Source organism: Flavobacterium sp. GCM10023249 (genome assembly GCF_042653365.1).
Taxonomy (GTDB): Bacteria; Bacteroidota; Bacteroidia; order Flavobacteriales; family Flavobacteriaceae; genus Flavobacterium.
On the sequence record NZ_JBHSHZ010000012.1, the window covers coordinates 1 to 230,686 of the forward strand.

At 35.7% G+C, this 230,686-nt stretch carries 205 protein-coding genes, 6 tRNA genes and 1 pseudogene; 97 read left to right on the forward strand and 115 right to left on the reverse strand.

Annotation, left to right across the window (positions count from 1 at the left end; translation table 11 throughout):
* The 5 genes and pseudogenes from ACFO7M_RS10750 to ACFO7M_RS10770 all read right to left on the reverse strand — a co-directional run.
* A pseudogene (locus ACFO7M_RS10750) lies at nucleotides 1-172 on the reverse strand (transposase); the annotation flags it as partial.
* Nucleotides 173-484: 312 nt separating this feature from the next.
* Entirely contained in the window at nucleotides 485-940 is a 456-nt protein-coding gene (locus tag ACFO7M_RS10755; RefSeq protein WP_379735602.1) for a hypothetical protein, read from the reverse strand.
* Nucleotides 937-4,557 carry a DUF6443 domain-containing protein gene (locus ACFO7M_RS10760; protein ID WP_379735604.1) on the reverse strand — a complete coding sequence of 1,207 codons (3,621 nt, stop codon included), beginning with the start codon at nucleotides 4,555-4,557 and terminating at the stop codon, nucleotides 937-939. Before ACFO7M_RS10760 ends, ACFO7M_RS10755 begins: the two co-directional genes overlap by 4 nt.
* 6 nt (nucleotides 4,558-4,563) lie before the next feature.
* Nucleotides 4,564-8,040 (reverse strand): hypothetical protein, encoded by a 3,477-nt coding sequence (locus ACFO7M_RS10765; protein ID WP_379735606.1) that lies wholly within the window; start codon nucleotides 8,038-8,040, stop codon nucleotides 4,564-4,566.
* A 1-nt stretch (nucleotide 8,041) separates the two neighbouring features.
* Nucleotides 8,042-9,703 carry a T9SS type A sorting domain-containing protein gene (locus tag ACFO7M_RS10770; protein ID WP_379735608.1) on the reverse strand — a complete coding sequence of 554 codons (1,662 nt, stop codon included), beginning with the start codon at nucleotides 9,701-9,703 and terminating at the stop codon, nucleotides 8,042-8,044.
* 284 nt (nucleotides 9,704-9,987) lie between these two features.
* On the opposite strand from ACFO7M_RS10770, the gene ACFO7M_RS10775 reads away from it, so the two are divergent.
* From ACFO7M_RS10775 to ACFO7M_RS10855, 17 genes are all read left to right on the forward strand, one after another.
* The gene (locus ACFO7M_RS10775; RefSeq protein WP_379735610.1) at nucleotides 9,988-10,731 is read left to right on the forward strand and encodes a transglutaminase-like domain-containing protein; all 744 of its coding nucleotides are present in this window, start codon (nucleotides 9,988-9,990) and stop codon (nucleotides 10,729-10,731) included.
* 5 nt (nucleotides 10,732-10,736) lie between these two features.
* Nucleotides 10,737-11,288, forward strand: coding sequence for a hypothetical protein (locus ACFO7M_RS10780; RefSeq protein WP_379735611.1), 552 nt, complete (start codon nucleotides 10,737-10,739; stop codon nucleotides 11,286-11,288).
* 19 nt (nucleotides 11,289-11,307) lie between these two features.
* Nucleotides 11,308-11,802 (forward strand): hypothetical protein, encoded by a 495-nt coding sequence (locus ACFO7M_RS10785; protein WP_379735613.1) that lies wholly within the window; start codon nucleotides 11,308-11,310, stop codon nucleotides 11,800-11,802.
* A gap of 60 nt (nucleotides 11,803-11,862) precedes the next feature.
* The gene (locus ACFO7M_RS10790; protein WP_379735615.1) at nucleotides 11,863-12,411 is read left to right on the forward strand and encodes a hypothetical protein; all 549 of its coding nucleotides are present in this window, start codon (nucleotides 11,863-11,865) and stop codon (nucleotides 12,409-12,411) included.
* Nucleotides 12,412-12,481: 70 nt separating this feature from the next.
* Entirely contained in the window at nucleotides 12,482-12,871 is a 390-nt protein-coding gene (locus ACFO7M_RS10795) for a hypothetical protein (protein WP_379735617.1), read from the forward strand.
* 2 nt (nucleotides 12,872-12,873) lie between these two features.
* Nucleotides 12,874-13,167, forward strand: a complete 294-nt coding sequence (locus tag ACFO7M_RS10800) for a hypothetical protein (RefSeq protein WP_379735618.1) — start codon at nucleotides 12,874-12,876, stop codon at nucleotides 13,165-13,167.
* A complete protein-coding gene (locus ACFO7M_RS10805) occupies nucleotides 13,157-13,948 on the forward strand; it encodes a hypothetical protein (protein WP_379735620.1) in 792 nt (263 codons plus the stop codon). The genes ACFO7M_RS10800 and ACFO7M_RS10805 overlap by 11 nt, the downstream gene beginning before the upstream one ends.
* Entirely contained in the window at nucleotides 13,939-14,136 is a 198-nt protein-coding gene (locus tag ACFO7M_RS10810; protein ID WP_379715790.1) for a hypothetical protein, read from the forward strand. The genes ACFO7M_RS10805 and ACFO7M_RS10810 overlap by 10 nt, the downstream gene beginning before the upstream one ends.
* A 131-nt stretch (nucleotides 14,137-14,267) precedes the next feature.
* Entirely contained in the window at nucleotides 14,268-14,738 is a 471-nt protein-coding gene (locus tag ACFO7M_RS10815; protein ID WP_379715794.1) for a hypothetical protein, read from the forward strand.
* On the forward strand, nucleotides 14,738-15,154 hold the full coding sequence (locus tag ACFO7M_RS10820) for a hypothetical protein (protein WP_379735622.1): 417 nt from the start codon (nucleotides 14,738-14,740) through the stop codon (nucleotides 15,152-15,154). Before ACFO7M_RS10815 ends, ACFO7M_RS10820 begins: the two co-directional genes overlap by 1 nt.
* Before the next feature lies 1 nt (nucleotide 15,155).
* Nucleotides 15,156-15,812 carry a peptidoglycan-binding domain-containing protein gene (locus ACFO7M_RS10825; protein WP_379735624.1) on the forward strand — a complete coding sequence of 219 codons (657 nt, stop codon included), beginning with the start codon at nucleotides 15,156-15,158 and terminating at the stop codon, nucleotides 15,810-15,812.
* A 107-nt stretch (nucleotides 15,813-15,919) separates the two neighbouring features.
* On the forward strand, nucleotides 15,920-16,549 hold the full coding sequence (locus ACFO7M_RS10830; protein WP_379735626.1) for a glycoside hydrolase family 19 protein: 630 nt from the start codon (nucleotides 15,920-15,922) through the stop codon (nucleotides 16,547-16,549).
* A 92-nt stretch (nucleotides 16,550-16,641) separates the two neighbouring features.
* Nucleotides 16,642-17,535 (forward strand): hypothetical protein, encoded by an 894-nt coding sequence (locus tag ACFO7M_RS10835; protein ID WP_379735628.1) that lies wholly within the window; start codon nucleotides 16,642-16,644, stop codon nucleotides 17,533-17,535.
* Nucleotides 17,502-17,972: a hypothetical protein gene (locus ACFO7M_RS10840; RefSeq protein WP_379735630.1), complete on the forward strand. Its 471-nt coding sequence runs from the start codon at nucleotides 17,502-17,504 to the stop codon at nucleotides 17,970-17,972. Before ACFO7M_RS10835 ends, ACFO7M_RS10840 begins: the two co-directional genes overlap by 34 nt.
* Before the next feature lie 2 nt (nucleotides 17,973-17,974).
* Nucleotides 17,975-20,104 (forward strand): zincin-like metallopeptidase domain-containing protein, encoded by a 2,130-nt coding sequence (locus ACFO7M_RS10845; RefSeq protein ID WP_379735632.1) that lies wholly within the window; start codon nucleotides 17,975-17,977, stop codon nucleotides 20,102-20,104.
* 31 nt (nucleotides 20,105-20,135) lie between these two features.
* A complete protein-coding gene (locus tag ACFO7M_RS10850; protein ID WP_379735634.1) occupies nucleotides 20,136-20,507 on the forward strand; it encodes a hypothetical protein in 372 nt (123 codons plus the stop codon).
* 6 nt (nucleotides 20,508-20,513) lie between these two features.
* A complete protein-coding gene (locus ACFO7M_RS10855; protein ID WP_379735636.1) occupies nucleotides 20,514-22,097 on the forward strand; it encodes a hypothetical protein in 1,584 nt (527 codons plus the stop codon).
* 21 nt (nucleotides 22,098-22,118) lie between these two features.
* On the opposite strand, the gene ACFO7M_RS10860 is transcribed toward ACFO7M_RS10855, so the two are convergent.
* The 3 genes from ACFO7M_RS10860 to ACFO7M_RS10870 form a co-directional block, all read right to left on the reverse strand.
* Nucleotides 22,119-22,406 (reverse strand): hypothetical protein, encoded by a 288-nt coding sequence (locus ACFO7M_RS10860; protein WP_379735638.1) that lies wholly within the window; start codon nucleotides 22,404-22,406, stop codon nucleotides 22,119-22,121.
* 17 nt (nucleotides 22,407-22,423) lie between these two features.
* Nucleotides 22,424-23,746, reverse strand: coding sequence for a tyrosine-type recombinase/integrase (locus ACFO7M_RS10865; protein WP_379735640.1), 1,323 nt, complete (start codon nucleotides 23,744-23,746; stop codon nucleotides 22,424-22,426).
* 66 nt (nucleotides 23,747-23,812) lie between these two features.
* A tRNA-Met gene (locus tag ACFO7M_RS10870) sits at nucleotides 23,813-23,886 on the reverse strand.
* Nucleotides 23,887-24,035: 149 nt separating this feature from the next.
* Between ACFO7M_RS10870 and ACFO7M_RS10875 the strand changes: the two genes are divergently transcribed.
* Both ACFO7M_RS10875 and ACFO7M_RS10880 read left to right on the forward strand, forming a co-directional pair.
* On the forward strand, nucleotides 24,036-24,428 hold the full coding sequence (locus ACFO7M_RS10875) for an START-like domain-containing protein (RefSeq protein ID WP_379715833.1): 393 nt from the start codon (nucleotides 24,036-24,038) through the stop codon (nucleotides 24,426-24,428).
* 64 nt (nucleotides 24,429-24,492) lie between these two features.
* Complete coding sequence (locus ACFO7M_RS10880) at nucleotides 24,493-25,302, forward strand: aminotransferase class IV (RefSeq protein ID WP_379735642.1); 810 nt, start codon at nucleotides 24,493-24,495, stop codon at nucleotides 25,300-25,302.
* Here the strand turns inward: ACFO7M_RS10880 and ACFO7M_RS10885 are convergent.
* The 5 genes from ACFO7M_RS10885 to ACFO7M_RS10905 form a co-directional block, all read right to left on the reverse strand.
* The gene (locus tag ACFO7M_RS10885) at nucleotides 25,299-25,859 is read right to left on the reverse strand and encodes a YqgE/AlgH family protein (protein ID WP_379715839.1); all 561 of its coding nucleotides are present in this window, start codon (nucleotides 25,857-25,859) and stop codon (nucleotides 25,299-25,301) included. The genes ACFO7M_RS10880 and ACFO7M_RS10885 overlap by 4 nt on opposite strands.
* Nucleotides 25,860-25,976: 117 nt before the next feature.
* Nucleotides 25,977-26,252 carry an HU family DNA-binding protein gene (locus tag ACFO7M_RS10890; RefSeq protein WP_250599076.1) on the reverse strand — a complete coding sequence of 92 codons (276 nt, stop codon included), beginning with the start codon at nucleotides 26,250-26,252 and terminating at the stop codon, nucleotides 25,977-25,979.
* A 180-nt stretch (nucleotides 26,253-26,432) separates the two neighbouring features.
* Entirely contained in the window at nucleotides 26,433-27,383 is a 951-nt protein-coding gene (gene fmt, locus ACFO7M_RS10895) for a methionyl-tRNA formyltransferase (protein ID WP_379735644.1), read from the reverse strand.
* Nucleotides 27,383-29,278, reverse strand: coding sequence for a RecQ family ATP-dependent DNA helicase (locus ACFO7M_RS10900; RefSeq protein ID WP_379735645.1), 1,896 nt, complete (start codon nucleotides 29,276-29,278; stop codon nucleotides 27,383-27,385). The genes fmt and ACFO7M_RS10900 overlap by 1 nt, the downstream gene beginning before the upstream one ends.
* A gap of 71 nt (nucleotides 29,279-29,349) precedes the next feature.
* A complete protein-coding gene (locus ACFO7M_RS10905; protein ID WP_379715848.1) occupies nucleotides 29,350-29,886 on the reverse strand; it encodes an AAA family ATPase in 537 nt (178 codons plus the stop codon).
* Between the two features lie 137 nt (nucleotides 29,887-30,023).
* Here ACFO7M_RS10905 and ACFO7M_RS10910 point away from each other — a divergent pair, with 137 nt between their 5' ends.
* The 4 genes from ACFO7M_RS10910 to ACFO7M_RS10925 all read left to right on the forward strand — a co-directional run bounded on the left by ACFO7M_RS10910 (nucleotide 30,024) and on the right by ACFO7M_RS10925 (nucleotide 33,246).
* Nucleotides 30,024-30,311 (forward strand): DUF493 family protein, encoded by a 288-nt coding sequence (locus ACFO7M_RS10910; RefSeq protein ID WP_379715851.1) that lies wholly within the window; start codon nucleotides 30,024-30,026, stop codon nucleotides 30,309-30,311.
* Nucleotides 30,312-31,025 carry a DUF4290 domain-containing protein gene (locus tag ACFO7M_RS10915; RefSeq protein ID WP_379735647.1) on the forward strand — a complete coding sequence of 238 codons (714 nt, stop codon included), beginning with the start codon at nucleotides 30,312-30,314 and terminating at the stop codon, nucleotides 31,023-31,025.
* A 56-nt stretch (nucleotides 31,026-31,081) separates the two neighbouring features.
* Entirely contained in the window at nucleotides 31,082-32,392 is a 1,311-nt protein-coding gene (gene murA, locus ACFO7M_RS10920) for a UDP-N-acetylglucosamine 1-carboxyvinyltransferase (protein ID WP_379715857.1), read from the forward strand.
* A gap of 83 nt (nucleotides 32,393-32,475) precedes the next feature.
* A complete protein-coding gene (locus tag ACFO7M_RS10925; RefSeq protein WP_379715860.1) occupies nucleotides 32,476-33,246 on the forward strand; it encodes a sulfite exporter TauE/SafE family protein in 771 nt (256 codons plus the stop codon).
* On the opposite strand, the gene ACFO7M_RS10930 is transcribed toward ACFO7M_RS10925, so the two are convergent.
* Together ACFO7M_RS10930 and ACFO7M_RS10935 are read right to left on the reverse strand one after the other, a co-directional pair.
* The gene (locus ACFO7M_RS10930) at nucleotides 33,243-33,656 is read right to left on the reverse strand and encodes a type II 3-dehydroquinate dehydratase (protein WP_379715863.1); all 414 of its coding nucleotides are present in this window, start codon (nucleotides 33,654-33,656) and stop codon (nucleotides 33,243-33,245) included. The genes ACFO7M_RS10925 and ACFO7M_RS10930 overlap by 4 nt on opposite strands.
* A gap of 72 nt (nucleotides 33,657-33,728) precedes the next feature.
* Nucleotides 33,729-34,268, reverse strand: coding sequence for a porin family protein (locus ACFO7M_RS10935; RefSeq protein WP_379735649.1), 540 nt, complete (start codon nucleotides 34,266-34,268; stop codon nucleotides 33,729-33,731).
* Between the two features lie 303 nt (nucleotides 34,269-34,571).
* Here ACFO7M_RS10935 and ACFO7M_RS10940 point away from each other — a divergent pair, with 303 nt between their 5' ends.
* From ACFO7M_RS10940 to xerD, 5 genes are all read left to right on the forward strand, one after another.
* On the forward strand, nucleotides 34,572-35,129 hold the full coding sequence (locus tag ACFO7M_RS10940; protein WP_379735651.1) for a porin family protein: 558 nt from the start codon (nucleotides 34,572-34,574) through the stop codon (nucleotides 35,127-35,129).
* 161 nt (nucleotides 35,130-35,290) lie between these two features.
* Complete coding sequence (locus tag ACFO7M_RS10945) at nucleotides 35,291-35,881, forward strand: porin family protein (RefSeq protein WP_379735653.1); 591 nt, start codon at nucleotides 35,291-35,293, stop codon at nucleotides 35,879-35,881.
* A 62-nt stretch (nucleotides 35,882-35,943) separates the two neighbouring features.
* The gene (locus tag ACFO7M_RS10950) at nucleotides 35,944-36,564 is read left to right on the forward strand and encodes a porin family protein (RefSeq protein ID WP_379715879.1); all 621 of its coding nucleotides are present in this window, start codon (nucleotides 35,944-35,946) and stop codon (nucleotides 36,562-36,564) included.
* Between the two features lie 113 nt (nucleotides 36,565-36,677).
* A complete protein-coding gene (locus ACFO7M_RS10955) occupies nucleotides 36,678-37,235 on the forward strand; it encodes a porin family protein (RefSeq protein WP_379715882.1) in 558 nt (185 codons plus the stop codon).
* A gap of 72 nt (nucleotides 37,236-37,307) precedes the next feature.
* Entirely contained in the window at nucleotides 37,308-38,207 is a 900-nt protein-coding gene (gene xerD, locus ACFO7M_RS10960; protein ID WP_379735654.1) for a site-specific tyrosine recombinase XerD, read from the forward strand.
* Nucleotides 38,208-38,235: 28 nt separating this feature from the next.
* Here the strand turns inward: xerD and hisS are convergent, their stop codons facing one another.
* Nucleotides 38,236-39,660 (reverse strand): histidine--tRNA ligase, encoded by a 1,425-nt coding sequence (gene hisS, locus ACFO7M_RS10965; protein ID WP_379735656.1) that lies wholly within the window; start codon nucleotides 39,658-39,660, stop codon nucleotides 38,236-38,238.
* Nucleotides 39,661-39,794: 134 nt separating this feature from the next.
* Here hisS and ACFO7M_RS10970 point away from each other — a divergent pair, with 134 nt between their 5' ends.
* On the forward strand, nucleotides 39,795-41,036 hold the full coding sequence (locus ACFO7M_RS10970; protein ID WP_379735658.1) for an ABC transporter permease: 1,242 nt from the start codon (nucleotides 39,795-39,797) through the stop codon (nucleotides 41,034-41,036).
* A gap of 443 nt (nucleotides 41,037-41,479) precedes the next feature.
* Here the strand turns inward: ACFO7M_RS10970 and prmC are convergent, their stop codons facing one another.
* A complete protein-coding gene (gene prmC / locus ACFO7M_RS10975) occupies nucleotides 41,480-42,367 on the reverse strand; it encodes a peptide chain release factor N(5)-glutamine methyltransferase (RefSeq protein WP_379735660.1) in 888 nt (295 codons plus the stop codon).
* Between the two features lie 7 nt (nucleotides 42,368-42,374).
* The gene (locus ACFO7M_RS10980) at nucleotides 42,375-42,866 is read right to left on the reverse strand and encodes a GNAT family N-acetyltransferase (protein ID WP_379715895.1); all 492 of its coding nucleotides are present in this window, start codon (nucleotides 42,864-42,866) and stop codon (nucleotides 42,375-42,377) included.
* A 25-nt stretch (nucleotides 42,867-42,891) separates the two neighbouring features.
* On the opposite strand from ACFO7M_RS10980, the gene ribD reads away from it, so the two are divergent.
* The 4 genes from ribD to ACFO7M_RS11000 are packed head-to-tail and all read left to right on the forward strand — an operon-like array spanning nucleotide 42,892 to nucleotide 46,113.
* Nucleotides 42,892-43,896, forward strand: a complete 1,005-nt coding sequence (ribD, locus tag ACFO7M_RS10985) for a bifunctional diaminohydroxyphosphoribosylaminopyrimidine deaminase/5-amino-6-(5-phosphoribosylamino)uracil reductase RibD (protein WP_379715898.1) — start codon at nucleotides 42,892-42,894, stop codon at nucleotides 43,894-43,896.
* Nucleotides 43,893-44,501 carry an HAD family hydrolase gene (locus tag ACFO7M_RS10990; protein ID WP_379715901.1) on the forward strand — a complete coding sequence of 203 codons (609 nt, stop codon included), beginning with the start codon at nucleotides 43,893-43,895 and terminating at the stop codon, nucleotides 44,499-44,501. The genes ribD and ACFO7M_RS10990 overlap by 4 nt, the downstream gene beginning before the upstream one ends.
* A gap of 33 nt (nucleotides 44,502-44,534) precedes the next feature.
* The gene (locus ACFO7M_RS10995) at nucleotides 44,535-45,149 is read left to right on the forward strand and encodes an IMPACT family protein (protein ID WP_379736045.1); all 615 of its coding nucleotides are present in this window, start codon (nucleotides 44,535-44,537) and stop codon (nucleotides 45,147-45,149) included.
* A gap of 19 nt (nucleotides 45,150-45,168) precedes the next feature.
* Nucleotides 45,169-46,113 carry a beta-1,6-N-acetylglucosaminyltransferase gene (locus ACFO7M_RS11000; protein ID WP_379715904.1) on the forward strand — a complete coding sequence of 315 codons (945 nt, stop codon included), beginning with the start codon at nucleotides 45,169-45,171 and terminating at the stop codon, nucleotides 46,111-46,113.
* A gap of 19 nt (nucleotides 46,114-46,132) precedes the next feature.
* Here the strand turns inward: ACFO7M_RS11000 and ACFO7M_RS11005 are convergent, their stop codons facing one another.
* Nucleotides 46,133-46,534, reverse strand: a complete 402-nt coding sequence (locus tag ACFO7M_RS11005) for an acyl-CoA thioesterase (protein ID WP_379715907.1) — start codon at nucleotides 46,532-46,534, stop codon at nucleotides 46,133-46,135.
* A gap of 199 nt (nucleotides 46,535-46,733) precedes the next feature.
* Between ACFO7M_RS11005 and dnaA the strand changes: the two genes are divergently transcribed.
* Both dnaA and ACFO7M_RS11015 read left to right on the forward strand, forming a co-directional pair.
* Nucleotides 46,734-48,161, forward strand: a complete 1,428-nt coding sequence (dnaA, locus tag ACFO7M_RS11010) for a chromosomal replication initiator protein DnaA (RefSeq protein ID WP_379718980.1) — start codon at nucleotides 46,734-46,736, stop codon at nucleotides 48,159-48,161.
* Complete coding sequence (locus tag ACFO7M_RS11015; RefSeq protein WP_379735661.1) at nucleotides 48,161-48,625, forward strand: low molecular weight protein-tyrosine-phosphatase; 465 nt, start codon at nucleotides 48,161-48,163, stop codon at nucleotides 48,623-48,625. The genes dnaA and ACFO7M_RS11015 overlap by 1 nt, the downstream gene beginning before the upstream one ends.
* 428 nt (nucleotides 48,626-49,053) lie before the next feature.
* Here the strand turns inward: ACFO7M_RS11015 and ACFO7M_RS11020 are convergent, their stop codons facing one another.
* Nucleotides 49,054-49,245, reverse strand: a complete 192-nt coding sequence (locus tag ACFO7M_RS11020) for a hypothetical protein (protein ID WP_379715913.1) — start codon at nucleotides 49,243-49,245, stop codon at nucleotides 49,054-49,056.
* A 92-nt stretch (nucleotides 49,246-49,337) separates the two neighbouring features.
* The gene (locus ACFO7M_RS11025; RefSeq protein ID WP_379735663.1) at nucleotides 49,338-50,720 is read right to left on the reverse strand and encodes a vitamin K epoxide reductase family protein; all 1,383 of its coding nucleotides are present in this window, start codon (nucleotides 50,718-50,720) and stop codon (nucleotides 49,338-49,340) included.
* A gap of 447 nt (nucleotides 50,721-51,167) precedes the next feature.
* Here ACFO7M_RS11025 and ACFO7M_RS11030 point away from each other — a divergent pair, with 447 nt between their 5' ends.
* Nucleotides 51,168-51,368 (forward strand): hypothetical protein, encoded by a 201-nt coding sequence (locus ACFO7M_RS11030; protein ID WP_379715919.1) that lies wholly within the window; start codon nucleotides 51,168-51,170, stop codon nucleotides 51,366-51,368.
* A gap of 5 nt (nucleotides 51,369-51,373) precedes the next feature.
* Here the strand turns inward: ACFO7M_RS11030 and ACFO7M_RS11035 are convergent, their stop codons facing one another.
* Nucleotides 51,374-53,107 (reverse strand): helix-turn-helix domain-containing protein, encoded by a 1,734-nt coding sequence (locus ACFO7M_RS11035; protein WP_379715922.1) that lies wholly within the window; start codon nucleotides 53,105-53,107, stop codon nucleotides 51,374-51,376.
* Between the two features lie 155 nt (nucleotides 53,108-53,262).
* On the opposite strand from ACFO7M_RS11035, the gene ACFO7M_RS11040 reads away from it, so the two are divergent.
* The gene (locus ACFO7M_RS11040) at nucleotides 53,263-53,988 is read left to right on the forward strand and encodes an SAM-dependent methyltransferase (protein ID WP_379715925.1); all 726 of its coding nucleotides are present in this window, start codon (nucleotides 53,263-53,265) and stop codon (nucleotides 53,986-53,988) included.
* On the opposite strand, the gene ACFO7M_RS11045 is transcribed toward ACFO7M_RS11040, so the two are convergent.
* The 5 genes from ACFO7M_RS11045 to dapF all read right to left on the reverse strand — a co-directional run bounded on the left by ACFO7M_RS11045 (nucleotide 53,985) and on the right by dapF (nucleotide 58,059).
* Nucleotides 53,985-54,629 (reverse strand): peptidoglycan-binding protein LysM, encoded by a 645-nt coding sequence (locus tag ACFO7M_RS11045; RefSeq protein ID WP_379715928.1) that lies wholly within the window; start codon nucleotides 54,627-54,629, stop codon nucleotides 53,985-53,987. The two genes, ACFO7M_RS11040 and ACFO7M_RS11045, sit on opposite strands and share 4 nt — an antisense overlap.
* Before the next feature lie 117 nt (nucleotides 54,630-54,746).
* Nucleotides 54,747-55,658, reverse strand: a complete 912-nt coding sequence (locus tag ACFO7M_RS11050) for a DUF2279 domain-containing protein (RefSeq protein WP_379735665.1) — start codon at nucleotides 55,656-55,658, stop codon at nucleotides 54,747-54,749.
* On the reverse strand, nucleotides 55,659-56,684 hold the full coding sequence (gene mltG, locus ACFO7M_RS11055; protein WP_379735666.1) for an endolytic transglycosylase MltG: 1,026 nt from the start codon (nucleotides 56,682-56,684) through the stop codon (nucleotides 55,659-55,661).
* An 11-nt stretch (nucleotides 56,685-56,695) separates the two neighbouring features.
* Entirely contained in the window at nucleotides 56,696-57,229 is a 534-nt protein-coding gene (locus ACFO7M_RS11060) for a GNAT family N-acetyltransferase (RefSeq protein WP_379735668.1), read from the reverse strand.
* 44 nt (nucleotides 57,230-57,273) lie between these two features.
* The gene (gene dapF, locus ACFO7M_RS11065) at nucleotides 57,274-58,059 is read right to left on the reverse strand and encodes a diaminopimelate epimerase (protein WP_379735670.1); all 786 of its coding nucleotides are present in this window, start codon (nucleotides 58,057-58,059) and stop codon (nucleotides 57,274-57,276) included.
* A 226-nt stretch (nucleotides 58,060-58,285) separates the two neighbouring features.
* Here dapF and ACFO7M_RS11070 point away from each other — a divergent pair, with 226 nt between their 5' ends.
* From ACFO7M_RS11070 to ACFO7M_RS11080, 3 genes are all read left to right on the forward strand, one after another.
* Nucleotides 58,286-59,680: a Do family serine endopeptidase gene (locus ACFO7M_RS11070; protein ID WP_379715944.1), complete on the forward strand. Its 1,395-nt coding sequence runs from the start codon at nucleotides 58,286-58,288 to the stop codon at nucleotides 59,678-59,680.
* A gap of 142 nt (nucleotides 59,681-59,822) precedes the next feature.
* A complete protein-coding gene (locus ACFO7M_RS11075; RefSeq protein ID WP_379715947.1) occupies nucleotides 59,823-61,271 on the forward strand; it encodes a glyceraldehyde-3-phosphate dehydrogenase in 1,449 nt (482 codons plus the stop codon).
* A gap of 123 nt (nucleotides 61,272-61,394) precedes the next feature.
* On the forward strand, nucleotides 61,395-61,727 hold the full coding sequence (locus ACFO7M_RS11080) for a YegP family protein (protein ID WP_379735672.1): 333 nt from the start codon (nucleotides 61,395-61,397) through the stop codon (nucleotides 61,725-61,727).
* Between the two features lie 61 nt (nucleotides 61,728-61,788).
* Here ACFO7M_RS11080 and ACFO7M_RS11085 read toward each other — a convergent pair whose 3' ends face one another.
* Complete coding sequence (locus ACFO7M_RS11085; protein WP_379735674.1) at nucleotides 61,789-62,979, reverse strand: NlpC/P60 family protein; 1,191 nt, start codon at nucleotides 62,977-62,979, stop codon at nucleotides 61,789-61,791.
* Between the two features lie 211 nt (nucleotides 62,980-63,190).
* Here ACFO7M_RS11085 and ACFO7M_RS11090 point away from each other — a divergent pair, with 211 nt between their 5' ends.
* From ACFO7M_RS11090 to ACFO7M_RS11110, 5 genes are all read left to right on the forward strand, one after another.
* A complete protein-coding gene (locus tag ACFO7M_RS11090; protein ID WP_379735676.1) occupies nucleotides 63,191-64,003 on the forward strand; it encodes an SMP-30/gluconolactonase/LRE family protein in 813 nt (270 codons plus the stop codon).
* A gap of 2 nt (nucleotides 64,004-64,005) precedes the next feature.
* Nucleotides 64,006-64,248, forward strand: coding sequence for a hypothetical protein (locus tag ACFO7M_RS11095; protein WP_379735678.1), 243 nt, complete (start codon nucleotides 64,006-64,008; stop codon nucleotides 64,246-64,248).
* A 56-nt stretch (nucleotides 64,249-64,304) separates the two neighbouring features.
* Nucleotides 64,305-64,661, forward strand: a complete 357-nt coding sequence (locus ACFO7M_RS11100; protein WP_379715961.1) for an iron chaperone — start codon at nucleotides 64,305-64,307, stop codon at nucleotides 64,659-64,661.
* Nucleotides 64,662-64,767: 106 nt separating this feature from the next.
* Complete coding sequence (locus ACFO7M_RS11105) at nucleotides 64,768-65,643, forward strand: TolB family protein (RefSeq protein WP_379735680.1); 876 nt, start codon at nucleotides 64,768-64,770, stop codon at nucleotides 65,641-65,643.
* Nucleotides 65,643-66,143 carry a 2'-5' RNA ligase family protein gene (locus ACFO7M_RS11110; RefSeq protein ID WP_379715967.1) on the forward strand — a complete coding sequence of 167 codons (501 nt, stop codon included), beginning with the start codon at nucleotides 65,643-65,645 and terminating at the stop codon, nucleotides 66,141-66,143. Before ACFO7M_RS11105 ends, ACFO7M_RS11110 begins: the two co-directional genes overlap by 1 nt.
* A gap of 47 nt (nucleotides 66,144-66,190) precedes the next feature.
* Here ACFO7M_RS11110 and ACFO7M_RS11115 read toward each other — a convergent pair whose 3' ends face one another.
* The 9 genes from ACFO7M_RS11115 to ACFO7M_RS11155 form a co-directional block, all read right to left on the reverse strand.
* A complete protein-coding gene (locus ACFO7M_RS11115; RefSeq protein WP_379735682.1) occupies nucleotides 66,191-68,455 on the reverse strand; it encodes an aconitate hydratase in 2,265 nt (754 codons plus the stop codon).
* Nucleotides 68,456-68,930: 475 nt separating this feature from the next.
* Nucleotides 68,931-69,647: an SIMPL domain-containing protein gene (locus tag ACFO7M_RS11120; protein WP_379735684.1), complete on the reverse strand. Its 717-nt coding sequence runs from the start codon at nucleotides 69,645-69,647 to the stop codon at nucleotides 68,931-68,933.
* Nucleotides 69,648-69,886: 239 nt separating this feature from the next.
* Nucleotides 69,887-70,735, reverse strand: coding sequence for a metallophosphoesterase family protein (locus ACFO7M_RS11125; protein WP_379715976.1), 849 nt, complete (start codon nucleotides 70,733-70,735; stop codon nucleotides 69,887-69,889).
* Nucleotides 70,736-71,122: 387 nt separating this feature from the next.
* Entirely contained in the window at nucleotides 71,123-72,142 is a 1,020-nt protein-coding gene (locus ACFO7M_RS11130; protein WP_379715979.1) for an SseB family protein, read from the reverse strand.
* Between the two features lie 156 nt (nucleotides 72,143-72,298).
* Complete coding sequence (locus tag ACFO7M_RS11135; RefSeq protein WP_379735686.1) at nucleotides 72,299-75,070, reverse strand: bifunctional aconitate hydratase 2/2-methylisocitrate dehydratase; 2,772 nt, start codon at nucleotides 75,068-75,070, stop codon at nucleotides 72,299-72,301.
* Nucleotides 75,071-75,234: 164 nt separating this feature from the next.
* The gene (locus ACFO7M_RS11140; RefSeq protein WP_379735688.1) at nucleotides 75,235-76,356 is read right to left on the reverse strand and encodes an acyltransferase family protein; all 1,122 of its coding nucleotides are present in this window, start codon (nucleotides 76,354-76,356) and stop codon (nucleotides 75,235-75,237) included.
* An 11-nt stretch (nucleotides 76,357-76,367) separates the two neighbouring features.
* Nucleotides 76,368-77,321: an AAA family ATPase gene (locus ACFO7M_RS11145; RefSeq protein WP_379735689.1), complete on the reverse strand. Its 954-nt coding sequence runs from the start codon at nucleotides 77,319-77,321 to the stop codon at nucleotides 76,368-76,370.
* Between the two features lie 78 nt (nucleotides 77,322-77,399).
* Nucleotides 77,400-78,755 (reverse strand): peptidylprolyl isomerase, encoded by a 1,356-nt coding sequence (locus ACFO7M_RS11150; protein WP_379715991.1) that lies wholly within the window; start codon nucleotides 78,753-78,755, stop codon nucleotides 77,400-77,402.
* Nucleotides 78,756-78,778: 23 nt separating this feature from the next.
* Nucleotides 78,779-80,755: a peptidylprolyl isomerase gene (locus ACFO7M_RS11155; RefSeq protein WP_379735691.1), complete on the reverse strand. Its 1,977-nt coding sequence runs from the start codon at nucleotides 80,753-80,755 to the stop codon at nucleotides 78,779-78,781.
* Between the two features lie 153 nt (nucleotides 80,756-80,908).
* On the opposite strand from ACFO7M_RS11155, the gene ACFO7M_RS11160 reads away from it, so the two are divergent.
* A complete protein-coding gene (locus tag ACFO7M_RS11160) occupies nucleotides 80,909-82,498 on the forward strand; it encodes a peptide chain release factor 3 (RefSeq protein ID WP_379735692.1) in 1,590 nt (529 codons plus the stop codon).
* 119 nt (nucleotides 82,499-82,617) lie between these two features.
* Nucleotides 82,618-82,881, forward strand: a complete 264-nt coding sequence (locus ACFO7M_RS11165; RefSeq protein WP_379735694.1) for a hypothetical protein — start codon at nucleotides 82,618-82,620, stop codon at nucleotides 82,879-82,881.
* Nucleotides 82,882-83,175: 294 nt separating this feature from the next.
* Here ACFO7M_RS11165 and ACFO7M_RS11170 read toward each other — a convergent pair whose 3' ends face one another.
* From ACFO7M_RS11170 to rpsU, 18 genes are all read right to left on the reverse strand, one after another.
* Nucleotides 83,176-83,628: a DUF3997 domain-containing protein gene (locus ACFO7M_RS11170; RefSeq protein ID WP_379735696.1), complete on the reverse strand. Its 453-nt coding sequence runs from the start codon at nucleotides 83,626-83,628 to the stop codon at nucleotides 83,176-83,178.
* A gap of 5 nt (nucleotides 83,629-83,633) precedes the next feature.
* On the reverse strand, nucleotides 83,634-83,945 hold the full coding sequence (locus ACFO7M_RS11175; RefSeq protein ID WP_379716003.1) for a DUF3467 domain-containing protein: 312 nt from the start codon (nucleotides 83,943-83,945) through the stop codon (nucleotides 83,634-83,636).
* Between the two features lie 83 nt (nucleotides 83,946-84,028).
* Nucleotides 84,029-88,330, reverse strand: a complete 4,302-nt coding sequence (gene rpoC / locus ACFO7M_RS11180; protein WP_379716006.1) for a DNA-directed RNA polymerase subunit beta' — start codon at nucleotides 88,328-88,330, stop codon at nucleotides 84,029-84,031.
* A 230-nt stretch (nucleotides 88,331-88,560) separates the two neighbouring features.
* Nucleotides 88,561-92,373 carry a DNA-directed RNA polymerase subunit beta gene (gene rpoB / locus ACFO7M_RS11185; RefSeq protein WP_379736047.1) on the reverse strand — a complete coding sequence of 1,271 codons (3,813 nt, stop codon included), beginning with the start codon at nucleotides 92,371-92,373 and terminating at the stop codon, nucleotides 88,561-88,563.
* A gap of 265 nt (nucleotides 92,374-92,638) precedes the next feature.
* Nucleotides 92,639-93,007, reverse strand: a complete 369-nt coding sequence (rplL, locus tag ACFO7M_RS11190) for a 50S ribosomal protein L7/L12 (RefSeq protein ID WP_379716009.1) — start codon at nucleotides 93,005-93,007, stop codon at nucleotides 92,639-92,641.
* Between the two features lie 52 nt (nucleotides 93,008-93,059).
* Nucleotides 93,060-93,560 (reverse strand): 50S ribosomal protein L10, encoded by a 501-nt coding sequence (rplJ, locus tag ACFO7M_RS11195; protein WP_379716012.1) that lies wholly within the window; start codon nucleotides 93,558-93,560, stop codon nucleotides 93,060-93,062.
* A 22-nt stretch (nucleotides 93,561-93,582) separates the two neighbouring features.
* Entirely contained in the window at nucleotides 93,583-94,272 is a 690-nt protein-coding gene (gene rplA / locus ACFO7M_RS11200) for a 50S ribosomal protein L1 (protein WP_379716015.1), read from the reverse strand.
* A 6-nt stretch (nucleotides 94,273-94,278) separates the two neighbouring features.
* Nucleotides 94,279-94,719 carry a 50S ribosomal protein L11 gene (gene rplK / locus ACFO7M_RS11205; protein WP_379716018.1) on the reverse strand — a complete coding sequence of 147 codons (441 nt, stop codon included), beginning with the start codon at nucleotides 94,717-94,719 and terminating at the stop codon, nucleotides 94,279-94,281.
* 64 nt (nucleotides 94,720-94,783) lie between these two features.
* Nucleotides 94,784-95,335 (reverse strand): transcription termination/antitermination protein NusG, encoded by a 552-nt coding sequence (gene nusG / locus ACFO7M_RS11210; RefSeq protein WP_379716021.1) that lies wholly within the window; start codon nucleotides 95,333-95,335, stop codon nucleotides 94,784-94,786.
* An 8-nt stretch (nucleotides 95,336-95,343) separates the two neighbouring features.
* Nucleotides 95,344-95,541, reverse strand: coding sequence for a preprotein translocase subunit SecE (gene secE, locus ACFO7M_RS11215; RefSeq protein WP_379716024.1), 198 nt, complete (start codon nucleotides 95,539-95,541; stop codon nucleotides 95,344-95,346).
* A gap of 15 nt (nucleotides 95,542-95,556) precedes the next feature.
* Nucleotides 95,557-95,627, reverse strand: a tRNA-Trp gene (locus ACFO7M_RS11220).
* Nucleotides 95,628-95,685: 58 nt separating this feature from the next.
* Nucleotides 95,686-96,873 (reverse strand): elongation factor Tu, encoded by a 1,188-nt coding sequence (gene tuf / locus ACFO7M_RS11225; protein ID WP_264543454.1) that lies wholly within the window; start codon nucleotides 96,871-96,873, stop codon nucleotides 95,686-95,688.
* Between the two features lie 57 nt (nucleotides 96,874-96,930).
* Nucleotides 96,931-97,002, reverse strand: a tRNA-Thr gene (locus ACFO7M_RS11230).
* A 166-nt stretch (nucleotides 97,003-97,168) separates the two neighbouring features.
* Nucleotides 97,169-97,249, reverse strand: a tRNA-Tyr gene (locus ACFO7M_RS11235).
* 63 nt (nucleotides 97,250-97,312) lie between these two features.
* A tRNA-Thr gene (locus ACFO7M_RS11240) sits at nucleotides 97,313-97,386 on the reverse strand.
* Nucleotides 97,387-97,473: 87 nt separating this feature from the next.
* Nucleotides 97,474-97,776: a ribosome hibernation-promoting factor, HPF/YfiA family gene (gene hpf, locus ACFO7M_RS11245; protein ID WP_379716028.1), complete on the reverse strand. Its 303-nt coding sequence runs from the start codon at nucleotides 97,774-97,776 to the stop codon at nucleotides 97,474-97,476.
* A gap of 33 nt (nucleotides 97,777-97,809) precedes the next feature.
* A complete protein-coding gene (locus ACFO7M_RS11250) occupies nucleotides 97,810-98,706 on the reverse strand; it encodes a tyrosine-type recombinase/integrase (RefSeq protein ID WP_379716031.1) in 897 nt (298 codons plus the stop codon).
* A 69-nt stretch (nucleotides 98,707-98,775) separates the two neighbouring features.
* Entirely contained in the window at nucleotides 98,776-98,970 is a 195-nt protein-coding gene (gene rpsU / locus ACFO7M_RS11255; RefSeq protein WP_250601025.1) for a 30S ribosomal protein S21, read from the reverse strand.
* Nucleotides 98,971-99,121: 151 nt separating this feature from the next.
* On the opposite strand from rpsU, the gene ACFO7M_RS11260 reads away from it, so the two are divergent.
* Nucleotides 99,122-99,790: an FAD-binding oxidoreductase gene (locus ACFO7M_RS11260; protein ID WP_379716035.1), complete on the forward strand. Its 669-nt coding sequence runs from the start codon at nucleotides 99,122-99,124 to the stop codon at nucleotides 99,788-99,790.
* Nucleotides 99,791-99,850: 60 nt separating this feature from the next.
* On the opposite strand, the gene ACFO7M_RS11265 is transcribed toward ACFO7M_RS11260, so the two are convergent.
* From ACFO7M_RS11265 to ACFO7M_RS11300, 8 genes are all read right to left on the reverse strand, one after another.
* Nucleotides 99,851-101,020 (reverse strand): acyl-CoA dehydrogenase family protein, encoded by a 1,170-nt coding sequence (locus ACFO7M_RS11265; protein WP_379735698.1) that lies wholly within the window; start codon nucleotides 101,018-101,020, stop codon nucleotides 99,851-99,853.
* A 41-nt stretch (nucleotides 101,021-101,061) separates the two neighbouring features.
* Entirely contained in the window at nucleotides 101,062-101,946 is an 885-nt protein-coding gene (locus tag ACFO7M_RS11270) for a ComEA family DNA-binding protein (RefSeq protein WP_379735699.1), read from the reverse strand.
* A 2-nt stretch (nucleotides 101,947-101,948) separates the two neighbouring features.
* Entirely contained in the window at nucleotides 101,949-102,176 is a 228-nt protein-coding gene (locus tag ACFO7M_RS11275; protein ID WP_379716044.1) for a PspC domain-containing protein, read from the reverse strand.
* 39 nt (nucleotides 102,177-102,215) lie between these two features.
* Complete coding sequence (locus ACFO7M_RS11280) at nucleotides 102,216-103,484, reverse strand: DUF2851 family protein (RefSeq protein WP_379735701.1); 1,269 nt, start codon at nucleotides 103,482-103,484, stop codon at nucleotides 102,216-102,218.
* 112 nt (nucleotides 103,485-103,596) lie between these two features.
* Entirely contained in the window at nucleotides 103,597-104,958 is a 1,362-nt protein-coding gene (locus ACFO7M_RS11285) for a pyridoxal-phosphate dependent enzyme (protein WP_379735702.1), read from the reverse strand.
* Between the two features lie 181 nt (nucleotides 104,959-105,139).
* Entirely contained in the window at nucleotides 105,140-107,056 is a 1,917-nt protein-coding gene (locus ACFO7M_RS11290) for a putative porin (protein WP_379735704.1), read from the reverse strand.
* A gap of 87 nt (nucleotides 107,057-107,143) precedes the next feature.
* Nucleotides 107,144-108,703 (reverse strand): SusD/RagB family nutrient-binding outer membrane lipoprotein, encoded by a 1,560-nt coding sequence (locus tag ACFO7M_RS11295; RefSeq protein WP_379735705.1) that lies wholly within the window; start codon nucleotides 108,701-108,703, stop codon nucleotides 107,144-107,146.
* A 17-nt stretch (nucleotides 108,704-108,720) separates the two neighbouring features.
* A complete protein-coding gene (locus tag ACFO7M_RS11300; RefSeq protein ID WP_379735707.1) occupies nucleotides 108,721-111,903 on the reverse strand; it encodes a SusC/RagA family TonB-linked outer membrane protein in 3,183 nt (1,060 codons plus the stop codon).
* A 199-nt stretch (nucleotides 111,904-112,102) separates the two neighbouring features.
* On the opposite strand from ACFO7M_RS11300, the gene ACFO7M_RS11305 reads away from it, so the two are divergent.
* Nucleotides 112,103-112,702 (forward strand): ribonuclease HII, encoded by a 600-nt coding sequence (locus ACFO7M_RS11305; protein WP_379735709.1) that lies wholly within the window; start codon nucleotides 112,103-112,105, stop codon nucleotides 112,700-112,702.
* Between the two features lie 30 nt (nucleotides 112,703-112,732).
* Here ACFO7M_RS11305 and lipB read toward each other — a convergent pair whose 3' ends face one another.
* Both lipB and ACFO7M_RS11315 read right to left on the reverse strand, forming a co-directional pair.
* Nucleotides 112,733-113,425 (reverse strand): lipoyl(octanoyl) transferase LipB, encoded by a 693-nt coding sequence (lipB, locus tag ACFO7M_RS11310; protein ID WP_379735710.1) that lies wholly within the window; start codon nucleotides 113,423-113,425, stop codon nucleotides 112,733-112,735.
* Between the two features lie 5 nt (nucleotides 113,426-113,430).
* Nucleotides 113,431-114,168 (reverse strand): hypothetical protein, encoded by a 738-nt coding sequence (locus tag ACFO7M_RS11315; protein ID WP_379735711.1) that lies wholly within the window; start codon nucleotides 114,166-114,168, stop codon nucleotides 113,431-113,433.
* Between the two features lie 138 nt (nucleotides 114,169-114,306).
* Here ACFO7M_RS11315 and ACFO7M_RS11320 point away from each other — a divergent pair, with 138 nt between their 5' ends.
* Nucleotides 114,307-114,666: a hypothetical protein gene (locus tag ACFO7M_RS11320; RefSeq protein WP_379735713.1), complete on the forward strand. Its 360-nt coding sequence runs from the start codon at nucleotides 114,307-114,309 to the stop codon at nucleotides 114,664-114,666.
* A gap of 225 nt (nucleotides 114,667-114,891) precedes the next feature.
* Nucleotides 114,892-116,583, forward strand: a complete 1,692-nt coding sequence (gene lysS / locus ACFO7M_RS11325) for a lysine--tRNA ligase (protein ID WP_379735714.1) — start codon at nucleotides 114,892-114,894, stop codon at nucleotides 116,581-116,583.
* 80 nt (nucleotides 116,584-116,663) lie between these two features.
* Here lysS and ACFO7M_RS11330 read toward each other — a convergent pair whose 3' ends face one another.
* The 3 genes from ACFO7M_RS11330 to ACFO7M_RS11340 all read right to left on the reverse strand — a co-directional run bounded on the left by ACFO7M_RS11330 (nucleotide 116,664) and on the right by ACFO7M_RS11340 (nucleotide 120,809).
* On the reverse strand, nucleotides 116,664-118,193 hold the full coding sequence (locus ACFO7M_RS11330; RefSeq protein ID WP_379735715.1) for a PepSY domain-containing protein: 1,530 nt from the start codon (nucleotides 118,191-118,193) through the stop codon (nucleotides 116,664-116,666).
* A 12-nt stretch (nucleotides 118,194-118,205) separates the two neighbouring features.
* A complete protein-coding gene (locus tag ACFO7M_RS11335) occupies nucleotides 118,206-120,344 on the reverse strand; it encodes a TonB-dependent receptor (protein WP_379735716.1) in 2,139 nt (712 codons plus the stop codon).
* A 96-nt stretch (nucleotides 120,345-120,440) separates the two neighbouring features.
* Nucleotides 120,441-120,809, reverse strand: a complete 369-nt coding sequence (locus ACFO7M_RS11340) for a hypothetical protein (protein WP_379735717.1) — start codon at nucleotides 120,807-120,809, stop codon at nucleotides 120,441-120,443.
* A gap of 105 nt (nucleotides 120,810-120,914) precedes the next feature.
* On the opposite strand from ACFO7M_RS11340, the gene ACFO7M_RS11345 reads away from it, so the two are divergent.
* Nucleotides 120,915-121,367, forward strand: a complete 453-nt coding sequence (locus ACFO7M_RS11345) for a hypothetical protein (protein WP_379735719.1) — start codon at nucleotides 120,915-120,917, stop codon at nucleotides 121,365-121,367.
* A 63-nt stretch (nucleotides 121,368-121,430) separates the two neighbouring features.
* Nucleotides 121,431-121,772, forward strand: a complete 342-nt coding sequence (locus ACFO7M_RS11350; RefSeq protein ID WP_379716094.1) for a hypothetical protein — start codon at nucleotides 121,431-121,433, stop codon at nucleotides 121,770-121,772.
* A 40-nt stretch (nucleotides 121,773-121,812) separates the two neighbouring features.
* Here ACFO7M_RS11350 and hemL read toward each other — a convergent pair whose 3' ends face one another.
* The 4 genes from hemL to ACFO7M_RS11370 form a co-directional block, all read right to left on the reverse strand.
* Complete coding sequence (gene hemL / locus ACFO7M_RS11355) at nucleotides 121,813-123,099, reverse strand: glutamate-1-semialdehyde 2,1-aminomutase (RefSeq protein ID WP_379716097.1); 1,287 nt, start codon at nucleotides 123,097-123,099, stop codon at nucleotides 121,813-121,815.
* Between the two features lie 3 nt (nucleotides 123,100-123,102).
* Entirely contained in the window at nucleotides 123,103-123,990 is an 888-nt protein-coding gene (locus ACFO7M_RS11360) for a glucosaminidase domain-containing protein (protein ID WP_379735721.1), read from the reverse strand.
* A complete protein-coding gene (locus ACFO7M_RS11365; RefSeq protein ID WP_379735722.1) occupies nucleotides 123,983-124,888 on the reverse strand; it encodes a 1-aminocyclopropane-1-carboxylate deaminase/D-cysteine desulfhydrase in 906 nt (301 codons plus the stop codon). Before ACFO7M_RS11365 ends, ACFO7M_RS11360 begins: the two co-directional genes overlap by 8 nt.
* A gap of 68 nt (nucleotides 124,889-124,956) precedes the next feature.
* Nucleotides 124,957-126,810, reverse strand: a complete 1,854-nt coding sequence (locus ACFO7M_RS11370; RefSeq protein ID WP_379735724.1) for a T9SS sorting signal type C domain-containing protein — start codon at nucleotides 126,808-126,810, stop codon at nucleotides 124,957-124,959.
* A 260-nt stretch (nucleotides 126,811-127,070) separates the two neighbouring features.
* Between ACFO7M_RS11370 and ACFO7M_RS11375 the strand changes: the two genes are divergently transcribed.
* The 3 genes from ACFO7M_RS11375 to ACFO7M_RS11385 all read left to right on the forward strand — a co-directional run bounded on the left by ACFO7M_RS11375 (nucleotide 127,071) and on the right by ACFO7M_RS11385 (nucleotide 140,417).
* The gene (locus tag ACFO7M_RS11375; protein ID WP_379735726.1) at nucleotides 127,071-129,428 is read left to right on the forward strand and encodes a hypothetical protein; all 2,358 of its coding nucleotides are present in this window, start codon (nucleotides 127,071-127,073) and stop codon (nucleotides 129,426-129,428) included.
* Between the two features lie 967 nt (nucleotides 129,429-130,395).
* Nucleotides 130,396-135,222, forward strand: coding sequence for a GEVED domain-containing protein (locus ACFO7M_RS11380; protein WP_379735727.1), 4,827 nt, complete (start codon nucleotides 130,396-130,398; stop codon nucleotides 135,220-135,222).
* 320 nt (nucleotides 135,223-135,542) lie between these two features.
* Nucleotides 135,543-140,417 (forward strand): fibronectin type III domain-containing protein, encoded by a 4,875-nt coding sequence (locus ACFO7M_RS11385; protein ID WP_379735729.1) that lies wholly within the window; start codon nucleotides 135,543-135,545, stop codon nucleotides 140,415-140,417.
* Here the strand turns inward: ACFO7M_RS11385 and ACFO7M_RS11390 are convergent.
* Nucleotides 140,398-140,742: a hypothetical protein gene (locus ACFO7M_RS11390; RefSeq protein ID WP_379735731.1), complete on the reverse strand. Its 345-nt coding sequence runs from the start codon at nucleotides 140,740-140,742 to the stop codon at nucleotides 140,398-140,400. The genes ACFO7M_RS11385 and ACFO7M_RS11390 overlap by 20 nt on opposite strands.
* A gap of 28 nt (nucleotides 140,743-140,770) precedes the next feature.
* Here ACFO7M_RS11390 and ACFO7M_RS11395 point away from each other — a divergent pair, with 28 nt between their 5' ends.
* From ACFO7M_RS11395 to ACFO7M_RS11405, 3 genes are all read left to right on the forward strand, one after another.
* Complete coding sequence (locus tag ACFO7M_RS11395; RefSeq protein WP_379716121.1) at nucleotides 140,771-140,950, forward strand: DUF5522 domain-containing protein; 180 nt, start codon at nucleotides 140,771-140,773, stop codon at nucleotides 140,948-140,950.
* 215 nt (nucleotides 140,951-141,165) lie between these two features.
* On the forward strand, nucleotides 141,166-143,151 hold the full coding sequence (locus ACFO7M_RS11400) for a urocanate hydratase (RefSeq protein ID WP_379735733.1): 1,986 nt from the start codon (nucleotides 141,166-141,168) through the stop codon (nucleotides 143,149-143,151).
* A 74-nt stretch (nucleotides 143,152-143,225) separates the two neighbouring features.
* The gene (locus tag ACFO7M_RS11405; RefSeq protein ID WP_379735735.1) at nucleotides 143,226-143,759 is read left to right on the forward strand and encodes a DUF4136 domain-containing protein; all 534 of its coding nucleotides are present in this window, start codon (nucleotides 143,226-143,228) and stop codon (nucleotides 143,757-143,759) included.
* A gap of 38 nt (nucleotides 143,760-143,797) precedes the next feature.
* Here the strand turns inward: ACFO7M_RS11405 and ACFO7M_RS11410 are convergent, their stop codons facing one another.
* Genes ACFO7M_RS11410 through ACFO7M_RS11420 form a run of 3 tightly spaced genes read right to left on the reverse strand, consistent with a single transcriptional unit; the run spans nucleotide 143,798 to nucleotide 146,127 of the window.
* Entirely contained in the window at nucleotides 143,798-144,817 is a 1,020-nt protein-coding gene (locus ACFO7M_RS11410) for an ATP-grasp domain-containing protein (protein WP_379735737.1), read from the reverse strand.
* 35 nt (nucleotides 144,818-144,852) lie between these two features.
* Nucleotides 144,853-145,869, reverse strand: coding sequence for an MvdC/MvdD family ATP grasp protein (locus ACFO7M_RS11415; protein ID WP_379716133.1), 1,017 nt, complete (start codon nucleotides 145,867-145,869; stop codon nucleotides 144,853-144,855).
* Between the two features lie 15 nt (nucleotides 145,870-145,884).
* Nucleotides 145,885-146,127, reverse strand: coding sequence for a microviridin/marinostatin family tricyclic proteinase inhibitor (locus ACFO7M_RS11420; protein WP_379716136.1), 243 nt, complete (start codon nucleotides 146,125-146,127; stop codon nucleotides 145,885-145,887).
* Between the two features lie 518 nt (nucleotides 146,128-146,645).
* On the opposite strand from ACFO7M_RS11420, the gene ACFO7M_RS11425 reads away from it, so the two are divergent.
* Nucleotides 146,646-148,403 carry an aromatic amino acid hydroxylase gene (locus ACFO7M_RS11425; protein ID WP_379735739.1) on the forward strand — a complete coding sequence of 586 codons (1,758 nt, stop codon included), beginning with the start codon at nucleotides 146,646-146,648 and terminating at the stop codon, nucleotides 148,401-148,403.
* A gap of 59 nt (nucleotides 148,404-148,462) precedes the next feature.
* Nucleotides 148,463-148,771 carry a rhodanese-like domain-containing protein gene (locus ACFO7M_RS11430; RefSeq protein WP_379735741.1) on the forward strand — a complete coding sequence of 103 codons (309 nt, stop codon included), beginning with the start codon at nucleotides 148,463-148,465 and terminating at the stop codon, nucleotides 148,769-148,771.
* A 39-nt stretch (nucleotides 148,772-148,810) separates the two neighbouring features.
* On the opposite strand, the gene ACFO7M_RS11435 is transcribed toward ACFO7M_RS11430, so the two are convergent.
* The 4 genes from ACFO7M_RS11435 to ACFO7M_RS11450 are packed head-to-tail and all read right to left on the reverse strand — an operon-like array spanning nucleotide 148,811 to nucleotide 154,126.
* Nucleotides 148,811-149,425, reverse strand: coding sequence for a DUF4230 domain-containing protein (locus ACFO7M_RS11435; RefSeq protein ID WP_379716145.1), 615 nt, complete (start codon nucleotides 149,423-149,425; stop codon nucleotides 148,811-148,813).
* A 10-nt stretch (nucleotides 149,426-149,435) separates the two neighbouring features.
* Nucleotides 149,436-150,383: a GSCFA domain-containing protein gene (locus ACFO7M_RS11440; protein ID WP_379735743.1), complete on the reverse strand. Its 948-nt coding sequence runs from the start codon at nucleotides 150,381-150,383 to the stop codon at nucleotides 149,436-149,438.
* Nucleotides 150,384-150,425: 42 nt separating this feature from the next.
* Nucleotides 150,426-151,655, reverse strand: a complete 1,230-nt coding sequence (xrtN, locus tag ACFO7M_RS11445) for an exosortase N (RefSeq protein ID WP_379735745.1) — start codon at nucleotides 151,653-151,655, stop codon at nucleotides 150,426-150,428.
* Entirely contained in the window at nucleotides 151,655-154,126 is a 2,472-nt protein-coding gene (locus ACFO7M_RS11450; RefSeq protein WP_379735747.1) for an XrtN system VIT domain-containing protein, read from the reverse strand. Before ACFO7M_RS11450 ends, xrtN begins: the two co-directional genes overlap by 1 nt.
* A 221-nt stretch (nucleotides 154,127-154,347) precedes the next feature.
* Here ACFO7M_RS11450 and ACFO7M_RS11455 point away from each other — a divergent pair, with 221 nt between their 5' ends.
* Together ACFO7M_RS11455 and ACFO7M_RS11460 are read left to right on the forward strand one after the other, a co-directional pair.
* Nucleotides 154,348-156,093 (forward strand): ABC transporter ATP-binding protein, encoded by a 1,746-nt coding sequence (locus ACFO7M_RS11455; protein WP_379735749.1) that lies wholly within the window; start codon nucleotides 154,348-154,350, stop codon nucleotides 156,091-156,093.
* A gap of 1 nt (nucleotide 156,094) precedes the next feature.
* A complete protein-coding gene (locus ACFO7M_RS11460; RefSeq protein ID WP_379735752.1) occupies nucleotides 156,095-156,493 on the forward strand; it encodes a RidA family protein in 399 nt (132 codons plus the stop codon).
* Between the two features lie 45 nt (nucleotides 156,494-156,538).
* Here ACFO7M_RS11460 and alaS read toward each other — a convergent pair whose 3' ends face one another.
* The gene (alaS, locus tag ACFO7M_RS11465; protein ID WP_379716163.1) at nucleotides 156,539-159,175 is read right to left on the reverse strand and encodes an alanine--tRNA ligase; all 2,637 of its coding nucleotides are present in this window, start codon (nucleotides 159,173-159,175) and stop codon (nucleotides 156,539-156,541) included.
* 182 nt (nucleotides 159,176-159,357) lie between these two features.
* Here alaS and ACFO7M_RS11470 point away from each other — a divergent pair, with 182 nt between their 5' ends.
* The 5 genes from ACFO7M_RS11470 to ACFO7M_RS11490 are packed head-to-tail and all read left to right on the forward strand — an operon-like array spanning nucleotide 159,358 to nucleotide 162,516.
* Nucleotides 159,358-160,332 carry a M23 family metallopeptidase gene (locus ACFO7M_RS11470; RefSeq protein WP_379716166.1) on the forward strand — a complete coding sequence of 325 codons (975 nt, stop codon included), beginning with the start codon at nucleotides 159,358-159,360 and terminating at the stop codon, nucleotides 160,330-160,332.
* On the forward strand, nucleotides 160,332-160,661 hold the full coding sequence (locus ACFO7M_RS11475) for a MerR family transcriptional regulator (protein ID WP_379716169.1): 330 nt from the start codon (nucleotides 160,332-160,334) through the stop codon (nucleotides 160,659-160,661). Before ACFO7M_RS11470 ends, ACFO7M_RS11475 begins: the two co-directional genes overlap by 1 nt.
* A gap of 57 nt (nucleotides 160,662-160,718) precedes the next feature.
* Nucleotides 160,719-161,315, forward strand: coding sequence for a LemA family protein (locus ACFO7M_RS11480; RefSeq protein WP_379716172.1), 597 nt, complete (start codon nucleotides 160,719-160,721; stop codon nucleotides 161,313-161,315).
* Nucleotides 161,316-161,323: 8 nt separating this feature from the next.
* Nucleotides 161,324-161,761 carry a TPM domain-containing protein gene (locus ACFO7M_RS11485; RefSeq protein ID WP_379735754.1) on the forward strand — a complete coding sequence of 146 codons (438 nt, stop codon included), beginning with the start codon at nucleotides 161,324-161,326 and terminating at the stop codon, nucleotides 161,759-161,761.
* Nucleotides 161,761-162,516 (forward strand): TPM domain-containing protein, encoded by a 756-nt coding sequence (locus ACFO7M_RS11490; RefSeq protein ID WP_379735756.1) that lies wholly within the window; start codon nucleotides 161,761-161,763, stop codon nucleotides 162,514-162,516. Before ACFO7M_RS11485 ends, ACFO7M_RS11490 begins: the two co-directional genes overlap by 1 nt.
* 65 nt (nucleotides 162,517-162,581) lie before the next feature.
* Here the strand turns inward: ACFO7M_RS11490 and ACFO7M_RS11495 are convergent, their stop codons facing one another.
* Nucleotides 162,582-163,370: an SDR family NAD(P)-dependent oxidoreductase gene (locus ACFO7M_RS11495; protein WP_379735758.1), complete on the reverse strand. Its 789-nt coding sequence runs from the start codon at nucleotides 163,368-163,370 to the stop codon at nucleotides 162,582-162,584.
* A gap of 163 nt (nucleotides 163,371-163,533) precedes the next feature.
* Here ACFO7M_RS11495 and ACFO7M_RS11500 point away from each other — a divergent pair, with 163 nt between their 5' ends.
* Nucleotides 163,534-164,073 (forward strand): hypothetical protein, encoded by a 540-nt coding sequence (locus ACFO7M_RS11500; RefSeq protein ID WP_379735760.1) that lies wholly within the window; start codon nucleotides 163,534-163,536, stop codon nucleotides 164,071-164,073.
* Between the two features lie 32 nt (nucleotides 164,074-164,105).
* Here the strand turns inward: ACFO7M_RS11500 and der are convergent, their stop codons facing one another.
* The 3 genes from der to ACFO7M_RS11515 all read right to left on the reverse strand — a co-directional run bounded on the left by der (nucleotide 164,106) and on the right by ACFO7M_RS11515 (nucleotide 166,472).
* A complete protein-coding gene (der, locus tag ACFO7M_RS11505) occupies nucleotides 164,106-165,416 on the reverse strand; it encodes a ribosome biogenesis GTPase Der (RefSeq protein ID WP_379716187.1) in 1,311 nt (436 codons plus the stop codon).
* A gap of 36 nt (nucleotides 165,417-165,452) precedes the next feature.
* A complete protein-coding gene (gene era, locus ACFO7M_RS11510; RefSeq protein ID WP_379716190.1) occupies nucleotides 165,453-166,337 on the reverse strand; it encodes a GTPase Era in 885 nt (294 codons plus the stop codon).
* 62 nt (nucleotides 166,338-166,399) lie between these two features.
* Nucleotides 166,400-166,472, reverse strand: a tRNA-Met gene (locus tag ACFO7M_RS11515).
* A 125-nt stretch (nucleotides 166,473-166,597) separates the two neighbouring features.
* On the opposite strand from ACFO7M_RS11515, the gene ACFO7M_RS11520 reads away from it, so the two are divergent.
* From ACFO7M_RS11520 to ACFO7M_RS11540, 5 genes are all read left to right on the forward strand, one after another.
* Nucleotides 166,598-167,026, forward strand: a complete 429-nt coding sequence (locus ACFO7M_RS11520; RefSeq protein ID WP_379735762.1) for a MarR family winged helix-turn-helix transcriptional regulator — start codon at nucleotides 166,598-166,600, stop codon at nucleotides 167,024-167,026.
* 138 nt (nucleotides 167,027-167,164) lie between these two features.
* On the forward strand, nucleotides 167,165-168,763 hold the full coding sequence (locus tag ACFO7M_RS11525) for a S8 family peptidase (RefSeq protein ID WP_379735763.1): 1,599 nt from the start codon (nucleotides 167,165-167,167) through the stop codon (nucleotides 168,761-168,763).
* 141 nt (nucleotides 168,764-168,904) lie between these two features.
* Nucleotides 168,905-169,351, forward strand: coding sequence for a KTSC domain-containing protein (locus ACFO7M_RS11530; protein ID WP_379716199.1), 447 nt, complete (start codon nucleotides 168,905-168,907; stop codon nucleotides 169,349-169,351).
* A 103-nt stretch (nucleotides 169,352-169,454) separates the two neighbouring features.
* Nucleotides 169,455-169,937, forward strand: a complete 483-nt coding sequence (locus ACFO7M_RS11535) for a DUF1761 domain-containing protein (protein ID WP_379716202.1) — start codon at nucleotides 169,455-169,457, stop codon at nucleotides 169,935-169,937.
* A gap of 63 nt (nucleotides 169,938-170,000) precedes the next feature.
* A complete protein-coding gene (locus ACFO7M_RS11540) occupies nucleotides 170,001-171,146 on the forward strand; it encodes a GNAT family N-acetyltransferase (RefSeq protein ID WP_379735765.1) in 1,146 nt (381 codons plus the stop codon).
* Here ACFO7M_RS11540 and ACFO7M_RS11545 read toward each other — a convergent pair.
* Nucleotides 171,139-171,531: a DUF4345 domain-containing protein gene (locus ACFO7M_RS11545; protein WP_379716208.1), complete on the reverse strand. Its 393-nt coding sequence runs from the start codon at nucleotides 171,529-171,531 to the stop codon at nucleotides 171,139-171,141. The two genes, ACFO7M_RS11540 and ACFO7M_RS11545, sit on opposite strands and share 8 nt — an antisense overlap.
* Before the next feature lie 16 nt (nucleotides 171,532-171,547).
* Complete coding sequence (locus ACFO7M_RS11550) at nucleotides 171,548-173,455, reverse strand: ABC-F family ATP-binding cassette domain-containing protein (RefSeq protein WP_379735767.1); 1,908 nt, start codon at nucleotides 173,453-173,455, stop codon at nucleotides 171,548-171,550.
* Nucleotides 173,456-173,520: 65 nt separating this feature from the next.
* On the opposite strand from ACFO7M_RS11550, the gene ACFO7M_RS11555 reads away from it, so the two are divergent.
* Complete coding sequence (locus ACFO7M_RS11555) at nucleotides 173,521-173,907, forward strand: DUF983 domain-containing protein (RefSeq protein ID WP_379735768.1); 387 nt, start codon at nucleotides 173,521-173,523, stop codon at nucleotides 173,905-173,907.
* Between the two features lie 362 nt (nucleotides 173,908-174,269).
* Here ACFO7M_RS11555 and ACFO7M_RS11560 read toward each other — a convergent pair whose 3' ends face one another.
* The 7 genes from ACFO7M_RS11560 to topA all read right to left on the reverse strand — a co-directional run bounded on the left by ACFO7M_RS11560 (nucleotide 174,270) and on the right by topA (nucleotide 183,882).
* Nucleotides 174,270-175,322, reverse strand: a complete 1,053-nt coding sequence (locus tag ACFO7M_RS11560) for an NAD(P)/FAD-dependent oxidoreductase (RefSeq protein ID WP_379735769.1) — start codon at nucleotides 175,320-175,322, stop codon at nucleotides 174,270-174,272.
* A gap of 64 nt (nucleotides 175,323-175,386) precedes the next feature.
* Nucleotides 175,387-176,382, reverse strand: coding sequence for a gliding motility protein GldN (gene gldN / locus ACFO7M_RS11565; protein ID WP_379735771.1), 996 nt, complete (start codon nucleotides 176,380-176,382; stop codon nucleotides 175,387-175,389).
* Between the two features lie 51 nt (nucleotides 176,383-176,433).
* Nucleotides 176,434-177,969 (reverse strand): gliding motility protein GldM, encoded by a 1,536-nt coding sequence (gldM, locus tag ACFO7M_RS11570; protein WP_379735773.1) that lies wholly within the window; start codon nucleotides 177,967-177,969, stop codon nucleotides 176,434-176,436.
* A gap of 53 nt (nucleotides 177,970-178,022) precedes the next feature.
* Entirely contained in the window at nucleotides 178,023-178,670 is a 648-nt protein-coding gene (gldL, locus tag ACFO7M_RS11575) for a gliding motility protein GldL (protein ID WP_379735775.1), read from the reverse strand.
* A 50-nt stretch (nucleotides 178,671-178,720) separates the two neighbouring features.
* Nucleotides 178,721-180,106 (reverse strand): gliding motility lipoprotein GldK, encoded by a 1,386-nt coding sequence (gldK, locus tag ACFO7M_RS11580; RefSeq protein ID WP_379716230.1) that lies wholly within the window; start codon nucleotides 180,104-180,106, stop codon nucleotides 178,721-178,723.
* 126 nt (nucleotides 180,107-180,232) lie between these two features.
* Nucleotides 180,233-181,378, reverse strand: coding sequence for a formimidoylglutamase (locus tag ACFO7M_RS11585; protein ID WP_379716233.1), 1,146 nt, complete (start codon nucleotides 181,376-181,378; stop codon nucleotides 180,233-180,235).
* Nucleotides 181,379-181,380: 2 nt separating this feature from the next.
* Complete coding sequence (gene topA / locus ACFO7M_RS11590) at nucleotides 181,381-183,882, reverse strand: type I DNA topoisomerase (RefSeq protein WP_379735777.1); 2,502 nt, start codon at nucleotides 183,880-183,882, stop codon at nucleotides 181,381-181,383.
* 742 nt (nucleotides 183,883-184,624) lie between these two features.
* Here topA and ACFO7M_RS11595 point away from each other — a divergent pair.
* Nucleotides 184,625-185,299, forward strand: a complete 675-nt coding sequence (locus ACFO7M_RS11595) for a hypothetical protein (RefSeq protein ID WP_379735779.1) — start codon at nucleotides 184,625-184,627, stop codon at nucleotides 185,297-185,299.
* A gap of 62 nt (nucleotides 185,300-185,361) precedes the next feature.
* Here ACFO7M_RS11595 and ACFO7M_RS11600 read toward each other — a convergent pair whose 3' ends face one another.
* A complete protein-coding gene (locus ACFO7M_RS11600; protein ID WP_379735781.1) occupies nucleotides 185,362-186,144 on the reverse strand; it encodes a hypothetical protein in 783 nt (260 codons plus the stop codon).
* 115 nt (nucleotides 186,145-186,259) lie between these two features.
* Here ACFO7M_RS11600 and miaB point away from each other — a divergent pair, with 115 nt between their 5' ends.
* The 8 genes from miaB to groL all read left to right on the forward strand — a co-directional run bounded on the left by miaB (nucleotide 186,260) and on the right by groL (nucleotide 193,473).
* On the forward strand, nucleotides 186,260-187,714 hold the full coding sequence (gene miaB, locus ACFO7M_RS11605) for a tRNA (N6-isopentenyl adenosine(37)-C2)-methylthiotransferase MiaB (protein WP_379716245.1): 1,455 nt from the start codon (nucleotides 186,260-186,262) through the stop codon (nucleotides 187,712-187,714).
* 12 nt (nucleotides 187,715-187,726) lie between these two features.
* Nucleotides 187,727-188,236: a YcxB family protein gene (locus ACFO7M_RS11610; protein ID WP_379735783.1), complete on the forward strand. Its 510-nt coding sequence runs from the start codon at nucleotides 187,727-187,729 to the stop codon at nucleotides 188,234-188,236.
* Nucleotides 188,237-188,255: 19 nt separating this feature from the next.
* Nucleotides 188,256-189,521 carry a sigma-54 interaction domain-containing protein gene (locus ACFO7M_RS11615; RefSeq protein ID WP_379735785.1) on the forward strand — a complete coding sequence of 422 codons (1,266 nt, stop codon included), beginning with the start codon at nucleotides 188,256-188,258 and terminating at the stop codon, nucleotides 189,519-189,521.
* 31 nt (nucleotides 189,522-189,552) lie between these two features.
* Complete coding sequence (locus ACFO7M_RS11620) at nucleotides 189,553-190,056, forward strand: LptE family protein (protein WP_379735787.1); 504 nt, start codon at nucleotides 189,553-189,555, stop codon at nucleotides 190,054-190,056.
* Nucleotides 190,057-190,060: 4 nt separating this feature from the next.
* The gene (locus ACFO7M_RS11625) at nucleotides 190,061-190,963 is read left to right on the forward strand and encodes a tetratricopeptide repeat protein (RefSeq protein ID WP_379735789.1); all 903 of its coding nucleotides are present in this window, start codon (nucleotides 190,061-190,063) and stop codon (nucleotides 190,961-190,963) included.
* Nucleotides 190,964-190,965: 2 nt separating this feature from the next.
* Entirely contained in the window at nucleotides 190,966-191,343 is a 378-nt protein-coding gene (secG, locus tag ACFO7M_RS11630; RefSeq protein ID WP_379716258.1) for a preprotein translocase subunit SecG, read from the forward strand.
* A 167-nt stretch (nucleotides 191,344-191,510) separates the two neighbouring features.
* Nucleotides 191,511-191,786 (forward strand): co-chaperone GroES, encoded by a 276-nt coding sequence (locus tag ACFO7M_RS11635; protein WP_379716261.1) that lies wholly within the window; start codon nucleotides 191,511-191,513, stop codon nucleotides 191,784-191,786.
* Nucleotides 191,787-191,841: 55 nt separating this feature from the next.
* Nucleotides 191,842-193,473 (forward strand): chaperonin GroEL, encoded by a 1,632-nt coding sequence (gene groL, locus ACFO7M_RS11640; protein ID WP_379716264.1) that lies wholly within the window; start codon nucleotides 191,842-191,844, stop codon nucleotides 193,471-193,473.
* Nucleotides 193,474-193,531: 58 nt separating this feature from the next.
* On the opposite strand, the gene ACFO7M_RS11645 is transcribed toward groL, so the two are convergent.
* The 20 genes from ACFO7M_RS11645 to xrtF form a co-directional block, all read right to left on the reverse strand.
* The gene (locus tag ACFO7M_RS11645) at nucleotides 193,532-194,272 is read right to left on the reverse strand and encodes a DUF2490 domain-containing protein (RefSeq protein WP_379735791.1); all 741 of its coding nucleotides are present in this window, start codon (nucleotides 194,270-194,272) and stop codon (nucleotides 193,532-193,534) included.
* Between the two features lie 301 nt (nucleotides 194,273-194,573).
* Nucleotides 194,574-196,016, reverse strand: a complete 1,443-nt coding sequence (locus tag ACFO7M_RS11650; RefSeq protein ID WP_379735792.1) for a TolC family protein — start codon at nucleotides 196,014-196,016, stop codon at nucleotides 194,574-194,576.
* Nucleotides 196,000-199,215, reverse strand: coding sequence for an efflux RND transporter permease subunit (locus ACFO7M_RS11655; protein ID WP_379735794.1), 3,216 nt, complete (start codon nucleotides 199,213-199,215; stop codon nucleotides 196,000-196,002). The genes ACFO7M_RS11650 and ACFO7M_RS11655 overlap by 17 nt, the downstream gene beginning before the upstream one ends.
* Before the next feature lie 18 nt (nucleotides 199,216-199,233).
* On the reverse strand, nucleotides 199,234-200,316 hold the full coding sequence (locus ACFO7M_RS11660; RefSeq protein ID WP_379735796.1) for an efflux RND transporter periplasmic adaptor subunit: 1,083 nt from the start codon (nucleotides 200,314-200,316) through the stop codon (nucleotides 199,234-199,236).
* Nucleotides 200,317-200,589: 273 nt separating this feature from the next.
* Nucleotides 200,590-200,976 (reverse strand): hypothetical protein, encoded by a 387-nt coding sequence (locus ACFO7M_RS11665; RefSeq protein ID WP_379735798.1) that lies wholly within the window; start codon nucleotides 200,974-200,976, stop codon nucleotides 200,590-200,592.
* A 44-nt stretch (nucleotides 200,977-201,020) separates the two neighbouring features.
* The gene (locus ACFO7M_RS11670; protein WP_379716286.1) at nucleotides 201,021-201,698 is read right to left on the reverse strand and encodes a DedA family protein; all 678 of its coding nucleotides are present in this window, start codon (nucleotides 201,696-201,698) and stop codon (nucleotides 201,021-201,023) included.
* Between the two features lie 82 nt (nucleotides 201,699-201,780).
* Complete coding sequence (gene can / locus ACFO7M_RS11675; protein WP_379735800.1) at nucleotides 201,781-202,416, reverse strand: carbonate dehydratase; 636 nt, start codon at nucleotides 202,414-202,416, stop codon at nucleotides 201,781-201,783.
* A gap of 68 nt (nucleotides 202,417-202,484) precedes the next feature.
* Nucleotides 202,485-203,129 (reverse strand): carbonic anhydrase family protein, encoded by a 645-nt coding sequence (locus ACFO7M_RS11680; RefSeq protein WP_379716292.1) that lies wholly within the window; start codon nucleotides 203,127-203,129, stop codon nucleotides 202,485-202,487.
* Between the two features lie 5 nt (nucleotides 203,130-203,134).
* Nucleotides 203,135-204,910 (reverse strand): SulP family inorganic anion transporter, encoded by a 1,776-nt coding sequence (locus ACFO7M_RS11685; RefSeq protein WP_379735802.1) that lies wholly within the window; start codon nucleotides 204,908-204,910, stop codon nucleotides 203,135-203,137.
* A 60-nt stretch (nucleotides 204,911-204,970) separates the two neighbouring features.
* A complete protein-coding gene (locus ACFO7M_RS11690; protein ID WP_379716298.1) occupies nucleotides 204,971-205,261 on the reverse strand; it encodes a hypothetical protein in 291 nt (96 codons plus the stop codon).
* Nucleotides 205,262-205,355: 94 nt separating this feature from the next.
* Nucleotides 205,356-205,697 (reverse strand): heavy-metal-associated domain-containing protein, encoded by a 342-nt coding sequence (locus ACFO7M_RS11695; protein WP_379716301.1) that lies wholly within the window; start codon nucleotides 205,695-205,697, stop codon nucleotides 205,356-205,358.
* 14 nt (nucleotides 205,698-205,711) lie between these two features.
* Entirely contained in the window at nucleotides 205,712-207,709 is a 1,998-nt protein-coding gene (locus ACFO7M_RS11700) for a TonB-dependent receptor plug domain-containing protein (protein ID WP_379735804.1), read from the reverse strand.
* A gap of 51 nt (nucleotides 207,710-207,760) precedes the next feature.
* Entirely contained in the window at nucleotides 207,761-208,186 is a 426-nt protein-coding gene (locus ACFO7M_RS11705; RefSeq protein ID WP_379735805.1) for an HYC_CC_PP family protein, read from the reverse strand.
* 209 nt (nucleotides 208,187-208,395) lie between these two features.
* Nucleotides 208,396-208,608 (reverse strand): hypothetical protein, encoded by a 213-nt coding sequence (locus ACFO7M_RS11710; protein ID WP_379716310.1) that lies wholly within the window; start codon nucleotides 208,606-208,608, stop codon nucleotides 208,396-208,398.
* 17 nt (nucleotides 208,609-208,625) lie between these two features.
* Nucleotides 208,626-208,814: a hypothetical protein gene (locus ACFO7M_RS11715; RefSeq protein WP_379735807.1), complete on the reverse strand. Its 189-nt coding sequence runs from the start codon at nucleotides 208,812-208,814 to the stop codon at nucleotides 208,626-208,628.
* Nucleotides 208,815-208,961: 147 nt separating this feature from the next.
* A complete protein-coding gene (locus ACFO7M_RS11720; protein ID WP_379716316.1) occupies nucleotides 208,962-209,186 on the reverse strand; it encodes a hypothetical protein in 225 nt (74 codons plus the stop codon).
* A gap of 517 nt (nucleotides 209,187-209,703) precedes the next feature.
* Nucleotides 209,704-211,062 carry an MBL fold metallo-hydrolase RNA specificity domain-containing protein gene (locus tag ACFO7M_RS11725; RefSeq protein ID WP_379735808.1) on the reverse strand — a complete coding sequence of 453 codons (1,359 nt, stop codon included), beginning with the start codon at nucleotides 211,060-211,062 and terminating at the stop codon, nucleotides 209,704-209,706.
* Between the two features lie 10 nt (nucleotides 211,063-211,072).
* A complete protein-coding gene (locus ACFO7M_RS11730) occupies nucleotides 211,073-211,897 on the reverse strand; it encodes an ATP cone domain-containing protein (RefSeq protein ID WP_379735810.1) in 825 nt (274 codons plus the stop codon).
* Between the two features lie 37 nt (nucleotides 211,898-211,934).
* Nucleotides 211,935-212,378: an exosortase F system-associated membrane protein gene (locus ACFO7M_RS11735; RefSeq protein WP_379716325.1), complete on the reverse strand. Its 444-nt coding sequence runs from the start codon at nucleotides 212,376-212,378 to the stop codon at nucleotides 211,935-211,937.
* Nucleotides 212,356-212,904, reverse strand: coding sequence for an exosortase family protein XrtF (gene xrtF / locus ACFO7M_RS11740; protein ID WP_379716328.1), 549 nt, complete (start codon nucleotides 212,902-212,904; stop codon nucleotides 212,356-212,358). Before xrtF ends, ACFO7M_RS11735 begins: the two co-directional genes overlap by 23 nt.
* 71 nt (nucleotides 212,905-212,975) lie before the next feature.
* On the opposite strand from xrtF, the gene ACFO7M_RS11745 reads away from it, so the two are divergent.
* The 13 genes from ACFO7M_RS11745 (at nucleotide 212,976) to ACFO7M_RS11805 (ending at nucleotide 230,629) form a co-directional block, all read left to right on the forward strand.
* The gene (locus tag ACFO7M_RS11745) at nucleotides 212,976-213,428 is read left to right on the forward strand and encodes a GAF domain-containing protein (RefSeq protein ID WP_379716331.1); all 453 of its coding nucleotides are present in this window, start codon (nucleotides 212,976-212,978) and stop codon (nucleotides 213,426-213,428) included.
* Entirely contained in the window at nucleotides 213,429-214,343 is a 915-nt protein-coding gene (locus ACFO7M_RS11750; RefSeq protein WP_379735811.1) for a hypothetical protein, read from the forward strand. It abuts the gene before it with no gap.
* A gap of 629 nt (nucleotides 214,344-214,972) precedes the next feature.
* Entirely contained in the window at nucleotides 214,973-215,242 is a 270-nt protein-coding gene (gene rpsO, locus ACFO7M_RS11755) for a 30S ribosomal protein S15 (protein ID WP_379716337.1), read from the forward strand.
* 148 nt (nucleotides 215,243-215,390) lie between these two features.
* Nucleotides 215,391-217,559 carry a polyribonucleotide nucleotidyltransferase gene (locus tag ACFO7M_RS11760; RefSeq protein WP_379716340.1) on the forward strand — a complete coding sequence of 723 codons (2,169 nt, stop codon included), beginning with the start codon at nucleotides 215,391-215,393 and terminating at the stop codon, nucleotides 217,557-217,559.
* Between the two features lie 277 nt (nucleotides 217,560-217,836).
* Nucleotides 217,837-218,553: a hypothetical protein gene (locus ACFO7M_RS11765; RefSeq protein WP_379735813.1), complete on the forward strand. Its 717-nt coding sequence runs from the start codon at nucleotides 217,837-217,839 to the stop codon at nucleotides 218,551-218,553.
* Nucleotides 218,554-218,564: 11 nt separating this feature from the next.
* On the forward strand, nucleotides 218,565-221,336 hold the full coding sequence (locus ACFO7M_RS11770; RefSeq protein WP_379735815.1) for a TonB-dependent receptor: 2,772 nt from the start codon (nucleotides 218,565-218,567) through the stop codon (nucleotides 221,334-221,336).
* A gap of 4 nt (nucleotides 221,337-221,340) precedes the next feature.
* Nucleotides 221,341-222,600 (forward strand): DUF4249 domain-containing protein, encoded by a 1,260-nt coding sequence (locus ACFO7M_RS11775; protein ID WP_379735817.1) that lies wholly within the window; start codon nucleotides 221,341-221,343, stop codon nucleotides 222,598-222,600.
* Nucleotides 222,588-224,276, forward strand: coding sequence for a hypothetical protein (locus ACFO7M_RS11780; protein WP_379735819.1), 1,689 nt, complete (start codon nucleotides 222,588-222,590; stop codon nucleotides 224,274-224,276). Before ACFO7M_RS11775 ends, ACFO7M_RS11780 begins: the two co-directional genes overlap by 13 nt.
* Nucleotides 224,277-224,287: 11 nt before the next feature.
* Nucleotides 224,288-225,553 (forward strand): DUF4249 domain-containing protein, encoded by a 1,266-nt coding sequence (locus tag ACFO7M_RS11785; RefSeq protein ID WP_379735821.1) that lies wholly within the window; start codon nucleotides 224,288-224,290, stop codon nucleotides 225,551-225,553.
* A 27-nt stretch (nucleotides 225,554-225,580) separates the two neighbouring features.
* Nucleotides 225,581-226,825, forward strand: a complete 1,245-nt coding sequence (locus ACFO7M_RS11790) for a DUF4249 domain-containing protein (RefSeq protein ID WP_379735822.1) — start codon at nucleotides 225,581-225,583, stop codon at nucleotides 226,823-226,825.
* A gap of 26 nt (nucleotides 226,826-226,851) precedes the next feature.
* The gene (locus ACFO7M_RS11795; protein WP_379735824.1) at nucleotides 226,852-228,087 is read left to right on the forward strand and encodes a DUF4249 domain-containing protein; all 1,236 of its coding nucleotides are present in this window, start codon (nucleotides 226,852-226,854) and stop codon (nucleotides 228,085-228,087) included.
* An 18-nt stretch (nucleotides 228,088-228,105) separates the two neighbouring features.
* A complete protein-coding gene (locus ACFO7M_RS11800; protein WP_379735826.1) occupies nucleotides 228,106-229,347 on the forward strand; it encodes a DUF4249 domain-containing protein in 1,242 nt (413 codons plus the stop codon).
* A gap of 19 nt (nucleotides 229,348-229,366) precedes the next feature.
* Complete coding sequence (locus tag ACFO7M_RS11805; protein WP_379735828.1) at nucleotides 229,367-230,629, forward strand: DUF4249 domain-containing protein; 1,263 nt, start codon at nucleotides 229,367-229,369, stop codon at nucleotides 230,627-230,629.
* Nucleotides 230,630-230,686 lie beyond the last annotated feature (57 nt).

Sequence of the window (230,686 nt, forward strand, 5' to 3'; positions counted from 1 at the left end):
ACATAATGCAATAAGCATATATTTCCAATCCTTTTTTCTGTTGACAATGCTGTAATGCCTCTATAAGAAGAATTTTCTGATTGAGTCTAGTAAAAACATCTATCCAACCCACTACTGTTATGGTTATAAAATAGGCATCTTCAGTTGTTATGGCTTTATACTTTGTTGACATGGCGTGTATATAAAAACAAAACTACAACTTTTTTAGGGTTGTAGTTTTTATTTATTCTCTTTGTGGGCACGGATTGCAAATCCGCGCTATCGGGATTACAACACTACAAATAAGGTTTATAATTGAGTATTTTTTTATTTTTTCCATGTATTGAATAAGTAAGTCATATAATTAAATCCATTTTGAATTGCTCTTTGGTCAGCTGGTGTATCAAGGTTGTAGTTTATATTCTTTGTGGGCACGGATTACAAATCCGCGCTATCGGGTTGATATTGCTTCATCACTAATATCGGAACATAACTATATAAGTCATCATTCAATCTTTTCTAATACTATTATGACATTCTTTGACAATTTGTTTTTTTCAACCCAAGCATCTTCGTATGATTCTGCATTATAAAAAGTTAATACGTATCTTCTCTTATATTTCTTTTCTAAAATTAACCTATACTTGAATTCTGTTGTATCTATAAAACTATATTGTGCTTTTCTGATAGGAGCGTAGTGAATAATTTGATTATTGTTATCTTTTTCAAAAGATGAAATGACTTTTTCGTTATTTAAAATGTAAAAATGACTTATTGATTTATCAAATTTTAAAATTAAATTCTCTCTTATAACCTCACTACTGTTATAGATTATTCTCTTAAAGTCGCTATCACTACCTTCAACAGTTAGCACTTTGTATGACCCTTCGGGGAAATCATCAATTTTAATCGATTTACAAGAAATAAGCATAATACAAAGTATAAGAATTATTTGTTTCATTTTTTGTTATAATAAGGATTAGTAGTGTTTTCAATTGGAGCTGGAATATAATTAGCTCCTTCATTAACATTTGCTGGTAAAACTTTTCTTTCCATTGGTATTGTCCCAGTTTTTTGAATAATATTCTGTACTTTATCTCCACCGATACTTTTAAGAACTACCACCGCATAATGCCTTTCATTTACCAAAATTGTCTTAGTTGCATTATCAATATCACTCTTAAATTCGGGTTTACTCAACAAGACTTTGATTTCTACATCTGTCTTACCAAAAGCCTTTAGTCGTTGAACCATCATTTCAATTACTTGAGTTCTAACTTGACTCTCAGCTTTCGCTGTCAGCCTGTAATGAATAATTGTACCTATCTTAGAATCTTTTTGTTCGACAGATTCATACATTACCTGAATATACTTTGCAAGTTTATCTACATTTTCTTCACCAGTATTACCATACTGATATGACAATCCTACATCATTACAATTAGCTGCTAAGTTTGCACAATTTGATAAATTTTCTGCGCTTAACATTTGATTGATTCCTCTGTTTATTTGTTTAACCTCTGACAATTCAGACAATCCAAAAGAAGAACCCGTATTTATATTTGCTCCATTAAGTTCTGTCAACTTGTTTAAGACATCTACAGAAATTCCTAATTGTTTACTCAATGTTTCTATATTGTCACCTTCTTCAGCTGTAAATTGTAAAGAATAAACTACATCCCCGTTTGAGTTTGTATTTGAAATCAAACTAACAGTCCACATCCCATTTGGGTCAGTTGAATTGATAGGATTATTGTTTACATAATTATAACCTGATAAATGATAAAATGTTTCCGCCAACGGGTCTATATTCATCCAACGTCCCAATGCAGGGTCATAATTCCTTGCTCCATAGTCATACATATTCAGCCCTAGCTCGTCTTGCAGTTCCTTACCGTTGTATTTATACTTATAATTCAAAGAACTTGGAAAAGTTGTTACATTCCCCCAATCCATGATATATTGATCCGGTACGTTGTACCCTTGATGTTGCAATCCAAATGGGTAATAATTACTTTCTTCTGCAATAACTGGACCATCTCCTTTGTCATGGTACGTCAAACGAACGTTCCCCAAATGATCGGTGTAATTGAAATGGTATTGTGGATAACCTTCAACCCATTTCACAAAGCCTTCAGCATGAGGAATAAACTCCAAAACTGAGTTTTTATACTGATATCCACCAGCCAAATAATCCGTTTGGTCCATGGTCTGCATATGCATAGCACCTCTTGCTAATGAATTCGTGCTTGCCGATGCTGTGCGTCCAAGGATTTCGTCATCACCTCCTCCGCCCGGTGGATAGTACGTATTGAAATAATGTACTTTCTTGGCTACTTTCCTTCCTGTAGCATCGTAAAGATAATCAATTTTAGTATCCTTGTTGACGTCGTTTAAAAAAGTAATTACCACAGGTAAGTTCAAGTGATTGTACTGAATGCTACTGATTCCTTTGTTTTCATCACTAATCATGTTCCCGTTGGCATCGTACTGGTAATCAGTGCCATCATTGGTACCATCAGAATTCGGATCCCTACCTTCATTAAACCCATCCGACCAACCACTTTTATCAGTTACCTTAGCGAGTTGATTTTTATTATTGACATCATACGCATACATCAAGTTGTCTATCTCGTACTCATAACTCTCGTCTTCAAACGAGTTACGAACCAAAGTGGTGATGTTCCCGTTTTTATCGTAGGTCAGTTTTTCCTTATAGGCATTCTTGATGTTTTTATTGTCCGGTCGGGAATAATCCGCCTGCAACAATCGGTTCAAGTGATCGTACGTATATTCGTATTTACGCTTTTGATCATCATACAAAGTTCTCCAATAGGTTTCTGAGATATTCCCATTGAAAAGTGCCTTGTTGGTATCTTCCGGTGTATTGTAACTGATTTTGAAAGCAAATAAATCATCTTTATTTTCCAAATCGGTACTCAATAATCCATCAATATCATTGATAGCTTCCAACCAACCACGAATGTTGTATTTATAATCCACTTTTTGTAGTGCAGTATAACCAGTGGCGCTACCTCCAACATTCTTACTGGTCAATTGTCCCAAAGCATCATAGGTATTGCTGGCTAACAATTGTACATCACCACCGTTGATTTGTTGCACATGCAACGCCAAACGATCTTGTGGTGTATAGGTAAAAGTATCGGTAGTTACGATTTCAGCATCGGCATTAGCACGTTTGTGACGTGTAATGGTATGCTGTGTTTTCCCCATAAAATCCAGTTTGCTATCCACTTCGGTATAGCCTCCTAAATAATTATCGGTATGGGTTCTAACTGGTCGACCTTTGGTATCGTACAACGTATACGATAATTCACCCAATGTCTCGTTAGCAGTAGTCAAGATGCGTACCCAACTTCCGGTAGCCATTCCTTTCACCGCAGTTTCCACATTTTGTCCTTCCACTTGAGAAGGAAGAGTTGGAACTCCGGCATAACTATAATTATCGTAGTAATTTTTAGTCAAAACATCATTACTCCCCAATACAAACGGATTACTTCCACCATTCACATTATTTTGTTGCGTACCACGAGCGTACTGACTAATAGCAATCGGTCGCCATCCCGTTTGGGTCACTCTTCCATATACATCGTATTGGGTAATTAATACCCCTTGCGTACCATCACCCCATGGCGATAAAGCCGGTCCTGTGGCTATCGGGCGATCTAGAAGATCGTACACAATAAACTCCCATTGTTTTCCCGGTAATTTCTTAGCCACTAATCGGTTCCGATTATCGTAGCGGTACTGATAGCACAAGCCATTAAGAGTGGCTAAATCGATAGCGCCCTCTGCCAATGGTGGGATCACACACGCCAAGTTCCCAAACTGATCGTATACATAATACGTCTCGTGAGCATTGCCTTCATTGAACGTTCTTTTCAAAACCACTTTACCGGTTTTATCCTTAAATTCCTGCGTGGTATGGTTGTTCCCTGTGGTCCAGTTCTCGTCTTTAGTTATGGTCAAATACAACGTATTGGCACTATAGTTACCGTTTTGGGTTACTACATTGGTATATTCTAACGACGAACTATTCCAACTCGCATCCGCTTTAAACAGTTTTACGGCATTGGCTCCCTCGGCATCATTGGTACCGTACTCGAATTTGATTTCATGTCCGCTTCCCATTTTCCAGGCTTCACCCGGAGCGGCTTGTTTCAGGACTTTGTCTAAAGGAGAAGCCTCCAATAGTTTTTCACTGAACGGTGCGGTTGTGGTTTCTCCATTGGAAGGATTGGTATAATAGGAATTTTGCATTCCCAAGGCACCGCTCATATAATCCAATGTCGATACTCCGGTAGCAAAAGGCAAATAGTCTTTTACCAGTCTGCCATAAGCATCGTATTCGATATGGGTGACAATATTGGTTCCTGTGCCACTTTGTCCCTGGTCAATCTTTTGAATCGGGCGCCCCAATCCGTCATAATAGGTTACTACCGTTTGGGGTAATGTTCCTCCTGGACCTTTGTAGGTCGTAGCTTTCGTATAATTCTGATTCGTACTTTGAGCTAATGCAAAAGCAGGAACCAACAAAAGGTATAATAGTTTCTTCATCTTGCCTTAGTTTTTAAAGTTTTGGTCGAATTCTTTGATCACATTGTTATCATTGTCTTTGATCAACTTCAGACGATGTAATGCATCGTACTCATAAGTCATCTTCTTCCCGTTCGGGTCATACATTCTAACTAACAAATTCGTAATCGGATCGTACTCAAAAACGCTCACCATTGCATTTGGGAATTGGTTTCTAAAAGCCGTTATATCTCCAATACTGTTTGTGTTAGCATCTAAAGTTCCCGTAAAGTTCTCAATCTTGGCAATGACCTGATTTTGGGTGTTGTACAAATATTTAATCTTCACTCCACCGGTAAGCGACATTATGGTTGGATTTCCTTTGCTATCGTATTGTTCAAAAACGGCACGCTCTTCCAAATCAAAGTTCTCTTTGGCAGTTTGTATAGTTTCTGGTACAACTTTATTGCCCGATAAAACTTTATAAGTAGTACGCTTTTTATTCAAGACTCCTAAATTGTCACTTTGTTTGGTTTCAATTGGTGAAGCTACATTGTTTTGCGCCAACAAAGCGGCGTAAGCATTGGTTTGCGCGGTATTCAAACCGGTTAAAGTACCGTATTGATTCACATACACGTTTTCGTTAATTTGAAGTTCTCCGTTACTATTGGTCATCGTTATTTTTGTTGGCATTCCTCGTAATGCTCCGTACTCATAGGTTTGAGTGGTGGTGACTTTTTTGTAGGAAGCCTCCAATTGATCTTGTGTTGGAAATGCATTAGGATCTTCAACTTCTGAAGGTACATGAGCAACCAATGTAGCTGGTACCGGATCAATATAAGTAATCTCTTTTTCAGCTATTTTTTTAAAACCATGTGAATTAGTATAAAAATAACTTAACCAATAATTAGACAAGACCCTACCATTAGATCCACCAGATTGATTACAAAAAACTGATATATCACTTAGTAATTTATTTCCTTTTAGATTAATTTTTTGATACTCAATTAAATTAGCATACTCATAAGAAATTTCTTTTATTTTTTTTAAGTTACTACCAACATTTGAAAAAACTTTTTCTTTAATTAATTGTCCATTTAATGGATTAGGATTTGAATAAGAAATTTGATCTTCAAAAGACAATGCGTATTCCCCCAAAAAATTATTAATGCTTTTTGGTTCAAGTCTAACACTAGACAATGGAACTCCTAATGCAAAAGTCTTCTCTAAACCACCATTTTTAAATGGTTCCTCTTCTGTTCCATAACCCACAGTTACACAGCTATACTCTCTAAAATTTCCAAATAAAGTATTATCTAGAAAATCTGGAGTAGAATTAATAGTCTTGGTGACAACAGGAATCCTTACAGCCGAAATTCCCAATGTACCTAACCCTCCATAATCATCACTTCCTTGACATATGACAAGATACCCTCCATTTCGTTCTACATTTGCAAATTGAAAAGAATCTGCGCCAAGATCATTCAATTGATGATATGGTTTATAATAATATCTCTTAATTTCAGGATTAGAAGTCCCTAAAGAATAATTTTTGACTCTCTTAAGTCTTACTCCATAACCATTAGGAGCATGGTAGCCAGCATGTAATTGAAAACTCACATATCCAGTTGAGGAGTGGTAAGGACTTGCATCGATAGATGGAATTAAATCCAATTCAACTTTGTAATTATAACTTTTCTTAAACTGATAAAGAAATGAAATCGATTCTACTGATTCTTTTTGAAGTACTGAAACTACATTACCTAGCTGATCCTTCTCTGTTATTTTGACTTTGGCTTTAAAAGGTTTAGCATTTATATTTTCCTCGTTTTCATTACTTACTGAAAGAATTACGCTAACTGTCTGATCTCTAAATATAGGCCCCAATGATTCAACTGTATGAACTCCTTGATTACTGATATGAACTCCAGGAATTTCATCATGTAACTTTTGATAAACTCCATTTGAGAAACTTCCTTCTCCATCCAATCCACCTGTTCCATTAAAATATGTTTCTATGTGATAATTATCATACTTTGGTTCTATAAATGGTTGTGATTCGTATTCGAACTCAGAATAGCCTTTAGTTGGATAAACAACTTTTTTTAAAACTCCTTTACTTGCATAAAAAAAATCAGAAGTCCTATCAGGAGAATTAGTTTGACTATCATTTGAAAAATGTGGGTATAAATAAAGGTTTGACTTATTATTGAAATAGCCTAAAATATCTTTAGAATATGAATTTAAAGTCGGTAATGTATTCGGCTCATTATATTCAAAGACGTATGTTTCTCTTTTGTTATCTAAACCGGTAATCTGATTATTAAAATCAATTTTTGAAAGAAAAAAACGATGTATGTTTAATGGAACTAATCCGATATAATCAAAATTGACCTTATTATAAATACTATTTCCTTTATAATATTCAATAGATTTCAATACTTTTTTAAAATTCATAGCTGAATTATAGAAATCCCTATTGAATAGGATATAATCTTCTGTATCTGGACTATATATTTTTTTGACCTTTTTCTCATTTACTATATATTGTTGCGTTAAAGTGAAACCTGAGGTTACCGATTCGCTTGTTTCTGGCAATCCAGGACAACTATAAAATGAATTATTAGAGTGACTTTCTGCAAATGGATCAATTATTTTTTTTACTTTAAAATAATTGGTATTGATTGGGACATTATGAGGTACTGTAGTTTCATATTCTAACAAAATGGAACCGTTAAGGGGATGTTCAATTTTATAAAGATAAAAAGATGTGATACCTCCAACAGCATCAAGATCAGGATTACCATTATTACGAACCATCAAGGCTGATTCCTCAGAAGCATTTACCCCTCCAAAATAGAATTTTACTCCATCAGGCGTTGTTATCAAAAAAGTCTTTCCTTCGCGCAAACGTTTACTTTTATCAGGGTCACTTCCAAAAATTTCAATACGCAACTCTTGATCATTTTTTGTCAGAACCGGGTCAAAAGAATCATTCAAAAAGAAAGAACCGGAATAACCCAAAAAGTTGAAATTGAAAATATCATTCTCTTTATCAATATTTTTATTATCAATAATTGCCCGTAACTGTTGCGCTTCAACACTACAATCCTCTTTATTAAGGTTCATGATCTGCGTTAGCGATAATGTCAATTTATCCAGTGATTCATCAGGTTGTCCTTTGATTTCACGGCTGATTAGTCCACCGGCATTTAATGTCCAGTTAATACCAACCTGAGTTGGAATGTCAGCAATTTTTACACCCGCCCCGTAATAATTTACACTTACAGGAAGACTAAGCATTCCTGCATTATACTGCAAAATAGGGACATTTAAATTAACCTTACCATTAAATTCATCCACAGGGACATCCCCGTATTTAGTCATGGAAAAAGCCTCCGGTGCTGGTGGAGTTGAATTGGGAATAAACGATTTATTTTTATCTATATCTTCCGGTGTTTGTGCATATACAGTGGTCATACTTCCTAAAAGCAATGCCCACAAATAGATATGAATTTTCTTCATCTTACTTCTTTAAAATTTTCACGGCTTGGGTACCGTTGTTCGTACTTACATTAATCAAATAAACGCCTTGTGGCAAATTGTTCAACGCAAACGGAATTTCTTGCTCACCATTCAATTGTTTCACTTGCAACTGCCTTCCATTGATATCATACAACGTAGCGGTACCTCGCTCGTATTCAAAATTAATGCTCACATTGGTGCTACTTACTGCCGGATTCGGATACGCCGCCAATATCTTTTCTATTTTCTTTTTCTCTGTGTTTTTCAACTTCACAATCCAGTAGTCGTTTCCTCCTATCTTGTTGTTTTTGTCTCTGGATTTCTCTCCATTCGAAGTTCCGGCCAATAAATAACCGCCGTCCTTGGTAGGAATTACTTTCTTCAATACTTCATCACCACGACTTCCAATGGTTTGTGACCACAATTCTTTTCCTTTGCCGTCAATCTTCAAAGCTATATAATCGTTGATGCCTTCCTTTTCTTTACTAATACGAAGTCCCGTGCCTTTGTTTTTGAGTTCACTTTGTGCAAAACCACCAATCAGTAGCGTACCATCGGTATCTTCGGTTAGGGTAGAAAACACATCATTCGTTCCGAAATTGAAGGTTTCCTGCCAATCGGAAACACCTTCCGAATCCAATTTGATCACCCATAAATCGGTGCCTTTGGCATTGCTTTTTGTTTTGTTACTGTTTTGTGTTTTTCGGTTGTTGCTACTTTGGGATTCTGGCCCCGAATTACCACCAACGATAAAACCTCCATCTTGCGTTTGCATCAAACTAACCAATACATCATCGCCTGTTCCTCCTAAAGTTTGTTGCCAAATGATAGATCCTGTGGCATCCACTTTCAATATCCAGTAATCACCAAGTCCAATAGTATTGCTAGTCTTATCTCCGGATTGCGGCGAATTGGAATAACCTCCTAATAAATACTCATTATTGGCTAAAGGCTGAATGACCTTCAGTTCGTCTTGGAATCTGCCACCAAGAGTTTTTTGCCAACTTACACGACCATTGGCTTCCAATTTCACCATCCAAAAATCCAATCCACCTTTAGAGTCTTCTTTTTTTAGATGAGAAGCAATCACACCATTGGCACCGGGCTTGCTTTTGGTAGAACTCGATGAACCGGCAATAGCATAACCGCCATCAGCCGTCTGAACGATACTACTTAGTTTTTCCTGACCATTACCGCCAATAGTATTTTGCCACTGGATGCCTCCTGCATTGTCAATCTTAACAATCCAGTAATCGGTCGATCCTTGACAGGCATACAACTTATCGCCGTTTTTCCCGGAAGTAGAAATTCCAGCCAAAATATAACCGCCATCCGAAGTCGCTTTCACCGATTGCAGCAAATCCATACCGGAACCGCCATAGGTTTTCTGCCATAGCAAATTATTATGGGCATCCATTTTGCATACCCAATAATCCAGGTCGCCCTTATTGGCCTGGGTCATATTCCCGGTACGATTGGAAGTGGTACTTCCGGCAATTAAAAATCCGTCATCTGATGTCGGTATCGCATCAAACAAATACTCCTGACGAATACCGCCAAGCGAACTTTGATACTCCACCTGCTGGTCCTGCGCATAGGATGTAACCACACAGAAAGTCATGAGAAACAAAAGGAATGCTCCCCTAGTGTAATGATAAAACATAAATAATGAGATTAAATAAAATTAGGACAGTTGGTTATAAATACGAAAAGTCTTATTTTTTGCAAAAATAGGATAATTAGTAGTTACAAAGCAATCACTAATTTTAGTGATTTTTTACCTATAAATACGTAAAAGTAAGTGAACACAATTGTAAGTATTTGAAATTAACATATCTATCTATACAGTTTGCAACTTTGCATCAACAATACTAAACAATTGAATAAAATCAGTAGTAACCTTAAATCAAAATCAATGAAGAAACATAAACGCTAAAACCACACTATATGAGCAACTTCGATTCTATTTTACATCGAAAGCTATCCAATGAAAGTTCTTTACTTAATGATTTGTTTCCGGCAACCAAAAACACAACCACAAACCTTGGATTAGGTAACACCCACCACACAGTTCATCAAATGAAAAAATGGGTTGGACTGCATTACCATCAAACTAATAAAGTTGCCAAACTCCTAAAAAGAGCAACGCTAAAAGAAACGGTCAATCTGATTTATTCCTTTTTGTACAATACACTTCAGTACAAACAGGATTACACACTTCAACAACTCAGATCACCAACCAACAGCATCCGCAACCGAAAAACTGGTTTAGATTGTAAAAGCTATTCAATTTTCGCATCGTGCATCCTTACTTCATTAGGCATAAAACATTACATCAGGCAAATCAAGCAACCGCACTTTAAGCCTACACGATTCACCCATGTTTACATAGTTGTTCCGATTAATCAGGAAACCGCCAATCTCAACGACGGTTACTACCCTATTGACGGAACGGTAAAAGGAAACCGAGAACCATTATTTATAACCACAAATGACACTTTTATGGACAAACTTCCACATGTTGGGTTAAATGGTGCCAAAAGAGCATCCAAAACCAAATCAAAGAAAAAACCAGTTGCAACCAAACGCAAAAAAACGGTTGCAACCAAAAAAAAGAAATCTACTAACATTGTGAGAAACGCTGTTATTGGATTGGGGACAATTGCAGTTGTATCACAGTTACTCAAGTAAAAACTATGATGACAATTGAACAAGAGAGCGGTTTACATCCCGGTCTCAATGGACTTAAAATTGGTAAGTTCATCAAGAAAAACATCAAGTCAGCGAAAAAAGACATCTCGATTAAAAATATCGGCAAAGTTGTAAAAGTAGCTGCACCAATCGCAACTTCACTTATACCGGTTAGTGGCGGATTGGTCAACAAAATGTTAACTTCCAAAATCGGTAAAAAAGCATCTAAGATAGCCAATTCAAAAGCCGTCAAGAAAATCAAAAATGTGGTCAATACCGGAAAAAAACTTCAATCCTCCCTGGTAAAACCAAAAGCACCTCAAACAAGTTTCAACTATATGGGGGCAACACAACAACCAGTTGCGCAATCAGTTGCAGAACAATCGGGAACATCAATTTATCAAGAACAATTCTCCGAATTACCCAACATTGAAAAAGTAGATTATTCAACACCTGAAACAACACCGTTACCAACAGAACCAAAAGACAATACACTTCTTTATGTGGCCGGTGGACTTACACTTGTAGGAGCAATTTATTTCGCAACCAAAAAATAACTAAAAACTAAAACAAGTTATGAATACAAAAATTTTAAGATCAATGGCCTTTATGGCATTAGGAGCAGTTGTAGCTCGTGGCGTTGGAGGCTTAGCACCAACAACGGCTAATCCTAAATTAGTTCACGGTGGCTTAGCTGGCGCATCAGCTTTTGGCGCAATGAAATTCAGCAACCCAGATTTACAATCCGCATTAATTGGTGCAACCGTGGTAAAAGGATTGGATTTAGGTAAATCTATTTTTGAAGGTACATCAACCGCTGCGAATTTACAAGCTAAAACAGACAAAGCAAGTGCGTTCTTACGTGGTGCAACCGGTTTAGGATGTCCTTGTGAAGAAGGTTTAGGCTATGCCGATCAAATGGCATATTTAAACGGAGCTTCAGAAATGTATATCGATGAAGCAGGAAACGTCATTGGATTGGGTTTCGCAGAAGATGAAGAAAATTATTTAAACGGAGTTGAAGAATTAGCTTATCTAAATGGCGTAGAAAACGAACTCGCAGTTTTATAAACATTAACTAAATAAATCATTAATAATCAGTCAATCAATCATCAATCAAAAAACAGAACAATGAGTAGAGAATCAAAAAGAGGTTTAGCTTTTGCAACCTTAAAGAACAAAGGACTAGTACAAGAAGGTGCTAAATTAACCGACACGGTAAAATACATCGTAGTTGATATTTCAGGTGCCGGTGGTATTTTCCCAATTATGGATTCTAATACGAAGAAAAAAGTCGGCGTATGTAATTTCGATGGGAACAAATTAAATGTTGGCCGTCATTTAGTAATCGACGGAATCAAAATCGAAAAAGCCACAGCAGGATCAACACCAGAAACGGCACAATTTTCTGGAAACACCACTCTTCCACCGGAATTATCAAACACTGAATTTAGAGTAAAACAAGGTGAATCAGTGCCTATCGACATTTCAACTAGTGATTTGAATCAAAGAGCTGACAGTACATACGGAATTAAATACCGTGAATTCACTACCGCTCCAGTTTTGGTAGCCAATGAAGAAATGGAAATGTATTTACACTTCCCTGCCGGTGTAGCTGCACCTGCAAATACTATCATCAAAGTTTCTTTCAATTGTCACCAAATCAAGGGCGACAAATAATCCAAACCATCCACTGTATTAAAACAAATATCCTTCCTGTTTAGGAAGGATATTTTAAACTTCAATTCTCATGAACACTCATAGAACAGAGACCATCACCGTAAAATTACCCAATGGTTCCAATGTTGGTTCGGTTACACAAGCTTTACCCAAAGGTTTTGTTTTAGGTGTAAATGTTTTTATCCAAACACCAGGACAAAACGACTTATTCCTGAACGCAGCCATTAAAAATGATGCAGGTGGTTCACCTAACAAACCTACTGACATTCGTTTTTTCAAACCACGTCAAGGAGGATCATTTGATCAAAGCTATGTACCGATTAAACAAGAAACACAAGGGCAAACTTTCATCTTTGAAGTTACTACCGCTACAGGAAGCGCACTTCCCATCAATGACACTTACATTCAATTTGTATTGATCTACGAACAAAAGGACGATCATACTTGCTTAAATAGATAGAAATGCTACAAACCGGACTTACAACTATACCTGTTACAACCGATCAAACCATTGAGCTTGAAAATGTAACTTCTGTTCAAATCATTACTGGAGAAAGCAATAACCAAAAAGTTTTTATCAACGGTGTACCACTTGTTGACAGATTAGAAACAATTCTTCCAGCTGATGGTACAGTTTGTCCTTCAATTTCTATGACTATTGAATTTAGGGATGGACTTATACCTACTTCAAGTCCGGTTTGCCTTATCTATTTGAGAATTCGAAAACTTTTAAAATGTGTGAATAATGGGAAGTAAATTAGACAGTGTATTACATAATATCAACAATAATAAAAACTTTCTTTTATCAATATTCGATACCGAAGCTGCAACCAATGTTGTGAAATATTTTCCTGGAGCAAAGATCCTGGAGCAATTTGGTAATGGTGAAGCTTACTTCGAACATCTATTTCAGAACGGCCATAGAAATATGGTAATCAGTTCACACGCCAAAAATGGATCAGGAAAGAAGAAACTCGAAGAACCAATCACAGTTTCACTAAGTCCGAACAATGACACTTCAATGGAAACCGTATCGCAATCAGTTCCAAATCCATTATATCCTGCAATGCCAATGACAGCCGCAAAAAATGAAAATTTCGGTTTGGGAGTTCCTGAACTTATGAGTTTATATGTCGCTCAAAGTGAAGCCAACAGATTAAGAGGCGAAAATGCCGAATTGAAAGCAGACAACAAACGATTGGAGGCAGAAAACAAAAAGTACCATGAACAAATCTTGTCTGATAAATACGACTACGACAAGGAAAAAGACAAAAAAGAATCAACAAATAACACGATTCAAGGCTTGATGGGTGCTTTACCAATGGTTATGCCCTACTTAATGCCAAATCAACAATCTGGGTTAAATGCTCCAACTGATTTCGGTAGCCAGGTAAAAAACGATTTTATCCAAACTATCAAAACCAAAGATGATATTACAATCACTGTCTTGTCTAAAATTACTCAACATTTAGGCGAAAACGAACTCTTCTCAGCAGAACTACTTGAACTTTTAAAAAAACACAACTTATGGCAGTAAAAACTGAAATACAAATCCCAATTACAACTGCAACTCCATTTGAAGCAAAAGCCAAGATGCTAGCTATTAAAACAATCGCAAGTTTAGATACTGATGCAGTTGAAAAACTGGCAGAATTGGCCCAAAACCCAAAGGCGGTAAACAAACTAAAAAACAGTTTTGGAATGATCAAGGCTTTCATTGGTTAAATAAAAATTTGAGCGCAAAGCCTAATAAGCCGAGCGCTCACGCCATTGGCGTGAAACAATCTTTCGTGTATGACTAAGCTGACATCCCCAAAATTCTTGTCAGCTTAACGCACGAACTAAAACAAAAACAAATGAGTAAACTTGGTAATCCTGCAATTACAGCGGTATTGGCAACACCCGAAGGACAAAAAGCGCTATCCAATGCCACTCATGCAAGCTCAAAAGCAATCGACCTAGCTTTTACCGTTTTAAAGGTTGGCATTTTCTGTCTAGGAGGCTATTTAATTTACAACAAGTTTATTAATGGTTTTGATACTAAAAAAGAAGATTCAAATTACAGGCCTTCTAATATCACAACCCAGGGTGCAGCAATTCGAGCCGAAAATCTTTATCGTGCAATGTACGGCCCTGGCGACAACTTCAATAAAGTCGCAACCAACTTAAAAGGGCTGAACTATAACGGTTATATAAGAGTTTACAATGCTTTTGGGGAACGCAGAGGTATGGATTTAAAAAAGCAGAATTTGGAAGAATGGTTATTCGACAACTTCACAGAATCTGAAATCAAACAACTAAAATTCTTAACCAATAACGCCTTTTAATGAAAACAAGAACAAAAATTATTGGAGGTGTTATTCTGGCCGGAACAATTGCCGGAATAATTTTCCTCAATAAAAAAAACACTACTCCAAAAGGAAGGTATTTAGACGATAATCCTGAAAGCAATTTAACAATAGTCTTTGATCCAAAATTAGTGGCGCAAAAGCTTTATGAAGCTATGAAAACTACCGGAACGGATGAAGACTACATCTTTGAAAATTTAACTGGTGTTACTCAAAATCAATTTGCTGCAGTCATCAAAGCTTTTGGATTAAAACCCTATAACAGTCTAACCGGTAATCAATACGGTGTGATTGGAACAACACTTCCCAAAAGAGATTTAAAGTATTGGTTGAAAAACGAACTATCTGACAAACAATACAAACTATTACGAACAAAATTTCCAAACTTCTTATAATATGGGTTTCTTACAAAATTTAGACAACGAAGATAAGCTCTTAATAGGCGTAGGATTGCTCTCTGCGGGATTATTAGGAATTCTGTGGTGGAGAAAGAAAAAAGCCGAACAGGAAGTTAGCCAATTACCTATTGAGGAACCCTTAGAAGCGACATCGATTCCAAAAGTGGCTACACCACCAATATCAAAACCTAAACCTCAAATTACACTTAACAGATCACTGCCATTAAAAAATGGTTCTCGTGGAAATGAAGTACAAGAGCTTCAAAGAAAATTAGGTGTAGAAGCTGACGGCATTTTCGGTTCAAAAACTGAAACTGCCTTATTGAAAGCCAAAGGTGTAAAATCCATCACTTTGAACCAATTTGACGGCAAAACGAGCTTACCAATTAAACAAGCCGCTAAAGTGGTAACTACAATAAAAATTCCAAAGCCAGGACAAAAGTTGATGGCTATAAAAGATGACTTCAACATTTTTAAAGCAGCACAAAATGCAGATGGTACCTACACCAACACCGGTGCATCAGGAACATTCTCAACTTTTAATTATGGTGAAGAAGTTGGAATTTTTAAAGTAGCAAGAAATAACGGCCAATACCTTATTGAACGTGAGGGTAAACTTTATTTTGTTACCGGTACTAATGTAAAAGCCTATTAAATGAACACAAACACTAAACTTATTCTGTTGTTTGCGCAATTGGCAATTTCAATGATGCTTTTATCCGACAATGAGTCAAAAACAACAGAACCCCGAAAAGTAACACTATGATAGATTTTGTGTATAAAAATGCCAGAACGTTTTTGGTTTCAATGGCAAGAAACGGTATAAACACACCAATACGTATTTATCATTTCTTAGGCCAAACCGCTCACGAAACCAATGGGTTTACACGATTTGAAGAAAACCTGAATTACAGTGCAGCTTCACTTAAAGTCAAATTTACTGCTTTTAGTTCCAATCCTGGACTAGCTGATAAATACGGTAGAACTACAAAACAAAAAGCCAACCAGATAATGATTGCCAACATTGCTTACGCAAATAGAATGGGTAATGGTTCGGTGAATAGTGGCGACGGTTGGAAATTTAGAGGGCGTGGACTGATCCATTTAACCGGACGTGCCAATTATGAAGCCTACAAAAAATACTCCGGCATCGATGTGGTATCAAATTCGGATTTAGCCTCAAGATTGGATATAGCTATCGATATAGCATGTTGGTTTTGGTCAAGAAACAAGCTCAATACTTATGCAGATAGAAACGACAGCACAGGATTAACCAAAATCATAAATGGTGGTTCAAACGGATTGAAAGACCGGATTTCTAAAACAAATTACTTCAAGGAAACAAAAGTTTCCATTGATGTTTTGAAAAAAAAAAATCAAGCCAGTCATTAAAATCAACATTGCTAATTGGCTCACTAATAACTCTAGCAACTGGAATCTATTTCATCAAATTCCAACACAACTAACCAAAAAATCAAAATTCAATGTATAATCTAATCGCTAAACTTATGAGTTGGTATGAGCATCATAAGATTGACATAAACGACATTACAGGACTCATTGTAACAATTATCCTGGGCAACTTTATCAAAATTTACCGCGAGCCGGAAAACCCGAACAAATGGAGATTCTCACGTTTCATCAGCGAACTTTTACTTTCTTCTTTAATCGCATTTACCTTCTACAAAGCAAACGACCTGTGGTTACATCTACCTTATCTTTTTACCATGATTCTATGCGTTTGGTTCGGCTCGCTTTCCTCTAAAATATTTGACGAGATGGACAACTTAATTTCCTGGGCATTTGAAACTGTAAAAGCCTATTTCAATAAAAAGTTTTTAACTCCATTTATTGCCATAACTACTGGTATGTTGTTAATCGGTTGCAAAGGATCGCAACCGGTTGCAACCAAACAAAACCAACAAATTAATACAGAAATTTCAAATCATAATCTAAGAAGCGAGATTATTAAAAACCAAGCAATAATCGATAGTTTAAAAATTAGTATTGGCGAAATTAAAACTTCAAAACCAGAATGTGATAGTATAACTCAGGCGGCAATTAAAGAATTACTCAATCGGCTGAATACCAAGAAAATTTCAGGTAACAACTCATTCGGAGCTTATTATGATACACTCAAAAATGAAATCGTAATGTATGCCAACATTGCAGCCACACAGGATGAAAAGATAAAGGAATTAGAATGGAAACTAAGCAGAAAAGAACAAACTACTAAAGAAAACAAACCCGTAAAATACATTCCAAAAGAAGTGAAAGTGCTTGCTTTTTTTGGACTACTCCTACTTCTCTACTTTCTCTACAAAATCTTAAAACCATTAATCTTATGGGTTGGAAAACGATCGCTGCCATTACCTTAGCAGGAGCTTCAATAACGGCTTTATATGTAAAAAACAAAGTCGATAGAATGACCAAGCAATTCGAGAACATTCAAATCATTCCGGTAGGCTTCCGAGGCTTAAAATTAAAATGGAACAATGGATTTCCTTTACTTGAGTTCAAAGTTGATTTTAAGTTGACTAATCCACAACCTGAGCCGTTTGATTTAAATGGATTCATCGCTAAGCTTCAACGAATTATCATATATGATGGAAAAGGAAAACCTCTTGGGGTAAGCACACCTAATTTAGACCGGTTAACTATTCCAGGAAACGGAACTTCAACTTTGCCTAACGTACCATTTACAGTTGATGCAACACAACTTCTTAAAAACATAGTCGACTACAAAAACATCAATTTATCAAACTTCAAGTTTGAAGGAATCATTTCAATTTTAGGAACAGAACACAAGATTTAATTATGAATCTCAATCAGAAATTTAATTCACTTCATGGAACCATAGTTTCTCGTAAAACTTTGGAAAAGCTTTTAGAGAAAGCCGACAAAGAAAAACACACTCATATTTCAACACGGATTATAAGAATACTTGAAACCTATCCTGATGATCGTTTTTTGATTGAGATTACTAGTCTAGTAGAACCTTATGGTTTGAATGGCGTAGAAATGGAAATGTTGGATATTGATGAAATCAATGAACCTGAGAATGAATCCGGATTAAACGGAATCCCTCAGGCTGATATTTATGATTTGATCACTAAGAAAATAATTAAAGATTTTGAAAATGATCATAATTGGGAAAGCGGAATCAATGACACTTTTGATGATGATAGTTTTTTAACTGCTTTCAATTTTAAAACTAAAAAACCTTACCGTGGTATCAATCAACTTTTATTGGGTGATATATTGGGAACTGGAAAATTGAAAAACCCCTATTATTTGACATTTAACCAAGTAAAGGAATTAAAAGGAACGGTGAGAAAAGGGGCAAAATCACACGATGCAATTTTCTATACCATCCTATACAGATACAAAGACTTCAAGACTACAGATCGCCAAAAGTTCATTGACTATTTAAAAACTACAGGAAAATTCAAACCGGAAGAAATTCCTGCTGCTGTTGCTTTGAACGGATATGGTATAATCAGAATATATAATGTTTTTAATGGTTTTGATATTGACGGAATTGATTTTAAACTCGATCAGTTAAAACCAAAACCATCAAAAGATGATGACAAAATTGACATAGCTGATAAGATCATCGAAAGGTACCCTGCTCCAGCTCCGGCTATCAAATACGGAGGTAAACAGCCATTTTATGAACGAATAAGAGACTTTGTTCAAATGCCAAAAAAGACTTCATTTAATGATATTCGAATCTTCTATGCAGTTATGTTTCACGAGCTTGTTCATAGTACCGGCTCACCGAATCGATTAAACCGTGAAAAAGGCGCAAAATTCGGAGATAATAAATATGCTTTCGAGGAATTAGTTGCCGAAATCGGAGCTTGTTTTCTTTCTGCCACTTGTGGTTTTCTTTATTATGTAAACAAAAATGCCAACTCATATATCAAAGGTTGGAGACAGGGAATTATTGCCGAATTAAAAGAAGATAATAAAGGAATTTTTAAAGCTGCTGCTTTTGCACAAAAAGCGGTCGATTTTATGCTAACCAATATTACTGAAAAGGATTTTGAAGCATCAGAAACTCTTTCGATTAAAAAAACTGATTCACGAAAGAAAGATTCAGTACACAAAAAAACAACTATCAAAGCAATACCAAAACCCATCATTGCAAAAAGAAAACAAAAACAACTTTCCCTTTTTGATCCTGGATTGAAATCCCCAGCAACCAAAAAAACAAAAGAAGCTCTTCAACCAATTTCTACAAATCCAAAAGTTCAAAAAATAGGAGCTTCCAACAATCATAAATCGGAATATTTCAAAGTTTCCGGTGAAGAAGGTAAATTTTTACAAGCAGTAGAAAGAAAACCAATACATAGCGTAGTCATAACAATGGATGGTCAACAAGGAGCGGGAAAAACAACTACGTTGTACAAGTTCATGAACTCTTTTGCTGAACCCGGTAACAGATGTCTTTTTATTTCAGGTGAAGAGCATCCATCAAGTGATTTGGCTAAGGATAAAGTCAAAAAATACCTATCCAATTCAGCACAACAAAACATCGATAGCATTGGTGAATTAGAAAGCCAGGAAGAATTGTACAAATTGATTGCTCCTTACGAAATCATTTTCATTGATAGTTGGCAAAAACTTCAACGAATGGTGGGTAATATCCGTCTTGACGAAGATTTGAGAAAGAGATTCAATGGAAAAGTTTTTGTGATCATTTTCCAACAAACCACTACTGGAAGAACCAAAGGTGGAGCTGAAGTTGTTTTTGATGGTGATATTATCATTAAAATGATTAAAGAGGCAAAGTTCTCCGAAAACTATGCCTATTTCGATAAAAACAGATATACCAAGGTTCCTATCGAAACCATACGCTACAATATTGCATCCGGAAAGAATTACAATCCTGAACAGCCGCAAGAATCTAAACCTTCCAAATTTTCTTTTTCAGTCAATTAACCATGAAAACCAACAAATCAAATACAAATAAATGAGTCAATTAAAAAAAGAAACTTTTAAAACCCCAAACGGAAAACCTCTTACAATTTCAAGAAATGAGTTGATTAAAACCTCTCAATCATCAATAAAGTTGTGGCAATCTATAGAGAAGGAAAAAGGTTGGAAAATTCAAGCTAAGAAAGAGTTAACCTTTTGGCGTTTTATGTTAAAACAAGCAACAATACAAAAAGAGAAAACTAGTTTAAAAGCACCTGCAAGTAAGGGTTTAACAACACTTTGTGCGATGAATGTGGGTGTTACCGGTCGTCGCAAAAAAGATGGAACGCAAAAGAAAGGATATGTTGCTAAAAAAGGGGGAAAACTTGTAAAGAAATCAACCAAAACAAGAAAAGTAAAATTGTAAATCATTATGCCAAAAATCCATTTTATAAAAGAAGAGAACGGCAACGTAGTTATTAGAAAAACGGCTTCGAATGAGATAATTACTTCACTTTCTCCATCTCAAATAGTTCAAACCAGTTTGGACAATTCAAATTGCATCATCATCAAAAGCTTCTTGGCCAACGAAACTGAAAAAGGAATTGTTATTAATTATAAAGATATTGATGCTTCTTTGTGTGTTCCACCCATTTTTGCAAACAATCGCAATTCGGTTTTAGAAGCATTAAAAAAAGATTTTTTTTTTAGCCTAAGTGGTCAACAAATAATCTTTGTTGATCATATGGGGCAAATTCCCGAAGTTGGTAAAGAACAAACACTTTATGTTACAAATCTTGAAAAGAAGATTGGCTATTGGCACAAACACACTGAGGAATACCGATGGTTCGAACAAATCGAATATTATTACACACGGAATGACTTTCCTCCGCAAGGTGTAATTGGGAACTTGTATCTTGAAATAGCCACTTTTAAACTGTACTTTTATTTTGGTGATTACTATGAATTTAAGTCAGGATTACAAAATTTAGAAAACACTATCGTCTCTCCTACTGAGGTTATCCGCACTTTCTATTTTGATATGTCTTTTGGTTGGAACAACCGAGTTGATTTACAATTACCATTTGGAGATATTTCAGGAATCACCACATTAAAATTAACTTCCAATGAGTCCTATGGAAGCCTTAATAAACAGTTTTCATTTGAAAGTAATATCAATAATAATCAACTCAATTACTACAAAACCAAGAACGGTCCTGTACTATCAAGCGACATTTTGAATGAATTGGGAATTGGAGAAGCTACAGTTAAATTGGATCCGACTACTGCAATGAAGCGAATTACAATTCCAATCATTAAACGAGTAGAAAAAGCTATCAATTCATTGAAACTGGAAGTAAAATTTGAAAACCCTAAAGCATTCAACAATTATATTCAAAGCTTCATGGATGTAATGTCGATTTCTTCCAATTATAGTTCAACAACGCCTTTTGTTCCTTTAAATTATGAAACTGTTGGCTATTTGCAATCAGGACAACGAAGTAATAAATTATACAAACAACTTATAGTTGATCCTAATACTGGTACTTTATTGCAATCCAATCAAAATTATTGCCTTATTCCAATCAGTAAAAAGATAATAACTAACGTAAATGATCCTATAAATTCAAGATACATTGGCATAGAGAATGAAATCACAAACCATCTTAATGTTATTGACCCAACACCAAACACACCCTCAAAATCGGTATTTTCAAACACAATTATAGCTACTTATGAAAAGTTGAAAATCATAAGCGGGAAGCTATTTTGCACAGATAACAATATTCGGATATTTTTTAAATATGTTACAATTAACTCAGGAACTCTCACTCATTATGGTAGTCCGGCATTAATTGCTCAATTTGATCTTGTGAAAGGATGGAATGATTTACTATTCCAGGACACTTTAGATTTTGATGCTGGGCCGGCAACATTCATTATAATTGAAGTGCAATCATTAGCCCAATCAACTAGAAATGTAATTATACATGGTGGTTTAAGCTGCCTAAATTAAAAAGCCTGCAATATGCAGGCTTTACTTTTTTATTTTAAATCCAATACGGTAAAAATCGTCTAAATACTGTATAAAAAATTGCTTATCTACTTCTTTATGTCTCTTAAATAGTATTTTTAGTTTTGCTTCATTTATTTTATCAATATCTATCCAATAGGCAATCACTTTTCTTTTATTAAGCAATCTTACAATATAATTAGGCCTTTTATTATTATCAAGATAATCTTGTACAGAAGTATTTAAACCCGGATTAATATGCTTAAAAATTGAAATAATTGTTTCCAATTCATGATCATTAATTTCCTCCATTTAATTATTTTTTTAAACTATCCGAAAATCTTAACTTTTAAAACTGCTTCTTCTATCGTTGTCAATATCTTAGGATCGATATAATGTTTCTCTAAAACTTGTTCTGTGGAGTGAGATGTTAATTTACCAGTATCTTTACCCATTGCATGATTAACCCAACTAATATATGTTTTTCTCAAATTCTTCAAACTAACTTCTTTGTTTATACCTGCTCCTTTTCGATAATGAGTAAACGACCTCGATAAGTTTGTTTTTATCGTTTCTGAGCTAATATCTCGTTGAGGAAACAAAATATACTCTGAAGTATATTTTTTGTCGTTATATCCCATTTCATTTAGCAAATCCATCAAATCCGAATTGATTGGTATGTGTTTGAATTGTGAAGCACTGCTTTTTCCTTTCGCGTTATTTGATCGTACAACCTTCAAATTTTGAATTTTGAAGAATTGTACATCATTTTCAGTAATTAAAATATCGGACCACTTTAGATCAACCACTTCCTCTCTTCTTCCTCCAGTCAATAGAAACAATCGAAAACCATCTTTCAGATATGGTTGATACATACTTCTATTTCGTGTATTTTTCTTACCCCAAGGTACAATTAGATTGAAGTTATCTACCGCCTTTAGAATACTATCAAATTCATTTTTAGTCAATGTCTCGTTATCTGACTTTTGAACTGATTTTGATACGTAGGTTTCAAAAGGATTTTTCATTTCAATCTCTTCTACATTGATCAAGAAATCAAAAAAAGATTTCAAACCACTCATACATTTATTGAATGTAGATGGACCATAATGTGTTTCTGCCCAGGAATAAAAATTGGCCACATGGTTTTGTGATACCTTTTCAATCCTCATCTGCTTGATATCGTCTGTTTTTTCTAAAGTCTCAGAAAACAGTCTACAAAAACGAATCGCTTCGTCTCTATGTCCTTTAGATACTATTTTTCTTCTATGTACGTATTCATGCTCACCCGATAAATATTCATTGTATTTTTCAATTGCACTTGTAACAGTATAGTTTTTGGGCTTTTCATTACTAGCCTGAGTTTCGTAGGGATTGAATCCATTTTCCAAAAGTTGTAAAAGTTTCTTACGAAGGCCTTCAATTGCTTTGGTCCTTTCTTTTAAGGTTTTAAATCGATTAACGCCCAAATAAACATTTTTTTGTCTTGTCAATTTTCCATCGATGGGATTTCTGAAAGAATAGTACACATACCATCTCACTGACAAATCATCATTTGCCGTATAAATCTTAGGTTCTGAATATTGTTTTTTAAAACTCAAATCGTGTTCGTTTCCGTGTTCTTTTAGTAAAAGTAGTGAAAGTTTAGACATAAAAAAAGCGGTTTTAAATTGCTTTAAAACCGCATAAAATCTGTCTTTTCTGATTTTTCAACCTAGTAGCGAGGACGGGAGTTGAACCCGTGACCTCAGGGTTATGAATCCTGCGCTCTAACCGACTGAGCTACCTCGCCATTATTCATTTGTAGTGCATCTCTCAATGCGGGTGCAAATATAGCACTAAATTCGTTTGTTCCAAATTTATTTTAAGAAAAATATTTATTTCCATTTTTATTTTTTTTTCAAAACTTAATTCTATATATTTCCCAAAAAATAACAATACATGGATAGCAAAATACGTTATGAATTAGAATTTCCTATTCACTCTTCGCCGCAACTTTTATATCAATATATTTCAACTCCATCAGGACTTCAAGAATGGTTTGCAGATAATGTGAATTCTCGCGGGGAGTTTTTCACCTTTATATGGGATGATTCGCAAGAGAAAGCTCGTTTATATTCAAAGAAAACTGGAGAAAAGATAAAGTTCAAATGGGTTGATGACGACAACAAAGACACTGAATATTACTTTGAATTGCGAATATTAGAAGACGATATCACTAAGGATGTTTCATTAATGGTAGTAGATTTCGCCGAAAGAGACGATCTAGAAGAAGCAAAAATGCTTTGGGAAAATCAGGTATCCGACCTCAAACATGTAATCGGTTCTATCTAGGAATTCCAATTTTTAAAACTTAAATTTGTCCCGCCTTGTTCTAAAAACGAGTCGGGATTTTTTTATGCAAACACATTCTTTACAAACCAACAGAGGTTTTTTATTCGGTGATGCCGTTTTTGAAACAGTAAAAATTTTAGACAATAAAATTCTATTTTCAGAAGATCATTACTTCAGATTAATGGCTTCTATGCGTATTTTAAGAATGGAAATCCCTATGAATTTCACTTTGGAATTCTTTGAAGAAAGCCTACTTTCCATGGCCAGAAATGAACATTTGGAAAATTCAGCAAGAGCCAGAATCACCGTGTTCAGAAAAGACGGAGGCTTATACCTTCCTAAAACCAATGAAATAGATTATATTATTTCTGTTTCCAATTTAGAAAATCCTATATATGCTTTTGAAAAAAAAGCGTATGAAGTAGACATCTACAAGGATTTTTACATCTCCAAACAACTCCTTTCCACTTTAAAAACCACCAATAAGGCGCTCCACATCACTGGAAGTATTTTTGCAGATGAAAACGGATTGGATAATTGCATCTTACTTAACGATGACCGAAATGCAACAGAAGCACTCAATGGAAACATTTTCATGCTTAAGAACAGTGTTTTAAGTACCCCACCAATCTCCGAAGGCTGTTTGAACGGAATTATGCGCAGACAAATTCTAGCCATTGCTAAAACAGTTGAAGGAATTGAAGTGAAAGAAGAGGCCATATCTCCTTTCGACCTACAAAAGGCCGACGAATTATTCATCACCAACGTTATTAAAGGAATTCAGCCCATCACAAAATACCGCAAAAAAGAGTTCAACACCACTTTATCTGAAAGTTTGCTTCAAAAACTAAACACCAAAATACGATTAGGCTAATTATAAATAGGATTTTCAGGTGCGTTTGCCCAAATTAGGTATTCCCCACCTTGTTCTTTAATTTTTTCTTTCCAAAAATCGGTTGGAGATTTTGCAATAATTTTATTGCGAAGTTCGTTTTCCGAAATAATCCAAGAATTGGATTCCAATTCACTTTGTAATTGCTCAGCATCCCAACCCGAATACCCTAAAAAGAATCGAATATTATTGCGTCCCACTTTTCCGTCGTTGATTAAGTTCTTGGTCAGCTCAAAATCACCACCCCAATAAATCCCTTCTGCAATTTCAATACTACCAGGAATCAACTGTGGAACGTTGTGAATAAAATAGAGATTGTCCTGCTCAATGGGTCCTCCATTATAAATTTTAAATGTAGCGCTAATTTCAGGAATCAATTCATGTAAGGTATACCCCAAAGGTTTGTTAAGTATAAACCCAACCGAACCATCTTCATTGTGGTCTGCAAGCAAAACCACCGATCTGTTAAAAGATAAGTCTCCCGTGATAGAAGGTTCTGCTACAAGCAAGTTTCCTTTTTTTGGTTTTACAGCTATCATAACACTAATTTTTAGACTTAAATTTAACAAAATTTTTACGGATGCTCCAAATAAAATCGTTAAATAGCATAAAAAAAGCCACGCAATGCGTGGCTTTTATAATTTATCCAGAAAGTATTATTTATTTACTGCTCCTTCTAATTCAGCACCTGCTTTGAATTTTACTACATTTTTAGCAGCAATCTTGATAGTCTTACCTGTTTGAGGGTTTCTTCCTTCTCTTGCAGCTCTTTTAGAAACTGACCAAGATCCAAATCCTACTAAAGATACTCTACCACCTTTTTTCAAAGTACCTTCAACATTGTCTAAGAATGATTCTAAAGCTAGTTTAGCAGCAGCTTTTGTAATACCTGCATGTGCAGCCATAGCATCGATTAAATCTGATTTGTTCATAATAATTGTTATTAATGATTGGTTAATACTAATTGTTAGTCTTACAAATTTAATAGGATTTCCTTACCACACAACACCTTAGCGTTATTTTTGCTAATTTTGTTAATAACTTCGATTTTTTGTTGATAAAACCTCGCTATTCATCGATAAAACGTAAATTTTTCTCATTTTTTTCAAGAATTAGTAGGCCTTAGCGCTGTCAGAAAAAGTCATTCCGTTTAGCAATTCATGAATTTTCATTCTCTTTTTACCCGGAAACTGTATAGATACCACATCTAGAAAACCTCCGTTTACAGCAATTTTCATTTCCTTCTTTGTTGTTATCACTCTCCCAGCCTCATATTCATGCGCTTCAATCTCTTTCTTTACATCATATATTTTAACATTCCAATCCTCATTTCCATCCTTAAAATTACAATAAGCTGCTGGGTAAGGAGACAATCCTCTAATCAAATTATAAACTGCATCTATAGACTTTGAAAAATCAATTTTGCAATTTTCTCTATCCAACTTATACGCTGTTTTTATATCTGGCGAATCCTGCTGAATGGTCGTAACAACACCTCCTTCAGAAATCCTATCCAATGTCTCTAAAACTGCTTCACAGCCAATATTTATTAATCGATCATGCAATTCACCTGCTGTTTCTGCTGGATCAATCGCAGTTTCCTTATTTAAAATCATTGCCCCGGTGTCAATTTTATCATCAATAAAGAAAGTTGTCACTCCAGTTTTAACTTCTCCATTAATAATTGCCCAATTAATTGGAGCAGCCCCTCGATACTCTGGCAACAATGACGCATGCAAATTAAAAGTTCCGAATTTAGGCATGGCCCATACCGCCTTCGGCAACATTCTAAAAGCTACAACCACCTGCAAGTTTGCATTTAAAGAGGCTAATTCTGCCAAAAAGTCCTCGTTTTTCAAATTGGTGGGCTGTAATAAATGTAACCCTTTTTCTAACGCGTATTCTTTAACCGCCGAATATTTAATTTTCTGCCCTCTACCAGCCGGTTTATCTGCTGCAGTAATAACTCCTACCACCTCATGTTTTCCTACTTTCACAATAGCATCAAGAATCCCAACAGCAAACTCTGGGGTTCCCATAAAAACAATTCTTAATTTTTCCATTATTTATTTAATGTAAACTGATTTTTTAAATTCATCGAAACAATCTGGTATTCCAACATTTGTTGCAATACTGCTAAAACTTCTTTTTCTTCTATTTGAACCATAGTTACGATCTCTCTTGAAGTCATTGGCTTTTCGCTCAAAATATTCCGAATAGTATTCGAAACATCTTCTTTATTGACTTTTACTTTATTCTTTGAAACACAATACGAACAAACACCGCATTCATTCGCTATTGTTTCTCCAAAATAATTCAATAAAAAAACACTCTTACATGATTTTTCATCAAGCACGTAATCAATAACCGATGCCAATTGTGATTTCTTTACTTCGTTCTGTTTTTCAAGGTATTTGGCTACACGATTTATGGTTCTTTCGTCTTCTCTAACTTCCAAAAAAACAATTTTGGATTCGTTTTGATTTGCGAAATAATCAATGATTTGTAACTGAGCCAACTTCTCGAGCAAAGTTACTACTTTAGCTTCGGTTACATTCGCCTTTTTCGCGACAAAAGAAGTGTTAATATTTACTTGAAGATCAAAAACTCCGGGATATGCTCGTAAAATTGTCCCTAAAACAGGTTCATCCTCTGGATTCAGACTAATATACCGTATAACTTCTTTTGATTCTGTTAGAAATTGTACTTGTGCTTTTTCTGAATATTCATTGGATAAAGAAATAATCCCTTGACGATCCAAAAATTGTAATGCATTAAAAACTTTAATGACCGGCATTTGATACTTGACACAAAACTGATTCAGACTAAACGAAAATTCATCATTAATCCCTTCCCCATAAGCAATTTGAAAGTAATTACATAACTTCACATAAACTTGCTTTAAAAAAGAAACATCTGGCAAAACCGAAATAAATTGACTTTCGGCACGAACGGTATCTTGAGGAGAATACATTAAAACACCAAACGCCTTTTCCCCATTACGCCCTGCCCTACCAGCTTCTTGATAATAACTCTCTAGATTCTCTGGCAAATTAACATGGAGTACCGTCTTTACATCTGGCTTATCTATACCCATTCCAAATGCACTGGTTGCCACCATTACCTGCGCTTCATTTTTCATCCATTTCCCCATATTCGCTTCTTTCTCTTTTTGAGGAAGCCCACCATGGTAAAAAGTAGCTTTAAAACCCATTTGATTCAGTTTTTCAGCATATTCATGACAACCTTTTCTGTTTCGGACATATACAATGGAAGATTGCGGATTTTTTCTAAGGATTTGTTGCATTTTATAAAGCTTATCTTCCGCCTTTATAATATGATAGCCTAAATTCTCTCGTGCAAAAGATTGTTTAAACGTTTGAGGATTTTCTAAAGCTAACAAATCGACAATATCTTTTTGAACTTGCGGCGTAGCTGAAGCCGTTAAGGCAATAAAAGGTATTTTAGGGAAATGTGTTTTGAGATTTTTAATTTTTAAATAGGAAGGCCTAAAATCATGACCCCATTGCGAAACACAGTGCGCCTCATCAATGGCAATGAGTGAAATCGGAAGTCCTTTTATCCGCTCCAAAACCCATTCCTGTTCCAAACGTTCAGGAGAAAGATACAAAAACTTATAATTACCAAATTGACAATTATCCAACAACTGAATTAACTCGTCCGATTTTATACTTCCAGTTAATGCAATCGCCTTAATATTCCGGTTTTGCAATTGGGCGACTTGATCTTTCATCAAAGCAACCAAAGGAGAAATAACCAAACATATTCCATTGAAAACCATTCCAGGCACCTGAAAACACAATGATTTACCACCTCCGGTTGGCATCAACCCGAAAGTGTCATTTTTATCTAAAACAGACTGAATAATATCTTCTTGAACTGGTCTGAACGCATCATAACCCCAATATTTGTCAAGAATTTGTAATGCTTGTTGCATTCTGAGAGTTTATAGTTTACGGAAGCAAGTTAAGTAATTTCATTTTTAACTCACAAACCATTACTATAACTTTATTTTAAGTGATCTAAAATATAAAGCACTCTATCATCAACTGTTCCAATAGGAACTTCGATTAGAGCATATCCATATTTAGCATAGGTTTCTTTTAAATGATCGTAGATAATTTTAGCTTGCTCAAAATTTTCATAGCGCGCCTCATCACTTTCGTAAATTTCTTCCCACGGTGGTAGGACAAATACTTTAGTGTAACGACTTTCATGACAGGTATGATCGAAATGATCAGGATAATCATCACCAATAAAATGCATGTAAGCCAAAATATCCGGAATACCTCTATCGATAAAGACAAGATTACTTTCTTCTTGCAAAGCATTTTGGAATTGCTTTATTCTTCCATCAAGCAACATTTGACTAAACAAAAGAGGTTCTGTCAAGAAAAGCTGATCAACACCTTGTCTTTTGGCCTCTAAAGTTACTTCGCGTGAAATTTCAGGATAACATGAGTATCCCTTTTCGACTAACGCATCGATAATGGTTGATTTACCAGTTCCCGGTCCTCCGGTGATAACAATTACTTCTTTTTTCAAAACCCGAATTTCAAGGTGCAAACTTAAATAAACTATTTGGTTTTTGAAAATTGAATTAAAATATTAGCATTTCAATTTTACTTCTCTTCCTTTCTAATTTCAAAAAACGTATATTTGCGTTTATTTTAATGCGGAAGATGGATAAAAAGACTACCGAATTTTATATTCGTTTAAAAGAAGAATTAAATAGTGTTAACAAAGTTTGGCCTTCAAAATATTTATATAAATTTATAGTTCCAACAGATAAAGAGAAAATCGATACTGTGGAAAAAGCTTTTGACAGGATGGGCGCTATTATAGACACACGTCAATCAAAAAATGGCAAATTTACCAGTATTTCGGTAGATGTAGTAATGCCAAATGCAGACGAAATTATTAAAAAATACCAGGAAGTTTCGACAATTGAAGGTATAATCTCATTATAGATGGTTACAAAATATACAAAAGCAAACGCCAGCGATGTTGTGGAATTTTTAGAATACAATTCTGAAAGAAAACCACTTATCATTCCTGAATATGGCCGTCATTTACAAAAGCTAATAGATCAAGCTGTTGCCCTTGAAGATCGTGAAGAGCGAAACAAACTGGCTAAATACATCATATCTGTAATGGGTAGCATGAATCCTCATTTGCGTGATGTTCCAGATTTTCAGCATAAGCTATGGGATCAGATATTTATCATGGCTAATTTTGAATTGGACGTAGACTCTCCGTATCCCATTCCATCAAAAGAAGTCTTACAGCTAAAGCCTGACCCTTTACAATATCCACAAAATTTCCCGAAGTATCGTTTCTACGGAAACAACATTACTTACATGATCGAAAAGGCCAATCAATGGGAGGATGGGGAAATGAAACAAGCGTTAGTTCGTGTGATCGCAAACCATATGAAAAAATCATACTTAAGCTGGAATAAAGACACCGTTACAGACGCTGTTATATTTGAGCACCTTTATGAACTTTCAGATGGAAAGCTAAATCTAATGAGCACCACGGAAGAACTTTCCAATACACATGACTTAATGCGTACCAACAAACGCATGTCGAACAAAATACAGAATAACACAGGAGGAAAACCAAAATTCATTCCTAAAAACAATGGTAAAAAACCATTCAATAAAAATAACAATCAGAAATAAGTCAAAAAGCAAAGGCAATTACAACGTAAAGCCTAAAACTTTTAAAAAAATAGTATATGGGTACTTTTAAAATCGAAGGAGGAAAACCCTTAAAAGGGAATGTACAACCGCAAGGAGCAAAAAATGAGGCATTACAAGTATTATGCCCAGTTTTATTGACTTCAGAAAAAGTCAGAATTACAAATATTCCCGACATCATTGATGTAAACAAACTAATCGTCCTTTTAGGAAATCTTGGGGTTAAAATCCAAAAAAATGGCCCTGGAGATTATACTTTTCAGGCAGACGAAGTAAATATCGATTATTTAAAAACAGAAGCTTTCAAAAAAGAAGGTGGTAGCTTAAGAGGCTCCATCATGATTGTAGGACCACTTTTAGCTCGTTTCGGCTGTGGTTATATTCCAAAACCAGGTGGAGACAAAATTGGTCGTCGTCGTTTGGACACTCATTTTGAAGGCTTTATCAACCTAGGTGCAAAATTCAGATACGAAAGAGAAGATCATTTTTACGGAGTCGAAATTGATGGTCGTTTACAAGGTAGCTACATGTTACTCGATGAAGCATCAGTTACAGGAACAGCAAATATCGTAATGGCTGCAGTTCTTGCTGAAGGAACCACCACGATTTACAATGCTGCTTGCGAACCGTATCTTCAGCAATTATGCAAAATGCTAAATTCAATGGGAGCCAAAATTACTGGTGTTGGCTCTAACCTATTAACTATCGAAGGGGTTGAAAAACTAGGCGGTTGTGAGCATAGAATTTTACCCGACATGATTGAAATCGGATCATGGATTGGTTTAGCTGCAATGACTCGAAGCGAAATCACAATCAAAAATGTATCGTGGGAAAATCTGGGTGTAATTCCTAATGTATTCAGAAAATTAGGGATTACTTTAGAAAAGAAAGGAGATGATATTTATATTCCGGCTCACAAAGACGGCTATGAAATCAAAACCGATATTGACGGATCTATCCTTACCGTTGCCGATGCACCATGGCCAGGATTCACTCCGGATTTATTAAGTATTGTCTTAGTAGTAGCCACTCAAGCAAAAGGTGATGTATTGATTCATCAAAAAATGTTTGAAAGCCGTTTATTTTTCGTCGATAAATTAATTGACATGGGAGCTAAGATTATGCTATGTGACCCACATAGAGCTGTGGTTATGGGACATAATTTCCAATCTCAGTTAAAAGCAACAACCATGAGTTCACCTGATATCAGAGCTGGTATTTCTTTATTAATTGCTGCTTTGACCGCAAAAGGAACTAGCACTATTCAAAACATTGAACAAATCGACCGTGGTTATGAACGTATCGACGAGCGTTTACGTGCCTTAGGCGCTAACATTGTCAGAGCATAACCGTAAAAAATACATTGATTATCAATTCCAAATTCCAATTAGTAAACTACTGGGATTTGGAATTTTTTTTTAACGAAACTTCTATGGAAACCTATATCATTGTTTTACTTTGTTCTGCTTCATTTATAGCTGGCTTTATCGACGCGATTGCAGGTGGAGGCGGTCTAATTCAAACCCCTGTAGCCTTAATCCTATTACCGCATCAACCGGTTGCCAATCTAATGGGATCGCTCAAAATCCCTGGATTTACCGGAACAGGAATTGCCTCAATACACTATTTAAAAGAAGTAGATATGAATTGGAAATTACTGCTAACCATGGCTTTCTTTTCCTGCATAGCTGCATTTGGAGGGAGTTACGTCTTAACTATTGTAAACAATGACTTTATGAAACCTTTATTATTTACAGTTTTAATAGGAGTGGCTATTTATACATTCTTAAAGAAAGACTTTGGAAATCATAAGCCCAAGAACATTAGTTATCAAAAATCGGTTGTTTCAGGCATCTTGATAAGTATCTTAATCGGGTTTTACGATGGTTTTATTGGACCTGGCACTGGAAGTTTCCTTATGCTCGCCTTTATTTCTATTTTAGGTTTTGATTTCTTACACGCTTCTGCCAATGCTAAATTAGTGAACCTCGCTTCCAATTTAGGCTCTTTAACATTATTCATCTCCAAAGGAAAAATTATCTGGCTTATTGCCATCCCGATGGCCTTCTGCAATGGATTAGGTGGATGGCTAGGCGCCAAATTAGCAATCAAAAAAGGGAATGCCTTTATCCGAATGTTTTTCTTGTTTGTCGTCGTAGGCACATTATTTAGACTGAGCTACGATATTTTTTTCAAAAATTAAACCAAAGATTGAATTGCCAAATCATAACTAAGCAAACCAAAGCCGATTATTACCCCTTTTGCATTGGGTGAAATAAAGGATTGATGACGAAATGTTTCTCTTGAAAAAGTATTTGAAATATGAACTTCAATTACGGGAGTAGTAATTGCTTTGATACAATCTCCTATCCCTATTGAAGTATGAGTATAAGCACCGGCATTTAAAACAATACCGTCATAACTAAAACCTACTTCTTGAAGTTTATTAATCAATTCTCCTTCAATATTACTTTGATAGTATTCCAATTGCAGATTGGAATACTTTGATTGCAAATCACCAAAATAACTTTCAAAATTCAGATTACCATAAATTTCAGGTTCTCGTTTCCCAAGTAAATTCAAATTTGGTCCGTTAAGGATTAGGATTTTCATGCGGTTGATTTTTGGTAAAAATAAAAAAACCATTCCGAAAACGAAATGGCTTTTTACAGTAATATTCAGTAATTAGAAAGAAAAACCAACTGACAACTGTCCAACTGAGTTTTTAACATCGGCATTTTTAGAAATTTCTGTCAAACCTAAAACATATCTTCCCTGAATAAAAAACTTTTCAGTCAGATTAAAGGTCAAACCACCAACAGCAGCAAAATCCAATTCATTGATATCTGTATCGAAATCAACATCTTTAGACAATAAGTACGAAAATTGAGGTCCTAAATCAAGACTTACGGTTTTTCCCATGTGTACTCTTGCCAAAACCGGAATCGAAATATACCCCAATTTTGCCTTTACCTCTTCCGATAAATTATCATACGAGGCACCTTGCGTGGAATACATAACTTCAGGTTGGAGGGATAACTTCTCTCCTAATTTAATCTGAGCCATCAATCCTGCATGGTAGCTCGTTATTGCATCGGTTTGCAAATCTGATCCTGAAAAATTGGCATAATTAAGTCCTGCCTTAACTCCAACTTTTAACAACTGTGCCTGACCTAAAGTTGAAAATAAAACAACAAAAAGTCCACTTAAAATTAGCTTCTTCATATAGTATAGTTTCTTAATTTATAACGAAAATAATGCCAAATTAGTGTTATTTGCAAATACAACACCAGTCAAGCCTTGAAAAACAAGGTTAATAACTCTTTTTTTTACTTCAAAACACTCATTATTATAGTGTATTTTTCTATAAATTTTTATCACCAATTTTAGTTATTTTATCGACCAAAAACCAATAAATCCGATGATTAACAATATTAATCAAAATTGTTAATAACTTTAAAATCTGCAACTTAACAACGTAGCAAATTTTAGTATTTTCACCGTACAAATTTTAATACAAAATAGACTATGAAAAAATTATTATTAACTGCTGCTGCAATTTTTGCATTCAGTTTTGCAAATGCACAAGAAACAAAATTCGGGGTTAAAGCTGGTTTGAACATGGCTGACCTTGGTGGTGATGACGCAGACGGAATTGATTCTAAAATCTCTTTTCACGTTGGTGGTTTCGCTGAAATCAAATTATCTGACAAATTCGCTTTCCAACCAGAGTTAGTATACTCTGCTCAAGGCGGTAAAGTTGATGGAGGTACTTACAACTTCGATTACCTTAACATTCCTTTAATGGCTAAATTCTATGCTACAGAACAATTCAGCATTGAAGCAGGACCACAAGTTGGTTTCTTAATGTCAGGTAAAATTAAACCAGATTCTGGAGACAGTGTTGATGTTAAAGACGAATTAAAATCAACTGATTTCGGTTTAAACCTTGGTCTAGGTTACAACTTCACTGAAAACATTTCAGCTGGTTTAAGATATAACTTAGGTTTATCTCAAGTTGTTGATGCAGATAACGTAGATGTTAAAAACAATGTTTTCTCATTATCAGTAGGATATAAATTCTAATAGTTAATACAACTATAAAAAACCTCCTTTAAAGGGAGGTTTTTTTTTACCTTTTTATGAGTTCATCGATATTTTTAACAGATTAACGAAAAACCATTACTTAAAAAAGGAAAGCAACTCTATTTAATTATTTTTACGGAAATTTTAAAACTAAACATACTATGAAAAAATTATTACTTACTGCTGCAGCTGTATTTGCTTTTGGTTTCGCAAATGCGCAAGAAACAAAATTTGGAATCAAAGCAGGTTTAAACTTGGGTACATTATCTGGAGACTTTGAAGATGCATTTGTAAACTCTGACATGAAAATGAGACCTTCATTTCACGTTGGTGGATTTGCTGAAATAAAATTTTCAGAAAAGTTTGCACTTCAACCGGAAGTTTTATACTCAGTTGAAGGTGGGAAACAAGATGTTGACGGTGAATCTGAAAAATTAATCTGGGATTTAGCCTATGTTAATATTCCAATCATCGCAAAATATTATGCTACAAACAAGTTAAGCATTGAAGCTGGTCCACAAATTGGTTTCTTAACTAAAGCAGAAGCAACTTTCGATGGAGATACCGTTGCTGATTTCAAAGACGATTCAAAGTCAACAGCAATCTCTTTAAATCTTGGAGCTGGCTATAATTTTACAGATAACATATTTGCTTCTTTACGTTACACTTTAGGTATGACAAATATTGTTGATCAGGATGATTTTGATTCTAAAAGTAACGTTTTAGCTCTATCTGTAGGATACAAATTCTAATAGACAATCGAATTACTAAAACCTCCTCAATCAGGAGGTTTTTTATTTAAAAAACAATCTGAATGAAATCATTTTTTATCACAATCATCTGCTTAGTGTCATTCAATTCAACCTACTCTCAAAAAACAACTTTCGGATTAAAAGGAGGCATAAACTTAGCCAATTTTACAGGAGATAACGACGGATCAAATTCAAGAGTAGGCTTACAAGCCGGATTTTACACTGAATTCAAAATGACAGACAAATTTGCCATTCAACCTGAAATTCTGTACTCCATTCAAGGAGCCAGTAATAAAGGAACTACAATAGCAGAAGGCTATAACGTTAATTACAAAGCAAAATTCAATTTAGGCTACATCAACATTCCTATAATGGGAAAATACTATACTTCTGACAAATTCACTATAGAATTCGGACCTCAGATTGGGTTCTTAACCAGCGCTAAACTTAAAACAGATATCACAATTATTGAAACAGGACAAACCGGAAGTTCAACAGATGATGTTAAAGAATTCTTTAAAGGAATCGATTTTGGATTAAACTTCGGATTGGGATATCAATTATCGGATAAAATAGGTACTAATTTGCGATACAATGCCGGTTTAGCTAATATTGCCGATACGGATGACGGCAGTAAAATCCAAAATAGCGTGTTTTCGCTTTCTGTAAACCTTAAATTATAAAAAATAAATCATTGACAATCAGGCTGTGAGAAATTACATAAAAAAAACAAAGGGTAATGCTTCCAAGAAATCAAAATTTATATAATTTTGCAGTCAAATTCAAAAATAAAATCATGAAAAAATTAGTATTAACTGTTGCTGCAGTTTTCGCTTTTGGTTTTGCAAATGCACAAGAAACAAAATTTGGTGTTAAAGGTGGTTTAAACTTAGCTGATTGGTCAGGAGATGATGCTGACGGAATTGATTCTAAAGTAGGATTCCACATTGGTGGTTTCGCTGAAATCAAATTGTCTGACAAATTCGCATTACAACCGGAATTATTATATTCTGCTCAAGGTGGTAAAGCTGATGGAGCTAAAGTAAATGTTGATTACATTAACATCCCTGTTATGGCAAAATTCTATGCTACTGAGCAATTCAGCATTGAAGCTGGACCACAAGTTGGTTTCTTAATGTCAGGTAAAATCAAACCAGATTCTGGAGATGATATCGATATTAAAGATCAATTAAAATCTACTGATTTCGGTGTTAACCTTGGTTTAGGTTACAACTTTACTGAAAATGTTTCAGCTGGTTTAAGATACAACTTAGGTTTATCTAACATTGTTGATGCTGACGGTGCAGACATTAAGAACAATGTTTTCTCTTTATCAGTAGGATACAAATTCTAATAAAAAACAGCAAAAGTCCCGCTTCAAAAAAAGCGGGATTTTTTTGTGCTTATTTTTTCCTAAATTGTCTACATGAATTGGCAAAGCTATATTAAAAATTATCAATCGTACTTGAAGATTGAAAGAGGACTTTCACAGAACTCGATAACGAACTACGCTTTGGACATTGAGAAACTTTGTCACTACCTGGCAACTAATAATATCAATGTTTCCCCTATTCAAATCAACGAACAAATCTTACAAGAATTCATCTACGATGCTTCTAAAAGTATCAATCCTCGAAGTCAAGCTCGATTAATTTCAGGATTAAAGAGTTTTTTCAATTACTTGATTTTTGAAGATTACCGTGAAAACAACCCATTGGAATTAATCGAAGCGCCGCGTTTAGGCAGAAAGTTACCGGATACACTTAACATCAACGACATTGACAATCTAATTAGCGCTATTGATTTATCTTCCAACGAAGGAGAACGAAACCGCGCCATGTTAGAAACGCTTTATGGTTGTGGTTTACGTGTTTCAGAATTAGTAAACTTAAAGATATCCGACTTGTTTTTTGACGAAGGTTTTATCAAAATTACCGGAAAAGGGAATAAACAACGTTTTGTTCCTATTAGTCAATTCACCCAAAAATACATCACGATTTATAAAAATGAAATCCGTCCGTTAGTTCCTGTGCAGAAAGAATTTGGAGATACTTTATTTTTAAACCGAAGAGGGAAACAACTCACTAGGGCGATGATTTTCACCATTATCAAAGATTTGGCCAAAAAAATCAATCTCAACAAAACAATCAGTCCACATACTTTCCGACATTCGTTTGCCACCCATTTGTTGGAAAATGGCGCGGATTTAAGATCAATCCAACTCATGCTGGGCCATGAATCGATAACTACAACGGAAATTTATATGCATGTTGATCGAACACATCTCAATCAGGTTATGCAAACTTTCCATCCGAGAAACCAATAAAAAATCCCTCATTTGAGGGATTTTATTATTATTTCAATATCGAAAACAGCTCATCGAAATCAACTGTTTGTTGCTCTCCAGTGCTTAAGTTTTTTAGATTATATACATTCTTCATTACTTCTTCTGCACCTACTATTACAGTGTAAGGAATTCCTCTTTTTTCTGCATGTTGAAATTGCTTTCCGATTTTGGCCGCATCAGGATACAATTCCACTTTAATTCCTTTCTGACGCAGTTTTGAAATGGCTCGCATGGCAAATTTCGCTTCAGCATCTCCAAAGTTCAAGAAAATTGCTTTAGATGTTGATGTTACCGTATCTGGAAACAATCCCAATTCTTCGATAACTAAATAAATTCGGTCCAATCCAAATGAAATTCCCACCCCACTCATATTTTTCAGTCCGAAAATACCTGTCAAGTCATCATAACGACCACCACCGCCAATTGAACCCATTGCAACACCTTCAGGAGCAGACACTTCAAAAATGGCTCCGGTATAGTAGTTTAATCCACGAGCTAAAGTGACATCCAGATCTAAATTGGCAGACAAAAGTCCGATTTCCGTAACATTTTCACAAATAAACTGCAATTCAGCCACTCCTTTTTTCCCTTCTTCCGAAGCATCCAACAGTAACGATAATTTTTGAATCTTTTCTTCGATTGTTCCGTCAAAACTAAATAAAGGTTGAACTTTCTCAATTGCTTCTGCTGCAATACCTTTCTCTAACATTTCCTTCTTTACCCCGTCCTCGCCTATTTTGTCTAGTTTATCCAATGCTACGGTGAAATCGATCAATTTATCAGAAGCTCCGATAACTTCAGCAATCCCAGATAATATCTTACGATTATTGATTTTAATGGTTGCTCCTTTTAAACCTAAATCGGTAAAAACAGCATCGTATAATTGAACCAATTCAACTTCCTGCCACAATGAAGTTGAACCAACTACATCGGCATCACATTGGTAAAACTCACGGTAACGTCCTTTTTGGGGTTTATCTGCTCTCCAAACCGGCTGAATTTGGTAGCGTTTGAATGGAAATTCAATGTCATTTCTGTGTTGTACTACATAACGCGCAAAAGGAACAGTCAAATCGTAACGCAATGCCTTTTCGGAAATACGCGCCGTAAATTTATTCAACTCAATTCTTTGCTCCAACGTAATGGTTTCGGCAGAATTTTTTTGTAATTCCTCAATCGATGATGGCAATTCAATTGTATTTCTATCATAGAAGAAATTTCCTGAATTCAAGATTTTAAAAATCAAACGGTCGCCTTCTTCCCCATATTTTCCCATCAAGGTTTCTGAATTTTCAAACGTAGGTGTTTCAATTGGCTGAAATCCAAATCTTTCAAAATGAGTACGGATTGTATTAAAAATATAATTACGTTTTGCCACTTCGGCAGGAGAAAAATCACGGGTTCCTTTGGGAGTACTTGGTTTTTGAGCCATTAGAAATATGAGTTATTAGTTATGAATCATGAATTGATATCACAATTGACCTTACAAATATCTTACATTTTAAACGAATACTAAAATTTTGAAACCAATTGTAACAAAAAATACAAATTAGTGACTTATAGCTCATGGTAGGACTATTTAGAGAAAACGTAAGAATTGCTTTAGGATCAATAAAAACCCAATTACTGCGCACTATTTTAACGGTATTGATCATTGCCATTGGAATTACCGCATTAGTTGGCATTTTGACCGTTGTTTCCGCTTTAGAAAACACATTGTCTAAGGATTTTGCCTCTATGGGTTCCAATACGTTTACCATCAATCAATACGATAACCTTACTCGTACCGAAGGCAGAGGCGAATTAAAGAAAATCAATCCTATTATTTCCTATCCAGAAGTAAAAGCTTTCAAAGAAAACTATGATTTCCCATTTACACATACATCAGTATCGTTTACTGCTACCAGTAATGCTGAAGTAAAATTCGAAAATGACAAGACCGATCCCGAAGTTTCCGTTTTAGGCATTGATGATAATTTTATACCCAATTCCGGATTGGAAGTTGTAAAAGGAAGAAATATCAATCCTTTCGATGTTGAAAACAATAATTATGTATGTGTATTAGGTTCAGACTTTGAAAAAAAATTATTAGCTGGTGTCAATCCCATCGACAAAACCATATCAATTCGAGGCGCCAAATTTAAAGTTATTGGTATCTTAAAAGAAAAAGGATCAACTTTTGGCAACAGCCAAGATTTAAGAGTCTTAATTCCGATACAAGTAGCTCGAACCTTATTTACAGCTCCGAATATCAATTATTCGACCAGTGTTATGATTGACAAAAAAGAACTCTTGGATGAAGCCGTTGACAATGCCACCATTACCATGCGTAAAGTCCGCAAACTCAATCCAATTGAAGAAGACAACTTTGGCATATCAAGAAGTGATGATCTCATCAACAAAATATTAGGAATTACACAATATTTAGGAATATCTGCTTGGGTTATCGGTGTGATTACCATTTTTGGTTCTTCTATCGCATTAATGAATATCATGTTAGTATCCGTAACAGAAAGAACTCGTGAAATTGGAACGCGAAAAGCTTTAGGCGCCAAACGCAGTACCATAGCCATGCAGTTTTTTATGGAAACACTAGTTATCGGTCAATTGGGTGGACTGATAGGAGTTATTTTAGGAATTTTAATCGGATATGGAATTGCAGTAGCAATCAACTTCCAATTTGCTATTCCTTGGTTGGCTATAACTTCCGCTTTCATTGTCTGCTTTATTGTTGCTATTGTTTCTGGTTCCTATCCTGCGATGAAAGCAGCAAAATTAGATCCTATTGAAGCATTGCGCTACGAGTAATTTTTTGGTTTAGCCCATAGTCATTAGTACTTAGTAATTAGTGAAGAAGAACTACTAATTAGCACCTTATCCTTAGTACTTAGTATTATTCAAACAAAAACGAATTCCGGTAATTTACTATAGTCTGTATATTGGTTAACAACACAAGCTCATAACTTATAAATTAGTTCACCTAATTAAGTTTGGAGTTCTACTTACTTAATAACTAGTTCACCTAATCGAGTTTGGAGTTCTCATTACTTAATTAGTAGTTCACCTAATCGAGTTTGGAGTTCTCATTACTTAATTAGTAGTTCTCCTAATCGAGTTTGGAGTTCTACTTACTTAATAACTAGTTCACCTAATTAAGTTCGGAGTTCTCATTACTTAATTAGTAGTTCACCTAATTAAGTTGGGAGTTCTCATTACTTAATTAGTAGTTCACCTTACGAAGTAATTACAGATTACGAATGACTGCCGTAAATCATGCGGTCATTGCCGTATATATCTTTTTTAAGCTCGATGTTTTGAAATTGATATTCCTCTAATAAAGCGATCATCTCTTTTCCCAGATACTGATTGATTTCGAAGTACAGCTTTCCGTTTGGGGTTAAGTTTTTCTTCGCCAATTGTGTTATTTTTCGATAGAACAGCAATGCATCATGATCTTCCACAAAAAGCGCTAAATGCGGTTCATAATCCAATACATTCTTCTTGATTTCCTCTTTTTCCAGATGGCGCACATACGGAGGATTCGAGACAATGATGTCGAATTGTTGCACCAAGTCTTCGGTTTCCAAAATACTTTGATGCAGGAAAGTAACATTTACTTCATTCCGAACTGCATTCTTTTTGGCCACAACCAATGCTTTTTCAGAAACATCTAGAGCAAAAACTTCGGCATTGGGTAAATTTTTAGCCAAAGAAACCGCAATACATCCGCTTCCTGTTCCTATATCCAGTATTTTAATTGCACTCTTTAGCTCCGCTCCGTTCGGCTTTGCCTCGGGTTGATTTTCAACTTTCGACTGACTAATAATCCAATCGACTAATTCTTCGGTTTCCGGACGGGGAATCAGTGTATTTTCATTGACATAAAAAGGCAATCCGAAAAATTCGGTTTCTCCTAATATATATTGTATCGGTCGTTGTTCTATCAGTTGTGCTAAAACCGTTTCCCACTGTAAAAGCTGCATTGGATCGAGTTCTATTTCCGGTTGCAACGCCAAATCAACACGCTTCATCTGATGGAATGCTTCCAAGAGAATGTAGAAGAAGCTATCTATTTCCTGAACATCATATATAGCACTAAGTTCTTGCGCAAATTGGTTTTTATATTCTTTTAGTAGCATCTGATGGTTATTGATTGTCTATTGCCAAATCCTTGATCATCCAAACCGGGCAAGAAGTATGACCTGTACACCCCATAGGTTCATCCAGATACTCAAATCCTGACTTTTTGTATAATTTTTGAGCCGCTTCCATATACGGCATGGTTTCAAGATAACATTTTTTAAATCCGAAACTCTTCGCTTTTGCAAGACAAACTTCCATCATTTGCGCGCCAATTCCCAAACCTCGAGTTTCAGGAAGCAAATACATTTTTTGCAGTTCACAAACATCGGGCGATCCATTCGCTAAAGGAGCAATACCGGCCACTCCTATTATTCTGTTTTCTTTCTCAACCACAAAGTAAGCCGAATTAGGTACTTGATAGGCTTCGTACATAGCATCCAATTGCGGATCTGCATAGGCTGTACCGACTTTTGGCACATTGAATTCCTCAAGCACAGTACGAATTACCTGAGCGACTTGTACATTATCTTCGCGTTGTATTTCTCGAATCAACATAAAATTAAAAGCTTATTTTTGTGACGTGAAGATACAGGAAAAATACATACAACGCTGCATTGAATTAGCCAAAAAAGGTTTAGGAACCACCTACCCTAATCCCCTGGTAGGAAGTGTTATTGTTCATAATGGAAAAATTATAGGTGAAGGTTGGCACCAAAAAGCGGGACAACCTCATGCTGAAGTGAATGCCATTCAATCTGTAAAAGACAAATCTTTATTGCAGGAAGCAACAATCTATGTCAGTTTAGAACCGTGTAGCCATTTTGGCAAAACACCACCCTGTTCTGATTTGATTATTCATCATAAAATCCCTAACGTAGTGATTGGCACGATTGATCCGTTTTCAAAAGTATCGGGGAACGGGATTCGAAAACTGAAAGAAGCTGGCATCAATGTTACTGTAGGTGTTTTAGAAGAAGCCTGCAACGAGCTAAACAAACGGTTCTTTACTTTCCATACTAAAAAGCGCCCGTATCTCATTTTAAAATGGGCCGAAACAGCAGATAGCTTTATTGCTCCACAAACCAGAGACGAACAAAAACCCGTTTGGATAACCAATCCCTATTCAAGACAACTGGTACATAAATGGCGAACCGAAGAACAAGGAATACTCATAGGAACACAAACCGTTATCGATGACAACCCAAGTTTGACGGCAAGAGATTGGAAAGGAAACCATCCAATTCGTATAGTTCTGGATAAAAAAAACCGAATTTCAAAAGAAAGTGCTATATTTGATAATTCGGCTTTAACATTTTTGATCACCGAAAATGAAATTGATTTCTCACAAAACCTTCCAAAACAGCTTTGTGATTACTTGTACGAGAAAGAAATTCAATCGGTCATCATCGAAGGAGGAAGCCAAACTTTACAAACTTTTATCGATGCCCAATTGTGGGATGAAGCAAGAGTTTTTAAAGGACACACGCATTTTTCAAGTGGAATTAAAGCCCCTAAAATCACTGGAAAAATAATAGCGGAACAAAAAATAGGAAGTGACGAACTTGTAATTTATGCTAAACTATGATTAACACTATTATTTTTGATTTTGGCGATGTATTGATTAATTTGGATAAAAACGCTTCACTTGAAGCTTTAAAAAAATTAGGGCTTCCCGCTTGGAACAAAGAATTAGACAACCTCAATATCCAATTTGAAAAAGGAAAAATCACTGAAGTGCAATTCATGATTGAAATGAAGAAGATGATTCCAAACGCTTCGATTGATGACATCAGAACAGCGTGGAATTCGGTCTTACTTGATTTTCCATTGGAAAGATTGGAATTTCTTCAAAAACTATCTCATAAATACCGTTTATTTCTTTTGAGTAATACTGACGAAATTCATGTAGCCAAATTCGAACACAAAGTGGGACATACTTTTGCCCGTGAGTTTTACCAATGTTTCGAACGAATTTATTTCTCTTTTGAAATTGGATGGCGCAAACCCGAACCTGAGGCTTTCAATTACATTGTAAAAAAACATGAATTATCAATGAAACGTACTCTATTCATTGATGATAAAAAAGAGAACACTGACATTGCCGCTTCATTAGGTATGCATGTTTGGAATTTACAAGTAGGAGAAGAAGATGTCATTGATTTATTCAACAGAAAAGAAATTCCAGTATAAATAGTAAAAAATAAGTATTTTTGAAGCCGAAAAATCACTTCATTGGATACTTACAAAACCATAGCCGAAGCATCACCAGAAACCCTATACAAAGAAAAAAACAGTAAGTTTTTCGGCTTTGCTTTCCCCATTACCACCGAAGAAGAAGTCAAAATCCATATTGACCAACTCAAAAAAGAACATTTTTCAGCGAGACACTGGTGCTATGCGTATCAGCTGGGAACCACAAAAATACAATACCGCGCCAATGATGACGGCGAACCCAACAATAGTGCCGGCATGCCTATTTATGGCCAAATTCAATCCTTTGACGTAACTAATATATTAATCGTAGTGGTGCGTTATTTTGGCGGAGTGAAATTAGGTGTTGGTGGATTGATTTCTGCCTATCGTGAAAGTGCTAAAATGGCATTGGAAGCTTCCTCAATAATTGAAAAAACGATTGATGTTCATTTCAAGATCACATTCGACTATAAAAACATGAATAAAGTGATGCGAGTAATCAAAGAAAAAAACCTGAATATCGTTTCACAAAACATGAATGAAAATTGTCAGATTGAAATTGCAACCCGAAAAAAAAATGCCGAAACTGTGTTCGACATTTTTACTAATTTATTTGAAGTGGATATTGAGGAAATCGATTCTTAACCATAATCTAAATAAAAATATGTTGCACAAGAACTACCTCATCCTAGCCCATAAAAACCCTGAGCAGCTTCTGGAATTAATTACACAGCTTAATGATGTATTATCAACATTCTACATTCATATTGATAAAAAAACGGATATAACTCCTTTTACAGATTTACTTCCAAAACTTGAAAATATCATATTTATACAAAAGCCTTTTGATGTTATATGGTGCGACCACAGTACGGTTGAAGCTACCTTATATGTATTGAAAGAAATTATCAAACAAAATGCAAAAGGACACTGCATCTTAATAAGCGGCCAAGACTTTCCAATAAAAAGCAACAAACACATAAATAATTTTCTGGAAGAAAATAAGGATTACGACTTTATAGATATCCATTCCATACCCACTAACGAGTGGTATCAAAAAGGACTCAACAGAGTTAATCATTACAAATTCAACTTAAGTTCTAAAAGAGGCCATTTTGTGACATGCCCGAGCATTTATGAGAAAAAGTTTTACAGCATTTCAAATCTAAAATCTGTAATCAAACTTATATTGAACGGTAAAATAAAATTCATATTCAAACTATTTCAAAGAAGAAAAAAACCAGAACACATCAAACCTTATGGTGGAAGTCAATGGTGGTGCTTAAAAACAGAAACAATACGAAGCATTTTGACTTTTTGCGAACAAAATCCGGAATTCTTAGCATACCATAAGTATACATTACTCTCAGATGAAATTTTTTTCCAATCTGTTATCATGCATTTAAAAAACAGCATTGATCTTAAAATTCAGGATTCATTAACTTTTGTAGATTGGGGAAGAGATGTTCCAATCAAACCACCCACATTTTCCATCAACGACAATGAGTTGTTACTAACCCAACCGAATAACAAACTCTTTGCAAGAAAATTTGATTCAGATTACGACTATAACATTATTCATTTTCTGAAAAATCATCTAAAAAATTAAATAGATCAAACAGGAATATTTAAATTGTTGCCAATAACTTTTTCAGATGTTCCGGAGGAGAAATTGGACGACCGGTTTTCATATCTACAAATACCAAAATCGAATTCCCCGTTGTTAATAACTCTGACTTTTCATTATACACTTCATAGTCAAATTCTATCTTGACTGAAGTCTGACTTTTGAAGATGGTGCGCACCGTAAGTTCGTCATCATAGCGTGCCGGTTTTTTATAATTCATAGACAGCGACACTACCGGAAGCATTATACCTGCCGCTTCCATCAATTTGTAGGAAACCCCCAGATTTCTAAGCCATTCCACGCGACCTAACTCAAAATATTGCGCATAATTTCCATGATATACCATCCCCATTTGATCGGTTTCTGCATACCGAACCCTTACTTTTATTTCGTGAATTTTCATTAATTTCTTATAATAATTATTTAACCATTTGGTAACCCCAATAAAATTTCTTACAACAATTTTTTCATAAAATCAATATGAAAAAAATTTTTTTTTACAATAATTATAATCCATATTTGCTATCCCAATCTACTCAAATTCTTGGCCTGTAATTTGTCCAAGTAAAACCTTTAAAACTAACAATATAAGAATGCATATAATGAATAAAACTGCGGAATCGGTCTGGGAAAATTGTCTTTCTTTCATAAAGGACAACATACAGGAGCAAGCATACAAAACTTGGTTTGAACCAATCAAGTCTGTAGAGCTTACCGACAATGCACTTTATATTCAGGTGCCAAGTAAATTCTTTTACGAATGGCTAGAGGAGCATTATGTTAAGTTATTAAAAGTAGCCTTACAAAAGGAACTTGGAAAAAATGCGAAGTTACTGTATAAAATCAAAATGGAAAACACCTACGGGAACAAACTTCCATTTACTGAACAGTTACCGAGTGCCACACGTCAACCGGTAAAAACGCAAGAAATTGATGTTCCGGTACAGCAAAAAAATCCAGAATTAAAAAATCCGTTTATCATTCCTGGAATCCGAAATATCAAAATTGAATCGCAGCTTAACGCGAATTACAGTTTTGACAATTTCTTGGAAGGAGACTCTAACCGTTTGGCTAGAAGTGCCGGTATGGCCGTTGCCAATAAACCAGGTGGAACTTCGTTCAATCCGTTATTGATTTTTGGAGGCGTTGGATTAGGAAAAACACACTTAGCACATGCTATCGGTGTTGAAATTAAAGACAAATACCCAGAAAAAACAGTCCTATATATATCTGCTGAAATATTCACACAACAATATATTGACTCGGTTAAGAAAAATACAAGAAATGACTTTATTCATTTCTATCAGTTAATTGATGTTTTAATTATTGACGATGTACAATTCCTATCTGGAAAATCGGGTACGCAAGACGTATTTTTTCACATCTTCAACCATTTACACCAAAACGGAAAACAGGTGATTTTAACTTCAGATAAAGCTCCGGTTGACATGCAAGATATCGAGCAACGCTTGTTATCGCGTTTCAAATGGGGATTATCTGCTGAATTGCACCAGCCTGATTACGAAACCAGAGTTTCTATCTTAAAGAATATTTTATTCCGTGACGGTGTTGAAATGCCTGAAGACATCATTGAATATGTGGCTCGCAACATCAAAACCAATGTACGTGAATTGGAAGGCGCTATCATTTCATTAATTGCTCAATCTTCTTTCAACAAAAAAGAAGTAACCATCGATTTGGCTAAACAAATTGTTGAGAAGTTTGTAAAAAATGTGAAGCGTGAAATTTCAATTGACTATATCCAAAAAGTAGTTTCCGATTATTTCCAATTGGATGTATTGACTTTACAATCACAAACGAGAAAACGTCACGTTGTACAGGCACGTCAATTGGCTATGTTTTTTGCAAAAAAATACACTAAGGCTTCTTTGGCTAATATCGGATCTCAAATTGGAGACAGAGATCACGCAACCGTACTTCACGCTTGTAAAACTGTAGATAATTTGGTTTCAACTGATAAGCAATTCAAAAAATTTGTTGACGACATCAACAAAAAACTTTCACTGTAATGACCACAAAAATATTAATGGTTTGTTTGGGGAATATTTGTCGTTCTCCATTGGCCGAAGGTATTTTACGCGCTAAACTTTCCGATGATTTTACAATTGATTCAGCCGGAACTGGAGATTGGCACGTGGGTCAGGCTCCCGACAAAAGATCGATTGCTACAGCAAAGAAAAACAATTTAGATATTTCACACTTACGAGGCCGTCATTTTTCTAAAACCGATTTTCAGGAATTTGATTATATTTATGTCATGGACAATCAAAATTACAAAGACGTGATTGCTCAAACACAAAATGAAGCCGAAAAAGCCAAAGTAAAACTCATTCTGGAAGAAATTTTTCCTGGCGAAAAAGTAGATGTCCCAGATCCTTACTATGGCCTGCAAGATGGATTTGACAAAGTCTACAACATGTTAGATCAAGCTTGTAGCAGTATCGCAGAGAAACTTAAACGAAAAATACTTTAAACTGATATAAAATTCTTTCAATTCTACGATGATCAGCAATGCAGTGCATGATAATCATCTGTAATTCGCATATCAAAAAAAGATATGAGCATATTCATTAATTTGATAAAGAAAACTGAAATCAGAAAAACATCAATTCATATTGACAAATACAAGAAAATCCAACTTCTTATAAGTTCTATTGCTATTCCCTTGTAAATAAAATTAATTGCACAAAGAGAATAAAATAGATGAAACTTAAATTTCGATTTTGAAATCACTTAACAACTGACTATTGTTTGTCCTACCGAAGTATTTGATACAATTTTCAAACATGTGAGACCACAGTCTTTGCCATTCATTTGTATATAATATAGATTTTTAAGACTTGCTTATTCTGCGTCAAAAACAGTTAAAAACCGCTTGATAAATCAAGCGGTTGTATTTATTTAATTAAGACAGCAATATGCCTTTCCAAAAACTACTCTAAATGAATACCCAGGTTGACAAACCACAACACCTGCTTCATTAACAGCTGCATGATAACAATTAGATGGGTTTCCAACACCTCCATTTAAAGACTTTTGCTCGTTAGCTGTTAATTTTTTTGTTCCTTCTAAGTTTAAAATGTTTTTTAACATGATTGTATAGTTTTAAAATTTAAATTACCTCAATCTTTTAAAGACAGTTGAGATTTCTGTCTATTCTCGGCCAAGAATATTGTATTATTATTTTAAGCTTGAACTAAAATTTGCGATTCATTGACTTCTGAAGCGAAATCATTTAAAAAGAATTTAAGTTCATTGATATCATATCCCTTTGGAAATAATTTGCCATTTACAATTTTTACAGGAGTATAATTAAATTCATTTTTAGAACACCAATTATACTGCTGAAACAATTGATTGTTTACTTGCATACCATTATGTTCAACTTTCCATTTTTTTATCCATTCACTCAGCCCAATCTTATGAATATGCCAGTCAACAATAGCCTCTTCGGCTTTTTCAGGCAAAGAGTTTTGGATTTCGAGTAAGGTTTCTACAACCGTTTTATATGGATTATTATCATTTTCAGGATTGATGTTGAACAATATATTCAAATGAAATTTTTCTGGAAATTTTTTAACCAATTCAAAACCATCCTTAAACACATCATGACAATGCCCACAACTTGGACTGATTATAATCGTAAGCTGTGCAGCAGCACAACTATTTCCAAAGTGTATTCCTTTTAATTCATTAAAACCTTCTAAAGAAGTAATTTCTTCAGATAAAAATTGAAAAAGCTTGTATTCTCTTTTGAATCTTTTTAGACTTTTGACTTCATTATCAGCTTTAATTTTGGATATCAACATTGGCTTAAGTATAAACCACATTGTGGTAATCACAATGGAAACAAACAATAAAACAAAATAATTTAAGCTTTGTAGTATTGTAAATGATTGCAATCTGAACCAAAAAAGCACACTTTGAAAGATTACAATCAATCCAACAATCAAGCACAAAACGCACCATTTTTTTAGCACTATTTTTTGCAACCAAATAGAATATAGGACTATCGGAATTGACAACACGCTCATTATACCTACCAACATTGAAGAATCATTGGGAGAAATTAGTATTGAAATAGTACTTATGCTAAAAAACAATAAGGGCAAATCCGAGAAGTCAACCCATCTACTAATCCAATTCGCATTTGATTTAATAACAGAAGCACATGATAAATTTGCATTTATTGAGCAAAGTTTTGATGCAACATCGTTTTTAATTCCTACATTCTCTTGAACAATAAATACACTTGTAATCAATCCAAGCATTGATGTAATTAGTAAAAATGCAGCAATTACAAGATAATCATTATAGAAAAAAGAAACAGAAATCAAAGCAATTACCGGCAAGAAAGATGTTTTGCTTTTAAAAGATTTATGCTCTTTTTTAATAACCACAACATTGTTCGGTTCTATTATAAGAACGACTTCATTCCAACCTGAGAGAAAATCATTATTGCTTATTATTTGCTTTTTCCCGGATTCATTTTCAATAACAACTATATCATCTTTCTTAGTCACAAAAACTAAATCATGTTTATAGACTGCTAAAAAATTATTCGGCAATTCAACAAATTGCTCTTTTGAAATTCTAATTGCGGCGCTCTCAATTGACAAGAGATGCAACGAATCGGTTATAGCATATACACTCGGATAATTTGGATGTGATAAAAAAGATTCTTCAAATTCTGAAAAATATCAGAATAGTTATTTATCAATAATAGCTTTTTAATTAAACTTTGCATCTTTTCATTTTTTCTCGGTTAGAAAAATTCTCGAGTTATTTTGGCAAAGATTTGGAGAATTCAGACAGAAAAAAAACACATACTAGGACAATTTATTAATTATAGCTACGACATTTTATAAATTATCGAAATGATTTAAAAATATAACGCATTGATTTTAAACTAATTACAAAAACACTTTCTCTTACTCCATTTAAAAATCAAAAAAACAACAAATCAATTTTATTAAAGTTTACATTTGCCTAAAATCAATACCAAATAAAGTTTTATGAAAAACAATAAATTAAATTTAGAAGATTTTAAAGCAAATCAATTAGTAAAAAAACAACTACTGTCTATCGCAGGTGGTGGAGGTGAAGACTGGGTGTATGATCCTAGAACAAACACTTTAAATTACATTTATTTGACTGGTCCAAATAATGGTGGCTCAGGGAGTGGTGATGGTGATGGAAAAATTAATACTCCATAAATTGCCTAAGAATCTATATTTTTAGCAAACTGAACAGGCGTAACACCTGTTCTTTTGCTAAAAGATTTCGTAAATGAGGAAGCGTTCTTAAAACCAACACTTTCAGCTATCGCTTGAGTAGAATATTTACGATAGATTGGATTTGCAATCATCTGACTAATTACATAATTTATTTTAAGTTCGTTTGTATACTCACTAAAAGTTTTTTCAAAATTTTTATTAATTACATAAGACAAATAAGTGGTGTTTGTTTTAATTTTTTTAGCCACATACTGAAGTGTATAACCTTCTTTAAGGTATTCTAATTTTTCTTCTAGTATTTTTAATTTTTCAACAATCTCTTTTTCTTTTGTTTCATCTAGTATTAGAATACTAGAATTGTTCGACAAATCATTTCTACCCGAATTATTATCAATTAGTGTATGATTCTCTTTTTCGACATCTTCAATCTCTCTTTTTCTAAACTCCTCAATCAATAATTTTACTTTTTTATTGGCCTTATTTTTATTGATATAATTTTTTATAAAGAAAAACAGTACAATTACAATAGTGAGAAAAACCAACATATATCTCAATATTCTTTCATTTCTAAGATCTTCTTTCAAAGTCACCATCTCTTTTTCTAAATTATCAGTACTTATCAGAGCGTTTACTTTAAGGGTTTCTTCATTTAATTCTGACCTATGCTCCTTGAAATTACTCAAATACAATTTCGAATACTTCAAAGCACTATCGTAGTCTTTATTTGCCGCATAAATTTTGGCCTGAAAATAATTGGAATGAACAAATTCCACTATGTTCATTTTAGTGTTTTGATAAATAGAATCTACTTTTTTAAAACACAATAAAGCTTCATCATACTTCTTTTGTTGGTAATATACCCTTCCTAATCCATAATTGACCAAGCAGTTTTCATACCCTAAATCTTTTGTTTCAACTAATAATTTTTTGTAATTTTTTTCAGCTTTATTTATATCTCTCTTTAACAAATAAGCAAGCGCAATATTTATTTCAGCATTTAATTTAGTTCCTTTAATATACTCAGAAAAAATGACGGTTTTATTATAGTAATAGATCGCCGAATCTAAATAAATCTTTCTATTTTGATTGAATAAAAAAAGGTCTTTATAACAATTCCCTAAATTCAAATTAATTTGACTCTTGGCTTGATAAAATTTATCTACATCATACAAATATTCTATTTTATCTGTTATTCTATCTGATTCCTTAGAAGCCTGTATAGATAATTTAAGATTTCCAATTTCCTTATTAACAATAGCTATATTATTATTAAACTTAACAACTTGCATAAAATCATCCACTTTTCTAGACAATTTTTGACCCTGCTGATAATATTCTAAAGCCTTACTAAGATGTCCTCTTTTCCATTCTGCTAAGCCCCCATAAGACAAAAGATAGGAATGATGCTTTGTTTTTTCAATGCTATTAGGAACTTTATCCAAGTAAATCAATGATTTCTTATATAACTGTTTTGAAGTAACACTATCTCCTTTTAATTGAAATAGATAAGACTTAATTCCATAGGCAAATGATTTATGCAAATTGTTATCCGATTTTTCAATTTTGCTTGCATAGATAAAGGAACTATCCTTATTCGAATTAATCAATAATCGAGCTTTATCATGCAGTCTTTGATATTCAGCATCACTTAAGTTTATATTTTGAGAAAAACCTGTGATTGAAAAAAATGAAAAACAAAAAAGGAATAAAAACTTCATATAAATTGATTTTGGAAGGGTCAAAACTAAAAAATAAAAAATGTAATTTCTATTAAAATTGAGGTTTGTTATCATAAAAGAGAATTCTGAATCGTAATATCTATTATTTAGATTCGTTTATTTTATCTTTGTTTAAAATTAAAAGCGATTAACCAATGAAACCCATTACATTTTTAGGCAAATTATATTTAATCCCAACCACTTTGGGCGAAATGAACCCTGAAGATGTTTTACCACAGACCATCAAAAGAAGTATTGACTTTATTGACCACTATATTGTTGAAAACGAAAAGACTGCGCGTCGTTTTATCAAAAGCGTTCATCCTGAAAAAAAACAACCCGATTTAAAGATTTCTGTACTCAACAAACATACAGAAACACATGAATATCAAGAATTCATCAAACCTCTTTTAGGCGGACAAAACATTGGCTTAATGAGTGAAGCAGGTTGCCCTGGCGTTGCTGATCCAGGAGCAGTGATCGTCAAATTAGCGCATGAAAAAGGAATTCAGGTTGTTCCATTGGTTGGCCCAAGTTCAATCCTATTAGCTGTAATGGCTTCAGGAATGAATGGTCAAAGTTTTGCTTTCAATGGTTATTTACCAATAGATAAAGGAGAAAAAAAATCAGCATTGAAAAATTTCGAAAAACTATCTTTCGACAAAAATCAATCCCAGTTATTTATTGAAACCCCTTATAGAAATAACAAATTATTGGAAGATCTTTTGACTACACTACAACCCAATACCAATCTTTGTATTGCTTGTGACATAACACTTCCAACAGAATACATCAAAACTTTGGCTGTAAAAGACTGGAAAAAACAAAAGGTCGATTTACATAACCGACCTTGCATTTTCATCATTCACAAAAACTACTAATATACGTAGTTATTTGCTTTTGCTTTTTTATTCGCCTCAATAAAACTGGTATCATAACCAGCGAATTCTTTTAAATATTCCGCAACGGAAGTTCCAAAACCGTCAACAAATTTCTTACGTCCTCCTGAACGTAAAAATCGTTTCACAGAACCTGGACCACCCAAGTGCGCTGCTGCTAAAATGCCCGACTCAGTAATAGGTATACCTTCAATTACTCGTCCCGAATATTTTGCAATCTCCTTGCGTAATTCCCACTTATTTCGTGCTAAATACGCAATAAAGGCCTTTTCCTGAAGCTTTCTGCTTTTTAGAAAAGTTTTTTCATCATCGATTCCCAACGATTCAAGCGTCTGAGAACCAAATTGATATTTCCCAAGATAACCAAAACTATTTACTTTATGATATTTCCCTTGGGATTCACGGGCAGCTAAACTTTGTTGAAAACCAACAAAGGTTTTTCCTGTGAAAGGAATATCAAAAAATGTTTGATCAACTTCTACTTCTGTAGGTACTGTGTAGGTAATTTCCTTTTCAAATACATGAAACCAAGGAAATAATTCAGATTGGAATGGTCTAAAACCAGAACTTAATGTGATGATTGAGGCAAATAATCCAAAATAGAATATTTGTTTTTTTGTCATATAATTAATTTTCTTCTAACTAAGAACACTGAAGTTTTTTCAGAAATTTCTATCATTGCCAGAAAATTTACAGCGACAAAGTTAACACCTAAATACTTAATAACGTGTTAATTTCGTCTAAAAATATAAACAGTCAAAGTTAACAACTCCGTTAGCGCCAAGTTTTACAGTTGGTGCGGGGATTTTGATTGTGTTAATAACTGAGAAAAAAGTTTTTAAAAAGTGTGATTTTGTTTCGATTTTTGATAAATCCGCATCAAAACTAAGGTAAAATTCCCGATTTCTTTTTATGTAAGGCAAATCTGAACCCGAATTTACGAATTCATCACCGGTAATCATTCCGTTTCCTCCATATCCTACAGCAATATTGAACCATTTCGGCAACTTTGAGCCTTTAAAAAAGGAATGCAAATTTACCGATAACCAATAGGTTTGGCCATTGTAATCTTTCAAGAGTTGCTCGTTAAACGATTCTCCCAAAGCATCGGGTCTGACTTCAGCATATTTTGTGGTATGAAACGAGAATTTTGGCATTATTCTTTGTTCCTTCCATAGTAACTCTTGCGAAACATACAATCCGGTTCCTGAAATATTCGCAATGATATCTCCTGATGATGCACCCCATTTTTGCGAAAACCCATCAAAAACCTCAACGGTAGTCAAAAAACCCAGACTCAGAACAGAACCATAAACCAACTGCTTGTTTTTAGGCAAACCAGCCCAGTTCATAGTTTCACAACCAAAACGATTCAAATGATAAGCAGAATAAAAATGTCCCACTTTATCCATTTGCAACCATTCCGAATTGTCATTAATAAAATGAAACTTACTTTGCGGATAATCCTTATACCACAACTGACTTAAACCTACTAAAGCTCCTGTTGCCAGTCCAATTTCAGCATACAGCACCGCTTTCTTCCTACCGATATTAAGCGAATCGGATGGTGCTAAAAAAGAATCGATTCCGGATTGTGGAAATACCGGAATCGAGATTAATATAAACAGTATGTATCGTAAAAATTTCAACAACTACTGAATTCCTAATTTACTAACCCATTCAGCATACTTTCTAGCATTCTTCATATGCTCTTCATAAGAGGCCGTAAAATCATGATAGCCAAAACGCTCCACACTTGCACAGAAATAAATATAATTGTGCTTTTCAGGGTTTAAAACTGCATCAACCGCCGAAATATCAGGCATAGCTATTGGCCCAGGAGGCAATCCCGTATGTATATATGTATTATAAGGCGAATCTACTCTAAGCATATCTCCCTTTACACGTTTGATTACTAAATCTAAATCATTTGCTTTACGTCGCATAGCAAATATAATTGTAGGATCAGCCTGTAATGGCATCTCTGTCTTCAAACGATTCAAATAAACTCCCGCCACTCTAGGGCGTTCATCTGCTTTTACCGTTTCCTTATGAACCACCGCTGCCAAGGTAATCACTTCTACCGGAGTCATTCCTAATGCCTTCGCTTTAGCTTTTCTTTCATCTGTCCAGAAATCATTGTATTCATTCAGCATTTTATCTCTGAATTTTTCCGCTGAAGTATTCCATTTGAATTGGTATGTATTTGGAATAAACATCCCTAAAACAGTCTCTTCGTTAAATCCGTTTTTAGCCATAAAAGTCGGATCTTTAATTGCTCTCATCAAACTCAAACTGTCCGCTTCGATTTGTGACGACACTCTTGATACTAATTTTTCAAGACTCTCCTGATTATTAAAAGCCAAATCCAAAGGTTGATTATGACGTAAAGCTGAAACCAAGCCTAAACTTCCGGTTCCTCTTTTAAATAAAAATCGACCAGGAAACACATTTTGATCGTACGATCTTAGTTTTGCCACCATTTTAAAACCATTCACATCTTTAACATAAGGATCAATAATTTTCAAAACATCCTCATAAGTTGAACCTGTCGGCACAAAAACATACTGCTCCTCTTTGTCAAATTTAGTATTAGAGGCGAAAAAGTTCATATATAAATAACCCGCAACAGCGATTGCTACGACTGTAAGTACGATTAAAATCTTCTTTTTATTCAAAATGGTAAAATTTAAAAATTGGTATTGATTAATTGGAATAGTTCTTCATCATGAAATTTACCGTTATGGTAAATCCAGTCTTTTTTTATTCCTATTCTTTGGAATCCAAAATTAGCAAAAAGCTTCAAACTGGCTTCATTATGAGAAGCAATATTTGCATATAACTGATGTAAATTCAATTTTGAAAATGCGTAGGCAATCAACAGCTTTAGCGACTCATTACCGACACCTTGATGGCGTTCCTCAGGATTAGCCACAATAATCCCCACTCCTGCTCTTTTGTTTTGCGGATCATAATCAAACAGATCGATCAAACCAATTGCTTTGTCGTTTTCATTTTTACAAATAGCCAATCGCAATTGTTTTGCCTCATAGATATCTTGATGTGCATTTTCCAGATACTGACGAATCAAAAACCGGGAATAGGGCGTTTGTGTATTACTCACTTCCCAAATAGTCTCATCATTCTCCAACCTGTAAACAAACTCCAAATCTTCCGGTTCGAGTGCTCTCAAATAAATAGTTTCACCTTTTAATGTAATCATTGAAATAATCGAACGTATTAGATTGTTAAACGGTAAAAAATAAACTATTCTACCGAAATTGTACCTGAAAACACGAATTTAGCCGGTCCTTTCAGAAACACCTGAGTAAAGAAACCGTTTTTTTCATGAAAAGAAACCTCTAATTCACCACCTTCCACACGAAGCTGAATTACCGAACTGTGAGTTTTACCGATTGACTTCATTGCTATAGCAACTGCTGTAGCTCCTGTCCCACAGGAAAGTGTCTCATCTTCAACCCCTCTTTCGTAGGTTCTCAGCGCAAATTTATTTTCATCGGTCTGCGTTACAAAGTTCACGTTACTACCAGCTTGCCCATACAACTCACCGTACCGAATTTTAGAACCCTCGTTTCTAACATCGAAAATATGCAAATCTTCCACCAATTGTACATGATGAGGCGAACCCGTATTTAAAAAAATATGATTCTCATGTTGCTGCACCTCATCAACATCTTTCATTTGTAATGAAACAATATCATGCTCGTCAATGGTAGCATGATGCAAACCGTCCACCGCAATAAAAGTAGTCGAACTTTCAATAACCCCTAATTTTTTAGCAAATGCAACAAGACAACGTCCACCGTTTCCACACATCGAACTTTGGTTACCATCAGAATTATAGTATACCATTTTAAAATCGGACGATTCGTCGTTTTCCAAAAGCATTAATCCATCTGCACCAATACCGAAACGTCTATCGCATAAGAACTTGATCAATTGGGTATCATTTTTTGGGAATGTTTCTTGGCGATTATCCAAAATAACGAAATCATTTCCTGTTCCTTGGTATTTATAAAATGTATAGTTCATTGTAACGATTAACTAGTGAAAGAGACCTGATCGAATCAAGCTACCATGTAGCGCGAAGAACAGGAAACCAAATATGAATAGTAGCAAAAATGCTGAGCTTCAAAAATACAAAAATACAAATATTAATGATACGTTAAAGAGTGTTAAACGAGCGTTAAACCTATTGACATAAAATAAGAAAATTATATTTTTACGTTATAAAATTTTAAACAAACAATTACAGATTATGAAAAGATTTGGAAGTTTATTTCTGGTTTCATTATTGAGTGGAGCCACTACTTTAGGAGCTTACAAATTATTTATTGACAATGATGCTCCAAAATCAGGATTGGCTATTGCTTCAGAAAGCTATGCCAGAAATGTAGGCCTTGGAGGCGAAGCAGTTGATTTCACAGCTGCGGCAGATAATGCCATTCATACCGTGGTCCACGTTAAAAACGTAACCGTATACAATGTACCCAACAATCCATTGATGGAATTCTTTTATGGTTATCAAGGTGGCGGAACAACACCACAAAAGCAGATCGGAACCGGTTCTGGAGTAATTATTAGTGAAGACGGTTATATCGTAACCAATAATCACGTGGTAAAAGACGCCACAGAATTAGAAGTTACTTTAAACAACAACAAAACTTACAAAGCCAAATTGGTAGGAACCGACAGCAAAATGGACATCGCTTTGATTAAAGTAGAAGCTACTGAAAAATTGCCTTATACCACTTTTGGAAATTCTGACAATATTAAAGTTGGCGAATGGGTACTAGCAGTTGGAAATCCTTACAATTTAACTTCAACGGTAACTGCAGGAATCGTTTCGGCCAAAGCCAGAGACTTATCCAACAACGGGATTCAGTCGTTTATTCAAACCGATGCAGCTGTAAATCCTGGAAACAGTGGTGGTGCATTAGTTAACACACGCGGAGAGCTTATTGGAATCAATACTATGATTTCTTCACCAACCGGAAGCTATACCGGCTATTCGTTTGCCGTTCCATCGAATATAACCCGTAAAATTGTCGAAGACTTGATGCAATTTGGCAATGTGCAAAGAGGTGTTTTAGGCGTTGAAGGTGGCGAATTGAACGATGCAGCTTCTAAAGAATTCGGTGTAAAAGAAACGCAAGGGTTTTACATCAATAAAGTATACAAAAACTCTGGTGCTGAAAAAGGCGGATTGAAAAAAGGCGATGTAATTGTTCAATTGGACAACCAAAAAATTAAAGGTTTTGCTGATTTAACATCATACATCAACACTAAACGCCCGAATGACCAAGTACAAGTAGGTATTTTAAGAGGTGATGACAAAATGAGTTTACCAATCAAATTAACCAAAAAAGAACTGGTAAATTATGAATACAACGGTTTTGAACTTGAAGACATTGATGCTGCCGACAAAAAACGTTTCCGCTTGAACAATGGTGTTAAAATCAAAGATGTAACCAATGAAAAATTCATGGAATACCGTAATGAATTAATTGGAAGTATCATTTTAAGCATTGACGGAGTAAAAATCACTTCGATGGAACAAGCTTCAAAAACATTGAATTCAAAATCAGGCGCAGATAAATTTAGAATTGAAATATTGACTCAAAACGGAGAACAAGTACGCATGTTATTATAAAATTGGTTATGTACTTAATTTCTTTAAACCTCGGTTCACGCCGAGGTTTTTTTATTTCTAAAATATCCGTTAAAAAATTTTACGAAAACGTTTGAAATAGCTACTTTTGCCGCAGTAAAAAACAAAAAACATTTTCATAAAAATGAGCAACACAGCAGTTTACGAAAAAGAATTGGCTTTCCAAGCAGACAGAAGAAAGGCAGCGGTAGAGTTTATAAAAATCGTCAGCGATTTATGGTATGACAAATCGATCGAAATGGTTCTTTTCAGAAACCAATTGATCGACAGAAGCGTAAGTGATATCATGAATTTACATGAATACGCTGGTGAATTCGTTCAAAAACCGATCAATGTATTTGATTCTGTTGAAATCCTTAGAGCCATCAACAATTTAGACTTACCTCCTTCACGTTTGGATATTGGTAAATTAACGTACGAATACCACCTTGAAGACAACAAATACAATGATGCAACTGCATTCGTAATTGACAAATTAAAAGACGCCAAAAACACACACGAAATCAAACCTAAAGATGTCGTTTTATACGGTTTTGGTCGTATCGGACGTTTATTAGCGCGAGAAATGATGTCTAAAATTGGAAAAGGACAACAATTACGTCTTCGCGCAATTGTAACCAGAGATAAAAATGATGCTGTTTTATTAGAAAAAAGAGCTTCTTTATTACGTTATGACTCAGTACATGGTGATTTTGAAGGTTCAGTTCAAGCGGATGTTGAAAACAACGCTCTAATTATTAACGGAACAACGGTTCACATCATTACTGCAAACGGTCCTGAAGAAATCGATTATACACAATACGGCATCAACGACGCATTGGTAATTGACAACACAGGTGCTTTTACAACTGAAGAAGCCTTAAGCAGACACTTGACTTCTAAAGGAGTTGAAAAAGTATTATTAACTGCACCAGGTAAAGGAGTTCCGAATATTGTGTACGGTGTAAACCACGAGGACTACAATCCGGAAGAAGTTAAAATTTACTCTGCCGCTTCTTGTACAACGAATGCTATCACTCCGGTTTTAGCTGCAATTGAAGAAACTTTAGGCGTAAACAAAGGACACATCGAAACAATTCACGCGTATACAAATGACCAGAATTTAGTAGACAACATGCACAAAAAATACCGTCGTGGTCGTTCTGCTGCATTGAACATGGTTATTACTGAAACTGGAGCTGGAAGTGCTGTAGCTAAAGCTTTACCTAGCTTAACAGGTAAATTAACTTCAAATGCAATTCGTGTTCCTGTTCCAAATGGTTCATTGGTAGTATTAAATCTTGAAGTGAATAAAACGACTTCTGTAGAAGATTTGAACAACATCATGAAAAAATACGCTTTAGAAGGTAAATTGGTAGAACAAATCAAATATTCATTGAACAACGAGTTAGTTTCTTCTGATATCGTTGGAACTTCTGCACCATCAATTTTCGATAGCAATGCAACAATTGTATCTGCTGACGGTAAAAATGTAGTAATGTATGTATGGTATGATAATGAATACGGATACAGCCACCAAGTAATTCGTTTGGCAAAATATATTGCACAAGTAAGACGTTATACGTACTATTAATAGATATTGAATATCACCCAAGTAAAAAATCCGCTCTCATTTTTGAAGCGGATTTTTTTTTCATAGTATTTTAAAAAACAGTATCTTTCTTAAAATAAATCAAAAACTTAAAACAATTCATTTATGGGAAAATTTGTAATCTCTAAGAGAACAAACGGTGAGTTTCAGTTTAATTTAAAAGCCGGTAATGGTCAAGTCATTCTTACGAGTGAAGGCTATTCTGCTAAAGCAGGCTGTGAAAATGGCATTGAGTCCGTTAGAAAAAACGCTCAAGACGAATCCAACTTTGATAAAAAAACAGCTGCTAATGGAAAATTTCATTTTAATTTAAAAGCAGGCAACGGTCAGATTATTGGTTCAAGTCAGATGTATGAAGCGGAAGCAGGGAGAGACAACGGTATCAAATCGGTACAAGAAAACGCTCCTTCAGCTACTATTGAAGACGAAACCGTTTAATAAATAAACAAAAAAAACCGTCCTTAATCAGGACGGTTTTTTTTATCTTATCTAGTATTAATTATTGTAAAACACGATTGACTTGTACAAATCTTTTTGCATAGTAGGGTTCTTTTATTGAAGAGATAATAACACCCGAACTTGTCGATGAATGAATGAATTTAATATCATCCTCAACCACTTCCGTTACCATTCCAACATGACTAACACGTCCGCTTCCCATGGTAGCAAAGAAGATTAAGTCTCCTTTTTGAGCCTGTTCACGATCGATACGTACACCTGCATTTTGCGCCATATCACGAGAAGAACGCGGTAAAGTCATTTCAATATTCTTGAATGTTGCAAACATCAAACCTGAACAGTCGAATCCAGCAGATGTAGTACCACCACTTCTGTAACGTGTTCCGATATTTTCTGAAGCTTTTGCAATTAAAAAATCAGCTTTCATACTAGCATCCGCAGATAATGGCAAAACAACTACAGGAACATTTTCAGTAGTTGCCACATCCTGATTATTCTCCATAACCACAACAGGAGAAGTTGTATTTTCTTCGACAACTTCTTTCTTCAACTCTCCTTTAATGATTAAAACATCACCAACGTGCAATCCGTTTTTAACATGAGGATTTCGCAGTTCTAAATCGGCAATAGAAATTCCGTAACGTTTTGAAATACCATATTTGGTTTCTTTGGTAAGCACAGTGTGTGCTATATTCTCGTCCGCAACAACTGGTATTTCAACCTTAGGCTTCGTATCTTCAATTTTCTCTACTGATGGTTTTGATTCGGCTACAACTTCAACTTTTGGCGAAGTGATGATAGTATTCTGACTTTCAAAAATTGCATCAGATACTGGAATTTTCAGTTTCATTCCTATCGCTAACCCTTCATTTCCAATAGCACTATTATTTTCTTTAATAGCTTCAATACTCACTTTGTATTTTTTGGAAATTCCATACAATGTTTCTTTTGGCAGTACTTCGTGAGTAATTATTTTAGAAGTTGTTTCGGTTTTAGCCATTGCAGTTTCAACTGTAGTGGCATTTTTAGCAGGAATCCACAAAACCGATTTCAAGGCTAAAACACTCCCTTTTGCTTTTGGATTCAATTGGTAGATATCCGCCAATTTCACGTCGTATTTTTTGGCAATACTATACACTGATTCTCCGCCAGCCACGATATGTTTAATTTTCTCTTGAGAAAATCCTGACATCGTGAATAAAAGCAGCAACAATAAATAATACCTCACCATAAATTTTTTTTTTTGGTTTCGCAAGATAGCGTTAAAGAACCAAACGAAAAAACCTTCACTTTATTTTAGCATTTCTTTAAGATTTTAAGAAAGTCGAAAAACTATAGGCAAACAAAGTAATTTCTTAATAAAAAGTTGATAACTTGTTCATCGCTATGTTGTTAATTGAAAAATTAGTAATTTAATTGCAGTAAACTAATTAACGATCAAAATGAAACACCTTTACCTTTTTCTTTCCGCCTTTTTTATGATTTCAATTGACGGAAACGCACAAAAACTGGAACTTCCTGAAAGCGCAACTTTCCACCTTCCCACCAATTCATTCTATATTTCGAATGTAAGAAGCAAGAATATCATCAAACAAAACGCCAAAGGAACTCAAACGGTATTTGCTCATATCGACGCTCAATGCCTAGGCGTTACCATTTATAAAAACACATTGTATGTTGTTGCCGATGATCAAATATTAGGATTTGACTTAACCTCCAAAAAACAAGTTTTCTCGATCACAATAGACGAAGCAAAACAATTGAACGACATTACAGCCGATGAAAAAGGGATTTTATATGTATCCGACAAAGGCGACAACAACATTTACAAGATAGAAACCAAAGAGAAAAAATTCAGTAAACTTTTAAAACAAAATACTATCAAAGCACCAAACGGATTGTATTATGACAAAACAGCTAAAGTTCTTTTGGTTTGCAATACTACTGACAACAGCAGCATTTTTAGCGTTAACACTAATGATGGTGAAGTAATTTCACAATTTGCCACTAATTATAGTAATTTTGATGGTTTGGCAGTCGATAATTTAGGCAATATGTATGTCACTAGTTGGTCCAAAGACTGGAAAAAGAGTAAATTATTACAGTTTGGTAAAATGGCAAAACAACCAAAAGTACTACTATCCAACAACAAAGGGATGTCCGACTTGGATTTCAGCACAGCCTTGAATAAACTAATAATGGTCAATTCTTTTGAAGGCACCATCAAAGCACAATCTCCAAAACTTATTAAATAATCATGAAAAAACTGACTTTCTTATTCTTAGTTACACTTTTAGTGAGTTGCAATTCGGCAAAAACGAGCAATGGACTTATCCAGGATTGTCCTGATGAAAAAATTGTGAATAATATGCCTACGGTAGGTGGAACTAATGAAGTCAAAGAATATTACATCTATAAAGGAAAACGTAAAGAAATAAAAGATTTTGATGCTAAATGGGTAGCCCAAAACTGCACCGTTAAAACAGCTGAAGTCTATTAAAATGATAATGTAAATCCGCCAGAAAAATTCGAGCGGATTTATTTTTTTTAATACCAATGGAAAACAAAAAGTACCAAACCGTTCAAGAATACATCAATGACTTTCCTGCAGAAGTCAGTGAAATTCTCAATGCTATTCGGAAAACTATTCAAGAAGTTGCTCCTCACGCTACTGAAGTCATCAGCTACAACATGCCGGCATTTAAGACGAAGAAAGTATTGGTTTATTATGCCGCCTTCAAAAAGCATATTGGTTTTTATGCCTTACCATCCGGAAACGAAGCTTTTCAAAAAGAACTTTCCCAATACAAAACAGGAAAAGGTTCTATCCAGTTTCCTTTAGACCAAGAAATACCTCTAGAACTGATTCAAAAAATGGTTACTTTCAGAATTCAAGAAGTGGAAGCAAACTAAAACACAATTTTTTCACAAAATACTTATAACAAACTGTTAATTGAATCTGTTCGCCAAATCATTCTCTCTACATTTGAAAGCATCAATAAAAAACAACTTTCAAACCATGAAAAACCTTTTAACTGTGTTTGGTATTCTCTTCTCGATGTATGCTAATGCACAAAATGAACCTCAAAAATTCGAACCCTATATTATCTCAGACGGAGGTGTATTTGGTCTAACCATTTCTCCGGATTCTCAAACTGCCCTTTGGGTAAAATCGAAAGGAAAAAGAGATACGCTAATCATTATGGAGTCTCATAAAAGAAATGGGAAATGGATGAAACCGGTTGTAGCCTCTTTCTCAAGTCCGAACGGAAGCTGGAAAGACATCGATCCCGTTTTTAGCCCGGATGGCAAAACGGTGCTTTTTCAATCTACCAGAAGTGTAGAAAACCATCCTGACCGAAAAGGTTTCGATATTTGGGCGGTTAAAAAACTAAAAAACGGCTGGAGCGCGCCTTATCATTTAGGCAATACCATCAATACCGACGCCTCCGAATCATTTGCATCGATGACCAAAAGCGGTAACATCTATTTTATGAAAGACAATGAGACCCAAAAAGGCAATTCTGATATTTGGGTTTCCCGTTTGGTCAAAGGCGAATACCAAAAACCGGTAAATTTAGGCAGCCCCATTAATACGGACGAAAGAGAATCGAATCCGTATATTTCACCTAACGAAGATTATATTATTTATTTTTCAACCAATCCAAAAGGTAATGGAGAAATTGACCTTTACATTAGTTTTAACCGAAAAGGCAAATGGAGCGAGCCGGTTAATTTAGGTCAACCGATTAACTCCGAATTGGCCGAATTTTGTCCTTTTGTGCATCAAAAAGAAAAGAAACTTTATTTTGCACGCCAAAAGAAAATGGAAAATGGAACATTTACTGAAGATTTATTTTCTGTAGATTTTGACCCTAAACAATACAAAAAATAATGACTGATAAAAGACAGCAACTCACTTTATTTGTTCCTGAAGCTTTTTCAGGAACAATTGAGTTAGTTCGGTCGCAATTCAATCCGATACAACACCAACTTATTGCCGCTCACGTCACGTTATGTCGCGAAGATGAAATAACCGATATTGAAACTATCCTCCACAATCTTCAAAAGGAAAGCTTAGCAGAAATAACGATTCACTTCGACGATATAATCCGATTTCAAGAAGGAAAAGGCGCTCTATTACCCGCGTTCCACGCAGATGAATCCTTCCAAAAATTAAGACAACTAATTCTCGCTGGAAGTATTGAGCAACCTAGAAATCATGAAGCACACATCACATTGATGCATCCTAGAAATGCAACTTGTACTGACGAAATTTTCGAAGAACTCCAAAATTTGGAATTCCCTAAAAGCATAACCTTCCATGAAATTTGTCTCATAGAACAAGAAATCGGAAAAGAATGGAAAATCTTGGAACGATTTCCTTTACAATAAAAAACTCCCGCCATAAGCAGGAGTTTTTTTATAATTCAATTTTTGTTTTATGCTTTACCAGCCGCAATCAAGTTCAGTGCAGAACCAGCCACAAACCAGCCAATCTGGCTTTCGTTATACGTATGATTTGCTAGAATCACATCTTTTGAACCATCAGCGTGAACGAATTCCAAGGTTAATGGTTTTCCCGGTGCAAAATCGGTTAAATCTAAGAAATTGATCGTATCGTCTTCTTTGATTTTATCATAATCCGCTTCGTTAGCAAACGTCAACGCCAGCATTCCTTGTTTTTTCAGGTTGGTTTCATGAATGCGGGCAAATGATTTCACCAATACCGCTTTCACGCCTAAGAAACGAGGTTCCATGGCCGCATGCTCGCGAGATGAACCTTCCCCATAGTTATGATCACCCACTACAATTGAAGGCACACCAGCCGCTTTATACGCTCTTTGCACTTTCGGCACCTCATCATAAGCACCTGTCAATTGATTTTTTACCGAATTCGCTTTGTTATTGAAGGCATTTTCGGCACCAATCAACATATTATTAGAAATATTATCCAAATGTCCACGGTAACGCAACCACGGTCCCGCCATCGAAATATGATCGGTGGTACATTTACCAAAGGCTTTAATCAACAACTTCGCTCCGGTAATATTTTTACCATCCCAAGCATCAAATGGCGCTAGTAACTGTAAACGATCTGAAGTGGGCGACACCAATACTTCTACCGATGAACCATCAGCAGCCGGCGGTTGGAAACCCGGATCTTCCACTTCGAAACCTTTGGTTGGCAATTCATCGCCTTTTGGTGGATTCAATTTTACTTCCTGACCACTATCGCTCAACAATGTATCTGTCAACGGATTGAAATCCAAACGTCCCGAAATTGCAATGGCAGCCACCATTTCCGGTGAGGTTACAAAGGCGTGAGTATTGGGATTTCCGTCGGCTCTTTTCGAGAAATTACGGTTGAAAGAGTGAATAATCGTATTTTTTTCTTGCTTGTCGGCTCCTGCTCTATCCCACTGCCCGATACACGGTCCGCAGGCATTGGTAAACACTTTGGTTCCCATTTTTTCGAAGGTCGCAATAATACCGTCTCTTTCGATGGTATAACGGATTTGCTCCGAACCCGGATTGATACCGAATTCTGCTTTTGGCGTGATACCATGTGCTACGGCTTGCTCCACGATAGAAGCTGCTCTCGACATATCTTCGTACGAAGAATTGGTACACGAACCGATTAATCCCCATTCCACTTTGATGGGCCAACCGTTCGCTTCTGCTTCCGCTTTCATTTTAGAAACCGGAGTTCCGCGGTCGGGTGTGAATGGTCCGTTGATGTGCGGTTCCAATTCGGATAAGTTGATTTCAATTAATTGATCGAAATACTGTGCCGGATTGGCATATACCTCAGCATCGGCAGTTAAGTACGAAGCCACTTTATCGGCTGCATTAACCACATCCTGACGACCGGTTGCTGCTAAATATCTTCTCATGGAATCGTCGTAACCGAAAGTTGATGTGGTCGCACCAATTTCGGCACCCATATTACAAATGGTTCCTTTTCCGGTACACGACATCGACTCGGCACCTTCACCGAAATATTCTACGATTGCTCCTGTTCCTCCTTTTACAGTCAGAATATCCGCTACTTTTAAGATTACGTCTTTAGGCGCTGTCCAACCGTTTAATTTACCGGTTAGTTTCACACCAATCAGTTTCGGAAATTTCAACTCCCACGACATACCTGACATGACATCTACCGCATCGGCACCACCCACACCAATGGCCAGCATACCCAATCCACCAGCGTTTACCGTGTGCGAATCGGTACCAATCATCATTCCGCCAGGGAAAGCATAATTTTCCAATACAATTTGGTGGATAATTCCGGAACCCGGTTTCCAGAAACCAATGCCGTATTTATTGGACACCGACGACAAGAAATCGAACACTTCTTTGGATTGTTTGTTGGCAAACGCCAAATCCTCGGCTGCACCGTTTTTCGCTTGAATTAAGTGGTCGCAATGCACTGTAGTAGGCACAGCCACGGTCTTCTTACCCGCATGCATGAACTGCAGCAATGCCATTTGTGCCGTAGCATCTTGACATGCCACACGATCCGGAGCAAAATCGACGTAGTCTTTACCTCTTGTGAAAGCTTGAGAAGGCGTTCCTTCCCAAAGATGGGAATATAAAATCTTTTCAGAAAGCGTGAGTGGACGCCCCACCAGCTCACGTGCTTTATCCACACGAGAAGCCATAGTAGCGTACACTTTTTCAATCATTTCAATATCAAAAGCCATAATTCTAAGTTTTTATTTTTTGCTAGTTGTTTATAACCCTACAAGTTACAAAAAAATAAAACAGTAATAAAAAAAAGCCCGAGTTATTAGCTCGGGCTTTGGTGTTATGTTGAATAGATTTATAATCCATTTTAATTCGTCAAACAAAATGATTGTTGCATTAGAAATGCTAAGTCAGGTCTCGATAGCTATCGGGATTGCGGAACAAACCCATCTTAAGACTTCGCAGAGCTGGGGACGACCTTTTATTTTTCTTACCAAAAAAATTTTGTGATATTTTTTTTGTGATAATTTATTTTATCACACTTTTTTTATCACATGCTTTCTATAACTGATAAAAGTTGAGAGAGAGAATTAAAAGGATTGAAGATTCAGTTCCTCATGTTACGCAAAGCCCGTAAATCGAAAATTCGACGTAGTCAGTCTTTGTGAAGCAAAAGAAACTCAATCAATCTATTACCTTTACAAAATCCTATTACTCTAAAATTTCAGTGTAAATAGTAACCGAAACTGGATATTTAATTAATTCTCCGCTGGAAGACACACCTCTACCTCCCATCCCTTTTCCAAATGTCTCGAATTGATATGAATTTATCCTATTTGAGGCGTCATCATTTGGACTATTATTTGATACTATATATAAAATTTTACCTAATTTCACATTAGCCACATTAGCAATTCTATTGGTTGTTTCTATAGCATCTTGAATGGCTAACTCTTGTGACTTTTTAATCAAATCTTGAGAGTCTGTATTGAAATAAGAAATTCGCTGAATTTTATTGAACTTGGTTTTTAATAGATCTTCTGTAAAATCTTGCATTTTATTCAAATCTTTAAGCGTAAATACATTTTTTTGAGAAGACTCAAAACCTACAAACACTTCTTTATTAAGTTTTTCATTCCATCTCGTTGATTTATTTGTAGAAATTAAACTTGTTTTAATGTCTTGTTTGTCTACTACATAATTTGAAATTATCTTTAAAACCTCATCAGCCGTTTTTTGATTTTCATTCACTGCTTCTCGCAACGTTGGTTTTAAATGTTCCAAACTAATCGTAATTTCTGCTGCATTTGGGAAAGCACTCACCATTCCCATTCCAACTGCGTTTATTTTAGGCTTATTATTTTGCTCTTCTTGAGAAAAACAAAATTGATTGACAAGAATCAGTACTAATACAATTTTTTTTATCATATGTAATAATTTAATAAAGTTGAGTCTACAATACTTGACTCGTTATGAAACTATGAAAAACTCACGCTTGCAAATGTATAAAAAAGCTGCTCTTAATACTCGGTAGAAATGGGAGTTTGAAAAGTAACATCATAAGTAAATTTTCTCAATTGATATAAAAAAACTTTTTATCATAAAAAGTCTTTCCATATCATTTTTAATATAGCTTTCTAGGCAAAGACTGATTTATCCGTAAATATTTATTGCGTTTTCCATGTGTATTTTGTCAATTTATTTGTCAATTTCTGATCAACCACCTCAACACTCAAAACTCCATCTTCCTTTGTCAAAATTATCATAACACCATTTTCCAAAATCCCACTTTGATTAAATTCCAATTCTTTTATTTTTATGGATTGTGTTATTCCATTACAATCTATTTCCTGAGTAAATGGTTCTCCAGTATGTCCATAAAAATGATAATGAAAAATTACATTGTTCAACACTTCTCTAATTTCAGTCATCCCATAATCAGTTTGACCACCACCTGCTTTATCGTGCGTAATTAAAACATCGAAAGTTTCTTTCGTTTTGAGTAATTTATTCACTTCTTTTCTTTCATAATCTTGAATAAATCGCTTCTCGCTTCTTCCTTTTCTATCTCCAATTCTTCCAATCCCTACAAAAGTTAACACTTCATTCCCTAGTTGTAATTCTTGTCTTAAACCCGATTTACAGACAAAAACTCTTCCATAAGCATCTATTGGAAATATATTACTTTGACAATTTTCCTTTTCCAAAGTATCTAAAAAAACATGATCTTCATGATTTCCTCGTACACAAATCATATCAACATTTAGGGTATCTAAAAACAACTTGATGCTTTGATTTTCTTTTGTAAAATCGTCATAAAACCCCAACTCATCTCTATCATATTGCGCATGCTTAATTGTAGCTTTGTCCAAATTATCAATATCTGGATAAGCGCCAATATCGCCACATTGTAAAATTAAATCAATCTTTTTTCCAGTTTCTTTCTGGAACAAATCAACTAACTTAAACGGTAATAATATTTTACCGTGTATGTCTGAAAAAACAGCAATTCTCATTGTTTATATCCGTCTGTATAAATTCTCTTAATCTAAAAAAAAGCCCTTTTACAAGCACTATCAAATCAGTGTAAATATAGCTAAACCTTACAAATAGTAATCCAACAAAAAACCCGAGCTTTCACTCGGGTTTTCTTATTTATGTACAGAACTATTATTTTACCTATAACTTGTGAGAAGGCGAAAACTTCGTCAAGTTAATTCGTTCTACTGCTGCGGTGTACTCAACTTGCTACTCAAAGTCTGTCTAAATCAAATTTTCGATTTCTCGACTTTGAGGAACCGAACAACCTATTTATCAAATGAATGTTTCACGAACGAGACAAATGTATCAGAGAAGGACTCAAAGTCAGGAGACTTTGTGTAGCGGGGTTAGTATTGGTTTAATTATATTGCATCTTCGAAAGTTGGTCTCTTACGTTTACCTAAAATAACATCTTCAACAATTGATTTAATATTTTTATTTACTGAATCATTGGGGTGAATTTTAATGGCTTTTTCAATCATATCTTTCGCTTCGTTATCCTTATAGGCAAGTAGCAAATTCATTGCATGATTTCCCATTACTGCATAATCATTTGAACTTCTCTTTAAAGCTTCTCCCGAATAATATAAAGCTGCATCAGTATCTTTAAGATGCATGGCTTCCAATGAAGCTTCCAATGGAATCGCATGATTTTCCAATTCGATTTTGAAAGCCGCTTCCAATTGTTCAAAAGCCTCAGAATGTCTTTCTAAACGCTGTAATGATTTCGCCATTAAAAACATGCTTTGCCAATGTTCAGGGAAAATTGCAATGCATTTTTGAAAATCATTTATTGACTCTTCGAGTCTCAGCTTATGAGATTCTTCCAATTTTTTTATTTTGTAACCATCAAGTATGATTAGTCCTTCTTGTCTTTTTTTAGCTCTCTCAAAAATTTCATTTATCTCTTGGTATTTTTTATTTTCAAGTTCAAATTTATCTATCTCGTCATAGATAGTTCCATTCATGATACTCTCAATTTCTTCTGGAATTAATTCTTTCCAGTATTCAGAATAGGGGTTTAACACAAAAGTAACTCCCTTTGTAATCTCAAATAAAACTTGACCTTGCAAACTTAAATAACTCACCTCATCTTTAATAATACCTTTATCAAAAATCCTATTAGTCGAAGTAAATACGGGTATTTTCCCGTCATCAAAAGTCACAAACTGTACTTTTATATTTTCATCTGATCCACTAGATTCTTGAACTTGACCGGGGTTATCTGCCGTCAAAACAAATAATTGATTCCATAATAACTTTTGATAAAAAGCCTTTTGAGCTCTTGTATCTGAACTTGCCTGCAATAAACATTTTTCCAACTCATTTTCGGGAAATGTTAAATCGGTCTTCTTTTTCTTAAATATATCAAATAATCCCATCTAGTATTGTTTTGGCATTCCTAAATATAAAAATTTATGGTAAACTATTTTTATAAACATCAATAATAAACAAAAGGAAACCATGTTCATTATTCTATTATATATTACAAAAAACCCGAGCTTTCACTCGGGTTCCCATACTTATCTAATAATTTATTATTTCACTAATAATTTATGAGAAGGTGCAAACTTAGTCAAGTTAATCCCTTCCACTGCTGCAGTGTATTCTTCGATATTTGGTGTTCTACCCAAGATCGTTGACAATACTACTACCGGTGTAGAAGACAATAATGATTCTCCTTTTTTCTCCGCAGAGTCTTCCACCACACGTCCTTGGAACAAACGTGTAGAAGTTGCCATTACCGTATCTCCTTTAGCCGCTTTTTCCTGGTTACCCATACACAAGTTACAACCTGGACGCTCTAAGTATAACATGTTTTCGTATTCAGTACGAGCTGCAGCTTTAGGTGCATTATCGTCAAATTCGAAACCAGAGTATTTTTGCAATACTTCCCAGTCACCTTCTGCTTTTAATTCGTCAACGATGTTGTATGTCGGAGGTGCAACAACTAAAGGCGCTTTGAATTCTACTTTACCATTTTGAGCTTCGATGTTTTTCAACATTTGTGCTAAAATTTTCATATCGCCTTTGTGTACCATACACGAACCGATGAAACCTAAATCAACGGTTTTAGTTCCGCCATAGAAAGACAATGGACGAATTGTATCGTGTGTATAACGTTTAGAAACATCTGCATTGTTTACATCTGGATCGGCAATCATTGGTTCAGCAATAACATCTAGATCCACTACAACCTCAGCATAGTATTTTGCATTCGCATCCGGACGTAACGCAGGCTCTTCGCCTGATCTGATTTCCGCAATACGTTGGTTTGCTTTGTCGATTAATCCTTGTAATACTTGAGTTGCGTTATCCATACCTTTATCGATCATGATTTGGATTCTGCCTTTTGCAATTTCCAATGATTCGATTAAAGTTTCATCTTCTGAAATACAGATCGACGCTTTTGCTTTCATTTCAGCCGTCCAATCCGTAAATGTAAACGCTTGATCCGCAGTTAATGTACCAATGTGAACTTCGATGATTCTACCTTGGAATACATTTTCGCCACCAAATTGGTGTAACATTTGTGCTTGCGTAGCATGAACTACATCACGGAAATCCATGTATGATTTCATTTCACCTTTGAAGGTTACTTTAACCGATTCTGGAATTGGCATTGAAGCTTCACCCGTTGCTAACGCTAACGCAACAGTTCCTGAATCCGCACCAAACGCCACACCTTTTGACATACGTGTGTGTGAGTCACCACCAATAATGATTGCTCTATCATCAACCGTAATATCGTTCAATACTTTGTGAATAACGTCAGTCATTGAGTGATACACTCCTTTAGGGTCACGAGCCGTGATCAATCCGAAATCATTCATGAATTTCATTAATTTCGGAATGTTGGTTTGTGCTTTTTTATCCCAAACCGAAGCCGTGTGACATCCTGATTGGTACGCACCGTCCACAATTGGAGAAATCGTCGTTGCCGCCATTGATTCTAACTCCTGCGCCGTCATTAAACCTGTAGTATCTTGAGAACCTACGATGTTTACCGTTACACGAACGTCAGAACCTGCGTGCAATACTTTTTTAGAAATCGTACCTACCGCGTTACGGTTGAAGATTTTCTCAACAGCAGTCAATCCTTGCCCTTCGTTGTGAATCTCTTTAGAAGGAGCGTATACTAAAGGCGCATCGATTCCTAATGTTTTAGCCGCAAATGTTTGTAGTTTTTTACCAAAAACGATAGCGTAAGAACCACCCGCTTTGATAAACTCCATTTTTTGAGGCGTGAATGATCTTGAGATATCGATTAACTCTTGATCACCATTGTATAATTTTTTTGATTTTGTATTGATCGTTAAAACAGTACCTGTTGCTACAGAGTATTTTTGCTCTAAAACCGGCTCACCGTTTTCATCACGAACCACTTCACCGTTAGCATCCGTTTTCTTTACCCAGTTTTTAAGGTCGATTCCGATACCACCCGTTACGTCAACTGTAGTTAAGAAGATTGGCGAAATACCATTTGTTCCACCCACAATTGGAGCAATGTTCACGAAAGGCACATAAGGACTTGCTTGTTTACCTGTCCAAAGCGCTACGTTATTAACCCCTGACATACGAGAAGAACCTACACCCATTGTCCCTTTTTCTGCAATCAACATTACTGATTTGTCTGGATGTTGCGCTTGTAACGCTTTGATTTCTTCTTGAGCTTCAGGCGTAATCATACACTTCCCGTGTAATTCACGGTCTGAACGCGAGTGTGCTTGATTACCTGGAGATAACAAGTCGGTTGAAATATCACCTTCACCAGCGATGAAAGTTACTACTTTGATTTCTTCTGTTACTTCAGGCAATTTGGTAAAAAACTCTGCTTTCGCATAACTTTCTAAGATTTCTTTTGCCACAGTGTTACCCGCTTCATAAGCTACTTTCAAACGATCCATATCGGCATCGTACAAGTATACTTGCGTTTTTAACACCTCAGCCGCTTGTTTCGCGATTGCTTCATCGTTTCCTAAAGCCAAGTCCAACAATGCAATGATTGATGGTCCACCTTTCATGTGCGATAACAATTCGAAAGCAAAAGCTGGAGTAATTTCAGCTACAGTTGCTTCGCCTAAAATAATTTCTTTTAAGAATGCAGCTTTCACACCTGCCGCCGGAGTAGTCCCTGGCAATGTATTGTAGATAAAAAACTTAAGAGAATCTTCTCTATTTGGGTTACTTGTATCTTTAATTTGAGTGATAATTTCGCTTACTAGTTCAGCTCCATCAATTGGTTTTGGGTGAAGCCCTTGAACTTTACGCTCTTCAATTTCTTTAATGTAGTCGTTATAAATGTTCATTTTAGAAGTTTTATTTTTTGTTGCACAAATTTACAAAATTGGATTTTCGGTTGAAAATTTTTCAATCAAATAAGTTATTCAGTTGTAATAATTTACGAAAAGCATAGTCTGGTGATTGATTTTTTGCGAAAATTCAAATTAACCGAAATATTATTGACAGAATATTAATTTTTCTCCCTAAGATTCGTCATAGGTTTTTCGAAAAATCGATATAAAATATAGGAAAAAGAAACTACAATTCCCCAATAGACCAAAGTATATATCCACAAAGCGGTTCCTTTGAGATTATCGGAAGGATAAATAGTTTTCATGGCATGCAAAATCACTGTATAGTGCAGTAAATAAATACTATACGCCAACAAACTGATTAACGTTACCCATTTCAATCCAAAACTTGGCTTCATCTTTAGGCGCGTCAAATACGGAATCGTCAAACAGATAGCGACTGAATTAAGAGGCAAATACAAGACATCAAAAAAGAAGGGAGTATTTTCAACTTTAACTCCAATGGCAAAGAGAAAAATATGGAGTACAAAAACGCCAATAAATCCGATTACAAACAAAATACTATCCCACTTTTTCGTTATTTCTCTTTTGCTATAAAAATAAAAGAGTACAAAACCGTAGTAAATAGCGTCCAAACGATAAATGGAAACCTTGCGTAAATTTTCATTCCAATCATAAATAGACGTCGTATCATGATGGAAATGATAATACACTCTCACGAAGAAAAATACAGTTATGACAAACAGACTCATCCATAAGAAAAGGAGTGACCGCTTCTTATTTGGAAAAAGGCGAATTAAGAAAAATAGTGTAAATGGGCCAATGATATAGCAAAACTGTTCGACAGAAAGACTCCACGCTACACGGTAAAAATCGGGAGAGGTTTTGGTAAAATTCTGAAGGTACACAAAGTACAATAGCAGCTTTTCTGGAATTTTTTGGTAAATCACATACCAAAGCACCAGATTCAAGAAGAGCACAAAATAATAGTTGGGAAGGGTACGATACCATCTTCTTTTCAGGAACAAAAAGATCGATTGTATTGAGAAATCATCCTCATGAATTAACCGCATCACGATTTTACCAATCAGAAAACCACTGATAATAAAAAAAATCTCCACACCGATTGTACCACTCAGCTGCATTAGCCAACTCACTAGCGGCGGATAATGATTACTAATCCATAAAGTATGCGCAAAAACCACCAAAGTGATAGCCACAGTTCTGGCTAAATCCAGTCCCGGATTTCTTTTGGACAAGTCAACGTTTAAACCAAACATTTCGTTTGACTCTAAAACAATTTTTTAATAATTGCTTCTTCAGAAATACCTTCCGCGTCTGCCTTATAATTTTTGATGATTCGGTGTCGAAGAATACCTATGGCAACAGCTTGCACATCTTCTATATCCGGAGAAAACTTTCCATTCAATGCTGCATGCGTTTTAGCTGCTAATATTAAATTTTGCGAAGCACGAGGTCCGGCACCCCAATCCAAGTAATTTTTAATAAAATCTGTAGCTAAAGGATTATCAGGACGTGTTTTAGACACCAAGGTCACCGCATATTCAATTACATTATCAGCAACGGGTATACGACGAATCAAATGCTGAAAATCAATAATTTCCTGCGCTTTAAACAACGGATTAATCGTTGCAGAAAAATCGGCTGTTGTGCTTTTCACTACTTGAACTTCCTCTGCAAAAGAAGGATAATCTAATTTTATTGCAAACATAAAACGATCCAATTGCGCCTCAGGCAAAGGATAGGTTCCTTCCTGCTCGATAGGGTTTTGTGTTGCCAACACAAAGAATGGCAAATCTAGTTTATAATGATGTCCGGCAATTGTCACCGCTTTTTCCTGCATAGCTTCAAGTAATGCAGCTTGCGTTTTTGGCGGCGTACGGTTAATCTCATCCGCTAAAATAATATTGGAAAATATAGGACCTTTGATGAATTTGAATGTTCTGTTTTCATCTAATATTTCACTTCCTAAAATATCGGAAGGCATCAAATCGGGTGTAAACTGAATGCGTTTAAAATCCAATCCCAATGCTTGAGAAATCGTATTAACCATTAATGTTTTCGCTAATCCGGGTACACCAACTAATAAAGCATGTCCTCCAGAGAAAATACTAAGTATAATTTGGTTTACAACTTCTTCTTGGCCAACAATAATTTTTGAAATTTCTTCTTTGAGCTCTTTTTGTTTTTGAACTAGGTTTTGGATCGCAGCAACGTCAGACATCTTGGAATATATTTAAATTAAAAAGAGTTAGTTTATGAATTCATAAAACTAACTCTTTTCTCTGAAATACTAAAATATTTATTTTTTCAACCAATTATTGGTAAAAGCACAATCGCGGTATTCCCCATTGATTTTGATGTAGGTTTCCTTGATCTTCTCTTCTGTCCATTTTGCAATGGCTTTGATTTGTTTTTCTTTTAATGCCAATTCTTTAAGACGACCATAATCTTTCGAGTAGTCTGCAGTATGCTCATCAAAACGATTAGCTACCGTCATGATTTTGTAAAATTTACCACCAGAGCGTTCTTCATCAACGATAGGCAAAGAAACTTCTCCGTCTTTTAAATTAGCAACAATACCATACAAAGAAGGATCCATTTTTGTCAATTCAAAACGAGAATCTTGAGTTCTAGGATTCGTCAAAACACCACCGTCGTTACGTGTTTCTTTTTCATCAGATAGTTTACGTGCTGCTTCGGCAAAAGTAATTTCCTTGTTTAAAATTCTTGTTCTGATTAGATCAATTTTTTCTTTAGCCGCTTTCATTGCTTCATTTGAAACTTTTGGCTTAATCAAAATATGTCTTACATCGATTTCCTGTCCTCTAACTTTTTCTAGAAAAATAATGTGGTATCCAAATTCAGTTTTAAATGGCTCAGAAATTTCACCTTCTTGCAAGCTAAATGCAACATCTTTGAATTCTTTAACAAACTGTGTTTTTCGGTTCATTTTATACAAACCGCCTGTTGATCTTGATCCTTCATCTTCTGTGTATAAAACAGCCTTACTGAAAAAACTAGCTCCATTTTCAAGAATATCTTTTTTAAAGCCTTTCAATTGATCAATTACTTGTTGCTCGGCCTCTTTTGAAATTACTGGCTTCACTACAATTTGAGCGACTTCCATTTCAGCTCCAAAAACAGGCAATTCCTCTTTTGGAATTTTTTTATAAAAGTCACGTACTTCCTCAGGAGTAATTGTTATTTCATTGATAATTTTTCGTTGCATTTCCGAAGTAAGCTTCCCCATTTTGATGATATCAAAAAGTTCTACCTTCAAATCTTCAACGCTTGATTTTTTGAAATACTGTACTACTTTTTCTTCGGATCCTAATTGTTCAACCATATAGCCATACTTTTCATCCAATTTTTCATTGACTTCCGCATCGGTAACAACGATACTATCTTGAATTGCCTGATGTGCATACAATTTATCTTCCAGTAGTTTCCCTAACATTTCGCATCGCGTTATGTTTCCCACTTCAACACCTTGTTGTTTTAATTCCAAGTAGGTTTTGTCAATATCAGAATCCAAAATGACATAATCTCCTACAACTCCTACTACTCCATCAACCTTTGTTTTTTGAGCAGAAACCCCAAAAGCCATCAACAACGTTGCGACGATTACATTACATTTAAAGTTTAAAAATTTCATCTTATTTTATTTATTGGCATTAATTATTTTTTCATGGCTATTTTTAACCTTTGAAAAACTTCTTGATTTATTGTAATTTTAAATTCTTTTCGCAATTCGGAAACCCAATTGTCTTCTAAAAACTGTTGGTAATCGTTGATTACCCTACCTTTTGTTTCTTCCAATGTTTTTGGTCCGCCGGGAATCACTTTCACTACTTTATTTACGAAGTAAAAGTCGCCGTCTTTATAGACATCAGAGACTCCTGTTTTGAATTGTACATTTTTAGGAAAATGCTCGTTTCCTTCCTCGGCAGTTTCCTGTTTTGTCATGATATTGACAACCTCTTTGGTGTTTAATTTTTCTTTTATCGCATCAACTGTTGCATCAGACTGTAACATTTTTTGTGCTTTTTTAGCGATATCAGCCTTTGTTGAAGAAGCAACAATAACGTCAACCCTGTTTTTCCACTGATATTTAGCACCATTTTTAACGAAGAAATCTTTCAATCCAATAGTATCTTGTTTTGCTTTATTCCAGATTTCTTTTTCCATTAGATCGAAAAGCAGCAAACCATCTCTATATTCTTCCACGATATGATCAAACTCAGGGAATTCTTTTTCAAGATTATCGTTATAGTAAACATTCAATTGGTCATCGATGAATTTTTGATAACAATGATCCACTAAATTTCCGATTGGTTTGATCGTAAGATTGGCCTTTTGTTGCGTTTCCAATTCAGACAAAAACACACTTGCTTTTACAGGCTTGTCTTGAATTTTTACCAATTCTTTGTCAAAATCCTTATTATTTGCAGGCAAAGTCCACTTCCCTTCGTAATACGCATCGTTTACTGTAGCTTTCACTTGCTTATATAGCTTATCGTCTCTTTTAACTGAATATTTTTTGCGCAACTTTGCATTCAATGAATTGACAATTAAACGAGAACGTTCGTCTCTACGAATTTTGCTTTCCAAATCACGCTGCATTTCTTCCAGCTTTTGTATTGGATGCTTTTCAATTAATTTGACAATATGCCATCCGAATTGCGTTTCAATTGGCTCTGAAAAATCACCATTGTTTTTTAGACCGAAAGCTACATTTTCGAATTCTTCAGAACTTAACTGACCAGAACCAAATTTTGGTAAAACACCACCTCTAGGACCAGAATTTTTATCTTCAGAAAACTGTGCTGCAAGGCTTTCAAATTTTTCACCTTGCTTTAATTTCGTATAAATATCGTTAATTGTTGTTTTTGCTTTTTCAGCATCGACAGTTTCGTTGCCTGTTGGTTTTGGTTTCATAATCATGATATGCGCCACGGTAATTTCACCCCTGTTATCGCGAATATCCGAAACTTTCACTAGGTGATACCCAAATTTCGTTCTCACCGGCATTGAAATTTCGCCTTTAGGCGTTTTAAACGCAGCACTCTCAAAAGCGTATACCATTCGGAAAGCAGAAAAATACCCTAAATCTCCTTGGTTTTCCTTAGCAGAAGGATCCTGGGAATATTTAATAGCTAAATCTTCAAACTTTTCTCCAGATAACGCTCTTTTTCTGATATCAAGTATTTGATTATAGGCTTTCAATGAATCTGCTGGCAGAGCATTTTCATCAACCATAACCAAAATATGAGATGCTCTTATTTCTTTCTGCATTCTTGCATAGGCTTCATCAAGTAATGCTTTGGTAACTTTAGAATCTGAAGTATAATTTTTAGCCAATTGATTTCGGTACGATTTCAATTCGTTGATATATTTCGGATCATTTTGTAATCCTAATTTATTGGCTTTATTAATTTTCAACTTATACCCCACAAAAAGTTCCAAATATTGATCCAAATCTTTTTGCGACTCATCTTTTACCAGATCAATATTCTTGTTGTAAACTCTTGAAAATTCGTCAGTATAATAAGGTTTATCATCGATGGTAAACAATACTTCTTTTTTTATTTCTTGTGCAAAAGAGAGCGTATTGACACCTAAGAATAAACTTAAAATTAATGTATTAAACTTCATATTCCTTAATTTAATGAGGCTATTTTGGGGTTGGTTTTTTTAATAACGAACAAAAATAGCAATTCGGTTATATTATCCAACTATAATAACGTGTATTAACAAAAAATTATTAACGAAAAATAGTACTTTTGCAATCGATTTTAGAATGATATTATGAGTTTTATAAAAGAAATACAACGCCGAAGAACTTTCGGTATTATATCGCACCCCGATGCAGGTAAAACCACTTTGACTGAAAAGTTGCTTTTATTTGGAGGTGCCATTCAGGAAGCCGGAGCGGTAAAGAGCAACAAAATTAAAAAAGGCGCCACTTCCGATTTCATGGAAATTGAGCGCCAGAGAGGTATCTCGGTAGCGACTTCCGTATTAGCATTCAATTATAAGGACAAGAAAATCAACATTCTTGATACTCCTGGTCACAAAGATTTTGCTGAAGATACTTTTAGAACATTGACAGCTGTTGACAGTGTAATTGTTGTAGTAGACGTTGCCAAAGGGGTTGAGGAACAGACGGAGAAATTGGTGGAAGTATGTCGTATGCGTCATATTCCTATCATTGTTTTCATCAACAAATTAGACCGAGAAGGTAAAGACGCGTTTGATTTGATGGATGAAGTGGAAAAGAAATTAGGCCTTCATGTGACTCCGTTAAGTTTCCCAATTGGAATGGGTTATGATTTCCAAGGGATTTACAACATTTGGGAAAAGAACATCAACTTGTTTGAAGGAGACAGCCGAAAAAACATTGAGGAAACCATTGCATTTGAAGATGTTGACAGTCCGGAGTTAGAGAAAATCATTGGTGAAAAACCTGCTACTAAATTACGTGAAGAGTTAGAATTGATCAATGAAGTATACCCTCCATTTGACAGAGAGGCGTATTTGGCTGGACAATTACAACCCGTATTCTTTGGTTCAGCATTGAACAATTTTGGCGTTCGTGAATTGTTGGATTGTTTTGTTGACATTGCACCAACACCTCGTCCAAAAGATTCGGATACACGCGAAGTGAAACCAGATGAAAACAAATTTTCTGGATTTGTGTTTAAGATACATGCGAATATGGATCCGAAACACAGAGACCGTTTGGCTTTCGTAAAAATTGTATCGGGAACCTTTGAAAGAAACAAACCGTATTTGCATGTTAGACAAGGAAAGAATTTAAAATTCTCGAGTCCGAATGCCTTTTTTGCGGAAAAGAAAGAAATTGTAGACATTTCCTACCCTGGAGACATTGTAGGATTACACGATACCGGTAACTTCAAGATTGGAGATACGTTAACCGAAGGCGAACAAATGAGTTTCAAAGGAATTCCGAGTTTCTCTCCGGAGCATTTCCGTTATATCAATAATGCCGATCCGTTAAAAGCCAAGCAATTGGAAAAAGGAGTAGATCAGTTGATGGATGAAGGAGTAGCGCAGCTATTTACATTGGAAATGAACAACCGAAAAGTAATCGGAACCGTTGGTGCACTACAATATGAGGTTATTCAGTACCGTTTAGAGCATGAATATGGTGCTAAATGTACGTATGAGAACTTCCCTGCATTCAAAGCGTGTTGGGTTAAGCCAGAAGATCCGAAGAATGAAGAGTTTGCTGAATTCAAACGTATCAAACAAAAGTTTTTAGCGAAAGATAAGTATGGGCAATTGGTTTTCTTAGCGGATTCAGACTTCTCAATTCAGATGACACAGAGCAAATATCCGAGCGTGAAGTTGTTTTTCACATCGGAGTTTGAGTAAAGGTTTGTTGTTGATGGTTTATTGTTTGTTGTTAGTAGTTCACTTACTACGGAAAACACTCTATAAATCAGCTTCATTAGATAAATCAGAAATATATTGTTATACTAAAAGACAATGTTTTGTTATTACAGAGCATTGTCTTTTTTCTTTATAGTGATTGGACCTTAACTATTGGAGCACAAAGCCCAACACTAAACACACACGATCCAACACCACAAACACAACATCTAATACTTTTTACACCAGACGTAACGCTCTTTACACAAAGCCCAACACCTTTTACACAAGAACCAACACCTGATGCATTAAATACAACACTCTTTACACGATGCATAACGCCCAATACACAAAGCATAACGCTCTTTACACAAGACACAACGTAAAGTGAACAAGCTTTAATGTAAAGCGCACAAGGCCTAACAATAAGTACACAAGGATTAACAATCTTTACCAGAGTTCTAACAATCAGTGTACAAAGTTTAACCAACTTTACACAAGGCTTAACAATAAGTACATAAAGCCTAACAAGGTTTACACAAGGCTTAACAATAAACACATAAGGCCTAACAATTTTTACACGAGGCCTAGCAAGAGTTACTGGAAGCTTAACAACTTTTACTATTCATTCAACAATAAAAATAGTACAACAAATAAAAAGCGACCGATTGGTCGCTTTTTTAATATTCATAAATATCAATTAATTCAATTTGATTTGGAATTCCAAGAGAATCCAACTTCCTTTTAAATTGATTCTTGTTTAAGTTCTTAAGAACATATTTCTTGTCAGTATCAAGTATACAATAACTTATTTTTGATTCGTCAGGAATCATGTAACTATCATTTCGATCCAATTTTCTTGGTTTTAATTCCTGCCTCTCTGCAATAATAAAATCATTATAATCATTCAATCTTATTACTTTCTCAGGAATCGTGGGAATTTCATCGTTCCATCCATCTTCAGGCGCTATAAAAACACTATTTGACGACGTTCTATATAAAACATAATCTCCTGTAACCTCCTTCGTAAAATCATAAATTCCGGGACCAAAAGGGATTCTTTTGAAAAGAAAAAATCCAGTCAAAATTACAATGACAAAACAAGTTAGAACAATATATTTTATTTTGACCATATTTACTATGCTTGTCCGGTAGGACCGAAATTCAACGGAATAGGAGCTTGTTCCACTTCTTTGATTTCGCCATGTGCATTTTCAAAACGGCTGATGTTTTCAGCCAAGGCTTTTACTAGGCGTTTTGCGTGTTGTGGTGTTAAGATAATTCTTGATTTTACTTTTGCCTTTGGCACACCCGGCATGATATTGATGTAATCTATGACAAACTCAGTATTTGAGTGGTTGATAATCGCTAAATTCGAGTAAATTCCTTCTGCTGTAGCTTCATCTAACTCGATATTGATTTGTCCTTCCGGATTGATTGGGTTGTTCATTATTTCTACATTTAAACATTAAAAAAAAACCTAACAGTAAAGTTACTGTTAGGCTTTATAAATATAGTCAGAAAAATTAATTATTAATAATTATATTCTTCTTTAGTAATCATTAACTCATCATACTCTTCTTTAGAACCTACAATTGTGTTATCGTAGTCTCTCATACCTGTACCGGCTGGGATTCTGTGACCTACAATTACATTTTCTTTAAGACCTTCTAATGTATCTACCTTACCTGCAACAGCAGCTTCGTTCAATACTTTAGTTGTTTCCTGGAACGATGCCGCAGAGATGAATGATTTAGTTTGTAACGATGCTCTTGTAATACCTTGAAGTATTGGAGTCGCAGTAGCTGTGATTACATCACGAGCAGAAACTAAGTTTTTATCTTCACGTTTTAGCAATGAGTTTTCATCACGTAATTCGCGTGCAGTAACAATCTGACCTGGTTTAAGGTTCACAGAGTCACCTGCATCTTCCACGACTTTCATTCCGTATAATTTATCATTTTCAGAAATGAAATCTTTCGTATGAATTAATTGTTCTTCAAGGAATAACGTATCTCCAGGATCTTGAACCTGAACTTTACGCATCATTTGACGGATAACCACCTCGAAGTGTTTATCGTTAATTTTTACCCCTTGTAAACGGTATACCTCTTGAATTTCGTTTACCAAGTACTGTTGAACAGCAGCTGGACCTTGAATTCTTAAGATATCTTCCGGAGTGATAGCACCATCAGAAAGTGGCATACCCGCTCTAACGAAGTCATTTTCTTGTACTAAGATTTGGTTTGATAATTTCACCAAGTATTTCTTGATTTCACCAAATTTAGATTCGATAACGATTTCACGGTTACCTCTTTTGATTTTACCGAAAGACACAACACCGTCGATTTCAGAAACTACAGCTGGGTTAGAAGGATTACGAGCCTCTAGCAACTCGGTAATTCTTGGTAAACCTCCGGTGATATCGCCTGCTTTCGAAGAACGACGAGGGATTTTTACTAAAATTTTACCTGCTTTAATTTTCTCTCCATCTTCTACCATAAGGTGAGCACCTACCGGTAAGTTGTATGTTCTGATTAATTCACCGTCTTTACCATAGATATGTAAAGTTGGGATTAACTTTTTATTTCTACCTTCAGAGATTACTTTTTCTTGGAAACCAGTTTGCTCATCGATTTCAACCATGAACGATTGTCCTTGTTCTAAATCTTCGTAACCGATTTTTCCAGTAAATTCTGAGATAATTACACCATTATAAGGGTCCCATTTACAGATTACATCACCTTTAGCTACTGATTGTGCATCAGTAACGAAGATACTTGAACCGTAAGGGATATTGTGTGTACTTAATAAGATTCCTGTTTTCTCATCAACCAATTTCAATTCAGTTGAACGAGAAATTACGATATCTACTACATTACCTTCGTTATCTTCACCTTTAACCGTTTTCAAATCTTCGATTTCTAAACGACCTGGGAATTTAGCGATGATACTAGACTCTTCAGAAAGACCTCCAGCAACCCCTCCAACGTGGAACGTACGAAGTGTTAACTGAGTACCCGGCTCACCAATTGATTGTGCTGCAATAACACCAACCGCTTCACCTTTTTGAGTCATCTTACCTGTAGCCAAGTTACGTCCGTAACATCTAGCACAAATACCTTTTTCAGCCTCACAAGTTAAAGGAGAACGTACTTCTACTTTTTCAAGTGGAGATTCCTCGATTTCTTTCACAATTGCTTCAGTAATGTGTTCACCAGCAGCAACAATTACGTCAGAAGTTAAAGGATTGATTACATCTTGTAATGCAACACGTCCTAAGATTCTTTCTCCTAAAGATTCAACGATTTCTTCGTTTTTCTTTAAAGCCGTTACTTCCACACCTCTTAAAGTACCACAATCCACTTGGTTTACGATAACATCTTGAGCAACGTCATGTAAACGACGAGTTAAGTAACCCGCATCCGCCGTTTTTAACGCCGTATCCGCAAGACCTTTACGAGCACCGTGCGTAGAGATGAAGTATTCTAAGATCGATAGACCTTCCTTAAAGTTGGATAAGATCGGGTTTTCGATAATTTCACCACCACCAGCAGTTGATTTTTTCGGCTTCGCCATCAAACCACGCATACCGGTTAACTGACGAATCTGTTCTTTCGATCCACGCGCTCCAGAGTCAAGCATCATATATACCGAGTTGAAACCTTGTTGGTCCTCACGGATATTTTTCATTGCTAATTCTGTTAATTGCGCATTGGCAGAAGTCCAGATATCAATAACCTGATTGTAACGCTCATTATTAGTGATAAGACCCATGTTATAGTTCATAGAGATTACCTCTACTTGCTCTCTAGCCTCAGCAATTAATGATTGTTTTTGATCTGGAATTTTAATATCCCCTAATGAGAACGATAATCCTCCTTTGAATGCGAATTTATATCCCATATCCTTCATGTTGTCAAGGAAAGCTGCCGTTGTAGGAACATCAGTTACTGCAAGGATTTTTCCGATGATATCACGAAGTGATTTTTTAGTTAATACCTCATTGATATAACCAGCTGCTTCAGGTACTACTTCGTTGAATAATACTCTACCTGCAGTAGTTTGGATAATTTTATAAACTAATTCTCCATTTTCGTTGAAGTCTTTTGCTCTAATTTTCACACGAGCATTCAATTCCAATCTACCTTCATTCAAAGCAATGTGTACTTCTTCAGCAGAGTAGAAAGTTAAACCTTCACCTAAAATTTTAAGTTCAGGAGTAGTTAAACGCTCTTTGGTCATATAGTAAAGACCAAGTACCATGTCCTGAGAAGGAACCGTGATAGGCGCACCATTTGCAGGGTTTAAGATATTGTGAGAAGCCAACATTAATAATTGCGCCTCTAAAATAGCTTCAGGTCCTAATGGTAAGTGAACCGCCATCTGGTCACCGTCGAAATCGGCGTTGAAAGCCGTACATGTCAACGGGTGCAACTGGATAGCTTTACCTTCGATCAATTTAGGTTGGAAAGCCTGGATACCCAATCTGTGAAGAGTTGGAGCACGGTTTAGTAATACTGGGTGACCTTTGATTACATTTTCAAGGATATCCCAAACTACAGGCTCTTTTTTATCGATGATTTTCTTAGCAGACTTCACTGTTTTTACAATACCTCTTTCGATCAATTTACGGATCACGAAAGGTTTGTACAATTCAGCAGCCATATCTTTTGGTAAACCACACTCATACATTTTCAATTCTGGTCCAACGACAATTACCGAACGAGCCGAGTAATCTACACGTTTACCTAATAAGTTTTGACGGAAACGTCCTTGCTTACCTTTTAATGAATCTGATAATGATTTTAGTGGTCTGTTTGATTCTGTTTTAACAGCAGAAGCTTTTCTAGTGTTATCGAATAATGAATCCACAGCTTCCTGTAACATACGTTTTTCGTTACGTAAGATTACTTCAGGTGCTTTGATTTCCATTAATCGCTTTAAACGATTGTTACGGATGATTACACGACGGTATAAATCATTCAAATCGGAAGTTGCGAAACGACCACCATCTAGAGGCACTAGCGGACGTAATTCAGGTGGAATAACCGGGATCACTTTCAAGATCATCCACTCCGGTAGATTCTCTCTGTTGTTATTCGCTTCACGGAAAGATTCTACAACTTGAAGACGTTTTAATGCTTCAGTTTTTCTTTGTTTCGATGTTTCATTGTTAGCAGCGTGGCGTAATTGGTAAGACAAAGCATCCAAGTCAACACGAGCTAATAAATCCATGATACATTCAGCACCCATTTTAGCGATGAATTTATTTGGATCATGGTCATCTAAATATTGGTTTTCCATTGGAAGAGAGTCCTGAATGTTCAAGTATTCTTCTTCAGTAAGGAAATCTAATTTTTGTAATGATTCACCTTCAGCGTTTTTAGCAATACCCGCTTGGATAACTACATAACGCTCGTAGTAAATGATCATATCTAATTTCTTAGACGGCAAACCTAAGATGTAACCAATTTTGTTTGGTAACGAACGGAAGTACCAGATATGAGCGATAGGCACAACTAAATTGATGTGTCCTACTCTATCACGACGTACTTTCTTCTCGGTAACTTCAACCCCACAACGGTCACAAACGATTCCTTTATAACGGATTCTTTTGTATTTACCACAAGCACATTCGAAATCTTTTACAGGACCGAAAATTCTTTCACAGAAAAGACCATCACGTTCAGGTTTGTGCGTTCTATAGTTGATAGTTTCCGGTTTTAAAACCTCACCTCTTGACTCAGCCAAGATAGATTCCGGAGATGCCAAACCAATCGAAATTTTATCAAATCTCTTAATGGTATTTTTATCTTTATTTCTATTCATCATAGTTTCTACTATTGATTTATTTGCAATTAAAAATTGATTTATAGTGGTGTTCTCATAACATTATTCCACTACCTCGGATTACTTCTCTAAACTTCAAAACATTTTTGAAGTGCTAATTATAAACTAAATGTTTATAAAAAATCGGAACGGTTTACGGGGCTAAATCCTAAAAACTCGAATTAATAAGTAATCAGTTCCGAAAAAATCGGAACCGATTACTGAAAATTTATTTATTCTTCTAATCTGATGTCTAAACCAAGACCTTTCAATTCATGCATTAATACATTGAATGATTCAGGTAATCCTGGTTCTGGCATTGTTTCACCCTTAACGATTGCTTCGTAAGTTTTAGCTCTACCAATTACGTCGTCAGACTTCACGGTTAAGATTTCACGTAGTGTACTAGAAGCACCGTATGCTTCAAGTGCCCAAACCTCCATCTCTCCGAAACGCTGACCTCCGAATTGTGCCTTACCTCCTAATGGTTGTTGCGTAATCAACGAGTAAGGACCAATTGAACGTGCGTGCATTTTATCATCCACCATGTGTCCTAATTTCAACATGTAGATTACACCCACAGTAGCCGGTTGGTGGAAACGCTCTCCAGTACCACCATCATAAAGATAAGTATGACCGAATCTTGGAACTCCAGCTTCGTCAGTTAAGGCATTAATTTGGTCAAGAGAAGCACCGTCAAAAATTGGCGTTGCATACTTTCTACCTAATTTTTTACCTGCCCATCCAAGTACTGTTTCATAAATCTGACCGATGTTCATACGAGAAGGTACCCCTAGTGGATTCAATACGATATCTACCGGTGTTCCATCCTCAAGGAATGGCATGTCTTCCTGACGAACGATACGAGCAACGATACCTTTGTTACCGTGACGTCCCGCCATTTTATCACCCACTTTAAGTTTACGTTTCTTAGCGATGTAAACTTTAGCCAATTTCAAGATACCTGATGGTAACTCGTCACCCACTGTGATAGTGAATTTCTCACGACGTAACGCCCCTTGAAGGTCGTTTAATTTAATTTTATAGTTGTGAATTAAATCATTAACCATAGCATTAGTTTCGTCATCAGCTACCCATTGACCTTTAGTCAAGTGAGCGAAGTCTTCCACAGCCTGTAACATCTTTTTAGAGTATTTCTTACCTTTTGGTAATACTTCTTCCCCTAAATCGTTCATTACACCTTGCGAAGTTTTTCCGTCAACGATTACGAATAACTTATCGATTAATCTGTCTTTTAATTCAACAAATTTAGTTTCGAATTCCATTTCAAGAGCAGCCAATTCGTCTTTGTCTTGCGAACGCTTACGTTTGTCTTTTACAGCTCTTGAGAATAATTTTTTATCTAAAACCACACCGTGTAAAGAAGGAGAAGCCTTCAATGAAGCATCTTTCACATCACCTGCTTTATCACCGAAGATCGCTCTTAATAACTTCTCTTCAGGAGTTGGATCTGATTCTCCTTTAGGTGTAATTTTACCGATTAGAATATCGCCAGGTTTAACCTCGGCTCCAATTCTAATCATACCGTTTTCATCCAAGTCTTTAGTAGCCTCTTCAGAAACGTTAGGAATATCATTCGTTAATTCTTCGTTACCTAATTTAGTATCACGAACTTCCAACGAATAGTCATCAATATGGATTGATGTAAAGATATCGTCACGAACTACTTTTTCAGAAATTACGATTGCATCTTCGAAGTTGTATCCTTTCCAAGGCATGAACGCTACTTGAAGGTTTCTTCCAAGAGCTAATTCACCATTTTGCGTAGCATAACCTTCACAAAGTACTTGTCCTTTAGTTACTTTATCACCTTTTCTTACGATAGGTTTCAAGTTGATAGATGTACTTTGGTTGGTTTTTCTGAATTTAATCAAGTTGTATGATTTCTCATCCGTGTCAAAGCTTACCGCTCTTTCAGCATCTGTTCTTTCATACTTGATAGTAATCATGTTAGCATCCACGTATTCAACGGTTCCGTTACCTTCTGCGTTGATCAATACACGTGAATCTGAAGCAACCTGACGTTCTAATCCGGTACCAACAATTGGAGATTCAGGACGTAACAATGGTACGGCCTGACGCATCATGTTTGATCCCATCAACGCACGGTTCGCATCATCATGCTCTAAGAATGGAATCAATGACGCCGAGATAGACGCAATCTGATTCGGTGCAACGTCAGTATAGTGAACCACATGTGGATCAACAACCGGGAAGTCACCTTCTTCACGAGCAATTACTTTATCAGCAGTAATTTTACCATCAGCATCCATTTCAATGTTTGCCTGAGCAATCATTTTTCCTTCTTCTTCTTCAGCGCTTAAGTAAATAGGTTCAGAAACTAAATCTACTTGACCGTTAGTTACTTTACGGTAAGGAGTTTCGATGAATCCCATTCCGTTAACTTTAGCATATACACCAAGAGATGAAATCAAACCAATGTTTGGTCCCTCAGGAGTTTCAATCGGACATAAACGACCATAGTGCGTATAGTGAACGTCACGAACCTCGAAACCTGCTCTCTCTCTAGATAAACCTCCAGGTCCAAGTGCTGATAAACGACGTTTGTACGTAATCTCCGCTAATGGATTCGTTTGATCCATGAATTGAGATAACTGGTTCGTACCAAAGAAAGAGTTGATTACAGAAGACAAAGTCTTCGCGTTGATCAAATCAATTGGTGTAAACACCTCATTATCACGAACGTTCATACGCTCACGAATAGTACGCGCCATACGAGCTAAACCAACACCAAACTGAGCTGACAATTGTTCACCAACTGTTCTAACACGACGGTTAGATAAGTGGTCAATATCATCGATTTCAGCTTTAGAGTTAATTAACTCGATCAAATATTTTACGATAGTAATGATATCCTCTTTAGTAAGCACCTGCTTATCCATAGGAATATCAAGACCTAATTTTTTGTTCATTCTATAACGACCTACATCACCTAGGTTGTAACGTTGATCAGAGAAGAATAACTTGTCGATAATTCCACGAGCTGTTTCTTCATCAGGCGGTTCAGCATTACGTAGCTGACGGTAAATGTGTTCTACTGCTTCTTTTTCAGAGTTAGTAGGGTCTTTTTGTAATGTATTGTGGATAATTGAGTAATCAGCCGCATTCAAATCTTCTTTATGTAATAAGATAGATTTTACGTTTGATTCAACAATTTCTTCTACGTTATCTTTATCTAAGATCGTATCACGATCCAAGATGATTTCGTTACGTTCGATAGATACTACTTCTCCAGTATCCTCGTCAACGAAATCCTCATGCCACGTATTTAAAACACGTGCTGCTAATTTTCTTCCAACATATTTCTTTAAACCTGATTTAGAAACTTTGATTTCTTCAGCAAGGTCGAAAATTTCTAAGATATCTTTATCACGCTCAAAACCAATTGCACGGAAAAGTGTTGTTACAGGTAATTTTTTCTTTCTATCGATATAAGCGTACATTACACTGTTGATATCGGTAGCGAATTCAATCCATGATCCTTTGAAAGGGATAACACGGGCAGAATACAATTTAGTTCCATTTGCGTGGAATGACTGTCCAAAGAACACACCTGGTGAACGGTGTAACTGAGATACTACAACACGCTCAGCTCCGTTGATTACGAAAGTACCGCTAGGCGTCATGTATGGGATTGTACCTAAGTAAACATCTTGCACAATTGTTTCGAAATCTTCGTGCTCTGGGTCTGTACAGTATAGTTTCAAACGTGCTTTTAATGGCACACTATACGTTAGCCCTCTATCAATACATTCTTCGATTGTGTAACGAGGTGGGTCAACAAAGTAATCAAGAAATTCTAAAACGAATTGATTACGAGTGTCAGTGATTGGGAAATTTTCCATGAAGGTGTTGTATAAACCTTCATTACCTCTTTCGTCAGATTTAGTTTCCAATTGGAAGAAATCCTTAAACGACTTAACCTGAACATCCAGAAAATCCGGGTAGCTAGGAATATTTTTTGTCGAGGCAAAATTCAATCTTTCAGTCTGATTTAATATCATCATGGACAAAATTTTGATTAAAAAAAAGTAATTTTTGTGTTAAACACAATTAATTAATAAGACAATTATACTTCTTTTTATAACCAACACATCTCTAAAAAATAAAATGAAGTAAAGCTTTATTTTTGTCTTCGTGTTGATTTAAAAACTTTCGATTCCAAAATTATGGTAGAAAAAAAATACGATAATTTTATTAAACGAAAAATGGTTTAGGCCTTGAGTAAAGTACTCAAAGGCCTAAACCTGTATTCTAAACTATGTGAAATTATTTAACCTCAACAACAGCTCCAGCCTCTTCTAAAGCTTTCTTAAGACCTTCAGCCTCATCTTTAGAAACTGCCTCTTTAACGTTTGTTGGAGCAGCATCAACTAAATCTTTAGCTTCTTTAAGACCTAAACCAGTTAATTCTTTAACCGCTTTAACAACTCCTAATTTAGAAGCACCAGCATCTTTCAATACTACAGTGAATTCTGTTTGCTCTTCAGCAGCAGCTTCACCTCCACCTGCAGCAACTACTACAGCAGCAGCAGCTGGCTCGATTCCATACTCGTCTTTTAAGATTGTAGCTAAATCGTTAACTTCTTTAACTGTTAAGTTAACTAATTGTTCTGCGAATTGTTTCAAATCTGCCATTTTTTCTATCTTTTAAAATGATTTGTAATTATATAATTTATTTGTGCGCAATTTATTCTGCTGCTTCACCTTTAGTTTCAGCATTGTTTAATAATGCAGAAAGTACACGTTTAGCAGGCGATTGAAGTAATCCAATGATTTCTCCGATAACTTCCTCTTTCGATTTAAGTGAAGCTAACGATTCTAATAGATTATCTCCAATATAGATTTCGTCATTAATGAAAGCACCTTTTAAAACTGGTTTTTCACCTTTTTTACGAAATTCTTTAATAATTTTTGCAGGAGCATTTGCTATATCAGCAATCATGATTGAAGTGTTCCCTTTTAAAGTAGATGGTAATTCACCAAATTCTTTATCAGAAGCTTCCATTGCTTTAGCAAGCAAGGTATTTTTAACAACTTCCAATTTGATTCCTGCTTTGAAGCAAGCTCTTCTTAAATTTGAAGTAGTATCTGCATTTAAACCAGAAATATCCGCAAGGTATACGATATTTGCTCCAGCTAATTGTGCAGTTAAATCTCCAATAGCGATTGATTTTTCTTCTCTTGTCATATCAAAAATTTTTAACTACCAATTATACTGCTTTAGGATCTAAAGCGATAGCCGGACTCATTGTACTTGATAAGTGAATAGACTTAATATAAGTACCTTTTGCAGCAGTTGGTTTTAATTTAATTAATGTTTGAATAATTTCGTGCGCGTTCTCTTGGATTTTTTGAGCATCGAAAGATATTCTTCCAATTCCAGCGTGAACGATACCAGTTTTATCAACTTTAAAGTCGATTTTTCCAGATTTCACCTCTTCTACTGCTTTACCAATTTCCATAGTAACAGTACCAGTTTTAGGGTTTGGCATTAAACCACGTGGACCTAAAATACGACCTAATGGACCTAATTTACCCATAACTGCAGGCATAGTAACGATAACGTCAACATCTGTCCAACCGTCTTTTATTTTTTGTAAATAGTCATCTAATCCAACGTGATCAGCACCAGCAGCTTTAGCTTCAGCCTCTTTATCCGGCGTTACTAATGCTAATACTCTCATGTCTTTACCAGTTCCGTGAGGTAATGAAACCACACCTCTAACCATTTGATTCGCTTTACGAGGATCTACTCCTAATTTAACAGCGATATCAACTGATTCATCAAATTTTGCAGCAGCAACTTCTTTGATTAATGCAGAAGCATCTTTTAAAGAATACAATTTATTCTTTTCAATCTTTGAAGCAGCAACTTTTTGCTTTTTCGTCAATTTTGCCATTTCTTCTTAATTTAAAGGAGATTCTCCAGTTACAGTTATACCCATAGATCTAGCTGTTCCAGCAATCATGCTCATTGCTTTTTCAATTGTGAACGCATTTAAATCAGGCATTTTATCTTCAGCGATAGTCTTAATCTGGTCCCAAGATACACTTGCAACTTTTTTACGATTAGGCTCTCCTGAACCTGATTTTAATTTTGCAGCTTCTAATAATTGAATTGCAGCAGGTGGAGTTTTAACAACAAAATCAAACGATTTGTCTTTATACACAGTAATTTGTACTGGTAATACTTTGCCAGGTTTATCTTGTGTTCTAGCATTGAACTGCTTACAGAACTCCATGATGTTAACCCCAGCAGCTCCCAAAGCAGGTCCAACCGGTGGCGATGGGTTCGCAGCACCTCCCTTTACTTGTAGTTTAACTACTTTACTAACTTCTTTAGCCATTGTTTAAAAATTTAGCACATCTATCAATTGGAAGCGATTGATGTGAGTTATATGTAACAAAAATTTATACTTTTTCTACTTGCATAAAACTTAATTCCAATGGTGTTTTTCTTCCGAAAATTTTCACCATTACCTCAAGCTTACGCTTTTCTTCATTGATTTTTTCAACCGTTCCATTGAAACCATTGAAAGGACCATCAGTAACTTTTACAGTTTCCCCTAATGTATAAGGTATAGCTCCATGATCAACAGTTGTCGCCAACTCATCTACCTTACCTAACATACGGTTCACTTCAGACAAACGCAAAGGCACAGGATCCCCTCCCTTAACTTCACCTAGAAAACCAATTACACCAGTAATCGATTTGATGATGTGAGGAATTTCACCTGTTAAATTAGCTTCTATCATTACATAACCAGGAAAATAAACCTTATCCTTGCTGATTTTCTTTCCATCACGTACAGTAACCACCTTTTCAGTTGGAACCAATACCTGAGAAATGTAGTCAGCCATTCCAACACGATTAATTTCCTGCTCAATATAAGCTTTAACCTTGTTTTCCTGTCCGCTTACAGCTCTTACAACATACCATTTCTTAACACCAGCTTCTGCCATAACAAAAATTATCCTTTTATCCAGTTAAAAAAACCAGCAATTGCTTTTGCGAAAACTGTATCCACACCCCATGTAGCTAAAGCAAAAATCACAGAAAAAACTGCAACTACCACTGTAAGTTTTTGCACTTCTTCCCATGTTGGCCAAGTTACATTTGACTTTAACTCTTCGAAAGCTTCTGATATGTAATTAGTAACTTTATTCATCCTATTTTATTTTTGCACGGGCGGAGGGATTCGAACCCCCATCAACGGTTTTGGAGACCGCTATTCTACCCTTGAACTACGCCCGTATGTTATAAAATTAGCGCCGTCGTGCAACGACGCTAATTCTTATTTAGTGAATTGTAATTATTCTACAATTTCAGTAACCTGACCAGCACCAACTGTTCTACCACCTTCACGGATAGCGAAACGTAAACCTACGTTTAATGCAATTGGGTTCAATAAAGTTACATCAATAGTTAAGTTATCACCTGGCATCACCATCTCTACACCTGCAGGTAAAGAAATTGTACCTGTTACGTCAGTTGTACGAACGTAGAACTGCGGACGGTAGTTGTTATGGAATGGAGTGTGACGACCACCTTCTTCTTTTTTCAAGATATAAACCTCAGCTTTGAATTTAGCGTGTGGCTTAACAGATCCTGGCTTACAAATAACCATACCACGACGGATATCAGCTTTGTCAATACCTCTCAATAATAAACCTACGTTATCTCCAGCCTCACCTCTATCTAAGATTTTACGGAACATTTCAACCCCAGTAATAGTAGAAGTTAACTTGTCAGCACCCATACCGATGATTTCAACTGGATCTCCAGTGTTAGCAACACCTGTTTCGATACGACCTGTAGCAACTGTACCACGACCTGTAATTGTAAATACGTCCTCAACTGGCATCAAGAATGGTTTTTCGTTATCACGAACTGGCTCTTCAATCCAGTTGTCAACAGCTTCCATTAATTCGATGATTTTTGGTACCCAGTTTGGATCGTTGTTTAATCCTCCTAAAGCAGAACCTTGAACAACAGGACCATTATCTCCATCATATTCATAGAAAGATAACAAATCTCTGATTTCCATCTCTACTAATTCTAATAACTCAGCATCGTCAACCATATCCACTTTGTTCATGAATACAACGATACGAGGAATACCTACCTGACGTCCTAAAAGGATGTGCTCACGAGTTTGTGGCATTGGACCATCTGTAGCAGCAACTACTAAGATAGCACCGTCCATTTGAGCAGCACCAGTAACCATGTTCTTAACGTAATCCGCGTGACCTGGACAGTCAACGTGAGCGTAGTGACGGTTAGCTGTTTCATACTCTACGTGAGATGTATTAATTGTAATACCTCTTTCTTTCTCCTCAGGAGCGTTATCGATTTGATCAAACGATTTTGCTTGACAGTAACCTGCATCAGATAATACTTTAGTGATTGCAGCAGTCAAAGTAGTTTTTCCGTGATCTACGTGTCCGATAGTACCGATATTTAAGTGCGGTTTCGAACGATTAAAACTTTCTTTTGCCATTTTACTTAATTTTTAATCTTAGTTATATATTAGTGTTCAAAAATTTAAACTAATTTGAGCCAATGACGGGATTTGAACCCGTGACCTCTTCCTTACCAAGGAAGCACTCTACCCCTGAGCTACACCGGCTTTTGTGAGTTCAGAAGTTAGAATCCAGAAATCTGAATTCCCTCTTCCTTTTTTAAAGGACTACAAAGCAAACTTTGTGATCCTGTACCGATAAATCGGCACTCAAAGTTTTTTTTTCAAAATTTTATTCAAGCAAGCTTGATAAAATTTTCACTCAAAAACTTTGTGGGGAGAGCAGGATTCGAACCTGCGAAGGTTTCCCAACGGATTTACAGTCCGTCCTCGTTGGCCGCTTGAGTATCTCCCCTAACCTTAAAACAATATTTCAAAAACTCATTTTAATCGTAACCGATTAAAAGTGAGAAAATTGAGCCGATGGAGGGACTCGAACCCACGACCTGCTGATTACAAATCAGCTGCTCTAGCCAGCTGAGCTACACCGGCGACTCATTAAAAAAGTCCGCTATTTCTAACGGACTGCAAATGTATGTATTATTTTTATTAATCAAAACTTTTTTCTGAAAAATTTATTTAGGCATGTGCTCTCAACTTTTCTTTTCGCTTAACAAGCAATCTTTCTTGCGCTTCAATTGACAAATCCACCCCCTCTTCAAAAGTTTTACAGGTCTTCTTCACGATAAACTCGTCACCTGGTACAATTACTTTCAACTCTACAATTTTATTTTCTTTCTCACTAGTCTGTTCAACCTTCAAAAAAGCGTCAGCCGAAACAATTCTGTCATAAAATTTTTCTAATTTATTCACTCGCTCATCAATAAAATCGATTAATTTTTTATCAATGTTGAAATTAACTGCATGAACATTTACCTTCATAATATTAAAATTTTGGTTAAACATTATAAAGAATCATTTCAGGTTTCGCGGATGCGCATTTTGGTAAACATTTTTAAGTTCAGCTAAACTTGAATGGGTGTAAACTTGGGTTGACGCAAGACTTGAATGCCCTAACAATTCTTTAATCGAATTCAAATCGGCACCATGATTAAGCATGTGGGTAGCAAACGTATGTCGCAACATATGAGGACTCCTTTTTACTTTCTCAGATACATTACTAAAGTAATGATTTATTAATCGATACACAAACGTTTCATTCAATTTATTTCCATTCGATAATAAAAATAAATAATCCTCATCATGTATCGTTTTTACAACTTTTCTTTCACTTAAATACAAATTAAGCTGAGTTATCATCAACGGAAGCAAGGGAATAATACGTTCTTTTTGTCGTTTTCCTAAAACCTTAATTTGATTTGCTGCCAAATCAATATTTTTCATCTGCAATCCAATCAATTCGGAACGACGAATCCCAGTCGAATAAAACATATCAATAATCAATTTATCTCGAATCCCTTCAAAACCCTCTTTATACACCACATGAGTCAAAACTTTATCCAATTCATCTTCCGAAAATGGAATCTGTATTTTTTTTGGTGTTTTCAAAGCCTTATGCTTAGACAAAGGACTATTCTCTATCTGCTTGGTTTTCAACAAAAATTTGTAAAATGACTTAAGAGATGCCATCTTACGATTAATTGACGAATTAGAAATCCCTTCATCAACCATTGACACTATCCAGCTTCTTACAAGTGAATAAGAAACTTCTTCCAACTGTGTTCCATCAAAATTTGCTTTAAGAAATTGCTGGAAAAATTCTAAATCCTTCCCATAAGCCAATGAGGTATGAACAGAATAGTTCTTTTCTTTAAGTAAGTAATCCTGGAATTTTTGGAGATTATTATGCATAAAAAAATCGTTAGCATAAAAGTACAAAACTTCTACAACTAACGATTTATATTACCAGAAAATTAACTACTAACTTTCTAAGCTATCTCTTAATCCTTGGATATACTGAGCTTTTTGGATTTGTGCTCTTCTTGTAACAGAAGGTTTAGTGAAAGCCTGACGACTTCTCAACTGTCTTACAACTCCAGTTTTATCGAATTTACGTTTGTAACGCTTAAGCGCTCTGTCGATATTTTCTCCGTCTTTAATTGGTATAATTAACATAATCTAGACACCTCCTCTCATTTACGGGTGCAAACTTATAACTTTATTTTGGATTACAAAATATATATTTCGAAATATTTCAAAGCACGCACAACAATACCGTAAATCACAATAAAATTCTTTAACTTTATGAGTATCAATTCCTAACCCCATGAGCAATCATATCGTAAAAGTTTTACAGACCTTCTACATTACTCACGACGTAAAGAGTTTCATTGTGGAAAAGCCAGAAAACTACAACTATATTCCCGGACAAGCCACAGATGTAGCCATCAAATTGGACAATTGGGAAAAAGAATTCAGACCATTTACCTTTACAAGCTTGGCTGAAGACAAATACCTCCAGTTTATGGTCAAAATTTACAGAGATCATGAAGGTGTTACCAAAACATTAGAAAAAACCAACATTGGACATGAGTTAATCATCCAAGAACCATTCGGCACATTACAATACCAAGGCAAAGGTACTTTTATAGCCGCAGGCACAGGCATCACCCCTTTCCTAGCCATATTTAGAGCTCTTTACAAACAAAATAAACTTTTCGGCAACAAACTAATTTACACCAATAAGACATCAAAAGATGTCATTGCAGATGAAGAATTAAAAAAAATGTTCAGGAATGAGTATTTAAAAGTCTATACCCGAGAAAATATTGTCGGCTTCAAAGAAAGAAGAATTGATCGCAATTTTCTTATAGATTACATCACCAATTTCAATCAACATTTTTACGTTTGCGGCCCATCCGATTTTGTAAAAAACATTACCACTCTGTTAATAGAACTGGGTGCTAATCCTGAAAGTATGGTTATTGAAGAATAAAAAAAGCCAGGGAAATTCCTGGCTTTTGTAAACTTTTTTCGATTTTCAGTCATGAAGCAATTATTCAACGGCAGGTTTATACGTTTGATTGTCAATAATCATTTTGGACAAAATTTCTTTAAGAATCTCTGAAGTACCTCCTCCGATTGGACCTAAACGACTATCTCTTAAAAGACGAGCTAGCGGATACTCTTCCATATAACCATAACCTCCAAGCATTTGAAGACAACTATAAATTGTTTCATCAGCCACTTTTGTAGATTTCAATTTAGCCATAGTAGCTTCTTTAACCACATATTCCCCTTTATCCAATCTAGCAACAGCGGCATAATTAAATACTTTACAATGCTCTACATCGGTAGCATGCTCAACCATTGTATGTCGTAAAGCTTGAAACTTATTAATCTTTGTTCCAAATGCTTCACGTTGATTCATATAATCGATTGTATAGTCAATAGCATATTCTGCTCTTGCATGTGCATTAATTGCCATAATCAATCGTTCAAAAGCAAAATGTTGCATAATGTATGGAAAACCTTTTCCTTCTTCTCCCATCAAATATTCTTCAGGAATTTCAACATTATCAAATGAGATTTCAGCAGTATCTGATGCTCTCCATCCTAATTTATCTAGTTTGGTTGCTGTTATTCCAGAAAGACCGGTATCTACCAAAAACATACTGATTCCTTTATTTCCTAGCTCTGGGCTTGTTTTCGCTGCAACTACGTAATAATCAGCATAAACACCATTTGTAATAAATGTTTTCGATCCATTGATTACATATTTATCCCCTTTTTTCACTGCTGTGGTTCGCATTCCTGCTACATCACTCCCTCCGAAAGGTTCTGTAATACATAATGCACCTATTTTATCTCCACTGATACTCGGCATTAAATAATCTTGTTTGATTTGCTCACTACCTTCTGCATTAAGGTGTGTCATTGCCAAATAGGCATGTGCCCACATTGCTGCAGCAAAACCTGAAGACTTTATCTTTTGAAGTTCTTCTAAAAATACAACTGTATAAAACAAATCCAAGTTTAAACCACCGTACTTTTCAGAATAGCGCAATCCAAAAAAGCCCATTTCACCGAATTTCTTCCAAATGAAACGTTCTATAGTACCAGTTTTTTCCCATTTCTCAATGTGTGGCACTACTTCTTTATGTAAAAAATCGCGTAAACTCTCTCTAAATAATTGATGTTCTTCTGTAAAGTATATTGAATTCATGATAGATAAAAACTGGTTATTTTTAAAATTGTCGTGTTATTTTATTTGAAGTCCAAATATAGCGCAATAATTTTGACTTTTTCAACTGGAAAGCCTTTAATTTTTATCAAATCCTCAACAGAATGAATACCATTGTTCATACTTCTGAACGTCACTATTTCACGCGCCAATGCATATCTGAAATAAGGGAATTTCGCAAGGTTTTTAACCGATTCATTATTGATGTCAATTTTAGGAACTGAAGGAACTGTCGTAATTTTAAAATTCTTATGAAGTTCGGCAATTACCTCTGGAGACAATCCCCAGACATCGTCCATTTGATTCATATCTACAAAACCTCCAAATACTTCTTTTTGCTTCAGAATTCTATCCGATATAGCATCTCCAATCCCATAAATCTTCATCAAATCTTCTTTTGTTGCTTGATTAATATCCAAGACTTCACTATTCCTTTCCTTTCTCTCAAAAGAACTATAATTCGTTTTCGAATACCCTTCTACATAACTACGCTTGTTTTTAACCCATTCAGGGAATTTAAAATAGGGAGCAATTACAGCCAATAGCGAATCCGACACTTTAGTCACTGCCTGAAATTCTTCGGGAGAATTCACGAATTTACCTGCTTTACGAAAAGTCAGTAATCGATCTATTTCGTTAACATTCATACCCAATTTATAACCTTTAAAGTCAGTTATAAAATTAGGATTAAAAGGATAAATTTTATAGCCGTCGTCCTTTGGAAGCGCCTTAAGGGAATCCGTTTCTGATTGCAATGAAACCCATTGTTGTTCTTCTTTTGAAATATTGGATTCCGGTGAAAAATCAACAAAATACAGGACCGAATACAATACAATAATCAATCCTGCCAGAAAAAACAAACCGATGCGTTGCTCTCTGTTAAATTTAAAATAATAGGTAAAAGGCATGATTACAAATCGAATACAGAACTTCTTTTGGCTCGGATTAAATCCTTCAGCTTAATAATAAATCCAATTGTCAGATATACTCCAAACCACAAACCCGCAGTTACAAAAGATATATAAATAAAGAAAAGGCGAACACTATTCGTTCTCATTCCTAACTTTTCAGCTAAACGTGAAGCGATATGAAAACCTTGTTCTTCGAAGTAGTATTTTAATTTTAGAACAAATGACATAATTTTTTTGTTTAGTGATGTGTAAAACTACACAAATTTTTAATTTTTTAAAAGTTCAATACCTACAGCACATTGCAAACACCTGTTGGTATCACAATATTCATTCTTTAGCTGCAACAATGCTTGCGATTCAAGAGCGTTGCGTGGTTCAAGACCAAATTCTCTAAACTTTAAAATAATGGAATTTTCCTCCGGCTCTATTCGTTCTAAGATACTGATTGGATCTTCTAAAACATCTTTTCCTATACTTTTCCCATAAGCAAACTGCAAAGGCACAATTGCATTAATCACTAAAAGATCAATAAATGCTTTTGAAAGCACCTTTCCCTTTTGCTTGGATCTCTTTTCAAAATTATAATGCACAAGCCAATAATCGGAAACTGAAACATCAAAAATGGCATAAAAATCATTTGGAGATTTCGCTTGAATCACTTTTGCAAATAGATTTCGTTGTTGATGGTACAGCATTGCCAATTGTGCCAATCGAATAGTGGGAAAATTATCGGGTCGCAACCTAAAGAAAGTTACCGGTTGAAAATTTATTGTTTCCAACTGGTATTTTATGGTCAAATAATCAAACAAATCCTTCAGTTCTTTCACATAATTATCTTGTGAATTTTGAGGTAATATACCAACAAGTCCAAAAAACAACGCTTCTAAATACTGAACATCAAATGCTTCTTTGCGAATTACCGAAAAAGGGATTGCTTTAGCAATTGCTATAAATGCCTCTCCATTTACGTTCAATCCGAAATTTTTAGCCAACAAACAAAAAAGTGTAGCTTCCCAATTGTTTTGATTTCCTCGAAGTAAAGCAGTAATGGGCTGCATTTTACGTTCTAAACGTTCAAAAAACAATCGTTCTTCCCAATTCAACATCGCAAACTGCGGAATTGTACGAATACCATTCTCACAATTAATCCATGATTTTTTGGATCTTAATTGCTGGTATTGATTCATCAGCTCCAAAGAAACATAATTTCGTAACTCTAAAACCGGAATTTCCGAATTGTCTTTTCTAAAAACTTCAGCATCATGATTCCATACAACATGAAGAATCACATTATCATAATTTAGATCACTTTCATGCCGATGTGAATACCAGTTGGAGGAACTTAGATGAATTTCGACATTTCCAGCCCATTTTTGATTTCCAATCACAATTTGAGCGTTGAAAAAATCGGGACCAGCTTGTTGAAGTGAATAACCGGTATTCAAAATCTGAAGGAAATCTCCTTGTGCAGTTTTCAATCCGGAGAGGGCAAACTTCTTGTGTTGCCATACGTAGTGCAAAAAATCTTCTTTCATAATGTGGCGTATAAAAAACTAAAAGGCTTATAATCAATTCAAATGTAACACAAAAAAGAAAAACCTCCAAACATTTTACTGCTTGAAGGTTTTCCTGATTATGTATCTACCATTACTTTATCGAATTAATAATATCATGTTTGGTAATGATATGGAATTTGTTATTTCCCAATTCAACCAAAACTGCTTGATTGTCTTTATTAATCAACTTAGACACTTCTTCAACCGGAGCACCTAACTTAACTATTGGAAATGGCGCTCCCATCACCTCACGAATAGGTTTATCGGCCGTATTTTTATCTGCAATAAAACTTTGGAATAAATCAGATTCATCAACAGAACCAACAAAACCGTTCACATCGATAACCGGAATTTGAGAAATTTTATATTTACGCATGCGTTCGATAGCATGTGAAACCAATTCCTCTGTTCTTACAGTAATTAATGGTTTGTCGATATGTTCTTTGATTAAATCTTCCGCCTTAGTAATATCTTCTTCCAAGAATCCTCTTTCACGCATCCAATCATCATTAAACATTTTACCCACATAACGACTTCCAGAATCGTGAAACAAAACTACTACGACATCGTCTTTCGTAAAATGTTCTTTAAGTTGTAGCAATCCTTTTACTGCAGCTCCAGCAGAGTTACCTACAAAAATTCCTTCTTCCAAAGCGATTTTACGTGTATAAACTGCCGCATCTTTATCCGTTACCTTTGTAAATCCATCAATTAATGAGAAGTTAACATTTTTAGGTAAAATATCTTCTCCAATACCTTCTGTAATATAAGTATAAATTTCGTTTTCATCAAAAATTCCCGTTTCGTGGTATTTTTTAAAAACAGAACCATAGGTATCAATTCCCCAAATTTTAATATTTGGATTTTTCTCTTTCAAATATTTAGCCACACCTGAAATAGTACCGCCTGTTCCAACTCCCACAACAAAGTGAGTTATTTTCCCTTCCGTTTGTTCCCAGATTTCTGGTCCGGTTTGTTCATAATGCGCAATTGCGTTACTAGGGTTATCGTATTGATTCACATACCAAGAATTAGGCGTTTCTTCCGCTAGTCGCTTAGAAACCGAATAGTACGAACGAGGATCTGTTGGCTCCACATCGGTAGGACACACAACAACTTTAGCACCAACTGCACGTAGTATATCGCATTTTTCCTTTGATTGTTTATCTGAAATTACACAAATCAATTTATAGCCTTTTACGATAGCACCTAATGCCAATCCCATTCCTGTATTTCCAGATGTTCCTTCGATAATTGTACCTCCTGGTTTCAAACGACCATCCGCTTCAGCATCTTCGATCATTTTTACAGCCATACGGTCTTTAACTGAATTTCCCGGATTGAAGGTTTCCACTTTTGCCAACACAAGCGCATCTACTTCGGCGGTTACTTTATTTAATTTTACTAATGGCGTGTTCCCAATAGTTTCCAATATGTTTTTTGCGTATTGCATTTTTTATTGTTTTTTGTTGGTACAAAGGTAGAAAATTGAAATCGATTTTTGAAATTAACCTGAAAATGCGTGAGGGATGGAAACGGCATCCTTTAGTTGCGGATTTGCTTGGGCAAATCCGCAACTAAAGATACAGTGAACAGCCCGACCCTTGTGGTCACGCCATAACTATTCAAAAAACTTATTGGAAAAAGTTCCAAACCAATCCGAAACGAATCACGAAATCCTTATAAGGGTAATTAGGAGCTGAATAAAATTTATTCCCCGTAAAACTTGAATTAAAATGCTCGGCTTTTAAGAAGATACGTGTTTGACGTACGCGCGCATTTACAAAGAAATCCATTAACGGAAAGCTGCCAATTTTTTCAGTGTTTTGAACATAAAATTCAGACAATAACGGATTGTAGGAATTAGCATGATAGGCAGTAAAATATTGAAAAGTAATTCCTGTTTGCAATAACATCGCTTTTTTAAACACATGGTCTGAGAAATAGAATGTATTTCGAGTAACAAATTTAGGAACATTCAAAATCGGATCTTCCTGAGTCACTTGCTGAAATAAAACCGTATTATCTAAACCGAACTTTCCAAATTTAAATTCTTTCTGAGCTTTCACAGACAAATAACCAATTGTTTTACCGTATTGCTTAGGTGTTACCAATATTTTTTCTCCAGTAAGATCATCATTACTAAAATATAGATAGTCATTCAGTGTCGTTAATTGGGCCTCAGCAATTCCCCATTGCGTAGTAGCATTGAACTTGAAATTATTTATTTTCTCATTGTTGAAGCTATTGTACCAATTGTAATGAATAAAATCACTTTGAAATAACGTAAAATTCAAATTTGGCACTTTACTAAGGTTTTGGTATAGCGCAGTAAATGAATTTTTATCATTAAAACGATAACGTGCAAACAATTCCAACTTCGAAAAAGTTTGCTCTGAAATTGCCTTAGAAAAAAATCCGTATCCTTTAATCTTATTTTTCTCGTAAAAATATTTCCCTCCAATTGCATTCAGTTGGTTATGGATCGCATTAGGGATTACAACCTGATTCCCGGAAAGAGAATATCGATCGTAGAAATAATTGTATTGGTAATTTTCAACAAACACATTGAACTTACCCACCAAAGAATTGGAAAAAGTTGCACCAACTCTATTGTACATATCATTTGACTTTACAAAATCACTATAGTTATTAGCTACATATGCATCTCCAAATTTTTCTGTGGTGGTAGTTTTTTTAAATTCTGCGAACTTAGTTTCATAGCTGAATTGATGATCAAACAATATAGTATTCGTAGTATCTTTTCGATTCACTCTAAAAGTATGATCAACAAAATAGCGTTTGGCTTTCAAAACGGATGAGGCGTCTTCAAAATTAACTTCTAATCTAGAGCGTTGTTGAAATTCAGGGTCGTCGGATTCAAAGTCGGCTTTATTTAGCAATCCTCCATTTTCATTATTCAGAAAATCCTGCCCAGCAAAATGTATATTGGCATTGTATCTATTGTTCCTCGTATGATAACTGGTTGTAAACACAAAATTACCATTACTAGCTAAAGAATTGACATATTTCCCTAGGGAACGCAAACCTTTATAACCGATGGACATATTAAGATTCCTAGAAGTATTCAATGTAATGAAGGCATCAACACTTTGTCCTTGCTCGAGTGTAGTTTTAAAATAAAGCTCAGTTAATGGAGTTGCAACAGAATAATACTTTATGTCCTCCGAATCGTAATAATTAAAATACTTTGCTTTATATCCAAATTTTGGTTTCACATCAAAACGATCCAATCCAAAATGAAGGGTATTATATGTTTGCCCATCATTATTAAACGGCAACAATCCAAAATTATCTTTCCTCAGATAATTGAAATTATAATCTGAACCCACAGTAAGGGATGTATCTACATAAACACTATCTTTTTCAATAGTATAGATTTTATACATATTGTGCGAGGCTTTGGGCAAGTTACTCACTTTCCCTCTGAGTGATTTTCTAAGAGTATCCTTTTGAATGGGTAGTTCTCCATCTTGTGCGAATACACAAAATGAAGTGAAAAGTAGTAAAAGTATAAGAAGTTTCTTCATCAATGCAAAAATACACAAATGAACTTAAAATAAAAGCATAAAAAAACTCCCGCATTAGCGGGAGTTTTCAAACTATATATTACAAAATTAGTTTTGTAAGAAGTAAGGTGTTTTAGGATTGTTAGAAAAACACTCATCTAAAGTTACAGAAGGAACATTAGAACTGTTTGTAGAATACTCTCTTGAAGGGTAAACTAATCTGTAAGGTCTGTGAGTTCTACCAATAACTGAAACAGGTAAAGGTAATACAGGGAATCCAGTTCTTAAATGATCTAAATATAATTCAATACCGTGCCAGTTACCTAAAGCCAAGTATTTTTGAGTCATGATTGCACTGATTTTGTCAGTAGAACCAGTCCATCCTAAACCATTATTAGCTTCAGTATTAGCAATGTAAGTAGCAGGATTTAAAGCAGCAAGCGCTAAAGATCCCCAACTTCTGCTGTAGAAAGCGAAAGAAGCATTGATACCTTCATAGAATTTAGCTTGAGCAGTTCCAGAAGTTAAGAAACCACGTTGAATAGCTTCAGCTTCTAGGAATCTTGCCTCAGCAACTTGCATGATATATGCATCTCTTATAGAAGCATTATTGTTAGCATCGTCAACACTAGATCCAGTTCTACCAAAGTAGAAAGAACCAAATCTTGAGATTTCAGATGTTGGGAAATTACCTTGAACATTACCAACAACTGGGCTAAGTGTAAACATTCTACCTCTACGAGGATCAACAATACCTGTAGTAATGTTAGCATCATTCATAGTTCCGTTTACTAAACGAGCAGCAAAATCACCAGCAGCCATAGCTCTATTTGGAGATGTCCAAGCACCTAAAGCAGCATCCAATCCCCATTGTGCAAACACAGGGTTTCTTTGACCTACTGCAATGTTAAATCCAGGATTGTAAGCTACATCAGCATTGATGAAATTAGGATTAGCATTTAAACCTGCAAATCTTGTATTTCTCAAAGTAACTAAAGCAGCATCTGTTGTATTAGACAAACGCAAAGCTAATTTCAACTCTACAGTATTTAAAAATCTATTCCATTGATTCATATCTCCATGGAAAACAACATCCTCATCACCTAAAACGTGTACATTAGGATTTGTAGTATTCAATAAAGCACGAGCTTCATCCAATTCTGCAAATAAAGCAGGAATAATAGCCTTATCATCATCGTAAGCTGGATAAGAAATATTATCATTCAATGCTTGAGAGTAAGGAACGTCACCATACAAAGCAGTAACATAATCCATACACATTACCTTGAATATCTTAGCAATACCTACATGGTATTCAAAGTTAGGATATGTAGATTGTTTATCAATAATATCTTGAAAGTTATCAGCAACTAAATAAGAGTTGTTAAACAATCCATTATAACTACTACTATCAAAGTTGTAATCATAAGCAGGGTCAGTACTTGTAAAACCAGTATTTAATCCCCAGAAATAAGACATTCTATTACCAAAATCATTTAAAGTAACATTTTGGTGATTTCCGTATCCTACCAAGGCACCCGCTAACATTTGGTTAGGAGCAATTAAGTTAAAGTCTGGTCTATTAGACTGATCTTCATTTACGCTCAAGTAATCCTCACAAGAGAAAAGCGTAAATGCAGTTAAAGCCGTTAAAAGTATTTTTTTCATAAATTTAATTTTAAAAATTAAAATGACGCGTTAATTGAGAAACCAACAGTTCTAGTTGAAGGATATTGACCGTCACCAATAAATCCTAAACCATTTCTTGAAGTATTAGTTAAAGTACCATTTGCTGTTCTAGCAGCTACAGAAGTATTAGCATTAACCTGGCTAGTAGCCTCAGGATCTGCGTATCCTTTGTTGTCATCAGCTAACCAAATGAAAGGATTTCTAGCATTAACACTTACTTTGAAAGAAGTTAAACCAGTTTTTTCAATCATTTTGTTAGGTAAAGTATAGCTTAATGCAATCTCTCTAATTTTGAAAGCAGTTGCATCTGTAATGTTGAATGAACCTAAACCTGCAGCTTTACCGAAGTAATCTTGAGTACGGTTAGCAACACCTGTTGAAGTAGAGAAACCTCCAGTTAACACTGACGTATTATCAATATAATTACCAGGACTAGATGGATCTGGAATTGAAGAGTTCGGCATTAAGAAACCAACGTTTCTGTCGAATTCTGCTGTATCAACTAGGTGACCATTCCAAGTTAAGTTATATTTCGTTTGAGAAATAAAGTAGTGACCTGTTCTGTAATCCATAGTGAATGATAAACCAATTCCTTTGTAATCAAAACTATTAGTTAAACCTAAGATATATTTAGGAGTAGCTCTACCTAAGTTTTTGAAAGTAGCATCAACAGTTGGACGACCTTCTGAATTTAAGATTACTCTTCCTTGATCATCTCTAATCCAGTCAGTACCAGTGATGTAAGGGAAAGATTGACCTTGAACTGCAGAGATATCGAAATCTACTGGAGAGTTACCACCGTCAAATAATACAATTTTATCAGAATCACCAGAATCAATTACTTTAGTATCATTCGCAGTGTAAGATAATCTTGTGTTCCATTTGAATTTCTCGCTGTTGAAAGGCATAAATCCTAAATCAACCTCAATACCTTTAGCCTCTAATTCACCATTGTTAGTTTTCTTAGTAGTTAAACCTGTTGTTGAACTAACACTAGTATCAGTAATCAAATCAGTAGTATTTGTTTTGTAAGCAGATACATCTAAAGTAATTCTATCTTTTAAGAAACCTAAATTAACACCAGCTTCTAAAGTAGTATAAATCTCAGGTTTGATAGCTGGATCTACAATAGCAGTTAAGTTGTTATAAGAAGTTCCTGTAGCAGGATAAGGGAAGTTAGTAGATACCGCAGCTAATGATAATACATCATAAGCAGCTACTGGATCTAACGAACCGATTTTAGTGTAGTTAGCAAACAATTTAATGTTACTAATTTTACTATCTTTTAAACCATCAAATGCTTTTGTAGGAACAAATGAAGCTCCAACTGATGGATAGAAGTAAAATTGATTTCCTCTTGCAGCAACACTATTACCTTCATAACGTGCAGTAGCATTTAAGAATAAATAATCTTCATAGTTAAAATCAAAGTTAGCAAAACCTGCAACAGTTTTAGTAATGATTTTTCTGTTAACCAATCTTGAAGGGTTTTCTGGATCAAGTACACTTGTGATATGGTAGAAACCAGGAATAGCTAAGTTGAAACCACCCTGAGATCTTCTTTCATTCATGTTATACTGCATGTTGTGACCTAAATTACCTTTGAATCCAATTTTGTCAGTTAAGTCATAGTTGAAGTTCAATAATAAGTCACCATAGTAGTAATTAGAGTTCAAAGTTGATTGGAAGTAGTTTGAACCACTCGCAAATCCACCATCAGCAGTATCAGGAGAAGCGAAATCATCTGCATGCGTCTCTTGAACGTTATTTCTCATTTGGTATGAACCAGCATAAGAAACTGACCAGTTTTTGTTAATTTCATATGAAGCATTGATACCTGTATTTACGAAGTTATCAACATTCTCTAATCTATTAACTTTTTTAGCTAACCATGGATTTTGGTAGTAACCATTCCAACCATAGATACCTCTGTTTTTAAACAATTCGATAGGAACGTTTGAAGCTGTCTGTAATAAGTTAGTCAATAAAGTATAATCCGCACGGCTTGTAGCAGCATTAACGTCAGCTTGGTTTACTTTTTGGTTAGTCAAAGTAAATGTACCACCTAATGTTAATTTACCAGCTTTTTTACCAGCATTTAATACAACAGTATTACGATTTAAATTATCACCTTCTAAGATGAAATCTCTTCTTAAGTTACCTAAGTTCAAGTTTACGAAACCATCAGCACCACCAGCACTTACGTTGATGTTGTTTTGATAGATTTGACCTTGTTGATAGAATTTTTTAATCTCATCATTTCCAAGAGACTTGTAAGGAGCTTCAATTATATCTCCATTTGCATCAGGCAAACCTACTTGTCTGATTGAACCATCAAATAATTCACCCCATCCACCATTTTCTTGTGGATCCCAAGCTCCGTACCATCCTTGACCATATCTTTGCTGTCTTTCAGGAACGAAGTTGATTTCTTCAAAATCAACAGAAGTGTTGATACCAACAGTAAACTTATCATTTTGAGCACCTTTTTTAGTTGTAACAACCACAACCCCTTGCTTACCTTGCGAACCGTATAATGCAGCTCCTTGAGCTCCTTTTAATACAGTAACGTTTTGGATTGCATCAGCTGGCAATGAAGCTAAAACATCAGCAGTTGAAATAACGTTATCAATTACCACTAAAGCCTCAGTATTACCTGTTAAAGACAACATTGAACGTACACGGATAGAGTTACCACCACCTACACCATTAGCTGTAGCATTGATAGTTACACCCGATACTTTACCAACTAAAGCTCTAACTGCGTCTGGGTTATTTGCTGCTTTCAACTCATCATTGTTAACAGTTGAGTAAGTAGACGTAATAGCCGCTTTCTTTCTCTTAATACCCACAGCAGTTGTAATTACAACCTCTTTCAATTGAGTTGTATCATCTTGCAATGTTGTATTAATAACACTAGAAGCACCTACTGTCTTCACAACGTCATTCATACCCATAAAAGAGTAAACTAATTTTTCACCCTCTTTCGCTTTGATAGAATAACTTCCATCAAAATTGGTTTGTACTCCACGATTTGTTCCCTGAACAACAACGTTAGCACCCGGAATCGGACCTGAAGCATCAGATACCACTCCCGTAATAGTTTTCTCTTGAGCAAAAGAAAACTGCATTGTAAACGCCAATAACAGCGTAAAAATCCATTTGAACTTTGATCTCATATTATTTTTATTTGAGTTAGTTATTCCGCAAACTTCTTAATTATTTCTTAAACTACCAAATAATACTTCGGAATATTACTATTTATTTAAGTTAAAAAATTTGCCGAACCGCAATCATTTGTACAATGATTTTAGTATTATGATACCAATATTTTCAAAAGGTTGCGTTAAAAAGTATATTTTTGCTAAAATTAAGTTCATGTTACTCCAAAGTTTTACAAATAATGCATTAGAATGTGGCACAGACGAAGCCGGACGTGGTTGTTTGGCCGGACCAGTAACCGCAGCTGCAATTCTACTCCCCGAGGGATTTTCAGTACCAAAACTGAATGATTCCAAACAATTATCGGAGAAAATCAGAGAAAATCTTAAGCCTTTAATTGAAGAAAAAGCGATTTCTTTTGCAGTAACCCATTTAGAGCCCAAAATTATTGACGAGATCAATATCCTAAATGCCTCCATTAAAGCGATGCAAGAATGCATTTTAAAACTAACACCCACCCCATTACATATTATTGTGGACGGTAACCGTTTTAAACCCGTTAACGGAATTCCTTACAACACCATCGTAAAAGGCGACAGTAAATACCTAAGCATTGCAGCCGCATCGGTTTTAGCCAAAACGTACCGAGACGAATATATGAATCGCATTCATAAAGAATTCCCAATGTACGGATGGAACAAAAACAAAGGCTATCCAACCAAAGACCACAGAGAAGCAATTGCCAAATACGGTCCGACAAAATACCATAGAATGTCTTTCCGTTTATTACCGGAACAACTGAAATTAGAATTATAAAAAAAGAGACTCTTTTGAGTCTCTTTTGATTTATACCATTTCTGCTTCAAACAAATAAGCAAAATGGTGTACTATTTTTTTCTTTACTTCTTCTTCATCCACTTCTCTACCCAATTCCACATGGAGCGATGTAACCGCTTTCCCTTTTATACCACAAGGAATGATATTATCAAAGTAACCTAAGTTAGCATTTACATTCAAAGCAAAACCATGCATGGTTACCCAACGGGAAGCTCTCACTCCCATCGCGCATATTTTTCTTGCAAATGGCGTTCCCACTCCAAGCCACACTCCGGTCTCTCCTTCACTTCGTTCCGATTGCAAACCATAATCCGCTAAAGTTAATATGATAGCTTCTTCCAATAAACGTAAGTATTTATGGATATCGGTAAAGAAGTTTTCCAAATCCAAAATAGGATACCCCACAATTTGGCCCGGTCCATGATACGTAATATCACCACCTCTGTTAATCTTATAAAATGTAGCTCCTTTTTCTTCGAGTTGTTTTTCGGACAATAGTAAATTACTCATGTCTCCACTTTTTCCCAAAGTATACACATGCGGATGTTCTACAAAAAGAAAGTGATTGGGTGTTTCAATATCCGGGTTGTTTCTTTTTTCTATTTTTTGAGCAACAATATCGGCAAAAACCTTTTCCTGATAATCCCAAGTATCTTTATAGTCTTTATTACCGAGATCTTGAAGCTGGACTTTTTTATTCATGGTTGTTATTTTACAAATTCCACTTCGAAGTTTAATTTCTCCGGTTCGTTCATATACTCATTAAAAGCATACTCGATGGTGATTGTTTTTTTATCTTCAGAAAACAAGGCCGTTTTATTGGACACTTTTTTAACCGGTTTAGGAAAATGATATTTGATTACATATTTAGAAGATTCAAAAATAGCTTTATAAGCCTCCAAAGAATCTTTGTTGATTTTTTTCATAAGCGATTTATCAATCATTGCTTTTCGACTGAATTTTTTTCCGTCGTAAGCGTATTTGATATTGGCACCATTTCCACTAAACGCATCCATTGCTCCTACCGGACTATTACCTTGGCTCCCTTTTGCCATGTTTTGCACTTCTGATAAATCGTTCAAAACGTTTTGCAAATCGGCTACCGATTTAAAACTGGAATTCAATGAAAACAAAAATTCTTTGGTATCATAATTCATTTTCATTTTTACAATGAAATTTTCCAGGTTTTTAATTTTAGCTTGTTTTTCTGGAGACATCTTTGCAATGCTGTCTTTTTTTGCATCGAACAATTCTTTGAACGTAAATGTTGAATCCATGTTTTTAGTAGTTGCAGCAGAATCTTTAGGCATCATAGCCATCAATGCTGATCCATCCATACCTAAATTATACTTTCCAGTTCCGTCGGGGTTGATGGTTATTTCTTCTGTAAATGTACAACTCGCCAAACTGAAGGCAAAAGCAAATACTATAAATAATCTTTTCATTTCAAATTTAGTTTTGCCAAAGATACAAATAAGATAGTCGAAAGCGAAATTCCAAATTCCAAATTCCAAATTCCAAAAACAAAATTTCAAAAACAAAATTCCAAAAATAAAATCACAAGAACGGAAGTTAAAAGTCACTTGGCAGGAAGAAGTTTTCATTGGATGGTTCGATTATTCGATTGTTCGATTGTTGGATTCATTTTGTCAGGAGTAAGAATTCTATTGACAGGAAGAAAAATTCTTTTGTCAGGAACGAAAAGTCAGTTGACAGGAACGAAAAGTCACATGACAGGAAGAAGAAATCTTTTGACAGGAATAAAAAGTCTTATGACAGGAATAAAAAGTCTTTTGACAGGAGCAAAAAATCTTTTGTCAGTAACAAAAATTCTCTTGACAGGAGCAAAAAGTCTTTTTGTAGTTTTAAATTTCACAAAAAACGATAATTTTGTTTGCGTGAGCGGGTGCAGCGGCATCCTTTTATGTAGCGCAGCGGAATAAAAGATATAGCGGAACACGCGACCCTTGTGGTCACGCCATGATTAGACTTCTTAGACTTCTTAGACTTCTTAGACTTCTTAGATTTCTTAGATTTCTTAGATTGTTGGATTGTTAGATTATCTAGTGCTACTTTATCACTATCATCCACAACTTTGTGACTTTGAAACTTTGCCTCTTTGAAACTTTGTAACTAATACCTATCTTTGCACGCTTAAAAATAATGTTATGCAACTTTCGGAACAAGAAATCATTAGAAGAGAGAAACTGAATGCGTTACGTGAATTGAACATCAATCCGTATCCGGCTAATTTATATCCTGTAAACCACACTTCGAAGCAAATCAAGGAAAGCTTTGAGGAAGGTAAGAAGGTGATTGTGGCTGGGCGTTTGATGAGTAACCGTGATCAGGGAAAAGCTTGTTTTGCCGAATTGCAGGACAGCGAAGGAAGAATTCAACTTTATCTTAACCGCGACGTGATTTGTCCGGATGAAGACAAAACCTTATACAACCAAGTATTCAAGAAATTGACCGACTTGGGTGACTTTATTGGTGTGGAAGGAGAATTGTTCACTACGCAAGTAGGGGCACAATGTATCCGTGTGACTAATTTTGCCTTCTTGAGTAAAACATTACGTCCGTTACCGATGCCTAAAACCGACGAAGAAGGAAAAGTATTTGATGCTTTTGTGGATCCTGAATTGCGTTACCGTATGCGTTACGTGGATTTAGTGGTTAACCCACAGGTGAAAGACGTTTTCATGAAGAGAACCAAGTTATTCACTGCGATGCGTACGTTCTTCAACCAAGCCGGTTATATGGAAGTGGAAACTCCTGTATTGCAATCGATTCCAGGTGGTGCAGCGGCGCGTCCGTTCATCACACATCATAACAGTTTAGACATTCCTTTATACATGAGAATTGCCAACGAATTGTATCTAAAAAGATTAATCGTGGGTGGTTTTGACGGAGTATATGAGTTTTCGAAAAACTTCCGTAACGAAGGAATGGACAGAACCCACAATCCGGAATTTACTGCAATGGAAATTTATGTAGCTTACAAAGACTACAACTGGATGATGGAATTCACTGAAAACCTATTGGAATATTGTGCACAACAAGTTAACGGTACTACCGAAGCGACTTTTGGTGAGCACAAAGTGAATTTCAAAGCACCATATGCACGTGTTACCATGACCGATGCCATCAAACAATTTACCGGTTTTGACATTACAGGAAAAACCGAGGCTGAATTATTTGAAGCTGCTAAAGGCATGGGTATTGATGTGAACGAAACCATGGGTAAAGGAAAATTGATTGATGAAATTTTTGGTGAGAAATGTGAAGGTAACTTCATCCAACCGACATTCATTACCGATTACCCGAAAGAGATGTCGCCATTGTGTAAATCACACCGTGACAACCCTGAATTAACTGAGCGTTTCGAGTTAATGGTATGTGGTAAAGAGATTGCAAATGCGTACTCGGAATTGAATGATCCAATTGACCAAAGAGAGCGTTTTGAAGCACAGATGGCATTAGCTGCCAAAGGTGATGACGAAGCGAACGGTATTATTGACGAAGACTTCTTGAGAGCGTTGGAATATGGTATGCCACCAACATCAGGATTAGGAATTGGTATGGACCGTTTGATCATGTTCTTGACCAACAATGCATCGATTCAGGAAGTATTGTTCTTCCCGCAAATGCGTCCGGAGAAAAAAGGTCCGGAATTAACGGAAGAAGAGAAATTGATCATCGAATTGTTAAAATCAGAAAACAATCAGCCTATAGGCACATTGAAAGAAAAATCGGCTTTGAGCGGTAAGAAATGGGATGCTGCCATGAAAGGATTAGCAAAACATGGTTTGACTAAAGTAGTGGTTGATGGCGAGAATAAAACAGTGGTTTTGAATTAACGCTTCGACAAGCTCAGCAACCAACATGAATAAAAAAAGGAACTCAATTGAGTTCCTTTTTTGTTTACAGCATGATTGATTTATTTTCTTTTGAAAAGCAACAACAATCCTAAAACGACAACAACGACAACACCTAAAGCCACTAACACCATTGTTAAATCGCGAATATCTTTACCCGCCCACTCCATGAACAGGAACTTATGAAAAATGGCGAACGAGTAGCCTTCTACCCTATCATTATTGGTAACATGGGCCGCTAAACGCGAAGTAGCCGTTTCGACAAACAATGTTTTATTTTCATGAGTATCATATGCCACTTTTATGACCGGTAAGCGTTTGTTTACAAATCCGTATTCCTTGTTTTTAAAATCGGTTATGCGTTCGATTTCCTTTACCTTTTGTTTTTTCAAAGCCACACCGGAAAATTCGGCCATACTACAGCAACCTCCTTTTGTTTTGGCGATTTTTGTATTAAAATAATCCGCCAGAAAAGCAGCATATTCAACATCGATCGAAGGTTCTTCTTTTCCAGTAACTGCATTGAAATATTTCACTGTTTTTTCCTCCTCATTGACCAACTCACAACGATAATAAAGTACTTCATTAAAACGAATCAGACTTACGTTGTCAAAATTCGGCAGCGACACTAATTGTTTGATTTCCTTTGAGTCTAAATCGGCCGCCTTAAAGACCGGTTCATAGATCATCTTTTCAAAAACAATCGGGTTCCATTTTTTAGTGGCATGATAGCCTCCGCTAAACGCAAACAACACCGTAAACAAAGCCAAAGCCAAGCCTGTTTGACGGTGGTATTTCCGCCATTTGGAATGCTGGTTTTCCACCCTCACCTTTTTGAACTGTTTCCAGAACAAACCATAAATCACCATACCTGAAATGGCAGACAAACCAATGACTGTCAGCAACAGTAACATCAAAACAATCCGAACTCCGTTATTACTTATCGCATCAATAAACGACCAGTTATGAAACGTATCGAAGAACCAGATAAACCATTGTCTTGACTTGGGGTTGAACGTCGCCAATTTATCCGTAGTCGTTTCTACATAAACCTGCATTTCATCGTCTCTGTCAAAACAAATTTTATGCACCGGAAGGTAACGGTTGACATATTTGTATTCCGAATTGAATTGAGTAATCACTTCCTGTTTCTCAATACCACTTTTGGCATCATCCAAGAAATAACGTGATAGCCAAAGAGCATATTTGTCATCCCCATTTTCCAACATTTTCCCATCCGAAGTATTCAGATATACAATGCTATCCGATTTCGTTTTGATCTGATAATATTGGTTGTCATCAAACGAAACCAACCTAAAATTCTTGATTTCTTCCAATTTGTTTTGAAGCAAGGCTTCCTGTAATCCGACATCTATTTTTGCCGAATCAATTTTGGATTTCACCAACACTTCATTAGCGATAGTCGGTTTGAAAAAATGCGCCATCAACGGATGCATGATTCCAGATAAACACCAGAACAACATTGGCACCATCGTAATAAAAGCCAATACTTTATGCCATTTATAGACTTTTTGTTTAAGTCTTTTCTTCAGCTTTTTTCCGAAGCTTTTCTTTATTGAATTTTTCTCCATAACAACACGAAATTAAAGTGAAAGATGGTACTGCATTCCGAAAACAAATGTGCGCGGTGCAGCTGCGGTATAGCTTGGCTGCGCATTCGCTGCATTTCCCCTAGCCACATTGTAGGCATACAATTTATCAGTCACATTAATAGCATTTACATACCACTCCAACTCTTTCCATTTGTAACCCAAACGAGCATTGAAGACATTATAGCCGTCGTATTTAACTGTATTAACTTGATTTTGAAACCAACTCGAAACCATTTGCCACTCAATAGCAGTTCGGAAGCCAGGCAACCAGTTCGGGTAATAACTTACTTCCGAATTTCCGCTCCATTTTGGAGCCGAAGGCATCTCGAATCCATTCAAATTTTGCACTGGATCAGAAGATTTATCGGACACTTTAAAATCAATAAACGTATGTTGTGCCGTTGTTCCTCCTGCTCTGATTTTCCATTGTGGATTGGGCGAATAATTCAAAGCGAATTCAATTCCTTTGTGTCGAGTTCTTCCAGCCGATTGATAATCGGTAGAATTATCCGGCTGGCGGATGTTCAGCAATTCATTTTTACCTTCCATGTAGTACAGAGAATATTCGATACTTATTTTCTTTTTCATCAGTTGTAACCATCCACCTATCTCGTAGTTATTGAATTCAGCCGGTTTCAGATTATAGTAAAATTCAGCATCCGTACCTGTATTACCACCCGTTCCCGGTTTCGTTCTGAAAATTGAAGTTACACCTGGAGGTGAAAATCCTTGTGAATAATTCCCATAGAAACCAGCCCAAATTATTGGATTGTAGTTTATCCCCGATTTAAAAGTGAACTGATCGTACTTTTTAGTTCCCATAGTATTATCGATGCGATTCGTATACTTAAGACTCATGTCATCATAACGAAGACCAGTAGTAATGATCACTTTTTTAACCGGCTTCATTGCTACTTGGAAGAAACCGGCTGAATTGAAGATTTTTGCTTCATAATCCGCCAATTTAACATCGGGACGTTCGGCGACAATTTCGTAGGTATTTACCGTTTGACCGTCTGGATTTAAATTAGCTTTCAAATCGATTTGATACGCGTTATAATCTACTGGAGAATAATCCAAATACCCGCCCCAAACAAATGAAGCATCCAGAAAATCTATGGATTGATTATTTTGTAAAACCGCTCCGTAACTTTTAAAATTATTCGAGTTAATTTCCCCTTTTGCTGTTGTTTGACCTTGCGTCCAACGGATTCCGTACGATGGGTTTTGTCCTAATGAATTGTTTCGTGTAAAAACCGTTAATGATGAGCGGTTTTTTGCTGACCAATCGTGTTCAAGAACCATTTTTCCACGAAATGCTTTTGACTTTCTATAGGTAAAATCGGTTGTACTCTTGTAACTTCTTTGATTAAAATCAGTTTCATTGACAGTGCCACTCATATCCGAATAATATTCACCGTAAAAAGCAGTTCCAAACCACCGTGTTTTATCATTAATAGCGTAATCGACGCGACCGTTGATATTCTCTTTATTATAGTCGGAGAAAGTCATCCATGAATCTTTTTGCTGACTTGATAATCCGGCAATATGAAAACCAATTTTACCTACAGTTGCGCCGCCAGCAGCCTGCAACCTTCTGTAACCGAACTGATCGCCTTGCAAGCCAATCTTTACTTCTGGTTTTACATTCGGTTTTAGAGAGAGCAAATTAACCACGCCACCCACTGCTTCAGAACCATAAAGAGACGATACCGGACCTTTCACCACCTCAATACTCTGAAGATTAAACTGATTGATTTCCAATAATGCATTGTGATTAAAAACCCCCATCGGACGGATAGGCAAACCATCCTCTAGATACAAGTAATAGGCATTGGTATTCATTGGTTGCCGGATAGCCATCGCATGTTGTTCATTTCCAAGATTAACCATTAAAACCCCCGGTGTTTTATTGATGATTTCATACACCGCAGAAGCTTTGGTTTCTAAAATTGTCTTTTGTGAAATTTTTGAAATAGCAACCGGCACCTCTTTTTTGGAAGACGAACCTCTATTTGCAGTAATCACAACATCTTCCAGTGATTTTATATGTAAAGAGTCGTTCTTTTCAGTGTTTTGTCCATAGGACATTTGCCCTATTACAAATAAGGCAAAAACTATTTTTTTCATTGTTAAAGTCTAATAAATGTGTATTTATTCCGTGAGTAGTAACCACGGAAAACCAGCCTACATATCATGTAGGATTAAAAAAGTATACTCAAAAAATTAAACCGTTGGAGGATGAAATATAGCAGTAGTATTGACATAAGAATACAAGTCGGAATACGAAGAATTGATGTGGCTTTTTACAAAGAGTGCAACATAGTTGTATTCAAATTCAGGAAGTTGTTGAAGGAATAAAATTTCCATTTCGAAATGAGAAGTTTTTTTGTCGCTCGAAATTGGTTTTTCTTCTTCAGAAGCTTTAGCCAATTCCTTCATTAAATGACATTTACCATTACATTTCAACTCCGGCTTTGCTTTATTCTCACATAATACTTTGGTTATATAATCATAATTCACCACGTAATCCACAAACGGGAAAACAGGCTTCAAAAGCATCAATAAACCAATTAGTAAGAGTGCATTTTTCACCCTACAAAAGTAATTCTATAAACAATGCAATCCTAAAAAAAACACAAGCAATTAAACCTTCCAAACTTTTCCAAGTCTTATAGACAAACATAAAATTTAAAAGACATGAAAAAGTTTGTAACCACCTTTGCAATGATTATAATCGTTTCGTTGAATGGATTTTCACAGGAGAACGGAGAACCAAAAATGGAGAAATCAGCCTTAACAGCAGAGCAACGCAATCAATTACAGTTAAAGAGAATGACGTTAGAGTTGGATTTAACATCGAATCAACAAAAAGAAATGGCAACTCTTATTGCAGAACAATCGGCCAAAAGAGAGGCCAAAAAAGCAGAATTCAAAAAGCAAAAAGAAACACCTAAAGAATTAACTGCCGATGAAAAGTTTGCAATAAAAAATCAAATGTTAGACGAACAAATTGCGCATAAAGCCAAGATGAAAAAAATACTGAACGAAAAACAATTTGAGAAATGGGAAGCCAATCAGGAAAAACGACACGCTAAAATGCACAGAACTATGAAAGGACACAAATCAAAAAAAGAGGTTAAATCTGAATAATTTTTGATGTTTCACTTTTTTTATTTAGATTTGGCCAGCTAACATGTTAAAAAACAACTAAAAATGAAAAAAATATTATCTATCTTTTTATTCCTTTTCGCTTTTTCCCTTAGTTCAAATGCTCAAACTGACAATTCTAAACTTGAAGGTGAAATAAGAGCTAAAGCCAAAAAAGATTTACAAGCTATTACACAAGTAGTAGATTTAAGCGGAAATGATGAGCTTTTCAGAGGGCTGTTCAATCTACTAGTTGAAAAGCACACTAGTTTCAGTAGAGAAGGAATTACTGAAAGTGAAAGAAAAGCAGTTTCAGATATGGTAAGTGGAAAATTAATTGGTTCATTTACTGAGGAACAGATTACAAAAATGAGACAAATGGGTGTTTACAACATGATTGTCAACTAAATAATAAATAAAAAACTCCGCTTTTAGCGGAGTTTTTTATTTATATACTTTTCGAAACCTTATCTATAGCATTGATTGTAAAGTCTAAATCTTCATAAGTCAACGCATCGGTAATAAACCAGGTCTCATAAGCAGATGGTGCAATATAAACCCCTTCTTTCACCAAACCATGGAAGAAATCTTTGAAGCGTTGATTATCGCCATTTTTAGCAGTAGCAAAGTCATATACCTCATTCTTATCAAAATGTACGGAAATCATTGAACCTACTCTATTGATTGTATAATCGATGTTATTTTGAGTAAGCACCTTGCGAATTCCTTTTTCAAGGTATGCCGTTTTTTCCTCCAATCTTGAAAAAATAGTCTTATCGTTATTCAATTCCTGAAGCATTGCCAATCCAGCGGCCATAGCGAGAGGATTACCAGACAAAGTACCAGCTTGATAAACTGGTCCAAGAGGCGCTAAATAATTCATGATTTCATTGCGAGCCGCAAAGGCACCTACTGGCAAGCCACCACCTATCACTTTACCAAAACAAACAATATCTGCTTTTACATTGAACAATTCTTGCGCTCCACCTTTTGCAAGGCGAAATCCAGTCATTACTTCATCGAAAATCAACAAAGTCCCATGTTCATCACAAAGCCTTCTCAAATCCTCTAAAAACCCATTTTTTGGAGGCACACATCCCATATTTCCTGCAACCGGTTCGATAATTATAGCTGCAATTTCATTTTTATTCGCTTCAAGCAATTCCTTTACATTCTGCAAATCGTTATAATTTGCCAATAAAGTATCTTTTGCTGTACCTTGTGTTACTCCCGGACTATTGGGAGAACCAAAAGTTATAGCACCACTTCCAGCTTGAATTAAGAAAGAATCCGAATGCCCATGGTAACAACCTGCGAATTTGATAATTTTATCTCTTTCGGTAAAACCACGTGCCAATCTTACTGCGCTCATGCATGCTTCTGTACCTGAGTTTACAAATCGGATCTTATCAATATTAGGCACCATTGCTACAGCCAATTGAGCGATTTCAGTTTCTATTTCAGTAGGCATACCAAAAGAAGTTCCCAATTTTGCTTTTTCAATAACTGCATTTACCACTGGTTCGTGAGCATGACCCAAAATCATTGGTCCCCAAGAATTAATATAATCAACAAGGCGGTTGCCATCTTCGTCGAACAAATAAGCGCCTTTTGCACTTTTTACAAAAATTGGAGTTCCTCCTACATATTTAAACGCCCTAACCGGTGAATTCACTCCGCCGGGTATTACTTTTTCTGCTTCAGCAAAAAGCTGACTGCTACGTTGATAAATCATAAATTAACGAATTATAAGAATTTGACCAATAGAAATGGCATTATCAGCTAAATTATTTTTAGCCTTCAAAGTATCTACAGATACATTATATTTTCTAGAAATGGAGTACAGTGTTTCTCCTTGAGAAACTGTATGTGTATTTTCTCCTGATGCTGTTGGCACTGCTCTTTCCACAGCCTTTTCCGCAATTTTTTCTACTTCTTTAACTTCTGCATTGAATTCAATCCCCAACACTTCTGCATCATACTTTTGCAACTGATAGCGTTCAATCAAACTGATCAATTTGTTCGGATATTTAGGATCTGTAGCATAACCCGACTTTTTTAATCCATATGACCATCCCTTGTAATCATTTTTCTGTAATTTGAATAAAGGTGCATACCATGGACGACTGGTTAAAAACAAACAATGATCACGGTAGGAATCACGAGGATTATCGTATTTACGGAAACATTCCTGAGCTTCATCATCGTCATAGCGAACATATTCACCCGTCCATTCCTTATGACATTTAATTCCGAAATGATTATTGGCTATCTGACACAACATACCAGTACCCGCTCCCGACTCTAAAATTCCCTGAGCTAGAGTAATACTAGCCGGAATACCATGTTTTACCATATTATCTTTGGCCGCATCTTTAAATTGATTGATGTACGCATTAACTATTTCAGTAGTAACCTTAACTTTAGATGTTGCAACTAACTCTTCCGATTTTTTTTGTGTCTCATCAATTACAATTTTTTCTTCAGGCTTGATGACTTTTTTAGCGGGGTTAACTTGTACTGTTTTATGAACAATTGGTTTCTTTTTCGCTGTTTGGACTTTCGACTTTGAAGAGCCACATGCTACTAAAGCTAGAGTAATAATTATGTATAAAATCTTATTCATCGAAATGTATCTTTTTCATTTTCTTTTTTTCCAAATAACTATTCATACCTTCTATTCCTTGTAAGCCACCAGTATGAATCATTAGTACTTTTGAGTTGAGAGGGAATTGTTTTTTTTCAATCAAATCCATCACTCCAAAAGCCATTTTCCCAGTATAAACTGGATCTAGAGGTATTTTAGTTTCCTTGTAGAATTGATTTAAAAAATCGATTAACTCTTCCGTAATCTTTCCATACCCACCGAAATGATAATCCAATATCAATTCCCAATTGTTATTCTGTGCAAACTTACGAATTTCACTTTGTAAAAAATCACCTTTTAACGCAGGAAATCCAAGAACCTTTTGATGCGACAACGCCGAATTGATTAATCCAGAGATAGTCCCACCGGTACCGACAGGGCAACATATAAAATCATATTCAGAATCTATATCTTGTATAATTTCCTCACAACCTTTCACAGCCAATAAATTGGTTCCACCCTCCGGCAAAATGTAACAATTTCCGTATTTTGATTGCAGGTAGTTCCTAAAATTTTCAGACTCTTTTTCTTGGTACAAACTTCTGGTAATGAACTCAAATTTCATTCCGTTTTTTTGAGCAAATTTAAGAGTAGGGTTTTCATTTATTTTTGATGGAAGTTCTTCACCTCTTATAACCCCAACGCAATTAATACCTTCTTCTTTACATGCATAAGCTGTTGCTGCAATATGATTTGAGAATGCTCCACCGAAAGTCACTAAAGAATCGTATCCTTTGTGCTTGAATTCAAGAAGATTATAAAATAGTTTTCTAAACTTATTCCCAGAAACAAAGGGATGAATCAAATCTTCTCTCTTTATGGTCAAAGAGATTCCATTTACATTTTCATAAACAATTTGATTTTTGATGATTCCCATTGCAGCAAAAGTAGTGCAATAAAAAAAGCCCCGCAAAACGGAGCTTATCATTTTACAGCTATAGACTGTTATTTTTTTGAAATGGCCACTTTTTTCGCAACTTCCTTACCTTCGAGATTAGTCACTTTGACAATATACACACCATCACTTAATCCAGTTGTTGTAAATTCGTAACTGGCATTACTACCTAAGTTTTCTTTGCTAAAAATTAATTTTCCGGACACGTCATACAAAATCACTTTTTTGATAGTTACTGCATTCGGATTTCTTAGTGTCAACATTCCCGAAGAATTATTTTGGAATACAGTTAGAGTATTAAAAAATTCATCATCTGTTTCCAAACTATTTCCATCTTGGAACGTAATTTCAAATCTTGTTTTATATGAACCTGCCGGCAGTGTTATTGAGAAGAAATCTTCACGTATGTCATGATACACATCTGTTTCTTTGTCGTGCATATAAACCGCTTGTTTTGGATCAAATCCCCACAAATTATCCATCACTTTAATCATAAAATTGGTTTCTGCATTACAAACCAATCCAACAGGGATTTTTTTATCAATATCAAACTTATAAGCTCCAACGATATATTCTTTTGCGTCATTTTCTGCAATGTAGAAAAAACGTGCCGGATTGGACGTTGATGCAGAAGCACCGTCAAATCCATAATCAAACCCATCGGTTGCTTTATCATCAAATGCCAATGTTGTAGGCGTTACTCCACCTCTGTTAAACATCGCATTTATTCTTAATTGAGGTGCATATCCTTTTCTTTCAGTTGTATAATCTTTTCCAGCTACATTCGGTATGTTTGGAAAATATTCCATTTCGGTGTTGTAAACTGGATCCGAATTTATTGCATTATTGCCTTGACGGGCAAATTCAGAAAAATTCGCTGGTGCTTCTTTGACAAAAACACGGTACGCATTTTTCATTGATACCACTCCTGCCGCAGTTCCTTTTACCATGAAACCTTGACCTACAGGCGTAAATCGTCTTTGATAAACTGCTCCATTAGCACCAGTATCTGTATTATAAGTTCCATTCCCATTATAACTCCAAAAATCTGCAGGTGTATATCCTGTACCGGCAGTATAGATTCCATACCCTCCTTGGTATTGGTTTAGCATGTGACTATTTACTGGAACTTGCTCCCAAAACAAAGCTCTACCATCAATCACTGCTGAATTTGCCGGATCATTTAAAAAAGCATTCAAATCGATTGCACTTGGATAGGGATTTCCGATTAAAGTAAAATTACCTGCAAGAACCGCATTTGTAATTGTACCATCATTTGGTTTTCCTCTAAAATCGTATCGTTGTTTACTTCCTGGATTATTTTGACCAGCCCCAGTATGTGGCACTGTAGTATCACTACCACTTGTTCCCTTCATTGAAAAACCTTCACCAGGGTTAATCCCATATGAAGACCCTATGTAAACCCATTGAGAATAAGTATTAGACGCTCTAAAAGCATTAATCCATCTTTGTGAAATAGACAAATTTCCAGGACTCGAAACACCATCATAACTTCCTGCCGGCAGAACTGTAGCAGCATTAGTTGACGTTGCAGTCGTTGGCACACCTAACTGCTGAACCCCAAAAGGATTATTAACCAATGTACTTGAATTCACATTCCCAACTGGAGAGCACCAATAGTTGTATTGATAATTATTTACGGTACCTTCTTGAAAAACCGATAATTTTCCTAAACCTCTATTTGTACCGGCTGTAGTTGTTCCTTGTAATAACTGAGAACCATTCCTCAAATAAACGAAGCTACTTGCAGCATTTAGTTCAACATTTCCTTTCACAAAGACATGCTGATCGTTAACATACATGTAAGTATTCGGACTTACATACATTTGTGCATTTACCAAAAAACCACAAAGAACCGACATCATTAAGTAGATTTTTCTCATAGCATACGTTTTTAGAAACAGTAGTTAATACTTGAGTTCAAATGTAGATAATTCTTACAGAAGAACCAATTTAGACCGCTAATTTTTAACGATTTAAAACCAAATTTAGCATTAAATTGAAATTCCTACAAATAAAAAATAGCATTTATTTATTTTTTATAAATAATTTCCTAACTTTTTACTTTTCAACGTTTTTTTTTGTATTTTTAACGGTATATCAATTAGTTATATTTTTTTATCAAATAAAACAAGCAACTATTATGACTAAATTCTTCTTTTTTACATTATTTATTTCCTGCACTACCTTGTTTAGTCAGGTGGGAGTAGGAACTGTTGCACCTAATGCAGCATTAGACGTAACTAGTACTGATGACGGTATACTTATACCGAGAATAGCCCTGGTAAACACCACTACAGCTACTGTGGTAACCCCAACAACATCAGAAATCGTATACAACACTGCTACCATTAATGATGTAACACCAGGTTTTTATTACTGGAATGGAACCGTTTGGGTAAGAATCCTAACCGGAGCAAATGATGATTGGAGAACCACAGGAAACACCGGCACAACTGCAGGTACCAATTACATCGGGACTACCGACGCTGTGGATTTCAGAATCAAAACCCAAGCAACTGATCGTTGGAACATTTCTAACGCCAACAACGGACAATTACAATCCTACTCTTTAGGAACAGCAGCTTTACCGACCTTTTCATGGCAATCCGACACCAATACAGGAATTTTTAGCTCAGGAGCAGACCAATTGGATTTTTCAACCAATGGAGCCGCTCGCTTCAGAATCCCCGCAGCCAATCAAGTACACGCTTTGTCACTTGGTACTGCCGCTTTACCTTTCTATTCATTCAGCGCCGATACTAATACGGGCATTTTCAGCCCTGGAGCTGATCAAGTGGATTTTTCAACCAATGGAGCCGCGCGTTTCAGAATACCAGCTGCCGATCAAGTACACGCTTTATCATTAGGAACAGCCGCTTTACCTTTCTATTCATTCAGTGGAGATCCCGACATCGGTTTATGGAGCCCAACTGCAAACAATTTAGCATTCTCCACCAATGCAACAGAAAGATGGAGATTGGACGCCAATGGAAATGTTGGAGTTGGACAATCTTTACCAAAAGGAGTTTTAGACATAGATGCTACTGACAGAGGAATTGTTTTTCCTAGAGTAGCTTTAACCGCTTCAAATGTTCAAGCTCCAATAATCAACCCACAAACCGGAACAATACCTGCCGGAACCGTGGTCTACAACACCGCCACTGCAGGAGTCTCTCCCAACAACGTTTCCCCAGGATTATATTTCTGGAACGGAACCAGATGGTATGCATTTGCGGGATCATCAGGAGGGCTAGATTGGTCTCTGACAGGAAATAGCGGAACATCAGTTGGAACCAACTTCCTTGGCACAACAGACGCACAAGATTTAGCAATAAGAACAAATAATATTGAAAGAGCCAGAATTCTTCAAAGTAATGGTCATTTTTTAATAAACAGAACTGCAAATGACGTTACATCCGGTACAGATAATATTTTTGAAGTATTAGCATCAACAGATGGCGATGATGCAATTAATGGCTACGCTACCGGAACCGGAATTGGAGTATTCGGAACAACAACAGGAACAGGAGTTGGTGTTAGAGGAACTGCAAATAACGCAACAGGAACAGCCATCTCAGGATCAAATACTGATGTTGCCGGACCTGGTATAATAGGATCAGGCGGTAATGCTGCAGGAAGTTACTACACCACATCAGGAATCAATGGAAACGGGCTCACTACAGGAGCTGTCGGACTAGCTACCACTGTAGCAGACGGCGTAGGTGTACGCGGAAACGGAAACAACGTTTCTACAAATACAACCTCAGGCATAGGAGCAGGAGTTGCAGGATCAGGCACACAAATTGGTGTCTTTGGACATGCAAGCAACACAACAGGTTCCAAACACGGAGGAGTTTTTACAAGTGAGCATGGCGCCGGAGGAACAACTGATAATCCATATGCGTATTTAGCAGGTTCAGATGGAACCCTAGTTTACGGAGGTTATTTTGATGCCAATCAAGACAATGTTGCCGCAGGAGGTATGGATTATGCCTATGTTGGAGTTGTAAGTGGAGGAACAACATATAAGATTTTAGGAACCGGCACAGTATCAACTATGGTAGAAGATTCCAACAACGAAAAAAGGATTATGTTTGCTCCAGAAGCTCCAGAAATTTTATTTCAAGATTATGGAATTGGGCAATTAAACAATGGAGAAGCCAATATCATTTTGGACAAAATCCTAACTAAAAACATTCATGTTGATGAAAACAATCCTTTAAAAGTCTTCATCCAATTAGAAGGAGATTGTGAAGGTGTTTATGTAACAAATAAATCGGCCAATGGATTCACTGTTAAAGAATTAAAAAATGGAAAAAGCAATGTGTCATTTTCTTGGCAGATAGTTGCCTCCAGAGCAGACATGATGGAAAGCGTAACAAGTAAAAAAATACATTCCAAGCATGTTGGCGTAAGATTCCCTGTTGGTCCCGGACCATTAAAGCATCGTAATGAACATAAAGAAACTGCAGTTAAAGTAAAAGAAAGAAAAGAATAACATCATCTATTTTCTCTTTCTACAACCAAAAAGCCTTGACAATTCAAGGCTTTTTACTATAACTAACTTATCAAAATTCACACAAAAAGTTTGGAATATAAATTCCATATCCTACTCCCCATTCCATACAACTCTGGGTAAAAACTTCTCATTGTATTTCAAATCCAAAACAAGAAATTAAAAACCACACCAAATACGCATTTCTCAAAAAAAGAAAAACAAAACGCTTTGATTTTAAAACAATTACACCTCGAAACGGTATGAAATTTTGCAAAAAAAATGCTATTCTGTCATTTTTTTACAGCATTTTTCTTGTTAAAAAAAATTTTTTTTCGATGAAACGTAGCACTATTACGACGAAATACTATTTTTTCAAAACAAGTTGCAATAAAATTCTTTGTTTTATTAGAACAAAAAATATAATTTTACAAAATAGCGAACCTCATAAAATTCAGTACTGATTTTTATGAAGCCACTATATTACACATATTTAAAATTGAACAAATTTATTCCCAAAGAATAAAGACATTCATTTACAAAAAATTAATACAATACATCTAAACCATCAATCAGTCAATAGCATTACGCTTTTGTTCAATATATACGCCACTAACCGAAACAATATTTTATCAGACATAATTTGCCTTAACCTCTCAAAATCATTGATTAATAAAATCACCCAATGATTATGAGACAAAATTAGAGAAACAAAACAATAACCGGATATGGTTTTTCCGTAAAAATTGTTAAAATAAGTTCTTAAGACATTACATTATCAACCAAAAATCTAAATATCAATTTAAACAAAACAATCAAATTGCTTATGAAAAAAAACTACTATTTCCTTAAACAACTCTTAGAAAATATCTTAAGCTAAAAAGTAGACAGGCCTCATAAACCTTACACTCAAATGAGATATAAATCTAAAAAAACACCAATGATTAAATAGATTAATTTAAGAATGCTTATGAAAAGGAATTACCCCAATACTACCAAACAAGTAGTCAAAAAAAACTTACAATTCCAAGTATTTAACTCGAATAGTAAATTATCTTTAAAAACCTTCATGTTATTCGCTATTGTATTATTATACAGCAGCATAACAATTGGACAAGTCTCTAATTACGGCTTCAGTCAGACTATAGGAACATTTACCACACCTGCAGGTTTATCAAACAATAGCGGAAACAACTGGGACGATGAAAACAACCCAGGAACAATTGGCTTTACTTTTAATTTTAATGGAACCAATTATACAACCTGCAATGTTAACACCAATGGCTATATAACTTTCGGAGCCACGCTACCCGCAACCAACAACTTCACTCCCATTTCTTCAAACACAGGTTATGCAGGAGCAATAAGCGCTTTAGGCAGAGACTTATTTCATAACGGAACAAGGGTCAAAACAGTAACTACTGGATCTGCCCCCAATAGAACTTTTATTGTAGAATGGACCAATGCAAGAAGAATTTCATTGGGATCTGCAAGAAATGGCGATTTTAATTTTCAAATAATACTTCATGAAACCACAAATGTTATTCAAGTGGTTTACGGAGCATGCTCTTCTGCATATGCAATAGATCTAACCACACAAGTCGGGTTGAGAGGAGCCTCAAATGCTGACTTTAACAACAGATCAACAACCAATAACTGGCCTGCTTCAACCGCTGGAGGAACAAACACTGCCACATGTAATACTGGAGATGGCGCCGGCGAACTACCAACTAACGGACTTACGTACACATGGACTCCTAGACCAACTATTACAAGTTTAGTAGGATCACCAGCCTGTGCAGGGGGAAATATAACCATAAACGGTACTAATTTATCAAACGCAACTGCCGTTACAATAGGCGGCACACCTGTTTCATCAATTACCTCCAATACATCAACACAAATAGTTGCCGTTATCGGATCTGGAACAACAGGTACAGTGCAAGTTACAACAGCTGGAGGAACAGCGACAAGCGCAAGTTCATTTACTGTAAATCCTGCCCCTGCTGCAATTGGTGGAGGAAGTGCGAGTGTTTGTGCAGGAGCAACAACTCCGGCATTTACGAATGCCACAGCTGGAGGAACTTGGTCAATCACCAACGGTACTGGAAGTGCTTCAATTACCGCAGGAGGTATCGTTACTGGTATTAGTGCCGGAACAGCAACTGTGGTATATTCCCTTGGCACTTGTACTTCTACAACCCCAATCACAATCAACCCAACCATTAACACTTTAGCAACGGCTACTACACCAACAGATGGCGCAACTGCTGTTTGTTATTCTGGTTCAGGCGCTATAACACAATTAAGTTGGGGGGCTGCTGCAGGCGCTACTGGTTATGATGTTTACTTTGGAACTACAACTACTCCTGCATTAGTAAGTTCAAATCAAGCTGCAACGACTTGGACAATTAGTCCAGTATTGGCAGCCAACACAACCTACTACTGGAAAATCGTTCCAAGAAATGGTTGTGGTGTAACAACCGGAACAGCTGTAAACTGGAGCTTTACAACAACTAGCGCTCCTTGTGTTGCTTACTGTACACCTGCATCAACTTCAGGCACAGCTTACATAGCAGGAGTTAGCTCAGAAGGCACCTTAGTAAATGGATCCAACACTCCAACTGGTTATTCAGTTGGTGGATATGGCAATTTTTCAGGTATAACAATTGCAAGTCAAATACCCGGAGGAGGTATCAATATCAACATTAACTTAGTGGGTGGTCAACATATTAGAACTTTCGTAGACTGGAATAACGATGGTACTTTTGCTGATCCTGCTGAAGAAGTATATACTACAGGCGCAACAACATTGAGTGGCCCAACAACGTATGGCTTCCTAGTTCCATCTGGTCAAGCACCAGGCAATTACAGAATGAGAATTAGAACAAGATCTGTTACACCGATAGACCCATGCGTATCTCACCCGTCGGGAGAAGCAGAGGATTACACTATTAACATTGTAGCGGATTGTTTGCAAAAAATCACTAATGTTACCAATGGTTCGGCATGCGGTAGCCCTAATACTGTAACTCTTGCTGCAACATCTGCAGGTGCAACTGGATTCAGATGGTACAGTGCAGAAACAGGAGGAAGTTTATTAGCTACAACAGCAACAGGAAGTTGGACAACACCTTCAATAGCTGCAACAACAACTTACTATGTAACTGCCTATAACGGAACTTGTGAATCACTTTACAGAACTCCAGTTAAAGCCACTATATTAACAACTACCAACATCACAATCACACCTTCAGCACCTGTATTATGTGGAGACAATAATCCTATTACTATAACAGCATCTGGGGATACTACCGAAGAAGATATTTTAGTTCAGGATTTTGAAAGTGGCATGGCACCTTTTACTGCAACAATACCAACAAACACTAGTACTGGAGCAGATTCTCCATGGTCGGTAAAAACAAGTCCGTATCAACCATCTGGGACTTCTGTTTGGAAACCGGCAATAAACTCGGGCTCGATAGCAACAATTGGTAATAAATTTGCTTTATCTTCATCCGATTACAATGGTTCAAACATGGTGTCTATCATTACATCACCATCGATTAACCCATCTACATACACAAGTTTAACACTAACATTTGATCAATATTATTCTTATTTTTCAGCAGATAGTGGTGAAGTACAGGTTTCAATCAATGGTGGCGCATTTACATCGGTAACTCCCACTGCTGCAGTTTACAATTCAGATCTAGGAACACCTTCTAATTTCGTGACACAAACGGTAAACCTTAATGCTTATGCACTTCCTGCAAATACAAGTTTACAGTTCCGTTTTGTTTACACTGCGCAATTTGATGATGGATGGGCAATTGACAATATCAAACTTACAGGTATAAAACCTTTGAATACAGCTTTTACATGGAGCGGAGGTGTTGATGCCTATACAGACGTATCATGCACAATCCCTTATGTTGCTCAAAGTGTGTCAACAATTTATGTGAAACCAAACGCAACCCAATTAAACAGTGCATCATGGTCATTTACTGCAACCGCTACTCTATCGAATGGTTGTACTGCAGTTAAAAACATCAATGTAACGAATAATACAAAAACTTGGACAGGAGCTAGTTCACAATTATGGAATGATGCGAGCAACTGGGCACCAAGTGGAGTACCAACTTCATCAAATTGTGTTGTAATTCCAAATACAACGCAGATTACAGGTACAGGTTACAATGCATTTGCAAAAAACCTTACCATCAAATCTACTGGTAACTTAGAATTACAGTCATCGAATAACTTAACAGTTACGGATGAAGTCACTGTTAACGCTTCTGGAGTTTTCAACATTAGAAACAATGCCAGCTTAGTACAAACAAGCAATGTTGCCAATACAGGTAGCGTCAACGCACAAAGAAGTGCAAATGTAAGACAACAGGATTACGTATATTGGTCGGCTCCAGTAGCAAATTTCCCTGTAGGTTCTATCTCTCCAGGTACTAGTGGTAGTTATATTTACAAATGGCTACCCACAACCAGTACAAGCTACACAAGTAATTTTGGAAATTGGTCAGGTACAGCTGAAAACATGGTAACCGGCAAAGGATACATAGTTAGAGGACCTAATGCCTACTCAACTTCCGCTGCCGCTAATTATACTGCAACTTTTACAGGTGTTCCAAATAACGGTACAATAACAACACCTATATCAAGAAGCACATACAATGGCGCCAGCTATCCAGGCCCAACAACAACTTTGGTAACCGCTAATGATGATAACTGGAACTTGGTTGGAAATCCATATCCATCATCAATCAGAGCGATTGATTTCTTAAATGCAAATACAAATATTGCCGGATTTGTTAATTTATGGACACATGGAACATTACCTGTATCATCTGTAGATCCTTTCTATGCTAATTACACATACAACTATACTGTTGCTGATTACATCACTTACAATGCATCAGGCGCCTCTTCAGGGCCAGGAGTATTTAATGGATTTATTGGATCAGGACAAGGTTTCTTTGTATTGATGAATCATACTTCAGCTGCCACAACCGAAACTGTTACTTTCAACAATAGTATGAGAAGCGCAACCTATAGCAATTCGCAATTTTACAGAACTGCTGACAATAATGCCAATTCTCCTGAACCAGAACACAACAGAATTTGGTTAGACATTATCAAAACAGCTGACAATAGCAACAGACGTACTTTAGTTGGATATATTGAAGGCGCTACTAATGAGAAAGATCGTTTGTATGACGCTATCGGAAGTGAAAAACTCAATTTCAACATCTACTCACTTTTAAACAATGAAATGCAACTTATACAAGGAAAAGCATTACCATTTGATAATAATGACAAAATTGAGATTGGAATCAACGCTCCGCAAACAGGTGAATATAAAATAGCAATTGGAGCTTTGGATGGCTTATTCAATAATGAAGCTCAAGACATTCTCCTAGAAGATAAATTACTGAATGTAACTCATAATTTAAAAACAAGTCCATATACTTTCAGTGCAAATCAAGGAAGAGACAATTCTCGATTTGTTTTAAAATTTGTCAATCAGACTTTATCTGACGATGATAATGTATATGCAAATGACATCAAAATATTTGCAACAAACACTTTGAATATAGATTCGTACAAACACATTATTAACAATGTAACCGTTTACGATGTAGTAGGTAAAAAATTATTAGAGATTGATGCTATTCAACAAAAGCAAATCACCATCTCTCAATTAAAACCGACCACAAATATACTTTTAGTTAAAGTTACCTTGGAAAACGGAAACGTAATTACGAAAAAAGTAATTTACTAAAATCGAATTACTTACTTTAATCAAAAAAACCTTCAAGTATTTGAAGGTTTTTTTGTGATTTTTTTTATTTACACACCCAAAACTCTACTTCTGTTAATCTTATTTTCAATTTAAACACCTGAATGTTAATAACTTTTGATAAAAAAACCATTTTAGAAACACCCCACAAATAAAGGAAAGTTTAACATTTTTTTTAAAAAAAAAGTTTTTCTTAACATAATATACGGGAAAACCATTGCGTGTGTAAATATTTTTTTTATGTTTGTTTTTAACAATTCTATATAGAATTTCCAACAAAAACAACCTAAAAACGAAATTAAATGAAGCAAAACTACAAGTTTGTTGCATATCCATTATGCAAAGCACTTTTTTTGTGGCTACTCTTTGCATTTTTTGCAATCACCACAGGGCACTCACAAACTTTTACCGACAACACGCCTAATGGCACAGAATCTTGGGTAGTTCCTGCGGGAGTTACCTCAGTAACCGTACAGATTTGGGGATCTGGCGGTTCAGGAGGAGGATCAAACAGTAACGGCGCCGGAGGGTCCGGTGGAGGTGGAGGTGGATACTCTACAAAAACATTTACAGTAGCTGCAGGTCAAACCATCTCTTATACAGTAGGAGCTGGAGCAACTGCAACAACAGTTGCCAACGGAAACTCAGGAAACCAATCTACATTAACTCATGCAGCATCTACTACCAGTTTAACTGCCAACGGAGGAGGTGCTGGATTATTAAATTCGGCTACTGGTGGTGCTGGAGGAACGGCGAGTGGAGGTTCAACTAACACGAGTGGATCTAATGGTGGCGCTGGCGGAGCTTCAGGAGGTAATGGAGGTGATGGCGGAAATACTACAGGTACAGGTGGCGCTGGTCAAACTAACGCCGATGGAACAGCTGGTGGCGCACCCGGAGGTGGTGGCGGAGGCGGTGAACGTGGAGGCGGAAACAGATCAGGAGGAGCAGGTGCAAATGGAAGAGTTATAATCACTTATGCATTACCAGGACCATCAAATGATGAATGTTCAACAGCAATTGCTTTAACGGTAAACACAACGTGTTCTTATTCTTCTTATACTACAGTTAGTGCAACAAACTCAACTGGCATTCCAGCGCCGGGTTGCGCTAGTTATTCTGGTGGAGACGTATGGTTTAGTGTTACTGTTCCTGCTGGTGGTCAAGTGACAGTAGATCTTGTAGAAGGCGGAATGACAGACTCAGGAATGGCATGGTATACAGGCTCATGTGGTTCATTAACTTTGTTACAATGTGACGACGATAGCAGTACTAATGGAATGATGTCGTCTATAACGAGAACTGGCCTAACTCCTGGCTCAACAATATATATACGAGTTTGGGAATACGGTAATGACAATCGAGGAACATTCGGTATATGTGCAACAGCTCCAGTAGTATGTACTACACCAGCAAATCAACCTACAGCATTAACATTAACACCTTCAGGTGGCAGCATCAACGGAAGCTTTACAGCTTCTAGTTCTGCACCAACAAATTATCTTGTTGTATACAACACAACCAATACCGTACCCAATCCAGCAAATGGCACTTCTTATACCATAGGAGGAGCTGTTCCTGGAGGAACTGTTGCTGATAACGATTCAAACACTTCTTTTAGTGTTTCAGGGTTATCTTCCAACACGACATATTATTTCTTCATTTTTGCGTACAACACCACTGGATGTACTGGTGGTCCATTATACCTGGAATCACCTACTGCTGGCCCATTAACTGGCAGTGCATTGACCGGTTTATCATACTGTACCCCTACTACAACTTCGGGCTCTGATTATATTTCTGGATTTACAACAACAGGAGGAATTAACAATATTAGTTACACAAGTACAGCAATGAATACTGGTGGATATGGTGACTACTTCAACACAAGAACAGTATCTGGTACTGCAGGAGGGTCGATTGATTTTTCCGAAACTTATGTAGGTGGATCTCACGGTTTCAGAATTTGGGTAGATTGGAATAACGATGGTGATTTTGCAGATGCTTCAGAGAGCGTTTATACCTCAGGTGCAATCGCAACAGGTCATGCGGGAACGTTTAACATTCCAGCTTTACAAGCAGCAGGAAACTATCGAATGAGAATTAGAGCTTACTGGAACAACAATACTGTTGACCCATGTGCAACTGGACTTTCCTATAGTGAAGCTCTAGATTTTAAAATGACGGTTGTTACGCCAATAGCTACATGTCCTGGAAATCCTTCCAACATAACAGCTAGTGCAATTACCGGAACAACAGCAACAATCTCTTGGACTGCTGCATCTCCAGCACCAATCAGTGGATATCAAATTAGTGTATCAACAACTAACGGAACTCCAAGTTCTACCAATACAACTGCAGCCGGAGTTACCACAATTGGCTTAACAGGATTGACAGCAGAAACCACATACTATGTCTATGTTAGAGCGAATTGCGGAGCTACTCAAGGGTACTGGATTGGTCCAATCTCTTTTAAAACACCATGTGCCTCAGGAGCCGGTACTGGAACAACCACTTTAGGATGTCCATCTGTGGTATCAGGTGGTTTAGGTTTAAATGGTTCTGATCCAGCTGCAATTACTTGCTCTACTACCGGCTGTGTCGATTTAGAAGCAACGTATTTACAATTAGGACAAACCTCAAGCTACACCGCTCAAGCAATCCCGTATAATCCACCTTATCAATTTGGTTGTTTGGCCAATTCTGTGAGTGTTAACACCGATGATGTTTGGTCACCAACAATTAACTTGCCATTCAACTTTTGCTTTTACGGAACCAATTACAATCAATGTTTAATTGGCTCAAACGGCGTATTAACTTTTGACACTGCTAACAATACTGCAGGAGGCACATCAGCATGGGAATTTGCTTCAAACTTACCGAACACTTCTCTTTTCAGAAATACTATCTTCGGTGTATATCAAGATATCGACCCAAGCAAAGGAGGAACAGTAGGTTGGGAATTAGTAACATTATCAACAGGATGTAGAGCATTAGTAGCTTCTTGGAAAGACATTCCAATGTTCTCTTCTAGTTGTAATTCGATGTTGTATACAGGTATGATGGTGCTCTACGAAAACACAAATATCATTGAAGTCTACATCAAAGAAAAGAATGTATGTGGCTCATGGAATGCAGGAAACGCCATTGTTGGTGTTCAAAATGCTGCAGGAACTACTGGAACAGCAGCACCAAACCGAAATGGTTTAGATACAAACTGGACAACTACAAATGAAGCATGGCGATTTGTTCCAAGTGGAACGGCTATCACTTCAATTAAATGGTATCAGGGAGCAGGCACTACCGGCCCTGTAGTGGGAACAACAGATGTAATCAATGTATGTCCTTCAACAACTACAACGTACACTGCAGAGGTAACGTATTCAATGTGTAACGGATCTACTGTAAAAGTAACGGATCAAACTACAGTAACCGTTTCTGGTAATAAAGTTTGGAACGGATCTGTAAATACAGATTGGAATACTGCAGGCAACTGGACTCCATCAGGCGTACCTAACAATACGCAACCTGTAACCATTGCGAATGTAACCAATAAGCCGGTAATTAATGGAGGAGCAGCTGCTCAAGCATGTTCATTAACAATTCAAACAGGTTCACAATTAACAGTTGCTACCAATAACAACATCACGGTAACTAATGCAGTTACAGTTCAAGGAACAGGAAATTTAATCTTGAATAATGGAGCCAATTTGATCCAAATTAACAATGTGGCCAATTCTGGAAATATCCAATCTATAAGGAATGCAAATATCAGAAGACAAGATTATGTCTATTGGTCGTCTCCTGTAGCTAATTTCCCAGTAACTTCTGTATCACCAGGAACAACAGGTGGATATATCTACAAATGGTTACCTACAACTACAACTGGATACGCGAGCAATTTTGGTAACTGGGCAGCTACAACTGAAAACATGGTTATCGGAAAAGGATACATAGTACGTGGACCGAATGCCTATTCAACAACAGCTATAACAAACTTCACGGCTACTTTCACAGGTGTTCCCAACAATGGTATTATCACTATTCCAATATCGAGAAGTAATTATAATGGACTAAGTTATACCGGTCCAACTTCAACATTGGTTACCGCAAATGATGACAACTGGAATTTAGTCGGTAATCCATACCCTTCTTCGATTAGAGCTATTGATTTCTTGAATGCGAACACAAACATTTCAGGATTCATCAATGTATGGACACACGGAACTTTACCGGTTTCTTCTGTGGATCCATTCTATGCAAACTATAACTATAATTACACAACTTCTGACTACATTACTTACAATGCCTCAGGCGCTTCATCAGGTCCCGGTGCATTTAATGGATATATTGGATCTGGACAAGGTTTTTATGTATTGATGAATCATTCATCAGCTGCTACAACAGAAAACCTGACGTTTAACAATAGTATGAGAAGTGCGACTTACAGTAATGCACAATTCTATAGAAATTCTAGTAACAATGACACTCAAATAGAACCAGAAAATAATAGAATTTGGCTGGATCTTATTAAAACTGCCGACAACACAAATCGTCGTACATTATTAGCCTATGTCGAAGGTGCTACTAATGAAAAAGATCGCATCTATGACGCAGTAGGTAGCGAAAAGTTGAACTTCAACTTTTACTCAATAGTGGACAACGAAATGCAACTAATTCAAGGTAGAGCATTGCCTTTTGACAGCAATGACAAAGTAACTTTGGGAATTAATATTGCGCAATCGGGAGAATACAAAATTGGAATTGGTGCTTTAGACGGCTTGTTTACTAAAAAATCACAAGTTGTTTTATTAGAGGACAAATACCTGAATGTAACACACAATCTAAAAGAAAGTCCATATACCTTTACCGCCAATCAAGGTAGAACTGACAATCGTTTTGTGATAAAATACATTGATGGAAAAATATCAAACGGTGATGATACATTTATCAATGACATTAAAATATTTGCAATGTCGAATCTAAATGTAGAATCTTCTAACATTGATATCACTTCTGTTACTGTTTATGATGTAATCGGAAAAAAATTACTGGAATTAAACAATATTAAACAAAAACAAATCACTATCAGTCAATTGAAACCAACAACAAATGTTATTTTAGTAAAAGTAGCATTGGAAGACGGAACAGTGGTAACTAAGAAAGTAGTCTACTAAAAACAAACCTACTAAACCCCCAAAAAGGCCTTGATTTTAAATAATCAAGGTCTTTTTCGTTTGCATAAGCTTCACGTTCAAAAGAAATATTACGATATCCCTCATAACGGTCTTTGTACTGAATCCATCGAAAAACAAATTCAATACCATACCATAAAAAAAAGGGTAGGATTAACAACTCTAATTGCTGGCGAATGTGTATCCTTTCATGGTTCACAAATACAGGATTTTCCTTATCCTTTTTATCTGCCATAACCACAAATGGAAAAAAAGTAATCCCTCGAAACCCTTTTGGAGTCAAATATTTAAAAACAATCAAAATCATATGCTACAAAATTGATAAATTTGCGCACATGAACAATGCCTTGAATCCAAATAATTTACAAGAAGGTGAAGATTTTTATTATACACCGGAGGGATATAAATGCTTTACCGAAAAATACCATTTAAAAAGAGGGTATTGTTGTAAAAGCGGATGTCGACATTGCCCATATGGTTATGATAAAAGAACTGGAACCATAATTAAAAAATAGGGCGTGACCCTGCGGGTCGGGCTGTACGCAGTACGCGGTACTTCGCTCCCATCCCTCACGCAAAAGAAACAACATCATAAAATGGACCACCATTTACAAAAATACAGAGTCAAAATCAACAAGTCCTATCACAGGTCAGATATTCGTTACCCCTAGCGGTCAATCCACTATGAAATGACGAAATAATAAATCTAAAGAATAGTAAAAATTACAACATGACTTTTCAAGAACAAATACTCGAAGGAATCCCTTCTGTTTTACCACAGCTAAAACCTTACGAAACAGCAATAAATCACGCACCTAAACGCAAAGAAATACTTAACCGTGAAGAAGTAAAATTAGCTCTACAAAATGCTTTACGTTATTTTGAAGCAAAACACCACGCAGAATTAATTCCTGAATTCAAAGAAGAATTGGAAAAATACGGTCGTATTTACATGTACCGACTTCGTCCGGATTACGAAATGAAAGCACGCCCAATCTCTGATTATCCAGGTAAAAGCGAACAGGCAAAAGCCATTATGTTAATGATTCAAAACAATCTGGATTATGCTGTAGCGCAACATCCTCATGAATTGATTACCTACGGTGGAAACGGAGCTGTTTTCAGCAACTGGGCACAATACCGCTTAACCATGAAATACTTGGCTGAAATGACTGACGAGCAAACCTTAGTCATGTATTCCGGTCATCCAATGGGGTTATTCCCTTCTCACAAAGACGCACCACGTGTGGTGGTTACCAACGGAATAATGATTCCTAACTACTCCAAACCGGACGATTGGGAAAAATTCAATGCTTTAGGCGTAACCCAATACGGACAAATGACTGCCGGAAGTTATATGTACATCGGACCGCAAGGAATTGTACATGGTACAACTATCACGGTATTGAACGGTTTCCGTAAAATAAAAAAAAGTCCATCCGGTGGATTGTTTGTAACTTCAGGTTTAGGCGGAATGAGCGGTGCTCAGCCCAAAGCAGGAACCATTGCAGGCTGCGTTACCGTTTGTGCAGAAGTAAACCCCAAAATCACCAAAATCCGTCATGAGCAGGGTTGGATTCACGAGATCGTCGAAGATCTTGATCTTTTGGTTAGTAGAGTAAGAAAAGCTTTAGATAACAAAGAAGTAGTTTCAATTGCCTACTTAGGAAATGTGGTTGATGTTTGGGAAAAATTCGACCAAGAGAACCTACACATTGATTTAGGATCGGATCAAACTTCCTTACACAATCCATGGGCTGGTGGTTATTATCCAGTTGATATTACTTTTGAAGCCTCCAATGAATTGATGGCCAACAATCCAGAGCAATTCAAAGAAGAAGTCCAAAGAACATTACGACGTCATGCTGCAGCAATTAACAAACATACCGCCAAAGGCACTTATTTCTTCGATTATGGAAATGCCTTCTTACTAGAAGCATCAAGAGCTGGAGCAGATGTTATGGCAGAGAATCCAACATTAGGAAGGGAATTCAAATACCCCTCGTATGTACAAGACATTATGGGACCAATGTGCTTCGATTATGGCTTCGGACCATTCCGTTGGGTATGTACTTCGGGAAAACCGGAAGATTTAGCTAAAACCGATGCTATCGCTTGTGCTGTATTGGAAGAAATGATGAAAAACTCACCAGAGGAAATCCAACAACAAATGGCGGATAACATCCAATGGATTAAAGGTGCACAGGAAAATAAATTGGTAGTTGGTTCACAGGCTCGTATTCTATATGCTGACGCAGAAGGAAGAATGAAAATAGCTGAAGCATTCAACAATGCAATAGCAAACAATGAAATTGGACCAGTAGTTTTAGGTCGCGACCATCATGATGTTTCAGGAACCGATTCGCCTTACAGAGAGACTTCAAATATTTATGACGGCTCTCGTTTTACTGCCGATATGGCGATCCACAACGTAATTGGAGACAGTTTCCGTGGTGCTACGTGGGTTTCTATCCATAATGGCGGTGGTGTTGGCTGGGGAGAGGTAATCAATGGTGGTTTCGGAATGTTATTAGACGGTACTGCTGATGCTGACCGACGTTTGAAATCGATGCTGTTTTGGGATGTGAACAATGGTATCTCAAGAAGAAGCTGGGCTCGTAATGAAGGCGCCATTTTTGCAATAAAAAGAGCAATGGAGACGCAACCTTTATTAAAAATAACCATCCCTAATATAGTAGACGAAAATTTATTATAATATTGAATTTCAGTTTTTTAATAAATTTCGGTATAGATTTTGTGCAAATTATTTAAACTAAAATTATTAAAAAAATGAAACTATTCAAATTACTGTCATTTATCGGATTTTTCATTCTATCTTCTTGCTGTTCAGTAAGAGTTAATGCCGATTATGACAAAAACGTTAATTTTGGTCAGTATAAAACCTATGCGTTTCACAAGAGCGGAATTGACAAAGCAGAGATTTCCGATTTGGACAAAAAAAGGATTCTTAGGGCAATTGACGCTCAAATGGTGGCAAAAGGTTTTACAAAAAGCGAAACTCCTGATTTATTGGTGAATATTTTCACTAAAGAAAGAGAAAAAGTAGATGTAAATAATTTTTCTACAGGATGGGGTTATGGATGGGGTTACGGATGGAACCCTTATTTATGGGGAGGCAGAACCTATGTTTCAACTTCTACTGAAGGCACACTGTATATCGATTTGATTGATGCAAAAAACAAAGAATTGATATGGCAGGGAATGGGAACAGGTTATTTGACTCATGACACCAACAAAAAAGACGAAAGAGCGAATGAATTTGTCACCCGAATCTTAACGCAATTTCCTCCACAATCTAAATAAATAAAAAAGACTGCATTTGCAGTCTTTTTTATTTCTCCTTAAACCAATTCTTTTGCTTCTAGCAATAGTGGCTTATATCTTCTGTTCGCCTTACCTAAAAGCACCTTGGCAATTTGAGTTGATATTTCACCATCGATTAGCATATCCAACCAATAGAATTCTCCAGCAGAATTAATTTCAAGAAAGAAATATTCGTCTTCCGGTGTTACGATAATATCGGCAGCACCATAATTAATCCCATAAACATCCATCATTTGTAACAACTTCTCTTTGATATCAATTGGTAAGTCATAAGGAACCCAGTCCTTTAAAAGCTTAACTCCTTCTCTTCTCCAATCCAATTTGGCATTATCCAATTTTTGAGAATCGATAGCAAAAGCGTAAACTTCTTCACCAACAATTGTTATTCTCAATTCTAATTTTTTCTCTAATTTTTGCTGAAATTGCATTGGGCAGTATTGTAACGATTCAATACTCTCCAAATTATCTTCTTTTATTTCATTGGTAAAAACAACGTTTTCCACACCATCTTTATAAATAGCGAAAGAGCTTTGCATTTTGGCAATAACACTGGTATGACTTCTCACAAAACGTTTTGCTTCATCTGGACTATTAGTTATGCAAGTTTCAGGCACTTTCAAGCCTAATCCGGAAGCAATTTTCATTTGTTCTTCCTTGCTATCCAATCTTCTGTACATACTGTATTTTCCTAACTGAAAACAGTTCATACCTTCTAACATACCGTTCAAAGTTGTACGTACTTCACCGTGAATACTGCTTAGAAACTCGCCTTCTACTAAACCATTCAATCCGCTTCCTAAATTGTGACTTCTTCTGTACCACATTGCTGTACAATCATGAATAGAAGTTCGTGTTCCTTCATAATCCAAATACATTTTCCATTTACCTCCTTCATAACAAGTACTCAAACCATATTTCAAAGGATACTCGTCCACATTAAAACGAATGGGAACACCATTATTTTCTCTAATTTTTTGTGCAACTACCTCTACACTTTGATTATCCCCAGTGTGAGTAATTATTAATACTTTTTCCATAATTTATTTATTTGATAAACTGAATTTCAACTTTATTAACAGATTCTGGCCACCAGCTTTTCAGCTATTGTTTCCCCAATTGGGTAGCCTAAATCTCTTTGAATCATCCCCCATTCCCCTTGCGGGTTCACTTCAAGAAACACATAATCTCCTTTTGTGTCTCGAATCATATCGATTACTCCAAAAAGCAATCCCATACTTTCCATCATAGTCGAAAGAGAAACACAAATTTTTTCAGGCAGATTGTATTCTTCCCAAGTTGATTGAAGGTCATTCGCAATTCTCCAATCTGTTTTGCCATTTTCCGATTGCGTCGCATTGATTTTCCCGGCAAAAAAAGTTCCATCAACATAAGCGATGCGCAATTCGTAAGATTTATCAATTGCCTCTTGAAAAATCATTGGACAATAGTGTAATGTATCCAAACTTTCCAAATCATCTTCCTCGATTAAAGTAGTTGGAAACATTGGTGTATTTCCTGACATGCTTCTCGACAAAGCACCGTGAAGTTTTGCTATCATTTGTTTATTACAGACCGAATAAAAAAATGATTTCACTTTTTCCTGATTATTCGTAAACAAACTCTCAGGTATTACAAGGCCAGCTTTTTCGGCCTCGTTCAATTGTTTGAATTTATTTTCTCCTATTTTGTGATCAATATCCATACAATTCATCCACGGCACATGGCTAATGGACTCAAAGAACAAGTTTCGCATGGTAGTGTATTCCTGACGATAAATCCCATGAAATGACCCATCCAATTCTTCAGGAGTTGGTATTCCCCATAATTTTCGATACCAAACTGCTTCCACGTCTTTGGACGTAAATTTTTTACCGTCGTAAGTAACTTCAATTACTGACTCCCCTGAATGAATCTTATATTCAAAGGACAAATATTCAGAAAACTTATCCGAATTAAGTCTTACAACTTCTTTTCCTAATTCTTTCAATTTTTTTACGACAATATCAATCGTATAAAAATCATCAGAATGACTAATACATAAAATCATACGCGATAAAAATAAGAGCGACAACAAAGTTGCCACTCTCATTCTTCTAATTATTTATTAGATTTCAGTTCCTGACTCATCACTGTCAGAAGGATATTTCATAGTTTCATAAACATCTGCAGATGGCTTAGTACTTCCCCCAGGTCCTTCTTCACCGTCTGATGGATATTTCATAGTTTGAACAGTATCTTTTAAGATTGAAGTGATTGCTCCACCTTGAACTGCATTAGCTTCTTCTTTTGACATTTGGTTTTCTAAAAAGCTCGCGAAAAACGGCTTTTTTAATTCATTTTTTTTCATGATTTTAAAATTTAATTTTTTTTAAAAAATTTGTTTACTTGTCTGTTTATTTGCAAATATTCGACTGAGCTAAGTTACTTTTAATTCTATCCTCAAAAAATCCAAACCCTACTAGAATCTTGATTTTATACCTTAAATTTATAAAAATAGGTATTGGTTTTAGATTCAAAAAAAAAGTCTTACTCCTTAAAAATCAACAACTTTCATTTGTCAATTTTTGAGAAAAAAAACGTAAAAAAAATTCTGTTAAAAAAACCTAAAAAACAGAGTGAAAAATCAGCTTTTTTCACTATTTTATCGATATTCACTACTTCTCCAAAACAAGCAAAATCCCTAGGTAAGTCTTCAAGCGCACAAAAACTTCCCAACAAGTATTTCACTAGCCCTGATGGAAGCGGCATCCTTTTTTAGAGAAAAATTGAAGCGTGCGAAATTGTTCTCAAAAAAAGATATAGCGGACAGCAGGAATAAGCTCCTAAGATTTATTAACTTTGTAACCTACCGCAACTATTAAAACAATGAATACAGCATACGAAAGCAACCCATTGATAGACCGACTTCCAAAACATTTGAAGCAATTTATCAAACCGCAGGATTACAATGATTACACACCTATAAATCAAGCCGTGTGGCGCTATGTGATGCGCAAAAACGTGGATTATTTAGGAAAAGTAGCTCATGAATCGTATCTGGATGGATTGCGTCAGACCGGAATCGACATCGAGAATATTCCCAACATGTATGGTATGAACCGAATTCTTCAAGAAATTGGTTGGGCAGCTGTAGCAGTTGATGGTTTTATTCCTCCAAGTGCATTTATGGAATTCCAGGCCTACAATGTATTAGTTATCGCAAGTGATATTCGTCAGTTAGAACATATTGAATACACACCAGCACCCGATATTATTCACGAAGGCGCTGGACACGCACCCATTATTGCCAATCCAGAATATGCAGAATACTTAAGACGCTTTGGAGAAATCGGATGCAAAGCCATTTCATCTGCTCGTGATTATGAAATGTATGAAGCTATTCGTTTACTTTCTATTCTAAAAGAAGCAGAAGATACACCCGAAGCGGAAATTAAAAAAGCAGAAGAACATGTTGATTTTCTGCAAAACAATATGGGCGAATTGTCCGAAATGTCTAAGATCAGAAACCTTCATTGGTGGACTGTTGAATACGGCTTAATTGGTACTATTGAAGATCCTAAAATTTATGGTGCCGGATTACTATCATCGATTGGAGAAAGCGCTTGGTGTATGACCGATAACGTAAAGAAAATTCCATATGATATTTCGGCTGCGGATCAAAGTTTTGACATTACCAAACCACAACCTCAACTCTATGTAACACCAGATTTTGCACAATTAAGTCAAGTTTTGGAAGAATATGCTAATACTATGGCTTTACGTACCGGAGGCTTATCTGGAATCCAAAAACTAATCTATTCCAAAGCATTAGGAACAATTGAATTAAGTACTGGTTTACAAATTTCGGGTGTATTTACGAATGTTATTGAACATGACAACAAGCCCGTTTATGTTCAAACAACCGGAAAAACTGCGTTATCTTACAGAGAAAAAGAATTAGTTAGTCACGGAACTGAATACCATGCCGAAGGATTTGGTTCTCCTATTGGCAAATTAAAAGGCATCAATCTAACCATTGAAGACATGAGTCCTCGTGATTTAAAAGCCTATGATATTTACGAAGGAAAACATATCACGTTGGAATTTGAAGGCGACATTAAAGTTTCTGGAGAGATAATTACCGGAACCCGAAATATTCAAGGAAAAATTTTATTGATTAAATTCAAAAATTGCACGGTTACACAAGGTGACACGCTTTTATTTAGTCCGGATTGGGGAATTTATGATATGGCGGTTGGTAAAGAAGTCATCTCTGCTTTTTCAGGCCCAGCCGATGTTAACAGTTTTGACATGATTAGCCACGTTCCTTCTTCAAAAACGATCAAACAGAAAAAATCGGCAGCCAGAGAAGAACTTGAAAACTTATACAAAAACGTTAGAGCAATTCGCGAAAACAATACTTCAGAGATTACGTTAAAAGAAGCTTTCGGAGCAGTATCATCCAATCATTCCAATGACTGGTTACTTTCTGTAGAGATTGCTGAATTGGCCTTTAAAGAACAAAATAATGACTTACTTGACAAAGTGGTCAACCATCTTGAAAACGTAAAACAAAGACGTCCGGAAGTTGCGCATTTAATTTCTGGCGGATTGGATTTGATTTTTGATAAGGTTTCTGCTTAATGTAACATTAGTCACCATTATATTTATAGAATGCCCTTACTTTTAAACTCAAAAAAAGTATGGGCATTTTAGATTTATTAGGTTTTGGTTCTAAAACCAAAACGATTAAGAGCTATATAGCTAAAGGAGCTGTAATAATTGATGTACGGACAGTAAACGAGTTTAATTCCGGTCACATTCAAGGTTCAAAAAACATTCCATTAGATCAAATTACGAATAAAATCAATGTGATTAAAAACCTCAACAAACCAGTCATAGTTTGTTGCAGAAGCGGAATGCGCAGCAGCCAAGCGACATCATTATTAAAACCTCATGGCATTGAAATCATCAATGGTGGCGGTTGGGAAGAATTACGTCGGAAAATGTAATCAAAAAAGGCTTTCAGTTGAAAGCCTTTACTTACTCTATTACGATTTAAATTGTTTTTCCGAAGTCACTTCTTCTCCTTTATATTCTACTTTCCATCCTACGGAATGAGTAACTAAAAGTATTTTGGACAATTCACTGATCAATCGGTTTTGCGCATTGGTTTTTAAAGTTGATTTTTCAATTTTAGCCGCCAAATCTTTTCTAACCTTTTTATTGATATTGTTAAAGTCGTCACCGGTAAATTCATTGAACTTACTCTGTTCAATATCATAATACTGAATATTGGGACTAATTTTAATTTCTTCTTTAGGTATACTCAAAATCACAATGGTTTTATCCGCTTCATTAATCTTATACTGCATTTGACGCAAATCATACGCTACTGTCACATCAGAATTGACTACAACCAGTGCTTTTTTATCAAAAGACAACAATCCGCCTAAGTATTTATCTTGATCTCTAAATGTCAATACTTGTGAATAATGACCTTCCGTTACCACTAATTTCCCGACGTTTTTTATTTGTTCCTGAATCAAATTCGAATTGTATTCGGTCGTGCTACCATCGTCATCGGATGTGAAAAATTGGAACGTAAAAAAGCCCAATACAATTATCAGCAAACCATAAAACAATTTCTTGTACAAATTCATCATAAAACAATTATTAAAACGTCATAAAAGGATAATCTAAAGCTAATGTATTGATTTTTTGATTCAGATGCTGTAAAAATTTCTGATGACTTGCACTATCTGGATTGAAAGGACGATGATTGAATCCTTTTTGAATTTCGGAAACTTGTTGCATTACGGGGACAATTTTTCCAGCTATGTTGTGTTCCAAAAAACGGCTCCAAATATAATCGATGGCTACTGTATTGGGATGCAACATATCTTCAGCATAAAAACGATAATCCCGAAGTTCATCCATCATGATTTCGTAACTCGGAAAGTAATTTGAAGAAGAAGTTACTGAAACTACTTTATAAACCGCTGTTATCAAGTGTGATTTACTCACATTGTTCTCAACAAAACCATCTTTACTATGACGAACGGGAGAAACCGTAAAAATGAATTTTGCTTCCTTATTGATACTTTGTATCAAGGTCATAATATTCTGCATACTTTCCTCTATAATCTCGACAGATAGTAATTCTTTTGTAAAATGCTTTTGCATTACTTTATGACAATTGGCAACTATCTCGTGCGACTCAATATTTCTGTAAACCCAAGCCGTTCCTAATGTTAAAATGAAATGCGTTGACTTAGCAATGTATTGATGTGTCTCATCGACTATATGGTTAAGATAATTCAGAAACGCTTCCTTATCAAAATTGGAGAGTTCCGAATGCACTTCGAAACAATGCCAGGCTTCGTTATGAAAAAAAACATCTTTATCTGTAAAATACGTTTTCAGAACACTTCTTCGAATGAGTTTTTCCAAAGAAACCGAATTAAAAATAATGCCAAATGGATTTACTTTTGATTTGAATTTGAAATACTCAAACTTCGCACCTATGTTCTCTGCAAAACAAGATCCCAAGGATAGTATCTCCGATTCATAATCGATTGGAAAATCGGTATTCGAAATTGGTATTTGCGTCCGGAATTGCATACAGTTTATAATTTTATCAAAAATACGAAATTAGATCTTCCTTTATTCTACTTGCACTTCATTAATCAACCGTATCGATTTATTATAAATTAGTTTTTGCAACATCACTTCTATAAATGAAGTATACTTTTCATTGCCACATTCATACCACCAATACGATTTATAATGACGATTGTTTTTTTCCATCTTGTTAAACCAAACTTTGGAATGATATCGATCAATAATTTTTGATTCCGATATTTGATATCCATCACCTGTCCAGCAGATTAATGGCTTATGTGATGGTGTTTTAATATAAATGAGCTTATGTGCATCGGCAATTTTGAAAACTTCTTCATTAACCCACTCTCCCTTTTCTACCGAGTATTTCGGATCAATTTGATGCAACAGATTCCACTGCTGTCCTTTTTTCATTTCGATTGTCGTAACAAAAACTATTACGCTTGCTACCAAAGCTGGAATCAGATTAATTGATTGTACCACCTCATTTTTCCCATGTTGATGAGGCTTTATCCATCGTATTAAAAAAAGCATTGGAACAATTTGATACAGCAGAAAACAAGCCAATCCGACACTATGATGTAAAACGTTTTCTTGAGTACAATTCAATAAAATCAAGGTAATAATTCTAAAAAAATTAGAGATGATGTTTAACATTACTACTATCAAACTGAAGAAAAGAATTTGCGTATTACTAAAATAGCCGTTGCTTTTTTTCTCTTCGATTGTAAGCAACACTGCAGCAGCTAGTAATCCGGTCTTAAACATAGATAACCCCATACATGCAGTATCTACAGTTATCTTAGCACCATTACTATAAAAGTTCACGCCTTCAATCTTGTCAATGGATACAAACCCTTTTAAAATAAGATAAACACCTTGACACAAAAACTGTTTAATCTCAGCCGATAAATGTTCAAAAACCTTATTAAATAGCGATGAGAACAGCAAGAGACATATAAATGCAATGAACGAGAATTTCTTCGTAAAACTAAAATAAATCAAACAAATGATTATACACAAAGAAATCAAATGCAACGACTTGGCATGAAGCTGATAGCTGACAAATTCAAATAAAACCAAGAGTATCAAAAGTGGATAATGCATTTTTAAATTGGTAATTCGTCCACCAACAAAAAACAAAACCATAGAAAGAGCAACCCCGAGAAAATCATTTTCCAGAGCAAAAAACAACACTTCATAATTCATAATCAGTAACGTTGTCAAGATTAGAATTACAAGTGTTTTTTTATGTTGCAGAAGGAATCGCATTAAGCAACTTTGTTCTTTTTTTGTTTGTAATAATAGAACAAACTTAATCCAAGTAATACGATCATAGCCCATTCATGTGGTTCAGGAACCGCACCATCGTTATTTACAGATGCATTTCCAAGAGTATTTACATTTTTCTCAATTCCGTTGTTTTCATAGTCTTCATCTGTTTCTAGTACGATTAACGAAGAGATCGGAGTTACAACATTCGCCTCCTTTGCCAAATCAACGTATTTATTGTTAGCAAGAGAATCCTCTTGAATTTTTACCTGTTCCTCTAAAACTTTTCCAAAAGCATACATTCTAAAAATATGATTGGATCCATTGCTTTTATAATTATTTGTGTTCATATTTTCTTCGATAGCAACATCGGCCATCTCCAGATTTACCAAATTCTCATTTTTTCGGGTAACTTCAAATTGATTTTTTGAGAGTAAATCACCACATTTCTTAAGATCCGTTTGTAAGTAATCGACATATTTTTGTTCTTTAATTGTTTGCCAAAACGGATTCATAACTTTAGAAATCCCGATAACTTTTATATTCTTTTGTTTTGTTTTCGCTTTAACTTTTTTAAGATATTCTGATTCTTCCAACTCTTCAAAATTGGCCGAAAATGATCCGCTTTTTGTTACAACCAAAGCATTTTTCTCGAGTTTGTAAAAAGGCAATAATGAATACTGTTGCGACTGAAATTGTTCAAAAAGAGAATTGAAATTAGTTTTATCAATTGCCATTCTGTCCTTATTCAAAAAAACATAATACTTATGATTGGAATTATTCAGAATAGTTTCCAACTCATTCTTTTCCCAAGTAGCATTCAAATCCAAAACAATCTCACTTGGCACAAATGCAACCACTTCTTTTTCTATCTTTTTTACATTGTACACTTTATTCTCCCAAACAAAAGCACTTTTAAAAGCAGCATCGTTTAAAGGTAAAACAACTTCCCAATTATCTAATCCTTTGGATTCATTGATGTAAAAATTGTTTTTCAATTTGAATTCTTTGCTGGATTTAAATTCGCTATTCCCTACTATCTGAATTCTCGATAAAGTTGCTGCATTTGAAATATTGGGCCCTTTAATATTCAAACTCGAATAATACATCTTTCCATTATCTACTTTTAACGGTGTGGTAAATCCACATTTAAACGTTCTAGGCAGATTTTCACGAATAGGAAAAACACGTACAACAACTCGATTTCCCTCTTTCCATTGCATTAATGAAGGATCTCTAGCTTCTACTCCAACAATTTGCTTATAAACCGCTTTGGCTTTTTCTTTAGTCGTCAAAACGCCTTTACGTTCTATTCCATTCACCCACAAAGAAAGCGAAGTTGCAACAGAACCTTCAGGAAGTTGGAAAGAATAAATTGCTTCTTTATCACCCCAAGAATCTTTGGTACAAGCCACATCCATTGTTATTTCAGTGTAGGCTAATCTTTCATTGGCAAAGAGCTTGACATCTTCCTTAATATTTTTAGTTACCAAATCTTCACCACTCCACAATTGTTCTTCGGTTTCTAAACGTTTGTCAAAATTGGATTTCAGAATGTTAATCCTATCATCACCACTCAACGATAGATCTTCCATGAACATATAAGCAACATTTACAATTGGATTGTGCGTTTTCCTTTCATTGTACTGTTGGTTGATCCCACCAAGACCTCTGAATTCAAAAAAATCTTCTGTGTGCAAATACACAATATCTTTTTTGAGCAGTATCTCATTAAAAAAATTGGGTGTCAAATTTTGAGAAACTTTTATATAACTAGGTAAATCATTATCCGTATCAAAAGTTTTTGTAATCAATTGACCTTTAATTTTTTCATATTCCACATACAATAAAGAAACAAACACAACAATACCTAACATTCCAATAATGACACCTGAACCGAACAAGATCAAATTATACTTTTCCGTTTTAAATTTTCCAATCAATTTCAGTGCATGCCAAACACTTACAATTGAAGGAACCAATCCGTAAAATCCTAAACCTAACCCCAGAATACCAATAAATGAAATTGGCATAAATGGGATAAGATAGGTCATAAAATACAGAATCATCAAAAAGGAAATCCCATTTATAAAATAAGAAACAGGAGTTATTATCTTATGCCTGTGCCCACTGTATATAAAGAAATTAGTCAAACAAAAAACAAACGTGGTAACATACACCCAAACTGGCAGATTTTCGAAAATACAGATTAAAATATTCGTTGAAAAGCACCCTATAAACCAGTTTAAAAATAAAAAAGGAACAATATGATTATAACTTTCTTTATTCTTTATCACCTTAAAAGTGAAAGTTACACCATAAGCAACTTCGATTACCATGGCAAAAAAGCACAACATCTCCATACCTCTAATTTCCTGCCTTACACCTACCAATGAGACTATTAAAATAAAAATGCTAAGTATTGTAACGGCGATGCTTGTGTCAACCCCTTTCTTCTTAAGATATTCCATAGTTGTTTTTATTTTTTTAAAATTAAAAGTACTTTGAATTACAAAGTTATTACTAATTTTAACTTTTCCAAGAGACTTTGCCAAAAAACTAAAATTTATTGGATGCTAAAAGAGAAAGCACTCATTATCAATAGTATACTTTCTTGCAATTTTAACGATTTCTTCACTCTTTAATTCCTTAATTTTGTTCGTCCAAATAACACAGAGGATACAAAAACACTATGAAATTACTCTACAGTTACCTCAAAAAACACAAAACTTTATTATTTTTTGCTTTACTGATGGCCGCCATCAATACTTGTTTTAGTCTTTCAGATTCTATTATTACTGGTAAGCTGATGCAGGATTGTGGTGTAGGCATTGCCAAATATAAAGGAAACGAAATAGGTTTCATTAAAGCCGTTAGCTTTTGGCTTGGCCTATCACTAGGAGCAGCAATGATTTCAAGAATTACCAAAAACTTTCAAGATTACTTTACCAATATTGTGATACAACGCACTGGCGCTGAAATGTATACCGATGGTATCAAAAAATCTTTGGATTTGCCTTACATGGAATTCGAAGACCAACAAAGCGGCAAAACACTCAGTATGCTACAGAAAGTTCGAACGGATTCAGAAAAATTGATTACCTCATCAATTTTATTAGTTTTTCAAACAGCAATCAGTTTCATATTTGTACTTGCTTACATTTCTAATATCGAATATAGAATTGCTTTTATTTTTCTATTCACAGCGCCAATTATTGCTTTTGTTAGTTCATTACTAGGAAAAAAAATAAAGGTAATTTCTCGTAGAATAGTTCAACAAACGAACTCTTTAGCCGGATCCACTACAGAAAGTTTACGTAATATAGAACTCGTAAAAAGTTTGGGGCTTACACAACAAGAAGAAGGACGTTTGAATTCGAATACCTTAAAAATTCTACAATTGGAATTACAAAAAATTCGTTTCATCCGAAGTTTGAGTTTTATCCAGGGAACCACAGTTCATTTTATGCGAACCTGTGTCGTCTTTACTTTGTACTATTTTGTATTTGGTGGAAAAATTCAAGTAGGGGATTTATTAACAATGGTCTTCTTCACCTTTTTCTTATTCAATCCGCTTCAAGAATTAAGTACTTTCATTATCGCTAAAAATGAAACGAAAGTTTCGATGGAAAACTTTGAAAAACTTTTGAATGCAACTTCTGAACCTCGTCCTGATCAACCAGAAACAATAGGAACTATTCAATCATTGGTTTTTTCCAATGTGAGTTTCAAACACAAATCAGCCAATCAATCGGCCGTTGAAAACATTAATTTCAATATTAAACAAGGAGAAACCATAGCCTTTGTCGGTCCTTCCGGAGCTGGAAAAACCACTTTGGTAAAGTTATTAGTAGGACTTTATCCTCCTGCAGAAGGTCAGGTTTTGTATAATGGTGTAGATTCCAAATCCATCGATATTCTTGAGCTCCGTAAGCAATTAGGATTTGTTACTCAAGATGCACAATTATTTTCAGGAACCATTCGGGAAAATTTGTTATTCGTAAAACCCGATGCTACCGATCAGGAATTATTAGACGCATTGCAAAAGGCAAGTTGTCAAAAACTTTTAAATCGTGCTGAAAATGGTTTGAACACAACTATTGGCGAAGGCGGAATCAAAGTGTCAGGAGGTGAAAAACAACGACTATCAATTGCCCGCGCAATATTACGTCACCCTAATTTATTGATTTTTGATGAGGCGACTTCAGCATTGGATTCAATAACAGAAGAAGAAATCAACACGACGATACGAAGTATTTCCGATCAAAGTAGAATCACGATCCTTATTGCTCATCGTTTATCCACTATCATGCATGCCGATAAGATTTTTGTACTCGAACAAGGAAAAATAATCGAACAAGGAAAACATGATGAGTTATTGAATGAAAAAGGCTTGTATTATGCCATGTGGAGACAACAAATTGGAGAACGAAAATAAGATGTTTAAAAAAGAATATATTGAACCCAACGCTGGATTTTCTCAAGTAGTTTCCATCGAAACCAATGAAACAATAACGCTTCATATTTCAGGGCAAATTGGTGAGGGAACAAATTTAGAAGCACAAAGTATAGCTACATTTCAAAACTTAGAAAAGCTATTACATCAATGCAATGCTACTTTTAAAGACGTGGTTAAAATGACTACTTATATTGTAAATTTCAACCCTGAAATTGACTTACCCATTTTTAGAAAAGTTCGAGCTTCCTTTTTAGGTGACAAAAACTATCCGGCAAGCACCCTAGTCGGAGTTACTGTTTTAGGTAACCGGGATTGGTTGATTGAAATTGAAGCAACTGCTGTACTAAGTAAAAACCAACAAAAAACCTCTAAGCTATAATTACTTAGAGGTTTTTACTCTTTATCGAAATTGTAATAAATTTAATTATTTCACAAACTCAACTGCCTTTTCCAATGCTTCTTTCACACCTGCCGGGTTCTTCCCTCCTGCCGTAGCAAAGAAAGGCTGACCACCACCACCACCTTGGATGTATTTTCCCAATTCACGTACTACTTGACCAGCGTTCAAGCCTTTCGAATCTACTAATTCTTTCGAAACATAGCACGTTAACATTGGTTTATCTTCGGTTACCGTAGCTAAAACAGCAAATAAATTATTTTTGTTATTACCTAATTCATACGCCAAATCTTTAGCACCGTTAGCATCTAGGTCAACTTGTACGGCTAAGAAATCAACTCCGTTTACATTTTGTATTTGAGAAGCCAATTCCCCTTTTAGGTTTTTCGCTTTTTCTTTTAACAATTGCTCTACTTGTTTCTTCAACTTCGCATTATCCTCTTGTAATGAAACAACAGACTTGATTACATCTTGTGGATTTTTCAAAATTTCTTTAACCTCAGCAATTAAATTTTCTTGATTCGAATAAAAATCTTTTACAGCATCACCAGTAATAGCTTCTATTCTTCGAATTCCAGCTGCAACAGCACCTTCAGAAACAATTTTGAATTGCCATATATCCGCAGTGTTTTTCACATGAATTCCTCCACATAATTCCATACTATCGCCAAATTTAATCGCTCGAACTGTATCACCATATTTTTCACCAAACAACGCCATTGCACCTTCGTCTAAAGCTTGTTGAATTGGAATATTTCTTCTTTCAATTAAAGGAATTTGTTGAGCAATTCTTTCATTTACAAAAGCTTCAACCTGACGTAATTCTTCATCAGTAACTTTAGAAAAATGAGAGAAATCGAAACGTAAATAATTAGTATTTACCAGTGAACCTTTTTGTTCTACGTGTGTTCCTAAAATCGTTCTCAACGCCAAATGCATTAAATGCGTAGCCGAGTGGTTTTTAGAAGTTGCATTCAATAAATCCGTATTTACTTTAGCTGTAAAACTAGCATTCACATTTTCAGGCAAACGCTTTGCAAAATGCAAGATTAAGTTATTTTCTTTTTTCGTGTCGATAATTTCAATCGTTTCATTTGCAGAAACCAAAACTCCCTTATCTCCTACTTGACCTCCTCCTTCAGGGTAGAAAGGTGTATTATCTAAAACGATTTGGTATAAAACGCCGTCTTTTTTAGAATCAATTTTACGGAAACGGGTAATCTTCACATCATTTTCAGCTTGATCATATCCAACGAAAGTTTCAACATTCCCATCAATTAAAACCGTCCAATCGTCTGTTGTCATTTCAGAAGCAGCGCGAGAACGTGCCTTTTGTTTCTCTAATTCAGAGTCAAATTCAGCTTCGTTGTAAGTCATTCCTTTTTCTTTCAGAATTAACGCTGTTAAATCTTTAGGAAAACCGAAAGTATCATACAATTCGAATGCTTTGGCTCCTGAAACTTCTTTTCCTTGAGTTTCTGTAATAACATTCTCCAATAATTGCAAGCCTTGATCTAACGTTCTTAGGAACGACGCTTCTTCTTCTTTAATCACATTGGTAACCAAATTTTGCTGTGCTTTGATTTCCGGAAAAAACTCACCCATCTGTACTGCTAAAACCGCAACCAACTCATTAATAAAAGGTTCTTTTTTATTTAAGAATGTAAATCCGTAGCGAATTGCACGACGTAAAATACGACGGATTACATATCCAGCTCCTGTATTGGAAGGCAATTGACCGTCAGCAATAGCAAATGCTACCGCACGCACGTGATCTACAACTACACGAATAGCAATATTGATTTTATTTTGCTCTTCTGAAATATTTTTAACTTCGTTACTGGTATACTTCAATCCGGTAATTTGCTCCACTTTTTCAATCAATGGTGTAAACACATCGGTATCGTAGTTAGAAGTCACATCTTGCATTGCCATACATAAACGTTCAAATCCCATTCCGGTATCTACGTGTTGTGCCGGTAATTTTTCCAATGAGCCATCAGCCTTACGGTTGAATTCCATGAATACATTATTCCAGATTTCCACTACCTGTGGATGATCAGCATTCACTAAATCACGACCAGAGACTTGTGCTCTTTCTTCATCAGAACGGATATCCACATGAATTTCAGAACATGGCCCACACGGTCCTTGATCTCCCATTTCCCAGAAATTATCTTTTTTGTTTCCCAGTATGATTCTATCTTCAGAAACATATTGTTTCCAAATATCGAACGCTTCCTGATCGAACGGAACATTCTCAGCAGGATTCCCTTCAAAAACTGAAACATACAAACGATCTTTATCGATTTTTAATTCTTCTGTTAAAAATTCCCAAGCCCAAGCCAGCGCTTCCTTTTTGAAGTAATCTCCAAATGACCAGTTTCCTAACATTTCAAACATTGTATGATGATAGGTATCAAAACCTACATCTTCTAAATCGTTATGTTTTCCTGAAACACGAAGACATTTTTGAGTATCGGCAATACGCGGACTTTTAGGAGTTCCGTTACCTAAAAAGAATTCTTTGAATTGGGCCATACCTGAATTATTAAACATCAGGGTCGGATCATCTTTTAAAACAATTGGCGCCGAAGGCACAATCAAGTGACCACGGTTTTCAAAGAATTGCAAATACTTTCTACGAATGTCTTGTGATTTCATTATTTAACTTTATTCGGTTATATTTAATCTGATTACTCGTTTAGAAACGAATAGTGTAATTAACAAATTGATTGCTTCTGTATTAAAAAAAAGGAAATATCAGTTTTCAAAAAAATTTATCTTTTTGACTAATATTTCGTTACTTTGTAATAATGTGTGCAAAAATAGTACATTTTTAAAGAATGGGGAAAGTAAAATATTATTTCGATACCGAAAATTTAGCCTACCGAAAAATCAAACCCAAAAAAGGCAGAAATATAGGTTTTATCACCTTGTTTTTATTAGCTTCCGCGTTGTTCGGATTCTTATCTTTTTTCATTGCATCCAACTCTAGTTATTTTGAAACTCCAAAAGACAAAATTCATGCGCGTCAGCTGAAAAACATGAAAATTAACTATGCTCTTTTAAATGAAAAATTAGACGAACTAGACGAAGTTATCCTTGCCATACAGGAAAGAGACAACAATATCTACAAGGTATATTTTAACTCTGCTGGTTTTGATGAAAATGTGAAAGACAGCATCAATGCAAAAGCTACATTCAAGCAATTAATCAACTACGATAACGAAAAAATAATCAGTTTCACCAATAGTAGGGTTAAGACTATTTCCGAAGAATTAGCTACCCAGTCCAAGTCATTGGATGACATCTTGAAACTGGCTAAAAACAAGCAAAAATTTTTATCTTCAATTCCAGCCATCCAACCGGTTAAAAACGAGCAATTAAGACACATGGCATCTGGTTTTGGCTACCGAAGCGATCCTTTTACCAAAGCACGTAAAATGCACAAAGGAATGGACTTCACTTCACCAACTGGCACACCGGTTTATGCAACTGGCGATGGTGTGGTTCGTAGAGCCGATGCTGGCGCTTCTGGTTTTGGGAATCATATTGTGGTAAGTCATGGTTTTGGATATGAAACCGTTTATGCCCACTTAAGTCGCTACAATTGTCGCCCTGGAAAAAGAGTTAAAAGAGGCGATATTATTGGTTTTGTTGGAAGCACAGGACGAAGCCAGGCACCACATTTACATTATGAAGTTCACAAAGGTGGAAAAGTAGTAAACCCCATCAATTTTTATTACGGCGACATTTCTGCCGTTGAATATACGGCCATTGCCAAAATGGCAACACAAGAAAATCAATCTTTCGACTAATGCACATCGATTTACCTGAAAAATTATATTACAGTATGGGCGAAATTGCCAAAGCGTTTAACGTAAATCAATCGTTAATCCGTTTTTGGGATAAAGAATTCGACATACTAAAACCAAAAAAAAATGCCAAAGGCAATCGTATGTTTACGCCGGAAGACGTTAAAAACTTACAATTAATTTACCATCTAGTTAAAGAAAGAGGCTTTACTTTGGAAGGTGCCAAAGTACATTTAAAAGAAGGGCAAAAGAAAACATTGGACAAATTTGAAATCATTCGCAAATTAGAAACCATCAAGACACAACTTCTCAATATTAAAAATGAGTTGTAACTTTTTTGCAATTGTTTCGTACAATCATAAATTAAAAACTTAAAAACTAAATACATCATGAGAAAATGGTTAATTATCGGAGGTATCGTAGTAGTAGTACTATTTTGGGCGGTTTCATCTTATAACGGATTAGTAGGTGTTCAAGCAGATGCCAAAACCGCTTGGTCGAAAGTAGAAAGTGCATACCAAAGAAGAAATGATTTAATTGGAAACTTAGTTAAAACCGTTCAAGGTGCAGCCGATTTTGAAAAAGGAACATTAACTGCTGTGATTGAGGCGCGAGCTAAAGCAACCTCAGTAACTATAGATCCAACCAATGTAACTCCAGAACAATTAGCACAATTCCAACAAGTACAAGACGGATTAAAAGGTTCTTTATCTAAATTATTAGTTACTGTTGAACAATATCCTCAATTAACAGCGACTCAAAACTTCAAAGAACTCCAATCGCAATTAGAAGGTACCGAGAACAGAATCAATGTTGAAAGAGATCGTTACAATGACTCAGTAAACATATACGACAAAAAAATCAAAACTTTCCCTTCTGTGCTTTTTGCTAAATTATTCGGATTTGGTGAAATGGCAAGATTTGAGGCAGAAAAAGGCGCAGAAAAAGCACCAGATATTGAATTCAACTTTGACAACAAAAAATAAACAGTACAATGTCTAAAACCGAAGATTTCTTAACCAAAGCTGAAGAACAGGAAATAGTAAATGCTATTGTTCTAGCCGAGAAAAACACTTCAGGGGAAATTCGTGTACACATAGAAGAAAACAGCCAAAAACCTCCTCTCGAAAGAGCTCAGGAGGTTTTTCATCAGTTAAAAATGGACAATACCGAGTTGCGAAATGGCGTTTTAATCTATATCTGTATGCAAAGTAGATCATTGGCTGTCATCGGAGACAAAGGTATAAACGAAGCTGTAGAAAATGATTTTTGGGACTGTACAAAAGACCTGATTATTTCCAATTTCAAAGATGGCAAATACAAAGATGGCTTAGTGGCAGGAATTAACCGTGCCGGCGAACGTTTGAAAAAATATTTCCCATTTGAAGAAGGAGACACTAACGAATTACCCAACGAAATTTCAAGAGGATAATGAAAAAGCTTCTTTTATTTGCAGTTCTGTTTATTGGAATTGCAGCACAGGCACAACTTAAAATTCCTGAAAAGCCTTCATTTATCCCACCGATAATTGATAGTACACGAACTCTGGATGAATCACAAAAAAGTCAACTCTACCAAAAACTAAAAATCTATTCTGATAGTACTTCTACTGAAGTATTAGTGATGATGGTTCCCACAACCCAAGGAGAAGATGTGGCTCGTTACGCAACCGATTTGGGACAAAAATGGCAAATTGGTCAGAAAGGAAAAGACAATGGTATTGTAATCTTAATTGCGAAAGACGATCGAAAAATGACCATTCAAACCGGTTATGGCATTGAACATTTATTAACCGATGCACTTTCTCGAAGAATTATTGAACAAGAATTCAAACCCAATTTCAAAAACGGGGATTATTACAATGGAATAGATCAGGGAACAACGGCCATTTTCAAAGTAATGAAGGGTGAATACAAAGGAGAGCCCAAAAGCAAAGGCGGAAATATTTCCGGCATCTTCTTTTTCATCTTCATCGTTATTTTGGTATTGATAATTATATCCAAAAACAAAGGCAATCGTAATGGTGGCCATGGTGGCGGCTTGGATTTAGGAGACATCATCATCTTAAGCAGTCTTGGACGCGGAAGTGGAGGAAGCAGCTGGGGCGGATCATCAGGCGGAAGCGACTGGGGTGGTTTCGGTGGCGGAGGAAGCTTCGGTGGTGGTGGTGCTAGTGGCGACTGGTAGAAATCAACTTTATAAAAACAAAAATGCAGATAATTCATTCCCGAAAAATCTGCATTTTTTTTAATCTATCGCACCTTACTTCGAATTACAAAATAATGCAATAAGGTCGGAAAGAATCGCTTCATTAGTACACCAAGTGTTTCTTTTCCTCCTATATACGCTTCGAATTTACCTTTTTCAATAGCATGGATCATTTTTTTGACAAAAACATAAACAGGCATTCCGTTTTTTGTTGCCTCATCATCCGTAATTTGTTTTGAACCATCAGCCGTTAAAGCATTTTTAGCCACATTGGTTTGAATGAAACCCGGACAAATCATGGTCACATTCACTCCATCCTTCTGATGTTCCATCCGCATCACATCAAAAAAACCGTGTAAAGCATGCTTCGCCCCGCAATAGCCTGACCGGTAAGGCGAACCAAATTTCCCCATCAAACTGGTTACTACCGCAAAATGACCATACTTATTCTCTAAAAAATGAGGAAGTATAGCTTTTACTAAAGCTACGTTTCCTAGATAATCGATTTCGATCAATTTTTTATCTACACTAAAGTCGGTTTCAACAATTAAAGAACGTTGACTCACACCGCCATTCAAAATAAGCACGTCAATTTTCTCAAAAATAGCAATAGCTTTTTCAACATGCAGTTTAGCGTTATCGAAATCGGCCAAATCAAAAGGTAAAATTTCAACACTGCTATGACAAACAGATTTAACTTTCTCCAAAGCTTCACTATTCCGGGCTGATAAAATCAACTTGCAGTTTCTAGCAGACAATCCATAAGCCAAGCCTTCCCCTATTCCTGAGGACGCACCTGTTATCCATACAATTTTACCGTTCAGTGTATTCATTTTTTCTTTAAAAATAAAACAATTAGAACCATATCACCAAAAACAAGTAGAACAAAAAAGGGAAAAAAACCCTAATAAAAAGCGCTTAATTCCCCGATACTATTTTTCTTACGTAAACCATCTTTGCATCAGACAATTAGAAACACAAACAAACTAAAATACAATGAAAAAAATTCTATTAACGACAATGCTTTTACTAATTGGGGAATTAGTATGTGCACAAACGTATTCAGATCCAAAAGAAACCAACAAAAAAGAAGAAACAAAGCAATGGATGTGGTCACATTCCAATTTGGGAAGTGGCATCAACGTGGATTATTTTTTTGAAAAAGACAAAACGTATGAAATTACATTTTGGGTAAAAACAGCATCCAACATTAGCAAACCCAACAAAAAGGTTTTACAATCATCCATCACCTTAAGAACGGCAACAAACACAACCTTCAACAATCTTGATTATACGTTACCTAACTTCACTGAATTCAGCGAAGTGGTTTGGACACAGAAAGCGAATGAAAAATTCAATGAGTGGCAACAGAAAAAAATCTATTTCACGCCCGAATACAATAATATGCAATTGTGGTTTTACCCTTTAATGGTTGCAAAAGCGAATGACAACGGAGGCGCCAGAATAGAAATGGAAGTAGACAAAATAAGCATTAAGTCCATTGCAGATAAACAAATCAGTTTTTCTTCATTATAATGAAAAAGCAGCTATACAGCTGCTTTTTTTTATTATTTCTGTCTGAAGTATACGTCCATAGGAACGCCTTCAAAATCCCAATTTTCACGGATTTTATTTTCTATAAATCGCTTATACGGATCTTTAACATACTGAGGTAAATTAGCAAAGAACACAAACTGCGGAACCGGCGTTGGTAACTGCATACAATACTTAATCTTTATGTATTTTCCTTTCAAAGCTGGCGGAGGCATATGTTCGATGATATTTAACATGTGCTCATTGAATTTTGAAGTTGAAATACGTTGACTACGATTTTCATAAACTTTAACTGCCGTTTCTAATGCTTTCAGCAAACGTTGTTTTGTTAATGCCGAAACAAACAAAATTGGCACATCTGTAAAAGGCTCAATCTCTTTACGGATTTTCAATTCATAATCTCTAGTAGACATAGTATCTTTTTCTACCAAGTCCCACTTGTTCACTAAGATTACGATTCCTTTTCGGTTTTTTTCAGCCAACCAGAAAATACTCTGATCCTGACCTTCAAATCCGCGGGTAGCATCAATCATTAAGATACACACATCACTATGTTCAATAGCACGAACAGAACGCATTACCGAGTAAAATTCTAAATCTTCCTTCACCTTTGCTTTACGACGAATACCCGCCGTATCGACTAAGTTGAATTCAAAACCGAAACGATTGTATTTCGTATCAATAGCATCACGAGTTGTACCAGCAATATCGGTTACCACAAAACGATCTTCACCAATCAAAGCATTAATGAAAGATGATTTTCCAGCATTTGGACGTCCTACAACACAAAAGCGAGGCAACGGATTTTCCTCTTCAACTGCATCAGGCATTTCCGGCAAAACTTCCACTAATTTATCCAACAATTCTCCAGTACCGCTTCCGCTCATACCGGCAATTGTAAAATATTCTCCTAATCCTAAATTATAAAATTCGATAGCATCTTGTTCACGCTTTCCATTATCTACTTTGTTCACTGCAAGAAGTACCGGTTTGGTCACTTTACGAAGCAACTTCGCCACTTCTTCATCCATTGGAGTAACACCTTCTTCTACATCCACTACAAAGATGATTGCATCGGCCTCATCAATTGCCAATTCAACCTGCTTACGGATTTCTCCTTCGAAAATATCGTCAGAACCTTTAATATATCCACCAGTATCAATTACTGAAAATTCTTTTCCATTCCACTCGCTCTTACCATAGTTACGGTCACGGGTTACCCCCGAAACAGAATCTACGATAGCTTCTCGACGTTGAATCAATCGATTAAAAAATGTCGACTTTCCAACATTAGGTCTTCCTACAATGGCTACGATATTGTTCATCCTTAATTTCTGTTATTTTTTTTGCAAAAGTACGTTTTATTTCTGATTGTATCCGAATCGTTTTAATTGGTACGCATTGTTTCTCCAATCCTTATTCACTTTCACATACATTTCAATATGAATTTGTTTACCGAAGAATTTCTCTAAATCCTGGCGCGCTTCAATTCCTACTCTTTTAATTGCCGATCCTTTATGACCGATGATAATTCCTTTTTGAGTTTCACGCTCTACCATGATAACGGCACGGATTCGAATAATATCTTCATCCTCGATAAACTCTTCCGTTTCTATTTCCACTGCATACGGAATTTCTTTTTCATAATGTAATAAGATTTTCTCACGAATGGTTTCATTCACAAAGAAACGTTCCGGCTTATCTGTCAAAGCATCTTTAGGATAAAAAGCAGGAGATTCTGGTAACAATTCTAAAATACGATCAAAAACGGTCTGCACATTAAAATTTTCTAACGCCGAAATTGGGAAAATTTCCGCATTCGGAACTTTTTCTTTCCAAAGTGCAACCTGTTCTTCCAATTGCTCCTGATTTGACTTATCAATCTTATTCAACAACAATAAAACAGGAATTTTGGAATGAATGATTTTGTTGAAGAAGGCTTCATCTTTCAATTCTTTCTCACCAATTTCAACCATATAAATCAACACATCCGCATCTTCAAACGCCGATTTCACAAAATCCATCATAGAACTTTGTAATTCATAAGCCGGCTTGATAATTCCGGGCGTATCTGAAAACAAAACCTGAAAATCATCGCCATTCACAATCCCCAAAATTCGGTGACGTGTCGTTTGTGCTTTTGAGGTGATAATCGAAAGACGTTCCCCTACTAAGGCATTCATCAATGTCGATTTACCAACGTTAGGATTTCCGATAATGTTTACAAAACCTGCTTTGTGTGTCATATATTGTCGAATAAAAAAACCGAAAACTCCTGTTTTGGTGTTTTCGGTTTATTTGGTTTTAGTAGCGGGAACAGGACTCGAACCTGTGACCTTCGGGTTATGAGCCCGACGAGCTGCCTACTGCTCTATCCCGCGTTGTTTCGAGTGCAAATATACAACCATTATTCACAAATACAAGCTAATTTTAAAAAAATAATAATTTTATTTTTTAAGCATCTTATTTTCAGGTTTTATACATTTGAAAAATAGGAAAAATTACAATGGAAAAACTTAACGATATTATATTTTACAACATAGATAAGGCGATAAAAACCTACAGAATGTTTGCCATGAAGAAAATTCGTGAAAGTGGATACAAAATCACCACCGATCAATGGCTTATTATTAAATCTATATTGGAAAACCCGAAAATAACCCAACAAGAACTGGCAAAGAATGTTTTTAAAGACAATGCATCAGTAACACGTATTATCGAACTTATGGTAAAGTCCCATTACTTAAACCGTAAAGTTGACGCAAATGATAGGAGAAAATCGATACTCTCCGTTACAAAAGAAGGAAAAGACATCATCGAGAAAGTTCAAAGTATCATTCTTGAAAACAGAAAAGAAGCACTTGAAGGTATTTCTAAAGACGAATTGAACACTATGGATATAGTCCTACAAAAAATTATCAAAAACTGTTCTTAACCTAAATTAAACGTTAATTTTTTGCTAAAATACTCTAAAACAGTAACAATACAACACAAGCGAATACTTATCTTTAGATATTTATTTGATATATCAAGTTTCAATCAATCGATCAATTACAAAATCTAATTTGAAAAAATGAAGAACAGAAATTTAATGTGTCTGTATGTTGCTTTAGCATTGTCAACAACAGTATTCGCTCAAGGACCAAATCCAAATGTTCCAAAAAAACAAAAGTTAACTGAAAATCAATTAAAACGTTGGAGCCATTTGGATTTGGAAAAAGACAGTATTCCCGGAATGAGTATAGATCGCGTATATAGCGAATTACTGAATGGAAAAAAAGGGAATAAAATTATTGTAGGTGTGGTAGATTCTGGTGTTGATATTGACCACGAAGATCTAAAATCTGTCATCTGGACAAATAAAAAGGAAATTCCAGGTAACGGCATTGATGATGATAAAAACGGATACGTAGATGATATTCACGGTTGGAATTTTTTAGGAAACATTGAAAATGAAAACCTTGAATTAACACGTCTTCTAAAAAAAGGCGATGATGGCTCACAAGCTTATAAAGAGGCAAAAGCGGTATACGACAAAAAAATGGAAACACTTTTGGCCAATAAAAAACAAGTGGATGCCATTTTTGATGCCAATAAAGCCATAAGTACCTATCTTAAAAAGGAAGATTTTACTATCGATGAAGTAAAAGCAATAGTAACCGAAGATGCCGAATTAAAGAAAAGTATCGAAGTCCTTACAAAAATTGGCAAAGCCGGACCGGCATTCATGACAAACGTAAATAAATTCAAAACACAAGTTTACAATCAATTAAACTTCAATTACAATCTGGAGTACGATGCACGTAAATTGGTTGGCGACAATCCGAACGACATTAACGATAAAACCTACGGAAACAATATTGTGTACGGACCTACCAAAGAAGGCGCAATACACGGAACTCACGTCGCTGGAATTATAGCACAATCGCGCAACAATAACTTAGGCGGTGATGGCGTAGCGGATAACGTAGAAATCATGTCAGTTCGAGCAGTACCTCATGGAGACGAATACGATAAAGATGTTGCTTTGGCAATTAAATATGCAGTAGATAATGGTGCTAAAGTAATCAACGCCAGTTTTGGAAAAGACTACTCACCTAATAAACAATGGGTTTACGACGCCATCAAATATGCCGAAAGCAAAGATGTATTGATCATCCATGCTGCTGGTAACGATTCGAAAGATATCGACATAGAACCGAATTTCCCTAATGATTCTGATGACAAGAAAACCGAATTTGCTGATAATGTAATCACCGTAGGTGCTTTAAATTTTGAAAACGGCAAAAAAATCGTTGCCAACTTTTCTAATTATGGAAAACTAAATGTTGATGTTTATGCTCCAGGCGTAAAAATATATGCCACTACACCCAACAGCGAATACCAATATTTACAAGGTACGTCGATGGCATCGCCAAATGTTGCAGGAGTAGCAGCAATGATTCGTTCGTACTATCCAAATTTGTCTGCAAAAGAAATCAAAGGTATCATTATCAATAGTGGAACAACAATTTCGGAAGATGTAGTGGTTGGAGGCGATGCGAAAGACATCCGCCCCTTTAATTCTCTTTCAAAATCTGGAAAAATTGTAAACGGATTTACCGCAATGACTTTGGCTGAAAAAATGAGTAAAGACAAAATGAAAAACGCTAAAAAAGGGAAAGAAAAGTAGACTGTTAAAAGTAAACACCATATAAAAAACAACTATTTTTCATATAAAAACAAAATAGTACGCAATTATCTAATTGATTTCTATACTTTTGCACCGCGAAAAAATAATCCTCTAAATCAGGCTTATTACTATTTTAAATTTATGAAAAGAGTTGTTGAGTACAGAAAATTACTTGAGGTTGACAAAAATGTTACGTTAAAAGAGCTGAAAACGATTTACAGAAACAGTATGAAAGAAACTCATCCTGATAAGTTTGTAAACGACGAAGAAGGAAAACATGCTGCTGAGGAAAAAAGTAAAGCCATTATTAGTGCTTACCATTTCTTAGTGAGTATTGCTCCTGAAACTCTTGAAAAAAACCTACCGGAATACCAAGAAACCATCAATGGTTCAACAATCTTGGATTTCTACTTGGAAAAACAGACTTTACATGTTACCTATTTAAACGGAGTATCATACGAATACATTGGTGTTCCTAAAAATGTATACATAAAAATGATCAATGCAGAATCGCCTAACCGTTTTGCAAAACGTCATATTTACGGTAATTACATCTACAGAAAATCGGGAGAAATGGTTGAAGCATAACCTTTTCCAACAAAAAATAACCAAAGGCTTTCAGTAAATGAAAGCCTTTTTTATTTAAATATTTCCTTATATTTGAGTAACTAACTTTAAAAAACTAAAAACTATGCCTTTCAACATTTATGCCGTTTTAGTATCTTCATTAGTCACTTTACTAGTTGGATTCCTATGGTACAACCCTAAAGTTTTCGGAACTGCCTGGATGAAAGAAACTGGAATGACCGAAGAAAAAGCACAACAAGGAAATATGGCGAAAATCTTCGGATTAACCATTTTTTACTCTTTGTTAATAGCGTTTATAATGCCTGCACTTACCGTGCATCAAATGGGCGCATTAGGAATGATTGGTGGCGACCCATCGATTGCTAAACCTTCATATGCAGCATTTCTAGCTGATTATGGCGATAAATTCCGAACTTTCAAACACGGAGCATTACATGGTTTTATGTCTGGCTTATTTTTAGCATTGCCAATTACAGCAATTAACGCACTTTTTGAACAAAAATCATGGAAATACATCCTAATCAACGCAGGTTTCTGGATCGTTTCTTTAACCATTATCGGTGCAATTGTGTGTGGCTGGAAATAATATTTTTCTTAACATTTATTTATAATAACATCGCTCTACATTTGTGGAGCGATTTTTTTGATTTTGAATTCAATATCTTTTACCATCTATACCGCCATTAAGGATTTGCCTGCTTCTTGGGATCAAGTAGCAAAAAGCAATGCCTTTTTACAAACTCCATATCTAAAGGTTTTGGAAGAATCGGCACCAACTAACATGCAGTGCTTTTACATCGGTATTTTCGAAGAAAAAGAACTCATCGGTGTTGCTCTAGCCCAATATCTTAATGTACACAAATTAGAATCCTTTGGAGAAAGAGACAAATGCATCAAAACCGCCATCCGTAACTTTGTATTCAAAAATTTCGCTTCCCATGTTTTATTCCTAGGCAACAACATGATTACTGGCCAAAATGGCTATGCATTCAACAAACCTATGGAATTCAAACACATCAGCGAAGTTTTATTGCAATGCTCGGAAGACATTATCTCCTACTTCAAAAAGAAAAAAATCACTATCCATATAGTTTCGTTCAAAGATTTCTACGAACATTGTTCGGATGAATTGAAAAGATACGGTTTCGGAAAAATGTACGACTTTAACGTACAACCCAATATGGTTTTTGAATTGAATCCGGAATGGAAAACAGAAGCCGATTACGTTGCGGCCTTCTCTAAAAAATACAGAGACCAATTCAAACGTTCGCATAAGAAATACGAAGGCATAGAAACCCGTGAATTGAGCTATGATGAAATTGTAGCACACGAAGATCGCATATACGAGCTCTATCATTATGTAGCCAAAAACGCTCCATTCAATACCTTCTTTTTAGCTAAGAATCATTTCTCAACATTCAAAAAACAACTCCAGGAACAATTACGCTTATGCGGACATTTCCTGGATGGTAAATTAGTGGGTTTTCACACTATTCTCTTAAACGGCGAAACATTGGAAACCTATTTTCTGGGTTATGATGAACACGTCCAAAAAGAAAAAATGCTGTACTTAAACATGTTGTACCACATGACTAAATTCGGTATCGAAAACGGATGTAAAGAAATTATTTTCGGAAGAACGGCATTGGAAATCAAAAGTTCCATCGGAGCGAAACCGGTACTGATGTCCGGATTTATATTCCACACCAACAAACTCATCAACAAACATATTGACAAAATATTCAAAAGGCTAGAACCAAGCGTTGAATGGCAACAGAGACACCCGTTTAAGTAATTTCTTTGTTTTGATGGTACTGATAAATATACACTCCATAAAAACCTAAAATCAACTCTCCAAACACCCCAAGCAGAAGCAATGCAGATGGAATTCCGTCGAAAAGCATACTTACAATCCTGCCAAATGCCAATCCGAACATGAATATAAAATTGGAAACCGTTGCGATTTTCCAAAACTTTCGCTTACTAATACCCATTACCCAAAGGATAGCAAAAGCAATATAAATTCCCATTATTGCTTTCAAGATGTTTTGTTCATCGACTGTATTTACGGTAAGCTTAAAGAAAACTTCCGGTGCAAAACCATAAATCAATGAAATGGGAAACACTACGAAAGAAGAGATAATCAAATGGGTATTTCGTATCGCATCGCTTCTTTTCATAGCTTAAATTTAAGAACTACAAGTTATCAATTTCCAACTGAACTGCTTCCCAATCTTCCAACAATTTTTCCAACTCCAACTTTTTCTTTTCATACGCTGCAAAAAAACTGGCATTTTCAACATGTTTATCATAATTGGATGCCAACTCTTTATCATCGTGTTGAATGTCTTTTTCCAACTGTTGAATCTGACTTTCTATTTTAGACAATCTGTTTTGTAATGATTTTTGTGCTTTTTGCTCTTCGTACGATAAATTTTTCGCTTGTTTCGGTTCTTCTTTAACCACAACATCTTTCTTCTCCACTTCGCGGAAATTATCCACATTGCGTTGTTCCAAGAAGAAGTTGATATCTCCCAAATACTCTTTGATTTTCTGATCCTTGAACTCATACACGGTATTGGCCATACCTTGCAAGAAGTCACGATCATGCGACACTAAAAGCAATGTTCCTTCAAACTTCTGCAAAGCCGCTTTCAACACATTTTTCGATTTAATATCCAAGTGATTGGTAGGCTCATCCATCAACAACACGTTAATCGGTTGCAACAATAGTTTACACAAAGCCAAACGATTTCTTTCTCCTCCGGATAACACTTTGACTTTCTTCTCCACATCATCACCTCTAAACAAGAAAGCTCCTAACATATCACGTACTTTCGAACGATTCGTATCGGTTGCTGCTTCTAACATAGTATCGAGCAATGTTTTCTCTCCGTCTAAATATTCGGCTTGATTTTGGGCAAAATAACCCAACTGTACATTATGTCCTAACTTAATACTTCCGTCGTATTGAAATTCATTGACAATCGCTTTGATAAAAGTAGATTTCCCTTGTCCGTTCTGACCTACGAAAGCAATTTTACTACCGCGTTCCACTAAAAGTGAAATGTCTTTCAAAATTACTTTCTGATCATAGGCTTTGGTCACATGCTCCGCTTCTACCACTACTCTTCCCGGAGTAACCGAAACCGGAAACGTGATACTCATCACCGAATTATCGTCCTCATCCACTTCAATGCGTTCTACTTTGTCCAACTTTTTAATCAAGGACTGCGCCATCGATGCTTTTGAAGCTTTCGCACGGAATTTTTCAATTAACTTTTCGGTTTCTTCAATTTTTTTCTGTTGATTCTTTTGGGTAGCCAATTGCTTTTCACGTATTTCTTCACGCAAAACCAAATACTGTGAATACGGTTTATTGAAGTCATAAGCTTTACCCAAAGAGATTTCAATCGTTCTATTCGTTACATTATCCAAAAACATTTTGTCGTGTGAAACTATCACCACGACGCCAGGGAACGATTTTAAGAAACTTTCCAACCAAATGATACTCTCAATATCCAAGTGATTGGTTGGCTCATCCAGAAGCAAGATATCGTTAGACTGTAACAATAGCTTAGCCAATTCGATACGCATACGCCATCCACCCGAAAAAGTATCGGTCTGGTTATTGAAATCTTCACGTTTAAATCCAAGTCCGGTAAGAATTTTTTCGGTGTCACCCACATAATTGTAGCCGCCCAATATCTCATAATGATGTTGTACATCACTCAATTGTTCAATCAACTCAGAATAGGCTTCACTTTCATAATCGATTCTTGTCGCCAATTGATGGTTGATGTCATCCATTTTCAATTCTGCTCTTTTGATTTCCTCAAAGGCCTGATAAGCTTCTTCCAAGACTGTTCGCCCTTTAACAAAATCAATATCCTGACGAAGAAATCCGATTTTAACTTCTTTCTCGGTAGCAATACTTCCAGAATCCGGTTTCACATCGCCTGCCAATATTTTTAGCATTGTCGATTTTCCAGCTCCATTTTTTCCAACAAGACCTACTCTGTCGCCAGATCCTAAACGAAAAGTTACTTCTTCAAACAGATACGTTCCGCCAAAGGAAACCGATAAATTGTGAATATTTAGCATAATTTGTGACTTGGATTACAAAGGTAGATTTCGAAATTGAGTACCTTTGGATAAATTTTTTGCAAATGTTAAAAAAAGGATCCAAACTAAATAGTATTTTAACAGGAAGTTGTCCCAAATGCCAGGAGGAAAGTATGTATAAAGGTAAAAACTTATACAATCCTGAATATACCATCAAAATGAATGAGGTTTGCAGTCATTGTGGAACAAGATACAAAATCGAACCTTCTTTCTTCTATGGCTCGATGTATGTTAGTTACGCATTGGGTGTCGCCCTAGGTGTAGCTGCTTTTGTGATCTTCTTTTTTCTATTGAAAACCAACCTAAAAACCGCGTTTATTGGTATAACCGCTACTTTGATAATTTTAATGCCTTTTATCATGCGTATCTCTCGAAATATTTGGATTAATTTCTTTATTAGCTACGATAAAAATTGGAAGGATAACAAATAAATTGCACCCTCAACTATTGAAAAGTAAATAGCAAGTATTGCAAAGCCTCTATAAACTATTGCAGAAGGAATAACACTTATTGCAAAGCCAACAGAATAGCTTGCAAAGCCTCAACAATCTATTGCATAAGGAATAACATTTATTGCAAAGCCAACGGAATAGCTTGCAAAGCCTCTACAAACTATTGCAGAAGGAATAACACTTATTGCAAAGCCAAAAGAATAGCTTGCAAAGCCTCTATAAACTATTGCAAAAGGAATAACATTTATTGCAAAGCCAACAGCATCGGTTGGAAAAGTTCCCTTACACTATTACTAAACGAATTACAAAGGATAAAACCCAACAGTCAACAAAATAATAATCTAAGCTTTCTTCTTTTTATCAAAACGCTGAATATCGATTTGGGGATCTAAAGGCAACCCTTCTTCGCAATTTTCAAATAAAGCTTTCGCCAACCAAGGACCAAGCATAACGCCTCGCGTCCCAAGTCCATTTAATAAATGTAAACACGAATGTTCTTTATGAGTACCAACTAAAGGTCTACGGTCTTTCACTGTGGGGCGTACACCCGCAAAATGCTCTACAACCTCAAAGTCACAGTCAATAAGTTCCTTTAAATTTTCGATCAACTCTTGCTTACCTTCCTCCGTTGGTGTATTGGTTTTATCTTCCCAATTATAAGTGGCACCAACTTTAAATAAATCATTACCTATGGGCAGTATAAAAATACTTGATTTTAAGACCACATCAAGATTCAAATCAGGCGCTTTTATAATAAGCAACTCACCTTTCGTTCCATCGAGTGGAAAATTAGAAAAGAAAGGATTATTTTGCATACCGAAACCTTCAGCAAAAACAACATGCTTTGCTTCAACACCTTTATATCGAATATGGTTGTCTACAAAATCAATTGCATCATGATCAAAGGATTCATTTCGAAACACACCTTCCGAAGACAAGTACTTGATGTATGAGTCTAACAATACCGAAGTATCCACATAACCGGTATACAAGACTTCTCCAAAGCCAAATTCAGAACGAATCGACTGGTACTGCTTATGCACAATTGAAGTGGATAGGAAAGGGGCTAAAGAAGGTTTATCAGCTGCCTGAAACCAATTGTTCTGCTCTTCAACAGAAGCAAACTTTCTATAAATAGGAATTTTATAATCAAACTCAGTGTTAATCCGTTCAGCTATTCTCGCATAAAATGGCAATCCGAAATCCAATTGTTCTTTCGCCATCCACACCTGACTGAATCGTTTTAATATAACAGGATTATACAATCCTCCTGCTATTTTTGAAGAGGAAGTTGAATAATCATCAAAAACGAGAAAAGACTTTTGATGTTGCAAACACAATTCTGCAAAAGAAATTCCGGCAATACCCGAACCAACAATGATATAATCTAACATGGTACAAAAATAAAAAACTCTCACAATAAGTGAGAGTTTTTTATGTAATTGGAGAAATTAACAATTAGTAATTCCACATATCTTGCTCAAAATTACGAATCTTGTCTTTAACTCTTTCTGATTCAATTAACTGCATCAAAGAGTTATCTTTCATGTATTCAGAAATCTCTCTATCGTTATATACGTTTTCTTCTTTGTAAGTCAACGCATTGAAACGACGTGAGTTTAACAAATGATCATAAGAGATTGGCATTGAAGAGTTTTTATCATTGAATGCTTTCCACTCATGCAATACTTCACGTGCACCTGGATAAAATACCCAGAATAATTCAATATAATCCTTTTCTTCTTCTGTTTTACCCATTGTATAAACGTCTGGAATAACAGGGCAAATTCCTAAAATTCTGTAACGTAAATCCGATTGTCTTTTATCGAAATACCATAATCCAACAATTTTATAGTCAGATACGTCAATCGAAGCTAAATCAGTTTTATTGATATACTCAGGAGAGATAAATTTAGAAGCTGGGATTGTTTTAGTTTCAACACCAACTTTTTTCTTTTTCTTACCTGTTCCTTCATATTTAGGAACTTCAACTGTTCTTGTGCGGTAAGCATCAATATCAGTATTCATTTCCTCTCTACCCGCATCGGTTGTATCAATTTTAGTCAATGAAGCATTAATATCTTTTAAAGTTTTCTTTTCTCTGAAATAACTATCTGAATACACTTCAGTAATTTTTCCAGATTTAATTCCTTTAACCAAGACATCATACAAAGAACGACGATCAGCACCAATACTTACAGTATCAATTGGGTAATATAATGGGAAGTTGATTCTTTCATCAAGGTCAATGATTTCCCAAACTTTCTTAGACATTAAGATATCACGGTCATCAATATAACCGTAATCTAAAGGTTTGTCATTATCTTTTAACTGCTGCGCAGCAGACTTTAAACCGATTTCAGCCGGCGTCTTTGCGTTCAACAAGTTAGATTGCGCAACAGTTGTTGCACTACCAGCAAGAAAAACAACTAATAATAAATTTCTCCAATTCATAATTTTTATTATTTGAGGCGTTTAAATAAATTAAACGAAATTTACATTTTATTATTGTACTTCATAAGTACAAGAAGATACTCTCTTAGCAACTTGGTCGATTCCTGAGAAGCTAGCTTTGATCTCAGAAATTACAACTACATCACCTCTTTGTGCTTTTTGGATAGCCGCTTTAGCTCTACCATCCATTTTGCTACCAGAAACAACGATTGTAGGCTGTCCAGGCACTTTAATGTTGAATTGTGTTACGTTAACTGTTACTGGGAAATCGAAATCTTCCATTACAGCAGAGATTGAACACACTTCTAAGTTTGATTTAGAACCTTTAGCAGCAACTTCACCACGGATTTTTCCAGTTGGAGCAGGTAAACCTTTAATTCTAAATTCTTTTTTATCAGAAACCACTTTACCGTCAGGTAATGTAGCACTAACATTAACCATCACTGAAGCACCAGGTCCCGGTTTGATAACATATTTACCAGCACCACCGGCAGGAGACATTCCTGGAGCAGTAGCTCTAACTTTATCAGAACCAACACCAGCGAAAGAGATAGTCATAGGGTTAGGCACACCACGGTAAACTACATTCATTTTATCAGCAGAGATTGTTGCTGAATTTGGACGAGGAACAACTACATACTTCCCTTCGAATTTCAATGGAATGTTTTTCCCATCTTCTAAGAAACTGAATTGACCATTGATTGTTTGCTCACCAACGCTACCAGCAGTTAATGAAATAACAGCCTGACCATTTTCTAATTTACCAGGACCTTGGAAAGATGTAGGAACTGTAGACTCATCATAACGACCTAATACTACTTTACCTTTTACATTCTCACCTTGGAAATAAGCATTCTTTTCTAAAACTACAATAGCTTGATAGTTACTGTAAGAAGCAGTTTGTACTGCTGCTTTACCTAAAGCCGCACTAATTACATCAGATTCTGCTTTTTTTGCATCATTCTGCCAAGCAGTCAACTTCGCCAAAGAAGCGATTGCAGGGAATCCTTTAAAGTGATAGTTTAAATATTTATCTTTTAAACCTTCTTTATTAGCCACATCAGATAAATCAAATTTTTTGTTTACCTCATTAAGGATAGCAGAGTATTTTTTCTCGTTACCAAGTGCCGCTTTAATATCAGCTTTATAAGCTTCAATTGCTGCAACTACTTCGTTACCTCTCTTTGAATAACCTTCACCAGTGAACCAGCTGTTATCTAAGTTATCAGCTTTATCCATTGCTTCATAAGGTAACTTTCCATTTTCTTCTTTTTCAACTCCAGTTAAAACTTCAGCTTTTAAAGTTCCAACAAAGTCATAGAATTTCTTTGTAGCCGCTTCTACTTTGTGAGCAGTTGCCGCAGCACCAATAAATTCTCCTTTTGCCTCTGATGCTTTAGCATCCAAAGCAGCTAACATGCCAGCGTTACTTTCTGTAGAAGCCGCATTAGCACCTTCGAATTTTTCGTTCATTAATCCGAAAGCAGATAAAACTTCTTTTGACATGTTCATTGCCAACATCGCGATGAAAACCAAATACATTAGGTTAATCATCTTCTGTCTAGGGGTTAATTTTCCTCCTGCCATTTCTTTTTAATTAGTTTTGTTAATAAATACGATTATGATTTAGTTAAAACTAATTAACCTCTATTACTCATTGCAGAAAGCATACCTCCGTAAACATTGTTCAATGTAGCAATGTTAGAAGTCATAGATTGCATTTGTTCTTTTAATTTTGCAGCGTTTTCAGCAATTTCTTTGTTCGCTTCTGCATTACGAGCAGCGCTATCCAATTGCAATTTATATAAGCTGTTTAATGATTCCATAGACGCAGCAGCAGTAGTCATTTCTTCAGCATATTTCTTTTGAGAAGCGATAGCATCAACAGTTGGAGAAATACTTTTTGCAGCTCCTTCGAAATTTTTGATGCTGTTTCCTAAGCTAGACATTAATTCACCATCAATTTTAGCTTCTTTAAGCATTGCATCTAATTTTTGAGATAACAAACCTTGAGCTTCAGTTGCATCTTCTTTTTTCGCTTTTTTAGCTGTAGGCTCACCACCTGCCAATTCTGGATAAACCAAAGACCAGTCTAAATCTTTTTCTACTGGTTCGAACGCAGATAATGCGAAGATTAACGCTTCAGTAACAAGACCGATTGATAACATCAATGTACCTGTTAGAGGACCAATTTCGAAGTGAGTAATTTTGAATAATGCTCCAATAATTACTACTGCCGCTCCCATACCGTAAGCGAAGTTCATTGTTTTTTTGCTTAAAATCGCCATAATAATAAATTTAGTTAAGTTAATATAAATATTTGTGTTTGGTTTTTTTCTTATTTAGAAGCATTTCCTGTTACGTCTGTACCCATATAATCTTGGATTGTACGGAAACCGATATAACTTCTTGCCGAGTCTGCGTATTCGAAATCACGAGTACTTACTTGTAGGTAGTAAGCAACATCTTTCCAAGAACCACCACGAGTTACTTTACGCATATTTTTTTGATCAGATACATTTGGATTCATTGTTGAAACAAACTCATATGCAGTAGGATCATATGATGAATCTGTCCACTCAGCAACGTTACCAGCCATATTATACAAACCATAATCATTTGGTTCGTAAGCATCAGCTTCAACTGTATACAACGCTTGATCTGCTGCATAATCTCCACGCACTGGTTTAAAGTTTGCTAAATAACAACCTCTATCGTTTTTAGCATAAGGCCCACCCCATGGGAAAGTTCCTGACTCTAATCCACCACGAGCAGCATATTCCCATTCTGCTTCGGTTGGAAGTCTATATTGATTTACAAATTCTTGATGACGGTCTTTTCTCGCCGCATTGTGATATAAAGTTCTCCATGCACAAAACGCTTTAGCTTGCTTCCAGCTTACCCCAACTACTGGATACTCACCGTATGCTTGATGCCAAAAATAATCATTATGCATAGGTTCGTTGTATGAATAAGCAAAGTCTTTAATCCAAACTGTAGTATCAGGATAAACCATTACTTCTTCTTGACGGATAAATTCTTTTCTCTTTCCTACTTTAGCTTTAGCAGCAGCTTGAATATCCATCCAAGAATAACGGAATTTTAAATTCTCTACTCTTAAAGTTCTCAAACCATTGTAAGCTTCTTCAGCAGGGATATACATAGAATCCATAACTTCAGTATAGTAAGCATCAGGATATTCTCCTGTTTTCCACTTTAATGGAATCTTTTTATTCAACTTTCTACCCGCATAAGGATCATCTGCCGTTCCCATGCTATAGTAATTGTCATACATATACTTGTCATAAACACTCATATTAGTAGTATCTGCATCCAAGAATGCATAATCAGCAATACTACCACCTTTTGATTTTGAATCCGGGTCGTTTTTCTGACCTAATTCATCAGCAGAAATTGCCAATCTTGTTCTAACAATTGAATCTCTTACCCAGTTTACATACTGTCTGTACTCACTGTTAGTAATTTCAGTTTCATCCATGTAAAATGAACGTACCGTTACTGTTTTTGTAGGCGCATCCTGTACGTTTGCTAAATCATCATCGGATTTACCCATAATGAAAGCACCTCCAGGAATCAAGGTCATACCGAACGGTTTCTCAGGGTGCCAAGATTTACCTTTAACACCTACCAGTTGACCATTGTCTTTTGATCCGCAGCTGTATAAAAATGAAACCAGTACTGCTAATAAAATGAACTTCTTCATATAAATTGGGGTTATGTATGTATTCATATAGTTTTAAGGCCGTAAACCTATTTATTTATTTTCTAAAAAACAATTTTTTTATTAAAAAAACCTTAAAATTTTTTATTCTATCCTAACAAACAGGATTTATATTAAATTTTTCCTTTGTGCTTTCCACCATCTTTCGGGAACATCACCATTGCAAGCAGACAAATAATCATTGTGCGTGCAGGGGAATAACGTAGCTTTTTTTAATTTATTGTTCTGTCCTGCAATGAATGGAATTTCTATCCACCATCTCTCTGTTTTATTACTCTTATAAAAGACTACTTCTTCATCAAGAGTCACTATGTATTTGATGTAATTTTCCTTGGTACCAAAAGGATATTCATTGGATCTGTAATGAAAACCTTCAATAAAATACCAGATAATTTGAGCCATTAAAACGGATTCTCCCTGGGTATTAAAATGATTGAAAATTCCAAAAGAACTTGTTTTATCGCTTATGCCCGCATATCTGGATAGTGCACAAATTTCTTTACCATTAAAACCATTAGGTGCAAATTTAGTGAAATTTCCTGAATCTGAAGACTTTACCGAAAGTAAATCTATCGAAACCAGATCTGCATCACGAAAAACAGGTTCAGCAATAGCTGGATTATTACAAACTTCACCCAATCGATAGGCATCAAAGTAAAGTTTTTCAATCAAATCAATCTCTTCTTGCGAATTAAAATAGGTTTGATAACCTATATTACTATAATTAAACAAATTATTGGGCTCATCAACAATTAACTTGGTTAAATAAGATTCAGATCTGCTCACATTTTCCTTTGCAAAATCGAATTTACTGTCTACCGAAACCAAATTCACCATTTGCTCTAGCTGATCATATGCACGATACATAGCATACGTCAAATCCTGCGAACCACCAATAACAATTGGCAATACATTATTTTTAATCAAATGCGCGACCGCATTCTTTAACACATAATACGTATCCTCAATTTCATTACCCGCAAGCAAATCTCCCAAATCAACAATTTGAGCAGACCAATTACCCGGAAATAATGAATACAACTCCTTACGAATAGGCATTAAATCAACTGTATCATTATCATGCCCCAAACCTCTATTATCCAAAACACCTATGATAGCAATTTTTGCCGATCCTATAATTGGAAAATCAGTTTCGGTATGAAACACTACTTTTGAACCCAAAGCTTGTGATGACAAACCTTGGACAAACTCCACAAACTCAGAGTTTAAAGGCTGAAAGAAATCAAACACCATTCTTATTTCTTTTTAGCAGTCGTTTTTTTAGTTGCTGTTTTTTTAGCTGCCGGTTTCTTAGCCGGAGCCTTAGCTTCAATCATCTCCTTTACTTTATCCAAAGTTAATGCTGCAGCGTCAACATCTTTATTCAATTCGATTTTGATTTTCCCCTTCAGAATTACCGAACGTCCCCAACGTGCTTTTTCCACGCGAATTCCTTCTTCTTCCCAGTTATGTATTACCTTATCAATATCTTTTTGCAATTTATCTTCAATCAACTCAGCAATATCAGATGCGGATAAATTATCGAAATTGTATTTTTTACTTACGTTAATAAAAATTCCATTCCACTTGATAAACGGACCAAAACGACCCACCCCTTTTTGGACATCCATATTTTTGTATTGTCCGATAGGAGCATCAGCCTGATTCTTTTCATCAATCAATTCCTGTGCTCTTTCCAAAGTCACGTCTAATGGCTCTTCTCCTTTAGGCAATGAAATAAAAGTTTTACCGAAACGGACATACGGTCCGAAACGCCCATTATTCACTTCTACTTCTTCCCCTTTATATACACCTAAATTTTTAGGCAATAAAAACAAATTCAAAGCATCTTCTAAAGTAACTGTACTGATATTTTGTTCTGCTCGTAAACTTGCAAATTGTTTGTTTTCATCATCAGCCTCACCGATTTGCACCATTGGACCAAATTTACCTAGTCGAACAGATACTTGTTTTCCAGATTTAGGATCGACACCCAGAATACGCTCGCCACTTTCTCTTTCTGCGTTCTTTTCAACATTTTGAACATTTGGATGGAAATGATTGTAGAAATCCTTCATCATTTTCGCCCATTCAATATTTCCTTCGGCGATTTCGTCAAAATCCTGTTCAACTTTAGCTGTAAAATTGTAATCCAAGATCGTTTCAAAATTCTTAACCAGGAAGTCATTTACAATGATTCCAATATCGGTTGGTACCAATTTCCCTTTATCAGAGCCTACGTTTTCTTTTAAAACCTGCGCATTGATTTCGGCATTCTTCAAGGTAATCTGATTGTATTGACGTTCTTGACCTTCGAAATTTCCTTTTTCAACATAATTTCTGTTGATAATTGTTGAAATCGTTGGCGCATAAGTTGACGGACGACCGATTCCAAGCTCTTCCAGTTTTTTCACCAAAGAAGCTTCCGTATATCTTGCAGCTGCGCGAGAGAAACGCTCGGTTGCCGTAATGTAGTTATGTTTTAGCGCCTCGTTAACTTTTAATGCAGGCAACATACCTTCTTCTTGTTCTTCATCTTCATCATTTCCTTCAAGATACACTTTAAGGAATCCTTCAAATTTGATTACTTCTCCGGTAGCGCTGAATATTTCTTTATGATTATTCGCTTCGATTTTCACATTCGTACGTTCCAACTGCGCATCACTCATTTGCGAAGCCACTGTTCTTTTCCAAATCAAATCATACAAACGCGCCTGATCTCTGTCGATATCAATAGTATGACGCGACATATCTGTAGGACGGATAGCTTCGTGCGCTTCCTGTGCTCCTTTAGATTTGGTATTGAAATTTCTTGGTTTGCTATATTCTGCACCGTAGTAGCTTGTGATTTCAGCTTGAGCTGCTGCCATAGCTTCTTGTGAAAGATTCACACTATCCGTTCTCATATAGGTAATCAATCCCGCTTCATACAAGCGTTGCGCGATTTGCATCGTAATACCTACCGGCAAATACAATTTACGAGCCGCTTCCTGTTGCAATGTAGACGTAGTAAATGGTGCAGCAGGTGATTTTTTGGTTGGCTTTGTTTCTAAATCCGCTACCTTATATATAGAACCTATATTTTGTTGTAAAAATTGTTCCGCTTCTTTTTTCGTTGCGAAGTTTTTAGGCAATTTCGCTTTGAAACTTTTTCCTGCTTCGTTTGTAAACTCGGCAGTAACGCTATACGAAGCTTCTGCTTTAAAATTTTGAATTTCACGTTCGCGTTCCACAATTAAACGTACGGAAACTGATTGCACACGACCGGCAGACAATCCACCTTTGACTTTCTTCCAAAGTACAGGTGACAATTCATACCCCACCAAACGATCTAGAACACGACGCGCTTGTTGTGCATTAACCAAATCGTAATTGATACCACGTGGGTTTTCGATTGCTTTTTGAATAGCCGATTTAGTAATTTCGTGAAAAACAATACGTTTGGTCTTTTTAGGATCCAATTTCAACTCTTCCGCCAAGTGCCATGAAATAGCCTCTCCCTCGCGGTCCTCGTCGGATGCTAACCAAACCGTTTCGGCATTTTTAGACAAGTCTTTGAGTTTTTTAACCAATGCTTTTTTATCCGGGGAAACTTCGTATTTCGGTTTGAAGTCATTATCAACATCTACACCGATTTCCTTGGAAGGTAAATCAGCGATGTGTCCGTAACTTGATTCAACCTGGAACTCTTTCCCAAGAAACTTTTCAATAGTTTTTGCCTTTGCAGGCGACTCAACAATCACTAAATTCTTTGCCATTTGCAGTTTTATTTCTTCGGCAAAAGTATAGGTTTTTTTTAAATATTGTGTTTTTGCCCTTTTTAAAAGTATTTTTTAGCGATGAACGGCGAATTAGTGACTATTCGTAATTCGTCCTTAGCACTTAGTTCTTAGACCCTTTTCAAAAAGCAGGCAGCACTTGGTTCATACTATTCTAGAACAATAAAAAAGTCTTTGTACCATATAAATAATCATTCGTACCACCTAAAAAGTCATCGGTACCACATAAACAATCATCAGTACCACATAAACAATCATCAGTACCACATAAAAATTCTTCGGTACCACATAAAAAGTCTTCGGTACCACCTCAATAATCATCGGTACCACATAAAAAGTCTTCAGTACCACCTAAATAATCGTTGGTACCACATAAAAAGTCTTCAGTACCACCTCAATAATCATCGGTACCACTTCAACAATAATCAGTACCAACTAAACAATCATCGGTACCACTTCAACAATAATCAGTACCAACTAAACAATCATCGGTACCACCTCAATAATCATTAGTACCAGTAGCATAGTTCATAGTACCAACTGTAGAGTGATTCGTAATGCTAAAATCATAGCTAGCAACAATACTGACTATTAAACACTTATCTTTTTCCGGATAAAACCCAGTTAAATTATCTTAAATTTTTGTAAGAATTTTATTGTTATTTACTAATCTCCTCTTTACATTTGGAAAAAAACATACTATAAAAAACAAAACAGTATTATGAGTAGAATCAGAAAAGAAGAGTACACAAGTTTGGGGAACTTTGTACGCAAGAGCTTTGTTAGGGATCAGGAAATTATTATGACACGGTATCCAAAACTAAACGCTTCATTTCTGGCTGAATTCACGGCCAAACTAGAAGAAGTCAAAACATTGGAAAGCGGGTTGGTTTTGACAGAAAAACAAAAAGACACCACCTTTAGTTTGTATGCAGAAGCTGCAGAACTTAACAAAGAGCTCAATTTTTTAAAGAGTTATACCGATAGTGCGCATTTGAACACGGATAGTATCATTACACTAAAAAACGATTTGGCTCGCAACAATATTGAAGGCGCCATAGTCAAGATAGAAAGTCTTCGTCAGTTTGTGATGGAAAATTTAGAAGCCTTGGTAGATGAAGGAATGGTACCCACTTTTGCCGGAACACTTGAAGCACACCGAATTAGTTTATCCGAAAAGAATGCCAATCAAAATGTTTTCATGAACCAACGAAAAGAACTGACCGAAGCCAACATGACGCACTACAATGCACTGTATGGCTATATTTCGAAGATTGTGAATGCCGGAAGACTCGTTTTTGAAGACAGCATAAAAAAAGAAGAATACAGCGTAAGGCGAGTTGTAAGCAGAATGCGATCGGCCAAACACCCCCACGCTATTGAAGCTGCTTATTAAGTAAATAAAAAATCCCTCAACCGTATTACAGTTGAGGGATTTTAATTCTATACCTTAATATATTATAAAGAATCAAATTCAGAATCCTGTCCAATTTCATCCAACACATTTTCCATTTCGAAACCAATGACACTTTTATATATAAAGTATTTAGGAATTAGAATTATAGAAAACGTAAAAATGAAACCAATACCACACGTAACAATTCCACCAATGTATGCCAATAACATCAACACTAAAGTTAACGCCAAGGTTATCCCCCATTTATTGGTACCAATTTTAAATGCCAATTTTACAATATCTGCTGTAGAAAGATGAGGGTTAAAAGCATAAATAACCACAAAATAACTTATAGGTACAGAAGTATAAATCAAAGGAAAATAGCACAAAATTGCAGAAAGCAAAGAGACACCAAATGTAGCTAGACCGATACCCACTGTACGCTTAATAGCCCTGCCTTTAAAAAAGACAAAATAATTTTCGGTAGAAAAACCATGACCTTCATCGGCTTGTTTACAACCAAGATAAAAACCTGCCATTAAACCTGTCACCAAAGTCATCAACACTACAAAAAGCAACATCATAAAAACAAAAAAGGCAATAATGGCTGGTACACCAAGTCCAGAATCTAACCAATTACCATTTTCAAGAGAAGCGCCTAAAAGGGAGGCCGGCATAAGAAATAGCATCATAAGTGCAAAAGATCCTATACCATAAAAAAGCATAAATAAGGCACCTTTACCCCACACTATCTTGAATAAGTCAAAAGACTGTCCAAATACGTTCCCAAAATCCAATCGAGGATTTGTTGCAATTTTTTGTTCTAAATCGTAGAATTCGTTCATAGATTATTTTTTTTGCAAGATTAACAAAATATTTAACACCGCGCATCTGACATCTTGTCATAAAATCAAATTTTAGTACTATCTTTGCACGCACATTTTTACGCAAAGGCAATTTATGGAAAAGGAAATTGATGAAAAGAAACAAGGTACCAGCCTGGTTTTACAAGAAAAAGAAGGAAATACTAAAAAACTTTTTATAGAGAGTTATGGTTGTGCTATGAATTTTTCGGATAGCGAAATCGTAGCCTCTATTTTAACCGAACAAGGTTATAATACGACTCAAAAATTAGAAGAAGCTGATCTTGTATTGGTGAATACCTGTTCTATACGAGACAAAGCAGAACAAACGGTTCGCAAACGCTTGGAAAAATACAACGCAGTAAAACGCAGTATCAATCCAGGAATGAAAGTTGGCGTTTTAGGATGTATGGCCGAACGTTTGAAAAGTCAGTTTCTGGAAGAAGAAAAAATTGTCGATATGGTTGTCGGGCCAGACGCCTATAAAGATTTGCCTAATCTTTTAAAAGAAGTAGAAGAAGGTCGAGATGCAATCAATGTGATTTTATCGAAAGACGAAACTTATGGTGACATTTCACCGGTTCGTTTGAATTCCAACGGAATCAATGCCTTTGTATCTATTACTAGAGGTTGTGACAATATGTGTACGTTTTGCGTCGTTCCTTTTACTCGCGGACGTGAAAGAAGCCGTGAACCACAATCTATTATTGAAGAAATCAAAGATTTATGGGACAGAGGTTTCAAAGAAATTTGTTTGTTAGGACAAAACGTGGATAGTTATTTATGGTATGGTGGCGGATTGAAAAAAGATTTTGAAAAAGCCAGCGAAATGCAAAAAGCCACTGCTGTTGACTTTGCACAATTGTTAGAAATGTGTGCCGTACAGTTCCCTAAAATGCGTTTCCGTTTTTCCACTTCGAATCCACAGGATATGCACGAAGAAGTATTGCATGTGATTGCCAAATACGACAACATTTGTAATTACATTCACTTACCAGTTCAATCTGGAAGCACAAGAATATTAAAAGAAATGAACCGTCAACACACTCGTGAAGAATATATGGCTTTGGTAGATAAAATCAAACGTATCATTCCGGGTTGTTCGATTTCACAAGATATGATTACCGGTTTCCCTACCGAAACCGAAGAAGATCACAAAGACACTTTAAGTTTAATGGAATATGTGGAGTATGACTTCGGTTATATGTTTGCTTATTCCGAAAGACCAGGTACATTAGCCGCGCGTAAAATGGAAGACGATGTTCCGGAAGCAGACAAAATGCGTCGTTTACAGGAAGTGGTTGACTTGCAACAAGAATTAAGCGCAAAACGTACCGCACGTTTCTTGAACCAAACCGTTGAAATCTTAATAGAAAAAGAGTCGAAGAAATCCGATAAACATTGGTCAGGAAGAAATTCAGAAAATGTAGTGACTGTTTTTCCTAAAGAAAATTACAAGCCAGGAGATTTCGTATTGGTAAAAATTTCCGACTGCACAACTGCAACTTTGATTGGAGAAGCAGTTGGATATAGTGCGATGCAAACAAACTAATTCTAGAGATAAATGGATAAAGAGATTGTTATCAAATACCGAGTTAATGCAGAAAATCTATTAAAAGTCAGCAAATATATTTTACTGAATTCAAAATTAGCTAAGTACATAATATTTGGTTTACCTCTATTGATTTTATTGAACATTTTTAGCAATTCAACAATAGAAAACAAATCTGATTACACAAATTATATCTCTTTAATTTTAGTAATTCTATTTTGGGGATTTCTATATTACAGAACTATAAAAGAAACAAAAAAGAAAATACTAGAGAATCAAAGAAATTTTGAAAACATAAAAATCACTTTAGACAATAGCTCATTTACTCAAGAAGGACAGACTTTCACTGTACAAACCCTTTGGAAAAATATAAATAAAATAAAAGAAACTAAAGAATGGTTTCTAATCTTTCAAACAAAAACTACGGCCTTACCTATTTTTAAGAAGGATTTATCAGACGAACAACTAAAAGATTTAAAAGAATTATTTATCTCTTTAAACGTCGAAAAGAAACTACTTTAACAAAAGTTCGTAACAAACTATGGAAAACGTCCAAGCCATAAAACAACGATTCGAGATTATCGGAAATGATCCAAAATTGAACCGTGCGATTGAAAAAGCCATTCAAGTCGCTCCTACGGATATTTCGGTATTGGTAACCGGAGAAAGTGGCGTGGGTAAAGAAAGTATTCCAAAAATAATCCATTCCCTTTCACACCGCAAGCACGGAAAATACATTGCTGTGAACTGTGGCGCCATTCCGGAAGGAACCATTGACAGTGAATTATTCGGTCATGAAAAAGGATCATTTACCGGCGCAACTTCAACTAGAGAAGGGTATTTCGAAGTAGCAGATGGAGGAACCATTTTTTTAGATGAAGTGGGTGAATTGCCTTTAACGACTCAAGTGCGTTTGTTGCGTGTTTTAGAAAACGGCGAATTCATCAAAGTCGGTTCATCACAAGTACAGAAAACCAATGTTCGAATAGTTGCTGCAACCAACGTGAATATGGTTGAAGCAATAGAAAAAGGCAAATTCCGCGAGGATTTATATTATCGTTTAAGCACGGTGGAAATAGGTTTACCGCCACTTCGCGACCGTAAAGAAGACATCCATTTACTGTTTCGTAAATTCGCATCCGACTTTGCTCACAAATACAAAATGCCTCCAATTAAATTAGAGGAACCTGCAGTACAGTATTTACTAAAGTACCGATGGAACGGAAATATCCGTCAACTTCGCAATGCTGCAGAACAAATTTCGGTTTTGGAAACCAACAGAGACATTTCATTACAAACGCTTGTTTCGTATTTACCTTCTGAAGGTTCGAATTTACCTTCTGTCATCAACAAAAAATCCGAAAGTGATTTTTCAACCGAAAGAGATATCCTTTACAAGGTACTTTTTGACATGAAAAGTGATTTGAATGATCTAAAAAAACTCACTTTGGAACTCATGAAAAACGGAGCCAAAGTACAAGATATTAATCCGAGTCTGATTCAGAAAGTATATGGAACTTCAAAAGAGAACGAAAGTGAAATTCTTTTCGAAGAAGAACCAAGAATTTCTGTTATACCAACCGACAGTACGACGATTCAAGAAGAATTCATCGATGAAGATGAAGAAGGTAATTATATTTTTGCCGATACTGTGGAAGAAGAAGATTCTCTACGTTTGGACCAAAAAGAAATTGAACTCATCAAAAAAGCATTGGAACGCAATAAAGGAAAACGAAAAGCGGCTGCGGATGAATTAGGGATTTCTGAAAGAACATTGTATAGAAAAATCAAACAATTCGATTTGTAAAATTCCAATTTCATATCTTTGGAAAACTAAAATGAAAAAAACATATTACATAGTAGTAGCATCGCTTTTCTTCCTGCTGAACAGTTGTTCTGTTTACAACTTTACGGGAACCAGTAAAATTGATGCCAAAACATTTCAAGTCAACTACTTTCAGAATGTATCGGAATTAGTTGAACCGGGTATCGATCGTGATTTCACATTACGTCTGCAGGATTTAATACAAAATCAGACCAATTTAAATTTAACGACGACCGACGGTGACTTAGTCTATGAAGGTGAAATTGTAGATTATCGAATTTCACCAATGACAGCAACAGCTGATTTAACTGCGGCACAAAACCGACTGACTATTTCTGTAAACGTGCGCTTTAGCAATAAAAACAAACCGGAAGAAAACTTTGAAAAAAGATTCTCTTTCTTTTTCGATTATCCTGGCGACCAACAATTAACAGGAACACAGCTCCGTACCGCATTGGATGAGATTTTTGAAAGAATCACACAAGACATTTTTAATGACACTTTAGCCAAATGGTAATTTTATGAATATCTCAGAGTTTACCAATGTACTAAACAATCCCGGAGCCATCAACTACAATCATATTAATGAATTGGACAGAATTTTGGCAGAATTCCCCTATTTCCAAAGCGCAAGAAGTATTGTACTGAAAGGTTTGTATGCCCAAGACAGTTTTAAATACAACCAAGCATTAAAAACAACCGCAGCTTACACAACAGACCGAACTGTGTTATTTGACTTCATAACTTCTGAACATTTTCAAACAATTCAGAAAACAAACTTTGAAGCCAACGAAAAGGTGATACCTACTAGTGATAGTATTGAAAAGGTAGAAATTTCAGAAATCGAATTTGTACCAGTTGTTCCTCAGGAACCAATAGTGGAAAATACGCTAGAAAAGTCGATCCTATCTTCCATCAAAGAAGCTACCCAAGATTTAGAAACTGTATCCGAACCACTTAGTAAGGAAACTTTAAAACAAGAAGATCAAAAAGACAACATTCTAGAAGTAAAATCGGATGTAGAAAAACCCATTTCTTTCAATACTAACGAAACACATTCCTTTCAGGAATGGTTACAGTTGTCAAAGATAAAACCCATTGACAGAAACGAAGAGAATACAGACACTAAACCTGAAGTTAAAAGTTTAGAAGCCAAACTTGAATTGATCGACAAATTCATCGAAACCAACCCTAAAATTTCACCCCCGAAAGAAGACGCTACACCTCCGGCATTTACCCAAAAAAACGAGGACACATCTTACTTAATGACAGAGACGTTAGCAAAAGTTTATCTGGAACAAAAAAAATATAGCAAAGCAATACAAGCATATGAAATATTAATTTTGAAATATCCAGAAAAAAGTAGTTTATTTGCAGACCGAATTTTAGAAATAAAAGATTTACAACAAAATAACAATAAGTAACAATGAGTACATTTTCAATTTTTTTAGTTTTAATCACTATAGTTTGTTTTTTACTAATCGTAGTAGTTATGGTACAAAACCCTAAAGGAGGAGGCTTGTCTTCAACTTTCGGAAGTTCTCAAACAATGGGAGGAGTTCAAAAAACAACTGACTTCTTGGATAAAAGTACTTGGTATTTAGCTGGAACTTTAATCGTTTTGATTTTATTATCAAGCTTAAGCTTCACAGGTTCTAACAGTGAGACAGGTTCTAAAATTATTGATGAATCGGCTGCTCCGGCTGCTCTTCCAACTGCTCCGACTGCCGCTCCAGCTCAAGATGGTAAAGCAACTACACCTGCTGCTACCGAAACTCCAGCTACTGAAGAAGCAAAAAAATAATTTTCGACATAACGAAAACTTAAATGCCAGCCTGTCAGTGCTGGCATTTTTATTTAGAAAATTTGTCAGATTTTAAGCCTTGGCATAATTTCTGTCTAAAGGCAATAGCCAACTGAGTGAGGCTAAAACGAAAAATAGAAAATAATAAATCATAAATACATATAATTATGGCATTAAATATTAGACCACTTTCAGACCGTGTTATTGTAGAACCTGCTGCGGCTGAAACGCAAACAGCTTCTGGAATTATCATCCCGGATACTGCAAAAGAAAAACCTCAAAAAGGAACAGTGGTTGCTGTAGGTAATGGTAAAAAAGACCAACCAATGACAGTGGCAATTGGCGATACTGTTTTATACGGAAAATATGCCGGAACTGATCTGAAATTTGAAGGGAAAGATTATTTAATCATGCGTGAAGAAGATATTCTTGCGATTATCTAAACTTGATTATTTGAAACTCTTAACTTTTTAAACTTTAATTATTAAAACAAGAATAATGGCAAAAGATATAAAATTTGATATTGAAGCACGTGATGGTTTAAAACGTGGTGTTGATGCATTAGCTAATGCGGTTAAAGTAACATTAGGACCTAAAGGTCGTAACGTAATCATTTCTAAATCATTCGGAGCACCAACAGTAACCAAAGACGGTGTTTCTGTAGCAAAAGAAGTGGAATTGAAAGATGCTCTTGAAAACATGGGAGCACAAATGGTGAAAGAAGTAGCTTCTAAAACCAATGATTTGGCAGGTGATGGTACAACTACTGCAACTGTTTTAGCACAAGCTATCGTAAAAGAAGGTTTAAAAAACGTTGCTGCCGGAGCCAATCCAATGGATTTAAAACGAGGCATAGACAAAGCGGTGGAAGCAATTGTAACCGATTTAGGAAAACAAGCAAAAGAAGTTGGTTCTTCTACAGACAAAATCAAACAAGTAGCTTCGATTTCTGCAAACAACGATGATGTTATCGGAGATTTAATTGCAACTGCTTTTGGTAAAGTAGGAAAAGAAGGCGTTATAACAGTTGAAGAAGCAAAAGGTACAGATACCTATGTTGATGTAGTAGAAGGAATGCAATTCGACAGAGGTTATTTATCTCCTTACTTTGTAACGAATACAGAAAAAATGGAGGTTGAATTAGAAAGACCTTACATTCTATTATACGACAAAAAAGTATCTTCATTAAAAGAATTACTACCTATTCTTGAACCCGTTGCACAATCATCAAAACCTTTATTAATTATCGCTGAAGACGTTGATGGTGAAGCATTATCTACATTGGTGGTAAACAAATTACGCGGTGCATTGAAAATTGCAGCTGTGAAAGCTCCAGGTTTTGGAGACAGAAGAAAAGCAATGCTAGAAGATATTGCTATTTTAACCGGCGGTACGGTAATTTCTGAAGAAAGCGGATACAACTTGGAAAATGCAACGTTAGAAATGCTTGGAACTGCTGAAAAAGTATCTATTGACAAAGACAATACTACACTTGTAAACGGAGCTGGTGATAACGAAATGATTAAAAATCGTGTGAACCAAATCAAAGCACAAATGGAGTCAACAACTTCAGAATACGACCGTGAAAAACTACAAGAACGTTTAGCAAAATTAGCTGGTGGTGTAGCCGTATTATATGTTGGTGCTGCTTCTGAAGTGGAAATGAAGGAGAAAAAAGACCGTGTGGACGACGCATTACATGCGACTCGCGCAGCGGTAGAAGAAGGAATTGTTGCTGGTGGTGGTGTTGCTTTATTAAGAGCAAAAACAGCTTTAGCCAACATTAACACACAAAATGCTGATGAAGCAACAGGAGTTCAAATCGTAGCTCGTGCTATTGAAGCGCCTTTAAGAACTATTGTAGAAAATGCTGGTTTGGAAGGCTCTGTAGTAGTTGCTAAAGTTACTGAAGGTAAAGACAACTTTGGTTATAATGCAAAAACAGACGAGTATGTTGACATGTTGGAAGCTGGAATCATTGACCCTAAGAAAGTAACACGTGTGGCTTTAGAAAACGCTGCTTCGGTTTCTGGAATGATTTTAACCACAGAGTGTGCTTTAATCGACATCAAAGAAGAGAATGCCGGAGGCGGAATGCCAATGGGTGGTGGTATGCCAGGAATGATGTAAATCTTCCCATACATATAATTTAAAATAAAAACCCCGATTTCACAATCGGGGTTTTCTTTTAGTCTTTCTTTTTATACCAATCAAAATTAGTAACGTAAGACAATCTTACTGTTGGATTACTTTCCTGAAATGTGTTTGGGTAATTCCATATATTCTGATGAATATAAGAAAGTTGCAACTGATTTTGTTTATTGATTGAATAACCAAATCCCCCAATAATTCTATTTTGATTCAAAAATGTTTTCCCCGCATTCGAGCCTAGATTCACAAAAACCTCATCACCTAAAATAGCAAACAACTTTGTATTTCCATCTACTTTTGTTATTGGATAATTGACCAAAAACATATAACGCATTCGGTTACGATAGTCATAACGATCAACACTAAACTCTTCCGTTACAGGATCTTGTACAGTCACACCTACATAGCGTAATTCATCACGCAAACGATGGGTAAATTTAAAATCACCTGAATTATGAACAACCGTACCCTGAAACCATACATGATCTTCAGGAATACTGATTTTATTCATTGCCGGATCACCATAGGAGTATGTATTATAATGACTGAACCCAATACTTGCGGTAAACCATTTGCTAAATTGGTAATCTACCGATGGTCTTACAAACCATTGCTGCTTTTCTTCAAATCCATTTGCAAAACGCAATGTGCCTTCAAAAGTGAAAGACAATTTCTTGGTTAAATTATTTTTCCCAACATAATGTGTCCAAATATTCGTATTGCTATTTTTTATTTGTCCATTACTATTTTGGATTGATCCAAAAATTAGTATTCCCATTAGGAAAATTGATTTGATGCGATTCAATTTTAGCATATTCTTATTCTATTAAGGTATTTGATTAATTGAAAAAAGGATTCATTCGATAGTCAACAGACAATCCAAAACAATGACATTTAAATCTCGTTTATTATGCCAAAGTTGATTCTATTTCCAAGAAGTTTGTAAATATACTTCCTTTACTAATTTTTATCAACATCATGCTTACAAAAACCTCATCCCAAAACCATTTTCACTTTGGAAAAAGAAAGCTATTATGCCGAAGCACAATAACTTTCTAAGTAAATAACCAACTACTATATCAATTCCAACCGCCACCTAATGCTTTGTAGATGCTAACCATTGCATTCAACTGTTGCATCTTGGTTTCCACTAAATCAAATTTAGATTCCAATGCATCGCGTTGAGTTAACAATACTTCCATATAATCTGCCCTAGCAGAACGGAACAACTCATTTGAGATTGCAACCGAGGCCGTCAATGCTTCCACTTGTTTGAATCTTAAATCATAGCTTTTCTTCAAATTGTCAATTTTAGAAACCTGATTCGCCACTTCTACATACCCATTCAAAATAGTTTGTTCGTACTTATAAACCGCTTGAATTTGTTTCGCATTAGCAGTATTATAACTGGCTTTTATAGCATTCCTATTGATCAAAGGCGCCATTAAATCTCCTGCGAGAGAATACAATAACGATTCCGGTTTGAAAAGATAATTAGGATCAAAAGCTTTATATCCAATTCCAGCTGAAATCCCTAAGGATGGATAAAAACGCGCTTTAGCAGATTTCACATCCAATTTGCTTGCTTCTAATTCAAATTCAGCCTGTCTGATATCAGGTCGGTTACCCAACAACTGTGAAGGAATACCAGTATAAATCATTTCCGGTATAATATCAGTAAATACCATCGAACTTCTGTCTACGTGCTGTGGATAGCGGCCAATTAGGAAATTAATTCGGTTTTCCGCTTCAACGATTTTCTGTTGCACTTCAAACTGCAGACTTTTTGTTTTTAATACCTCAGCTTCAAACTTTCGGACCGCTAATTCAGTAACACGTGCTGCATCTTTTTGAATTTTAACAATCTCCAACGCATTGCTTTGAATTTCGATATTCTGATAAATAATTTGCAATTGGTTATCCAAAGCCAATAATTCATAATACGAATTGGCAATTTCAGCCACCATATTGGTCACCATGAAATTTTTACCTTCTACAGAAGAAAGATAACGGTTGACAGCCGCTTTTTTTCCATTGCGTAATTTTTTCCAGATATCGATTTCCCAATTGGTGTATATTCCGAGATTAAAATCTTTCAAGGGCTCAGGCATTTCTTTACCAGGTTTAATTTCTGTTGTTGCTTCCATCGCACCAATATTAGTAAAACGCGCTACTTTGTCTACCGAAGCACCGCCTCTTAATCCAACAGTTGGAAGGTATTCTCCTTTTCGGGCTCTAATTTCATTTTTAGCGATTTCGATTTCCTGCATCGTAATATTCAACTCTTGATTGTTTTTCAATGCTGTATCTATTAAAGCTTGCAAATAAGGATCTTTGAAAAACGTTTTCCAAGAAATTCGGCCTGAATTCATTGTGTCTTTAGTTGTTCCGGCAAACATTTCAGGAACCGATTTATTTTCTTTTCGTTCTACAGTTGAAAATGTTTTACAACCTACCATACTTATAAAAAGAATGGTTCCAACAATAAATCTGTAACTGCGATTTTTATTTAACTTCATCATTCTTTTCCGTTGTTTGATTATGTGTATTAAAACCATCCATAAGATGAACCAATTCATCCGACAAAGAGCTTTCGTCTTCATCTTTAATTAATTTTCTTCCATCGGCCAAAGAACCAAAAATGTAGTACAATCCTGGAACAATGACCACACCGAAAATTGTTCCGAAAAGCATTCCGCCCAAAGCTGCTGCACCAATGGTTTTATTACCAATAGCACCTGCGCCTGTAGCAATTATCAACGGAATCAATCCAGCAATAAAAGCGAACGATGTCATCAAAATTGGTCTAAAACGAACTTTAGCTCCTTCAATTGCCGCATCCTGAATAGAAAACCCTTCATTCCGCTTCTGTATAGCAAACTCTACAATAAGCACGGCATTTTTACCGAGCAAACCGACGAGCATAATGAGTCCAATTTGGGCATAAATATTATTCTCCAGTCCCATGGCTTGAAGCAAGAAGAACGAACCGAAAACACCCACAGGTAGTGAAAAAATTACGGATAACGGGATAATAAAACTTTCATACTGTGCTGCGAGAACAAAATACACGAACAACAGAACGATTCCGAAAATATAAATTGACTCATTCCCTTTATTCGATTCATCATAGGAAAGTCCTTCCCATGCTATATCGTATCCTTTCGGCAAAGAAACTTCTGCAACTTCCCGAATAGCTTTAATCGCATCGGCAGTAGTATAACCCTCAGCCGGCAATCCCTGAATAGCAGATGAATTATACATATTGTAGCGAGTAATTTCATTTGGCCCCTGCCCTTTTTTAAGTGTCATAAAAGCAGAATAAGGCACCATTTCCCCTTTATCATTTTTCACATAAAGATTCAGAATATCCGTTGGCAATCTTCGGTATTTTGGATCGGATTGAACATATAACTTGAAGAAACGTCCGTATTTAATAAAGCCTTGTTCGTAAGTACTACCAATTAGAATATTCAAGTTTTCCATGGCTTTCCCGATGGAAACCCCTTTCTGCATTGCGAGTTCATTATTAATTTCAAGTTCGTATTGCGGATAATTTGCGGCGAAGAAAGTAAACAATCCCGTTAATTCCTTGCGCTTACCTAGATCTTCCATGAATTTTTTATTCACTTTATCGAAATCCTGATAATCGGTAGTGGTATTTTTATCCAACAAACGCATTGAAAAACCTCCAGATGCCCCGAATCCAGGAATTGCAGGTGGTTCGAAGTATTCCACAATAGCTCCCAGTCCATGAGATTTCTCCTCCAACTCTTCCATAATTTCTTTAACCGTATGCTTGCGTTCGTCCCAAGGTTTTAAGTTGATCAAACATGTACCTGCATTCGAACCACGACCTTCGGTCATGATTTCATAGCCCGCTAAAGACGAAACCGACTCTACACCGTCCACTTTTTCACAGATTTTCTGTAATTTCTGAGAAACATGATTCGTTGTTTCCAAAGTAGAACCCGGGGGCGTTTGAATGATTGCATAAATGGTTCCTTGATCTTCGATTGGTATAAATCCCGAAGGAAGAATTTGATTTTCAACAAATATACCGGCACAGAAAACCGCCAAGATACCAAAAGTAAGTACCCTTCTGTTTACAATAGCTTTTAACAAAGTCACGTATTTCCCAGTAAGCTTATCAAAAGCTTGATTAAAACGATCTAAAGATTTCGTTAATAAATTCTGTTTTTTAGGATGCCCGTGATGATTTTTCAGCATCATGGCACACAAAACCGGAGTTAAGGTAAGTGCTATCAGTGCTGAAATTACTATGGAACTTGCCATTGTAATAGAGAACTGACGGTAAAAAGTTCCAACTGGACCAGACATGAACGATATTGGTAAGAAAACCGAAACCATAACCGCAGTAATAGCAATAACGGCACCTGCAATTTCACCTAACACTTTTTTAACCGCTTGATAAGGGGTGATATTCGGAAACTCTTCAAATTTGGCATGCACTGCCTCGACGACGACGATGGCATCATCGACGACAATACCTATGGCTAGCACTAGCGCAAAGAGAGTCACCAAGTTGATGGAAAGTCCGAAAAACTGTATTACAAAGAAGGCACCAATAAGCGAAACCGGAACAGCCAAAATTGGAATCAATGTGGAACGCCAGTCTCCTAAAAAGACAAACACCACTAGCGCCACCAGAATAAAAGCATCTCGCAAAGTATCGATAACTTGGTCTATTGAGGCATCTAAGAATTGAGAAACATCATAGCTAATTTTGTAATCCATTCCTGGAGGGAACGACGCTTTCATTTCTTCCAGTTTACCTTTGATTTCGTCAATCACTTCACTAGCATTGCTTCCATAATTTTGTTTTAATACGATAGCAGCTGAAGGATGACCATCCAAATTGGAGTAAATATCAAAGAATTCACTACCCAGCTCTACTTTACCAATATCTTTCAAATGGATACTTTCTCCATCTGAATTGGCTCGGATAATTACATTTTCATATTCTTTAGGTTCGCTATAACGGCCTTTATAGGTCAGAACATATTCTAGAGATTGTGCGGCGATACCCGAGCTTTGTCCGATTCGTCCCGGACGACCGATAATACTTTGTTCGCCCAAAGCTTCCATTACCTCATCAACAGAAATATTATAAGCTCGCATACGTTCAGGGTTCAACCAAACACGCATCGCATAGGTTCTACTTCCTAAGATTTGTGAACGTGCCACCCCTTTTAGACGGTTTATCTCCGGAATCATCTTTACACTTGCGTAGTTATACAAGAATTTTTCATCCATTCCTTTATCTTTGGAGTAAAGATTCACGTACATCAACATACTCGGTTGAATAGGCGTAATTACAACGCCTTCACGCTGCACCAATTCAGGCAATAATGGCATCACTTGGTCTACCCTGGTTTTAACACGAACAACCGCCTGATTCGGATCGGTTCCGGGTTCAAAAATAATACGTAGAGTCGCCTCTCCGGCGCTAGTAGCATCTGTAGCAATGTAACGCATCCCTTCTACCCCATTGATGGAGTTTTCTAGGGTAATCAAGGTAGATTTGACCAATACATCGGCACTAGCTCCTGGATAGGCAATAAATATGTTTACTGTTGTTGGGGCAATTTGAGGGAATTGTGATATTGGCATTTGTTTGATAGCCAAAGTTCCCACAAAAAGTATCATGATTGAAATTACAATCGCGAATACGGGTCTCTGTATAAATTTGCTAAACATTTTTTCTATTCTATTAAATTATTCAGCATACAATTCCAAATGAGAAAGTACATGAGCCGCATTCTCTATTTTATACTCTATTTTTTCGTTTTCTTTCACTTGGCGTAAGCCTTCTAAAAGAATTTTATCTCCTAGAGTCAAACCACTATTAATAGCAAAAATATGTGGCAATTCGGCTGCAATGGTAATTGCTCTGGATTTTACTTCATTGTTTTTATCAATCACATAAACGTATTTCTTTTCCAATACTTCAAAAGTAGCTTTCTGTGGAATCAACAGGGCGTTTTTTAGAGGAATGGTGGTTTGAACATTACCGGTTTCACCATGTCGTAACAACCCCTTCGGATTGGGAAATGTAGCTCTGAAAGCGATGTTTCCGGTTTCATTGTTAAAATCAGCTTCAATAGTCTCAACAATTCCGTGATAAGCAAACGGCTCATTATTGGCCATAATTAGATTCACTTTCGATTTACCGTAGCTCGCTTTCGATTTATAGTCCAAATATTCAGATTCTGGCACATTGAAATACACCCACATTTTACTGTTATCCGATAAATTGGTTAGAAGATCACCTTCTTCCAGCAAACTTCCCAATCGGACGTGAAACTTATCCACGATACCATCAAAAGGCGCTCTTATTTCTGTGAATTGCAAATGCACTTTCATTAAAGCCAATTCAGCATTAGCCTTATCTAATTTTGCCTTAGCCATAGCTAATTCATTAGGAGAAACAACATTTTTGTCCGCTAATTTTTTGGTATTTTGGTATTCAATTTTAACAAAATTGGCTTCCGCTTGAGCCTTTTGCACCTCTGCCTGATATAAATTCGGCATGATTTGGAATAACAGTTGTCCTTTGCGTACAAACTGCCCTTCATCAACAAATATCTTTTGTAAATAACCTCTTTCTTGTGCTCTCAATTCAATATGATTGGAAGCATGTATCTGACACACATAATCTTTTGTAATAATAGTATCTTTTTTTACTGGTGTAGTAACTAAAAAGTGTGTTTTCTCTTCTTTTTCTTCTTTTTTAGATTCGCAGCTTGCATTCAACAACAATGTCAACAAACCAGCAAGCAATAAAAACTTTCTTGCCATAACTAGTTAATAATAAATAGATTAAAATAATTTTAGGTAAAAAAAGTAGCCCATTTTCTGTAGTAGAAAAACGGATACAAATAAGGCTTAGCAACTGAAGATGTATTCTCAGACGAACCCATCACTTTCGAAAAAGCAAAAAATAGCAAACATCCAGACCAATAATGCAGTAATTCAGCAAAAACTACATTTTGTCCAACATGCAAACAATTTACTACAAAATAAATTCAGTTTAGTAAGCACTTTCAGGACTGATTGACAGCCAAGAATGCATTAAATAAGATGGAATTTCCACTTGCAGAACAGCGCATACAGTGGAAGTTTGGTGATTCTATGGAATTGATGTACTACGGAGAGCTCCGTTTCTTCCAAATTAAGAGCTGGACCTTGTATTGAAAAGTTTTCAAAGGTCAAAAACTCGAAATCGTCTAATTCGATTTCGGATAAATCTTCCTGAACTTCATCAGGTATTGAATTGATTTGATAAACCTTAGTTCCTACAGAAACTTTATGAACAAAAGAGAATGGTTTACCTTTTTCGGGTTGGGTATCACCTATGAAACCTTTTCCCGACATGTTGAAAACCAACAACAATGCAGCCATCAAAGAGAATAATCTCTTCGAACAATTCAAGGCTCTATATTTACTGGTATACAACATCTTTATTTTGAGGCAACAAAACTAAAAAAAATATTTCTTATGAATTACTCAATATGCACTCTTTTCTTAAAAAGCTTCCAAAGAACCGGAAGCGTTGTAAAGGCTACAATTCCTATAACAATAAACTCGATATAATGTTTTAAATCGATTCCATAAGCATTCAAAAAGAAAGCGTGTAGATAATGACCGGCAAAAATCATGGAAAAAGACCACAAAAAAGAACCAAGAATATTGTAATACATAAATTTCTTTTTGTCCATAGAAACAATTCCAGCTACTATCGGAGCAAAAGTTCGTACGATAGGCAAGAAACGTGCAAAAACAATCGCTCTGTTTCCGTATTTTTCAAAAAAGTCTTTGGCTTGGTATAGGTATTTCTTTTTGAAGAAAAAAGTATCTTTTTGATTGTATAGGTAGCTACCGCTTTTGGCTCCAAACCAATAACCAGTCATATTTCCTAAGATTCCCATTAGCGATACCAAAGATGCAAAAACAGTAACATTAAGAAAATCATTCCCTAATGAAATTTGCTGCATTAATGTTTCACTATAAATTCCTGCAAGAAACAACAAACTATCTCCAGGAAGGAAGAAACCTGCCAACAATCCTGTTTCAGCAAAAACAATAAACAAAACAACAAGCAAACCTATTTTAATTCCTCCAAATTCCAATAAAATATAGAATTCTGGATTTAGTAACTGCAACCAATTGAAATCTTCCATTCGGTAAAAATAAATATTTATAAAAAAGGCGAAGGTACTACAAATAGCACAATCGCCTAAATTTTTAGTTATTAAATTAATCTTAAATATCTAACTGATATAATTCGTGTAAATCTTCATTACTGGAAAAGTTCACATCCAAATCGGTAACATAACCCGAATTTAGTCCATAAACCCACCCGTGCAAAAACAATTCTTGACCGTTTTTCCAAGCATTTTGAACGATAGATGTTTTGGCCAAATTGAGTACTTGTTCCTTTGTATTGAGTTCAACAAATTTATTAAAACGCTCTTCTTCATCTTCAATCACCACCAGCTTGTCTTTATTCAATCGATAAATATCTTTAATATGTCTGATCCAGTTATCAATTATACCATACGAACTGTTTCCCATGGCTGCCTTTACTCCACCACAACCATAGTGACCACATACAATTACATGTTTTACTTTTAACACGTTTACGGCATAGTCCAACACACTCAACATATTCATATCGCTATGAATAACCATGTTAGCGATATTACGGTGAACAAAAACCTCACCTGATTTCGTCCCGGTGATTTCGTTCGCTGGAACCCGACTGTCTGAGCAGCCTATCCATAGAAGTGGTGGATTTTGTCCTTTAGACAAATCTTCGAAAAAGTTAGGATCTTGCCCTAACTTCTCTTCTACCCACTTTTTATTATTGTCCAGTATCCTTTTATAAAAATCGCTCATGTTATGTTTTTAAACAAAATTAAATTAGTAATTATTCCATTACTAAGGTGAAAGTTAATCAATATTGATTAAGCTTTTACGAATTCGCTATCATTATAGAATTGAACTTCTCCGGTTTCAACGTTATACATCGCTCCGATAATTCCAATCTCTCCATTTTCAATCATTTCAGCTAAAATATGGCTACGTTGCAAAACTGATTTTACCATTCTTTTCACATTGATCTCTGCAACGTTTTCAACGAATTCTGCATTTTTTGAAGTTCTTTCCTCTTTTGTAGTTTGCTCTTCGTAAACTGCTGGTTGCAATTTTGATAAAAGTTCTGTCAAGTTACCCATTTCAACATGATCACACGCCCCTTTTACTGCACCACATTTTGTATGACCTAAAACTACAATCAGTTTTGATCCAGCTACTTTACATGCAAATTCCATACTTCCTAGAATATCCGTATTAACAACATTACCTGCAATACGAATAGAGAAAACATCTCCCAATCCCTGGTCAAAAATCAATTCTGCAGATGTACGGCTGTCGATACAACTCAAAATCGTCGCAAACGGCCACTGTCCTTCGCTTGTATCATTTACTTGCTCCAATAAATCACGGTGCAATTTCAGATTATTAACAAATCGGCTGTTCCCTTCTTTTAATAATTCTAATGCTTTTTTTGGTGTTATTTGTGATTGTAATTCTTTATTTAAAGTTCTCATAATTATTATTTTGTTGTGTGTTCTACGTAAATGTGTTTTTCTTCTTCTCCGGTATTTTCTAACTCATAGGCTTTCTTAAAACCTACCAGTTTCACCTTGATATTTTCTTCTTTTGCTCTAATTTTTTTGAATTCTTTAATCAAATCCAACACATCGTGTGCAATATATACTGTATCCGAAGCATTGATTACAACTTTTGAATTTTCAGGAATTGAAGACAAAGTAGCCTTGATTGCCGCTTTATTTAGAAAGGAAACCTCTTGAGCCAAATCGATATGAATTACATCTCCATCCTGATATTCTTGCTTTCTGAAATTATACGCTCGTTGCATATTCCCTTTCAGAATAAAAATCACACTGATGATTAAACCCAAGGCAACTCCTTTTAACAAATCAGTAAATACAACTGCAATAGTTGTGGCAAAAAAAGGAAAATACAAATATTGATTTCTTAAAATTGTTTTCTTGAAATCCGGATTATTCATCCAGCGATTTACTATGTTTCCTATTTGTAACACTAAAAGTAAAGCAACAACACCCCAAGTAATCGAGGTGAACTCAGTATTATCATAAGCTACTTTCAAACCAATTAGGGATAAGATTAAGACATTGATACTTGTTGGCATAAATTTAGCAAAATGCTTAATATTAGGCACAGCCAATTTATAACCTACTAAAAGTAATACAGCAGCTAATGTAGCCAATGGAATTTTATTCAAAAGGAATGGTATAGAAACCGCACTCACAAGGAGCAAAATACCATGTGTAATTGCCGCCATTTTTGTTTGCGCACCGGCATTTGCATTGGCAGAAGTTCTAACCACTACTGAAGTCATCGGTAAACCACCTAAAAGGGAGCTAATAATATTTCCAACTCCTTGCGCTTTCAATTCGATATTGGTATCGGTATATCGTTTGTGCACATCCATGCGGTCTGCTGCCTCAATACACAAAAGCGTTTCAATAGATGCCACTACAGCAATCGTTATCGCAACAATCCACACTTCTTTATTACCAATATGCGAAAAATCAGGGAAAAGGAAACTTTGTTTGAATTCATCAAATGTTTTTGGAACAGGCAAACTTACCAAATGATCACCGGAAATGGCTAAAGAACTTCCCGAACTGATAAAAATCTGATTAATCGTAACACCAGCCACTACAGCAACTAGAGCTGCCGGAACTAATTTTAAATCGCGTAGAAAAGGAACTTTTGTCCATCCGATTAAGATACATAACGACACCAAAGCAACAATTACAGCTCCAGGATGAATGTTCCCAACTACAGAAAACAGTTCTGAAAATGTATTTTCACCATCGGGCTGCAAAAAAGAAAAATCTCCTTCGTAATCCTTATCATACCCTACTGCATGTGGAATTTGTTTCAAGAAAATAATGATACCGATACCTGCCAACATCCCTTCAATTACATTATTAGGAAAATAGTTGGAAATTGTGCCGGCTTTAATAAAACCCAAAACAATTTGAAAGATACCAGCAATCAAGACCGCCAACAAGAAAGCTTCAAAACTTCCTAATGAGGTAATTGCTGTCAACACAATTGCGGTTAATCCCGCTGCGGGACCTGAAACGGAAATATGTGATTTACTCAATGAACCAACCACAATTCCACCTACTACTCCGGAAATAATCCCAGAAAACAACGGAGCACCCGATGCCAAAGCGATACCTAAACACAAAGGCAACGCTACTAAAAAAACCACTAATCCAGCAGGAATGTCTGAACTAAGGCTTCCAAAAATATTTACTTTTTTTGTCATAACCCTAAACAATTTTTAAAACAATATTTTGCTCCGGAACTTTTCCGAAGAACTATTAGTTTAAACTTGTTCGGGAGGAGGAAAGAATGATAGTGAATCAGAAGAATAATCTTTCAATAAATATTCTTCAAAATTGTTTTGAGTAGTCTCTTTAAAAATGAAATCTTGAAAAACATTCTTTTCAAACACAACTTCGGCTTTCACTTCTTTGGTGTTTTTATGTTGTTCTTCTTCCTCCGTAATATTAAAAGTAAACGCCGCATCATTTTTCTCATTGATTATACAAACGACAATCGAAGAAAACTGAAACAGTATAAAAACCACTAATACTATTTTGGTAAAAAATTTCATGAGGCGAAAATATCACTTTAATATCAAATATCAAAAGACTTAACATTTTCTTATCAAGAAAAAAGCCTTGATTCAAGATCAAGGCTTCATTGTATTATTTCACTCTTTCGTATTGACAGCAGGCGTGAAGTTTTTCATAATCAGCATCTGTGGCTTTTACATTTTTGGTATCGTGACCTGCTTTTGCAATGGCTTTTTCCACCTCTTTCATATTGCACTTTTCCTCATTCAGAATTAAATGCAAAGTTGTGTCATCAGCATGCCAAACTGCGCTTTTCACGCCACTAACCGAAAATGCAGCTTTTTCGATACGTTTCTTACACATTTCACAATTACCATTGACCTCAACATTATACTTGGCATTTTTATTCTTTTTTTCCTGAGCCAATGTTGTTAATCCAATCATAAGCATCACCATCAAAACTAGATTCTTCATATGTTTCTTTTTTATTATTTTACTTTAAAACGCAGTCCGGCATAGAACATTTTTCCAAAAACCGGCGCATATACAACAGACGTATCAAAATTTGTTCCAAAAGGAGCATCTGCACCTACAATTGCTTTTCCTTGCTTATAATTTCCTAAATTCTCAGCACCAACATACATTTCAAAAGTGGATGAAAAAGTACGGGTTATTTGTGAATTCATCACTATAAAAGAAGGAGAAACTGACGGCAACTGACCTTCAGTATTTGGCAATTGTTGTTTTCCAAGCCAGTTCAGCGTATAATCAAACCTCCATTGCTGCCCTTTTTCTTTGATATGCGTTTCAAACTCTAAATTAGTAAAAAAACGATGCTTTGCCTGTAATGGTCTCTGAAAACTACCCGAATTGTAATCCGTTTTGATATCATAGTATTTATACGCCGAACGGAAATTCAAGTGTTTGATAATTTCAGTATTGAATTCAACCTGCAAACTATTTGCGAAAGATTTCCCTTTCAGGTTGTAGAAATCTACTTGACCGCTTCCTTGAAACAAGTCTACAACCACTTGATTTTGGAAGTCGGTACGGTAAAAATCCACCGAAGCATCCGATTTCATTCCGAACAAGTCAAATTTCTGCAAGAAACCAAATCCATAATTCCAGGCAATTTCGGGATCCAATCCGTAAATTTTACCTCCATTATCTAGTACATTAAAACTTCTAGAGCTACCGAACAATTGTTGATTTTCAGCAAAGATATTAGCCGAACGCTTTCCTCTACCTGCCGAAAAACGAATAACAGCACCTTCCCACGGATTGTAACGCGTATGCAATCTTGGTGTTGCAAATACTCCCAATCGATTATGATAGTCCATTCGGCCGCCTAAAATCATACTGAATTTATCCCCATCATCATATGTATATTCAAAAAACGCACCTAAAGAGTTGTCTCTTCGGCTCACATCATCAGTGTTTACAAACTCCTGATAGTCATCAAAAGCAAAATTCAATCCAGTTGAAAATTTATGCATGGTATTATTGATAATCGAATTGAAAATCAGATTAGAATACCAGCTTTTTTGCTTTATATCATACGTTCGTAAACCAAAATACGATTGTTGGCTATGTGAAGTATAGGCATTTTGAAATCCGATACTTTGGTAGGGCATATCCTTCCATACATAGCCTAATTTAGAAGAAAAATCGAAACGCTCGGTATTGATTTCAGAACCCCAATAGGTTGTAGTCAATTTATGCACATTCGGATCAAAATCTATCTGACCAGTTTGCTTTTCATCGTTCATATATCTGAAATTTAAAAAGCTCACCCATCCTTTTTCTGGATTAGCGTACTGCCAGCGATTCATAACATTTATTTGATTTCCCAATGGATTATCAAGAAATCCATCATCATTCATATCGTTTTTAGCCACACGCATATTGCCGTGAACCAACAAACTAGTAGACCACAAACTATCTATTTTTTGTGTAAGGTGCGTATTCAATTCGAAACGCGCATCGGTAGAACCGTAGGTATTCAAGAAGAAAGGGATTTCTTTAGCTGGCTTAAGCAATTCGGTGTTGATTTGACCGGAAATACTCTCAAAACCATTAATAACACTCCCCGCACCTTTGGTAATCTGAATGCTTTCCACCCATGTTCCGGGTGTAAAAGACAATCCAAAAGCTTGTGAAGCACCACGTACTGATGGGATATTTTCTTCCGCTATCAATAAATACGGACTAGTTAGTCCCAGCATTTTAATTTGCTTCGTTCCCGTTAAAGCATCCGAGAAATTGACATCAATAGACGGATTGGTTTCGAAACTTTCTGCCAAGTTACAGCAAGCTGCTTTTAATAATTCTTTACTGGATAAGACAGTAGTATTTGTTGCTTTTAGTAATGATTTTTGTGTTTTCGCTCTTTTGGCTTCAACCTTTACAGTCTGTAAAGTATCCTGCGTTTGTGCAGAAGCATGTAGAGATAGAAAAACAACAAAAAACATAAATATATTTTTCATTGTATTAGTAATTAAATGTTTATAAAATCAAATCCGATTAAAAAACATCAATCACGCGTAGAAAATGTACTGGGAGTATAATTGGTATAAAGGCGGAGCGTTCGTGTCACAGTAAAACGAAGGGTTTTCACTTTTCTCTACGACTTCATCAGTAGAAAAATAGGGAGAAGAATTCCAGAAATCGAAACCTGCAAAAGTTGCCAAATCCAAATGAAAGGTTTTGACTAAAACATTTTCAGTAGTTGTTTTTTCGATTTCAACTTTACTGTTTTTACAACATGCCTTATGGCTATTTTCTTGTCCGCAACATGCTTTATTAACTTCAACTTTCTGTTCTACACAAAGTTCTTCGGTTTTATAACTAAAAGAAACACCAGAAATCTTTCCTTCACAATAATGCACACTGAAAGCCATTCCAACATTGGAAACCAATATCAGAAATGACAATAGAAATACTATGTGTTTTTTTATTTTCATGTTGCTAACTGGGACCAAAAGTAGGCATTTTTTAGAAAATCAATTATAAAATCTTGTTAATTGATTTGCTCCGTATTCGCAACATTTAATCCTAAATCACTTTTTACCAAAACTGCTAAAGGTTTCTAACATCTTACCACAGTCAAGTAGAAACTACACAAAAAAGGTTGCCTTTTCAGCAACCTCCTTTTTATTTTTTTGTTCAAACTCTATTTGGCATGTACTTCATATCGTTGAATATCAAGAACAGCTTCGTTATTATCTAGCCTACCATTACCGTTCGCATCGTCATAAAAAACGGCCGTAATCGTATTACCAAATCTTGATGTAGTTACTTGTACATTTCGAACTGCGCCACCACAAATTGAGGTCAACTCCTTATCGTTTAACCCGTGATTTTTTAAATCAGTTATCCTTTTCATCTTACTTGCATTAATTATTAAACAGCTTCATTACTGATTTGGATTTGTCTTCTAAACTGCATGGTAGTTGTAATCTTGTCACCCGAGCTTAAAGTCCCGTCTCCATCCACATCGGTGTAATAAATAACCGTTACATAAGTATACCCGTCTCCTGGGCGGTATTCTTGATAATGCCTTCTAGTTTCTCCGCCTCTAATACAAGTCATTTCTGATTGTTTTAAGCTTTGTGATTTAAAATTTTCAATAGCTTTCATATGTATTACAATTAAAATTAGGATTCCCAAATATTTTTAAGTCAATTGGGTTTTGACATTCATTCTACTGCGATGATCAAATTGGATTTTAAATATCTTTTATTCCAATTGAGTAGCAACACAGGTTAATGAAACTTCCTCTGATAATATTTGATCACCAGCACCTAATTTTCCATCACCATTGACATCATTATAAGTATAAACACGTACGTAAAACGTACCATAAATAGGTCTGCAGGCAGTTCTTGTTTCACCAGCACCTTTAACCATAGCCTTTGCAATTTTGCTTAACTCATTGTTTTTGAAGTTTTCGATTGATTTCATTATTAAAAAATTTTAACTTATTACTTTTCCAACATTTTAAGTCAATGGAATTTCTGACTACTGTCTTTTTGTTTTCTTTCAAAATTCTTCAGAAGCCGAACAAGTGAGAACAGTGAGTCAAAATTCATTTTTTAAATTGTCATTTGAAAATCACAAAAACATGATTTTATAAAAAAATGCACAAAATAAAAATCACAACTCATTAATTATCAATAATAAAAATAAAAAAAACATATAAAAGCAATTTACATTTCAAGAAAGAGCCAACATGCTATTACCAACATAAAAAGTGGTTATAAATAATTAAAACATAAACTAATGATTGGGCAATAACTAATCGAAACGAAAAATCGTTCAAGAAAATATTGGATAAGAAAATGCCATTCATGGAACAACAATAGACATTTTCCGTAGCATACAATGTGGGGAGAAACATTAGAAACCACAGCATGAAGTTGCACAACAGCCGCTAGCCTATATGAAGTAAAAGTGATTTAATTTGAATGAAAAAATCTTGTCAATTGATTTCAAAAACTTGTCCGATATAAGGTATTTCGCAAAAGACATCGTACTTCTCTTCCACTTTTGTTTTTAGAGCTAGTAATGCATTTGTTTCACCATGAACCAAGAATATTTTTTCTGGTTTGGGTTCAATTTCAGAAAGCCATTGCAATAAATCTTCCTGATCGCAATGGGCCGACAACCCTTCAATTTCAGTTATTCTAGCTCGGACAGCGTAGTAATTACCATATATTTTTATTTCTTTCGCTCCTTCAATCAACTGACGCCCACGAGTTCCTTCGGCTTGGTAACCCACGATAACCACCGTATTTTTACTATCAACAATATACCGTTCCAAATAACTTAAAACTCTACCACCAGTAACCATTCCGCTGGCAGCAATAATCACTTTAGGTTGATCATCATAAATGGTTTCGATGGTTTCCTCGTAATTGGTAATCATTTGAAACATATCACACATGGCTTCACAATCCTCCAGTTTCAACTTGTGCCATGTTTTGTTTTCCGTAAACAAGTCAATCACCTTTATTCCCATTGGCGTATCAATAATATAGGGCATTTCGGGTATTCTACCCTGTTGCTTTAATTTCCAAATAAGATACATAATGGTCTGTGCTCTTTCAACAGCAAAACTTGGAATAATGACATTTCCGCCCATGGCAAATGTTTCGTTAATACACAATTCCAAATCTTCCATTGGATTGTTATCCGGATGCAGGCGATCGCCGTAAGTACTTTCCAGAAAAACATAATCGGCATTTTGGGGTTTGACGGGTGCAAAAAGTAAATCATCGTTATCTCTGCCAACATCCCCAGAAAAAACCAAGGTTTTACCTTCCAGTTTCAATGCGATGGAGCAGGCACCCAAGATATGTCCTGCATAAAAATACCTAGCGGAAATTTCGGCATCGAGATCAAATTCTTTATCCAATGGAATAACCCTAAAGAAAGGCACAACGCGTTCTGCTTGTTCCACAGTATAGAGCGGTTCAGCAGGATTGTGCTTGGAATATTGTTCCTGATTGGCTTTTTCTGCTTCTTCTTCTTGGATTTTTGCTGAGTCTAATAAAATAATTCTTGAAATCGCTTTTGTGGGACCGGTACAATAAATCTTCCCTTCAAAACCCTGATGAATCAATCTGGGCAACCAACCACAATGATCCAAATGACCGTGTGTGAGTAGCACATAATCGATGGATGAGGGCAATACTTCAAGCGGTTGCCAATTGAGATTACGAATTTCTCTTACTCCTTGAAACAAGCCACAGTCGACTAAAATCCGTATCCCATTGGATTCGATTAGTGTTTTAGAACCCGTTACGGTTCCTACACCTCCAAAAAATTGTATTTTCATAGCACTACTTTTATGTACATAATTCAGAAACCTCTTGTAGAATATTCTTAATTCGTTTGGCACTCAGTCCGATGTGATTTAAATCATCACTTGTTGTTTTCAATTGGTTGGCCACTATCACATCCAGTGAAAGCAACTGTTCCTTTTCGTTACGTGACATAGTCGTCAGGCAAGTAATAGGATACAGCCCCGTCTTATCAATCAGAGCATGCAAATTATTCCCACTAGGATAACTCCAACTCAACAATTGGAGTCCAGCGCATTCGGCAAACTGAATGGCATCTTCAGAAAACCGGTTATTGGTAGCGATTAAGCAGACATTGATGTGTTCCTCTTGCTCAAAAATGGAATGCGACCGCTCTTTGAGATCGTTAAACCGAGAAAGGGTGTACATTGGCACTTTGACATCGGAAACAATATCCCGGTTGGCATGAAATTTACACTCTACCATCGTAAGCTTGTTGTCTTTCTTAATTACCAGGTCGACTTCATGCTCTATACATTTCCCATGCAGATTCAGATTCATTCTAGTAGCATACCCTAATACTCTAAAAAGATGGGAGATATACTTTTCAAAATAAAAACCTGCAGGCCCCAGAAGCTCAAAAGAAGCTCTCAAATTGTAACGGGCCGCTTTGGCACTTGATTCCTCTTTCAATCTGTCAAAAGCCAGTTTGTAAATTTGTTGAGTAGTCATTCCATCGTAGAGATGAGTAGCTAGATTTTTCAATATACTTTGAATGGTAGGTTGATCGGCACCTGCTTTCAACAAAGACCTTTCGAGTTTTACTTTCTCAAAATCGACAACTTCTCCGGAATGCTTTACCACTTTCATTTTGTAACCAACTAATTACAATAAAGTTACGCAATATTTATGAAGTTTTTTTCTGATAAAAGAAGGCAGGGATAAATACTACTAAAAAAAGAGGCTGAATAAGGAAACGCCTCACGTAAAACAAGGTCATTTTATGGTTTTCACTTCCGTAAAACAATAGAAAAAACATTCCAACAAGAAGTAATACAAGGAACAGCATAAAAAGAATCGAGGAAAATCTTACTATGGAAGTATCTTTAAACAGCACATAAAGAATGGCTAATGAAATACCCGCATTGAGTACATATCTGAAAACCCAGTGCAGGAAAAGCTGTCCAACTTTGTAATCGGGATAAGGTAAGGCGTTGTATTCCGATTTGAAATAAGCGATGAAAGGATCATAAAACAAAACATTTTCAAAAGCCCTAACAGCTACCAATAGTCCGACCAAGAAAAAACTCAAGGCGATTTGCCATCTTCTATTTTGATTTCCCTGAAGCATACGCAGAATAATTATTCACCCAAAAAAGCCATAATAAAAAAACCACACCATAGATAATCAATGGAAAAATAACCCCATGCAGAAAATGTTCCTGTTCTGGAAAATGGTACACCAATACCGTCAAGAGGACGATTCTGAAAATATTGAGAAAGTACACCAAAAGACTCCCCCCTAGTAAAAACAAAACGGTAGGTTTTAGTCTACCGGAAAAAGCGATTATGAAGGCCACGAATAGAATAATGACACTAATGGCATTACAACCTTCGACGATCCGGGCGACATATTTCCCTTGGTATATGATTTGAGCATAGTTATGGGGTTTATCTTCAACAACCGAAGCTTCAGCATCAATTCCTTTTAACACCCATTCGGTTTGGCGAGCTACCAACTTGGTTACCCCATCCATTTTCACCTCATCGACAGATGCCAAATACAACCAATACACAACAGTCAACAGCAAGTATGACAAAAAGAATTTGCCAAGAAATAACAAGAAAGGTTTGTACTGTTGGAAATAGTTAGTCAAAATGATTTTTTAACAAATTTATATAAAAATTAAAATTGGCGTTCGTTACTTTTGCATAAAAACGAAATAAAATGACATTTGACGAATTACAACCCAAGGTTACCGAAATAACGAATTCATCAGCAAGTAGAGACGAAAAACTACTACAAATTTGCCAATTATTACAAGACAACATTAGCTATTACAATTGGGTAGGTTTTTATTTTGCGAATCATGAAGCCAAGACATTGCACCTTGGGCCTTATGTGGGTGCAGAGACCGACCATACTGTGATTCCTTTTGGGAAAGGGATTTGTGGACAAGTAGCCGAGTCGAATGCCAACTTTGTGGTACCTGATGTATCGGCACAAGACAATTATATTGCCTGCAGTTTTACGGTTAAATCTGAGATTGTTGTTCCGTTATTTGTTGATGGAGTAAACATTGGACAGATTGACATTGACAGCCATGTGATTGATCCCTTCACAGAAGCCGATGAGCGTTTCTTGGAATTTGTAAACAGTGAAGTAGCGAAGTTATACTAAATGAAAAAAGCATTCCTGCCTTTTTTGGGTTGTATTCTTTTATTGGTATTCTGCAAAAATCAGATTGGTCAAAACGAAACCGATTTTCATCCCAAAACCTTTGGATACAATCGGACAGCAGTACCTTTATTTTTCAAAGAACTCATTCAAAACCACAGGAACGACTTTCAGGCGGTTGATTCATCATCCTTTAAAGATGCTGTAAGGAAACACTCTATTAAAGAAGCAGATTCGGTAAACGTTACCACATTTTACACATTCCATATACTACATAAGCTTTTCACGAGCCATTCTGCCTCTAATTATTCTAGAGGCGACCTATTAAATATCCCGTATTTCTGGCATTGGACCACTCCAAATCCGAGGTATGGGATAATTGATTTGGAAACTAACCGAAAATTAATTGAAAAGACACCTCCTAAGGAGTTTTCAAAGTACAAATCCTTTGCAGATATCGACCGTACGCCCTATTTATTCCTGAGTGATTTAGTAAGTGAAAAACCAAAATACAACACTCCAGAATGTGGTAATTTCAATACTTTCGGGTGGTGTAGCGAACGCGAAATGGCTTTTGTTTCATTATTAAGCACGATGGGTTACGAGGGCAAGGTTATCACCAGAGGCAATCACAGTTGGTCCGAATTTATTGTTCCGTTACGAAACAACCAAAACTCCACAAACTTTTTTAAAGTCACCATCGACAATACTTTTGACAAGATGGAATTAGAAAGTATTCCAGCCAACCGTATTCCGGAATGGAGAAATCAAAAAAATGACGGTTTGGGAGACTGGTACAACCAAAAAGCACATACCGAAACGGAACTGAAACCAATCAGAAATCTTCAAATTACATCGACTGCTGCACAAGATATTGAGAACAAAGTGGTAGCTTATCTTTTGAGACAAAGCCCTTGATCGAAGCCAATCTTATTTTTGATTAACCAATTAACCGATTGATGGATTTACTAATTTTCGTGCTTTGTCATTACGACAACGGAGAAATCATACAATCTAAGTCTTCCAATGGTTTAGCAATCCAATAACCCAATACAACTTGACTTCGATATTTTAACAGGCACCATATCCATAACTCAACCACTACACTACACTATACTTCAATACTTCAATACTTCATTTATGGCACTTATTAACAAGTACTACATTAGCCACCTACTACTTCCATAACATTTTTATACAATTGAAACAGAACGAAACGCAAAAACAACTCAGTCTTTAAGTAGACTTTAACATATCATATATACGACATATATACGCTATATATACGCTATATATACGCTATATATATAGAAGACAATAATGTTACTTACCCTACTCACTCACTTACAACTATTTGAAACAACCCTTGACCTTTCTATTTCGTATTCAAAAAGCAATAGCATTACACTCGACATTACCTTCCATCTCTAAATCAAAATTTTAGCATCAAGTTCAAAATAAAACTTGTGATATTCAAAAATAGTTTTACCTTTGCACCCGTATTGGAATTATCCAATCTACATAATAATCATTTAAATAATATTAGCATGTATTTATCAAAAGAAACAAAGGCTGAAATTTTCGCTAAACACGGAGGTAAAGCTGAGAACACTGGTTCTGCTGAAGGGCAAATCGCTTTATTCACATTCAGAATCAACCACTTAACTGAGCACTTAAAAAGAAATCGTCACGATTACAACACTGAGCGTTCGTTAGTGAAATTAGTAGGTAAAAGAAGAAGTCTTCTTGACTACTTAAAGAATACGGAGATCAACAGATACCGTGCGATTATCAAAGAATTAAACATCAGAAAATAATCAAGATGAAAAGAGGTGCCCGCGCGCCTCTTTTTGTTTTATATATTTATACAAAGAAAAGTTTGGTTTTTCATTGGGTTTCAGACAACTACACAACAACACACAACAACACGACTAAGACCCTTTGTTTAATTTAGAATTACATTTTATGATTCCAAAAACATTCCAAGAAGTTATCGATTTAGGTGACGGAAGAAGTATCACGATCGAGACTGGGAAATTAGCCAAACAAGCTGACGGATCAGTAGTTGTTCGTATGGGCGATGCCATGTTACTAGCAACTGCTGTATCTGCAAGAACATCAAATCCTGGTGTGGATTTTTTACCGTTAACAGTAGATTATCGTGAAAAATTTGCTGCGGCAGGTCGTTTTCCTGGCGGTTTCTTCAAGAGAGAAGCACGTCCAAGTGACAGCGAAGTATTAACTATGCGTTTAGTAGACCGCGTATTGCGTCCGCTATTCCCGGATGATTACCATGCAGAAACGCAGGTAATGATCCAATTAATGTCACATGACGACAATGTAATGCCTGATGCTTTGGCTGGATTAGCTGCATCGGCGTGTTTAGCTGTTTCAGACATTCCATTTTACAATTTAATTTCCGAAGTACGTGTTGCACGTATTGATGGAAAATTAGTAATCAATCCAAGCAGAGAAGAATTAGCATTATCTGACATCGATATGATGATTGGAGCATCTAAAGATTCGGTTGCGATGGTGGAAGGTGAGATGAAAGAAATTTCAGAAGCTGAGATGGTAGAAGCTATCAAATTTGCGCACGAGGCTATTAAAGTTCAAATTGCTGCTCAAGAAAGATTGAGAGTTGCAGTTGGATCACCAGCTTACAGAGAGTACGAAGGCGAAGTGGAAGATGAAGCAGTTTATGCAAAAGTGAAAGCTGCTGCCTATGACAAATGTTATGCTATTGCACAAGAAGCTTCTGGAAAAAGTGAGCGTGGTGAGAAATTCGCTGCGGTTAAAGAAGAAGCTAAAGCTTTATTCACAGAAGAAGAATATGCTGAAAATGCAGATTTAGCTGGTTTAGTAGGAAAGTATTTTTACAAAACCAACAAAGAAGCTGTACGTAATGTTATCCTAGAAAAAGGATTACGTTTAGACGGTAGAAAAACGACTGAGATCAGACCAATTTGGTGTGAAACCGATTATTTACCATCGGTACACGGATCTTCATTATTTACTAGAGGAGAAACTCAAGCTTTAGCGACAGTTACCCTTGGAACATCAAGAGAAGCGAACGTAATTGATTCTCCATCAGAACAAGGTGAAGAAAGATTCTACTTGCACTATAACTTCCCTCCTTTCTCAACTGGTGAAGCAAAACCATTAAGAGGAACTTCACGTCGTGAGGTAGGACACGGAAACTTAGCGCAAAGAGCGTTAAAAAATATGATCCCTGCAGATTGTCCTTACACTATCCGTATTGTATCTGAAGTATTAGAATCGAATGGTTCATCTTCAATGGCTACAGTATGTGCTGGAACAATGGCCTTAATGGATGCTGGAGTTCAAATGGTAAAACCAGTTTCTGGTATTGCTATGGGACTAATCACAGACGGTGAAAAATTTGCTGTATTGTCTGATATTTTAGGAGATGAAGATCACTTAGGAGATATGGACTTTAAAGTAACCGGAACCGCTGATGGTATTACTGCATGTCAAATGGACATCAAAATTGATGGTTTACGTTATGACATCATGGAGCAAGCTTTAGGTCAGGCACGTGATGGACGTTTACACATTTTGGGTAAATTGACTGAAACAATCGCTACACCGAGAGAAGATGTTAAGAAACATGCACCAAAAATTATTACACGTACTATTCCTGGAAACTACATTGGTGCTTTAATTGGTCCTGGTGGAAAAGTAATTCAAGAATTACAGAAAGCTACTGGAACTACAATCGTTATCAACGAAGTTGACGAGCAAGGTGTAGTAGAAATTTTAGGTACAGATCCAGACGGAATCGCAGCAGTATTAGCTAAAATTGACTCGATCATCTTCAAACCGGCGGTTGGAGAAACGTATGAGGTAAAAGTAGTTAAGATGTTAGATTTCGGAGCCGTTGTTGAATATACAGCAGCACCTGGAAATGAGGTTTTACTACACGTATCTGAGTTAGCTTGGGAGCGTACAGAAAAACCATCTGACGTAGTCAACATGGGTGATGTATTCCAAGTTAAATATTTAGGTATCGATCCTAAGACACGTAAAGAGAAAGTGTCAAGAAAACAATTATTACCACGTCCTCCTCGTGAAGAGAAAAAGGATGACAAAAAAGATAATTCACAAGGTTAATTAAGATTATTTAATTCGTGAAAACCCCTAAAGGAGCAATCTTTTAGGGGTTATTTTTTGGAAATATATTGCAAAACACCTGCTACAATTTATAAAATGTATCACAATTCTTAACATTTTTGTTAAAAAAATGAAAATCATAAATACTTAAAAACCAAGTAATTGAAAGCATTCCTTTGTATTATTTTAAGATTTTTTACGGTTTTACCATAATCATACGTAAGAAATTTCTTTTATTCTGTTATTTTTACATAAAATTGCAACAAACTCAACCATCATGCTTAAAATTGGATTTTTATCTTTTTTGGTTTTTTTAAGCCTTAAAACCACTACCGCTATTTCTCAAAACAACAGAGAAAAAGAAATGTATATTGTACTTGACCAAGATTTAAGTTCAGGCAATGAACTCATCAATAACGGAAAATTACATATTAACAATGAGGACACCTATAATAACGAACACCGTTATTTTCAGGAAAACATACTCTATACAGAAGAAATAAAATTCAACAACCAGGTTTATTATAATAACAAAATAAAGTACGACATCTTCAAGGATGATCTATTATTGAATCCAGAAAATCAATCGGAGAAAGTATTGGTGGTACTCAACAAATCGAAGATTGCCTATTTCACTATACAAAATCGAAAGTTCGTACCTATACAACTACAAAAAGAAAAGCCGTTCGAATATGTTGAAGAAAATCTTCGCACGAATGCCTTTACTTTTTATATAAAATACAAAAAAACAGATAAGGAAATAATTCAAGAAAACAGCTTACTTACATCCTATATACAAGACAACAGCTACTTTATAAAAATCAACAACACGATTACCGAAGTAAAATCCAAGAAAAGTATTCAAAATTTATTCCCACAGTGCAAATCGGAAATTAACACCTATTATACGAATTACAGAAAACTCGAAAAGGAAAACAACATAAAATTCATGGAGAATTTAATGTTAACCATTAATAAATCATTCAAAAATTAAATTGTAGCTCCATGAATAAAATAGTTTTACTTCTATCATTTATATTTTTCAACTTGTCTTACTCACAAGACAACAACGCAGCTGTACAACAAGAAAACACACTTTCTTTCGAGTACTCTAACATTAATTTAAAAGCAATTCTCTTAAAAATTGAAGGAATAACAACCTATAAGTTTTACTATCAAGACAAGTGGATGGATGACTCTGTCTTACTATCTGGGGAATTTAAAAACAAAACACTCACTAGTGTTTTAGATAAACTTTTCGAGGATACTGAAATCAATTATTTCATAGACAATAACAAAATCATTTTAACACACAAAAGTCTAGTATACTCTAAATTACCGAAAGATTTCTTTCTAAAGGATGCAAGTGCAGAGCAAAAGAAAACAGTATCACCAGTATTTTTTCAAGAGTTCGATTCTAACAAAGAAGATAACGAATCTATTTCATTAATTGGAAAAGAAAGTCAGAACAGTACACAAAATGCATTGTTTACATTTTCGGGTTTTGTACGAAACAAAAAAAACAACGAACCTATTAGCGATGTTAACATACGCGTAAAGAATACAGAAATAGTAGTAACTACGAATCAAGAAGGATTTTACGAACTTAAATTACCTTCAGGTATTTACACGATAACAACAGACATCGGGAATTTCAAACCTACGGCTAAAAAGGTAATGATTTACAGTAATGGTAAGCTCAACCTGACATTAACTGAAAAAGTAAATCAATTGAACGAAGTAGTGATCAAACGCAGAAGCAAACAAAAATTAAGAACCGCGGTTACGGGAGTGACTACTATTGAGGCTGAAGGTATCAAGAATGTTCCTTTGGTTTTTGGAGAAAGAGACGTACTTAAAATAGCAACGACTATTCCTGGAGTAAAAACTGCTGGAGAAGGTTCTTCGGGTTTCAATGTTCGAGGTGGTAAAGAAGATCAGAATTTATTTTTACTGGACAAAGGTACCATTTACAACCCTTCACATTTCTTTGGTTTCTTTTCGGCTTTGAATCCTTATGTAACAAAAAAAGTAGACATTTACAAAGGAAGTATTCCGACAGAATTTGGAGGTCGATTGTCTTCCGTTTTCGATATTACATCAAAGAATGGTAACAATGAAAAATTCCAAGGCGAAGCTGGTATTGGACCTGTTACCAGTAACGTTGCGCTTTCTATCCCAGTGGTAAAAAACAAAGCCAGTTTACTTGTTGGTGCACGAGGTACCTATTCTGGATGGATTTTAAGAAGTTTAAAAGAGGAGAAATTAAAAGAAAGCGAAGCTTCTTTTTATGATTTCGTAGCCAAATACAACCATAAAATTAACAAGAACAACACGATAGAATCCACTTTATACTACAGTAATGATAAATTCAGCATTACAGCCGATTCGTTGTTCAAGTACAGCAATAGATTGGCCACATTAACATGGAAGCACAATTTTAATTCCAAAAACAATGCAGAAGTCACCTTCACCAATAGTAAATATAAGTTTCAAATTGATTACAATGGCTTACCTGAGAACTCGTATCGATTTGGCTATGATAATGGCGAATCGCAGATGATTTTGAAAGCAAGCACAGTAATCAATCCAAAAAACAAATTAACCTATGGATTATCGACCAAACTGTATACCATCAATCCGGGATATATTAATCCAAACAATGACAATTCCAACATACAATCCAAAACTATCGATTTAGAGAAAGGATTAGAAAGTGCATTATTTATATCGGACAGTTATAAATTCTCGGATAAATTATTATTAGATTTTGGAATTCGCTATTCTGTATTTAATGCTATGGGTCCATCAACCCAAAAGATTTATGAAGAAGGGCAACCCAAAAGTGAAGCCACTCAAGTGGGTGAAGAGAAATACAACAACAATGAGATTTTCAAAACCTACCAAGGCTTTGAACCGCGTGTTGCTTTACGCTATTCCATTAACGACGATTTATCAATTAAAGCTGGTTACGATAAAACCTATCAATACATTCATTTATTGTCAACCAACACTACAATGTCACCAACAGACACTTGGAAATTATCCGATTTGAATGTACGACCGCAAAGTGGAGAACAACTATCGGTTGGAATTTTCAAAAATCTTAACTATGAAGACTTAGAGGTAAGTTTGGAAGGTTATTATAAAAAATCTAAAAATATTTTAGATTATAAAGTTGGCGCTAATCTGATTTTAAATGACGATTTGGAAACAGAATTATTACAGGGAGAAGGTAAATCGTACGGAGCGGAATTATTACTAAAGAAAACCGAAGGAAGACTTAACGGATGGGTAAGTTACACTTATTCAAGATCTTTCATTAAATTAGATGGTAAATTTGAAGAGGAAAAAGTAAATAACGGAGAGTATTTTTCAGCCAATTTTGACAAGCCGCATGATTTCAGTGCTGTTATGAATTATAGATTAACCAAACGTTACAGTTTCTCTGCCAATTTCATATACCAAACAGGTAGACCTGTAACGTATCCAGTTGGTAAATACGAGTACAATGGCGTTGAATACACACTTTACAGTGATCGTAATAAATTTAGAATCCCGGATTATTACCGATTGGATATAGGAGTCAACTTTGAAGGAAATCATAAAATCAAAAAGTTAGCGCACAGTTTCTGGAACTTTTCAATATACAATGTATTAGGAAGAAACAACCCGTATTCGGTATTTTTCGTAACCAAAAACGGCGAAGTCAAAGGATATAAAACTACGATTTTCAGTGTTCCAATCCCAACGATTACGTACAATTTCAAATTCTAAACCAATGGCAAGATTATACAAACTTTTACTATTAACCGTACTCTTTTTACAAAGTTGTACGGAGCCTTATGCCTTGCAAACAGAAGATTTTGAAGACATTATTGTAATTGAAGCTACGTTGACTGATGAATACAAATACCAAGAGGTAAGAATAACCAGAAGCTTAAAATTAGCAGAAGACGAACCCGAAACAGTATCGCAAGCCACTGTATTTATTACAGACAGTAACGGGAACCACTTTGCATTTTCAGAATCTAATGGGAAGTATGTTTCACAACAAGAATTCAGAGCCATTCCGAATGTAACTTACCAACTGCATGTTACTACAGCAGATGGAAAGACCTACACTTCGACTCAAGAATCAATTGCATCACTTTCCAATATTGATGATCTGATTGCAGAAGTTCAAAACAGCAATGAAGAAGGCAAAGGAGTTCAAATCATTTCGAAAAGCACCAAAACAACTAGTGGCAATGAATATTACAGATATACCTATGAAGAAACCAATAAAATAATTGCCCCAAAATGGATACCTTACCGAGGTGTAGTTGAGTATTATAGCCCACCACCCGTTTCAAGTCCAGATTTAGGTTATATTTATATGGAACCATGGCCATATGAAGCCAAAATCTGTTATGCGACTGAAAAATCAAAGGATATTCTGATTGGTAATACTTCATTAAACAACACAGATATATCGGCCAATCTTGTGCGGTTTATCAAAGTTGATGATTATAAAATTGCCCACAGATACTCGATAGAAGTCAAGATGTATACCCAAAGTCAGGCGGCCAACAACTATTATGATGCCATGAAAAGAGCCTCCTCATCGGGAAGTTTACTGTCACAGACACAAAACGGCTTTTACAATGGAAACATTAGAAATCAGTCGAACCCAAAGGAGAAAGTAGTGGGTTTCTTTGATGTTTCTCACATGTCTAAGAAAAGGATTTTTTTCAATTTCGACACTCTTTTTCCAGGTCACAAGAGGCCGGAATATCCGTACTATTGTCCAGACAGCAATGACCCAAATGCAGCAAACATGAGTTTTCAGGTTAAATTTTGTGGGCAAAACGATCCTAGTAGTGATTGTGATGGAGATTATGTTTTAAGTTCTGTATCCAATCGATCTAAAACCGTTTATGAATTCGATCCGTCCTATGAGATTGGTATTAAATTAACTTCGGTTTCTCTACGTAACATTCAATGTGGTGATTGCACCTCTTTTTCGTCAAACTTAAAACCTATATTTTGGATAGATTAAAATTAACATTCAGCCTTATAGCCATTTCATTATTTCAGTTCGCTTTTTCTCAAGGTAACGAAGTAAATGGCAACAACACAGTAGTAAAAGAAAAGGTGTACATCACCACCAATTCCAACACCTTTTTGACGGGTGAGAAACTCTATTTTGCTGTTACTTGTTTGAATACAACTAAAAACACAATTTCTGAATTCAGTAAAATAGCGTATGTTGAGCTTATTAATGACGAGAAACAAGTTGTTTTTAAAAACAAATTATTTTTAAACAACAGTAAAAGCAATGGCGAATACTTTATTCCAGGTACACTAAAGACAGGTACTTACAAATTGATTGCCTACACCAATTGGATGTTGAATGAAAACATCATTGACAGTAGCATTTTGGACATCACCATCATTAATCCTTACCAACCGCTAGACCCTAAAAAAGTTGTCGTAAAAAATGAAGTGGTAAGTCAGCCCATGACCAATAATGATGCAAATTCAGCTTTTAACTTTGAAAAGAAAACCTATGGTAAAAGAGAAAAGTTGATGCTTCGTTTGAAGGAAACCCCATTAATCGACAAAGCAGGATCGTATACATTGAGAGTGTTCAAAAAAGATAGCCTTTCTAACCTTACACCACAAAACACAAGCCTACAAACAATCACTAAAAAGAGCGGAACTATTCTTATTCCTGAATTTAGAGGAGAAGTTATCGCTGGAAAAATAAAGCCCAAAAAAGAAGTTGGAGCAGAGATCAAAAATATTAATATCGCCTTATCTATAGTAGGTGACAATTCCTTTTTCAAAATCGTAAAAACAAACTCTCAAGGTGAATTTGCCTTTACAATTGAGTCATCTTATAAAACGGACAAGCTACAGTTACAGATTTTAGACAAAGAGAATGACGAGTATACAATCGAAATGGCAAATCAAGATGCCTTGGATTATTCTCAACTTACTTTTAATCCTGTTACCATTTCGCCAACGATGAAAAAAGCTTTGGAAAACAGATCCGTTGCCAGTCAAATTGAAAACGCCTATCTCGCTTCTAAAAAAGATTCTTTGGCTGTTATGAGTACACCCAAAATTGATTACCTTAAGTTTGACCTTGAATTCAAGTTGGACGACTACACCCGTTTTCAGACACTTAAAGAAACATTAACCGAGGTTATTTTTGGTGCGTTTTACAAAACCGTTGGAAAGAGAAATGAAATTCACATCGTTGACAACATTAAAGAATACGAATTATCACATCCGGCACTTGTGTTAATCGACGGATTCTATATTCAGGATGTTAATGAATTATTCAAATACAATGTTGACAATGTAAAGTCTATAAGCTTGATTAGAGGAGGTTACTATTATGGCACCAAGATCTTTAATGGAGTCATCTTTATTAAAAGCAAAAACAATGATTACGAGAATACCAACAAAAACATTTATTTAATTGAACCTGAATTACTGAGACCAATACAAGATAAAAATTATTTCAGTATTGATTATTCAACAAATGACTATACCAGAATTCCAGATTATAGATACCAATTGCTTTGGAAACCCGATGTAAAACAAGAAGAAAACGAAATTCATTTTTATACTTCTGATATTTCAGGAACATTTGAGATTGTTTTGGAAGGTATAGATTCTAAAGGAAATAAAATACTACAATCCGATTCATTTGTAGTAGAATAAACAACAACACGATGGTAAAAAGAGGACAACATCTACTACTTCTATTCAGTTTCATTTTAATTTGGAGCTGTACGGAGCCCTATGCCCTACAGACAGAAGATTTTGAAGACGTTATCGTTATTGAAGCTACGTTGACTGATGAATACAAATACCAAGAGGTAAGAATAACCAGAAGCTTAAAATTAGCAGATAACGAACCCGAAACAGTATCGCAAGCCACTGTATTTATTACAGACAGTAACGGGAACCACTTTGCGTTTTCAGAATCTAATGGGAAGTATGTTTCACAAGAAGAATTCAGTGCCATTCCGAATGTAACTTACCAACTGCATGTTACTACAGCAGATGGAAAGACCTACACTTCGACTCAAGAATCAATTGCATCACTTTCTAGCATTGATGATCTGGTTGTGGAAGTGGAAAACAGTAATGAAGAGGGCAAAGGGGTACAGATCGTTGCAAAAAGCACTAAAACAACAAGCGACAATGAATATTACAGATATACCTATGAAGAAACCAATAAAATAATTGCACCTCGATGGATACCTTACAGAGGTGTGGCAGTATATTATAATCCTCCACCTACTACAAGTCCTGATTTGGGTTACATCTATATGGAGCCATGGCCATATGAAGCCAAAGTATGTTATACGACTGAAAATTCAAAGGATATACTTATTGGTAATACTTCCTTAAACAATACAGCTACATCTTCAAATCTTGTTCGATTTTTAAAAGTTAGTGATTATAAAATTGCTCACAGATACTCGATAGAAGTCACGATGTATACTCAAAGCCAAGCAGCCAACAATTATTATGACGCCTTGAGAAGGGCCTCAACAAATGGAAGTTTATTGTCTCAAACACAAAATGGCTTTTACAATGGAAATATAAGAAATATTTCGAACCCTACAGAGAAGGTAGTAGGTTTCTTTGATGTTTGTCATGTGTCTAAAAAAAGGGTTTTTTTCAATTTCGACTCTCTTTTTCCAGGTCACAAGAAACCGGAATATCCTTTCTATTGTCCCGACAGTGAAGACCCAAATGCTGGAAATTTTTCTCATCCGGTTGCATTTTGTTTACCTCAAGAGCCATTACCCGGCTGTGATGGAGAATACGTATTAACAACAGTTTATCATCGAGTTAAATCCGTTTATAAATTTCTTCCTAACTATCAAATTGGCGTTCACTTAACTCAAGTTGATCTAAGAAATATTCAATGTGGTGATTGCACTTCTTTCTCATCCAATATAAAACCTCCGTTTTGGATTGATTAAAAATTAATCTTCGTTTAAAAAATGAATATGAACAAAACAATTAACCAGCTTGTTTCTCTCCTTTCGCTACTCCTACTAGGCTGTACGGAGCCCTACGCACTTCAGACAGAAACTTTTGAAAGTGCATTGGTCATAGAAGCTACAATCACGGACGAATATAAATTCCAGGAAATCAAACTATCGCGTACTTACCGATTAGAAGAAGATGGTCCCGAATCTGAAGTGGGCGCAGTAGTCTATGTAACAGACAGCAATGGCAATCGGTACGATTTTACAGAAAATGGAGACAAGTATATTTCGCAACAAGAATTTGCCGCTAGTGCCGGTATAAATTACCAGTTACATATTGCTACTTCTGATGGTAAGATTTATAATTCAACTGCAGAAAAATTAAATTCAACAACAAACATTGAGGATTTGGAAGTTGTAAAAGGAACAAATAGTCATGAAGAAAATGGTCTTCAAATTTTTGCTAGAAGCACACCATCTTCAGGCGCAACAGAATACTATCGTTATGTTTATGAAGAAACAAATAAAGTAATTTCACCGCATTGGATTTCGCAACGAGGAATCGTTTTGCCAATCTTACCAACTCCTCCTGAGGATCCTACAGAATATGTTGTTATGGAGCCTTGGCCCTATGAAGCAAAAATTTGTTACTCTACAGAAGATTCGAAAGAAATTCTGCTCGGAACAACATCTACAAATACAAGCACTTCCAATAATTTTCCTATTCGATTTTTAAAAGACACTGATTACAAGATAGCCAACAGGTATACCATTAAAGTTACAGTATACAATGAGAGTCTTGCTGCATACAATTATTATGATGCGTTAAAAAAAACAGCAGCTGGCGGAAGTTTGTTATCACAAAATCAACCGGGATTTTATAATGGCAATATTAAAAACGCCACGAATCCGATAGAGAAAGTTATTGGTTTTTTTGACGTTGCCCATGTCAGCAGCAAAAGGATATTCTTTAATTTTGAAGAGTATTACCCCAATCAGGAAAAACCCGATTACCCTTATTATTGCCCAAAAATGACTTTAGACAATGAGCATGAATTCAAATACAGATATTGTTTTTGCTATGGACAGCCTAACTGTCCGAACAACCCTATTTGTGGTGGATTTTATGTATTGACAACCGTGAAGAATAGAGAAAAAGCCGTTTATATTTTCGGAAACGAATTTATCCATTTAACGAATATACAATGCGGAGATTGCACCTCCTTTTCATCTAATATAAGACCTTCTTTCTGGATCGATTAAAATTAATCTTCATTATAATAGTGAATATGAAAAAAACAATCAACCTAATCCTATCTCTCCTGCTACTACTAATTTATGGTTGCACGGAGCCTTATGGACTTCAGACAGAGACCTTTGAAAGTGCAATAGTAGTTGAAGCTACCTTAACCGATGAATACAAACATCAGGAGATAAAACTATCGCGCACTTACCGATTAGAAGAAGATGGTCCTGACATCGAAGTAGGAGCAGTTGTCTATGTAACCGACAGTAATGGCAACCAATACAATTTTACCGGAAGCGGAGATAAATATGTTTCGCAACAAGCATTTGCAGCTGTACCCGATGTGAATTACCAATTGCATATTATTACAGCTGATGGTAAAACCTACACTTCAAGTAATGAAAAAATCAATTCATTAACGAACATTGACGATGTTACAGTTACTGAAGGCTTGAACAATAATGGTGAAAGAGGTGTACAAATTCTTGTTAACAGTACTAAAACCACGACTAACAATGAGTATTATCGTTATTATTATGAAGAAACACATAAAGTAATTGCCCCTCAATGGATACCAGAAAGAGGTGTTGCATTTTATTACGATCCGCCACCAGCTTTTAGCCCTATAATTGGAGAGGTACATGTTGAACCTTGGCCATACGAAGCCAAAACCTGTTACTCGACAGCAAAATCTCAGGAAATCTTAATAAGCAATACGGCTCTAAACAGTACGAATAATACCGTTGACCTAATCCGTTTTATTAAAGTAGATGATTATAAAATCGCCAATCGATATTCCATAAAAGTAACAATGTATAATGAAAGTCAGGAATCCTATAACTTTTATGATGCATTAAAAAAGATTTCTTCGACAGGTAGTTTGCTATCTCAAAACCAACCCGGATTTTTTAGTGGCAATATTAAGAACCAAGCTAATCCAACCGAAAAGGTAATCGGTTTTTTTGATGTGGCACATATTTCCACACAACGTATTTTTTTCAATTTTGAAACTATTTTTCCAAACGATCCAAAACCGCCATACCCTTATGATTGTCCTCCAATAAATGCATTCAATGAACTCGAATATACATTCAACATGTGTTTTAGTTTCCCTGGTACTGCAAGCGATTGCCAAGGCGAATTTATTTTAAACACACTCGACTTGAGAATAAAAACGCTTTACAAATTCGGAAGAGATAAAATCATGCTGGTCAATTCACAATGCGGAGACTGCACAATATTCTCCTCTAATGTAAGACCTACTTTCTGGGTTGATTAAAATTAATCATCATTTCAAATGAACATAAAAAACCCATTCCACATAGTCCTCTCACTATTACTACTACTTACAATTAGCTGTACAGAGCCTTATGGTCTTCAAACTGAAACCTTTGAAAGTGCGGTAGTAATTGAAGCAACTATCACTGATGAATACAAACATCAGGAGATAAAACTATCGCGCACTTACCGATTAGAAGAAGACGGTCCTGACACCGAAGTGGGAGCAGTAGTGTATGTTACCGACAGTAATGGCAACCAATACAATTTTATCGGAAGCGGAGATAGATATGTTTCTCAACAAGCATTTGCAGCTGTACCCAATGTGAATTATCAATTGCATATAGTAACTTCGGATGGAAAGACCTATACTTCAACTACCGAAAAAATGAGTTCCCTTACAAATATCGATGATATTGTTGCAGTAAGAGGACTAAATAGTGTAGGTGAAGACGGGGTCCAAATTCTCCTCAATGGAACAAAAACAACTGACAGTACTGAATATTACAGATATACGTATGAAGAAACCAATAAAGTAATTGCCCCTCAATGGATCACTCAAAGAGGAGTTGCCGTTTATTATAACCCTCCACTACCCAACAGTCAGAACATTGGATATCTGTTATTGGAACCGTGGCCTTATGAATCAAAAACCTGTTATTCTCATGAGAATTCAAAAGAAATATTGATTAGCAATACATCGCTAAACTCCACAAACAACGTAATCGACTTAATTCGTTTCTTAAAAATCGACGACTATAAAATAGCCAACCGCTATTCTATAAAAGTTACTATGCACAATGAAAGTTTTGAAGCTAATAATTTTTATGATGCGTTAAAGAAAACATCTTCAAGTGGCAGTTTACTTTCACAAAACCAACCTGGATTTTTTAGTGGCAATATAAAAAACAGTAACAATCCAAAAGAAAAGGTAATAGGTTTCTTCGACATTGCCCATGTATCAAGCAAGAGAATCTTCTTTAATTTTGAAGATATTTTCCCTAATGAACCGAAACCCCCTTACCCCTATTATTGCCCAGAAATCACGTTTTTCAATGAAAAAGACTTTAAATTCAATTTGTGTTTCGCTTCAATTGGCGTAAATTCTGAATGTCATGGGGAATTTATTTTAAGATCTATAGAATTCAGAGAAAAAACTGTTTTTAGTGCAGGTCTAGACGGTATCACCCTTGTCAATTCACAATGTGGTGATTGTACATTATTCTCTTCCAATGTAAAACCTTCTTTTTGGGTAGATTAAAAATTAATTGTCATTACGAATGAATATAAAAAAAACATTCCACATAGTCCTCTTACTATTCTCATTGCTTATAGTTAGCTGTACAGAACCTTATGCACTTCAGACTGAAACTTTTGAAAGTGCGTTAGTTATTGAAGCTACGATCACAGACGAGTACAAACTTCAGGAAATCAAACTTTCCCGTACCTACCGATTAGAAGAAGACGGTCCAGACACCGAAGTGGGAGCTGTAGTGTATGTTACCGACAATAATGGCAACCAATACAATTTTTCCGGAAGCGGAGATAAATATGTTTCTCAACAAGCATTTGCAGCTGTACCCAATGTGAATTATCAATTGCATATTATTACTGCAGATGGAAAGACCTATACTTCAACTACCGAAAAAATGAGTTCATTAACCGATATCAATGAACTTAAACCGATTGTTGGCACTAACCAAAATGGAGAAACGGGTGTACAAATCATGGCTAAGAGTACCAAGACTTCTGAAAACACAGAATACTACAGGTTCGAATACGAAGAAACCCATAAAATCATAGCGCCTCATTGGATCGCCGAAAGAGGTGTAGCTGTCTATTACAACCCTCCTCCTCTAACGTATGACACCCCTCCCGGTTATTTATATATGGAACCTTGGCCATATGAGGCTAAAATTTGTTATACGACCGAAAAATCGAAAGAAATCAACATTTCCAACACTTCTTTAAATAGTAGCAATTCATCGGTTAACTTAGTTCAGTTTATTAAAAACAATGACTATAAAATTGCCAATAGATATTCGATAGAAGTAACAATGTACAATGAAAGTTTGGCTGCCAATAACTATTTTGAAGCACTAAAAATGAGTGCATCCAATGGCAATTTATTATCGCAAAATCAACCTGGTTTTTTTAGTGGTAACATTAAAAACGCAACGACTCCAACAGAAAAAGTGATTGGTTTTTTTGATGTTGTACATGTATCCAAACAACGAATTTTTTTCAATTATGAAGAAACATTTCCCAACCAACAAAAACCTGACTATCCATATTATTGTCCTGAAATAAACCCTTTTAATGAAAATGAATTTAAATTCTCCAATTGTTTCTGCTTTCCTGGTGGACCTACCCCTTGTCCCACCAATCCAAGTTGTTCCGGGGATTTTATACTAGGGTCTATTCGAGATCGGATTAAATCTGTATATCGATATGGCTTAACCGAAGTGTATTTAACCAACATTCAGTGTGGTGATTGCACCTCTTTTTCATCCAATATAAGACCTTCTTTTTGGGTTGATTAAAATAATTTAAACTTTTTGTAACTTTTTTATAACTCGCTACGTATAACTATAAGAACT

Excerpts from the sequence above, each read along its gene's own strand:
- ACFO7M_RS10755 (WP_379735602.1), bottom strand. The coding sequence starts at position 940 with ATGAAACAAATAATTCTTATACTTTGTATTATGCTTATTTCTTGTAAA.
- ACFO7M_RS10760 (WP_379735604.1), bottom strand. The coding sequence starts at position 4,557 with ATGAAGAAACTATTATACCTTTTGTTGGTTCCTGCTTTTGCATTAGCT.
- ACFO7M_RS10765 (WP_379735606.1), bottom strand. The coding sequence starts at position 8,040 with ATGAAGAAAATTCATATCTATTTGTGGGCATTGCTTTTAGGAAGTATG.
- ACFO7M_RS10770 (WP_379735608.1), bottom strand. The coding sequence starts at position 9,703 with ATGTTTTATCATTACACTAGGGGAGCATTCCTTTTGTTTCTCATGACT.
- ACFO7M_RS10775 (WP_379735610.1), top strand. The coding sequence starts at position 9,988 with ATGAGCAACTTCGATTCTATTTTACATCGAAAGCTATCCAATGAAAGT.
- ACFO7M_RS10780 (WP_379735611.1), top strand. The coding sequence starts at position 10,737 with ATGATGACAATTGAACAAGAGAGCGGTTTACATCCCGGTCTCAATGGA.
- ACFO7M_RS10785 (WP_379735613.1), top strand. The coding sequence starts at position 11,308 with ATGAATACAAAAATTTTAAGATCAATGGCCTTTATGGCATTAGGAGCA.
- ACFO7M_RS10790 (WP_379735615.1), top strand. The coding sequence starts at position 11,863 with ATGAGTAGAGAATCAAAAAGAGGTTTAGCTTTTGCAACCTTAAAGAAC.
- ACFO7M_RS10795 (WP_379735617.1), top strand. The coding sequence starts at position 12,482 with ATGAACACTCATAGAACAGAGACCATCACCGTAAAATTACCCAATGGT.
- ACFO7M_RS10800 (WP_379735618.1), top strand. The coding sequence starts at position 12,874 with ATGCTACAAACCGGACTTACAACTATACCTGTTACAACCGATCAAACC.
- ACFO7M_RS10805 (WP_379735620.1), top strand. The coding sequence starts at position 13,157 with ATGGGAAGTAAATTAGACAGTGTATTACATAATATCAACAATAATAAA.
- ACFO7M_RS10810 (WP_379715790.1), top strand. The coding sequence starts at position 13,939 with ATGGCAGTAAAAACTGAAATACAAATCCCAATTACAACTGCAACTCCA.
- ACFO7M_RS10815 (WP_379715794.1), top strand. The coding sequence starts at position 14,268 with ATGAGTAAACTTGGTAATCCTGCAATTACAGCGGTATTGGCAACACCC.
- ACFO7M_RS10820 (WP_379735622.1), top strand. The coding sequence starts at position 14,738 with ATGAAAACAAGAACAAAAATTATTGGAGGTGTTATTCTGGCCGGAACA.
- ACFO7M_RS10825 (WP_379735624.1), top strand. The coding sequence starts at position 15,156 with ATGGGTTTCTTACAAAATTTAGACAACGAAGATAAGCTCTTAATAGGC.
- ACFO7M_RS10830 (WP_379735626.1), top strand. The coding sequence starts at position 15,920 with ATGATAGATTTTGTGTATAAAAATGCCAGAACGTTTTTGGTTTCAATG.
- ACFO7M_RS10835 (WP_379735628.1), top strand. The coding sequence starts at position 16,642 with ATGTATAATCTAATCGCTAAACTTATGAGTTGGTATGAGCATCATAAG.
- ACFO7M_RS10840 (WP_379735630.1), top strand. The coding sequence starts at position 17,502 with ATGGGTTGGAAAACGATCGCTGCCATTACCTTAGCAGGAGCTTCAATA.
- ACFO7M_RS10845 (WP_379735632.1), top strand. The coding sequence starts at position 17,975 with ATGAATCTCAATCAGAAATTTAATTCACTTCATGGAACCATAGTTTCT.
- ACFO7M_RS10850 (WP_379735634.1), top strand. The coding sequence starts at position 20,136 with ATGAGTCAATTAAAAAAAGAAACTTTTAAAACCCCAAACGGAAAACCT.
- ACFO7M_RS10855 (WP_379735636.1), top strand. The coding sequence starts at position 20,514 with ATGCCAAAAATCCATTTTATAAAAGAAGAGAACGGCAACGTAGTTATT.
- ACFO7M_RS10860 (WP_379735638.1), bottom strand. The coding sequence starts at position 22,406 with ATGGAGGAAATTAATGATCATGAATTGGAAACAATTATTTCAATTTTT.
- ACFO7M_RS10865 (WP_379735640.1), bottom strand. The coding sequence starts at position 23,746 with ATGTCTAAACTTTCACTACTTTTACTAAAAGAACACGGAAACGAACAC.
- ACFO7M_RS10875 (WP_379715833.1), top strand. The coding sequence starts at position 24,036 with ATGGATAGCAAAATACGTTATGAATTAGAATTTCCTATTCACTCTTCG.
- ACFO7M_RS10880 (WP_379735642.1), top strand. The coding sequence starts at position 24,493 with ATGCAAACACATTCTTTACAAACCAACAGAGGTTTTTTATTCGGTGAT.
- ACFO7M_RS10885 (WP_379715839.1), bottom strand. The coding sequence starts at position 25,859 with ATGATAGCTGTAAAACCAAAAAAAGGAAACTTGCTTGTAGCAGAACCT.
- ACFO7M_RS10890 (WP_250599076.1), bottom strand. The coding sequence starts at position 26,252 with ATGAACAAATCAGATTTAATCGATGCTATGGCTGCACATGCAGGTATT.
- fmt (WP_379735644.1), bottom strand. The coding sequence starts at position 27,383 with ATGGAAAAATTAAGAATTGTTTTTATGGGAACCCCAGAGTTTGCTGTT.
- ACFO7M_RS10900 (WP_379735645.1), bottom strand. The coding sequence starts at position 29,278 with ATGCAACAAGCATTACAAATTCTTGACAAATATTGGGGTTATGATGCG.
- ACFO7M_RS10910 (WP_379715851.1), top strand. The coding sequence starts at position 30,024 with ATGGATAAAAAGACTACCGAATTTTATATTCGTTTAAAAGAAGAATTA.
- ACFO7M_RS10915 (WP_379735647.1), top strand. The coding sequence starts at position 30,312 with ATGGTTACAAAATATACAAAAGCAAACGCCAGCGATGTTGTGGAATTT.
- murA (WP_379715857.1), top strand. The coding sequence starts at position 31,082 with ATGGGTACTTTTAAAATCGAAGGAGGAAAACCCTTAAAAGGGAATGTA.
- ACFO7M_RS10925 (WP_379715860.1), top strand. The coding sequence starts at position 32,476 with ATGGAAACCTATATCATTGTTTTACTTTGTTCTGCTTCATTTATAGCT.
- ACFO7M_RS10930 (WP_379715863.1), bottom strand. The coding sequence starts at position 33,656 with ATGAAAATCCTAATCCTTAACGGACCAAATTTGAATTTACTTGGGAAA.
- ACFO7M_RS10935 (WP_379735649.1), bottom strand. The coding sequence starts at position 34,268 with ATGAAGAAGCTAATTTTAAGTGGACTTTTTGTTGTTTTATTTTCAACT.
- ACFO7M_RS10940 (WP_379735651.1), top strand. The coding sequence starts at position 34,572 with ATGAAAAAATTATTATTAACTGCTGCTGCAATTTTTGCATTCAGTTTT.
- ACFO7M_RS10945 (WP_379735653.1), top strand. The coding sequence starts at position 35,291 with ATGAAAAAATTATTACTTACTGCTGCAGCTGTATTTGCTTTTGGTTTC.
- ACFO7M_RS10950 (WP_379715879.1), top strand. The coding sequence starts at position 35,944 with ATGAAATCATTTTTTATCACAATCATCTGCTTAGTGTCATTCAATTCA.
- ACFO7M_RS10955 (WP_379715882.1), top strand. The coding sequence starts at position 36,678 with ATGAAAAAATTAGTATTAACTGTTGCTGCAGTTTTCGCTTTTGGTTTT.
- xerD (WP_379735654.1), top strand. The coding sequence starts at position 37,308 with ATGAATTGGCAAAGCTATATTAAAAATTATCAATCGTACTTGAAGATT.
- hisS (WP_379735656.1), bottom strand. The coding sequence starts at position 39,660 with ATGGCTCAAAAACCAAGTACTCCCAAAGGAACCCGTGATTTTTCTCCT.
- ACFO7M_RS10970 (WP_379735658.1), top strand. The coding sequence starts at position 39,795 with ATGGTAGGACTATTTAGAGAAAACGTAAGAATTGCTTTAGGATCAATA.
- prmC (WP_379735660.1), bottom strand. The coding sequence starts at position 42,367 with ATGCTACTAAAAGAATATAAAAACCAATTTGCGCAAGAACTTAGTGCT.
- ACFO7M_RS10980 (WP_379715895.1), bottom strand. The coding sequence starts at position 42,866 with ATGTTGATTCGAGAAATACAACGCGAAGATAATGTACAAGTCGCTCAG.
- ACFO7M_RS10990 (WP_379715901.1), top strand. The coding sequence starts at position 43,893 with ATGATTAACACTATTATTTTTGATTTTGGCGATGTATTGATTAATTTG.
- ACFO7M_RS11000 (WP_379715904.1), top strand. The coding sequence starts at position 45,169 with ATGTTGCACAAGAACTACCTCATCCTAGCCCATAAAAACCCTGAGCAG.
- ACFO7M_RS11005 (WP_379715907.1), bottom strand. The coding sequence starts at position 46,534 with ATGAAAATTCACGAAATAAAAGTAAGGGTTCGGTATGCAGAAACCGAT.
- dnaA (WP_379718980.1), top strand. The coding sequence starts at position 46,734 with ATGAATAAAACTGCGGAATCGGTCTGGGAAAATTGTCTTTCTTTCATA.
- ACFO7M_RS11015 (WP_379735661.1), top strand. The coding sequence starts at position 48,161 with ATGACCACAAAAATATTAATGGTTTGTTTGGGGAATATTTGTCGTTCT.
- ACFO7M_RS11020 (WP_379715913.1), bottom strand. The coding sequence starts at position 49,245 with ATGTTAAAAAACATTTTAAACTTAGAAGGAACAAAAAAATTAACAGCT.
- ACFO7M_RS11030 (WP_379715919.1), top strand. The coding sequence starts at position 51,168 with ATGAAAAACAATAAATTAAATTTAGAAGATTTTAAAGCAAATCAATTA.
- ACFO7M_RS11035 (WP_379715922.1), bottom strand. The coding sequence starts at position 53,107 with ATGAAGTTTTTATTCCTTTTTTGTTTTTCATTTTTTTCAATCACAGGT.
- ACFO7M_RS11040 (WP_379715925.1), top strand. The coding sequence starts at position 53,263 with ATGAAACCCATTACATTTTTAGGCAAATTATATTTAATCCCAACCACT.
- ACFO7M_RS11045 (WP_379715928.1), bottom strand. The coding sequence starts at position 54,629 with ATGACAAAAAAACAAATATTCTATTTTGGATTATTTGCCTCAATCATC.
- ACFO7M_RS11060 (WP_379735668.1), bottom strand. The coding sequence starts at position 57,229 with ATGATTACATTAAAAGGTGAAACTATTTATTTGAGAGCACTCGAACCG.
- dapF (WP_379735670.1), bottom strand. The coding sequence starts at position 58,059 with ATGAACTATACATTTTATAAATACCAAGGAACAGGAAATGATTTCGTT.
- ACFO7M_RS11070 (WP_379715944.1), top strand. The coding sequence starts at position 58,286 with ATGAAAAGATTTGGAAGTTTATTTCTGGTTTCATTATTGAGTGGAGCC.
- ACFO7M_RS11075 (WP_379715947.1), top strand. The coding sequence starts at position 59,823 with ATGAGCAACACAGCAGTTTACGAAAAAGAATTGGCTTTCCAAGCAGAC.
- ACFO7M_RS11080 (WP_379735672.1), top strand. The coding sequence starts at position 61,395 with ATGGGAAAATTTGTAATCTCTAAGAGAACAAACGGTGAGTTTCAGTTT.
- ACFO7M_RS11085 (WP_379735674.1), bottom strand. The coding sequence starts at position 62,979 with ATGGTGAGGTATTATTTATTGTTGCTGCTTTTATTCACGATGTCAGGA.
- ACFO7M_RS11090 (WP_379735676.1), top strand. The coding sequence starts at position 63,191 with ATGAAACACCTTTACCTTTTTCTTTCCGCCTTTTTTATGATTTCAATT.
- ACFO7M_RS11095 (WP_379735678.1), top strand. The coding sequence starts at position 64,006 with ATGAAAAAACTGACTTTCTTATTCTTAGTTACACTTTTAGTGAGTTGC.
- ACFO7M_RS11100 (WP_379715961.1), top strand. The coding sequence starts at position 64,305 with ATGGAAAACAAAAAGTACCAAACCGTTCAAGAATACATCAATGACTTT.
- ACFO7M_RS11105 (WP_379735680.1), top strand. The coding sequence starts at position 64,768 with ATGAAAAACCTTTTAACTGTGTTTGGTATTCTCTTCTCGATGTATGCT.
- ACFO7M_RS11110 (WP_379715967.1), top strand. The coding sequence starts at position 65,643 with ATGACTGATAAAAGACAGCAACTCACTTTATTTGTTCCTGAAGCTTTT.
- ACFO7M_RS11115 (WP_379735682.1), bottom strand. The coding sequence starts at position 68,455 with ATGGCTTTTGATATTGAAATGATTGAAAAAGTGTACGCTACTATGGCT.
- ACFO7M_RS11120 (WP_379735684.1), bottom strand. The coding sequence starts at position 69,647 with ATGATAAAAAAAATTGTATTAGTACTGATTCTTGTCAATCAATTTTGT.
- ACFO7M_RS11125 (WP_379715976.1), bottom strand. The coding sequence starts at position 70,735 with ATGAGAATTGCTGTTTTTTCAGACATACACGGTAAAATATTATTACCG.
- ACFO7M_RS11130 (WP_379715979.1), bottom strand. The coding sequence starts at position 72,142 with ATGGGATTATTTGATATATTTAAGAAAAAGAAGACCGATTTAACATTT.
- ACFO7M_RS11135 (WP_379735686.1), bottom strand. The coding sequence starts at position 75,070 with ATGAACATTTATAACGACTACATTAAAGAAATTGAAGAGCGTAAAGTT.
- ACFO7M_RS11140 (WP_379735688.1), bottom strand. The coding sequence starts at position 76,356 with ATGTTTGGTTTAAACGTTGACTTGTCCAAAAGAAATCCGGGACTGGAT.
- ACFO7M_RS11145 (WP_379735689.1), bottom strand. The coding sequence starts at position 77,321 with ATGTCTGACGTTGCTGCGATCCAAAACCTAGTTCAAAAACAAAAAGAG.
- ACFO7M_RS11150 (WP_379715991.1), bottom strand. The coding sequence starts at position 78,755 with ATGAAATTTTTAAACTTTAAATGTAATGTAATCGTCGCAACGTTGTTG.
- ACFO7M_RS11155 (WP_379735691.1), bottom strand. The coding sequence starts at position 80,755 with ATGAAGTTTAATACATTAATTTTAAGTTTATTCTTAGGTGTCAATACG.
- ACFO7M_RS11160 (WP_379735692.1), top strand. The coding sequence starts at position 80,909 with ATGAGTTTTATAAAAGAAATACAACGCCGAAGAACTTTCGGTATTATA.
- ACFO7M_RS11170 (WP_379735696.1), bottom strand. The coding sequence starts at position 83,628 with ATGGTCAAAATAAAATATATTGTTCTAACTTGTTTTGTCATTGTAATT.
- ACFO7M_RS11175 (WP_379716003.1), bottom strand. The coding sequence starts at position 83,945 with ATGAACAACCCAATCAATCCGGAAGGACAAATCAATATCGAGTTAGAT.
- rpoC (WP_379716006.1), bottom strand. The coding sequence starts at position 88,330 with ATGATGAATAGAAATAAAGATAAAAATACCATTAAGAGATTTGATAAA.
- rpoB (WP_379736047.1), bottom strand. The coding sequence starts at position 92,373 with ATGATATTAAATCAGACTGAAAGATTGAATTTTGCCTCGACAAAAAAT.
- rplL (WP_379716009.1), bottom strand. The coding sequence starts at position 93,007 with ATGGCAGATTTGAAACAATTCGCAGAACAATTAGTTAACTTAACAGTT.
- rplJ (WP_379716012.1), bottom strand. The coding sequence starts at position 93,560 with ATGACAAGAGAAGAAAAATCAATCGCTATTGGAGATTTAACTGCACAA.
- rplA (WP_379716015.1), bottom strand. The coding sequence starts at position 94,272 with ATGGCAAAATTGACGAAAAAGCAAAAAGTTGCTGCTTCAAAGATTGAA.
- rplK (WP_379716018.1), bottom strand. The coding sequence starts at position 94,719 with ATGGCTAAAGAAGTTAGTAAAGTAGTTAAACTACAAGTAAAGGGAGGT.
- nusG (WP_379716021.1), bottom strand. The coding sequence starts at position 95,335 with ATGGCAGAAGCTGGTGTTAAGAAATGGTATGTTGTAAGAGCTGTAAGC.
- secE (WP_379716024.1), bottom strand. The coding sequence starts at position 95,541 with ATGAATAAAGTTACTAATTACATATCAGAAGCTTTCGAAGAGTTAAAG.
- tuf (WP_264543454.1), bottom strand. The coding sequence starts at position 96,873 with ATGGCAAAAGAAAGTTTTAATCGTTCGAAACCGCACTTAAATATCGGT.
- hpf (WP_379716028.1), bottom strand. The coding sequence starts at position 97,776 with ATGAAGGTAAATGTTCATGCAGTTAATTTCAACATTGATAAAAAATTA.
- ACFO7M_RS11250 (WP_379716031.1), bottom strand. The coding sequence starts at position 98,706 with ATGCATAATAATCTCCAAAAATTCCAGGATTACTTACTTAAAGAAAAG.
- rpsU (WP_250601025.1), bottom strand. The coding sequence starts at position 98,970 with ATGTTAATTATACCAATTAAAGACGGAGAAAATATCGACAGAGCGCTT.
- ACFO7M_RS11260 (WP_379716035.1), top strand. The coding sequence starts at position 99,122 with ATGAGCAATCATATCGTAAAAGTTTTACAGACCTTCTACATTACTCAC.
- ACFO7M_RS11265 (WP_379735698.1), bottom strand. The coding sequence starts at position 101,020 with ATGAATTCAATATACTTTACAGAAGAACATCAATTATTTAGAGAGAGT.
- ACFO7M_RS11270 (WP_379735699.1), bottom strand. The coding sequence starts at position 101,946 with ATGCCTTTTACCTATTATTTTAAATTTAACAGAGAGCAACGCATCGGT.
- ACFO7M_RS11275 (WP_379716044.1), bottom strand. The coding sequence starts at position 102,176 with ATGTCATTTGTTCTAAAATTAAAATACTACTTCGAAGAACAAGGTTTT.
- ACFO7M_RS11280 (WP_379735701.1), bottom strand. The coding sequence starts at position 103,484 with ATGAAAGAAGATTTTTTGCACTACGTATGGCAACACAAGAAGTTTGCC.
- ACFO7M_RS11285 (WP_379735702.1), bottom strand. The coding sequence starts at position 104,958 with ATGCAATACGCAAAAAACATATTGGAAACTATTGGGAACACGCCATTA.
- ACFO7M_RS11290 (WP_379735704.1), bottom strand. The coding sequence starts at position 107,056 with ATGAAGAAACTTCTTATACTTTTACTACTTTTCACTTCATTTTGTGTA.
- ACFO7M_RS11295 (WP_379735705.1), bottom strand. The coding sequence starts at position 108,703 with ATGAAAAAAATACTTTTAACGGCTTTAACTGCATTTACGCTTTTCTCT.
- ACFO7M_RS11300 (WP_379735707.1), bottom strand. The coding sequence starts at position 111,903 with ATGAGATCAAAGTTCAAATGGATTTTTACGCTGTTATTGGCGTTTACA.
- ACFO7M_RS11305 (WP_379735709.1), top strand. The coding sequence starts at position 112,103 with ATGTTACTCCAAAGTTTTACAAATAATGCATTAGAATGTGGCACAGAC.
- lipB (WP_379735710.1), bottom strand. The coding sequence starts at position 113,425 with ATGAATAAAAAAGTCCAGCTTCAAGATCTCGGTAATAAAGACTATAAA.
- ACFO7M_RS11315 (WP_379735711.1), bottom strand. The coding sequence starts at position 114,168 with ATGAAAAGATTATTTATAGTATTTGCTTTTGCCTTCAGTTTGGCGAGT.
- lysS (WP_379735714.1), top strand. The coding sequence starts at position 114,892 with ATGCAACTTTCGGAACAAGAAATCATTAGAAGAGAGAAACTGAATGCG.
- ACFO7M_RS11330 (WP_379735715.1), bottom strand. The coding sequence starts at position 118,193 with ATGGAGAAAAATTCAATAAAGAAAAGCTTCGGAAAAAAGCTGAAGAAA.
- ACFO7M_RS11335 (WP_379735716.1), bottom strand. The coding sequence starts at position 120,344 with ATGAAAAAAATAGTTTTTGCCTTATTTGTAATAGGGCAAATGTCCTAT.
- ACFO7M_RS11345 (WP_379735719.1), top strand. The coding sequence starts at position 120,915 with ATGAAAAAGTTTGTAACCACCTTTGCAATGATTATAATCGTTTCGTTG.
- ACFO7M_RS11350 (WP_379716094.1), top strand. The coding sequence starts at position 121,431 with ATGAAAAAAATATTATCTATCTTTTTATTCCTTTTCGCTTTTTCCCTT.
- hemL (WP_379716097.1), bottom strand. The coding sequence starts at position 123,099 with ATGATTTATCAACGTAGCAGTCAGCTTTTTGCTGAAGCAGAAAAAGTA.
- ACFO7M_RS11360 (WP_379735721.1), bottom strand. The coding sequence starts at position 123,990 with ATGAATAAGATTTTATACATAATTATTACTCTAGCTTTAGTAGCATGT.
- ACFO7M_RS11365 (WP_379735722.1), bottom strand. The coding sequence starts at position 124,888 with ATGGGAATCATCAAAAATCAAATTGTTTATGAAAATGTAAATGGAATC.
- ACFO7M_RS11370 (WP_379735724.1), bottom strand. The coding sequence starts at position 126,810 with ATGAGAAAAATCTACTTAATGATGTCGGTTCTTTGTGGTTTTTTGGTA.
- ACFO7M_RS11375 (WP_379735726.1), top strand. The coding sequence starts at position 127,071 with ATGACTAAATTCTTCTTTTTTACATTATTTATTTCCTGCACTACCTTG.
- ACFO7M_RS11380 (WP_379735727.1), top strand. The coding sequence starts at position 130,396 with ATGAAAAGGAATTACCCCAATACTACCAAACAAGTAGTCAAAAAAAAC.
- ACFO7M_RS11385 (WP_379735729.1), top strand. The coding sequence starts at position 135,543 with ATGAAGCAAAACTACAAGTTTGTTGCATATCCATTATGCAAAGCACTT.
- ACFO7M_RS11390 (WP_379735731.1), bottom strand. The coding sequence starts at position 140,742 with ATGATTTTGATTGTTTTTAAATATTTGACTCCAAAAGGGTTTCGAGGG.
- ACFO7M_RS11395 (WP_379716121.1), top strand. The coding sequence starts at position 140,771 with ATGAACAATGCCTTGAATCCAAATAATTTACAAGAAGGTGAAGATTTT.
- ACFO7M_RS11400 (WP_379735733.1), top strand. The coding sequence starts at position 141,166 with ATGACTTTTCAAGAACAAATACTCGAAGGAATCCCTTCTGTTTTACCA.
- ACFO7M_RS11405 (WP_379735735.1), top strand. The coding sequence starts at position 143,226 with ATGAAACTATTCAAATTACTGTCATTTATCGGATTTTTCATTCTATCT.
- ACFO7M_RS11410 (WP_379735737.1), bottom strand. The coding sequence starts at position 144,817 with ATGGAAAAAGTATTAATAATTACTCACACTGGGGATAATCAAAGTGTA.
- ACFO7M_RS11415 (WP_379716133.1), bottom strand. The coding sequence starts at position 145,869 with ATGAGAGTGGCAACTTTGTTGTCGCTCTTATTTTTATCGCGTATGATT.
- ACFO7M_RS11420 (WP_379716136.1), bottom strand. The coding sequence starts at position 146,127 with ATGAAAAAAAATGAATTAAAAAAGCCGTTTTTCGCGAGCTTTTTAGAA.
- ACFO7M_RS11425 (WP_379735739.1), top strand. The coding sequence starts at position 146,646 with ATGAATACAGCATACGAAAGCAACCCATTGATAGACCGACTTCCAAAA.
- ACFO7M_RS11430 (WP_379735741.1), top strand. The coding sequence starts at position 148,463 with ATGGGCATTTTAGATTTATTAGGTTTTGGTTCTAAAACCAAAACGATT.
- ACFO7M_RS11435 (WP_379716145.1), bottom strand. The coding sequence starts at position 149,425 with ATGATGAATTTGTACAAGAAATTGTTTTATGGTTTGCTGATAATTGTA.
- ACFO7M_RS11440 (WP_379735743.1), bottom strand. The coding sequence starts at position 150,383 with ATGCAATTCCGGACGCAAATACCAATTTCGAATACCGATTTTCCAATC.
- xrtN (WP_379735745.1), bottom strand. The coding sequence starts at position 151,655 with ATGCGATTCCTTCTGCAACATAAAAAAACACTTGTAATTCTAATCTTG.
- ACFO7M_RS11450 (WP_379735747.1), bottom strand. The coding sequence starts at position 154,126 with ATGGAATATCTTAAGAAGAAAGGGGTTGACACAAGCATCGCCGTTACA.
- ACFO7M_RS11455 (WP_379735749.1), top strand. The coding sequence starts at position 154,348 with ATGAAATTACTCTACAGTTACCTCAAAAAACACAAAACTTTATTATTT.
- ACFO7M_RS11460 (WP_379735752.1), top strand. The coding sequence starts at position 156,095 with ATGTTTAAAAAAGAATATATTGAACCCAACGCTGGATTTTCTCAAGTA.
- alaS (WP_379716163.1), bottom strand. The coding sequence starts at position 159,175 with ATGAAATCACAAGACATTCGTAGAAAGTATTTGCAATTCTTTGAAAAC.
- ACFO7M_RS11470 (WP_379716166.1), top strand. The coding sequence starts at position 159,358 with ATGGGGAAAGTAAAATATTATTTCGATACCGAAAATTTAGCCTACCGA.
- ACFO7M_RS11475 (WP_379716169.1), top strand. The coding sequence starts at position 160,332 with ATGCACATCGATTTACCTGAAAAATTATATTACAGTATGGGCGAAATT.
- ACFO7M_RS11480 (WP_379716172.1), top strand. The coding sequence starts at position 160,719 with ATGAGAAAATGGTTAATTATCGGAGGTATCGTAGTAGTAGTACTATTT.
- ACFO7M_RS11485 (WP_379735754.1), top strand. The coding sequence starts at position 161,324 with ATGTCTAAAACCGAAGATTTCTTAACCAAAGCTGAAGAACAGGAAATA.
- ACFO7M_RS11490 (WP_379735756.1), top strand. The coding sequence starts at position 161,761 with ATGAAAAAGCTTCTTTTATTTGCAGTTCTGTTTATTGGAATTGCAGCA.
- ACFO7M_RS11495 (WP_379735758.1), bottom strand. The coding sequence starts at position 163,370 with ATGAATACACTGAACGGTAAAATTGTATGGATAACAGGTGCGTCCTCA.
- ACFO7M_RS11500 (WP_379735760.1), top strand. The coding sequence starts at position 163,534 with ATGAAAAAAATTCTATTAACGACAATGCTTTTACTAATTGGGGAATTA.
- der (WP_379716187.1), bottom strand. The coding sequence starts at position 165,416 with ATGAACAATATCGTAGCCATTGTAGGAAGACCTAATGTTGGAAAGTCG.
- era (WP_379716190.1), bottom strand. The coding sequence starts at position 166,337 with ATGACACACAAAGCAGGTTTTGTAAACATTATCGGAAATCCTAACGTT.
- ACFO7M_RS11520 (WP_379735762.1), top strand. The coding sequence starts at position 166,598 with ATGGAAAAACTTAACGATATTATATTTTACAACATAGATAAGGCGATA.
- ACFO7M_RS11525 (WP_379735763.1), top strand. The coding sequence starts at position 167,165 with ATGAAGAACAGAAATTTAATGTGTCTGTATGTTGCTTTAGCATTGTCA.
- ACFO7M_RS11530 (WP_379716199.1), top strand. The coding sequence starts at position 168,905 with ATGAAAAGAGTTGTTGAGTACAGAAAATTACTTGAGGTTGACAAAAAT.
- ACFO7M_RS11535 (WP_379716202.1), top strand. The coding sequence starts at position 169,455 with ATGCCTTTCAACATTTATGCCGTTTTAGTATCTTCATTAGTCACTTTA.
- ACFO7M_RS11545 (WP_379716208.1), bottom strand. The coding sequence starts at position 171,531 with ATGAAAAGAAGCGATGCGATACGAAATACCCATTTGATTATCTCTTCT.
- ACFO7M_RS11550 (WP_379735767.1), bottom strand. The coding sequence starts at position 173,455 with ATGCTAAATATTCACAATTTATCGGTTTCCTTTGGCGGAACGTATCTG.
- ACFO7M_RS11555 (WP_379735768.1), top strand. The coding sequence starts at position 173,521 with ATGTTAAAAAAAGGATCCAAACTAAATAGTATTTTAACAGGAAGTTGT.
- ACFO7M_RS11560 (WP_379735769.1), bottom strand. The coding sequence starts at position 175,322 with ATGTTAGATTATATCATTGTTGGTTCGGGTATTGCCGGAATTTCTTTT.
- gldN (WP_379735771.1), bottom strand. The coding sequence starts at position 176,382 with ATGAATTGGAGAAATTTATTATTAGTTGTTTTTCTTGCTGGTAGTGCA.
- gldM (WP_379735773.1), bottom strand. The coding sequence starts at position 177,969 with ATGGCAGGAGGAAAATTAACCCCTAGACAGAAGATGATTAACCTAATG.
- gldL (WP_379735775.1), bottom strand. The coding sequence starts at position 178,670 with ATGGCGATTTTAAGCAAAAAAACAATGAACTTCGCTTACGGTATGGGA.
- gldK (WP_379716230.1), bottom strand. The coding sequence starts at position 180,106 with ATGAAGAAGTTCATTTTATTAGCAGTACTGGTTTCATTTTTATACAGC.
- ACFO7M_RS11585 (WP_379716233.1), bottom strand. The coding sequence starts at position 181,378 with ATGGTGTTTGATTTCTTTCAGCCTTTAAACTCTGAGTTTGTGGAGTTT.
- topA (WP_379735777.1), bottom strand. The coding sequence starts at position 183,882 with ATGGCAAAGAATTTAGTGATTGTTGAGTCGCCTGCAAAGGCAAAAACT.
- ACFO7M_RS11595 (WP_379735779.1), top strand. The coding sequence starts at position 184,625 with ATGAGTAGAATCAGAAAAGAAGAGTACACAAGTTTGGGGAACTTTGTA.
- ACFO7M_RS11600 (WP_379735781.1), bottom strand. The coding sequence starts at position 186,144 with ATGAACGAATTCTACGATTTAGAACAAAAAATTGCAACAAATCCTCGA.
- miaB (WP_379716245.1), top strand. The coding sequence starts at position 186,260 with ATGGAAAAGGAAATTGATGAAAAGAAACAAGGTACCAGCCTGGTTTTA.
- ACFO7M_RS11610 (WP_379735783.1), top strand. The coding sequence starts at position 187,727 with ATGGATAAAGAGATTGTTATCAAATACCGAGTTAATGCAGAAAATCTA.
- ACFO7M_RS11615 (WP_379735785.1), top strand. The coding sequence starts at position 188,256 with ATGGAAAACGTCCAAGCCATAAAACAACGATTCGAGATTATCGGAAAT.
- ACFO7M_RS11620 (WP_379735787.1), top strand. The coding sequence starts at position 189,553 with ATGAAAAAAACATATTACATAGTAGTAGCATCGCTTTTCTTCCTGCTG.
- ACFO7M_RS11625 (WP_379735789.1), top strand. The coding sequence starts at position 190,061 with ATGAATATCTCAGAGTTTACCAATGTACTAAACAATCCCGGAGCCATC.
- secG (WP_379716258.1), top strand. The coding sequence starts at position 190,966 with ATGAGTACATTTTCAATTTTTTTAGTTTTAATCACTATAGTTTGTTTT.
- ACFO7M_RS11635 (WP_379716261.1), top strand. The coding sequence starts at position 191,511 with ATGGCATTAAATATTAGACCACTTTCAGACCGTGTTATTGTAGAACCT.
- groL (WP_379716264.1), top strand. The coding sequence starts at position 191,842 with ATGGCAAAAGATATAAAATTTGATATTGAAGCACGTGATGGTTTAAAA.
- ACFO7M_RS11645 (WP_379735791.1), bottom strand. The coding sequence starts at position 194,272 with ATGGGAATACTAATTTTTGGATCAATCCAAAATAGTAATGGACAAATA.
- ACFO7M_RS11650 (WP_379735792.1), bottom strand. The coding sequence starts at position 196,016 with ATGATGAAGTTAAATAAAAATCGCAGTTACAGATTTATTGTTGGAACC.
- ACFO7M_RS11655 (WP_379735794.1), bottom strand. The coding sequence starts at position 199,215 with ATGTTTAGCAAATTTATACAGAGACCCGTATTCGCGATTGTAATTTCA.
- ACFO7M_RS11660 (WP_379735796.1), bottom strand. The coding sequence starts at position 200,316 with ATGGCAAGAAAGTTTTTATTGCTTGCTGGTTTGTTGACATTGTTGTTG.
- ACFO7M_RS11665 (WP_379735798.1), bottom strand. The coding sequence starts at position 200,976 with ATGTTGTATACCAGTAAATATAGAGCCTTGAATTGTTCGAAGAGATTA.
- ACFO7M_RS11670 (WP_379716286.1), bottom strand. The coding sequence starts at position 201,698 with ATGGAAGATTTCAATTGGTTGCAGTTACTAAATCCAGAATTCTATATT.
- can (WP_379735800.1), bottom strand. The coding sequence starts at position 202,416 with ATGAGCGATTTTTATAAAAGGATACTGGACAATAATAAAAAGTGGGTA.
- ACFO7M_RS11680 (WP_379716292.1), bottom strand. The coding sequence starts at position 203,129 with ATGAGAACTTTAAATAAAGAATTACAATCACAAATAACACCAAAAAAA.
- ACFO7M_RS11685 (WP_379735802.1), bottom strand. The coding sequence starts at position 204,910 with ATGACAAAAAAAGTAAATATTTTTGGAAGCCTTAGTTCAGACATTCCT.
- ACFO7M_RS11690 (WP_379716298.1), bottom strand. The coding sequence starts at position 205,261 with ATGAAATTTTTTACCAAAATAGTATTAGTGGTTTTTATACTGTTTCAG.
- ACFO7M_RS11695 (WP_379716301.1), bottom strand. The coding sequence starts at position 205,697 with ATGAAGAATCTAGTTTTGATGGTGATGCTTATGATTGGATTAACAACA.
- ACFO7M_RS11700 (WP_379735804.1), bottom strand. The coding sequence starts at position 207,709 with ATGAAAAATATATTTATGTTTTTTGTTGTTTTTCTATCTCTACATGCT.
- ACFO7M_RS11705 (WP_379735805.1), bottom strand. The coding sequence starts at position 208,186 with ATGAAAATAAAAAAACACATAGTATTTCTATTGTCATTTCTGATATTG.
- ACFO7M_RS11710 (WP_379716310.1), bottom strand. The coding sequence starts at position 208,608 with ATGAAAAGGATAACTGATTTAAAAAATCACGGGTTAAACGATAAGGAG.
- ACFO7M_RS11715 (WP_379735807.1), bottom strand. The coding sequence starts at position 208,814 with ATGACTTGTATTAGAGGCGGAGAAACTAGAAGGCATTATCAAGAATAC.
- ACFO7M_RS11720 (WP_379716316.1), bottom strand. The coding sequence starts at position 209,186 with ATGAAATCAATCGAAAACTTCAAAAACAATGAGTTAAGCAAAATTGCA.
- ACFO7M_RS11725 (WP_379735808.1), bottom strand. The coding sequence starts at position 211,062 with ATGAAAATACAATTTTTTGGAGGTGTAGGAACCGTAACGGGTTCTAAA.
- ACFO7M_RS11730 (WP_379735810.1), bottom strand. The coding sequence starts at position 211,897 with ATGAAAGTGGTAAAGCATTCCGGAGAAGTTGTCGATTTTGAGAAAGTA.
- ACFO7M_RS11735 (WP_379716325.1), bottom strand. The coding sequence starts at position 212,378 with ATGCTTCAGGGAAATCAAAATAGAAGATGGCAAATCGCCTTGAGTTTT.
- ACFO7M_RS11745 (WP_379716331.1), top strand. The coding sequence starts at position 212,976 with ATGACATTTGACGAATTACAACCCAAGGTTACCGAAATAACGAATTCA.
- ACFO7M_RS11750 (WP_379735811.1), top strand. The coding sequence starts at position 213,429 with ATGAAAAAAGCATTCCTGCCTTTTTTGGGTTGTATTCTTTTATTGGTA.
- rpsO (WP_379716337.1), top strand. The coding sequence starts at position 214,973 with ATGTATTTATCAAAAGAAACAAAGGCTGAAATTTTCGCTAAACACGGA.
- ACFO7M_RS11760 (WP_379716340.1), top strand. The coding sequence starts at position 215,391 with ATGATTCCAAAAACATTCCAAGAAGTTATCGATTTAGGTGACGGAAGA.
- ACFO7M_RS11765 (WP_379735813.1), top strand. The coding sequence starts at position 217,837 with ATGCTTAAAATTGGATTTTTATCTTTTTTGGTTTTTTTAAGCCTTAAA.
- ACFO7M_RS11770 (WP_379735815.1), top strand. The coding sequence starts at position 218,565 with ATGAATAAAATAGTTTTACTTCTATCATTTATATTTTTCAACTTGTCT.
- ACFO7M_RS11775 (WP_379735817.1), top strand. The coding sequence starts at position 221,341 with ATGGCAAGATTATACAAACTTTTACTATTAACCGTACTCTTTTTACAA.
- ACFO7M_RS11785 (WP_379735821.1), top strand. The coding sequence starts at position 224,288 with ATGGTAAAAAGAGGACAACATCTACTACTTCTATTCAGTTTCATTTTA.
- ACFO7M_RS11790 (WP_379735822.1), top strand. The coding sequence starts at position 225,581 with ATGAACAAAACAATTAACCAGCTTGTTTCTCTCCTTTCGCTACTCCTA.
- ACFO7M_RS11795 (WP_379735824.1), top strand. The coding sequence starts at position 226,852 with ATGAAAAAAACAATCAACCTAATCCTATCTCTCCTGCTACTACTAATT.
- ACFO7M_RS11800 (WP_379735826.1), top strand. The coding sequence starts at position 228,106 with ATGAACATAAAAAACCCATTCCACATAGTCCTCTCACTATTACTACTA.
- ACFO7M_RS11805 (WP_379735828.1), top strand. The coding sequence starts at position 229,367 with ATGAATATAAAAAAAACATTCCACATAGTCCTCTTACTATTCTCATTG.